This is a genomic window from Bradyrhizobium sp. YCK136 (assembly GCF_044570075.1).
In the GTDB taxonomy this organism is placed as follows: Bacteria; Pseudomonadota; Alphaproteobacteria; order Rhizobiales; family Xanthobacteraceae; genus Bradyrhizobium; species Bradyrhizobium diazoefficiens.
The window spans coordinates 5,419,860-5,649,816 of sequence record NZ_CP172424.1 but is presented as its reverse complement, the minus strand read 5'-3'; the positions used below and the strand labels follow the sequence as shown (position 1 = coordinate 5,649,816).

Here is a 229,957-nt window from a genome sequence, read left to right as displayed (position 1 = left end):
ATTGCGGCATCAAGGTGAAGGTCGACACCGACCGCTATCTGGGCCCGGAGACCGCGACCGTGCGCGCGCAGGGCGAGGCGGTCGGCCACGTCACCACCAGCGAATACGGCTCGCAGATGCTGTCGCTCGGCGGGGTGCATCATCTCACCGGCGGCTCCAAGAAGGAGGGCCGCGTCACCTGCGATACGCTGATGGACCTCGCCAATTGCAAGGCGGTCGAGCTCACCATCGACGGCGGCGCCACGGTGGTGGTGCAGGCCGGCCAGCCGCCGATCGTCAACGGCGCGAAAGAAGAGCGCATGCGCGTCGGCTGCGGCTCGGCGACGATCGGCATGTTCGCCAAGCAATGGCATGGCAAGGTCGACGAGGTCGTGGTCGTCGATGACCACATCACCGGCGTGCTCTCAGAGCACCAGGCCGGCAAGCTGCTCGACATCGCCGACACCGGCATCAAGATGAAGGGCCGGCGCTCGACGCCCGGCCGCTATTTCCAGGTCGCCGATCCCGGCACGGGGTGGGGCGGCACCAACATTTCCGATCCGCTCGCGATCCTCGGACCGTTCGATGCGAAGGAGGCCAAGCCAGGCCTCTCCATGCTGATGGTTTCCACGACGGGTGAGCATTCGTCCTATTACGTGCTCGACGAGGCCTTGAAGCCGGTCGAGACCGAGATGCCGGCCGATTTGAAGTTCTCGGTCGAGCGCATTCAGGAGAATTGCGAGCCGGCGCTGTGCACCGTGCTGTTCATGGCCGGTGCGGGCGGCTCGCTGCGCGCGGGCGTCACCGACAATCCGGTGCGGCTGACGCGCTCGGTGAAGGACGCGCTGACACGCGTCACGAGCGGCGGCGCACCGGTCTATGTCTGGCCCGGCGGCGGCATCACTTACATGGTCGACGTGACGCAGATGCCTTCAGGCGCGTTCGGCTATGTGCCGACGCCGGCGCTGGTCGCGCCGATCGAGTTCACGATGAAGCTGTCCGACTACGCCGCGCTCGGTGGACACATGGATTACGTCAAGCCGCTCTCGGAAGTACAGAACGGCGAGGATGTCCGCCAGTTGCCCTGGCAGAACCCGATTCCAGGGCCCCGGGCATGACACGGCTCCCGCAAATCGCATTGCTGTCTGATGGTCGGCGGCTGCATTTGCAGGATGGGCCGATTGATCTGATCGTCGAAGCGAGGGGGGGCGCGGGCGAGGTGCGTGCGGCCTATGACGCCGCAGCGCGCCGCTTCACCGGACTGCTCGATGAGCTCTGCGTGGAGCTGACGGAGCTGCGCAAGGCAGCGGAACCCGGAGCGTGCCCACTGAAGGGCGCCGTTGCGCGCCGCATGTATGCCGCCGTTGCGCCCTATGCCCCCGATTGCTTCATCACGCCGATGGCCGCGGTGGCGGGCAGCGTGGCCGAGGAGATTCTGGGCGCAATGCTGAACGCGGCGTCGCTCGACCAGGCCTATGTCAACAATGGCGGCGACATCGCGCTGCATCTTGCGCGAGGCGAACATTTTTCGGTCGGCCTGATGGACCGGCCCGATCGCGACGGCGTGATGCGGAGAATAAAGGTCGATGCTGATGATCCCGTGCGGGGGATCGCGACCAGCGGGCGCCACGGCCGCAGCTTTTCGCTCGGCATTGCCGACGCCGTGACGGTGCTGGCGGCAACGGCCGCGCAGGCCGATGCGGCGGCCACGATCATCGCCAACGCCGTCGATCTGCCCGCGCATCCCGCCATCGTCCGGCAGCCCGCGAACGAGCTTCAGCCCGACAGCGATCTCGGCGCGCGTCTGGTCACCCGCAACGTCGGCGAATTGTCGCCGGCCGAGATTTCGGCCGCGCTGGAATCTGGCGCGGAATGTGCACGGCAATTGTTCGATCGCGGATTGATCGAGGGTGCCGTGTTGCAGCTCAGTGGTGATATGCTCGTCATCGGAACAAAAGATATTGAACGGCAACGATCGCGCCCGTCTGTGCTGGAGAACGCGGTTCATGCCTGAGCAGGGAAGAGCCCAAGGGAAACAATCATGAGCGCGATCATCCGCAAGATCGTCACGGTCGTCGAAGAGACGCAAATGGAGATGGGCCGCCAGGTCTCGCCGCCGACCCGGCGCGCCGCGGCCATCGCCGTGATCGAAAATCCCTTTGCCGGACAATATGTCGAGGATCTCGCGCTGCTGATCGCGATCGGCGAGGAGCTCGGCGAACTGCTGTCGAAGCGCGCAGTCGCGGCGCTCGGGATCGACGGGGCGAAGGTGCAGAGCTACGGCAAGGCGGCGGCCGTCGGTGAGAACGGCGAACTGGAGCATGCGGCAGCGATCCTTCACCCGAAGATGGGCGCGCCGGTGCGGAAGGTTCTGAGCAAGGGCGCAGCGCTGATCCCTTCGTCGAAGAAGCGCAGCGGCCCCGGCACGACGCTCGATATCCCCCTGGGTCACAAGGATGCGGCCTTCGTGCGCAGCCACTTCGACGGCATGGAAGTACAGATCAACGACGCGCCGCGCGCCAACGAGATCATGGTCGCGGTCGCCGTTACCGACAGCGGCCGTCCGCTGCCGCGTGTCGGCGGGCTGACGGTTGCGGAGATCAAGGGCGAGGACGGTCTGAGATAGAGTTTGAACCGGGGAGGCGGGCACTGCTTCCCCGACAAGATCACGCTGAAGACGTAGAGAGTTCAAAACTGGAGGTTGGGATGCGAGCGAGAAACTATTCTGTGGGCGCGGCCTTCGCGCTTCTGGCCGGCGGCATGGCTCATTCGGCGGTGGCACAGGACATCAAGATCGGCGAGATCAACAGCTACTCGCTGCTGCCGGCCTTCACCGAGCCCTATCGCAAGGGCTGGCAGCTCGCCGTGGAAGAGATCAACGCGGCCGGCGGCATCAACGGCAAGAAGCTCGTCGTCGTCTCCAAGGACGACGGCGGCAAGCCGGCGGATGCGCAGACTGCGGCCAACGAGCTGGTGTCGAGCGAGGGCGTCGCGATGCTCACGGGCACCTTCCTGTCGAACATCGGCCTGGCCGTCAGCGACTTCGCCAACCAGAAGAAGGTGTTTTTCCTCGCGGCCGAGCCGCTGACGGACGCCGTGACCTGGTCGAAGGGCAACAAGTACACCTTCCGCCTGCGGCCCTCGAACTACATGCAGGCCGCGATGCTGGTGGAAGCAGCCAGCAAGCTGCCGGCAAAGCGCTGGGCGACGATCGCGCCGAACTATGAGTACGGCCAGTCGGCGGTTGCCGTGTTCAAGAAGCTGATGTCGGAGAAGCGTCCCGACATCCAGTGGGTGGACGAGCAGTGGCCGCCGCAGGGCAAGATCGATGCGGGGCCGGTGGTTCAGGCGGTTGCCGCGGCCAATCCCGAGGCGATCCTCAACGTCACCTTCGGCGCCGACCTCGTGAAGCTCGTGCGCGAAGGCAACACCCGCGGCCTGTTCAAGGGGCGCGAGGTCGTGTCCTTCCTGACCGGCGAGCCCGAATATCTCGATCCGCTCAAGGACGAGACGCCGGAGGGCTGGATCGTCACCGGCTATCCCTGGTACTCGATCAAGACGCCCGAGCATGATGCGTTCCTGAAGGCCTACCAGGCCAAGTACAACGATTATCCGCGTCTCGGCTCGATCGTCGGCTACCAGACCATCAAGTCGGCCGCCGCGATCCTGGCAAAGGCCGGCTCGACCGATCCGGAGAAGCTGATTGCCGCAGCCGAGGGCCTGTCGATGCCGTCGCCGTTCGGCGAGATCACCTTCCGCAAGATCGACCACCAGTCGACCCTCGGCGCTTACGTTGGCAAGACCGCGCTGAAGGAGGGCAAGGGCGTGATGGTGGACTCTTCTTACAAGAAGGGCGCGGACTATCTGCCCAGCGATGCCGAAGTCGAGAAGCTGCGTCCGAAGGACTGATCTCTTTCTTCTCCCTCGCCCCGCTTGCGGGGAGAGGGGCGGGGTGAGGGGGAGCCTCCGCGAGGGAGGTAACCATCGAGCTTGCGGAGACTCACCCTCACCCGAATTGCTCCGCAATTCGACCTCTCCCCGCAAGCGGGGAGAGGTGAAGCAACACCTGAACCCGGACCGCCGATGGCCTTTTATGTCGTACAGTTTCTGACCGGTCTCGCCAGCGCAGCGTCGCTGTTCCTGGTGGCCTCGGGCCTGTCGATCATCTTTGGCGTGACGCGGATCGTGAATTTCGCGCATGGCGCCTTCTACATGATCGGCGCCTACATCGCCTTCACGCTCACCGAGCGGCTTTCGGGCGCGTTCGGTTTCTGGGGCAGTATCGTCGCGGCCGCGCTGGCCGTGGCGCTGATCGGCGTCATCGTCGAGATGGTGCTGCTCCGCCGCATCTATCACGCGCCCGAATTATTCCAGCTGCTCGCGACCTTCGGTCTGACCCTGATGGTCGAGGACCTCGTCGTGCTGATCTGGGGGCCCGACGATCTCGTCGGCCGCCGCGCGCCGGGCTTCAAGGGCGCGATCGATTTCTTCGGCCAGAACATCCCGAGCTATGACCTGTTCCTGATCGGGCTCGGCCCGGTCGTGCTCGGCATTCTCTGGCTGCTGTTCCAGCGCACGCGCTGGGGCGTGCTGGTGCGCGCGGCAACGCAGGACCGCGACATGGTCGCGGCTCTCGGCGTCAATCAGAAATGGTTGTTCACGTCGGTGTTCGCGGTCGGCGTCTTCCTCGCAGCGCTCGGCGGCGCGCTCCAGATCCCGCGCGATGCCGTGCATCACGCGATGGATCTGCGCATCATCGTCGAGGTCTTCGTCGTGGTCGTGATCGGCGGTCTCGGCAGCATCGTCGGCGCCTTCGTCGCGGCGGTGCTGGTCTCCGAGCTCAACGCCTTCGGCATCCTGATCTTCCCGAAGATCTCCATCATCCTGGTCTTCCTGGTGATGGCGGTGGTGCTGATCGTCCGCCCCTGGGGCCTGTTCGGCAAGCCGGAGGCGGCCGCGCGCAGGACGCCGGGTCTCACCGTCAATCCCTGGCGCCCGCTGTCGTCGAACGAGCGGCTGGCCGCGCTGGCAACGCTCGTCATTGCCGCAACGCTGCCGCTGTTCGCCGGCAACTACGCGCTGACCGTCGGCTCGGAGATCGCGATCTTCGTGATCTTCGCCGTCAGCCTGCACTTCCTGATGTCGGTCGGGGGACTCGCGTCTTTCGGCCACGCCGCCTATTTCGGCCTCGGCGCCTACGGCATCGCCTTCCTCGCCAAGATGGCCGGACTGCCGATGATCGTCTGCCTGTTGCTCGGGCCGCTGCTCGGCTGCATGGGCGCCGCGGTGTTCGGCTTCTTCGCCGTGCAGCTCTCCGGCGTCTACTTTGCGATGCTGACACTCGCCTTTGCGCAGATCGTCTGGTCGATCGCGTTCCAATGGGTGAGCGTCACCGGCGGCGACAACGGCATTCTGGGCGTCTGGCCGGAAAAATGGGCGGCGAGCCCGTCGCACTTCTATTGGCTGGCGCTCGGCGTCGCGGCGCTCGTCACGGTCGCGCTGCGGGCCATGGTGTTCTCGCCGTTCGGCTACGCGCTGCGGGCCACGCGCGACTCGCTCCTGCGCAGCGAAGCGATCGGTATCAACGCCAAGCGCATCCAGTGGACCGCCTTCGTGATCGCGGGCACGACCGCCGGCATCGGCGGCGCGCTGTTCGCCTATCTCAAGGGCAGCGTCTTCCCGGACAATCTCGGCATCTCGCTTTCGGTCGACGCGCTGGTCATGGTGCTGCTCGGCGGCGTCGAGACGGTGTCGGGCGCGGTGATCGGCGCCATCGTCTACAAGGCGCTCAACATCTGGCTGGTCAGCCAGACCGACCTGTCGAAGCTCGTGCTCGGCGGCTTCATCGTGCTGATCGTCGTCGTCTTTCCCAAGGGCATCGTCGGCATGCTGGAGATGCTGGCGCAGCGTCGCAGGAAGACATCGCCGCCGGGATCTCCCTTGCTTGCCAAGCCGATCGAGTCCGCCGAATGAGCGTCGCACCCCCACTTCTCGCGGTCGAAGGCCTGACCAAATCCTATGGCGGCATCCATGCCGTGCGCGGCGTCTCGTTCTCGCTGCGTGCCGGCGAGATCCTGGCGCTGATCGGCCCGAACGGCGCCGGCAAGAGCACCTGCTTCGACATGCTCAACGGCCAGAACAAGCCGGATTCCGGCCAGGTCCGCCTGCTTGGCGAAGAAACCACCGGCAAGAAGCCGCGCGAGATCTGGCGGCTCGGGGTGGGGCGTACCTTCCAGATCACCGCGACGTTCGCTACCATGACGGTGCGCGAGAACGTGCAGGTTGCGCTGATCTCGCACGGGAAGCAGCTGTTCAATCTCTGGGGCTCGGCGCCGAAGTTCGATCGTGGCGAAGCCGGCCGCTTGCTCGAGCTCGTCGGCATGAGCGGCTATGCGGATCGTCCCTGCGGCGAGCTCGCCTATGGCGACCTCAAGCGGCTCGAGCTTGCGGTCGCGCTCGCCAACCAGCCGAAACTCTTGCTGATGGACGAGCCGACCGCCGGCATGGCGCCGCGCGAGCGCGTCGATCTGATGCGGCTGACGGCTCAAATCGCGCGGGAGAAATCGATCGGCGTGCTCTTCACCGAGCACGACATGGACGTGGTGTTCGAGCACGCCGACCGCATCATCGTGCTCAACCGCGGCACGCTGATCGCCGAGGGCTCGCCCGCCGAGGTGCGCGGCAACCCGCAGGTGCAGGCGGTCTATCTCGGCGAGGGGCTCGTCTACGATGCCCGCCATCGCGACGGAGCCTCGGCATGAAACTCACGGTGCAGGACCTCAACAGCCATTACGGCCCGGCGCATATCCTGTTCGACATCGGATTCGAGGTCGGCGAGGGCGAGGTGGTGGCGCTGCTGGGCCGCAACGGCGCCGGCAAGTCGACGACGTTCCGCTCGATCGTCGGCCTCGTGGCGCAGCGCTCGGGCCGCATCCTGTTCGAGGGCAAGGACGTGTCGGTGCGGCCGACGCACGAGATCGTGCGCGAGGGGCTCGGCTACGTGCCGGAGGAGCGGCGAATCTTCACCGATCTGACGGTGGAGGAGAATCTCGAAGTCGGCCGGCAGCCGAAGCGCCCGAACGCGCCCTACTGGACGCGCGACAAGTTGTTCACGCTGTTTCCGAACCTCGGCGAGATGAAGAACCGCCCGGGCGGCCGCATGAGCGGCGGCGAGCAGCAGATGCTCACCATCGCGCGCACGCTGATGGGCAACCCGTCGCTGGTGCTGCTCGACGAGCCGTCGGAAGGCCTGTCGCCGAAGATCGTGGAACAGATGGTCGATGCCATCCTGACCATGAAGAAGGAGGGCGTCAGCATCGTCGTCTCCGAGCAGAATCTGCACTTCGCGCGGTTGATTTCCGATCGCGCTTATATCATCGAGCGCGGCCGCATCTGCTTCGGCGGCACCATGGCCGAGCTCGACGCGCGTCCGGACATCCGCGACGCGCATCTGTCGTTGTGACGGCAAAGGGAAGGTCGGGGAGCGGATGGCGAGAAGCGTTGCGGCGAAGAAGAGCGTCAAACCGGCAAAACCGCCTTACGTGCTCGACGAGCAGGTCGGCTTCATCCTGCGCCAGGTCTGGCAGCGCCACAGCTCGATCTTCTCCCGCGATATCGGGACCAATCTGACGCCGACGCAATGGGCGGCGCTGTCAAAGCTCGCCGAGACCGGGCCGTGCTCGCAGAACCAGCTGGGACGGCTGACCGCGATGGACGTCGCGACCATCAAGGGCGTGATCGACCGCCTGACGGCGCGCGGCCTGACTGAAACCAGCCAGGATCCCGAGGACGGACGGCGCCTGCTGGTGAGCCTGACGCGTGCCGGTCAGCAGCTAGCCGAGAAACTGGCGCCGAATGCGCTCGCCATCACCCGCGAGACGCTGGCGCCGCTCGACGCCAAGGAGCGCGAGATGCTGATGGCGCTGTTGAGCAAGTTGCGGTGAAATTGGCTGTCATTCCGGGGCACGCGCGCCGCGCGTGAACCCGGAATCCGGAGATTGTTGCTCGAGATTCCGGGGTCGCGCTCTCGCGCGCCCCGGAATGACGGCAAGTGCCGTCACTTCGCCACCACTTCCGGCACCCGGCCAGCGGGCGGGGTGTTGCGGCTGCGCTGGGTGCGGACGATGCCGTCGATGATGGTCATGCCGATGCCGGGGAGGTCGCCGAGCTGGACGCTCTCCAGGATGTTCTTGCCCGGCGAGTGCTGCGCCTTGTCCATGATGACGAAATCCGCGGCACGGCCGACCTCGATCAGGCCGCAATCGAGCTGCCGCATCCGCGCGGTGTTGCCGGTGGCGAGGCAGAAGGCGATCTCGGCCGGCAGCTCGCCGATCGAGGACAGCATCGAGACCATGCGCAAGATGCCGAGCGGCTGCACGCCGGAGCCGGCCGGCCCGTCGGTGCCGAGGATGACGCGGTGCAGGTCGCCCATTTCGCGCGCGATGCGCAGCGTATAGAGCGCCGAGCGCTCGTTGCCGTTATGAACGATCTCGAGCCCGCGCTTGCAGCCCTCGCAGATGCAGCGGATCTGGTCGTCGGGAAGGGCGGTGTGGCCGCCATTGATGTGGCCGACCACGTCGGTGTCGGCCTCCAGCACCACGTCCTTGTCGATCAGGCCGGAGCCGGGGATCGAGGGGCCGCCGGTGTGGATGGTGCTCTGGATGCCGTATTTGCGCGCCCAACCCACCATCTTGCGCGCAGTGGGTCCGTCCTTGACGCCACCGAGGCCGACTTCGCCAAGCAGCTTGACGCCGGCGGCGGCCAATTCCTTGAAGTCTTCTTCGACCATCTCGCATTCGATGACCGGCGCACCGGCATGAACCTTCACGCCGCCCGGACGCAACGTCCAGAACGCGCGCTGGGCGAAGATCGCCATCGCCTTCAGCCCCACCACGTCGCGGGGGCGGCCCGGCATGTGCACTTCGCCTGCCGAGATCATGGTGGTGATGCCGCCATGGAGGGAGCTGTCGATCCAGTTGATCTGGTTCTGGCGCGGCGTCCAGTCGCCGGCGACGGGGTGGACATGGCTGTCGATCAGGCCGGGGGTCACCGTGGTGCCGTTGGCATCGACGATGGTGGTCGCGCCTTCCGTGTCGAGATCCTTGTAGCGGCCGATCGCGGTGATCTTGCCGTTCTCGGCGACGATGGTGTCGCCGTCCAGGATCGGCTTTTCCAGCGCGCCCGACAGGATCAGGCCGATATTGCGGATCACGAGCTTCGAGGGCCCGGCGGCCTGGGGTGCGTCATGCGCCATGGAAGGGGTCCTTTTCCTTAACTGCAACGCTGCCGATCTTGGGCAGCCTTGACCAAGGGATCAAGCCGGATTATTCATTAGTACACGAATGATCGTGTACAAACGACGCATAGCTGACCGCCTCGGAACCGCAACGTAGCGACACGGAAGGGTGAGATGAGCAATTTCAACCAGGAAAGCGTTTTGAGCGTCCACCATTGGACCGACACGCTGTTCTCCTTCAAGACCACCCGCAGCCCGACCTTCCGCTTCCGCAACGGTGAATTCACCATGATCGGGCTCAAGGTCGGCGAGAAGCCGCTGCTGCGGGCCTACAGCGTCGCCAGCGCCAATTACGAGGACACGCTGGAGTTCTTCTCGATCAAGGTGCCGGACGGCCCGCTGACCTCGCGGCTCCAGCACCTGAAGGAAGGCGACGAGATCATCGTCAGCCGCAAGGCCACCGGCACGCTGGTGATCGACAATCTGGAAGAGGGCCGCAACCTCTATTTGATCGGCACCGGCACGGGCCTCGCTCCGTTCCTGAGCGTGATCAAGGACCCCGAGACCTACGAGCGCTTCGAGAAGGTGGTGCTGCTGCACGGTTGCCGCCACGTCAAGGAACTCGCCTATGGCGAGATGATCACCGAGCATCTGCCGAAAGATGAGCTGCTCGGCGAGTACATCCAGAGCCAGCTTATCTACTACCCGACGGTGACCCGCGATCCCTTCCGCAACCGCGGCCGCATCACCGACCTCATCACCTCGGGCAAGCTGTTCAGCGATATCGGCCTGCCGGCGCTGGAGGCCGCGCACGACCGCGTCATGATCTGCGGCAGCCCGGCGCTGGTCGCGGACACCCGCGTGCTCCTGGGCGAGCGCGGCTTCATCGAGGGCAATCACGGCGAACCGGCCCAGTTCGTGGTCGAAAAGGCTTTCGCCGAGCGCTAGACGCGGAATTCTTGCGCAATAAGACCGTATTTTCGCCGCGCGGCGCCCGTTGCGGCGCCGATTCGGCGCGCGATACACTGTGGGAACGAATCAGCGGAGTTCCCACATGGTTGCGGACAGCGACAGCAACATCGCCTGGCACCGGGTTCAGTTGAAGAAGAACCGCGCCGAGTTGAAGGCGCTCGAGACGGCGCGCTTCACGATGGGCGAGATCGCCTCGTCGAAGCGGAACGGCCAGACCCAGAAGGCGGTTGCAGAACTGAAGCGCAAGATCGCGCAGTCGGAACGCGCGATCGCCGATTACGACAAGCGCACGCGCCGTCCGCTTACCACCGACCTGCAAAGCCTCAGCAGCGGCAGCTGGAGCCATTGGGACGCCTACACCAACCAGCAGCAACGCAAGACCGGGCCGCGCTCGCCGGGCCGCGGATAGGCTCTGGTCGCGAGCATCGCGCTGGCGCAGCCAGCACCGGTTCCGGCCCTTGCACGTGGGTCCGCGCGCACCATCTGGTTGAGACGCCACCAACCAATCCGGTGATCCCATGGCACCGCGCCTCGATTTCACCAGCGAGGCCTTCTTTCGCGATCCGCCCGCGGCGATCGCGGCGCTGCGCGCCTCGGGCCCCGTGGTTGCGACGCGATTTCCTCTCGTCGGCGATGTCTGGATCACCACGACCCATGACGCCACCGCTGAGGTCCTGAAGGACGGCACCACCTTCACGCTGCGCAAGGAGGACGGCAAAGTTGCCGGCCTGCGCTGGTGGATGCCGAAGCTCGTCACCACCATCGCCAACAACATGCTGACCATGGACGAGCCCGATCACACGCGGCTGCGCAGCATCGTGGACGAGGCATTTCGCCGCCGCGCGATCGTGGCGATGGAGCCACGCATTCGCGCCATCGCCGACGGTTTGGCGAACGACCTGTTTGCCGATGGCAGCCCGGCCGACCTCGTCCAGTGTTACGCCCGCATCCTGCCGGTGTCGGTGATCTGCGAGCTGCTGGGCCTGCCCGCGGCCGATCGCCCGAGATTCATCGCCTGGGCCAACAAGATGTCGTCGCTGACGAATGTCGTCAGCTTCTTCCGCCTGCTGTTCGCGTTCCGCAAGATGCGCGCCTACCTCGAACGGCAGTTGCAGATCGCGCGCGTGCGGGGCGGCGAGGGCCTGATCGCCGAGCTGGTCCAGGTCGAGCGCGAGGGCGGCCAGATCACGCCGGACGAAATGGTGTCGATGGTGTTCCTGCTGCTCGCGGCAGGCTCGGAGACCACCACGCATCTGATCAGCGGTTCGGTCTACGAGCTGCTCAGGAATCCGGGCTTGCGCGACTGGCTGGAGGAGGATTGGAGCCGCATCTCGCTCGCCGTCGAGGAATTCCTGCGCTTCGTCTCGCCCGTGCAGTTTTCCAAACCGCGCTATCTGCGGCGGGATGTCGAGCTTGCGGGCGTACGGCTGAAGAAGGGCGACCGTGTCATGGTCATGCTTGCCGCCGCCAATATGGACCCGGCGGTGCACGATCGCCCGGAGCGGCTCGACCTTACGCGCAAGCCGAACCGCCACATGTCGTTCGGAACGGGAATTCATTTCTGTCTCGGCCACCAGCTTGCGCGGATCGAGGCGACTTGCGCGTTGCAGGCGCTGCTTGCGCGATGGCCGAAACTCGAGCTCGCCGTGGACCCCGCGCAAATCCACTGGCGCAAGCGGCCGGGTATGCGTGCGATCACGCGATTGCCTGTCGTTGCCGGCGGGAACCGCAGGCCGAGCCGTGGTGCCGCCGCCGAGCCGTTGCTCGCGGACTGACGCAGCGCACGCCGTGCCGGGAACAATGGCGCGCATCATCTTGCGTGGAGTGCGAAACAATCTCCGTCGCGCAGGCGTTGCCCCAATGCACGCAGCAGCAAGGGAGCAGTCCATGCCCAACGGCGGCAAGACGCATATCGGATCAGGCGCGCGCGGCAAGGGCGCGGGGACTGGCGCACTCACGGACATCGCAAAGGACAAGGTCGGCGACAACATGATCCTGTCGAACCGCGACAAGGCGCAACATTCCGACATTCGCGGCATGGACGGAAAGTTCATCCAGACGGAGCAGTACCAGGATCATTCGGCCAACCGGCTGCTCGACGACGAGGAGGCTGAAGACTAGGCGAGGGCCGGAGCGGCAGCTTCAGGAGCCGGCCGATTTCTTCGGAGCGACGAGATCGCGCTCCCAGCCGAATACGGAGCGGCCGTCGAGCTCGGGAGAGGCCGCGCGCTCGCCGGCGATGTAAGCCTCGACCGACGGTCCACGCGCGGTCCGCTCCAGCCGTCGCGCCTGGTCGTCGAGACGCCTGAGCGCCTGCATCTCTTCCTCGCGTCCGAGTTTTGCGTTCTGGATCGCGCCTTTCAGTACGCGGATGGTCTCGTCATAGACCTTGATCGGGACGGGGTAGGGGTGCCGGTCCTTGCCGCCATGAGCGAGCGAGAAACGGGCGGGATCGTTGAAGCGATAGGGGGCGCCGTGCACGACCTCGGCCACCATCGCCAGCGAACGCACCGTGCGGGCGCCGACGCCGGGCGTCAGCAACAGCTCCGGGAAGTCGACGGGGCCACGCTCGGCGGCCGCAGCCAGCGTGCCGTGCAGCCGCCGCGCGAACACGTCCTTGGGCCTGACATCGTGATGCGCGGGCATGATCAGATGCGGCAGCATCGCCTGCGCCGGTTCGGGTGCGGCTCCGGTGAGCCGCTCGAATTCGGCGACGATGCGACCGGGACCGAGATCGCCGAGGAGTTCGAGCTGCGCGCTGCGCGAGATATCGGCGCGGTGGTCGGTGAGATTGACGATCTCGCCTTGCTGCGGCCCGTCGATCGCGCTGTGCGGCGCGTCGACGAAACTCTTCAAGGTCTCGGAATGCCAGTGATAGCGGCGGGCCTGCCGCTTGTCGCCGTTCATGCCCTGCTGCACCACCGTCCACGTGCCGTCGGCCGTGACGAAGAAGCCGTGGAGATAGAGGTCGAAGCCGTCCTGCACGGCCGCGCTGTCGACCTTCGCGACCAGCCGGCTGGCGCGGGTGAGCTTTACGCCGTCGAAGCCGACGCGCTCGCCGAGCTGCAACAGCTCGTCCGGCGTCTTGCGCGAATGCTGGCCTCGGCCACCGCAAACATAGATCCCGAGTTCGTCCTGCAGCGGGCCGAGCCCGCGCTTCAGCGCGCCGATCACGGAGGTGGTGATCCCCGAGGAGTGCCAGTCCATCCCCATTACGGCACCGAACGACTGGAACCAGAACGGATGCGACAGCCGCTGGAGAAATGCATCGCGGCCGTAATGATGCACGATCGCCTGCGTGACGATCGCGCCAAGCGAGGCCATGCGGCTCGCAAGCCACGGCGGAACCCGTCCGGTGTGGAGAGGAAGATCGGCGCTGCCGGTACGTCTGGTCATGGGTGCGGCAGACTAGCGCGATCCGGCGACCGTTGCACGAGGGGAATGCTGCATTGTGCTGCGCGACGAGGGAGACGTGACCATCCCTCTCCACAAGATGCGGGACGCTCAGCCGGGCCGGTATGCGCAGTTGAATGCGTACGCGTTCTCCGATTAGGCGGCCTTGGCAACGGTTGCGCCAGGTTGCTTGTTCGATCGCGCTCGCGGCTTGCGCAGCTTCCGCCGCGCCCAGATCAGGAGGCCCGTTGAGAGCAGCGTTAGCAGTGCGATCGACGTCACGACGTTCAGAGGCGAAGCGATCAGGGCCGACCAGTTTCCCTCATGGATCAGGCGCGGCCAGTTGCGCGGCAGCGGTGTGACGCCCGATGAATTGACGGCATAGGCGCGCAGCTCCCCGTCCTCATAGATCCGCGCCATCATGCGACCGCCGCGCGCGCCGATCGAGATCACATGCGACAGCTCGTGCGAATCTGCGACCATGCGAACAGCGTCGGGCAAGGCAACGGGACGTCCGCCGCCGGCTGGAGCGGCGCCGCTCTGGAACGTCAGGCCGAACGCCATGCACAGGCCGGTCAGCGGGCTCAGCAGGATCAGCGGCAACGTAAACCATGCGGTGCCCTTGTGCCATCCGGACAGCGAATTGCGCAGGCGCGGCAGTCCCATGAGGAGGCCGAGCACCATCAGGGACACCATGGCGATGGTCGAGCTTGTCACCAGCCACGCCTGGCCGAGCAGCCGTTCATGCGTGACGCGGGCCCACAGGAATCGATCAGGGAGGCTGGAGCCCGCGGCAGCGGGCTCGCCCGTTGCGAGATCGATCGCCGAGGTGCCGGCGCCTTGCAGCGTCATGCGCTGGCTCGCGGCATTGACCGAAAGCCCGCGCGCCTTGCTATCCGGATCATACCGTTTCACCAGCTCGACGATGCGCCCGGCGTCGATCGCCGGACCACTGATGCCACTGACTTGCACCAGCGGCTCGAAGGACAGAATCAGTCCGGTGGCGATGATCGCGAGCAGGGGCAGCGCGAAGACCAGCGTGATCCATCGATGCAGTGTCAACAATAGAGGTTTGTTCATTCTCGGTCTCCGGCGATCTCACGCTTTCGTCGCCCAACGCAGCCCCGAAGACCAATGACGCTTTGTCCATGTTGCTGCGTTGATTTGCAGCAAACGGAGTAAGCGATGTTGGCGAATGCCAATCGCTTGCACCTGGGCGGAGAGCGTCTGGCGGTCCGCGGAGCGGGCGGAGAATTGAGTCTACTTGCGCGTCGCCTCGGTCGCGCCGCGCAGGCCGGCCTGCTGCTGGATCGTGTCCAGCGCGCCGGAGGACTGCTCTTCCGTCACGAAGCGATTGAGCATGGGAAGCGCGTCCTCGCGTCCCCGGGGGATCGCGATGGCCATGTGCTCCAGCCCCCAATTGCCGTCGAGGATTTTCGCGCCCGGCATCTGGTCGGACATCTCGAACAGCGTCGGCTTGTTGGTGGCGTAAAGGTCGATCTCGCCGCGCCCGAACATGCCGATGGCGGCCTTGACGCTTTCGGCGGGAACGATGGTCGCGTTCTTGAACTTCGCCGGCAGCGTTCGCTCGGAGGTCGAGCCTTTGGTGACGCCGATCTTCACGCCGGGCTTGTCGATATCCTCGACCTTGCCGACCGGCGAGTTCGCCGGAGCGAGATAGCCGAGCTCGATCGCCAGCACGGGCTGGCTGAAGCTGACCTCGCTGGCACGGGCCGGAGTGGCATTGGTCACGGTGAAATCGACCCGGTCGTCGTGAATCGCGGTGACGATGTCGGCGACGCGCTCGAACCTGACATAGTCGACGCCGACGCCGAGCCGTTTTGCAAGCTCGCCGCCGAGATCGTAGGCGAGGCCGTGCGGCTTGCCGGCCGCATCTGTTACCATCGAGGTCGGGCTGCCCGGATAGATGCCGACCCGCAAGGTGCCGCTCGGCGCCAGGAGCTTTGCTTCGCCGTCGGCCTTCGCGAACGAGCCGGAGAGGCCGACGGTTGCAAACGCGAGCAGGGCGGCGAGCGCACCGTGCCTCCAGGAAGATATCCTCATCAGACGATCCCGCCTTACTGCGCGCGGATGTTGGCGGCCTTCAGCACCGGCTCCCATTTGGTCGCCTCGGCGTGCATGTAGGCATCAAAGTCCTTGGCGGAGGAGCCGACCGGAGCTGCGCCGATCTTGCCGAGCGTCGACAGCACGCTGGGGTCTTGCAGCGCGGCCTTGAGGTCGGTCTCGAGCTTGGACACGATCTCCGGCGGCATTTTTGCCGGGCCCAGCACGCCCCACCAGACCGAGACGTCGTAGCCTGGCACGCCAGCCTCGGCGATGGTCGGAACATCCGGCAGCGCCTTGGAGCGTTCGGCTGATGTCACCGCGAGTGCGCGCACCGGGCCGCCTTCGAGCTGGCCGATCGCCTCTGCAAGCGGATTGATGCTGAGCGGGATCTCGCCGGCGATGACGGCGGTCAGTGCCGGCGCGCCGCCCTTGTAGGGGATCGCGACGATCTTGGTGCCGGACATGTATTTGAGCAGCTCGCCGGCAAGATGCGCGGACGTGCTGTTGCCGGACATGCCGTAGGAGAGCTTGTCCGGCTCCTTCTTGGCAGCGGCCAGGAGATCGCCGAGCGTCTTGTAGGGGCTGTCCTTCGCCACCACGATTGCGAGTGGAGAAGAGGCCACTTCGGTGATCGCAGTGAAATCCTTGAACGTGTCATAGGGCACGCTCGGGTAGATGAACTGGTTGAGCGGATGGCCGCTCGCGACCAGGATCAGCGTGTAGCCGTCCGGCGCGGCCTGCGTCAGCGCCTGCGAGGCGACGATGCCGCCGGCGCCGGGACGGTTGTCGATCACCGGCTGCTGGCCCCAGGTCTTGGCCAGCGCCTGGCCGAGCGTGCGCGCGAGTACGTCGACCGCGCCCCCGGCCGCGTAGGGCACCAGGATGTGGACCGGCTTGCTCGGATAATTCTCAGCCTGCGCAGCGTTCGCCGCCAGCAGCAAGCCCGCACCGACCACGAGCCGACCAATTGTTGTGTTCAAACCCAGCATTTTCCCAGCACTCCATTCGCCCCTGCTGCGGTCTTCCGAACCGCCCGGGGACGTCTCGCATCGTTGTTGTTGACGAGACCTGATCTTTTGTACGATAGTACAAATAACATGGTACGCAAGCCCACCAGCAAGGAAACGGCCCGCAAGCCGAACATGCGCGAGGCGATCCTCGCCGCGGCCGAGGAGCTGTTCGCCACCAACGGCTTCAATGCTGTGTCCGTGCGCGACATCGCACAGGCCGCCGGCGCCAATCCCGGCAGCGTGACCTATCATTTCAAGACCAAGGACGGCCTGCTGCTGGAGATCTACCGGCGCCATTGCGGGCCGATGAATCTCCGCCGCTCCGAGCTGCTCGCCGCCGCCAGGCGCGTGCGCGATCTCCAGGACCGGCTGGAGGCGATCGTGCGGGCCTATGTGGTGCCGGCCTTCACCTCGGGCAGCGATCTTGCCGGTGGTGGGGCGCGCTTTACGCGGCTGCGCGCCGTGATGTCGGCGGAAGGCAACGAGGTTGCGCGAAAAATCATCGCGCAGACCTTTGACGACACCAGCCACGCCTTCATCGACGCGGTCCACGAGAGCCTGCCGCACATTCCGCGCACGGACATCGTATGGCGCAGCCATTTCCTGCTCGGTGCACTGTATTATTCGCTGGTGACGCCGGACCGCGTCTCACGCCTGTCGCGTGGCGAGGCCGACGGCAGCGACGCGGCCAGCGCCATCGAGCAACTGGTGCAAGCCACCGTCGCCGCGTTCCAGGCACCGCCGCTCGACCAGCCGGCGCGCCGGCGGGCTGTGGCCAGCAGCAAGACTTGAAGAAGCGGTCACGCTCGGCGGTTCACCTGATGACGATGATGTACACGCCGACCATTCCGCCGCCCGATCCGAACACGCGCACGCCGAAGTTCAAGCTGCCGAAACTGTCGTGCGACGCGCATTGCCACATCTTCGGGCCCGGCGCGAAATATCCCTATGCGCGCGATCGTTCCTACACGCCGCCGGACGCACCGCTGGAGGATTTCCGTGCGCTGCACGCCAAGCTCGGGGTGGAGCGGGCGGTCATCGTCAATGCGAGCGTGCACGGGACCGACAACACGGTCGCGCTCGATGCGATCGCAGAGAGCAATGGCGCCTACCGTGCGGTCGCCAATATCGACGACACCATCACCGAACGTGGACTTCGCGTGCTGCACGACGGCGGCTTCCGCGGCTGCCGCTTCAATTTCGTCCGCCATCTCGGCGGCGTTCCCGACAAGCGCGTGTTCGACCGCATCGTTGCGATGGTCGCGCCGCTCGGCTGGCACATCGACCTGCATTTCGACGCGATCGACCTGCCTGAATATGCCGACATGCTGACGAAGCTGCCGCTGAGCTACACCATCGACCATATGGGGCGGGTGAAGGCGTCGGACGGGCTCGACCAGCTTCCGTTCAGGATTCTGATCGAGCTGATGCAGCGCGACGAGAAATGCTGGGTCAAGATCTGCGGCTCCGAGCGTGTGTCCTCGGCCGGCCCGCCCTTCACTGACGCCGTGCCGTTTGCGCGCAAGATCGTCGAGACTGCGGTTGACCGTGTCATCTGGGGCACGGACTGGCCGCATCCCAACGTCAAGGTGATGCCGAATGACGGCGACCTCGTCGATTTGATCCCGCTGTTCGCGCCGGAGCCGGAGTTCCAGCAGAAGATCCTCGTCGACAACCCCGCGCGCCTGTTCGAGTTCGACCAATGACGGCGCTGGCGATCGACAAGCCGCGCGGCCGCGCCTGGTGGAAGGAGCTCTGGATCCAGGTTCTCATCGCCATGGCGGCCGGCATCGCGCTTGGGATCGTAAGCCCCGACGCGGGCGCCAAGATGCAGCCGCTTGGGGATGCCTTCATCAAGGCGATCCGGATGCTGATCGCGCCGATCATCTTCTGCACCGTCGTGCACGGCATCGCCCATATGGCCGACATGGCGCGCGTCGGGCGCGTCGCGGTGAAGGCGATCGTCTATTTCGAGATCATGACCACGATCGCGCTGATTATCGGGCTCGTCGCGGTGAACCTGCTCAGGCCTGGCGTCGGCATGAACATCGATCCCGCCAGCATCAATGCCAGCGCGATCGAGCCCTATGTCAAGCAGACGAGCGTCATCGGCTTCGTGCCGTTCCTGATGAACATCGTCCCCGCCACGTTCATTGGCGCGTTTGCCGAGGGCAACATCCTCCAGGTGCTGTTCATCTCCGTTCTGTGCGGCTTTGCATTGGTGCAGCTCGGCGAGCGCGCCGCGCCGCTGGTGCATCTGATCGACCTCGCCGCCAAGATGGTGTTCGCCGTCGTCGGCTTCGTGATGTGGGCGGCGCCGATCGGGCATTCGGCGCCATTGCCTTCACGGTCGGCAAGTTCGGCCGTCGGCTCACTGGCCTCGCTCGGTAAGCTGCTGGGCGGCTTCTATCTCACTTGCGTCATCTTCATCATCGTGGCGCTCGGTCCCGTGGCGCGGCTGTGCGGCTTCTCGCTCGATGCAGATCAGCAGCTCTTCCCAGATGTAACGGATCAGCTTGAGCCAGCACGACGAAGGCCGCGCCTGCAATGCCCGCCGCGCCCTTGGAGGTCACGAGCAGGATCAGCACCGTCGAGCACGCGCCGCAGGCGCTCGCCGTCGAGCGCGCCTTCCCATTTGGCAATCGCGATGGTCGCAACCGCGTTCCCGATCAAATTGGTCGGCGTCAGCCCCTGCGACATCAGGCGGTGGATGCCGAGCACCAGCGCGACGCTCGTCACCGGAATGGTGCCGGTCGCCGACAGCGTCGCCGCCATCTCGACGGCACCTGCCTTTACCTCGCCGCGGCCTCGGTGTTCCTGGCGCAGGCGACCAACACGCCGTTCGGGCTCGCCGAGCAGGTCGAGCTGCTGTGATTGAAGGAATAACCGGTCGGGATCACGAGGCCAACCACGCTCTTCTCGCAGCCCGCCTTCTCCAGCTTGGTCAGCATCCGCGGAAGCACGGTCTCGGACGAGGTCGTGGCGAAGCGGCCATCACGGCCTGATGAATTGGCTGCCTGCACGAGGCGGGCGGCCTATGATGCCTACGAACGAAAGAGGGGAGTTTGTCCCATGAAAACAGGTCTCGTCGTCACCGCCCATCCGGGCGATTTCGTCTGGCGCGCCGGCGGCGCCATCGCGCTGCATGCGAAAAAGGGCTATCGCATGAAGATCGTCTGCATGTCCTTCGGCGAACGCGGCGAGAGCCAGTTTGCCTGGAAGGAGAAGGGCGCGACGCTGGAATCGGTCAAGGCCGGCCGCAAGGACGAGGCGGAGCGGGCGGCCAAGCTGCTCGGTGCCGAGATCGAGTTCTTCGACTGCGGCGACTATCCGCTGAAGCTGACGGAAGCGCATTTCGACCGCATGGTCGACATCTACCGCGAACTCAATCCGAGCTTCGTGCTGACGCATGCGCTGGAAGACCCCTATAATTTTGACCATCCGAACGCCGCGCATTTCGCGCAGGAGACCCGCGTGGTCGCGCAGGCGATGGGCCACAAGCCCGGCGCGCAGTACAAATATTCGGCTCCGCCGGTGTTCCTGTTCGAGCCGCACCAGCCGGAGCAGTGCAACTACAAGCCGGACCTGCTCCTCAAGATCGATGAGGTCTGGAAGGAGAAGTACGAGGCGTTCCAGATCCTGGCCGCACAGAAGCATCTCTGGGGCTATTACGAGCGCGTTGCGCTCAACCGCGGCATCCAGGGCAGCCGCAACACCGGCGTGCCGATGACCTATGGCGAGGCCTATCAGCGTCTGTTCCCGACGGTTGCGGAGGAGCTCGCATGAAGTCCGTCGTCGTTCGCAGCATCAAGCGTGCCGATCCCGCCGGAATGGCAGAGTACGGCGTCTCGACCGTGCACGAGGCCTATGGCCGCATCGGCCTGATGAAGCCGTATCTGCGGCCGGTCTGGGCAGGTGCGTCGATTGCCGGCGCGGCCGTCACCGTGCTGGCGCAGCCCGGCGACAACTGGATGATCCATGTCGCGGTCGAGCAGTGCAGGAAAGGCGACATCCTCGTCGTCGGCTGCACCACCGACAACACCGATGGCATGTTCGGCGAGCTGCTCGCGACCTCGCTCCAGGGCGTGGCGTGCAGGGGCTGATCATCGATGCCGGCTGCCGTGACGTCAAAGCGCTGCACGAGATGAAGTTTCCGGTGTGGTCGCGCGCGGTCTCGGCCAAGGGCACGGTCAAGGCTACGCTCGGCTCGGTCAACGTCCCCGTGGTCTGCGCCGGCGTCAACGTCGATCCCGGCGACATCATCGTCGCCGATGACGACGGCGTGGTGGTGGTGCCGAAGCGCTATGCTGCCGAGGTCGCCGTAAAGGCGAACAAGCGCAACGCGGACGAAGGCGGCAAGCGCAAGCGGCTGGCCTCGGGCGAACTCGGTCTCGACATGTACAGCATGCGCGAGGCGCTGGCGAAGGCCGGTCTTGTCTATGTCGACAATCCCGAGGACGTCTGAGCGAAATAAGGGAAGCGGAGCGGGCGGATGGATCGTCTCAAGCTGAAGGCCGTGCTCGGCAGTCACCCCCATGTGCAGGCGGTGAGGAGCGGCGAGCTGCGCTCCGACCTGTTCGACCTCGACTTCATCGAGTACACGCCGATCAACACCGCGTTCAAGCCGATGGTGCGCGAGCAGGCGTTCGATGTCTGCGAGATGGCGATCGTCACCTATCTGATGGCGAAGGCCCACGGCAAGCCGCTGGTGCTGCTGCCGGCGACCATGCTCGGCCGTTTCCAGCATTCCTATGCGCTGTATAATCCCTCGCATGGGACGCTCGGGCCGTCCGATCTCGAAGGCAAGCGCGTCGGCATCCGCTCCTTCACGACGACGACGGGCGCCTGGATCAGGGGCATCCTCGCCAACGATTACGGCGTCGATCTCGACAACATTCGCTGGGTGACGTTCGAGGATCCGCATGTCGCCGAATATGTCGACACCACCGAGCGCGCGCCGAAGGACAAGAAGATCCTGCAGATGCTGCTCGACGGCGAACTCGATGCCGTCCTCGGCGAGACCTCCAACGATCCCAGGCTGAAGCCGCTGTTCCCGGATCCTGCGACAGAAGCCGCCACATGGTACGCCCGCCGCGGTGTCGTGCCGGTCAATCATCTCGTGGTCGTGACCGAACAGCTTGCGAAATCGCGGCCTGATGTGGTCGCGGGCGTCTATGATCTCCTCAAGCGGAACAAGGCGCACGTGGGACCCGCCGCAACGCCGGACCTCGTCCCGTTCGGGATCGAAGCCAACAGGAAGCCGCTCGAATTGATCGTCGACTATGCATTCCAGCAGGCGTTGATCCCGCGCCGCTATGCGGTCGAGGAGCTGTTCGACGAGACGACACGAGGATTGAACTGATGTCGGATCCGAGACGATGGCAGATCGGGCTGGTCGGCTATGGCGAGGTCGGCCGGATATTGGCCGAGGATTTGCGCCAGCAGGACATCAAGGTTGCCGCCTATGACATCAAGCTCGGGGGCGAGCAGGATACTGCGCTGAAACAGCATGCGGCGAAATTCGGCGTTGGCCTTGCGGCGTCTCACGCCGAGCTGACCGCGAAATCCGATTTCATCATCTCTGCGGTCACGGCAAGCCAGGCCGTTCCTGTCGCAAAGGCCTGCGCCGCCGCGATCAATCAGGGCACCTGGTTCCTCGATTTCAACTCGGCCTCGCCCGGCGCCAAGCAGCGCGCCGCGGTGCTGATCGACGGTGCTGCCGGGCGCTATGTCGAGGGTGCGGTGATGACTTCGGTGCCGCCGTATCGCATCAAGGTGCCGCTGCTGCTCGGCGGCCCCGGTGCCAGGGAGCTGGAGCCGCTGCTGAACGCGATCGGCTTTGCGGCGAAGGTCGCGAGCGACAAGCTCGGCGTGTCCTCCGCGGTGAAGATGTGCCGCAGCATCATGATCAAGGGCCTCGAGGCCATGGTCATCGAAAGCTTCACCACCGCGCGCGCCTATGGCGTGGAGGATGCCGTGCTGGCCTCGCTCGCAGAAACGTTTCCCGCCATCAATTGGGAGACGCAGGGCGCCTATTTCTTCCAGCGCGTGATCGAGCATGGCCGCCGGCGTGCCGAGGAGGTGCGCGAAGTTGCCGAGACGGTGCGCGAAGCGGGACTGACGCCGTGGTCGGCGCAGGGCACGGCCGAGCGGCAGGCCTGGGTGGCCGATCTCGCCGATGAAGGGCTGTTCGGCACCAGGGGCACCGGGGAGTTTGCCCGCAGCGCCGACTGGCGCATCGAGGCCGACCGGATCCTCGCGAAGATCAATCGCGCGAAGTAGGGCGACGCCAGCCCAGGACTATGCCGCGCCAACGCCCATGAGCTCGTCGCGGGTGCGTTCGATCAATGCCATCAGACTTTCGGCCTTGCGGACCAGCCGATCACTCGCGGCTTCGGTCCGGAATTCCGCGCGGATCGCCCGAATGCACTTGTCGGCCGTGTCGAGCGCCATAAGCGCACGTGTCAGGTCATCCTGAGTCTGGACATCAGCGAGATCGAGGTCCGACAGGACGTGCCCGATGCCGTCGAGCCGCTTCACGGCGACCTCGCTGGGTGTTCTTGCTCGAACGGAATGAATGTCGATGCTGCTGAATGCGCTGAACATGTCCATGCTTCCCCGTTGAATGCAGACTTCAGTGCAGGCCCTACTATGACCGGCACCGCGGGACTTGCAATGCGCGCACCTATCGGGAATCGGAGAGAATCTACTATCCGGGATTCTACCGTATTCGGAATTCTGGAAAGCTTGGCGGTAAAATCGAACGGAAAGCGGCCGGTCGTCAGCAGGATTTCCCTACTATCCTGCCGTTCGCGGCGACGAGCCTGCCGTCCTTGTAGACGGAGCGCCCTTGCGGCACCGCGACGACGGCCTCGGGAACGTGTTCTGCATTCAGCGCCACGAAATCGGCCTTCGCGCCGATTCGCAGGCCATAGCCTTCGAGCCGGAGCGCCTTTGCGCCTGATGCGGTGACGACGTCGAATGCGGCGCGCAGTTTCTCGTCGATGTTGAAGCCGGAACGGTAGCCGAGCGTCGTGGCCCGGCGCAGCATGTCGCCGTCGCCATAAGGCCACCAGGAATCGCGGATGTTGTCGTTGCCGCTGAAGACGGTCACGCCGGCATTGCGCAAGGCGAGGATCTGCGGAAACGGCCGCGCGCCCGGCGCGTTGGTCATGATCGCGACGCCTGAGCGGGCGAGGATGTCGGCGACCTTCTTGAGGTAATCCGCGGGGATGTCGCCGAGCCCGTAGGCGTGGCTGACTGCAACGCGCCCCTCCATGCCGAGCGCGCGCGTGCGTGCCGCAATCTGCTCGATCTCGAAGGCGCCCAATGTGCCCACGTCGTGCAGATGGATGTCAATGTCGACGCCCTTCTTATTGGCGACGCCGAACACGACGTCGAGATGCTTTTCAACGTCGCGATCGAAGCTCGCGGGATCGAGCCCGCCGACGAGGTTGGCGCCAAGCTCGATGGCCTCGTCGAGCAGTTGCGCGGTGCCCGGGCTCGACAGGATGCCGCTCTGGGGAAAGGCGACGAGCTGGATTTCGATCAGGCCTTTGTATTCCGCGCGCACACCCAGGATCGTTTCGAGCGATTTCAAGCCGACCGAGCCGTCGACCATGACGTGGCTGCGCATCTGCGTGGTGCCGTGTCCGATGCAGAGATCGAGCTGGTTGCGCGCGCGCACGTCCATCGGCGCGGCCTCGGCCATGTTCTGCGCCTGGAAGGCGACGCGTTCGTGCACGTTGAATCCGTCGGTGCACGGCTTGTGCGGCCGCCAGGCGTCGCCATAGAAACTGGTGTCGAGATGAATGTGGCCTTCGACGAAGCCGGGAACGACGAGGGCATCTTTGAGGTCGATCGTCTCGGCACCGGCGGGTGGCTGGTCAACGGACGTGATTGCGGCGATGCGTCCGTCCTTGACCGCGACGTGATGGCGGGTGCCGCCGTCGAAGCGTGCGTTGAGGAAGAGTGTGTCGAAGGCCATCCGGTTCCTCCGTTGGATGATCTGCGGAGTGTTGCGCGGGCCGCGGGGCGGGCGCAAGGCACGGCAAGGCGAGGGCTGCTCAGCGTCCGGGGCTGAACAGAGTGGGCCGCTGCCGCGCAAAAGTCTGCCGGCCAGCCTTGAAGCCCATCATGACATCAGGAAGCTCGGCGATGGCGAAGCGGCTGTCTTGCGTGTCGAGCACGATGAGATCGGCGGGATTGCCGACCTTGAATCGCCGAGGTTCATCAGCCGTGCCGGTAGTTCGGTCACGAGATCGAGGCAGATGTCGAAGTCGCTGACCGAGGCGTGGGCGACGTTGGCTTAGAAATTCGCCATCCGCAGCAGCGAGGCGTCGCCGAACGGCGTGAACGGATTGAGCACGTTGTTGGTCGCGACCGAGCACAACACCCCGTCTCCAGCGAGCTTGTGGGCGAGCGTCAGTCCGCGCGGCGCGTTGTGGGTGGCCTCGCGCCCCATCAAATAGAGATCGGTCGCGGGCAGCACGGTGACGGCAACGCCGGCTTTCGCCAGTTGCGCGGTGGCAGCTTTCAGCGGCTCCGGCGGCAACGCGGAGAGTTTCGTGGCATGACCGATCGCCACGCGTCCCCCGTAGTTGCGCCGCTCGGTTTGCCGGCACACCTCGTCGAGGTGCCACCAGGATGGGTCGAGGTCGAAATCGAGATGGAGATCGACGTCGACGTCGAATTCCTGCGCGAGATTGAAGATGCGCTCGAGGTGAGCATTCGGGTCGGTGTCCATATAGGGACAGCCGCCGATGGTCTCGCCGCCGTCGCGCAGCGCCTGGATCAGCAGGTCCTCAGCTCCGGGGTCGTTGGTCAGGCCCTCCTGCGGAAAGACGCAGAGCGACAGGTCGATCGCCCAGGCATAGTCGCGCTTGAGCGCCTTGACAGCTTCGAAGCCACGCAAGCCGATACGCGGGTCGATCTCGACATGCGTGCGCATGCGCGTCGTGCCGTGCACGATCGCGCGCTCGAGCACGCGGGCACCGCGCGCATAGACGTCCTCGACCGTAAAGTCCTTTTTCATCCCGGCAACGGCACGGATCGCCTCCGAGACGCTGCCGTGATTGTGCCCGCAGCGGCCGAGCAGGCAGGCCTTGTCGAGGTGGATGTGGGTGTCGACGAAGCCGGGGAGGGCGAGGTGTCCGCCGACATCGACCTCGACGGCCTCGCAGGTCAGCCCTGGCTCGATCGCGGCGATGCGGCCGCCCTTCACGCCGATATCGACGGGTGCGGCGGATGATCGCAACAGCGCGTTCCGGATGATCAGGTCGAAGGCGGTCTGACTGGTCATGGCACTTGCGGGCGGAATTTAGAGCAATCAGCCGAGATTGGCGGCTCCAGATTGTCGGCAGTCTAGCGAAGGAAATGTTCAAAATATATGCACGGAGTTCGCGGGAGTGGCGTTAGTATTCCGCAAACCCGGGAGAATTAGCATGTCCGTTGCCGCACGAGCCGAAACCGCTCCGTTGTCCGATGCCGCGATTGTGGAAGCCTATCTTACGGCATCGATGATCCCTGATCCCGATGCTGCGGCAGCCTATATGGCGCCGGGTACGGTGATTACCTTCACCGGCGGACGCGAGTTCGATCATCCGCGCGGCCCGACAGGCTTCAACGCCAAGCGCTACCGCTGGGTCAAGAAGAAGATGGACCGATTCGACGTCTGCCCCGGCGATGGCGAAACCATCGTTATAGCGTCGGCACGCTTTACGGCGAGTGGAAGGACGGTACACCGTTCGAGGGCAACCGTTACATCGATCGCTTCGTGGTGCGGAACGGCAAGATCACCAAAATGGACGTCTGGAACGACAGCGCGGAGCGCATCCTGGTCCAACGGAGCATCGACGCGTAAGGGCTATCTCGGTGCCCGGGCCGAGCCGCTCCGCCGGAGACAACTGCCGCGCGTCATATCGAAAGTCGCGATAGCTGGTAGACGCGGCCTCGTCTGGCGGCTGGCGCATGTCTGGGCTATCACCGCCGCGATCGCGTCTCGACACGAGTCGACGACCCCCTTGAGGAGCAGCCGATGCGCTTACCCACCGTTATCCTGGCCCTGACATGTCTTGCGGGCGCAGCTTCAGCCGAAGACCTGTCGGGCACGCTCCAGAAGGTCAAGGAGACGAAGAAGATCACGCTCGGCTATCAGGAGGCGTCCGTTCCCTTCAGCTATCTGGACGGAAACCAGAAGCCGGTCGGCTTTGCCATGGACATCTGCCTGAAGATCGTCGACGCCGTGAAGAAGCAGCTTGGCATGCCCGACATCGCCGTCGAGACTCTCGCGGTGACGTCGTCGAACCGCATCCCGCTGATGGTCAACGGCACGCTCGACCTGCATTGCTCGGCGACCACCAACAACGCCGACCGCCAGAAGCAGGTCGCCTTCACCAACACGCACTTCCTCAGCGCGACGCGGTTTGCTGCGAAGAAGGCCGCCAAGATTAACACCATCGACGATCTCAAGGGCAAGGCGGTCACGGCAGTGGCCGGGTCGGTCAACCTGACCCAGCTCGCCAAGGTCAACACCGAGCGCACTCTCGGCATCAACATCATGCCGGCCAAGGACCAGGCCGAGGCCTTCCTGCTGCTTGAAACCGATCGCGCCCAGGCCTACGCGCTCGATGACGTCCAGCTCGCGGTCGCGATCGCGCGCTCGAAGGAGCCGGCGCTGTTCATGATCAGCGAAGAAACGTTCTCGAAGCCCGAGCCCTACGGGATCATGCTGCGGCGGGAGGACGCGCCGTTCAAGGCGCTGGCCGATCGTGCCACGGCAGAGCTCTATGCGAGCCCGGAGATCGAGGTCCTCTACAAGAGGTGGCTGGAATCGCCGACGCCGCCGAACGGCCTCAACTACAACGTCCCGATGTCGCCCGCTCTGCGCAACGCCTACAAGAAGCCGAGCTCGAGCGCCGATCCGGATGTCTATGTGGTGAACTGAGGCGAGGGTGGCTTCCACCTCTCCCCGCTGGGGAGAGGTGCACACTGCGAACTCATCTTGATCTGTCTTGACGCGTCCGCGGCGTATCCAGTAACTGGCCGGCCAGCGCCGCGCCGATTGCTGCAATCGCAGCCATCGCCAGCGCCCAGGTCGCGAACAGCCGATGACCGATCAGCGCGCCGCTCAAGAGCGGGGCGCTGATATTTGCGCCCGACATCAGGGACTGATTGAGGCCCATGATCATGCCCTGGCGGTTGATCGCGGTCGCGCGCGACAATTCCGCGGTCAGCGTGCTGCGGGCGAACATGGTGCCCACGATGATCAGCGTCAGATAGATCGCGAGCAGGCTGACATTGTTGCCGGCCGCCAACCCCGCGAATCCAAGGCCCATGCAGGCGAACGCTGCCATCACGATGGCGCGGTCGGAAGCGATCAGGTTCGCGCGCGCGATCAACAGTCCCTGGACCATCATGTTGATGAAGCCCGCATAGGCGAACATCCAGCCGAGCTCGCGTGCCCCGAAGGGATGCCCGTCCCAGGAGAACCGCGCCGAGAGGAACAGGCCGATCTGCGACAGGAACATCGAATTGACGACGAAGAAGAAGACGATGAGCAGGCCGAGCAGTCGCCAGGCGTAGCGCATGCCGAGCAGGCTGCGCGTCAGCGTCGGCTCAGGCACGCGATGCTGGTAGAGCGGCTCGGAGGCCGGATGATCGGGCGGGAGCAGGGCGATGGTCGCGAAAATGCTGATCAGCGAGAGCGCCGCCGCGGCCCAGACTGGCGCGGTCTGGCCGTAGTGCACGAGGAAGCTCGACAGCGCGGGGCCGAGCAGCAGCCCGGTTCCGATCGCGCCGCTGGTCATGCCGAGCGCCTGCTTGCGCGTTGCCGGCGGGCTGTGCTCGGCGGCATAGGCGTGAGCGACCGAGATGTTGCCTGATGTCAGGCCGTCGATGATGCGCGCCAGGAACACCAGTGTCAGGTTGGCCGCCAATGCCAGCAGCACAAATCCGATGAACGTCCCGATTTGGCTGACCAGCAGGACCTTTCTGCGACCGTAGCGGTCCGAGAGCATGCCGACCACGGGGCCGGCAACGAGCTGGCAAACGGCATAGACTGAGATCAGCGCGCCGAGCTGGAAGGGCGTGGCGCCGAGTCGCTGCGAATAGAATGGCAGCAGCGGCAGGATGATTCCCATTCCCGTGGCATCCACGGCTACGACGACGAAGGTCGGGACGAGCGCCAGCGCGCTCTCGCCCGCTATCTCTTCTCGTATCTCAGTCGCGGAACCCGGTCCCATCCTGCGTTGTTCCCGTTCGCATTTGCGTGATCGATCGCGCTACGCCGGGTTATATAGTTGCAGGCTAATAGTTCGCGTCCTATCTAATTTGCATGGCTCCCTCCCAGGCTCATATCCATGCCGAAATCGGCCGGCTCATCACGCGCCTCGGCAGGATGTGGCGGCGCGAGTCCGATCAGGCCTTGTCCGATCACGGCCTGTCCTATGCGACCGCGATTCCGCTGCTACTGCTGTCGCGCCAGGGTGAGAACGTGCGTCAGGGCGTGCTTGCCGACGAGCTCGGCATCGAGGGGCCATCGCTGGTGCGTCTGATCGACCTGCTCCAGGCCGAAGGCCTGGTGGAGCGCCGCGAGGACCCGACCGACCGGCGTGCCAAAACGCTACATCTGACGAAGGCGGGCGAGGCCAAGGTCGAGGAGACCAATCGCGTGCTGCGTAGGGTGCGGGCAAGCCTGCTCAAGGATATCGGCGCGGATGAACTTGCGATAACCTTCGAGACCCTCCAGCGCATCGAGCGGCGGGCCGGTCGCCTGCATGAAGCCAAGATGTTTGCCAGGACGTTTGCAGAGTCGAAATAGTCATGCGCGCAGACGAGCCGTTCCTGGTCCGCCACGCGGACCTCGTTTTCGCTTTGAAGACGTTCGCCGCGTCGATGCTGGCGCTCGTCATCGCGCTCGCCATGGACCTGCCGCGGCCCTATTGGGCGATGGCGACAGTCTACATCACCTCGCAGCCGCTGGCGGGCGCGACCAGCTCGAAGGCGTTCTTCCGGGTGATGGGCACGCTGGCTGGCGCGGCCATGACGGTCGCGCTGGTGCCGAACCTAATCGATGCGCCGGAACTCCTCTGCCTCGCCATCGCGCTCTGGGTCGGGCTCTGTCTTTATCTCTCGCTGCTCGACGGCACGCCGCGCAGCTACGTCTTCATGCTGGCCGGATACACGGTCGCGCTGATCGGCTTTCCCTCGGTGTCGGAGCCCGGCGCGATCTTTGACACTGCGGTGGCAAGGCTTGAGGAGATCTCGCTGGGTATCATCTGCGCCAGCTTGGTCTCGACCATCGTATTTCCCCGCAGCGTCGCGCCTGCTGTCGCTCACCGGGTCGACGCCTGGCTGGCGGACGCGCGCCGTCTCAGCCAGGTCGTGCTGTTGCGCGAGGGCACCAGCGAAACGCATCGCGCCAAGCGCCTCAAGCTCGCGACCGACATCGTCGAGATCGACACGCTCTCCACCCATCTCGCCTATGACAGGTTGACCGATCGCAATGCGGTGACCGGCCTCGGTGAAATCAGGCTGCGCATGCTGACGCTGTTGCCGGTGATCGCCTCGCTGGAGGACCGGCTGGCGGCGCTCGGCGAGGAGGCCTTGCGGCGGCAACCCGGGCTGAAACGGCTCCTGGAGGATCTCGCGCAATGGATCGCGAGCGATATCGGCGCGCGCCAGCCGGCCGAGCGAATCCGGGCCGCGATCTCGGAGCAGCAGGCGGTGCTCGATGACGGCGCCGACTGGGAACGGATCATCACCACCAGCCTGTTGTTGCGGTTGCGCGAGCTGGTCGACCTCTCGCACGATTGCCGTGCGCTGACCGAGGCGATTGCAGAGAACCGCAATGTTGCAACGATCGACCTGGCCTTTCATTCCGAGGCCGGTGCCGCGCCCGTCCGCCACCGCGACCGCGGCCTTGCATTGTGGTCGGCGGCCGGCGCGGTCGTGGCCATCCTGATCTGCTGCGCGTTCTGGATCGGGACCGGCTGGCCGGACGGCGCGTCGGCGCCGATGATGGCGGCGGTCGCATGTTCGTTCTTCGCCGCGCAAGACGAGCCCGCGCGCTTCATTCGCAGTTTTGGCCGGTGGTCGCTGGTCGCCATCGTCGTCGTTGCGGTCTATCTGTTCGCGGTGGTCCCTGCGATCTCCCATATCGAGGTCCTGGTGGTCGCACTCGCGCCGACCTTTCTGCTCTACGGCTTCTTGATCGGCCGTCCGGCTACAGCGGGAACCGGGACGGCGCTCGCGGCCAACACTGCAACCCTGCTTGCAATCCAGTCGACCTACAGCGCGGACTTTGCGTCCTACGCCAATTCCGCCGTTGCCTTCTTCGTCGGCATCGTCGTCGCCGAGATCGTGACGCGGATCGCGCGCGGCGTCGGCGCGGAATGGATCGCCAATCGCCTGGTGCTGTCGAACTGGAAGTCGATCGCGGTCGCCGCCGAACGGCGCGGCAAGCGCGACCGCGCGGAGTTTGCGGGTCTCATGCTGCACCGGCTCGGGCTTCTGGTGCAGCGTATCGCGTTTCTGTCGGAGAGCGATCGCCGCGATACCGACAGCCTCGTCCAGCTTCGTATCGGGATCAACATCATCGACCTGCGCCGCGCGCGTTACGGGCTTGCGGCATCCACCATTGCCGTCATCGACGACATGCTCGATCGGCTCGCCGTCGCCTGTCGCGGCTACGCGGGCGACGGAATGCCGGCCGAGCTGCTGACCAGCGTCGACCGGGCGCTGGCCCAGGCGGTGAAGGATCCCAATGACAGCGCGCGCGAAGACGCCCTGATCGGCCTCGTCGGCATCAGGCGCGGCCTGTTCCCGGATGCACCGGCCTATCGGCCGCGCGCAGAAAGTGTTGCGGCATGAGATATGTGATCGACATCTACGGCGTGCTCGTGCCGTCGCTGCTGCTGTGGATCATTGTTGCTTACGTCCTCAGCGCGATTCTGCGCCGGCTCATGCAGCGCTTCGACCTCTACCGGCTGGTCTGGCACCGCGCGCTGTTCGATTTTTCGATCTTCGTCTGCCTTCTCGGCGGCGTCGTCTACCTCTCGGAGTATCTTTCATGAAGGGCAATTTTGCCTGGCTCGGCCGCCTCGCGCTGACCGTCATCGTTGTCGTCGCCGCGCTCGCAGTGGGCCGCGAGCTCTGGGTCTACTACATGGAGCAGCCCTGGACCCGCGACGGCCGCGTCCGCGCCGACGTGGTCCAGGTCGCGCCCGACGTGTCCGGATTCGTGACCGAGGTGCTGGTCAAGGACAACCAGAAGGTCCGCCGCGGCGACGTGCTGTTCCGGATCGACCGCGAACGTTTCGCGCTGGCGCTGCGCCAGGCCGAGGCGTCGGTTGCGGGTCATCAGGCGACGCTCGATCAGGCCAATGCCGATCTGAAGCGTTACAACGCGCTGACGACCGACGCGGTGTCGCAGCAGAAGCAGGAGCAGGTTCTCGCCACCCAGCTCCAGGCCAAGGCATCCTTCGATCAAGCCGTGGCCGATCGCGCGTTGGCGCAGCTCAACCTCGACCGCAGCGAGGTCCATGCCTCCGTGAACGGTGTGATCACCAACATGGACCTGCGCCCCGGCGCCTACGTCACGGCCGGGAAGGGCGTGATGGCGCTGGTCGATACCGACACGCTGCATGTGGAAGGCTACTTCGAGGAGACAAAGCTCGCGCGCATCCGCACCGGTGACAAGGTCCGGGTCCGCCTGATGGGCGAGAAGGTCACGCGGTCAGGCCGCGTCGAGAGCATCGCCGCCGGCATCGAGGACCGCGACCGCGCGGAGGGAGCCAGCATGCTCGCCAACGTCAACCCGACCTTCAGTTGGGTGCGGCTGGCACAGCGTGTCCCGGTGCGCATCGCGCTCGATCCGGTGCCGGAGAACATGTCGCTGGTCGCCGGTCGCTCCGCGACGGTGGAGGTATTGGACTAGCGCAGCGAGCAGATGGATCGTGCCTGGCTTGGGGAAAAGCCGGCAATAAGCGTTTCAATGCCAAATCGTAGGGCTAATCCTGATTCGCGTGTGTGAGTCGGGGGAGCGTATGGGCGTTTGGTTTTTAGTCCTAGCAGCCTGCGTCGTCGGCGCGTTGCTCCTTTTGGCATTCTGCCGATAGGGCCGACTGCGGATGCTCTTGTTGCCGCGAAACATCAGCGAGCCGCTGAATAGCGGTTCCAGACCGATGGTTTTTGACTGTGCATGGATGAGCGCGTTCACTTCCGGCGTTGGAGGCGGACGTGAGTTGGTTGCTTGTGCTTATCATCGCTGCGAGCGCAATGGTGTTGATCGCTCATGCGATTGACGCGATGCGTTCCTGATACTCTTTGAGACCCGGTTTCATCGGTAGTCAAGTAAGCCAAGAGAATGTTCCGCGGCCGGCGAGTGTCAATTTGAGGAACTTGGCCCCGCGAGCCAAGGTTGTCACAGCAGGAGGAATACGATCATGCTTATGTTTTACCTGCCGATCATAATCTTCAACGCAATGCTCGAAGCAATTACGAAGCAGAAGAATGTGCCGGTATCCATCGATGAGCCGCCAAGCTTCGATTAGACTCCGATCTCAAAGCGTTGGCTTCGATGCTTGCTGAGGTCAACGTCCCCTCAGGCATTTGAATACTTCTTCAGCTCGAACCGTGCGATCTGGTTCCGGTGTACCTCGTCCGGGCCGTCAGCGAGGCGCAGCAAACGTGCGGTGGCATAGGCCTGCGTCAGGCCGAAATCGTTCGAGGTGCCGCCGCCGCCATGGGCCTGGATCGCCCAGTCGATGACCTGGCAGGCCATGTTGGGCACGGCGACCTTGATCATCGCGATCTCGCTCTTTGCGACCTTGTTGCCGACCGTGTCCATGGCGTAGGCGGCGTTGAGCGTCAGCAGCCGGGCCTGTTTGATCATGATGCGGGCTTCCGCGATGCCTGCGTCACCGTTTGCTCGGAGACCGGCTTGCCGAAGGCGACGCGGCTGCGCACGCGGCGGCACATCTTTTCCAGCGTGCGCTCGGCAAGGCCAATCAGGCGCATGCAGTGGTGGATGCGGCCGGGGCCGAGGCGCCCTTGCGCGATCTCGAAGCCGCGGCCTTCGCCGAGCAGCATGTTCTCCTTCGGGACCCGCACATTGGTGAAGACGACCTCGGAGGCGCGGTCGGGCACGCCGTAGAAGCCGAACACGGGGAGAGGACGCTTCACCTCGATGCCTGATGTATCCATCGGCACCAGGATCATGGATTGCTGCTTGTGGCGGTCCGGATTGTCAGGATCGGTCTTGCCCATGAAGATGCAGATCTTGCAGCGCGGGTCGGTCGCGTTGGTGGTGTACCATTTGCGCCCGTTGATGACGTAATGGTCGCCGTCGCGCACGATCGAGCTCTCGATGTTGGTCGCGTCGGACGAGGCGACCGCAGGCTCGGTCATCGCGAAGCAGGAGCGGATCTCACCCGCGAGCAGCGGCTTCAGCCAGCGCTCCTTGTCCTCTTTCGTGCCGTAGCGCTCCAGCACCTCCATGTTGCCGGTGTCGGGCGCCGAGCAGTTGAACACTTCGGGCGCAAGATGCGAGCGGCCCATCACTTCGCAGAGCGGGGCATATTCGAGATTGGTGAGGCCCGCGCCGTGGCTCGATTCCGGCAGGAACAGGTTCCAGAGGCCTTCCGCGCGCGCGAGCGGCTTCAGTTCTTCGACGACGGGATAGACCTTCCAGGGCCCGAGCTCCTCGGCCTCGCGATAGAACCGCTCCTCATTGGGATAGATGTGCCGGTCCATGAAGCTTTCGAGCTTGCGCTTGAGCTCGACGACTTTGGGCGACATCGGGTAAAGCATCTTACGTCTCCTTGATCGATGGACGGCGCGGACTTCAGCGTGATCGCGTGCCGCTTCAGGCGACGCGGTATTCCCTGAACTTCTCGCGCAACGCCGATTTGAGCACCTTTCCGGTGCCGGTCATCGGGAATTCGTCCAGGAACTCGACGGCGTCAGGCATCCACCAGCTCGCGATCTTCGGGCGCATGTGGTCGAGCAGCGCCTTGCCGTCGACGGTCGCGCCCTTCTTGCGAACCACGAGGAGCAGGGGACGCTCCTGCCACTTTTCATGCGCAATCGCGACCACGGCAGCTTGCAGCACGTCGGGATGAGACAAGGCGACGTCCTCGAGCTGGATCGAGGAGATCCACTCGCCGCCGGACTTGATCACGTCCTTGGAGCGGTCGGTCAGCGTGACGTGGCCCTGCGGGTCGATCACGGCCATGTCGCCGGTGATCAGCCAGCCGTCGTGGTCGAGGCCTTCGTCGAGCTTCATATAGCCCGAGGCGACCCAGGGACCACGCGCGCGCAGGTGGCCGACGGTCTTGCCGTCGCGCGGCAGCTCAACGCCGCCGTCGTCGACGATGCGCAAGGCGGTGCCGAAGCAGGCCCGGCCCGAGACCTGTCGGCGGTCGAACTTCTCCTTGTCGCTGAGGTGCTCCGAGCCGGGACGCAGGCCCGGCATCGAGCAGCCCAGAGCCTCGGTCATGCCCCAGGCCTGGATGTAGTCGATGTTGTAGTCGCGCTTCAGCTTCTCGACCATGGCGCGCGGCGGGGCCGAGCCCGACGACAGCGTTGCACGCAAGGTGGAGAATTTGTTGCCGGTGCGGCCGAGCCAGTCGAGCAGGATCAGCCAGAAGCTCGGCACCCCCGCCGACAGCGTCACCTTCTCGCCTTCGAGCAATTCATACAGCTTGTCCGGCTCATAGTTGCGGCCGGGCAGCACCAGCTTCGAGCCGGTATAGGGCGCGGTGAACGGCATATTCCAGCCATTGCCGTGGAACAGCGGCGCCATCGGCATCATCACCTCGCGCACGCCTTCGACGTGCCCGGGCAGGAAGTCGAAGCTGCTGCAGGTCATGGTCTGCAGGATCGCGGCGCGGTGCGAATAGATCACGCCCTTGGGATTTCCCGTCGTCCCCGAGGTATAGCAGATGGTGGAGGCGGATTTTTCGTCGAACTCCGGCCAGGTGAAGCCGGCGTCGTTCTCTCGTCCGAGAAGCTCCTCGTAGCAATGGACGTTTACAAGCTTTGTCTCCGGCATCCGCTCGCGCGAGGACATCACGACGTAAGCCTCGATCGTCTTCAATTGCGGCGCGATCGCCTCGACGATCGGCAGCGTGGCGCGGTCGACGAACAGCAGGCGGTCTTCGGCGTGGTTGATGATGTAGACGAGCTGCTCGGGAAACAGGCGCGGATTGACGGTGTGCAGCACATAGCCCATGCCCGGCGCGGCGTAGAACATCTCGAAATGGCGGTGGGTATTCCAGGCCAGCGTGCCGACGCGGTCGCCTTGCTTCATGCCGAGACGCTTCAAGGCCAGCGCCATGCGCTTGATGCGTGGATGAGCGTCGGCATAGGTGTAGCGATGGATGTCGCCCTCGATCTCGCGCGCGACGATCTCTGCCTCGCCGTGATGGTCTGCGGCATACTGGATCAGGCCGCTGATCAGGAGCGGCATGTCCATCATCAATCCCTGCATCATTTCCTCCGGATCGCCATGTCGTTGCATGGCGCTTGTGATTTGCGCGCGAGGTTACCGGAACGTCACGCGCCGTTCACGCAAAAAAGGCAGACGTGATTGCATGCGTCACTTTTTCAAGGCTAACGTGAGGAGAGCTGCCGGCGAAGCAGCGTCTGTCGTGGAGGAAATGGATGTCAGCGGAAAGACACAAGACCGGCGCAGCCGACGCACCTACGGTCGATCTTTCCGCACTTCGCGCGCGCTATCGCGACGAGCGCGATCGCCGTCTGCGCGCCGAGGGCAAGGCGCAATATGTCGAGGTATCAGGCGATTTCGGCCGCTATCTCGACGATCCCTGGGCCGATCCCGGATTTGCGCGCGAGGCCGTCAGCGAAGCGACCGAAGTGCTCATCGTCGGCGGCGGCTTTGGCGGCCTGCTCTGCGGCGCGCGCCTGCGCGAGGCCGGCATCGCGGATTTTCGCATCGTGGAAAAGGCCGCCGACTTCGGCGGCACCTGGTACTGGAATCGCTACCCCGGTGCGGCCTGCGATACCGAGAGCTACATCTATCTGCCGCTGCTGGAGGAGACCGGCTATGCGCAAATATGCGCGGGCGCCGGAGATTTACGAACACTCCCGCCGCATCGGCCGCCACTTCGGCCTGTACGAGCGCGCGCTGTTTCAGACCGTCATTCGCGCATGGAATGGCGGGAGCGGGAGGCGCGCTGGCTGGTCGAGACCGATCGCGGCGATCGCATCCGCGCGCGGTTCGTCATCCTGGCCGGCGGCCCGCTGAGCCGGCCGAAGCTGCCGGGCATTCCCGGCATCGAGAGCTTTGGGGGACACAGCTTTCACACCAGCCGCTGGGACTACGCCTACACCGGCGGTACGGCTGAAGGCGGTCTCGCCGGCCTTGCCGACAAGCGCGTCGGCATCATCGGCACCGGCGCCACCGCCGTGCAATGCGTGCCGCATCTCGGCCGCTCGGCGAAGGAGCTCTATGTCTTCCAGCGCACGCCGTCGGCGATCGGCGTGCGCGACGACCGGCCGACGGATCAGAGCTGGGCGCAGAGCCTCGGGCCCGGCTGGCAGCGCGAGCGCATGGACAATTTCACCGCCGTGATCTCGGGCGAGCCGTTCGAGCAGGATCTGGTCCAGGATGGCTGGACCGGCCTGCTTGGCGAGATCCTGCTCGCGCCGCGCCGCCAGCCACAGCCGGTGACCTCGCTGGAGGAGGCGTTGAAGGTCATCGAGCAGGCCGACTATCGCAAGATGGAGGAGATCCGCGCGCGTGTCGATGCCGTGGTGAAGGACGAGGCGGCTGCGGCGGCGCTCAAGCCCTGGTACAAGGCGTTCTGCAAGCGGCCCTGCTTCCACGACGAATATCTCGACACCTTCAATCGCCCCAACGTGCATCTCGTCGATACCAAAGGGCAGGGCGTCGAGCGCATCACGGAGAATGCCGTGATCGTCGATGGCAAGGCCTATGAGCTCGACTGCCTGATCTATGCCAGCGGCTTCGAGGTCGGCACCGATTACGCCCGCCGGATGGGCTTCGAGGTCTATGGCCGCGACGGCATGAGCCTGTCCGAGCGCTGGCGCGACGGCGTCAGGACGATGCACGGCTTCTACAGCCGCGGCTTCCCGAACTGCTTCCTGATCGTCACGGTGCAGGCCGGCCAGAGCGCCAACTTCCCGCACATCATCGACGAGCAGTCGCAGCACATCGCCTATGTGATCGATCAGGCGCGCAAGCGCGGCGCCAGAACGCTGGAGCCGACGCTCGCTGCCGAGAACGCCTGGGTCGAGGAGGTCGTGAAAGCCGCGCTCGGCCGTCAGACTTACTTGGCCGAATGCACGCCCGGCTATTACAACAACGAGGGCGTGTTCGATCCGATCGCGGCAAGAAACAGCCAATATTGGCGCGGGCCGGTGGCGTTCCTGCGGCTGCTCGACAAGTGGCGCAAGGAGGGCAACCTGGATGGACTGGAATTGACCTACGGGACGGCCGCGGAGGCGGGCGGCACCCCGGCTCCGGCTTGAGCGGCATGATCCCGGCCCCGTCAGGCGCCACGCGGCTCCACGTCATCGTCGGTGATCCCATCGCGCAGGTGCGCTCGCCCGCGGGCGTGTCAGCCGCCTTCGCCGCACGGGGGCACGACGGTATTCTCGTGCCCGTTCAGGTCGCCCCGGGGGATTTGCCCGACTTCCTCTCGGTGGCGGCGCGATTGAAAAATCTCGACGGCATCGTCGTTACCATCCCGCACAAATTTGCCTGCTACCAGGCCTGCACGAGTGCGACCGATCGGGCGCACTTCCTGCGCACCGTGAACCTGATGCGCCGGCGCGCCGACGGCTCATGGCATGGCGATATGGTGGATGGCCTCGGCTTCGTCGGCGCAGCGCGGGCAAAGGGGATCGATCCCGGCGGCATGCGCGCCCTTCTGGTCGGCGCCGGCGGCGCCGGCTCGGCGATCGCGCTCGCGCTGGTCGAGGCCGGCGTCGGCGAGCTCGCCATTCACGACAGCATGGCCGAGCGCCGCGACGCGCTGATCGGCCGGCTCAATGGGCTCGGCAAAGCGCCGGTGCGGACCGGCACCATGGACCCCGCCGGCTTCGACTTCGTCGCCAATGCGACGCCCGCCGGGATGAAGGACGGCGACCCGCTGCCGGTCGACGTCGCGCGCCTTGCGCCAGCCGCCTATTGCGGCTGCGTCATCACCAGGCCCGAAGTCTCCCCCTTCATCGCCGCGGCTCGCAAGATCGGCTGTGTCACCGGGACCGGTACCGACATGTACCAGCAGCACCAGAGCATCATGGTGGATTTCCTGCTGGGAGCGGAGGCTGGGTGACTTGCGGACGTCGCGACTTGCCGGTGTCAAGAGCTTTGCTTGGATCGATTGGTCCTGTCGGGACTTGAGCGATCGCAACCGACGTAGGATCATGCGCGCGCGCGAGCCGGTCGCGCCCTAAGGAGAGGAACGAGCAATGATCAAGGGCAGGATAGTCGCGACGGCGGTGATTGGCGCGGCCGCGCTGCTTCTCTCTCTGCCTGTGGCCAACGCCGCGCAATGCGGCAGCTCGCCGGCCGGGTTCGAAGGCTGGAAGCGCGAATTCAGCGCAGAGGCGCAGGGCAAGGGCATTGGCCCGACCGCGATCTCGGCCCTGATGCAGACGAACTACGCCAGCGCGACCCTCGCAGCCGACCGCGGCCAGCGCAGCTTCTCGCTGTCGCTCGACCAGTTCCTGGCCAAGCGCGGTGCCACCACCATCGTCGCCAAGGGGCGCCAGCTCAAGCAGTCGCAGGCGGCCTTGTTCGCCTCGATCCAGCAGCGCTACGGCGTTCCGCCCGGGCCGCTGATCGCGATCTGGGGCATGGAGACCGGCTTCGGCAGCCAGCGCGGCAACCAGAACATGCTGTCGTCGATCGCGACCCTTGCTTATGACTGCCGTCGCCCCGAGTTCTTCACCGACCAGCTCTATGCCGCACTGAAGCTGATCGACCGCGGCACCCTGTCGGGGGCGACCCGCGGCTCCATGCACGGCGAGGTCGGCCAGACCCAGTTCATGCCCAAGAACATCCTGGCCTATGGCACCGGCAATCTCGAGGTTGCCGCCAATGCGTTGAACTCGACTGCGAATTTCCTGAAGGCCCATGGCTGGCGTGCGGGAGCCGGTTACCAGCCGGGCGAGCCGAATTTCGCCGCGATCGAGGCCTGGAATGCGGCCGGCGTCTATCAGAAGGCAATTGCGTTGATGGGACGACAGATCGACGAGGGCGGAACGGCCGCCTCGCGCTGACGAGAGCCCCTTCAAACGGGGCTCTCGATGCTTGTTTTGACGCGTTTTCTTGACGCGAACCGGCATCCACTTCGCTCGAAAACGCTCTTGCTCAGCAAGGCGTGATGCGCCGGCGCGAGAAAGTTGTTGCTATCAGGAACTGACGGCATGAGGTTTGCTTTGATCAGATTCAGGGCTGGGCATGAGGAGACTCAACATGGCAACCCAGATCGTGATGGACCAGACTGGCGACACACGCCACGAGTTTGATCCTGGCAATGCCGAAGCGCTGGCGCGGGCCGAACAGCGCTTTCGGGAGCTGACCGGAGCCGGCTTCACCGCCGCCTTCCGTACCGGGCCCGGCGAAGTGACCCGTATCAAATCGTTCGACCCGACCGCGCAGGAAACGCTGTTCTATCCCCGCTTGGTCGGCGGTTGATCTGAGCTGCCCATGTTCGCGGCACTCCGGTTCCGCGCGCCAGCGCGTGCTCGTTTGCATGCGCTGCGCGAACTCTACCGTCGCTTCTTCGGCGAGAACACGCCGGATGCGCGCGGCCGTCGGCTTCTGGCCGATTGGCTGTCACCGGCGCAGCGCGCCCAGTTCGAGCAGCACCGGTATTTCGACGTGATCGGCTGCGATACCGGCAAGAGGTATCGCATCCACTACGGCACGGCCGCCAACGTCCACGAAATCGACGACGCCGGCATGGCAACGATGGGATGGTGCTTCGTCCCGACAGGCTTCCTGGTGCCCGGCGACGTGATGCTCGCGCAGAAGATCGCGCTCGAGACGGATGAAAAGTCAGCGCTGGCGCTCGCCAACAGGTTTCCGCCGGCGACGCATTCGGAGCATTTTTACCGGCGGCCGTTCTAGCGCCACGCGCGCAGGGCGCTCAGGAGTGCGTGGTGCGATAGGCATCCAGCGCATGCGCCGCGAAGACGCCGATGCTGCAAAGGGCGAGGAGGGCGGAGATCAGCTCGATCATAGCTCATCCTCCCGCGGCGGCTGGGCGACGAGATTTTGGCAGCAGGAATAGTCCAGGATCAGATTGAGAAGGAATTGCATGGTGGCCGTCCCTGTATGATTTTGACAACCAGATAACCGGCCATCTGTTTCAGGCGTGTTTCGTCGCACCGGAAAAGGGGTTTCGCGGGGAACCCTGGGCTGGTTTGTGCGCGGCGGACCCGCTACATCGCGCTTTTAGTTCAATTCCTTCGGGCCGCGCGTCTTCGCGGGAGGTCCTACATTGCGAGGCAAAATCATGGGGCAGGTCGAGTGGTTCGACGATCTCAGCATCGGGATGCGGTTCAAGTCGCCGGAGGTCGAGGTCACCGAAGCCGACATCAAGCGCTTCGCGGCCGAATTCGATCCGCAGCCGATGCACCTCGACCACGAGGCCGCCAAGGGGACCCTGTTCAATGGGCTCGCTGCATCAGGATGGCACACCGCCGCGATTGCCATGAACCTCGCGATCCAGACCCGGCCCTTCGGTCCGCATCCGCTGATCGGCGCGGGCGTCGACGGGCTGCGCTGGACCATTCCGGTGCGGCCCAATGACCGCCTGCATCTGGTCGGCGAAGTGATGAGCCTGACGCCGTCGAAGTCGAAGCCGCAGGGCATCGCGCTGGTGAAATGGACGATGTTCAACCAGAACGGCGAGGAGGTTTACACCTTCACCCCGATCGCGATCGTGCCGCGGCGAGCCTAGGACGCAAGCCGCCTGCCGCTGGCCTTGCCCGCGGCCTGAAGCCCTTGCGGGTCGTCGGCAGAGGTGGTCATCTCGGCCTCGGGAACACGCTGGAGGCCGACATGAGACGATTCCTTCTCGCCGCCGGAATGCTCGCAGGCGCCTTGAGCGCAGCCGCCTTGAGCTCGAGGCCCGCGCTGGCGCAACAATCCAAGGTCGGCGACTGGACCATCGAGAAGCGTACGCAGGATACGCATTGCAATGCGAGCCGCGGCTACAAGGACAAGGAGGACGAGAACCGCGACTACGTCATCGTCATCACCTATTCCGACAAGGCCATCGTGATCGTGATGATCTACGACGGCTGGGAGTGGGACAAGGTCGGCGAGATCCTCCGGGCCGACGTCGCCACCGATGACGCCGATATCATGAAGAAGGCGAAGTGGGAGGTGATGGACAAGACCACCGTGCGCGGCATCTTCGAGTTCGACCAGGCGATCATGGATCGCCTCTCGAAGGCCAGGCGTCTCACGCTCGATTTCGAGGACGATGACGAGGACAGCATCGAGATGCAGATCCCGCGCGCCGGCGAGGCGCTCGCCGCGCTGAAATTCTGCGAGGAGAACCGGAAGTAAGTCGCAGAGGCCGGTCCGCAAGGCGGGCGGGCGACAGCAGGCGATCGCCGCGAGCGGGCGCGTGACTCGTCGCACACTGTCCGGTCGCTGTTCGCATTAATCCTAGTCTTTGGCGGAAACGTCCAAGCCGCATCCTGCGGTTGACGTTACGCAAGGATGATGTTCGATATTCCAGCATTGCGCTGTCGCATTTTTTCTCCGTCCAAGGCGGCGATCGGCCGGCCTGCCTCCTTCAGTTCCCGACGCGCTCGTCCCCCTCGCCACCGGGGCAACACGCAGACCCCACCGTCCATCCGATGACGATCCTCCAGGCAAACCGGTTCTCGTCGCTCGTCGGCGAGATCTACGATGCAGCGGCCAATCCCGCGCTGCGGAGCGCCGCCTTGGAGCAGGTTTCGAATTTCGTCGGTGGATGTGCCGCGACCATCCTGTCCAGGGATGCAGCCAGGCTCTCGATCGAGATCCACGAGCATTTTGGCACGGACACTCGGTTCCGCCAGCTCTATCGCGACAGATATGTCGAACTTGATCCCTTGCTCGACCGCCATCTCGACTTCGCCGCGGGCCAGACGATCGGCGTGGCCGACATCATGCCCCAGTCCGACTTCGAGGCAAGCAGCTTCTACCGAGAGTGGGTGGAGCCGCAGGGAGCGATAGACCTCGCAACCGTGACGCTCGAGAAAACGGTCGCGCGCACCACGATCTTGCAGGTGCTGCGTCACCGGTCCCGCGGGACCGTCGACGACGCGATGCGCGAGCGTATGCGCCTGCTCGCGCCTCACATCCAGCGGTCGCGGGTCATGGGTCGCCAGATCAGGGCGCGCTCGCATACCGTGGACGATCTTGCCGATGTCCTGGACGGACTGAGCACGGCGATCTGCCTGCTCGACGCAGAAGGGAGAGTCGTCCATGCCAACGCGTCGTGCCGTCAGCTCTTCGTCGACGCCAATCTCCTCGCAATGGTCGGCGACAGAATAGTTGCCCGCAACACCCAGGCTGACAAAATATTCCGCGGCCTGTTCGAATTTTCCGCGGATGCAGGAACTCATTCAAACGGTCGCCGTCAGATCGAGCTCGTGACATCGTCCGACGGACATCATTATCTGCTCCATGCCGTTCCGCTGAGGCGGGAGCGCCATCTGCCGCGTGACGGAGCTGCCACCGTGCTCTTCGTTCAAAGGGCCACGATGGTGTCATCGCTCGTGCCCGATGCGATCGCAGTGGCGTTCAGGCTGACGCCGTCCGAATTGCGCGTGCTGATGGCGATCGTCGAGATCGGCGGGGTTCCCGACATTGCGGCCAAGCTCGGTATCGCCGAGACGACGGTGAAGACGCATCTCAGCCGGCTGTTCGAAAAGACGGGCGCCGGCAGGCAGGCCGACCTCGTCAAGATCGCCGCCGGATTTGCGGCACCGTTTGGGCGGCAGACCGGCGCCGGCGATGCGGTGTGATCCAATTCACATCGCGGATCATGAGTTCGCGCCATCTCAATCCATTGTGATGAGCAAGGTGCGTGTGTCCTCCGAACGTATGACGCGTATCATTTGATACTTTCGTATATGGCCGCCACTTGAAATGAGAAGGGCAGCGTGCGCCACGGAACAATGCGCACCGGCACCGAACGCGGGTGCGGGGAGACGACAGCGCGTGGCCGGGCCTGCTCGTTGGTTGGAGAGATTGCAGTGAGCGGCAAGGATGAATTTTCAATTTTCAATGTTTCAACGGACCACATTCCCGAAGACGAGCGCGTGTCGCTCCTGCGCGAATTCTACTGCCGCGGCGTGCTGAAGGCGGAGGTCGAGGCAAGGGAAGGAAAGCCGGCCGCGGCGAGCTTCACGTCCCACGTCTTGCCGGAAGCCCAGTTGCTGATCGGGGGATTGTGCGGAGCGCGGGTCGTTCGCACGAAGCATCTGGTTGCAGATGGCGACGACAGTCTCGCCCTGATCGTGAACAGGTCCGGCGTGCTCGGTATATCCGAGCGGGGACACGATTTGAGGCTTCGGGCGGGAGAGGCGGTCCTGACCAGCGCGGAGGACGTCACGACCTTCGAGCGACTCTCGCTGGGAAGTGGCTTCTCGCTGCGCGTGCCGAGACGCGTGCTGGCCCCGATGATCGTGGATGTCGACGATGCGGTGATGCGCGTCATCCCGGAGAGCACCACCGGGCTACGGCTGCTCGTCGACTACGCGATCGCGCTGGTGCACGAAAAGGTGCTGGCGGTGCCTGCGATGCGGCAGCTCGGCGTCGCGCATCTGCATGATCTCCTGGCGCTCGTTCTCGGCGCCACGGATCACGCCCGGGAATCGACCGGACGGCGCGGCATCAAGGCGGCGCGACTCCAGAAGGCGAAATTCCTCATCGTCAACAATTGCTGGCAGCAGGATATCTCGGTGGCAGATGTTGCCCAGGAGCTCGGCGTGACCCCGCGCTATCTCCAGCGGCTGTTCGAGGCCGACGGCAAGACCTTTTCATCCTTCCTCACCGAGCAACGCCTCAAGCGTGCCCATCGCATGCTGCGCGAGCCTGACTTCGCCGAGCGGCCGGTGAGTTCGATCGCCTACGATGTCGGTTTCGGAGATCTCTCTTATTTCAACCGCTGCTTCCGGCGGGCCTATGGCGCGACGCCGAGCGACGTCAGGAGCGGCGAAGCGCTGTAACGCACCCCGACCGGATTTAGTAGATCATGACGCAGCGTTGCGTGCGGAAACGGCGCCTGAAGCCGGAGTGTTGAATGCACCGTTTCTTCTTCGACCTCCTAGTCGGCAATATCGTGAAGATCGACCCGGGCGGCATGGTGTTCGAACATGCCAAGGCGACCATCGTGGTGGCTGACGAGATGGCGCGGCATCTTTTCGTCTGGCGCGACGACCTGCGCGATCGTGACGCCTGGATCCGCGTCAGGGACAACCGCGGGCGCGAGATCTATCGCGCCGCCGTGTGGGCCGAGAGCGCGGAGAGGGCGGGCTGGGACCAGGTGTGAGCCGCGCAGGCGGTGTCACGACTCTGCACCAGTTCCGGGCGAAGCGCGCTCGGTTCGTTCTGAGCCGCGACCAGGTCGCCTCCGTCCAAGTCGAATACGACGGACATTTCTACTTTAGCGCTCAGCGAATCCAATTCGCAGCGGCAGCCTCCTCCGTTTGGAGGGGGCTGCCGACAACGTGCCTGTGCACCGGTGGGGCGAGATGGCGGCGACCGAGGGACTGGAAATGAATGTGACGGCAACGGCGATCTGCTGACGCCGACGGCGCGGCTGCGCTACGTCGCGGGCCGGTTCGATGACTACAGCGAGACCGACTCGGCGCAGGGATTGTCGGTCGGCGGCCGCACGCTGCAGAGGAGCGGGCGAGGTCGATCTGTCCCGCGTGACCAGCCTCGCCGGCGGCGAGCTCAAGGCCAACATCCATGGCGGCGTCATCGCGCTACAGCGCGTCGGCGACACCACCATCAGCCCGGTGCTGCTCGGCCAGAACTTCTCTTTCGTGACGCCCGGTAGCCGCAGCACGGTGGGTGCCGTCGCCGGCTTCGGCTTCGACTACCGTACCAGCCGCAACGTGTCCGTGTTCGGCGCGGTCGAGGGCATGATGATGTCCGACCAGAGCCGCACTGGCACCGCGAGGGGCGGCGTTCGCGTCGCGTTCTGAGCCGCATTAGCCCCGGCGGCTTGAACACGACGCACGCTGGCCGGGCTCCATCCGCCCGCCGGCGCATCCTCCGATCGGAGGATGCCGCGTGCCGCGGTTGTGGTACGCTTGGTGATATTGATCACTCATGCCATTCATTGCCATGCACGGACCTCGTAAGCTGCCCGTTGCTGGATTCTCGAATCCGCTCGTCAACTGATCGGTGAAATCACGATCGGAGTTGAACCTTTTGCTCCCGTGACAGACTCAACTAAGCCGCCGGGCACGAAGAACATTCCACAGTCTCGATGTTTGACCACTGGCTCTTCCAATGCCCCGACCTCCCAAACATGACGAGTTGATCGAGAGTATATATGACGCGGGTCTCCACCCTGAGTTGTGGAGCGACGTCGTCGTCATGGTTAATGCGTTCATCGGCAGCCAGGCCTGCGGCCTGATTTCGAAGGATCCGGTCAGCAAGTCCGGCGCGACGCATTTCTATTGCGGGGTCGATCCGCACTACATCCAGCTCTATTCCGAGACCTACGCCCGCTACGATCCTCTCGCCAGGCTCCCCCGGTACGGCGAGGTGCGCAACATCCCGGATCTCGTGAATTTCGAGGAATATCGCCGCGGCCGCTTCTATCAGGAATGGCTGCGTCCACAGGGCTATGTCGACGTGGCGAACGTGGTGCTGGAGCAGTCGAAGTCGCCGTGTCCGATGTTGCTGACGGTGATCCCGGGCAGGGAGATGCTCAATGCGGAGCAGCGCGCGCGCATGCAGTCGCTGGTCGCGCACACCAGCCGGGCGCTGCTGATCAACCGGGCGATCGAGCGAAAGCAGCAGCGAGCGATCGCGCTGGCCGATGTCGTGGACCGGCTCAGTGCCGGCGTCATCCTGCTCGATGACGCCTGCAATATCGTCCACAGCAATCCTGCCGCGGAAACCATTCTGGCCGCGGCTGACGTCCTGCGGTCGGTCTCGGGCCGGCTCGTGGCGCGATCCGCCGAGGCAAATCTGGCCCTGCGCGATATCTTCCGCGACTCCGGCGAGGTTGCCGTAGCTGCGGCGGCCGGTCGAAAAATCCCGCTGAGATCCGATGGCGGTTCCTACTATATCGCGAACGTCATCGCGCTGCCGTCGTTGCTGCGTGATGGCGCGACGGAGCGCACGCCGGCCGTCGGAGCCCTGTTCGTCTGGAAGGCGGAACTCGACGGCCGCTCGTGTGCCGGCCTCGTCGACCGCACGTTCGACCTCACGCCGGCGGAATTGAGGGTCTTGCAGTCGATCGTCGAGGTCGGCGGCGTGCCGGAGACGGCGATTACGCTCGGCATCGCAGAGACGACGGTGAAGACGCATCTGCATCGCGTCTTCGCCAAGACCGGCGTTTCTCGTCAGGCGGATCTCGTCAAGCTCGTGGCGGGATTTTCCAATCCACTCCTGCACTGACGCGCCTTCGCGTCGCGGGCGGCGTCGCTGCAGCCCGCCATAGGTTCAAACAGACACATCATTAGAAAGTTATCGCGGGTCATTCGATCGAATGACGCGATTTGCCGCGTGCCCCTCTAGGAGATGTCACACGATCTCTTGTTCGACGCGTTCGTGTTTTGTGAAGCAACTCACAGCGAGCGGAAGTGAATCCCGTCAATCTCTGGTGTAGGTCGAAAGGAGATTGTCATGCGATCGACGTCACCGGTTCTGGCTCGCAAGTTCCGCGACATCGTCGCGCGTATCGGCGCGGCGTTCCGCGCGCAGCGCGCGATCGACGCGCGGCGCGCGTTGCTGCGCTATCGCCATCTGCTGGAGCAGCCGCACGACCCATTGCCTTTGAATGAAATCATTCCGGTCAGCAACAAAGAGGATATTGCAGACAATGCCCACGGATCTGATGCGAGCGAGCGCGCCGCCGGCGACCCCACGTTCGAGCGCGCGTAACGTCAACATCGTCGCAATCGCCGCGACCGTGGCTCTTGTCACGCTTCAACTGGTTGGCCTTGCGATGCTGGAACGCTCTCACGCGCACGCGATGCATGTGTCGTTTCCACGCGAACCGCAAGCTTGCTCGGAAAACGTCGACGCTGCCGTCTCGCAGATTCCCTACGATTGACCGGAGGACGGTCCGTGCCTGATGTCACGACACTGGCTCTGCTCAGCGTTGCCGTATTCGCCGGCGCCTTTGTTTCGGGGCTGTCGGGATTCGCATTCTCGGCCGTAGCCGGCGCCATCCTGCTCCGGGTGTTTCAGCCGCTGGAGGCCGTGCCGCTGATGATGGCGTGCAGCATCGGCGTGCAGGCGACCAATCTGTGGGCGCTTCGGCGCAGCATCCGCTGGGAAGGCAGCCTGCTGCTGATCGTCGGCGGATTGATCGGCGTTCCCATCGCGGTGTCGCTGTTGCAATCCACCGATACGCACCTGCTCAGGCGCGGCTTCGGCGTCATCGTCGCGCTCTATGCCGCCTACATGCTGCTGCGACCGACGCTGGTGACGGCCGGCGCGGCCGTCGGCCGGCACTGGGTTGCGCTGATCGGCTTCGGGGGAGGGCTGGTCGGCGGGCTGACGGCGATGCCGGGCGCGATCCCGACGATCTGGTGCGACATGCGCGGCATGCCCAAGAGCGAGCAGCGTGGCCTGGTGCAGCCGTTCATCGCGGCGATGCAGGTCTTCGCCATCGCGCTGCTGGTCGGACACCAGGACCTGTCGTCAAAGGTCTTCGTCGACCTCGCGGTCAGCCTGCCGGCGCTGTTCGCCGGCTCCGCGCTCGGTGTGATCGCCTTTCACCGCGTCAACGAGACGGTCTTTCGCAAGACCGTGCTCGTTCTGCTGCTGGTGTCGGGGATATCACTGATCTAGTGCGTGAGTCCCTGGACCGGCGCCGCGCTGGTGTCGCTGCCGTGGTGCGTCAGCGGCTTCATGCCGGTGATGGTTCTGAGCAGCACGTAGAACACCGGCGTCAGGAACAGGCCGAACACGGTGACGCCGATCATGCCGGAGAACACCGCGACACCCATCGCGCGTCGCATCTCCGAGCCTGCGCCGGTCGAGAGCACCAGCGGCAGGACGCCCATGATGAACGCCATCGACGTCATCAGGATCGGACGGAGCCGCAGCCGGCTCGCCTCGATCGCGGCGCGGATCGGCGTGCGCCCGGCGAATTCGAGCTCGCGCGCGAATTCGACGATCAGGATCGCGTTCTTGGCGGAGAGGCCGACCAGCACGATCAAGCCGATCTGGGTGAAGACGTTGTTGTCGCCTTTCGAGAGCCAGACCCCGAACATCGCCGCGAGCAGACCCATCGGCACGATCATGATGATCGAGAGCGGCAGGGTCAGGCTCTCGTAGAGCGCGGCCAGCACCAGGAACACCAGCAGGATCGCCAGCGGGAACACCCAGATTCCGGAATTGCCGGCGATGAACTCCTGATAGGTCAGGTCGGTCCATTCGAAGGCAAAGCCGGGCGGCAGCACTTCCGCCGCGATCCGCGTCGCGACTTCCTGCGCCTGGCCCGATGAAAAGCCGGGCGCGGCCGCCGCGTTGATGTCGGACGACAGGAAGCCGTTGTAGCGGATCGCGCGCTCCGGACCCGCACTCTGGCGGATCTTGAGCAGTGCGGACAACGGCACCATGTCGCCGGAGGACGAGCGCACCTTGAGCTGCCGGATGTCGTCGGCCCGGGCGCGGAACGGCGCGTCGGCCTGGACGCGGACGGAATAGGTGCGGCCAAACTTGTTGAAGTCGTTGACGTAGTAGGAGCCGAGGTAGATCTGGAGCGTGTTGAACACTTCCGTCACGGGCACCCCGAGCTGGAGCGCCTTGGTGCGGTCGATGTCGGCGAAGAGCTGGGGCACGTTGACCTGGAAGCTCGAGAACACGCCGGCGATCTCCGGCGCCTTCTGCATCGCCGCCATGAACGCTTTGGTCGCCTCGTTCAGCGCCTCATAGCCGAGGCCGGCGCGATCCTCGATCTGCAGCTTGAAGCCGCCGATGGTGCCGAGGCCGTTGACCGGCGGCGGCGGGAACATGGCGATGAAGGCTTCCTGGATGCCGGCGTATTTCTTGTTCAGCTCGGCCGCGATGGCATTGCCGCTCAGGGCTGCACCTTTGCGCTCGTCGAACGGCTTCAGCGTCGAGAACACGATGCCGGCATGGACGAGTTGGTGAAGCCTGAGATCGACAGGCCCGGGAAGGCGACAGAGCTCTCGACACCTGGCTGGGTCAGCGCGACGTCGCTCATCTTGCGGATCACCTCTTCGGTGCGGTCGAGCGTTGCCCCGTCGGGCAGCCGCGAGAAGCCGACCAGATATTGCTTGTCCTGGCCCGGCACGAAGCCGCTCGGCACCTGCTGGAACAGGAAGGCGGTGAGGCCGACCAGCACGACGTAAAGACCCATCACCGCGGCCTTGCCGGAGATGACCTTGGTGACGGTGCCGCTGTAATTCTCGGATGAACGCGTGAAGGCCCGGTTGAAACCGCGGAAGAACCAGCCAAGGCCCTTTTCCATGATGATCGTCAGCCGGTCCTTCGGCTCATTGTGGCCCTTGAGCAGCAGTGCCGACAACGCCGGGGACAGCGTCAGCGAGTTGACGGCGGAAATCACGGTCGAGATCGCGATCGTCAACGCGAACTGCTTGTAGAACTGCCCGGTCAGGCCGGAGATGAAGGCGAGAGGCACGAACACCGCGATCAGCACCATGGCGATCGCGATGATCGGGCCGGAGACCTCGCGCATCGCCTGATAGGTCGCATCGCGCGGCGACAGCCCGGCCTCGATGTTGCGCTCGACGTTTTCGACCACAACGATGGCGTCATCGACGACGATGCCGATCGCGAGCACCAGGCCGAACAGGCTGAGCGCGTTGATGGAGAAGCCGAACACGTGCATCACGGCAAAGGTGCCGACGATCGACACGGGCACCGCCAGCAGCGGAATGATCGAGGCGCGCCAGGTCTGCAGGAACAGGATCACGACCAGCACCACCAGCGCGATCGCCTCCAGCAGCGTGTGGATCACCGCCTCGATCGAGGAGCGCACGAACTGGGTCGGATCGTAGACGATCTGGTAGGACACGCCCTCGGGCATGTTCTTCTTGATCTCGGCCATGGTGGCGCGGACGTGGTCGGAAATCTGCAGCGCATTGGAGCCGGGCGCCTGGAAGATCGGGATCGCCACCGCCTGCTTGTTGTCGAGCAGCGAGCGCAGGCCGTATTCGGACGCCCCTAACTCGATGCGCGCGACGTCGCGCAACCGCACCACTTCACCGCGCGCGCCGGTTTTGACCACGATGTCGCCGAACTGCTCCTCGTTCGCGAGCCGCCCTTCCGCATTGACGGACAGTTGCAGGTCGATGCCTTTGACGTTCGGGGAGGAGCCGACCACACCGGCGGCGGCCTCGACGTTCTGCGCCTGGATCGATTTGACGATGTCGCTCGCGGTCAGCCCGTGTTCGGCCGCCTTCTGCGGGTCGACCCAGACCCGCATCGAATAGTCGCCGGCACCATACAGCTGGACGTCACCGACGCCGTCGATCCGCGCCAGCCGGTCCTTGACGTTGAGCACCGCATAGTTGCGCAAATACGTCATGTCGTAGCGGCCGTTGGGCGACAAGAGATGCACCACCATGGTGAGGTCGGGCGAGGACTTCTTGGTGATGATGCCGAGCTGGCGCACCACGGCGGGCAGGCGGGGCTCGGCCTGCTGCACGCGGTTCTGCACCAGCTGCGTCGCCTTGTCGGGGTCGGTGCCGAGGCGGAACGTCACCGTCAGCGTCATCGCGCCGTCGGTGGTCGCCTGGCTCGACATGTAGAGCATGCCTTCGACGCCGTTGATCTGCTCCTCGATCGGCGTCGCCACCGTCTCCGCGATCACCTTCGGATTGGCGCCGGGATAGGTCGCGCGCACGAGGACGGAGGGCGGCACCACGTCCGGGTATTCCGAGATCGGCATCGCGAACAGCGAGATGAGCCCTGCGAGGAAAATCAGGACCGACAGCACACCGGCAAAAATCGGACGATCGATGAAGAATTTTGAGAGATTCATGGCCTTGCCCCTGGGCAATATCTTGGTCGTCTCCACACAGCTCCGCCGTCATTCCGGGGCGCGCGAAGCGCGAACCCGGAATCCGGAGGTGATGTGCTCGGAGTTTCGTAACTTCGAGATTCCGGGGGCGCGACTTCGTCGCGCCCCGGAATGACGGTGATTAACGTTGCACCACGTCCTGGTTGCTGTGGTTGGAAGCCGCTTGCTGCCCCCGCGCGCCCATCGCCGCGACCTCCGTCTTGAGGAGGGCGCCGGGACGCACGCGCTGCAGGCCGTTGACGACGATGCGATCGCCGGGCTTCGGGCCCGCGGTGACGATGCGCAAGCCGTCGACCGCGCCACCGAGCGTGATCGGACGGTAGACCGCGCGGCTGTCGTCGCCGACCGCCATCACGAACTTCTTGTCCTGGTCGGTGCCGATCGCGCGCTCGTCGATCATCACCAGCGTCTGCTGCTTCGGCTGGCCCATGCGCACGCGGGCGAACTGGCCGGGGGTCAGACGCCCGTCCTCGTTCCTGAACACCGCGCGGACACGGATGGTGCCGCTCTGGCCGTTGACCTGGTTGTCGATGAGCTGGATGTGGCCTTTCGCCGAAAGGCCGCCTGAGGTCGCCATCTCCACCGGGATCTGGTCGAGATTGCCGCGCTTGCCGGAGGCGTCCGCGATCGAGTTCAGCGCATGCAGCACGACCTCTTCATCCGCATCGAAGGACGCGTAGATCGGATTGACGGAAACCAGCGAGGTCAGCACCGGGGAGGCGGTGCCGGCGGCAACGAGATTGCCGACGGTCACCTCGATCTTGCCGACGCGGCCGTCCACGGGCGCGCGCACCTCGGTGTAATCGAGATTGAGCCTTGCGGTCTGCAGCGTCGCTTCCGCCGCCTTGACGTTGGCGATGGCCTCGCGATTGGCGTTGTCGCGCTGGTCGTAGTCGCGCCGCGTGACGACCGCGTTGCCGACGAGCTGCGCACCGCGCTCGAGCTCGCTCTGGGTGAACACCACGCGCGCCTTCGCCGCCTCGAGCTGGGCGTTGGCCTTGTCGACCTCGGCCGCGTAGGGCGCCGGATCGATCTTGAACAGCACGTCGCCGGCTTTCACCAGCGCGCCTTCGGTGAAGTTGGTCGACAGGATCGCACCGGCCACGCGCGGACGAAGCTCGACGCGTTGGATGGCCTCGAGCCGGCCGGAGAAATCATCCCACAGCACGGTCGGCCGTGGCTCGATCATCGCGACCGTGACGGAGACGGCCTGCTCGGCCGCGGCAGCTGTTGCGGTCGCCTGCGCAGCACGAAAGTAATGGCCGGTCGCGATCGAACCGGCCACGGCGAGGGCGCCCACGATGGCGGCGCCGCCGAGAAGGCGGCGGATACGGCCAGGGCGAGAGGTATTTTGGGAGGGGGGCATTTGCGCGCTCCAGATATGTACAGATGTGGAGCTGGATACCGCAGCGCAAGATACTTATGTACCGTTTGCTAAGAAAATTGTAGCCGCTTACCGCAAGCATTGGAAGGCGGAAGAGAAAATAAAGCTAGAACAAATAGATAGGATTTGACGTTAAGCTTCACGCAGAACGTGAATTCCGAGGAGACAGGCACATGGGCATGGGACGCCCCCGGGAATTCGACGCCGAAACGGCGTTGGACCAAGCGATGGAAGTGTTCTGGCGCCACGGCTATGAGGGCGCCACCATCGCGCAGCTCACCGAAGCGATGGGCATCAACCCGCCGAGCCTTTACGCCTGTTTCGGCAACAAGGAAGGCCTGCTGAAGGCCGCGCTCGACCGCTACACCAAGCTGCGTAACGTCTGGATGGACGGCGTGGTCTCGGCGCCGACCGCCCGCGAGGTCGCCGAGCGGATGCTGATGGGCATCGCCGACAAGCAGACCGATCCCGCCAATCCGCCCGGATGCCTGCTCGTGCAGGGCGGCATCGCCTGCGGCAGCGGCTCCGAGAATGTCCCCTTCGAACTCGCCGCCCGCCGCGCTCAGAACGAAGATCAGCTCCGCGACCGTTTTGTTCGCGCCAAGGCGGAAGGTGATCTCAAGCCGGGCTCTGATCCCGCCGCGCTCGCGCGCTACGTCTCTGCGGTCTCCGTCGGCATGGGCGTGATGGCGTCTTCGGGCGCAGATCGCGAAGCGCTGCGGCAGGTGGCGAGCGTGGCCGTGCAGGCGGTCGAGGCGCAGTCGGCCGGGAGAACGTGACGGCTGCCAGCGTCGCCGGCTTCTGTCATCTTGTGGACTACATGGCAGGGAGCGACGGCGGCGGGACGAAGCCGCCGAACTCGCGCTCGATCAGCCCGGCCAGCGCAATCGTCGTGCGGTCCTCGAGGTAAGGCCCGATGATCTGGACGCCGATTGGCAAGCCCGTCGCCGTGCGCTCGATCGGAACGGCGGTCGCCGGCAGGCCGCAGGTCGATGCGGGATCAGCCCAGATGAAGCACGCATCGGAGTAGTTGTAGAGCTTTCCATCGATGTCGAGCTGCCGAGCGTCGAACGGTTCGGACTGGTCGTGCGGAAAGGCCGGCACGGCGGCCGTCGGGTAGATCACCGCGTCGAACTCGCGGAAGAAGAGCTGCCACCGCTGCTGCAACTGCAGGCGGGCCGCATCGGTCGCCAGCCACTCACGATGGATCATGCCCCAGCCGCGGGCGCGCTCGGCCTGCAGGCTGCGGTCGTCCGGCGAGAGTGCGGCGGCAAGTCCTTGCGCCTCCGCGAGGGCGGCCGGTGTCAGGCGCGGACTTCGCGCGGCGTTGAGCAGCTTCATGTAGAGCCGCGCGGATTCTGCGAGATCGGGCAACGACGTGCTCGCGCGCGCGACCCCCGCGCCGGATCGTTCGAGCCGTTTCGCCAGCCGTCCGATCGCGGAACGCACCGCGTCGCCCGTCGGCATCAGCGGATGGGTATCGATCACGAGGATCCTGAAATTCTTCAGCTGGTCATGTCGCGGCGCCGGCAGCGCAAGGCGATAGCCGATCCCGTCGCGCGTCTCGTCGGGTCCGGCAATCACGTCGAGCGACAGCGCAAGGTCGGAGGCGGTGCGTGCCATCGGTCCAACGACAGCCAGATCGCCCTGGCCGGGGACGGGCGGCGCCGGCGGCAGGCTGTATCCGCGCAGCGGGACCAGGCCGAGGCTCGGCTTGTGTCCGAACACACCGCAGAAATGCGAAGGGACCCGGATCGAGCCGCCGATATCCGAGCCGATCGAGAGCGGACCGAAGCCCGCGGCCAGCGCCGCTCCGCACCCGCCCGAGGAGCCACCTGGCGACCGGCCGAGGTCCCACGGGTTGTTCGTCGTCCCGTGGATCTCGTTGTAGCTCTGGAAATCCCGCAGCCCGATCGGGATATTGGTCTTGCCGATGATGATCGCGCCCGCCGCCTTCAACCGCGAGACGACGAGGGCATCTTCCTCCGGTTGGAAATCCCTGAAATGTGGAAAGCCCCACGTCGTCGGCAGGCCGGCGACGTTGAACGGTTCTTTCAAGGTCACGGGGATGCCGAGCAATGGCTGGCGCTCGCCGCGGCCAAGCGCGGCGTCGGCAGCGCGCGCGGCGTCCTTTGCGCGATCGAAATCGCGCACGATGACGGCATTGATCTTGCCGTCCAGGGCCTCGATGCGCGCGATCGTATGCGCGAGCAGCTCCGACGCCGAGATCTTGCGGGTGTGCAGAGCGCTCAGCAGCATGCTGATCGAGCCGTAGTTCAAGTCGGCGGCATCTGCGGTCATCACGAACTCCATTGCATCTCATCGTCTCGGCGAGCCGATCCGGGGATGGAACATGCAATGTTGGGAGCGTGATGAGGAGGCAGCGCAACGGGAACCAGATCTGCCCGCCGGTCGGGGCGGGGGCTGGTCGCATTTGGGAGCCAGGAGACTGCCGGACGAACTCGGCCTGCATGGTTCGAGACGCCCGCTTTGGCGCGCTCCTCACCATGAGGGGCAGACATCCCGCCGCAAAACGCGACCTCATCCTGAGGGCCCGCCGTAGGCGGGCGTCTCGAAGGATGGGCCGCGGGCGAGCTTCCCGCCACGCCTTCTTATGCGATCGTCCCGACGTCGATGCCGGGGCGCCCGCAGACCAGCGAACAGTGATGCTCAGGAAGCTTCCTTGAGCACCGGCGAAGCCGATTCCTCGGCCTTGAGCTCCTCGAGGCTGCGATGCCGCGGCTCGATGCCGAGCGCCCAGACCGTGATGATCTGCACCACCAGCAGTCCGATCATCAGCGCCATCACGCCGGCCACGCCGCGCGTCTCGAACAGCGACACCACGAGGAATGGTGTGACGATCGTGGCGCCGCGCCCGAGCGTGTTGACGATGCCCGAAGCGCGCAGGCGGACCTCGGTCGGAAACAGCTCGGGGATGTAGATGCCGAACAGAAGCGCGACCAGGACGTAGATCGGCACCGTCAGCGCAAAGCCCACGGCCGGCAGCAGGATCGGATCGGAGATCATGGGGTAGAGGACGCCGAGCGCCACTGCGATCAGCGACGCGCCGATGATGGTCGGCTTCCGGCCCCAGCGGTCGGCGGTCAATGCGCCGATCGCCGCGCCGACGGGAGCGCCGAGCGCCATCAGCAGCGAGTAGCCGAACGAGGTTGCGATCGAGAGCCCTTGCTTGACGAAGAACACCGGGAGCCAGGTCACGAAGCCATAGAGCAGGGTGTTGATCGTGATCAGGCAGACGGCGCCGACGATCATCCGCGACAGCAAGGGAGCAGTGAACAGCGTGCCGAGATCGGGGGACACTGGGGCCGGTGCCGTAGCTGCGGGAGGAGGTAAGGGCTGGCCTTGCGTCGCCTCCTTCTCGATGGCCTGCATCAGCGCTTCCGCTTCAGCGGTGCGACCGACCGCTTCCAGCCAGCGCGGGGATTCCGGCAACGACTTGCGCATGTACCAGACGACGAGCGCGCCGACGCCGCCGAGCACGAACATGGAGCGCCAGCCGAACTGCGGCACCAGTACCGATGCGACCAGCAGGGCGACCGGCAAGCCGGTGACGACGCAGACGGCCGTGAAGCCGAGCCATTTTCCGCGGGTGCGCGCGGGCACGAATTCCGTCATCGTCGAATAGCCGACGACATTCTCCGCCCCTAACCCGACCCCCATCACGAAGCGGCAGGCAATGAGGAAGGCCATATCAGGCGAGAACGCGGCGGCGAGGGAAGCGATGCCGAAAAGCAGCAAATTGAATTGATAGGTGAAGCGGCGTCCGTAGCGGTCGCCGAGAAAGCCGGTGCCGAACGATCCCAGCATCATGCCGACGAAGGTCGCGGAGATGAAAGCCGCGTTCTGGGCGAGCGTCGAAAAGCCGGTCTTCAGCGTTACGCTGAGCACGGTCCCGGCGATATAGATGTCGAAGCCGTCGAAAAACATGCCGATGCCGATCAGCAGCATGATGCGGCGGTGGAATGGCCCGATCGGCAGCCGATCAAGACGGCTGCCTGCGTTCACCGATGTCGACATATACGCTCTCCCTTGACTGTTATTCTGGTCGATGCGGCCCGCCTTCTGTGAGCGATCTGCCGCGTGCAATGTCTGCTAGTTGAGGCGCTTCTGGTTGGCCGTGTCGCGATACCAGTCGAACGGCTGCTCGTGGGTGGCGACCATCACGCTCTTGGTGTTGAAGTGGTCGTTGAAGCTTTCGGTGCCGCATTCGCGGCCGATGCCGGAATCGTCGACGCCGCCCCAGGGCGAGGCCGGATCGAGCCGATGGTGATCGTTGATCCAGACGATGCCGGCCTTGACCGAGGCGGCGACACGATGCGCACGGGCGACGTCGCGCGTGCGGATCGCGGCGGCGAGACCGAACGGCGAGTCGTTGGCAAGCCGGAGCGCGTCGGCCTCGTCCTTGAACGGCGTTACCGACGTGAAGGGACCAAACACCTCCTCCTGGAAGATGCGCATGTCGGATGTGACGTCGGCGAAGACCGTCGGCTCGACGAAATAGCCGTTGTCGTGGCCCGGCACTTTCGCGGCAACACCGCCGGTGACGAGACGCGCGCCGTCTTCGTGACCGTAGCCCGCGTAGGTGAGAACGCGGTCGCGCTGCCGGGCGGAGATCACGGGGCCCATTTGGGTGCTCGCATCGAAGGGATCGCCGACGCGGATCGTGCGGGTCTTGGCCTGCAGCTTCTCGACGAATTCGTCATAGATGGTGGCCTGGACGATGTGGCGCGAGGCACAGACGCAGGTCTGTCCGGCGCCGATGAAAGCGCCGAACGCGGCGTAATTGACGGCGCGGTCGACGTCGAAATCGTCGAACACCATCACCGGCGTCTTGCCGCCGAGCTCCATGGTTTGATGCGCGAACACTTTTGCGGCCGCGCTTCCGGCGATGCGGCCGGCCTCGGTGCCGCCGGTCAGGACCAGCTTGTTGATGTCGCCATGCTCGGCCAGCATCTTGCCGGCGCTCTGGCCGAGGCCCAGCACGATATTGAAGACACCCGGCGGAAGTCCGGCTTCGGTGAAGATCTGCGCGAGTTTCAAGGTCGTCAGCGGTGTGTATTCGGACGGCTTGACCACGGTGACGCATCCGGTCGCCAGCACCACGGCCAGCGACTTGCACAGGATCATCAGCGGATGGTTGAACGGCGTGCAGTTGGCGACGATGCCGACCGGCGTGCGAAGCGTGTAGTTCAAATACGCGCCTTCGACGGGGATGACGGAGTCGCGGCGCGCCAGCGCGACGCCCGCAAAGTAGCGAAAGAAATCGGGCAGGCGGGAGAGCTGCGCGCGGGTCTCGTTGACCGGGCGGCCGTTGTTGAGGGTTTCCAGCCGATACAGGCTGTCGAGATTGGCCTCGAAGGCATCGGCGAGCCTGTTGACCAGCCTTGCACGCGCGCGCGTGTCCAAGCCGCCCCAGGCCTTGCCTTCGAACGCGGCGCGCGCGCTCTTCATGGCGCGGTCGATGTCCTCCGCCGTGGAATTGGGAATGCGGGCAATCACGTCGCCGGTCGCGGGATTGCGGACGTCGAGCATCACGCCGTTCCCGGCTTCGACTTCACGTCCGTCGATGAAGTTGCCGTGGGTTTCGACGTCGATCGACGCAGGTTTTGAAGGAATGTTCATGATGACCTCTCCTCGACGATGACGGCGTTGCGCTTGAGTGCCGGCAGAACGCGTTTTTCGGTGGCCCCGATATGAGCCTTGATGATGCGCGCCGCGGTTCGCGTCTCGCGGCTCTGCATGGCGTCGATCAGGGCGACGTGCTCGGCGACGAGCTTCGCGGGGTCGTGCCCCCTAAGGTTGGAGATGCTGACGCGGACCAGCCGGTCGGCCTGGCCGATCAGGTCGCATAGCGCCGTCGCCATCCGGCGATTGCCGGACGCATGCGCCAGCGCGGAGTGGAAGGCGCGATTGTAGGCGATGAAGTCCTCGTGGTTGCCGGCGAAGCGGCGAAATTCATCGAGCGATTTCAGGACACTGTCGGGCGCGCTCTCGATCGCCTCGGCAACGCAGGCCGGCTCCAGCGCAAGACGGAAGCGCAGGAGGTCGCGGGCGTCCGCCAGCGAGATCGGCGTGACCCGGTAGCCCTGGCGCGGCTGCACCGTCACGAGATGCTCGCGCTGCAGGCGCAGAAGCGCATCGCGGACCGGCTGCCGGCTCACTTCATAGCGCTCGGCAAGGTCCTGCTCGCGCATTTCATCACCCGGCGCAAAGCGACAAGCTAAAATATCAGACCTGAGACGGTCGTAGATATTCTCGCGCAAAAGCATCATATTGTTGGTCTCCTTGGCGTTAATATCTCAGTCGCGATATTTCACGTCAAGGGCCAAATGCTTGAATTCCCTGACAGTTGATTTATCAATCAGCGCCTCCGCGGCGCGCCAACGACCGACGAAGTGAGGGAAAGACCGGACATGGACAGGCTTCTTGCCAACGGGACCGTCAACGCCGCGCAATCGGGCGAGGGGCCGCCGCTGTTCCTCTTTCACTCGCTGTTGTCGGATCGCGCGAGCTTCGATGCGATCGTGCCTGAGCTTCAGAGGTCGTTTCGCACCATCGTGCCGGAGCTGCCGGGGTTCGGCCGTTCACGCCCGGTGGACGGCGGCCTTGCTGCGGTCGCGGACCGGATGGCCGAGGCCGTGCGCGAAGGCGCGGGCGGCGCGCCGGCGATCGTGCTCGGCAATGGTTACGGTGGGTTCGTCGCGTTGCAGATGGCGATTCGGCATCAAGAGATCGCCAGCAAGCTCGTTCTCGCCGACAGCGGCGCAGCGTTCTCGGAGCCCGGCCGCGAGGCGTTTCGCAACATGGCGAAGGCATCGCGCGAGAAGGGGTTGGAGGCCATCACCGACGTCGCGATGCGTCGCCTGTTTGCGCCCGAGTTCCAGGCGCAGCATCCGGAGTTGATGCAGGATCGCCGTGCCGCGTTTCTGCGGGCGGATCCCGACGTGTTCCGCGCCGCGTGCGATGCATTGGCGAGCCTCGATCTCCGAGCCGAGCTTGCCGCGGTGAAAGTTCCGGTCCTCGTTCTCGTGGGCGAGCACGACGAAGCGACGCCGCCGCCGATGTCGCGCGAATTGGCCGCCGGATTGCCGCGCGCCGAGCTCAAGGTCATCCCGGGCTGCGCCCACGTGCCGCAGCTTCAATCGCCGCGACAGTTTCTCGGAGCTCTTCAAGGCTCCCTGCTTTGAAGACGCAGCGATGCCTTCCGAACGGTTAACGGTTCGGCTCGGCGGCGAATTCAGCTTTGGGGATCGTGCAATCCTGCGCCTGTCTTGCCCGACGTGTCAAACGTCCTCGCGGGCAAGGCGCGAGCCCCCGCGGCAGGAAATTCCTCATTGATTTGTACTGTGCATGGGGTTGTTTTCGCGTTTTTTGTTTGGACCCCCAGGTAGCGACGATCGGCACGTCAGCCGTCTGCATTGAACCGGACCTCCTAAGAGTTTTTACACACAGTTCTGGCACGCTCCGCGCGTCCATATCCGCACCCCGCATCGTCGCGTCTCATTGCGCGCACGAAAAGATGGAACCCGCGGGCATCGAGGGGGCGTTACCCATGACTGCACTTACTTCGGACGCCGGTCGCGTGAAGGGCGGGATCGTGCCGATCCTGTTGTGCGTCGTGCCGTTCAGCCAGATTCCGCTCGATGCCTATACGCCCGGCCTGCCGCAGATGGTTGTAGATCTTTCCGCCGATCCGGCGTCGATGCAGAACACCGTCACCGCCTACATGCTCGGCATGAGCCTCGCGCTGGTGCCGGTCGGCATCGCCTCCGATACGCTCGGTCGCCGCAACGTCCTGCTCGCGGGGCTGTCGGTGCTCATCGCGATGAGCATTGCCTGCGCGCTCGCCACCAGCGCATCGCTGCTGCTTGCGCTGCGCTTCCTGCAAGGCGTCGGCGGCTGCACCTGCCTCGTCGTCGCCTATGCGGTTGCGGCCGATTGCTTTCGCGGCCGCGAGCTCACCGCGATCTCGGGCATGCTTGGCGCGGCCTGGGGACTTGCACCGGTGCTTGCACCCGCAGCCGGCGGCTTCATCGTCGAGCTGACGTCCTGGCGCGGAGTGTTCGTCATCATCGCCATCGCCGCGGCGATCGTCGCCGCGATCGTCGTGCTGCTGCTGCCCGAAACCTTGCCGGCAGAGCGGCGCGCGCCGTTCGATCCGCGCCGCACCGCCGGCATCCTCCGCGACGCGCTCGTCCGTCCGGGCTTCCTGGCCTTCGTGCTGGTCTTTGCCGCGGCGGCGAGCGCGCAGCTGGCATTCGGCGTCGTCGCGCCTTTCTTCTACCAGACCGGCCTCGGCTATTCGGCGGCCATCTACGGCCTCGTCGCGCTCGGCCTTGGCGGCGTCAATCTCGCCGGCGAGCTCGGCTGCGCACATTTCGCGCGCTTCATGCCGGCCCGCATGCTGGGGTTTGGCGCTTTCGCGCTGTTTCTTGCAGGCTCCGCGGTCCTGACCGTAACAGGCATGACCATCGGTCTCGATTTCGCGTCGATCACGATCGGCGGCGCGCTGGTGCTCGGCGGCTGCGGAGTCCTGTGCCCGATGATGTACGGCATGGCGCTCGGCCTGTTCGAGCGTGACCACGGCCTGATCGGCGGCCTCATCAGCGCACTCTGCTATCTCGCGGTGAGCGGCGCCATGGCGATCGCAGCGGTGCTGCCCGAAGCAACGCAGGCGCCGATCGGCTGGCTTTATCTCGGCCTCTGCACTGTTGCGGGCACGCTGCTCGCGATCTCGCTGCCCGCGGCGCGCCACGCCACACAGACTTAAGGAAGGAACCAGTTCATGACCACCGTCGGTATTCGCGGCACGTTCTTCGACTTCGTCGACGATCCCTGGAAGCACATCGGCAACGAGCAGGCGTCTGCGCGCTTTCATCAGGACGGCCTCATGGTCGTCACTGACGGCGTCATCAAGGCGTTCGGTCCGTACGAGAAGATCGCCGCCGCGCATCCGGGCGTTGAGATCACCCATATCAAGGGCCGCATCATCGTCCCGGGCTTCATCGACGGCCACATCCATCTGCCTCAGACCCGCGTGCTCGGTGCCTATGGCGAGCAGCTCTTGCCGTGGCTGCAGAAGTCGATCTATCCCGAGGAGATCAAGTACAAGGATCGCAACTACGCGCGCGAAGGCGTGAAGCGTTTTCTCGATGCACTGCTCGCCGCCGGCACCACCACCTGCCAGGCCTTCACCAGCTCCTCACCGGTCGCGACCGAAGAGCTGTTCGAGGAGGCAAGCAGGCGCAACATGCGCGTGATCGCGGGTCTCACCGGGATCGACCGCAACGCGCCGGCCGAATTCATCGATACGCCCGAGAATTTCTATCGCGACAGCAAGCGGCTGATCGCGCAGTATCACAACAAGGGCCGCAACCTCTACGCTATCACGCCGCGCTTCGCCTTCGGCGCCTCGCCCGAGCTGCTGAAGGCGTGTCAGCGCCTCAAGCATGAGCATCCGGACTTGGGTCAATACCCACATCTCCGAGAATCCGGCCGAGTGCAGCGGCGTGCTGGTCGAGCACCCGGACTGCCAGGACTATCTCGGCGTCTACGAGAAGTTCGACCTGGTCGGCCCAAAGTTCTCCGGCGGCCACGGCGTCTATCTCTCGAACAACGAATTCCGCCGCATGTCCAAGAAAGGCGCGGCGGTGGTGTTCTGCCCGTGCTCGAACCTGTTCCTCGGCAGCGGCCTGTTCCGTCTCGGCCGCGCCACCGATCCGGAGCATCGCGTGAAGATGTCGTTCGGCACCGATGTCGGCGGCGGCAACCGCTTCTCGATGATCTCCGTGCTCGACGACGCCTACAAGGTCGGCATGTGCAACAACACGCTGCTCGACGGCAGCATCGATCCGTCGCGCAAGGACCTCGCGGAAGCCGAGCGCAACAAGCTCTCGCCCTATCGTGGCTTCTGGTCGGTCACGCTCGGCGGCGCCGAAGGCCTCTACATCGACGACAAGCTCGGCAATTTCGAGCCCGGCAAGGAGGCCGATTTCGTCGCGCTCGATCCGAACGGCGGCCCGGTCGCTCAACCCTGGCACCAGTCGCTGGTCGCCGACGGTGCTGGTCCGCGCACGGTCGATGACGCCGCGAACATGCTGTTCGCTGTCATGATGGTCGGTGACGATCGCTGCGTCGACGAGACCTGGGTGATGGGCAAGCGTCTCTACAAGAAGAGCTGAAGCGGACGCGATGAACGGATCACCCGATACGGCCGGCCAGCCGGTCGCCCTCGTCATCCAGCGCCGCATCGCCGACGACGGCTTTGCGGCGTTTGCGCGGTGGAACGGCGAGGTCGGCGAGGTGCTCAAGACCTGGCCCGGCTTTCTCAGCCAGGAGGTGGTACCGCCGCAGCCGCCGGCGCATGTGGACTGGGTGACGATCGTGCGCTTCGCGAGTCCGGCGGCGGCGCGCGCCTGGCTTCAGAGCGAGGTGCGGGCGAAGCTGATTGCGGAGATACAACGCTTCTTCGTTGGTTCGGAGGACGTCCATATCCTGCCCGATACCGGAGTGCAGCGCGACAGCGCGGTCTCCGCCGTGATCTCCTTCAAGGTGCCGGCAGGATTGGAGGACGCTTTCCTCACCTGGCAGCAGCGCATCCAGGTCGCGGAAGCCGAGTTCAAAGGATTTTTGCGGCACAAGATCGAGCGGCCGATTCCGGGCCTGCACGATGAGTGGATCGTCATCCTGTCATTCGATAGCGATGCCAACCTCAGCTCATGGCTCGACTCGCCGTTGCGGCAGACCCTGCTTAGGGAGGGCGCGCGCTTCAACGCGGGCATGAACGTGAAGCGGGCGAGCTACGGCTTCAATTTCTGGTTCCCGGCCGGCAAGACGCAGGCTCCGGAGCAGGGGCCTGCGTTGATCTGGAAGAGCAACCTCATCGTCCTCCTGGTGCTCTATCCCGTGGTCTACCTCTGGGGCTATTTCGTCAGCGCGCCCTTGATCGACAGCCACGGCGTGCCGGTCTGGCTGTCGCTCTTTGTCGGCAATCTCGTGAGCACCCAGCTCCTCGGCTGGTGGCTGGTGCCGGCCGCCTTCAGGGCGTTGGACTGGTGGGTGACGCCGAAGGCGACGCTCGGTCGCCAGATCGCGGGCTACGCACTGCTTGGCGCGCTCTACGCCGCGTCGATGGGCCTGTACGCGCTGCTGCTCGCGTGGCATTTGGGGCGGTGAGACCGTCCACCTTGCGCGCCGCTCCGGTGCTGTCGGGGAGAGCGGCGGTCTCTGGACACTGACGAGCATGTTCGCCCTGACATTTCTCGGGACCTCGGCCAGCGTTCCCTCGGCGGAACGCAACCATCCGGCCCTCCTGGTGGAGGCCGCGGGCAAGCGCATCCTGATCGATTGCGGCGAGGGCACGCAGCGTCAGTTGCTGCGCAGCGGCGCCGGCTTCCGGCGGCTCGACCGCATCCTGCTGACGCACGCTCATCTCGATCACGTGCTCGGCATCCCCGGTCTCTTCTCGACGCTGGGCTTGCGGCAATCCTCCGATGTGATGACCATTCATGGCGGCCCGGGCACACTCGACATCGTCATCCGGATGCTGGCGGGCCTGTGGGGCGCGGGCAGGGCGCCGATCCCCGTGGAGTTCGCAGCGCTGAGCGAAGGACAGGTCATCGATGCCGGCGGCTTCACCATCGACTGCTTTCCGGTCCGCCATCGCGATACCGACAGCTTGGGCTTCGTGTTCCAAAGCCCCGCGCGCCGTCACCTTCTGTCCGATCGCCTCTCCTCGCTCGGTGTGCCCGACGGTCCCTTGCGCGGCGAATTGGCCCAAGGACGGCCGGTCGTGATCGAAGGCGGCCGGACGATCGATCCGGAGGACGTCCTGGGGCCGCCGAGCGGCGGCAGGAAGCTCGTCGTGATCGGCGACACCGAGGCCACCGCGGGGCTGTCGCAATATGTCGCTGACGCCGACATGCTGGTGATCGAGGCGACGTTCCTCGATCGCGACGCGTCGACCGCGCGGGACTACGGCCATCTCACCGCAGCAGAAGCAGCCGCCTTTGCGGCCGCGAACAATGTCGGACAGCTCGTGCTGACCCATATGTCGGGACGTTACGAGGACGAAGAGATCCTGGCCGAGGCGGCAAGGATCTTCCCGAACAGCCGGATCGCCGCCGACTTCGATCACATCGTCGTCTAGTCCGCCGCCCTCAGCCCGACAATCCCGACTTGATCGCGATATCCTGCACCTGGCGCGTCAACTGCGTCAGTCGCGGCAGCGCCTGGTCGCGAAAGGCCGGCATGTCCATGCGCATCGCGTCGATGGTGACGCTCAATCCCCCGATCACGACACCCTGGGCGTCGAAGATCGGCGTGGCCAGCGTCCGCAAGCCATAGGCGTTCTCGCCGTCGGAGACGGCGTGGCCTTTCTTCTTCACCAGGTCGAGCCGGGCGAGCAGGGCGTCGAGATCGGTCAGCGTTCGCTCCGACAGCTTGACGCGAGGGCGCGCTTCCAGTCGCTCGATCTGCTCCTCCCGCGGCAGATGCGCCAGCATGACATGGCCGAGCGCGGCGCTGTAGGCGGGAATGCGCGAACCTGGCCGGCGATCCATCTTGTGGCGGTCGAGGCCGGCGCCGACGCGCGCGAGATAGATCACGTCGCCGCCGTCGAGGATGCCGAGCGAGGCCGCATCGCCCACGTCAGGCACGAGGTCGCGCAGCAGCGGCTCGACGATGGCTCGCAGCGATCCGTGCGACAGCACGGTGTAGCCGAGGTCGAGACAGGCGAGCCCGAGGCGGAACCGGCGGCTTTGCGGAACCGGCCGGAGATAGCCGAGCTCGATCAGGGTCTGGATCAGCCGGAACGCGGTCCCGCGATCGAGATCGGCGCGTGCGGCAACTTCACTTAAGGTCAGCTCGAAGGCCTCGCTGGTGAAACTCCTGAGCACGGCGAAGGCCTTCCCAACGGAAGCGACATAATTCTTGGGATTCTTTGGGCTAGTTTCAAGGTCGGGATGATACCCGAAGCAAGAGAAGTCCACCTTTCGAGGAAAGATCGCAAGGTGCTTGAGGCGTGCTGTCGCTCACCGGTGACGTTGCAGCGCGATTTGAAGCGGGCGCGGATAGTTCTGTTGGCGGCGGATGGGCGCAGCACCCGGTCGATCGCCAAGGAAGTTGGGGTCCAGCCGCGGATTGTCAGCCTTTGGCGGCATCGCTATGCCGACCATGGCCTTGAAGGGCTGCAAGACAAGCCGCGGCCTGGCAAGCAGCCGATCTATACGAAGACGACCGACAAGCGGATTCTGAAGCTGCTGGATAAGCCGCCACCGCAAGGGTTTGCGCGCTGGACCGGCCCCCTGCTGGCCGAGGCGCTGGGCGATGTCGATGTCCAATATGTCTGGCGGTTCCTGCGCAGCCACAAGATTGACCTGGTGGCTCGCAAGTCCTGGTGCGAGAGCAACGACCCGAACTTTACGGCCAAAGCCGCCGATGTTGTCGGCCTCTATGTCGCGCCGCCGGCGAAGGCCATTGTGCTGTGCGTGGACGAGAAGCCCTCGATCCAGGCTTTGGAGCGAGCGCAGGGTTATCTGAAGTTGCCCAATGGCCGCGCCTTGACCGGCCAAAGCCACGATTACAAGCGGCATGGCACCACAACATTGTTTGCGGCGCTCGAAGTCGCCACCGGAAAGATCATCGCGACCCATTCAAAACGCCGGCGCCGCGTCGAGTTTCTCGATTTCATGAACAGCGTCACCGCGGCTTTTCCGAACCGCAAGCTTCACGTCATCCTCGACAACCTCAACACCCATAAAAAGAACGAGGACTGGCTCAAGGCCCACCCCAACGTGCAATTTCATTTCACGCCGACAAGTGCGTCATGGCTCAATCAGGTCGAAGTATGGTTTTCCATCTTGCAGGGGCAGTCGCTCAGCGGCACCTCCTTCACGAGCCTCAAGCAGCTTCAGGAACACATCGATGCCTACGTCAACGCATACAACGACAGAGCCGAGCCCTTCGTCTGGACCAAGAAAAAGGTCCGTCAACGCCGTTTCAAAGGCCGCCGTATCACTCAGCTCTGATTCCGGGTACTAGGCCAGGAAAGAAACGGGCGCGCGCCGCATCAGGCGCGCGGGAAGGCTCGCGCCACGAGGAACCGGGGGAAGGCGGGGCCGATGAGGCGGTTGCCTTCATCGCCGAGCAGGTGGCGGTGTTGCGCAAGCTCGCCGAGCGCCACAGGCTCGACGTGCTGCATTATCTCTTAGGCATGACGCAGCTGGAGGCCGACGAGCATCTGCGGCTGCGCACCAAGCGCAAGCTGTCGTGAGGCTGGCGTTTCCATCGGTCCCGTCATCCTGAGGTGCGAGCGATGGGGTGCGAAGCGCCCCATCGGGAGCCTCGAAGGATGAACGGCCGGGATGCAAGCCGGGCCGTCGCCCTTCGAGGCTCGCCGAAGAGGCGAGCACCTCAGGGTGACGGGGAAAGACTTGAGCACGCAACATCGCGATGACGATGTGATTAGCCGTTGCGGCTTGCCATTCTGGCCAATCGCTGGCCGAGATATTCGGCCGTGTTGAGATCGCTCCAAGGCAAGGCGCCGTCGACCAGGTGTGTCGCCAAGCCAAGCTGGCTGCCCAAACGATTGCGGCCGTCCCGATCCTCTCCGCTAGGGATATCGAGCCCGCACCAGAGCATGCCGTGCTGAGCACCCAGGATCGTAAAGTAGGTCAGCGTGTGGAGTTGATCCCCGCTTGCGCAGGCGCCCGTGGTGAACCCGGCTGCGATCTTGTTGGCCCAGGCTTGCTTGCTCCATCTGTCGCTCGAAGCGTCGGCAAAAGCTTTGAATTGGGGCGCGGGTCCGCCCATATAGGTGGGACTGCCAAATGCGACCGCGTCGACGCGGTCGATCGTTTCCAATAACCTCTCATTCTGAAACCGGCCTTGACACGATGTCGTCGCCTGTGATGCGACAAAGTGCGACGTCCGCCGTGCCAGCCGCTCCGCGCGCCACCGCATGCGCCAGCTTCTCGGTGGTGCCGGAGATGGAAAAATAGACGATGGCGAGCAGGGGCATAGCGGTGCCACTTTGGGATGTTCAGCCATCTTTGACGCCGTCGATATTTTGTACAAGTCCCCCTGCGCGGTAGTGGCAGCCGTGCGTCGTCACGCCGATCGCCGGCGCGGCGCCGGTCGCGGTTTCACTGTCGTGTCCGCGGGGCTGAGCAGCCGGCCGTCCTCCGCGCGCATTTCGAGCTTCTTCACCGGGCGGCCTTTCTCGCGATCGACCAGGATGGTCGCGATCTGCTCGGGGTGGTCGTCGAATTCCTCGCTCCATTGCCGCAGCGCGACCAGGATCGGGAAGGTGCCGCGGCCCTTCGGCGTCAGCACGTATTCAGAGTAGGCGCTGCCGTCGGAGGCGGGGGCGGTCTCCAGAATGCCGTGATCGACCAGCGCGCGCAGCCGTACGGCCAGGATGTTCTTGGCCATGCCGAGCTTGCTCTGAAACTCGCCGAAGCGGCGCAGGCCGAACAGCGCCTCGCGGATAATCAAGAGCGACCACCAGTCGCCGATTGCCTCCAGCGAGCGTGCGATCGGGCAGGTATCACCCTCGAAGCTGGTTCGTTTCACCATCGTCCTGGTCCTTTCGCGTTCGCCCGATTCCGGTGGCGATCACGCGCTTGTGTGGTTGCATCATAAAACCAAATGCCCTAGATGGCAACGTAGTTTCATTATGAAACCACTGGAGGCGAACGTGAGACTGAAGAACAAGACGGCATTGATTACGGGTGGCAACGGCGGCATCGGGCTTGCGACGGCAAAGCTGTTTGTGGCCGAGGGCGCCAAGGTGGTGATCACCGGGCGCAACAAGGAGACGCTGGCGGCGGCCGCGAAGGAGCTCGGCCCGAACGCGATTGCGGCCGTCGCGGATGCCACCGACATCGCCGCCACTGAAGCCGCGATCAGGCAGGGCGCCGAGAAGTTCGGCAAGTTCGACATCGTGTTCGCCAATGCCGGTATTCCCGGCAGCACGCCGCTCGGTGCGGCGACGCTGGAGGTCTTTGAGAAGGTGATCAGCACGAACCTCACCGGCGTCTTCTTCACGGTTCAGTCGGCGCTGCCTCATCTGAACGACAATGCCTCGATCATCCTCAACGGCTCGGTGATCTCGGTGCTCGGCATTCCCGGCTATTCGGCTTACGGCGCGGCGAAGGCCGGCGTGCGGGCGATGGCGCGGATCATGGCCTCGGAGCTGTCGCCGCGCGGCATCCGCGTCAACGTCGTCGCGCCGGGCGCGATCCGCACGCCGATCTGGGGCGCTGCGATCGCAACGCCTGAAGCCGAGAAGGCGTTCGAGAAGCGCATCGCGCTGTCGACGCCGCTCGGCCGCATTGGTGAACCCGATCACATCTCGAAGACGGTGCTGTTCCTCGCCTCCGATGATTCCGCGCATATTCAAGGCCAGGAGATCTTCGTCGATGGCGGCGCAGTCGCCGCTCCGAGCGGTGCGCCGATCTATCGCGGCTGATCAAATCAAGTGCAAATTGAATCGGTCGGCGCCACGAGGTCGGTTGCGCCGACCGGTTCCCTCGTCCTGCGGGATGTATTTTCTGAACCTTGCGTGATGAGGTTGAACCTTGCCGCAAGCTGCCAAGACCCTTTTACGGGCAGGGGGTCATAAGACTCATTTTCAGGGAGCCCGTCATGCCAAAGGCAGCTCGCATTTTTTCGTCGATTTCAGCACCGCGCATTTTCACCGAACGTTCCGCCATCCCCGCCAGGCGCTCCGACAAATCGGAACTCATCGGGGTGGCTGTTTTCTCCGGCATCGGCCTGTTCGTTTCGCTCGTGGCCGTCATCCTGGGCATGCAGGGCGCCTGGTTTTAGCCCGTGCGATCTGTCAGCCGCCGCCGGAATCCGGCAGCGGCTGCTGCGGTCGGCGTGAACCTCACGCCGCCTGAAGGCTGGTGGCCGCCTGAAGTGCGCCGGCCAGCGCTTTCTCACGATGGTCCGGCCCGACCTGGATGCCATCGGCGGAGATGAACTCGGGATCGGTGATGCCGATGAAGCCGAACACCCAGCGCAGATAGGTTTCGAGATGCTCGCCAGCGGCAGTCGGCGTGTCCGCGCCGTAATAGCCGCCGCGCGAGATCGCCACGATCACGCGCTTTGCGCCGGCAAGGCCCTGAGGTCCATTGGCGCCGTATTGAAATGTCTTCCCCGCCACCAGGATGCGGTCGATCCAGGCCTTGAGCTGGCTCGGGATGGTGAAATTGTACATGGGCGCGCCGATCACGACCACGTCGGCAGCGAGGAACTCGTTCAGCACGGCCGCGCTCGCGGCAAGGTCGGGTCCGAGTTCCGCCGGCGCAGGCGCGCCTTGCGCGGCCGCCAGATGCGAGCCGGAGAGGTGGGCGAGCGGGGTCTGGGTCAGATCGCGATAGACGACCTCGAGTGAGGGCGTCGCCTGGCGGAGACGGTCGACGATGGCGGCGGAAACCTGCCGGCTGACGGAGTGGGGGCCGAGCACGCTGGAGTCGATATGGAGGAGTTTCATTGAGGTCACCCATGGTATAGATTTGTAACCCGCACTACATGAGTGACCATCGAAATCCCCGCAAGAACGCACTTTTTTGAGCCATGGACACATCTTTGAAACCTGCGCACATCGATCTGCCCGCTTCGCCAAGGCCGGATCAAAGGCCCGATCCCAACCATGCGGACTGCCGCGGGGTCGCCTCCGTGCTGTCCCGCGTCGGCGACAAATGGAGCGTGTTCGTCATCATGATGCTCGGCGACGGACCGAAGCGCTTCAACGAGCTGAAGCGCATGATCAACGGCATCTCGCAGCGGATGCTGACCTTGACGCTGCGTGGCCTCGAGCGCGACGGCCTCGTCACGCGCACGATCTTCCCGACCATTCCGCCGCGCGTGGACTATGAGCTGACCGATCTCGGCCGCGGCCTGTCGCGGCCCGTGGAGGCGCTCGGCAAGTGGGCGATGGAGCATCTGGCGCAGATCGAGGCCGCACGTACGCGGTTCGACAAGCGCGGCGAGAACTAAAGCAGCGACACCAATCCGCCGCCGTGGCGTTCGAGCCGGCCGGCGAGCTCGAGCTCCAGCAGCACGGTGCGCACGATCGCCGGCGAGGCACCGGACATCCGCACGAGGTCGTCGAGGCCGATCGGCACGGGGCCGAGCAGGTCGGTGATCTGGTCGCGGTCGTGCGTCTGCGGATCGCTCTCGAACGGCCCGCTGTCGGGCTCGCGCGCCGGAATCATCGGCGGCCGCTCCATGATCGGTGCGACAGCATTGATGACGTCGGCAGCTTCGGTGACGAGCGTTGCGCCCTGCTTGATCAGATCGTTGGTGCCGGCGGCGCGCGGATCGAGCGGCGAGCCCGGCACCGCGAACACCTCGCGGCCCTGTTCGGCCGCCATGCGCGCGGTGATCAGCGAGCCCGAGCGGTGGGCGGCCTCCACCACGACCACGCCGAGCGAGGCGCCCGAGATCAGCCGGTTGCGGCGGGGGAAGTCGCGGGCGCGCGGCTCGTGGCCGAGCGGCATCTCGGAGATCGCCGCGCCCGCGTGATCGAGGATCGACGTGAGCAAATCGCCGTGCTCGGGCGGATAGATGCAGTCATGGCCGCCGGCGAGCACGGCGATCGTGCCGCTCTCGACGCTGGTGCGATGCGCGGCCTGGTCGACGCCGCGGGCGAGCCCCGAGATGATGATGAAGCCGGCTTCGCCAAGCTCACGCGCGAGCTGACCAGCAAATTTCAGCCCAGCGCCGGAGGCATTGCGCGAGCCGACGATCGCGATCATCGGCCGCATCAAGGTTGTCGTGTCGCCGCGTACCGCGAGCAGCGGCGGGGCGTCGTCGAGCGTCGAAAGCCGCGCCGGATAGCCGTCCTCGCCGGGCGCGAGCCAGGCGATGCCGAATTTGCGGCTGGCGGCGAGCTCGGCCTTGGCCTCGTCCGCGCTACAGATGCGCCCCGACCGCGCCGCGCCGCCGCGGCGTGCCAGATCCGGCAGCCGCTCCAGCGCAGCGCGCGCCGTGCCGAAATGATCGACCAGCGAGCGGAAGGTGCGCGGCCCGACATTGTCGGAGCGGATCAGCCGCAGGCGGTCGACCCGTTCGGCTTCGGTCAGCTCCACGCTGGGGTTGATGGCGTCCACGGTGCCTCCTTGCAGGCGCAGCATGGAACAACCTGAGCGCGTGGGCAACAGGGGTGTGCGCTTGCGCGACCTCGCCCCGATGCTAAAAGCGATGGCAATAAGAAGGGTATTGCCATGATCTCACTCGCCGACCTCCAGCGCCGCATCGAAACGGGCGAGCTGTCGCCTGACGCAGCCATCGCCCAGTCGCACGTGGCAATCGAGGCGCGGGAGAAGGAGGTCCATGCCTTCGTCCGCCACGACAAGTCCGCGAAGGCGCAAGCCTCCGGCCCGCTGCGCGGCATAGCCGTCGGGATCAAGGACATCATCGACACCGCCAATATGCCGACCGAGATGGGCTCGCAGATCTATCGCGACTGGCAGCCGCGCTCCGACGCGCCTGTCGTGATGATGCTGAAGCGGGCGGGCGCCACCATCATCGGCAAGACCACGACCACGGCGTTCGCCTCGCGCGATCCGACGGCGACGCTCAATCCACACAATCTTGGCCATTCGCCGGGCGGCTCGTCCTCGGGCTCGGCGGCGGCGGTCGGCGCCGGCATGATCCCGCTGGCGCTGGGCACCCAGACCGGCGGCTCGGTGATCCGGCCCGCCGCCTATTGCGGGACGGCCGCGATCAAGCCGTCGTTCCGTATGCTGCCGACCGTTGGCGTGAAGTGCTATTCGTGGGCGCTCGACACGGTCGGCCTGTTCGGCGCCCGCGCGGAGGATCTCGCGCGCGGGCTGCATGCGATGACCGGCCGCAGCGAGTTCTCCGGCATCGTCCCGGCCAAGGCACCGCGCATCGGCGTGGTCAGGCAGGAGTTCGCGGGTGCTGTCGAGCCGGCGGCCGAGCAGGGCCTGCAAGCCGCGATCAAGGCCGCCGAGCGGGCCGGGGCCAGTGTTCAGGCCATCGATCTGCCCGAGGCGGTGCAGGAGGCCTGGCGCATCCATCCGATCATCCAGGATTTCGAGGCGCATCGCGCGCTCGCCTGGGAGTTTTCCGAGCATCACGACGAGATCGCGCCGATGCTGCGCGCCAGTCTCGATGCGACGGTCGGGGCTGACGCCGAAAGAATATGACGAGGCGCGCCGGATCGGCCGCCGCGGCCGCCGCGAGCTCGGCGAATTGTTCGAGGGCGTCGACGTGCTCTTGACCTATTCGGCGCCGGGGACCGCGCCGGCTAAGGCGCTCGCGAGCACCGGCGACCCCCGCTACAACCGGCTCTGGACGCTGATGGGCAATCCTTGCGTCAATGTGCCGGTGCTGAAGGTCGGTGGCCTGCCGATCGGCGTGCAGGTGATCGCGCGCTTCGGCAACGACGCACATGCGCTTGCGACGGCGTGGTTCCTGGAGGATGCGCTGTCGAAATCAGGCTAGCGCGGGTTCTGCGGAAGGGGTGCGCTGGTCGGATGCAGGCGGAGCTGCACTGATCATCGCACCTTGCCCGAGCCATCGCTCGGCCGCCTCGCGGCCGCTCCGGTGCAACAGGCGGATGAAGCCGCGGCCGAGATCGGCCGAGCTACGCTGCGCCAGGCCTTCAACGGAGTCTTCCGCCGCGATCCTGGACAGCCGCAGCGAACATGCGGCGTGCGATTGCGCCCATGCGATCGCCGCAACCTCGGCATTGAGCGCGGCGTTTGCGGTGATCTGGTCGAGCCGGCGGTCGATGGCGGCGAGCGTGATCGGCACGTAGCTGTCGCGGGACGGGGTGAGCTGGACCAGCAGCACGTCGGTCGCCGCCGTCTCCTGCGCCAGCTTCAGCAATGGCGGATTGCCGCCGAAGCCGCCGTCCCAATAGGCTTCGCCCTCGATCTCGACGGCGCAGTGGACCAAAGGCGGGCAGGTCGAGGCCAGCGCGACGTCGGTCGTGATGGCGTCGTTGCGAAAGATCTGCTGCTGCCCGTCGCGGATCCGCGTCGCCGCGATCAGGAGCTTTGGCGACTTCGCCGCGCGCAGCGCCGCGAAATTGATGTCGCGCGACAGCGCCTGCCGCAGCGGATCGAGATCGAACGGATCGAACTGGCCGGAGCGCAGCGTCGGCCCGAACGCGACCGAGCTTCCCACGGGCGAAAAGCCGCCGACCAGCATCAGCGAGCGGAACGAGGCCTCGTGCATCAGGCGGACCCAGAACCGGTTCAGCCGCGCGCGCGCCGCTTCGCGGCCGCCCTCGGCGAGGCCGCAAGCGAGCAGCAGCGCATTGACGGCGCCGGCGCTGGCGCCGCTGATGGTGTCGATCTCGATATCGGGCTCTTCCAGGAGCCGCTCCAGCACGCCCCAGGTGAAGGCGGCGAAGGTGCCGCCGCCCTGAAGCGCCAGCGAGAGTTTTCGCGGTGGCCATTGTTCGGCGCGGACCTGATCGCGCACGACAGGTGCAGCCGCGGTCACGGCCTCGATGGGCGCGGCAATTTGTGCCACGGGGGCGGGCGCAGGTGGCGGTGTAACGGGAGCCGGCTCGGGGACAGGAGGCGGCGAGGGCGCATCGGACCAGATGTCCGTCATGGACAGCAGTCGGCTCGCCGCAGTGCGTGCCGCACCTTGCGAACCACCGTCGATATGCGCGCCGACAATCTTCTCGCTCATTCTGAGCAACCGCGTAACGCCTTTTGCGCTGTCAGGATGACAGGCATGGAACTCGTTCGCCACTCTGGCCACGACTGGCTTTCGAGTTGCGAACAGGATTTGGCGTATAATGCGGAAGGAGCGCGGCGGTATCCGTACTTTTTCCCGGCGTTGGATTTTGTTTTGACGCGTTTTCTTGACGCGAACCGGTATCCACTTCGCTCGAAAACGCTCTAGGCCTTCTCGCCGATCCGGCTTTCCTTGCCCGATTGCAGCCGCTTGATGTTCTCGCGATGCGCGTAGAACAGCAGCAGCGTCAGCACGGCGAACAGCGCGGACAAAGCGAGGTGGCCGAACCACCACAGGAACATCGGCGTGATGAAGGAGGCCACCAGCGCCGAGAGCGAGGAATAGCGCGTGGTGAAGGCGGTCGCCAACCAGAGCAGGCAAAACACCACCGCGGCCGGCCAGAACAGGCCGAGCAGGATGCCGATATAGACCGCAACACCCTTGCCGCCCTTGAATTTGAGCCAGACCGGGAAGAGATGGCCGAGGAAGGCTCCGAGGCCTGCCACCATCGCAGCATTGGGGCCGGCGATGTAGCCGGCGATCACGACCGCCACGGTGCCCTTCAGCGCATCGAGCAAGAGGGTGCCCGCAGCAAGGCTCTTGCGTCCGGTGCGCAGCACGTTGGTGGCGCCGATGCTGCCGGAGCCGATCGAGCGGATATCTTGCGTGCCGGCGAGCCTGGTCAGGACCAGCCCGAAGGGAATCGAGCCGAGGAGGTAGCCGATGACGAGCGCCACCGGCAAAAATGCTTCAAGACCCATGGCTGCAAATCCCTTGACCGCATCGCCATGCTGAACTGCGACGCCACGCATGATCCTGTCCCGATCCGCTGTCGCCGTGCAGGGCGACACCCAAAACCGTCACCCTAGACATGCTCATAGACCGTCCGTCCGCCGACAATGGTGCGCACCACGCGGCCTGTAAAGCGGGCCTCGTCGAACGGGGTGTTCTTGCAGGGCGATTTGAGCTCGGCGGGATCGACCACCCAGGGGACGTCGGGGTCGATCACGATCACATCCGCCGGGCTGCCTGCGCGCAGGGTTCCACCGGGCAGGCCCAGAATCTCGGCCGGCCGGGTCGACATCGCCTGGATCAGCGTCTTCAGGTCCAGCTCGCCATTGTGCATCAGCCGCAGGCCGGCGGGCAGCATGGTCTCGAGCCCCACGGCGCCGGGAGCTGCTTCCGCGAACGGCAGGCGCTTGACCTCGACGTCCTGCGGATTGTGGTCGGACATGATGACGTCGATGAGGCCGGAGGCGACCGCTGCGACCAGCGCGCGGCGGTCGTCCTCGGTGCGCAGCGGCGGCGACAGCTTCAGGAACGACCGGTAGGGCCCGATATCGTTCTCGTTCAGCGCAAGATGGTTGATCGAGACCGAGGCGCTGACGGCGAGCCCGGCGTCGCGGGCGCGCTTGAGGATGTCGAGCGAGTCGATGCAGGACAGCGAGGCGGCGTGATAGCGGCCGCCGGTCAGCGCGACGAGGCGCATGTCGCGTTCCAGCATCACGGCTTCCGCTGCGTTCGGAATGCCCATCAGGCCGAGCCGCGAGGCGAACTCGCCCTCGTTCATCACGCCTTCGCCGACGAGATCGGGATCTTCGGTGTGATGCACGATCAGCGCGTCGAAATCGCGCGCGTAAGTCAGGGCCCGGCGCATCACTTGGGCGGTGGTGACGCTCCTGTCGCCGTCGCTGAAGGCGATGGCGCCCGCGGCCTTCAACAGGCCGAACTCGGTCATCTCCTCGCCGCGCATGCCCTTGGTCAGCGCCGCCATCGGCTGGATGTTGACGATCGCTGTGTCGCGGGCGCGGCGCATCACGAAGTCCACCGTCGCCGAATTGTCGATGACGGGCTCCGTATCGGGCTGGCAGATGATGGTGGTGATGCCGCCGGTCGCGGCCGCCTGGCTCGCGGACGCAAAGGTCTCGCGATGGCTGAAGCCGGGTTCGCCGACGAAAGCTTTCATGTCGATCAGGCCCGGGGCCACGATCTTGCCGGCGCAGTTGACGACGTCGGTGCCCTCGGGGACGCCGGCAGCGCCGATGCCGCGGCGGGTCTCGCGGATGATTCCGTCGGCAATCAGGACATCGCCGGGGCCGTCGAAATCCCTTGAGGGATCGACGACGCGGGCGTTGGCGAGCAGGATGGGACGGCGGTCAGTCAGCATGAGCATCACGCGTTCGGCAAGTTGCGGGCGAGCGCTTCGAGCACGGCCATGCGCACCGCCACGCCCATCTCGACCTGTTCGCGGATCAGCGATTGCGCGCCGTCGGCGACCGCGGTGTCGATCTCGACGCCGCGGTTCATCGGGCCGGGATGCATGACGAGAGCGTCCGGCTTGGCATAGCCAAGCTTTTTCTGGTCCAGCCCGAAATAGTTGAAATATTCGGAGGTCGACGGCACGAAGGAGCCGTTCATGCGCTCGCGCTGGAGCCGCAGCATCATGACGATGTCGGCGCCGTTGAGCCCCTCGCGCATGTCGCGCGCAACCTCGACGCCCATCCGCTCGATGCCGGGCGGCAGCAGCGTGGAGGGGCCGACGACGCGGACGCGGGCACCCATGGTGTTGAGCAGGATGATGTTGGAACGGGCCACACGCGAATGCAGCACGTCGCCGCAGATCGCGACGACGAGGCCCTCGATCCGGCCCTTGTTGCGGCGGATGGTCAGGGCGTCGAGCAGCGCCTGCGTCGGATGCTCGTGCGCGCCGTCGCCGGCATTGATCACGGAACCGTCAACCTTGCGGGCCAGCAGTTCCACCGCGCCGGACGCGTGATGCCGGACCACCAGGATATCCGGGTGCATGGCGTTGAGCGTCATCGCGGTGTCGACCAGCGTCTCGCCCTTCTTGATGGACGAGGAAGACACCGACATGTTCATGACGTCGGCGCCAAGCCGCTTGCCGGCGAGCTCGAACGAGGATTGGGTCCGGGTGGAGGCCTCGAAGAAGAGGTTCACCTGCGTCCGTCCACGCAGGACGGTGCGCTTCTTGTCAACCTGGCGGTTGAGCTCGACATATTCTTCGGACAGGTCGAGGAGGCCGGTGATGTCGGCCGCGGAAAGGCCCTCGATGCCCAGCAAATGCCGGTGGCCGAGGACGAAGGTCGATTTCGATGTCATTAAAACGAGAGCTATAGGCGGGGATGGCTGGGGGGGCAAGGGCCAATGCCGGGGCGGGGAGTTATCCCCTGAGGAGTCTGGTACACCGTAATTCCGGGATGGCGCGCAAGCGCCAGACCCGGAATCTCGAGATTCCGGGTTCGATGCTCCAGGCCGCGCTTCGCGGTCCTGTCGCATCGCCCCGGAATGACAGGGAAGTTTGGATGCGCTCAGCCAAATCAATTTTGATCGCACTTTTAGCGATCGCTTCAATCTCGTCCGCCCACGCCCAATCGCTCCCCGGCGGCTTCGTCTATTTGCGCGACATCGATCCCGGCATCATCCAGGACATCCGCTACGCCACATCGAACAATTTCGTCGGCCGTCCGCTCGCCGGCTACGGCGCCGGCGAGTGCGTGGTGAAGCGGGAGGTGGGGCTGCGGTTGAAGGCGGTCCAGCAGGACCTCGCCGCACAGAACCTGTCGCTCAAGATGTTCGACTGCTACCGGCCGGCGCGGGCCTCGCTCGACATGGTCGCGTGGTCGCAGAACGGCCGCGAGACCGCCGCCGAGCGCCGCTACAATCCCAGGATTGCCAAGACCGAGCTGTTTCGCCTCGGCTACATCGCGAGCCGCTCGCAGCATTCGACGGGGGCGGCGCTCGATCTCACCTTGGTCGATCTCAAGGCCGACAATTCCGGCAAATACGACCCGTCGAAAACCTATGCCGACTGCACGGCGTCGGTCGAGGCGCGGCCGCCGGAGGGCAGCGTGGACATGGGCACCGGCTACGACTGCACGGATACGAAGGGCCATACCGCAGCACCGTCGATCACGCCGGACCAGCGCGCCTGGCGCAAGCGGCTGGTGGCTGCGATGGCCAAGCAAGGCTTTGTGAACTATTCGAAGGAGTGGTGGCATTTTTCCCTGCCGGGGGCAGGCGGGGCGGCCTATGATTTCCCGATCCAGCCGCGGCGGAACTGATTCCGCGCCGGGGAAACAAGATGACTCAGCCCAGCTTCGCAACCCACGAGGTCTTCAACCAGTCGCCGCCGTTTTGGGATGTCGATCTGTTTGCCGTGGACCGGCCGCTGGTCGAGGCGGTCAAGGCCAATGGCGGCGCTGAGGCGGAGCGGGAGCTGTCCGAATTCGGCAAGCATTGGGGCTCGGCCCCGATGGCCGATCGCGGGCGCGTGGCGAACGAGAACACGCCAAAACTGCGCACCTTCGACGCCAAGGGCAATCGCCGCGACCAGGTCGAGTTTCATCCCGCCTATCACGAGCTGATGGCGCACAGCGCCCATGCCGGCGTGCACAATTCGACCTGGACGGCGGAGGGGAAGCCTGCGGGCGATGCCGCCGAGGTCATCCGCGCGGCAAAATTCTACATCGCCTCGCAGGTCGAGACAGGCCATCTCTGTCCAATCACGATGACGCGCGCCTCCGTCGCCGCGCTGGCGATGCAGCCGGATCTTCTGGCGCGCGTGATGCCGGTGCTGGCGACGAAGAGCTACGACCCGACGTTCGCGCCGTGGTGGGACAAGCGCGGCATGACGCTCGGCATGGGCATGACCGAGAAGCAGGGTGGCACCGATGTGCGCGCCAACATGACGAGCGCGGTGCGTGACGGCGACGCCTATCGCATCACCGGCCACAAATGGTTCATGTCGGCGCCGATGTGCGATGCGTTCCTGGTGCTGGCGCAGGCCGACGAGGGGCTGACCTGCTTCTTCATGCCGCGCTTTGCGCCCGACGGGTCCGTCAACGCGATCCAGTTCCAGCGCTTGAAGGACAAGCTCGGCAACCGCTCCAATGCGTCGTCCGAGGTCGAGTTCGCCGGCGCATATGCGCAAGCGGTCGGCGAGGCGGGCAAGGGCATCCGCACCATCATCCAGATGGTGCAGCTGACGCGGCAGGATTGCGCGATCGCCTCCACCGGCCTGATGCGCTCGGGGCTCGCGCATGCGCTGCATCATGCGCGTCACCGCAGCGTGTTCCAGAAGCATCTCGCCGATCAGCCCTTGATGCAGGCGGTGCTGTCGGACATGGCGCTGCATGTGGAGGCGAGCGTCGCCCTGGTGATGCGGCTCTGCCGCGCCTTCGACCGCACCCCGCACGATGCGGCGGAGGCCGCCTATATGCGGCTGCTGACGCCCGCGATCAAATACTGGACCTGCAAGAGCGCGCGTGGCTTCCTCTACGAGGCGATGGAGTGCCTCGGCGGCAACGGCTATGTCGAGGACGGCATCCTGGCACGCCACTATCGGGAGTCGCCGGTCAACGCGATCTGGGAAGGCTCGGGCAACGTGATGTGCCTCGACGTGCTGCGCGCACTGTCGCGCGAGCCGGAGGCGGCGATGGCGGTGCTGCAATCGCTTGCCGCCGAGACCAAGGGTTTGCCGGGCGCAGGCGAGGCGGTCGCCTTCATCGGCAAGACCTTCCGCCGCGCCGACGGCGAGCGCGTCGCGCGGCTCGCGGTCGAGAAGCTGGCGCTGCTTGCCGCGGCCGCCGCGTTGAACGGCATGTCGCCGCGTCATGCTGAACTGTTCGCGGCGACGCGCCTCGCCACAACCCACGCCAGCATGTACGGCGCGGTCGAGCTGGAGAGCGGCGACGTGCGCGCGCTGCTGGAGAGGGCGCTGCCTTGAGCTTTTTGCTTCTTTTTTGCCGTCATTCCGGGGCGATGCGAAGCATCGAACTACGGTGCGCCCTTGCGCACCTTGAGAATCTCGAGATTCCGGGTTCGCCCTTCGGGCGCCCCGGAATGACGGCCATCTCAACGAAAGCCTCCTGATGGATTCCCTCAATCCCGAGCATCCGCCACTGACCATGACGCCCGCGGATCACGCGCCGCGCGTCTGGAGGTTCTTCGGTACGGCGCTGTGGGGCCTTCTCATCTTCGTCGCGATGTTCGTCGGCCAGGTCGGGGCGATCCTGCTGCTGGCCGCGCTGCGCGGCCTTCCGATCGACATGGTCTCGATCCAGTCGGTCGGCCGCGAGCCGGCGGCGCTCGCGCTGTCGGTCATCATGGGCCTGCCGGCGACACTCCTCGCGGTGTGGCTCGCCATCCGTATCAAGAAGGCCTCCTTCGTCGACTATCTCGCGCTGCGCTGGCCGTCCTGGATGCAGCTGCTGTTCGGCGCGGTCGGTCTCATCCTGCTGGTGCTGGCCTGGGAGACGGTGTCGCGGAGCCTCGGCCGCGAGGCGACGCCGGGCTTCATGACCGATCTGTTGAAATCGGGCCGTGACAAGGGCGCGGCCCTGTTGCTGCTGATCGCCTTCAGCGTGGCGGCGCCGATGTCGGAAGAGGTGCTGGCGCGCGGCTTCCTCTTTCGCGGCTGGTCGGCGAGCTTCCTGCGCGTGCCCGGCGCGATCATCCTGTCGTCGCTGGTGTGGACGGTCGTGCATCTGCAATACGACCTGTACTTCCTCGCCGAGGTCTTCACCATCGGCCTGTGGTTCGGCTACATGCGCTATCGCGCCAATTCGCTCTGGCTGACGATCGTGCTGCACGCGCTGAACAACATGACGGCGGTGGTGCTGACGATGTGGCTGGGGGGCTGACGGCGGTTGCCCCACATTCCGTCATTGCGAGCGCAAGCGAAGCAATCCAGAATCTTTCCGCGGAGGGATTCTGGATTGCTTCGTCGCATCAGCGCAAAATTGCTTCGCAATTTTGTCGCGAGCTCCTCGCAATGACGAGGAGAGGGAGGCGCCCACAATGACAAGTTTTAGGCCACCAGCGCGATCGCGACCGGCATCGTGATGGCCGCAAGGATCGTCTGCAGCGTGATGATCTGCGCCAGCAGCGGCGCATCGCCACCCATCTGCCGGGCCAGCACATAGGCGCTGGGTGAGGTCGGCACCGCCGCGCAGATCGCGACGATTGCCAGACTGTTGCCTGATAGCCCGAACCAGGCCGCGAGCGCCAGCGCGAGCACAGGCATCAGGACCAGCTTGAAGGCGACGCCGATCGTCGCGCTCAGGCTGGGACGCAGGAGGCCTTCGAGATGCAGGCCCGCACCGGTCACCAGCAGGCCGATCGCCAGGGATGACCGGCTCAGCGCGTCCGCAACCTCATGCCAGATCTTCGGCAGCGGCAGATGGACGACGTTGATGAAGAGCCCGATTGCGCAGGCCCAGATCAGGGGATTTCGGATCACCGTCATGACGATCGCGCGGGCGGACTGCTTCTCGGGCGATGCATAGTGCGCGAGCACGGCGACGCTGAACACGTTGACCAGCGGGATGATCGCGACCATCGCGACGGATGCCAGCGCCAGCCCGACGTCGCCGAACATGTTGGCGGAGACGGAGAGCGCCACATAGGTCTGCCAGCGCGTCGCGCCCTGGAAGATCGAGGTAAAGGCCGGCCCGTCAATCTCGAGCCGCGCCAGCGCCGGGCGCAGCGCGAGGCACAGCAGCGACATCGTCAGCGCCGGCAGCAAGAGCGCGCCGCCGACGCCGGCGACCGGCACCTTGGAAAGGTCGGCCTTCACCAGCGTCTGGATCAGCAGCATCGGAAACAAAACGAAATAGGTCAGACGCTCCAGCCCGTGCCACTGCGTGTCGAGCCGCATCAGGCTGTGCCGAAGCACCACGCCGAGCACGATGAGGATGAAGACCGGCAGCAGCGCCGCGATCACGACGGCCATGGGGGTCAGCCGTTTCCGGTGCGCAAGTTCGCGAGGCGGTCGAGCGCGCCTTGCAGGATGAAGATCGCGGCGTGCTCGTCGATCACCTCGGCGCGTTTGGCGCGGCTGACATCCATGCCGATCAGCTCGCGTTCGACCGCTGCGGTCGAGAGGCGCTCGTCCCAGAGGCCGATGGGGAGCGTGGTGAGATTGGCGAGGTTGCGGGCGAAGGCGCGGGTCGATTGCGCGCGCGGGCCCTCGCTGCCGTCCATGTTGATGGGCAGGCCAAGCACGAAGCCGACGACCTTGCGCTCAGCGGCGATCGCGAGCAGCCGGGCGGCGTCCTGCTTGAACGCCTTGCGCTGAATGGTCTCGACGCCGGTCGCCAACCGCCGGTCCGGGTTCGACACGGCGACGCCGATCGTCTTGGTGCCCAGATCAAGGCCAACCAGCCCGCCGCGTTCGGGCCAGTGGGTTGCAGCATCGACCAGGGGCAGGATAAGAGCCGGCATGGCATCAGCGCATATCACGCGTCACGCCGTGGAGTGAACCCGGAATATGGATGCGCTGACACTATTCGGCCTGTTTGCCGTCACCGCGATGCTGGTCTGCTATGCGATGGAGGACCGCAGCCACTGGTTCGTGCTGCTGTTCGCGATGTCCTGCGCGCTCGGCTCGGCCTACGGCTTCCTGCAGGGCGCATGGCCGTTCGGGCTGGTCGAGGCGATCTGGGCGGTGGTGGCGCTGCGGCGCTGGTATCTCAGGCCGCGATGACGTCGTCGTCCTTCTTCAGGCAGGCGGCAAAGCCTTGCAGTGCGCTGTACTGATGTCCGGCACTGCGCTGGATGAAGAGTGTCTCGACGCGCGCGTGCGAGGCGCTCAGCGGGTGGATCGACACGCTGCCGTTCATCGCGCTGCGCTCGACCACGGCGCGCGGGAGTAGCGTCACGCCCATGTCGGCGGCGACGCAGCCGATCATGCCGTCGAGCGTGCCGAGCTCAAACCGTGCGGCCGACGGCCAGCCGAACTCGACGAAGATCTGCTCGAGCCGCTGGCGATAGGTGCAGCCGGTGCGGAACACCAGCGCAGTCGGACCTGACTCCGGCGTGCCGGCACGCAGCTCGGCTAGCGAGCTCCAGCGTCGCGCGCTGACCAGCACCAGCTCTTCGCGGAAGGCGCTCGTCGCCGTGAGGTCGGCATGCGCGATGGGACCTGCGACGAAGGCGCCGTCGAGCGTGCCTTCGAGCACGCCAGCGACCAGATCGGCCGTGGTTGCCGTGCGCAAGGAGAGGCGCACGGCGGGGAAGCGGCGGTGGAAATCGGCCAGCAGCGGCGGCAGACGCACGGCGGCTGTCGTTTCCATCGAACCGATCGCCAGCGGCCCTTTCGGCTCGCCATCGTCGCGCGCGGCGAGCACGGCCTCGCGCGATAGCGCGGCCATCCGTTGCGCGTAGGGCAGGAGGCGTTTGCCGGCGCCGGTCAGCGTCATGCCGCGGCTGTGGCGCTCGAACAGCGGCGTGCCGATCTCCGCCTCCAGCGCCTTCACGCGCTGGGTGACGTTTGATTGCACGGTGTTGAGCACTTCGGCGGCGCGAGTGATACCGCCGGTACGCGCGACGGCGGCGAAGGTCTGGATATCGCTGAGTTCCATGGCGTCGTTTCGCTTTTGTGATGGCAGCGTTCGCTACAATTCATTTTTCGAGAATGCTAGTCGCGCTTAGTCTCGCTGTCCAGATCGGGGAGAAGCCATGCCCATTGCGACGCCGCTGACGAGCTTGCTGGAGATCAGGCATCCCATCCTGCTGGCGCCGATGGATGTCGTCGCGGGCAGCCGTCTGGTGGCGGCAGTCAGCCGCGCGGGAGGCTTCGGCATTCTGGGCGGCGGCTATGGCGAGCGGGCGTGGCTGGAGCGGGAGACCGCAAAGCTCTCCGGTCTGCGTGCGCCGTTCGGGATCGGCTTCATCACCTGGAGCCTCGCCAAGCGGCCCGAGCTGCTCGACATCGCGCTCGCCGCAAAGCCGTCTGCGATCATGCTGTCCTTCGGCGATCCCGCGCCGTTCGCACCGAAGATCAGATCCGTGGGCGCGCGCCTGATCTGCCAGGTGCAGGACGAGGCGATGGCGCGGCAGGCGCTCGACGCCGGCGCCGATATCCTGATCGCGCAGGGCACGGAGGCGGGCGGTCACGGCGCGTCACGGACCAGCATCGATCTCGTGCCTGCCATCGTCGATCTCGCGGCGGGCCGTGTGCCTGTGGTGGCGGCCGGCGGCATCGCGGACGGGCGGGGTCTCGCCGCCATGATGATGCTGGGCGCGAGCGGCGTGCTGCTCGGCACGCGCTTCTATGCGAGCCAGGAAGCCGACGGCGCCGAGGAGGCCAAGCGGCGCATTTGCGCGGCGAGCAGCGGCTCGACCGTGCGCGGCATCATCTTCGACCTGTCGCGCAACAATGTCTGGCCGGCGCCCTTCACGGGAAGGTGTCTGCTCAACGACCACGCCAGGCGCTGGATCGGCCGCGAGGTCGAGATGATGCAGAATGTCGCCGCAGTCGCGGCGGACTATGCGGTGGCGAAAGCGGCCGACAATTTCGATGTCGCCGCCGTGATCGCGGGCGAGGCGGTCGGACTGATCCATGATATTCCGCCGGCGGCCGAGATCGTCGAGCGGATTGCGACCGAGGCGGAGCAGTCGCTTGCCGGACGGCGTAACTCCGTCGCGTCCGTCGCCTGAACTGAGAGAGACACACCATGTGGCCTGACCGTCGACTGATCGACCTCTTCAAGACCGAATTCCCGATCGTGCTGGCGCCGATGGCCGGCGTGATGGATGCGGAGCTGGTGATCGCCGCCGCGCAAGGCGGGGCGCTTGGGTCGCTGCCCTGCGCGATGCTATCGGCGGAGAAGGCGCGCGAACAGGTTGGTCTCATCCGCCAGCGCGTGAAGGCGCCGGTCAACATGAACTTCTTCTGTCACACGCCGGTCGATCTCACGCCGGAGGCCGAAGCGCGCTGGAAGCAGCGGCTCGCCGGTTACTACCGGGAGCATGGCCTCGATCCGGCGGCGCCCATTAGCGCCGCGAACCGGGCTCCGTTCGATGCGGCCTTTTGCGAAGTCGTCGAGGAGCTGAAGCCGGACGTCGTCAGCTTCCATTTCGGCCTGCCGGAGCAGGAGCTGCTCAAGCGCGTCAAGGCGGCCGGCTCTCTCGTCATCTCGTCCGCCACGACGGTGAAGGAAGCCGTCTGGCTCGAGCGGCACGGCGCCGACGCCGTGATCGCGCAAGGCGCCGAGGCCGGCGGCCATCGCGGCATGTTCCTGACCGACAAGATCGCCGAGCAGCCCGGCACCTTCGCGCTGGTGCCGCAGGTCGCCGATGCCGTGAAGGTGCCGGTCATCGCGGCTGGTGGCATCGCCGACGGGCGCGGCATCGCCGCCGCCTTCGCGCTCGGCGCCTCCGGCGTGCAGATCGGCAGCGCCTATCTGCGTTGCCCGGAATCCAAGGTGAGTGCGGCGGGCCGCGCTGCGCTGGCCGAGGGGCGGGACGATTCCACCGTCATCACCAATGTCATGACCGGCCGGCCGGCGCGCGGGGTGCAGAACCGCCTGATGCGCGAGGCCGGGCCGATCTCGCCGGATGCACCGCCGTTTCCCCATGCGGCGACCGCGCTGGGGCCGCTCAAGGCCGCCGCCGAAAAGCAGGGCAGGGTGGATTTCACCAATCTCTGGGCCGGCCAGGCCATCGCCCTCGGCCGTGAGCTCCCTGCCGCCGAATTGACCCGGGATCTGGCCAAATCGGCCCTGGCGCGCATGAAGGCGCTCGCTGGATAGGCGGGAAGCCCCGGTTGCGGCGCAAAACCGGCCTCTGCTATACGGCACATAGGTTTTGCCGTGAGAGGCCTTATATAATGTCCGTCGACGCCGCTACCGTCCGCCGCATCGCGCATCTGGCGCGCATCGCGGTTTCCGAGGGCGAGGTTCCGCATCTGCAGGGCGAGCTCAACGCCATGCTCGCCTTCGTCGAGCAGCTCTCGGAGGTCAATGTCGAGGGCGTGGAGGCCATGACCTCGGTCACCCCGATGCAGATGAAGAAGCGGCAGGACGTGGTCAATGACGGCGAGATCGCGGACGATATCGTTGCCAACGCGCCCGCGACCGAAGGCCACTTCTTCCTGGTGCCGAAGGTCGTCGAGTAATTTTTAGGACGTGGTCCGATGTGCCTGCTTTGCGACGATGAGAAGGCCTACCAGGCCTATATGAACTATCTCGACAAGATGGAGCGGCAGGGCAAGGCTGCCGACCCCAATGTCGCCGTCAATGCCGTGCTCGACGAGATCGAGGCGGCTGCGAAAGCGGCCGCCAAGAAAGACGACCCGGCCAACGACAAGACCCTGTCTCCATTCTTCTGCAGCCCGATCAATAAATGACCGATTTGACATCGCTGACGCTCGCCGAGGCCCGCAAGGGTCTCGCGGCCAAGACTTTCACGTCACTCGAGCTGACCGACGCGCATCTGTCCGCGATCGAAGCCGCGCGCGTGCTCAATGCCTTCGTGATGGAGACGCCGGACCGCGCGCGCGATATGGCGCGCGAGGCGGATGGCAAGATCGCCAAGGGCGATGCCGGCCCGCTCGCCGGCATCCCGCTCGGCATCAAGGACCTGTTCGCGACCAAGGGCGTGCGCACCACGGCCTGCTCGAAGATCCTCGGCAATTTCGTGCCGACCTACGAGTCCACCGTGACCTCGCAGCTCTGGCGCGACGGCGCGGTGATGCTCGGCAAGCTCAACAATGACGAGTTCGCGATGGGCTCGGCGAACGAGACCTCGTGCTTCGGTCCCGTCGGCAATCCCTGGCGGCGTGAAGGCTCCAACACCACGCTGGTGCCGGGCGGCTCGTCCGGCGGCTCGGCCTCGGCCGTGGCGGCGCTGCTGTGCATGGGCGCGACCGCGACCGACACCGGCGGCTCGATCCGCCAGCCGGCGGCGTTCACCGCGACCGTCGGCATCAAGCCGACCTATGGCCGCTGCTCGCGCTGGGGCATCGTCGCCTTTGCCTCCTCGCTCGACCAGGCAGGTCCGATCGCGCGCAGCGTGCGCGACAGCGCGATGCTGCTGCGCTCGATGGCCGGCCACGATCCGAAGGACACGACGTCCGTCGATATTCCCGTGCCGGACTATGAGGCCGCGATCGGCAAGTCCGTGAAGGGCATCAGGATCGGCATCCCCAAGGAGTACCGTCTCGACGGCATGCCGGCCGAGATCGAGAAGCTGTGGAGCGAGGGCGCGGCGTGGCTCAAGGCCGCCGGCGCCGAGCTCGTCGAGGTGTCGCTGCCGCACACGAAGTACGCGCTGCCGGCCTATTACATCGTGGCGCCGGCGGAGGCGTCCTCCAACCTCGCGCGCTATGACGGCGTGCGCTACGGCCTGCGCGAGCAGGGCAAGAACATCATCGAGCTGTACGAGAACACCCGCGCCGAAGGTTTTGGCGCGGAGGTGCGCCGCCGCGTCATGATCGGCACCTATGTGCTCTCGGCCGGCTATTACGATGCCTATTATCTGCGCGCCCAGAAGGTCCGCACGCTGATCAAGAAGGATTTCGAGGATTGCTTCGCCAAGGGCGTCAACGCGATCCTGACGCCTGCGACGCCGTCGGCGGCCTTCGGCATCGGCGAGAAGGGCGGCGCCGACCCGGTCGAGATGTATCTCAACGACATCTTCACGGTGACGGTGAACATGGCGGGGCTGCCCGGCATCGCCGTGCCCGCCGGCAAGGACGCACAGGGCCTGCCGCTCGGCCTGCAACTGATCGGCCGTCCCTTCGACGAGGAGACGCTGTTCTCGCTCGGCGAAGTGATCGAGCAGGCCGCCGGCCGCTTCACGCCCGCGAGGTGGTGGTGAATGTCGCAGCGTTCATCGCGAGCCTCGACGGCGCGGCGCCGGCGCCGGACCTGAACGCGCCGCTCACAGGTCTCTGGTGGGCCGCCAAGGGCGACTGGGACCGGGCGCACAAGATCGTTCAGGACGAGAGCAGCCGCGAGGCGGCCTGGGTGCACGCCTATCTGCACCGCGTCGAAGGCGATCTCGGCAATGCCGGCTACTGGTATCGCCAGGCCGGACAGGTCGCGGCAAAGGATTCATTGGAAGCGGAGTGGCAGCGGATCGCTGTCACGCTGCTCGGGAGCAAGACATGAGCACGGCCACGCACAAGCTTCTCAAAGGCGCCACCGGCGATTGGGAGATGGTCATCGGCATGGAGATCCACGCCCAGGTGACGTCGAACTCAAAGCTGTTCTCGGGCGCGTCCACCGCGTTCGGCGGCGAGCCGAACAGCCACGTGTCGCTGGTCGATGTTGCGATGCCGGGCATGCTGCCCGTCATCAACGAGGAATGCGTCAGGCAGGCTGTCCGGACCGGGCTTGGTCTCAACGCAAAGATCAATCTGCGTTCGGTGTTCGATCGCAAAAACTATTTCTATCCGGACCTGCCGCAGGGCTACCAGATCAGCCAGTACAAGTCGCCGGTGGTGGGCGAAGGTGAGGTGCTGGTCGAGCTCGACGGCGGCCGCAGCGTCAGCATCGGCATCGAGCGCCTGCATATCGAGCAGGATCCCGGCAAAATGCTGCACGACCAGTCGCCGTCGCTGTCCCTCATCGACTTCAACCGCTGTGGCGTGGCGCTGATGGAGATTGTCTCAAAACCGGACATCCGCGACGCCGAGCAGGCCAAGGCCTATGTCACCAAGCTGCGCTCGATCATGCGCTACCTCGGCACCTGTGACGGCGACATGGAGAAGGGAAATCTGCGCGCCGACGTCAACGTCTCCGTGCGCAAGCCCGGCGGGCCACTCGGCACCCGCTGCGAAATCAAGAACATGAACTCGATCAACTTCATCGGCCAGGCGATCGAGTATGAAGCGCGGCGCCAGATCGAGATCCTCGAGGACGGTGGGCAGATCGAGCAGGAGACGCGTCGGTTCGACCCCGACAAGGGCCAGACGCGGTCGATGCGGTCGAAGGAAGAGGCGCACGACTACCGCTACTTCCCCGATCCCGACCTGCTGCCGCTGGAGTTCAGCCAGGAGTTCGTCGACGAGCTGAAGGCGAAGCTGCCCGAGCTGCCGGACCAGAAGAAGACGCGCTTCGTCGCCGATTTCGGCCTGTCAGCCTACGACGCGAGCGTGCTGGTCGCCGAGCGCGAGAGCGCGGTGTTCTACGAGACCGTGCTCGACAAGCTCGGCGACCGCGCGCGCGACGGCAAGATGGCGGCGAACTGGGTAATCAACGAGCTGTTCGGCCGTCTCAACAAGGAAGGCCGGGATATTACGGGCTCTCCCGTCACCGCCGAGCAGCTGGCTGCGATCATCGATCTGATCGGCGAGGGCACGATCTCCGGCAAGATCGCCAAGGATCTGTTCGAGATCGTCTGGCAGGAGGGCGGCGATCCCCGCGCACTGGTCGAAAGCCGCGGCATGAAGCAGGTCACCGACATCTCGGCGATCGAGAAGGTGGTCGACGACATCATCGCGGCCAATCCCGACAAGGCCGCGCAGGTCAAGGACAAGCCGCAGTCGCTCGGCTGGTTCGTCGGCCAGGTCATGAAGGCGTCCGGCGGCAAGGCCAACCCGCAAAGCGTCAACGAGCTGCTCAAGTCCAAGCTCGGCATCTAGCCTCACGCGTTCGGACGAGGTGACGGACATGCTTCGTCACCTCGCTATGGGTTCGCGATGCGACGCTCGCGCGCGTCCTCGGCGGCAATCTTCATCCCGACGACTGCGATGCGGCGACCGAATCGCCGTCACGCGATTCGCGCAAAACGGCGGCTTGCACGCGCTCCGACGAGCGCTCGCGCCGTTAAGCATGAAAATATTTTCGTTGCCAAAAACTGCGACTCAGAGTCCGCGAAACGCCTTCGCGGGGCCATCCTGCGCGTCGCGACGCGCGTCATCGCGTCGATCACGCGCAATGCGTGAGTGCAGGAAAATACTTTCTGCATAGTGTTTTCTTGCAATCATTACTCTCGCAAACATCGATGATGCGCCCACTCTCCGCGATCGGACGAACACGTCATGCAGTGTGCTTGCATCGCGCTCGCCAAGCGCACGCGCCTTGCTGCGTCAACACTTCTTTAAGCGAGAAGCTGTTTTTTTCGTCGTGTTGGTGTATTCGGGATGAGTGTGCATTCGATCCCCGACTGCATGCAGCGATTAAAGCCATCTCACACATCGGAGGGCAACATGGCCAAGAAAGCGAAGAAGGCGAAGAAGGCGAAGAGCGCAGTGAAGAAGACTGCGAAGAAGACCCGCAAGGTCGCGAAGAAGAAGAAGTAACTTCGACTTCTGAAGTTGCCGGCTCCCAGAGAGCCGGCACGTCATCAGCGCCTCCCAGAGGTTCTGGTCGACGATAGAGGGTGTCGGCGAGACATCAGGTCAACGGTCGGATCGCTCTTTTCGCGGTCCGGCAGAAGAAACGAGTTTTCTTCGTTCGGTGCGGTGCCGGTTCTCCGGTTCTGCAATTTCACAAGCGGCCTTCGGGTCAACGTGAAATCTGGTCCTGACGTGTTCGCCGACGCCCTCGTTCTCTGAGGCCGGGGTATTGCCGGCATTCCCTTTCCATACATTGCTGGTCTGGTCGTGGCGTGACCGCGCCGCCGCTGAGCGCTGCCTCGGGGCAGGCGAGGGCTGCGGCTTTGTCGTTGCGCGACGTCCGTGCGCCGTTTTCCCTATTTGCAGTGCCATCGCCCGGCGGCGACCGGTGCGTCGCGGCTTCTCGATGGATGGGGCGCCCGCCTGCCGCCTTCGCTGAAGCTTCGGCGTTCCAGGACCGCAAGCCCCGGCAGTGCCTTGGCGTAGCCGGGTCATGGGTGACGACAGGAAGTGGCGGAGTGTACGCCACAGCGCCCCGCCACCGCGCGCGATGGTTATCGTTGTCCGAAAATCGCAGGGTAAACCGAATCTGTTGAATCGCAGAAGTGCCCGTCAAATGGGGACTTTTGGCATTCTGCGCGCGGCCGCGGTCAAGGCGCGTTTACGTCTGCTTCATCGCGATACTTAAACTGCCATTCAAATTTGCCCGCCATCATCGCTTCCAACAAGCCGGCAAACGGCCTGGGCAAGAAGACTTGGGGAAGAGTTGAGCAGCGCATGATCCCAGAAGGGATCACGCAAATCAGAGTTGGACGGGAGCCGCGCTCGGGGGAACGAGGCGGCATAAGAAAACAGGGGATGCGTTATGTTTCAGGGTACTTTCGATCTGGAGACCGCAACGCCGATCGACGCGAGCGCGCTGTCGGACGTGCTGTTCGAGCGCGGGATCTATTGGGCGAGCGGCCGCGCCGGCCTCGTCGATCTCGTCGCCGCGCACAAATGGTTCAACCTCGCCGCCCTGAAGGGCCGCAAGGACGCCGTGGCGCTGCGCCAGGAAGTTGCCGGACAGATGTCGGACGCCGAGATCTCGGCCGCACAGCGCGACGCGAGGGCGTGGGTTTCCACCCACTAGAGCCATTTCTGTTCCGATGGCATCGGAACAGGGCTCTGGTGTCTTGTTCTGAGATGTTTTCCCGACGCGAACCGGTATCCGCTTCGCTTGAAAAACGCTTTGAGCGGCGGATCGCAGCCGGCCCCGTGTTTCCACGGGCGCGCCTGGTTGCGCTGAATCAAGTTCCTTCGTCGTGACGCCGCCTAGACCCGCGCGGCATGAGCGCTGCCGACACGAATGGACAATGGCTGCCGATTCAGATCGCGCCCGACGATTGCGATCTGGAACTCGGACGGCCGCACAAGACGGGCATCGTGCCCTGGACCTTTCCATGCCGGCGCAGGTCCGGCGTCTGGTTCAACGTCTGGGCCGACGAGCCGGTGCTGATTTCGCCCTCGCATTGGCGAATCTGGCGGTCCGGCCGCTAGGTGCGGACACACATAATATAGGGAGAGCGAGAATCGGGCTGAGCTCAGCCGCGCGGATCCCTGCACCAAGCTTTGTCCGGCGCGGCGATCGCTTTCAGGTGAAAGAACGGCAGGCCTTGATTCTGCTGCTGGGTGGCGGAGAGGGAGGGATTCGAACCCTCGATACAGCTTGAGACCGTATGACGCTTTAGCAAAGCGTTGCCTTCAGCCACTCGGCCACCTCTCCGGTGCGAGCCTTATGCATCTAATTACTTGGGCCGGTCAATTTGGAAGCGTGTGTTTTCGCTCGAATATTCCCAGCGATCTTCGAAACGAAGCAGCCTGGGGGCTCGGGGGGCGAACCGACACGGCATCCGAATCGTCTGGTGCCCTGTAGCAGGGAAGTCCATTCTCGGATGATTGGAGCCATTCTGGCTCAAGTGACTGAAATAACTTGTGAATTTATTCTTTATGCGTGCCGGCAGCCCGACTGGGGTCTCGCCGTTTCCGCCAGAACATAAATGACGTGCGTTCGCAGCCTTCGATAAGCCTCTGTAAATACGTGATTTTCTGCGTGCAGCTGTTCGGCCCGGGCCAGCACGCGGTCCGCCCCAGCCCATCAATCTCCAGCATGATGCGCCTGCCGGCCCACGCGCGCCCGTCCTCTTGCGCTAGATCAACCTCTCCATCGCAAGGACCCCCAAGACTTCGGTTCCGTTTAGACGGGAGCTGGACATGTGTAGCGATAATCGTCGTCTCGCCACCGGAGCAATCCCGGCCACCCAGCCCTGGGCGCCGATGAAGCTGCCGACGCTTCGGACCGCTTTCTGCCTGTTGGCGGTATTTGCACCATCATTCGAATTGCTGCCCGCCAGTGCCCAGCAAGCTCAACAGCCAGCCGCCGCCTCCGTCGGCGTAATCGTCGCCGAGCGCAAGCCGGTAAAACGAACGATCGATCTGGTCGGTCGCATCGAAGCGATCGAGCGAGTGGAAGTGCGGGCGCGGATCACGGGATATCTTGAAAAGGTCTCGTTCCAGGAAGGCGCTCTGGTCAAGGCAGGAGCGCCGCTTTACTCAATCGAAAAAGGGCTGTTCGAGGCCGCAGTAGATCAGGCCCAAGGCGTGCTGAATAAAGACAAGGCAGCGAAGACCCTGAGCGAGGTGCAGCTGCAGCGTGCCGAGGAATTGCTGGCAAAGCAGGCGGGCACGCAGGTGGCCCGTGACCAGGCGCTGGCTGCGGACCAGGCGGCCGCAGGTGCGCTGCTCGTGGACGAGGCCAATCTGAAAACTGCGCAAATCAATCTGGATTATACGGAAATTACGTCGCCGATCGCCGGCAAGATCGGCAAGACGAATATCACCAAAGGCAACGTGGTAAGCCCACAGACCGGCATCTTGACGACCATCGTAAGCCAAGATCCGATCTATGTTTCCTTCCCGGTCAGCGTCAGGGAATTTCTTGCAGCGCAAAAGGAAGGCCGCGACGTCGATGTCGTCGGCATCAAGGCCTATGTGTTCTTCTCCGACGGCACTGCCTACAGCCAGCCGGGTAAGATCAATTTCGTCAATGTGATCGTCGACCGCGGCACGGATACGATTCTTGCACGCGCATCATTTCCCAATCCCGACGGCGTGCTCGTGGATGGTCAGCTCGTCAGAGTTGGGCTGGAAAGCGGCTCCGCCCAGGAAAGGCTCCTCATCCCGCAAGCGGCGCTGATTTCGGATCAGGAGGGCATCTATGTCTTGATCGTGGAGGACGGGAAAGCAGCGGTCCGACGTGTCAAACTCGGCGGGACCAGCGGCACGGGTGTGATCGTGGAGGTGGGCCTGACGGGCGGCGAGCAGGTCATCGTGGAGGGAATTCAGGGGATTCGCGGCGGCAGTCCCGTACACGCTCAGCCAGCCTCCACCAGCCGGAGCTGAGCCATGCTGTCTGCGATTTTCGTCGACCGCCCGCGGCTTGCAATCGTCATTGCAATCGTGACGACCATCGCCGGCGCAATCTCGTTTGTCGCCATGCCGGTGGCACAATATCCGGACATCGTGCCGCCTCAGGTCTCGGTGACCACCCAATATCCCGGGGCCAGCGGCGCCATTGTAGACGCCACCGTCGCGCAGCCGATCGAGGCGCAGGTGGTTGGCGTCGACAAAATGATCTACATGAAAAGCACCAGCGGCGACGACGGAAGCTACACGCTGACCGCCTCCTTCGAGCTCGGCACCAATCCTGACATCAATACCGTCAACATCAACAATCGCGTGCAGACCGCGCTGTCGTCGCTGCCGTCGGAGGTCCAGAAGCAGGGTATCAGCGTCAAGAAGAAATCGACGGCCATTCTCGCGGTCGTGACCCTGTACCCGCCCAAGCATACGCACGATCCGCTGTTTCTATCGAATTATGCCACCATCAACCTTCTCGATCAGATCAAGAGCACGAACGGCGTCGGGGATGCCTATCTTTTTGCGCCCCAGGACTACGCCATGCGTGCATGGGTCAAGACCGATCGACTGACCGGCCTCGACCTGACGACCGCCGATATCATCAACGCCGTCCAGTCGCAAAACGTGCAGGCAGCCGTAGGCCGGATCGGGGCGCGTCCGATCTTCAATGATCAGCAATTGCAGCTGAACATTCAAACGAAGGGCCGCCTCGCTTCCGTCTCCGACTTCGAGAATATCGTCGTCCGCACCAATCCGGATGGATCGGTCCTGAGGCTTCGCGACGTGGCCCAGGTCGAACTCGGCGCCGCCAACCTCGACCGCGATACCAGGTTCAACGGACAGAACGCGGCGGCAATTGTCGTTTATCAAACGCCGGGCGGCAACGCGATCGACACGGTCGCGGCAGTTCGAAAGAAGCTTGCAGAGCTCGAGAAGCGCTTTCCCGAAGACCTGTCGTGGAAGGTGACCTACGATCCAACGATCTTCGTCACCGATACCCTGCACGAGGTCAAAAAGACCCTGGTCGAGGCGTTCATTCTCGTCGTCATCGTGGTGTTCCTGTTTCTGGGCAGCGTTCGAGCGACGCTGATTCCGACATTGGCGGTTCCGGTCAGCCTCATCGGCGCGTTCATTGCGCTGAACGCCGTGGGATACTCGGCAAACACCGTCTCGCTGCTCGCCATCGTGCTTGCCATCGGAATTGTGGTCGACGATGCGATCGTCGTCGTCGAAAACGTCGAACGCGTCATGGAGGAGCGGCCTGAACTGTCGCCCGCGGATGCGACCAAGCAGGCGATGCGGGAGATTACGGCGCCGATCATTGCGATCACTCTCGTCCTTCTATCGGTGTTTGTTCCCATCGCGTTCATACCGGGGATTTCCGGCGAGCTGTTTCGCCAGTTCGCGGTGACGGTTGCGGTATCCATGCTGCTGTCCGCGATCAATGCGCTCACGCTGTCGCCAGCGCTTTGCGCCGTATTTCTGCGACCTCATCATGGTCCCAGACGCGGGCTCATCGGATGGACGATGCGAACGATCGACCGCGTCCGGGACGGATACGGAGCCATCGTCGCGCGTCTCGTCCATTTTTCGATAGTCGGAATTGCCATGGTCGCCGTCGCCGGCGCCGCTACCTTTGGCATTGCCAGGCAAACTCCGACGGGATTTGTCCCCGAAGATGATCAGGGCGCCATTTTTATCATTGCCCAGTTGCCCGGCGGCGCCTCGGTCGGGCGCACCTCAGAAGTTCTGCGTCGGGCCGAAGACATCATCAAACAGGATCCGGCCGTTGAAGACTATACCAGCATCATCGGCCTGAATTTCATCGACAGCTACTCGCAAGCGAACGCCGGTTTCATGGTGGTCACCTTCAAGCCTTTCGAGGAGCGCAAGAAAGGCGAGCTTGGCGCGCGCGAGACCATCGCGCGGTTGCGAGGGAAGCTTCGTGCCATCGAAGGAGGCGTCGTCGTGCCGTTGGCCCCGTCGCCGATCGTAGGCCTCGGCACCGGAGGCGGCTTCACCTATGTCCTCGAAGACCTGCGAGGTGGCGATCCGGCAGCCCTCGCGCAGGCTCTTCGCGGCCTCGTCGTGGCGGCCAACGCGGAGCCGCGCTTGAGGGGAGTGTTCAGCACATTCTCCGCTGACAATCCTTCGATCTTTCTGGAGATCGATCGCGACAAGGTCCAGATTCTCGGCGTGCAGCTCAAGGACGTGTTTCAGGCGTTGCAGGCGTCGCTTGGCGGCTATTTCATCAACAACATGAACCTTTACGGCCGCACTTGGCAGGTCCAGGTTCAGGCAGACGCCGCCGACCGTTCGACCATCACGGACATTTACCGCATCAATGTCCGTAATGCGGAAGGACAGATGATCCCGCTGCGCAGCCTCGTCGAAACGCGCGTTGCGCTTGGGCCGCCTGCAATCATTCGCTACAACAATCTTCGCGCAGTGACAATTCAGGGCACGCCGGCGTCTGGCGTGTCGTCCGGCCAAGCGTTGAAGGTGTTTGAGGACGTTGCTGCCAGGACACTGCCACAAGGTTACGCCGGCGAGTGGACGGACACAGCGTTCCAGGAAAAGCGCGCCGAAGGAAAGACCGGCATCATCCTCGGCTTCGCTGTGTTGTTCGCCTATCTCTTCCTGGTCGCACTCTATGAAAGCTGGACCATCCCGGTCCCGGTCTTGTTGTCGGTTACGATAGCGGTTTTGGGTTCGTTCAGCGCAATCCTGCTCAGCGGCCTGACACTCGATCTCTACGGGCAGATCGGGATGGTCGTGCTGATCGGACTGGCCGCCAAGAACGGCATTTTGATCGTCGAGTTCGCGAAGGAGAAGCGCGAGCATGGCATACCGCTGCTCGAGGCAGCCGCGGAAGGAGCACGCTTGCGCTTCCGCCCGGTGATGATGACGTCGTTTGCCTTCATCCTCGGTCTCTATCCGCTCGTGGTCGCATCAGGCGCCTCGGAGCTTGCACGACGCGGCGTAGGCACCCCGGTTTTCGGCGGTATGATTCTGGCCTCGTTCGTGGGCATCTTCGCGATCCCTCCGCTTTACGTCATGTTCCAGGCCATCCGAGAGCGATTGCGGCCGGGCGCAAAGAAGAAGCCCGAAGCTTTGCCAGCCAACGAGATTTCAACGGACAATGTCGCGGCCGAATGAGGTCGCTTCCACGATGGAGCTCTTTTCATGATCAATATTCGCAACATTCAGGTCCTTACTGTCGCGATCGTGATGGCCTCCAGCCCGGCATCGGCCATAGGCGACAACCTGCTGGCGGGCAGTCCCTTCGAGACCTACCAGGCTTCTGCGAAGGCACAGATGGCGTATGCCGGCTGGACGCTCTTCATCGCGGGGTCTGCGACAGGGAACCAATCCAAGATCTAAGAAGGCGATCGGCGGCAGCGCCGCTTACGACTTCGCGGCCTTTGGGCTCCCCGGACTGAGCACCGGTGCCTGGTACAGCCAGGGTTGGGGAGCCCTGAATCCGGTGACCAATGTCGCGATTCCCGACCGTCGAGAACTGGATGTATGGCTGCAGTATCGGCCGACCGAGGGGCCGCTGAAAGGCCTGCGACTGAAGACCCAATACTCAAACGTTTGGCAACAGGGGAACGTGCGCCCGACGCAGCAAGAATTCCGCTTGATCGCCGATTACACGGTGCTTTTCAGGCCGGAACCGTCGGTCGAAGCACTAGGGCAATCACCTTCTTCCCAACCCGGATCAGGCGTGGTGCCACTGGACAGGCTCGCATTGCCCCGATGCGGAACGATTTAGGCGGAGCTTTGATGACGGGCGCGATCGCTGCCGGGCTCGTCGCACCGGTTTTGCATCGTCAAGGAGGCTGAGTACCCTCCCGCCCGAGCCCGAAAATCGCAAGTCATCGAAAACGCTTAGTGATGCGACTTGGGGCGCGGGGCCACGGTGTGCAGCACCTGACTGCTTCGAGGGCGATCGGTCTAGCCGCAACTCATCTCTATCGAAGAAAATGCCATGCCCTCTTGGTGCCGACGCCTTCCGAATGCGCTCGCGGAGGGGAGGCTGTGTCTTCCCGTTGAGTCTTCTTCTGATTCCACGATTCGAGGGCGCCGAAACCTCGTTGGAGACGAACTCCCTGTAGCGGTGCCTCATGTGGGGAACTTTGAAGGCAAATGGAATCGCTTAAAAAACATCAATGTAAACAATATGTTACAGGGGCGATCCGATCACATCTGCGTGTTATTTGTGCAACACCCGTCGGAAAACGCGCTTCATAGGCCCGTTCCGGAGCGTTCTGTTGTTGTGTGTGCAAGGACGTTCGGTAATTGTGACTGAGCGACGAAGGGGGGCATCCCGAGGTCGTCCCGTTTTAGGTGGTTCGCTTAAGTAGACCATCGTTACGAGGATGCGTTGATTTTCAACGTCTTTTCGCGGGTAGCTCAAACGGCTTTGTACGAGGATTTGTACGGGGCCTCAACTTGGAGGTTTAACATGAAGTTCAAGGGCCTTTTGCTCGGTTCTGCGGCAGCACTGCTCGCCGTGGGCGGGGCACAAGCGGCTGATCTTCCCGTAAAGGCCAAGGCGGTCGAATACGTGAAGATCTGCTCGCTCTACGGTGCGGGTTTCTACTACATCCCCGGCACCGACACCTGCATCAAGCTGGGTGGTTATCTGCGCGCTGAAGTCGGTTTGAACACGAACAGCATCTACGGCTCCCAGATCGCCTCTCCCGCGGCCGCGCGCAACCGCCTGAGCAACTACTACACCGCTCGCGCTCGTGAAGACCTCAACATCGACACGCGCACCGCGACCGAGTACGGCGTCGTCCGTACCTTCTTCGATGCGACGTTCTCCTGGACGACAGGCGGCTATCAGGGCACCGGCTCCGCGTTCGGTGGCACCGCCTATACCAGTACGCTGGCCCTCAACACCGCTGGTGCGACCCCGGCGCTGGTCGGTTCGTCGATCAACCCGACTGACGGCGGCACCTCGGGCGGCTCGCTCGGCGTGTACTATGCCTTCATCCAGTTCGCCGGCTTCACCATGGGTAAGGCCGTGTCGCAGTTCGACGCGCCTTGGACCAACTATCCCGGCAACAACTTCGACGGTCTCGTCGGCGGTTCCGGTACGGTCACTGGTGTCAACCAGTTCAGCTACACCGCTGACTTCGGTCAGGGCGTGACGGCGGCGTTCTCGGCTGAAGATAGGGCGGCCTATTACGATGCTGGCAACTTCAACCTTAGCTCCGCGGCTGCTTCTGGTGCTGCTGCTATCGCCGGTCTGACCACTGGTGCGGTTGGCGCCAACGCCATCGGCGGCACCCGTTCGCCGAACCTCGTCGGTATGGTCCGTGTCGACCAGGCTTGGGGTCTCTTCCAGGCGTCGGTTGCTGCGCATGACAACCACGTTGCCTACTACGGCCCAACCGAGCCGTTCGGCCACCCCGACGACAAGTGGGGTTGGGCTGTTCAGCTGGCCCTGTCGATCAAGAACATCCCGACTGGCGCGGGTGACGTGATCAACATTTCGGGCGTCTACACCGACGGCGCGACCCGCTACAACTTCCAGAACCTCGCGGGTAGCACGTTCCTTATGTACGGCACCTCGAGCATTGCCTACGGCAGCGTCGCTGCAGTTACCGCTCCGGACACCGTGTTTGTGAACGGCGGCCAGCAGGAAACCGTCAAGACCTGGGGTTTCCGTGGTGCCTACACGCACAACTGGGATCCCTATTGGAACACCGCGATCTACGGTGCTTACGCCCAGGCTCAGTTCGGCAGTGGTGCGAAGACCTTCCTCTGCGGCCCGGCTGGCGTCTTCTCGTCAGTTGCAGGCGTGACCTCGTGCAATCCTGACTTCAACATCGGTCAGGTTGGCTTGATCACCCGCTGGACCCCGGTCAAGAACCTTACGTTCTCGGCCGACTTTACCTGGACCCATGTCGACCAGAAGTATGCTGGTGTCATTGCTGGTGGCAACAACTTCCCGGTCGCCAAGCCGGCCGCCACCTACGAGCTGAAGGATCAGGACAGCCTGACCCTGCTGCTCCGCGCTCAGCGCAACTGGTAAGTTCGGTCTAACGACCTGACCTCCAAGGGCCCTCGGCGGGAAACTGCCGAGGGTTTCTTTGTTTTTCAGATGGCGAAGCTATGGCTCGCGGTCCGTCTGACCGCCCGCGGCGGCCGGAGGTGGTTGGACAGATCTAGATCGAATTTTTTGATTGCGGAGGTTCAGTCAGTCTAGTCTGGGCGAGCGCCTTGAAGCTGGCCGTTCCGCAGTGGATTATCCTCGTGACCATTGCCGAGGCCCAAAATGGTCCCGGTTGCCGAAGCGTTGCGCGTACATTCCACATTCGTCGTCCACTAATGAAGACATTTGGTTCGTTCAAAGGAATAGCTCAAGCAAGAGCACGCCAAAGGCCCTCAGAGAGTTCGGCCATGTGGCAAAGAGCAGGGACGCCGTAAGTACTGCCATCAAGAAGGACAGAGGAGGCGGCGACGTTACATCGATAGAGCTGATGCAGCAGCTTGAGCGCTCTCTGGATGGGGTCACATGATCATCTTCCCCTTTGGCTTCTATACCTTGGAAGGCAAGCGCCCGATCTATGTGGGTAACGACATAGAAGCGCAGAAGACCGCGCGGGCGTGGATTGAGGCGCCCCGTGGGTCGGTCAAAATCCCCCGGGTATGGTCACTTGAAACTCCCCCACCTGATGATCGCCGTCAGCGCCGCTGAACAGCAGTAGCCGGTCAGGCAGGACGTTTATGTTCGACCCCTTTAGCCAGCAAGGGGCCGGGGAGTTGAACGTCTTGAAGCGACATCTGCAAAGCACCGTACTTACATTACTTGATCGCAACACCAGCCAGCGCGAGATTCACCGGCTGACGGGTGTCGATCGCAAGACGATCCGGCGTTATCAGGCGCTGCGGGCCGGTGCGGAGGCAAATTCCCCCGGGGAAGTGACCACCGGCTCGGTGAGCGCGGACGGCCAAATTCCTCCACCCCGACCACCGGCTTTTGGGACATCGGAAGCGACGGTCACCAGCAGCCTGGCCCGTTCGGCTTGCGAAGCGCATCGGACGTGGATCGAAGAACAGGTCCGGCTGAAGCGGAACGCGCAGGCGATTTACCAGGACCTGGTTGATCAATTTGGCTTTCCGTCCAGCTACCAGAGTGTCAAGCGGTTTGTGCGCCGGTTGCGGCACGCTGATCCTGAGCAGTTTGATCGTCTTGAGTTCCTCCCCGGCGAGGAAGCTCAGGTCGACTATGGCGAGGGCGCGCCGACGGTTGATCCGAAGAGCGGGCGGTACCGTCGTCCCCGCCTGTTCGTGATGACGCTACGCTACTCGCGGCGCAGCTTCCGGCGGGTAGTCTGGAAGTCCAGCCAACAAGTCTGGGCGCAGCTCCACGAAGAGGCGTTCCGGTATTTTGGCGGGGTCCCCAGCTATGTCGTGCTCGACAACCTGAAGGAAGGCGTCCTCAAGCCGGATTTGTACGAGCCCCAGCTCAACCCGATTTACAGCGCGATGCTGGCTCATTACGCCGTGGTCGCCGATCCCGCGCGCGTGGCCGATCCAAATCGGAAAGGATGCGTCGAGAATGCGATTCAACATACCCAGGGCACTGCGCTGGCCGGACGGCGCTTCGAGACGCTGGAGGCGCAAAACGAGTTCTTGAGGCACTGGGAGGAGAACTGGGCTTCCAAACGCATCCACGGCAGCACGCGCCGTCAGGTCGAGGCGATGTTCCAGGAAGAGAAGCCGCACCTGCGGCCGCTGCCTGTCGCTCCCTTCCGCATCTTCACCGAAGTCGTCCGGACTGTCTGCGACGACACCACCGTACGCGTCGACAACAGCTATTACGCCGCGCGGCCCGCGCCGATCGGCAGCCAGGTCGTCGTGCGCATCTACACCACCACGATCGAGATCCGTGATCGCCACACCCGTGCGCTGCTGCGTGTTCATTCCCGGATGGCGCACCCCGGTTCTGTCGTCCTGCCGACCAGCGAACGGCCGTTCAACCCGTCGCGGCAAACCGCCGTGCTGCTGGCGAGCGCCGAGCGCATCGGACCGCAGACCAGGGCCTTGTGCCAGCAGGTGTTCGACACCGAAGGGCGCCCCGGACAGCGCGCGATGTGGGGCATTGTCGGGCTGGGCCGGAAGTATCCGGCGCGGCTGGTCGAGCAGGCCTGCGCGCACGCCATCGACAACCGCATCTACCGCTACAAGCACGTGCGTGCGACCGTCGAGCGGTTGTTCGAACAGGCGATCGAGCAGGTTGGAGTGACGCCACAGCCGGCATCGCCGCTCACCCAGGATCATCCGCTGATCCGTACCCCCGCGGAATACGGCGACCTCTTCAGCCGCGCTGTGCGGCGCGACGCCGACGACAATGGTCGGCAGGCCGAGGCTCACGACGATCACGCCACGGCAATCCGCGCTCGTGTCGCCTGCGCAACCCCGGCCAACTCCGGCGCCACGAGCGCTCCCGCTGCACCTTCTCACCTTAAACTGGAGACCTAGCCACATGATGACCATGCCGGAAATTGAGCGTTGCCTACGACAGCTGCGCCTGTCGGGTGTCCGCGACACGCTGCAGACGCGCGTGCTCCAGGCGCAGGGCGCCAACCAGCCCTTCCTCGAGACCTTCTCCCTTATCCTGCAGGATGAACTGGACCGTCGTCAGTCCCGTCTTATCGAGCGGCGATACCAGCAATCCGGGCTCGACGAAAAGCTGACGCTCGCCGAGTTCGACTGGTCCTTCAATCCCAAACTGCCACGTCAGACCTGCTTCCAGCTCCACACCCTGGCGTTCATTGCCGCTGGCGAGAACGCTCTGCTTGTTGGCAAACCTGGCACCGGGAAGTCGCACATCGCCAAGGCGATTGCCTATCAGGCGATCCTGCAAAGCCACAAGGTCCAGTATCTTGAGACCGACGACTTCTTTCACCACTACGCCCTGAACTCTCCGGCACAACGCGAGGTCCGGCTGCGAACCATCATCGACTGCGATCTCCTCGTGCTGGACGATCTATTCCTCGCACGCGCCATCCCCGACGACGCCGGCACTTTGCTGCAGACCCTGATCCATCAGCGTTACAAACTGCGCCGCAGCGTCATCGTCACCTCCAATCGCGTCGTGCAGGATTGGGGGGCATACCTTGGGGACAACACTATGAGCACGACGATCCTCGATCGCCTTATGCATCATTGCCATCTGCTTGAGTTCGACGGACGCAGCTATCGGCTCAAAGAAGCCGCTGAAGCTCTTGCCCGGGAAACAAACTCAAACTAACAGTCCCTTGTCCTGCCTCGCGGGTGGAGGAATTTGACTGACCACACCCGGAGGAATTTGAAGTGACCCGCGGGGGGCGAACCCCACCACTGTTCATTTGCGCTTGGACGTGATCGGGCTTGTGAAAATTTTAACGAGGTTCCTGGGCTGTGATGAAAGTGGCCGGTCCGCAGCGATGGATCATGCGCCGCGATTATTCGAAACGACCTGTTGCGAGGAGGGCAAAATCACTGTGCGCCGTCTGTATAGTGATTACGACGCAGCCCTCGCTGGGCACGCTCAGCTGGTGGAAATCGAAAGACGTAGATTGCTCTGATCCACTGGGCGCTTGGTGAAGCCCTAAGCAGACGGCCAATGTTGCACGCGCGACAGGGCGCACTGCCAAAAGCGGTAGGGGGTAGCTCGACGGACCCGACGGTTTTGAATGATCAAACCTCCCGGACCCCGGTCACGAGCCTGACGTTCTCGGCTGACCTCGCCTGGACCCGACCTCGACCAGAAGTATGCTGGTACGGTGACCCGGCTGCTCTGGTCCCGGCCAAGCCGGTCGCGACGCTCCTCCGCACTCAGCGCAACTAGCTAGTAGTTTGGTCCGCCGCCAGCGCTATGAGCTTCTTGGTAGGACGATAACGCGCGGCCCTACGCCGCGAGGCCAATGGCGGCCCGTGTTCGTCAAAACGGACCCAGCGTTCAGCAACTCCTTGACGGTGCTCCACAAGGCCAAGCTCTCGCATTGCATCTTGGAGCGAAATAAACACGCGGGCACCGACTGGCGCTCCCGTGAAGCCGTCTGTCTTGAGTGACCGATAAACCCAATTGCCCTCAGCGCTCAACAGATCAGCTAGGAAAGCCCCGATGGCGGGCTTGAGCTTCTTGCGGTGTTTCTTGGGCTCCCCGAAAAACTCTCTGTGGGCTAACTGCTGCTGCACCTGTTCGTTAACGGCCTCGGTGAGAGCCTGCGCCGCGTCGGTGCTCGCGTGTCCATCGCGCAGCTCGTCTCCAATAGATGCCTCTGTCTCCGGGGCAGCGGATAGTGTGTGCTTCAACAACGTAGTGTTCTTTCTCTTGTAACCTTCCCCATGTGAGCACCGTGCTCCGCCGGTTCTCAAGTTGCCTTATGACCGCGTGTAGAGGTTGGTGTGCCCAGCGAGCACGCCGGTCACTGGCATTATACCCGAACTGGTTGCAGCTACGCGGCAGCCTACTTGGCGATTTCCTCCCGAGTAGCGCATTGAGTTGGTCCCAGAGGTCACATCAGTCTACCTTATACATTGGGAATTTCTTCACGGCTTCGGCGAGGTCCTCCGGCAGCGGTTTCGTGTATGCTCGTCCTATTGTCGCCGGCGAATGCCCGGTGATTGCGTCGCTGTAACGTTCATCAATGCCTGCACGAGCTGCCATGGCCTTGAACGTGTGGCGCCATGCGTGATTGGGGCTTATCTCTGGATCGGTTATGCCGAGGGAGCGGACCCAAGTGCCAACCTGAGACCTCATGCGCTCAGCGGGGCTCTGCCGAGGTCCATCTTCGACCTTTGCGACCGGACGCTGCTTTGTAGGGTAAAACAGTGGCCGGCCTTGGGCACGCTCAACAAAATCCAGAAATCCTTGTTCGATGAGGTGCTCGTGGAGAGGGACCGTCCGAGCCTTCCGTGTTTTTATCTTACCGGCTGATGGTGTCAGCTTAGCGAAGTGCATTCCATTGCGCTGCTGAACGTCGCTCGCTCGCAGTTGCGTAATCTCGCCAGCGCGGGCACCAGTATAAGCGCAAATCCAAGGCACCCACCGAAATGCGCGCTCTCGGTATGACTTGGTGTCGTCGCAGCGTAGCGCGGCGCCCAAGATAATCTTGATCTCGGCGTCATCGAAGGCTTTCGTTTCGCGCTCGGTATTCTTCCGAGGCACACTGATGCGCACCTCTGGAAACGGATTGTTGTCGATGATCTTTTCTGCGACACCCCAACCAAAGACCGTCTTCAGGGCTGTCCGCCATGCGGCTGCAACGGTTCCGGCTGACCGATTTTCATTGACCAGCCCGTTCATCCACGTCTTGGCCTTTTCAAAGCTGATGTTTCTGACATCGGGAAAATGTCGATCAGCTTCCTTGAAACACAGTGGTCCATCTGTAGACCGTTCCTTCCGCCGGCTGCACAGCTTTCGTCCAAGCCTCGAACAATTCCATCGCCTTGACAGGAGTACTTCCCCCGAGCTCTGCAAATTGGGGGAACCCCTGCTGATGGACATCCGGCGAGTAGTCGCCACGCGCCATTGCTTCCAATCGCTGGAATGCCGGCAGTAGGTTATCGCTAACGGCGTCCAAGAAAAGATTGGTGGCATCTGGAGTCAAGCTGAGGCCCTGTTCCAAAAGGAAGGCAGCAGTCTGGGCTTCAGCAGCGATGGCGGGGCGGACTTCTTCTCTGACCTGCGGATCGAATTGCCAATCCCAATGTGGATCAGCCATTGGGCGCTCTTCGTAGTCATCCGGCGCATGTGGGCGGATCACGTTCCAGACTAGGATTTCGGTCAACGTCCTCCAATGAGCTGGCGTGCGAAGGTCACGTTCGTGTCGCGCGACGAACCAAGTGTACCACCTGCCTGCTAATGCGTAGGCGTTTTGGCGAGTCAGTGGTTGGGGGCCGTTCTTTTTGGCAGCTCTGAGGGCGCCGATGCGGGTCTCGATGTCGGCTAACCATTCACCGAAGCGTGCCCGCGCCTCGTGATCCGATGCTCCCTTTTCGAGCCGGAACTTCTCTTCCCAAGCGTTCCCATACCTCGCCGCATACTCCGTTCGGATGTCTTTCGGGATCACCTTTCGGGCCACGTAAGCCCCGGTAGAAGTGCGCGTTAGTCCAGCCATCAGCAGTGCCATTTTGTACGGTGCCTTGTAGTTACAGGCATCCAGATAGCTATGGCAATCCAGTAACTTACTGAATTTTCTGAACCTCAGCTCTCCGAGTTCTCGGATCGCTTAAGTCCCTCGCGTTCAGCGGGTGTGTCCGAAGGCGCGAAGCGGCTAAGCGGTGAGTTAAGGGACAAGGGAACCAACCTTAGGGTGTCGTCACCCAGCGGATCCGGAACCTTCCCTATAGAGCAAACTTGGAAGTTTAACATGAAGTTGGTTAAGAGCCAGCTCTGTTCAGCGGCGGGTCTGATCGCCGTTGGCGGAGCGCAGGCAGCCGATCTCCCCGTGAAGGCCAAGGCGGTCGAATACGTGAAGATCTGCTCCCTGTACGGTGCCGGATTCTACTACATCCCGGGCACTGACACCTGCATCAAGCTGGGTGGTTACCTGCGTGCTGAAGTCGCGCTGGGCACCAACTCGGACTTCACCCTGAACCAGAACGTCTCGACCCAGGGCGCCAACGGTGCACGCAACCGTCTGACGAACTACTACACGATGCGCGCTCGTGAAGACCTCAACATCGACACGCGCACCGCGACCGAGTACGGCGTCGTCCGCACCTTCTTCGACGGCGTGTTCTCCTGGACCACCGGCAACTATGTCGGCACCGGCAGCGCCACCGGTGGCACCGCCTACAGCGGTGCGCTCGCCATCAACACTCCCGTCGGTGCAGCTGCTCCGGCTCTCTTCGGCTCCGGCGGCGGTTCGGTGAACGGCACGGACGGTAACACCTCGGCCGGTTCGCTCGGTGTGTACTACGCCTTCATCCAGTTCGCCGGCTTCACCATGGGTAAGGCGGTGTCGCAGTTCGACGCGCCCTGGACCAACTATCCGGGCAACAACTTCGACGGTCTCGTCGGCGGTTCGGGCACGGTCACCGGTGTCAACCAGTTCAGCTACACCGCTGACTTCGGTCAGGGCATCACGGCGGCGTTCTCGGCTGAAGACGCCACCTCGTACTATCAGGCTGGTAACGTCAACCTGACTGGCGCAACTGCGGCTGGCATTTTCGGCGGTGCTGTCGGCGCCAATGCCATCGGCGGCAGCAGGTCGCCGAACCTCGTCGGTATGGTTCGTGTCGACCAGGCTTGGGGTCTGTTCCAGGCGTCGGTCGCTGCGCACGACAACCACGTGGGTTACTACGGCCCCGCCGAAACGTTCGGCCACCCCGACGACAAGTGGGGCTGGGCGGTTCAGCTCGCTCTGTCGATCAAGAACATCCCGACCGGTGCGGGTGACGTGATCAACGTGTCGGCCGTCTACACCGACGGTGCGACCCGCTACAACTTCCAGAACCTCGCGGGCAGCACGTATGTGATGTACGGCAGCTCGGGCCTCGCCGGCGCCTACGGCAGCGTCGCCGCTGTCACCGCTCCGGACACCGTGTTCGTCTCGGGTGGCCAGCAGGAGACGATCAAGACCTGGGGCTTCCGCGGTGCTTACACGCACAACTGGGATCCCTACTGGAACACCGCGATCTACGGTGCCTACGCTCAGGCGCAGTTCGGCTCGGGGGCCAAGACCTTCCTCTGCGGCGCTGGTGGCCTGCTCACCGTCGGGCAACCTGGTCTTACGGGTTGTAACCCCGACTTCAATATCGGCCAGGTGGGTATCATCACCCGCTGGACGCCGGTCAAGAACCTGACGTTCTCGGCCGACTTGGCCTGGACCAACGTCGACCAGAAGTACGCAGGTACAATTGCGGCGGGGCTGGCCGCTGTTCCCGCCAAGCCGGCTGCGACCTACGAGGTCAAGGACCAGAACTCGCTCGTTCTGCTCCTCCGCGCTCAGCGCAACTGGTGATCTCGGTCTAACGACCTGACAGAGAGCCCCGGCGGGAAACCGCCGGGGCTTTTCTTTTGGTGCATGGCTTTGCGCCCCAGCAATGTCGGCCGAGCCGGCGCGTCGCTTCCGTGACCGGTCGCGTGCACGCCTCAGGTCGCGGCCGCTGCTCAAGCCGGACGACGGCGCATGTCCGGCGCTTGCCACCGATGCTCTCGGCAGCGACTCTCTGCGCTGTCTGCTTATGGCCCTGAAACGGACCTTTGATCTGGATCAACCCGGAGGAGTGCCACCAGGCCGCTGATGCGATGGCCCCCGGGGGTCGTCATGTATCTGGCTGATACGAAATCGTTGTCTGGCTCCGGACAATCGTTCGAAGATCCAGCAGGTGAGGGGATGCTTCATGTGCCGGGCGGCACGTTTCGCATGGGCTCGGATCGGCATTATCCGGAGGAAGCGCCGGCCCATCTCGTTACCGTTGACGGATTCTGGATAGATCGCACGCCGGTCACCAACCGCCAATTCCGCAAATTCGTGAACGCGACCGGCTACGTCACTTTCGCCGAAATTACACCTGATGCGAAGGACTATCCGGGCGCTCTGCCGCACATGCTCAAGGCCGGGTCACTGGTCTTCACGCCGCCTAAGCGAGCTGTAGACTTGCACAACTGGGGGCAATGGTGGACGTTCAAGTTCGGCGCCAACTGGCGCCGTCCCTATGGTCCGCGCAGCAACATCAGCGGGCTCGACGACCACCCGGTCGTCCACGTCGCCTACCGCGACGTCGAAGCCTATGCCAAATGGGCCGGCAAGGAATTGCCGACCGAGGCCGAATGGGAATTCGCCGCACGCGGCGGACTGGACGGCGCGGAATTCGCCTGGGGTGACGAGCTATTCCCCCGCGGAAGGCATATGGCAAACACCTGGCAGGGCAATTTCCCGCACCAGAATCTCGCGGCTGATGGCTTCGAACGTACTTCGCCCGTCACCGCATTCCCGGCCAACGGTTACGGCCTGCACGACATGATCGGTAATGTCTGGGAATGGACGGCCGATTGGTATTCGCAGAAGCACGAAGCCGACGCCCTGAAAGTCTGCTGCATCCCGCAAAATCCTCGCGGCGGGCCCGAGGGCGCGAGCTACGATTCTTGTCAGCCGAACCTCAGGATTCCACGCAAGGTGCTTAAAGGCGGCTCGCATCTTTGCGCTCCCAGCTACTGCCGCCGCTATCGTCCGGCCGCGCGTCATGCCGAGCCGATCGACACCTCAGCAAGCCATGTCGGCTTCAGGTGCATCGCCAGGAAGAGGATCACGTCATGAGTAACGATCGGATTCCGGAAAAGCCTGAGACGAGCACGGGACCAATCGGCGGAGGACTGAAACGCCGCGATCTCTTGTTGAGTGGTAGTTCTCTCGTCGCCGCTTCGGCGCTCTCGGCCGTCGGATTGACGAGCTCTGCGCAAGCGCAGCAACCAGCTACGGCGCCGGCGCCCGCTACGCCCGGGCAACGGCCGAACATCGTCGTCATCATGGGTGACGATATCGGCATCTGGAATATCGGGGCCTACCACCGCGGGATGATGGCCGGGCGGACGCCAAACCTCGACAAGATCGCCGCCGAAGGCATGCTGTTCACCGATTACTACGCCGAGGCGAGTTGCACGGCGGGTCGCGCCAACTTCATCACCGGCGAGCTGCCGATCCGCACCGGCATGACCACAGTCGGCCAGGCCGGCGCTCCCACCGGCTTGCCGGCGGAGGCCGTGACCATTGCCGCGGCGCTGAAAGGTATGGGCTACGCCACCGGCCAGTTCGGCAAGAACCACCTTGGCGACAAAAACGAGTTTCTGCCGACGGTGCATGGCTTCGACGAGTTCTTCGGCTACCTGTATCACCTCGACGCGATGGAAGATCCGGCCCACCCCGCTTATCCGCAGGAGCTGTTGAACACAGTCGGTCCGCGCAACATGGTTCACTCGTGGGCGACCAACGTGGACGACGCCACCGTGGATCCGCGCTGGGGCAAGGTCGGCAAGCAGAGGATCGAGGACGCCGGAACGCTCTATCCCAAGCGGATGGAAACCGTGGACGATGAAATCCGCGACTTCGCGCTCAATTTCATCGACAGGGCCAGGGCCGACAACAAGCCATTCTTCCTGTGGCTCAATCCGACCCGCATGCACATCGTTACGCACCTGTCGCCGAAGTACCAGGCGATGCGCAACTCCAAGAATGGTTGGTCCATCCATGAAGCCGGCATGGCGCAGCTCGACGACGACATTGGCATCGTGATGCAGAAGCTGAAGGATATGGGCGTCGATGACAACACCATCGTGGTATTCACGACCGACAACGGCACCGAGGTCTTCACCTGGCCCAATGGCGGACAGACGCCATTCGCGCAGAGCAAAGGCACGATCATGGAGGGCGGCTTCCGCGCGCCAGCGATGGTCCGCTGGCCGGGCAAGGTGCCGGCCGGCAAGGTCGAGAACGGCATCATGTCCGGACTGGACTGGTTCCCGACCTTCCTGGCCGCTGCCGGCAACCCCAACATCGTCGACGAGCTCAAGAAGGGTAAGCAGATCGGTGACCGCACCTACAAGTGCCATCTGGACGGCTACAACCAGCTGGACATGATCACTGGCAAGGGGCCGTCAAATCGGCACGAAATCTTTTATTTCGGCGAAAGCGAGCTGGGGGCAGTGCGCATCGACGACTACAAATATCGTTTTATCGACCAGCCCGGAGGCTGGCTGGGTGATAAAAGCAAGGTTGACGTGCCCTATTTGACCAACCTTCGCCTCGATCCTTTCGAGCGCACGGGCTGGCCCGATAGCGGGACCAAATACGGGGCGCAACAATACTTCGACTGGTTCAAATACGAATTCTGGCGCTTCGTGTTTGTTCAGCAGCAGGTGGAAAAGCTGGCGATGACGGCGATCGAGTTTCCGCCGATGCAGAGGGGTGCAAGCTTCAATCTAGACGCTGTGAAGGCCAAGATCGAAGCGGCGCGAGCGGCAATCGCCAAGTAGCGCAGCTTAAGGCGCCGCTATTCCACGCTGCCGGCGCCGCGGCGCAGGTCGGCCTCGATCTGCAACCGCGTGCCGCCGCCGAAGCGGGCGCGGTAGACCTGAAGGTTCTCCATGATCCGCTGCACGTAATTGCGCGTCTCGGAGAACGGAATGAGCTCGACCCAGTCGACCGCATCGACCTTGGGATCGCGCGGATCGCCGTAGCGGTCGACCCACTTCTTCACGCTGCCGCGGCCGGCATTGTAGGCGGCAAACGTCATGATGTAGGAGCCGCGATAATCCTCGAGCAGCCCACCGAGCTCGGCCGAGCCGAGCGTAGCGTTGTAGGCCGAATCGTTCTTCAGCCGCCCCAAATCGTAGGTCGCGCCATGCCGCTTGCAGACATAGCGTGCGGCATCCGGCGTCACCTGCATCAGCCCGTAGGCCTGTGCCGGCGAGACCACCGAGGGATTGAACGCGCTCTCCTGCCGGGCGATGGCGTAGACGATGCTGCGCTCGACCTCGGGGCCGATCGGCGTGAATTGCGGAATGCCGTTGACGGGATAGGCGTAAAAATCGAACGGAAGGCCGCGGTTGAGCGCGGCCTTGCCGACCAGCAGCATGCCGCGCGCATCGCTGTAGCGCTGGGTCAGCTCGCCAAGGCCGGTCAGGGCTTCGGGATCGCCGTTCTCGCCCATGTCGGCGAGCATGGGCACGGCCATCTCGCGCTCGTCGAGCTCGTAGAGCAGTTGCGCCGCGCGCACGATCTCCAGCCGTTCAGCGCCGCGCCCGCGCGGCTGGCTGTTGAGCTCGATCTGCGGCAGGCCGAGTTTTGCGCGTGCGAGCTGGCCGTAATAGCTCGTGGATTGTTCGGCAGCCCGCGCATAGGCGTTGCGCGCCTCCTGCTGGCGGCCCGCCGCTTCCGCCGCGCGGCCCTGCCAATAGCCGGCGCGCGCCAGCGTGGTCGGATTGACGCTGCCGACGCCGATGCGGGCAAAATGCTGGGTGGCGGTCGCGGGATCGTTGAGAAAGCGCAGCGCGATCCAGCCTGCCGTGAACTCCTGCTCGGTCTTGTAGATGTCGCGCGAGGGCAGCGCCGCGTCGCGCGCGATCAGATAGGCGCTGCGGAACTCCTCGGTGTCGATCATCTTGCGCGCGAGCAGGCGCCGCTCGATCCACCATTCGTCGAGATTGTAGAGCCGGTTCGGATCCTTCGGCGCCGACAGCATGAGCTGGGCGGCCTCGGCAAACTTCTCCTCGCGGCGCAGCAGCTGGATCTTGCTGAAGAGGAAACCGGGGTCATTGTGCAGCTCGCGCGGCACCGCCTCGTGCAATGCGCGCGCGTTCGGCGCCTTCTTGACCGAGGCGATGCGGGCCTTGGCCAGCGCGACATAGCCGGCGCCGAGGCGTTTTGCGGCGCGCAGCGCGGCCTCGTTCTCGCTGCCGTAGAGCAGGGTGTCCATCCGCGCCTTCTGATCGCCCGGCGTCAGCAGGGCGCCGAACTGGTCGAGCGCGTTGTTCTCGGTGTCCTCCGACATCGGATCGCTGCGCCAGGCCTCGCGCACCAGCCGCTCGGCATTGGCGCGGTCGCCGCGCGCCAGCATCGCCTTGGCGAGCGTGAAGCGGCCCTTCGCGGACACCGGGGATTCGTTCTCGAACCACGACCACGCAACTGAATCGTCGCGCCTGTCGTCCCACATCGCAGCCTCGAGGCGGCGGCGCAGGAAGGTCTGCGACGGCCAGCTCGGATTAGCGGAGAGGAAGGCGCGATAGCGCTCGACGGTCGCGCCATTGTCCTCGCTGCGCAGGATGATCCATTCCGCGAGCTTTCGCGCGACGGGATCCGAGATCGTGGCGGCGGCGTTGGTGGCGTCGCCCGCCTTGCGCTTGCGCACGAGTTCGATGACGCTCTCCAGCGTGTCCTTGTCGGCTTGCGACGTCGACGAGGTCGCAGCGATCGCGGCCGGCGTCACCGGCCTGCGAGGTGCCGCGTGCTGGCGGGTCGCGGGCGCCAGCACAGGAGCTGCGATCGGTTTGGCGGCCGGAGGGGCGGCGGGTCTGACGGTGGCCGTTGCGGCCGGCGCGGGTGCCGCTTTGGGGGGAGAGCCGGTGGCGGTCGGCTGCGATTTTGGCGCGGGCGCCGCTGCCGAAGGCTTGGGCTTGTTCTTGGCGGGTTCCTTGCCAGCGTCCTTGCCGGCATTCTGGGCTGGTTTCTTCGCGGCATCCTTGGCCGGGCCAGCCGCCCCCTTGCTTGCGCCCTTCGCTGTGTCCTTGCCGGTTCCCTTGGTGGTTTCCTTAGCTGTTTCCTTGGTCGATCCTTTGCCGGATCCCTTCGCGGCGTCCTTGGCGGCTGGCTTCGCAGTGTCCTTGGCCCCTTCCGCAGGTGTCTCATTGGACTTGGCCCAGGCGGCGCAGCCGACCGACAGCCCTGCCATCAGGCACACGACCAGACCGGTGGATCGCCATGTGGCACGAGGAAATGAGGTCACGGCGTTTCGTCGCCCCGAATCAGTCAAGTGGCTCAAGATCTAGCTGAATTTGATTGAATATGCGGACAAAATACCAACAGCCGCTTACCTCGGGCGAGTTTGCACCATCACCGCGGCAAAATCGCGGCCTAAACGGTGCGTCGCACGGGAGCGGCCCTTTTACCGGCGGGATAGACCCGATATGAATGGGGCTTGCTCTCAAAACTCGCCGCGTACGGAGGAAGTCCATGGCAGCCAAGACGAAATTCCGGGGGTCGTTCACCGCCTTGGTCACGCCGTTCAAGAACGGCTCGCTCGACGAGGCAGCGTTCCGCTCCCTGGTCAACTGGCAGATTTCCGAGGGCACCAACGGACTGGTCCCGGTCGGCACGACAGGCGAGAGCCCGACGCTCAGCCATGACGAGCACAAGAAGGTCGTCGAGTGGTGCATCGAGGAGGCCAAGGGCCGCGTGCCCGTGGTTGCCGGTGCCGGCTCCAACTCGACCAAGGAGGCGATCGAGCTGGCCCAGCACGCCGAGAAGGCGGGCGCGGACGCCGTGCTGGTGGTGACGCCTTACTACAACAAGCCGACCCAGGAAGGGATGTACCAGCACTTCAAGGCGATCAACGATGCGATCGGGATTCCAATCATCATTTACAACATCCCGCCGCGCTCGGTGATCGACATGTCGGTCGACACCATGAAGCGGCTGTGGGAGCTGAAGAACATCGCCGGCGTCAAGGACGCCACCGCCAGCATGGTCCGCGTGTCGCAGCAGCGTGCCGCGATGGGCGAGGACTTCAACCAGCTCTCGGGCGAGGATGCGACCATCCTCGGCTACATGGCCCATGGCGGCCACGGCTGCATCTCGGTGACCTCGAACGTCGCACCGCGCCTGTGCTCGGAGTTCCACACCGCCTGGCAGAAGGGCGATCACGCCACCGCGCTGAAGCTGCACGACAAGCTGATGCCGCTGCACAACAACCTCTTCATCGAGAGCAATCCGGCGCCGATCAAGTACGCGATGTCGCTGCTCGGCAAGCTTGACGAGACGCTGCGGCTGCCGATGGTGCCGGTGACCGAGCCGACGCGCGTTGCCGTGCGCAGCGCCATGGTTCACGCTGGCCTGATCAACTGACGCGGTAACCTTTCCGGGGAGCCTTTCATGAGCGGGGTCGATGAAAAGGGCAGGCGGATGCTCAAGGAGTTCCGCGAATTCGCCATGAAGGGCAACGTCGTCGATCTCGCGGTCGGCGTCATCATCGGCGCGGCCTTCGGCGCCATCGTCACTTCGCTGGTCGGCGACGTGATCATGCCGTTGATCGGCGCCGTCACCGGCGGCCTCGACTTCTCGAACTACTTCACCCCCTTGTCGAAGGCGGTCACCGCCACCAACTTAGCGGATGCTAAAAAGCAAGGCGCGGTCTTGGCTTGGGGCAGCTTCCTCACGCTGACGATCAACTTCATCATCATTGCCTTCGTGCTGTTCCTGGTGATCCGCGCCATCAACACCCTGAAGCGCAAGGAAGAGGCGGCACCGGCCGCTCCGCCGAAGCCGTCGGCCGAGGTCGAGCTGCTGACCGAGATCCGCGATCTCCTCAAGAAGTCTTGACGCGTACGCTTCGTCCAAACTGTTAGCGTTCGCGCGTATCTCACTCAGGTTTGTCTGCCATGGCCGATAAGAACGAACGACCGATCAAGGTCATGGCGGAAAATCGCAAGGCCCGCTTCAACTATGCGATCGAGGATACGATCGAGGCGGGCATTGCGCTGACCGGCACCGAGGTCAAGTCGATCCGCAACGGCAAGAGCACGATCGCGGAATCCTACGCCGATTCGAAGAACGGCGAGATCTGGCTGATCAACGCCACCATTCCCGAATACCTCCAGGGCAACCGCTTCAACCACGAGCCCAAACGGCCGCGAAAGCTGCTGCTCCATCGCCGGCAGATCAACAAGCTGATCGGCGCGGTGGACCGCGAGGGCATGACGCTGATCCCGCTCAAGCTCTACTTCAACGAGCGCGGCCGCGCCAAGCTGCAGCTGGCGGTTGCAAAGGGCAAGAAGCTGCACGACAAGCGCGAGACCGAGAAGAAGCGCGACTGGAGCCGGGAGAAGGGGCGCCTGCTGCGGGCGAGGGGATAGCGGGATGAATCAGAAGAACCTGCTCGAGGTCGACTGGAGCCAGATTCCGGCGCCGGCCGATGATGGCGGCGCCGCGCATCTGCCGGGCATGACGCTGCCCGCGATCGGCCTGCTCGCGACCGACGACACATCAGTGATGCTGTCGGCGCTCCCCGGCCGAACCGTGGTGTTCGCCTATCCCCGCACCGGCGAGCCTGGCAAGATCTCGCTGGTCGACGATTGGGACATGATCCCGGGCGCGCGCGGCTGCACGCCGCAGACCTGCGCGTTTCGCGATCTGTTTGCCGAGCTGAAGGCCGCCGGCGCCGCCCACGTGTTCGGCCTCTCGACCCAGAGCAACGAATACCAGACCGAGATGGCCTCGCGCCTGCATCTGCCGTTTCCGGTGCTGTCGGACGAGAAGCTGGCGCTGACGCGCGCCCTCAAACTGCCGACCATGGAGGTCGCAGGGCTGACCCTGATCAAGCGCCTCGCGCTGATCATCGACGACGCCAAGGTCACGCATGTGTTCTATCCGGTGTTTCCACCCGACCGGAACGCCGGCGATGTCCTGGACTGGCTGAAGGCCAATCCCGTCAAAGGCTAGTCCAAGGGCTAATCGAGGTCGGCCTTCACCTTCGCGAACACGGACCGGAACATGTCCGGCGTCAGCACGCCGGTGTTCGTGTTGTAACGCGAGCAGTGATAGCTGTCGTAGAGCCTGAACGCGCCGGCCTGGTGCACCGCGCCGTGGCCGAAAGGGGCTTGCGAGCCCTTCAGATTCAGCGGCTTGAGCACGGTGTCGTGCGCAATCCGCCCGAGCGCGACGATCGCGCGCAGGTTCGGCATCGTCGCCAGATTCGCCGCGAGAAACTGGCGGCAGGTGTTGATCTCGGCGGGCAGCGGCTTGTTCTGCGGCGGAACACAATGCACCGCATTGGCGATGCGGCAGTCGACCAGCTTCAGCCCGTCATCGGGACGCGCCTGATAGGCGCCCTTGGCAAAGCCGTATTCGAGCAGCGTGGCGTAGAGCAGGTCGCCGGCATAGTCGCCGGTGAAGGGACGGCCGGTGCGGTTGGCGCCCTGCATGCCCGGCGCGAGGCCGACGATCAGGAGACGCGCCTTGACGTCCCCGAAGGGGGCGACCGGGGCGTTATGCCACGACGGCTCGCGCGCGCGATTCGCCTCGCGAAAGGCGACCAGGCGCGGACAGAGCGGACAGTCACGGTCGGGGACGAGGGTGGGGGGCTGGCGGCCTGACCGGGCCGCCTCACTCCTCAAAGTCGTCATCGCCCCTCGGCGCCATCGTGGTCGCGCGCTGGAGGAATTGCGGGGCGTGGTGGCGGGCCTCGCGCTCGCCACGATCGCGCGGGGCGGGGCGTTCGGACGGGTCGCGGCCGAGTTTGGATTGCAGCTCGACGAGGTCGGTGAAGACGTCGGCCTGGCGGCGCAGCTCGTCGGCGATCATCGGCGGCTGGCTGGCGATGGTCGAGACCACCGTGACCCGCACGCCGCGGCGCTGGACGGCCTCGACCAGGGAGCGGAAGTCGCCGTCACCGGAGAACAGCACCATCTGGTCGATGTGCTCGGCGAGCTCCATCGCGTCCACGGCGAGCTCGATGTCCATGTTGCCCTTGACCTTGCGGCGGCCGGAGGCGTCGATGAACTCCTTGGTCGCCTTGGTGACGACGGTGTAGCCGTTGTAGTCCAGCCAGTCGATCAGCGGGCGGATCGAGGAGTACTCCTGATCCTCGATGATGGCGGTGTAATAGAAAGCCCGCAACAGCGTCCCGCGGCTCTGAAACTCCTTCAGCAGGCGCTTGTAGTCGATGTCGAAGCCCAGAGTTTTCGCCGTCGCGTAGAGATTGGCCCCGTCGATGAAGAGCGCGATCTTGTTGGTAGGAGAAGGTGACATTCAGTTTGCTCGCGAAGTGCTCGTGATTGATCGTTTATTGTTGGCGCGGCAGCACGCCGCGCAGTTCTAGAGTGCCGCCGAAACCCGTCGAAACCGCAAATCCGGAGAAGTCGGGGCAATCAAGGTATAGTTATGGCGAACTCTCAAACACCCGGGGCCGCCCTCGGTGGCAGCCCTGGAAATCGCCCATCCCAGCCCCAATGTGGGGGTAGCAGAGCCATTTGGCGAGGCCAAATCACAAATTGGCCTTGCGAAATTGTCTTGGCCCCTATAACTAGCCCCAATCATCCACATATTTCGTCCCACCCACAACGGAGCGACAGTCCATGGCTCGCGTCACCGTAGAAGATTGCATCGACAAGGTCGATAACCGGTTTGACCTGGTCCTGCTGGCCGCCCACCGTGCCCGCATGATTTCGTCGGGTTCACAACTAACGGTTGACCGCGATAACGACAAGAACCCTGTTGTGTCTTTGCGTGAAATTGCCGACACGACCATCTCGCCGGAGGACCTCCGCGAGGAGCTGGTGCACTCGCTCCAGAAGTTCGTCGAGGTCGACGAGCCCGAGCCGGATACGGTGCCGCTGATCGGTTCCGCCGGCGCCAGCGTCGATGCGGACGATACCGAAGTTGCCGTTGAGCGCATGACCGAAGAGGAGCTCCTGAAGGGCCTCGAAGGCCTCGCGCCGCCGGAAGAGCAGCCCGAGGAAGACGAGTAGATCGTCCCGTCGCAATCGCCGAATTCTTGTGATCTTATCAGAGGCCCGAACCTGCGTTCGGGCCTTTGCTTTTGTTGGCGTTTTCGTGGTTACCATAGTGTTGCCGGTTCGCGCCGCGCACCTGTCACCGAATTGATCGGACGCGCGCGGGATCGGAGCTAAGATGTATACAACGGGCGTCTTGAGGTCCGTTTGAAGGCAGGACGGCATGGTGTATCGACGCCGCAGATCAACGCAGATGCAGGCCGCAACCGAATCGGTTGCCGTGGCCCCGACTGCGCCGGTGGCGCGCCCGGCCAAGCCGCGTGCGCGCATGATGCGTCAATATGACCTCGTCGAGCGCGTCAGGTCCTACAATCCCAACACCAACGAAGATCTGCTGAACCGCGCCTATGTCTACGCCATGAAGGCGCACGGCTCGCAGACGCGGGCCTCGGGCGATCCGTATTTCTCGCATCCGCTCGAAGTGGCGGCGATTCTCACCGACCTGAAGCTCGACGACGCCACCATCGTGGCCGCGCTGCTGCACGACACGATCGAGGACACCGAAGCGACGCGGGCCGAGATCGACCAGATCTTCGGACCCGAGATCGGCGCGCTGGTCGAGGGCCTGACCAAGCTGAAGCGGCTGGAGTTGGTGTCGCGCGAGGCCAAGCAGGCCGAGAACCTGCGCAAATTGTTGCTGGCGATTGCCGACGATGTTCGCGTTCTCCTGGTGAAGCTCGCCGACCGCCTGCACAACATGCGCACGCTGGAATTCGTGCCGCCGGAATCGCGCAGGCGCATTGCCGAGGAGACGCTCGACATCTACGCGCCGCTCGCGGGCCGCATGGGCATGCAGGAAATGCGCGAGGAGCTGGAGGACCTGTCCTTCCGCACGCTCGACCCCGAGGCCTATTCGGTGGTGATGCAGCGGCTCGACGCGCTCGCCGAGCGCAACCGCAATCTGATCGGCGAGATCGAGGCCCAGCTCTCCAACAATCTGCGCCACCGCGGCCTTGGTGCGCGGGTCTATGGCCGTCGCAAGAAGCCGTTCTCGATCTGGACCAAGATGGAGCGCAAATCGGTCGGCTTCGAGCAATTGTCCGACATCTTCGGCTTCCGCGTCGTCGTGAACGACATCGAGGCCTGCTACCGCGCGCTCGGCATCGTCCACACCACCTGGCCGGTCGTGCCGGGGCGTTTCAAGGACTACATCTCGACGCCGAAGCAGAACGACTACCGCTCGATCCACACCACCGTGATCGGTCCGGGCAACCAGCGCGCCGAGCTCCAGATCCGCACCGAGGCGATGGACCAGATCGCAGAGCGCGGTATCGCCGCGCACGTGTTCTACAAGGAAGGCGCGGGCTCGCCGACCGAATTCCTCAAGCGCGAATCCAACGCGTTCGCCTGGCTGCGGCACACCGTCGGAATCCTCTCGGAGAGTGCCAACCCCGAGGAATTCCTCGAGCACACCAAGCTTGAGCTGTTCCACGACCAGGTGTTCTGCTTCACCCCGAAGGGCAAGCTGATCGCGCTGCCGCGCCACGCCAACGTCATCGACTTCGCCTATGCGGTGCATACCGACGTCGGCAACAGCGCGGTGGGCTGCAAGATCAACGGCAAGTTTTCGCCGCTGTCCTCGGAGCTCCAGAACGGCGACGAGGTCGAGGTGCTGACCTCGGAGGCGCAATCGGCGCCGCCGTCCGCCTGGGAGACGCTCGCGGTCACCGGCAAGGCGCGCGCCGCGATCCGCCGCGCCACGCGCACCGCCGTGCGCGACCAATATGTCGGTCTCGGCCGGCGCATCGTCGAGCGCCTGTTCGAGCGCGCCAAGATCGAATACGCCGACGACAAGCTCAAGGGTGCGCTGCCGCGGCTTGCGCGCACCTCGATCGAGGACGTCATGGCGGCTGTGGGGCGCGGCGAGATCAAAGCCTCCCACGTCGCGCGCGCGATGTATCCCGACTACAAGGAGGAGCGCGTCGCCCGCTACGGCATCAAGAAGGGACTCGCCGCCAAGCTCAAGGAGAAGGTGGCCTCCGAGCCGCCGCGAACCCCGGTCGCGATCCCGATCCGCGGCATCAATTCCGACCTGCCGGTGAAGTTCGCGCCGAACGGCGGCGCGGTACCCGGCGACCGCATCGTCGGCATCGTCACGCCGGGCGAGGGCATCACCATCTACCCGATCCAGGCGCCGGCGCTGAAGGATTTCGAGGAGGAGCCCGAGCGCTGGCTCGACGTGCGCTGGGACATCGAGGACACCGCGCCGCAGCGCTTCCCGGCCCGCATCAGGGTCGAGAACGTCAACGAGCCCGGCGCGCTCGCGCAGATCGCGACCGTGATCGCCGAGCACGACGGCAACATCGACAACATCAGCATGCAGCGCCGCTCTCCGGACTTCACGGAGACGACGATCGATCTCGAAGTCTACGACCTGAAGCACCTGAGCGCGATCCTGGCCCAGTTGCGCGCGAAGGCGGTCGTCGCCCGCGTCGAACGTGTTAATGGATAGGCGTCTTTCGTATTCGCCTGTCCTTCGAATTTGTGAGCCTTGCAATGCCCGCTTCTCCGCTCCGCCTCGGCGTCAATGTCGACCATGTCGCGACCCTGCGTAACGCGCGCAGCGGCCGCAATCCCGATCCGGTGCGCGCCGCGCTGCTGGCGATCGAGGCCGGCGCCGACGGCATCACCGCGCATCTGCGCGAGGATCGCCGCCACATCCGCGACGAGGACATGGCGCGGCTGAAGGCCGAGATCTCCAAGCCGCTCAATTTCGAGATGGCGGCGACCGACGACATGATGCGCATCTCGCTCGCCACCAAGCCGCACGCGGTGTGCCTCGTGCCGGAGCGCCGGCAGGAGGTGACGACCGAGGGCGGACTGGATGTCGTCGGCCAGCACAATGCGCTCGCGCCCTACATCGCCCGGCTGAACGATGCCGGAATCCGCGTCTCGCTGTTCATCGCCGCGGACCCCGCGCAGATCGAGATGGCGGCGCGGCTGCGCGCGCCCGTGATCGAGATCCACACCGGCGCCTGGTGCGATGCCGTCGTCGACGGCCACACCGAGAAGGCCGACGCAGAGTGGAAGCGGATCGTGGCGGGTGCGAAGCTGGCGAAGGACGCGGGGCTGGAGGTTCACGCCGGCCACGGGCTCGACTATGCGACGGCGGAGACGATCGCAGCTCTGCCCGACATCATGGAGCTCAATATCGGCTACTACATGATCGGCGAGGCGCTGTTCGTCGGTCTCGCCGAGACGGTGCGCAGCATGCGCGCTGCGATGGACCGCGGCCGGAGCCGGGCATGATCATCGGCATCGGGTCCGACCTGATCGACATCACCCGCGTCGGCAAGGTGATCGAGCGCCATGGCGAACGCTTTCTCGACCGCATCTTCACCGCGGCCGAGCGGGCCAAGGCGGAGCGGCGCGCCAAGAACGAGAAGATGGTGGTGGCGACCTATGCCAAGCGCTTTGCCGCCAAGGAGGCCTGCTCGAAGGCGCTCGGCACCGGGATCAGGCGCGGCGTCTGGTGGCGCGACATGGGGGTGGTCAACCTGCCTGGCGGACGGCCGACCATGCAGCTGACCGGCGGCGCTCTGGCCCGGCTCCAGGCCCTGACGCCGGATGGCTTCGAGGCGCGGATCGACGTGTCGATCACCGATGACTGGCCGCTCGCACAGGCCTTCGTCATCATTTCGGCCGTTCCGCTGGCCAAGTCCTGACCGTTCCCAGGTCATTTTATAATTCTTGTTAAGAATCAATATCTTATGCAGTTTTGATGCGATCCTTGATTGCGTGGCCTCCGACAACCGTCTAAAAGTCCGCGGACGCAAATCAGGCTGGGCGAATTCGGCTTTACGCCGGAATTGGCCCTCATTATCAGAATCAGGACAATCTCCTTGGGCCGCGAAGCGATGGGCTGTTCGCGGGAGGAGGGCGCTCTGTGACCGCCGGCCGGAATTGAGAGAGCAATGAGCGTGACTTCGGGAACGAAAACTGAAAGCGGCGTCGGCGAAACGATCCGGGTCGTGATCCACGCTCTCCTGATCGCGCTCGTGATCCGCACCTTTCTGTTCCAGCCCTTCAACATCCCGTCCGGCTCGATGAAGGCGACGCTGCTGGTCGGCGACTATCTGTTCGTCTCGAAATATTCCTACGGCTATAGCCACTACTCGATCCCGTTCTCGCCGCCGCTGTTCTCGGGGCGGCTCTGGGGCTCGGACCCGAGCCGCGGCGACATTGTCGTGTTTCGCCTGCCGAAGGACGATTCCACCGACTACATCAAGCGCGTGATCGGGCTTCCCGGCGACCGCGTCCAGATGAAGGACGGGCTGCTCTACATCAACGACACCCCGGTCGAGCGGCAGCGCATGAGCGAATATGTCGGCGAGGATCCGTGCGGCTCCGAAGGCGGCGGCATTTCCCGGGTGAAGCGCTGGAAGGAAACGCTGCCGAACGGCGTGTCCTATGAGACGCTGGACTGCGCCGACAACGGCTACATGGACACCACCAACGTCTACACCGTGCCGGCCGGCCATTTCTTCATGATGGGCGACAATCGCGACAATTCCACCGACAGCCGCTTCCTCGGCCAGGTCGGCTATGTGCCGCAGGAGAATTTGATCGGCCGAGCCCAGATGATCTTCTTCTCCATCGCCGAAGGCGAGCATGCCTGGATGTTCTGGCGCTGGCCGTGGGCGGTGCGCTGGAATCGCTTCTTCAAAATCGTCCGATGAAAGACGAAGCCAAGGACATCACGACCCAGCCGACCGAAGCGCAAGCCGCTCCTGACGGCGAAGCTGTGACCAAGACGCCTGCCAAGAAGAAGCGGGCGCGGAGCAGCAAGGCCAAGGGCACGGATGCGAACGCGGCGCTCGAGGCGCGCATCGGCCACAGCTTCGCCGACCCGAACCTGCTGATGCAGGGGATCACGCATGTCTCGGCGCTGAAATCCGGGCGCAAGCGCGGCGACAGCTATCAGCGGCTGGAATTCCTCGGCGACCACGTGCTCGGGCTCGTCGTGTCCGACATGCTCTACCACGCCTTCCCGAACGCCGACGAAGGCGAGCTGTCCAAGCGCCTTGCCGAACTCGTGCGCAAGGAGAGCTGTGCCGACGTCGCCAAGTCGCTCGGGCTGCTCGACGACATCAAGCTCGGTTCGGTCGGCCCCAGCGCCGACGCCCGCCTGCGCAAGAGCGTGCTCGGCGACATCTGCGAAGCCGTGATCGGCGCCATCTTCCTCGACGGCGGCCATGCGGCGGCGGCCGAATTCGTCAAGCGCAACTGGACCGAGCGCATGCACAAGCCGCGGCGTCCGTTGCGCGATCCCAAGACCGTGCTGCAGGAATGGGCGCAGGGGAAGGGCCTGCCGACGCCTGTTTACCGCGAGGTCGAGCGCACCGGCCCGCATCACGATCCGCAGTTCCGCGTCGCGGTGGACCTGCCGGGACTGGCGCCGGCGGAAGGTATCGGCGGCAGCAAGCGCGCGGCAGAGAAGGTGGCGGCCTCGGTGATGATCGAACGTGAAGGTGTTGGCGGCGGCAATGACGGTTGAAGCAAGCGGCGAGGCGCCCGCCGCGACGCGCTGCGGCTTCGTTGCGCTCATTGGCGCACCGAATGTCGGCAAGTCCACGCTGGTCAACGCGCTGGTCGGCGCCAAGGTCACGATCGTCTCGCGCAAGGTGCAGACCACGCGCGCGCTGATCCGCGGCATCGTCATCGAGAACAACGCGCAGATCATCCTGGTCGACACGCCCGGCATCTTCTCGCCGAAGCGCAGGCTCGACCGCGCCATGGTCTCGACCGCCTGGAGCGGGGCGCATGACGCCGATCTCGTCTGCGTGCTGCTGGACGCCAAGACCGGCATCGACGAGGAGGCCGAGGCGATCCTCGCCAAGGCGGCAAGCGTCAATCACGACAAGATCTTGGTGATCAACAAGGTCGACCTGGTCCAGCGCGAGAAGCTGCTGGCGCTGGCGCAGGCGGCCAACGAGCGCATGCCGTTCGCCAAGACCTTCATGATCGCGGCAATCTCCGGCGACGGCGTCGACGACCTCCGCTCGACTCTTGCCGAGATGGTGCCGCCGGGGCCGTTCCTCTATCCCGAGGACCAGATGTCGGACGCGCCGATGCGGCACTTGGCGGCCGAGATCACGCGCGAAAAGATCTATCGCAAGCTGCACCAGGAATTGCCCTACCAGTCCACGGTCGAGACCGACAAGTGGGAGGAGCGCAAGGACAAGTCGGTGCGCATCGAGCAGACGATCTTCGTCGAGCGCGAAAGCCAGCGCAAGATCGTGCTCGGCAAGGGCGGCGCCACCATCAAGTCGATCGGCGCGGACTCGCGCAAGGAGATTGGTGAGATCCTCGGCGTGCCGGTGCACCTGTTCCTGTTCGTCAAGGTGCGCGAGAACTGGGGCGACGATCCCGATCGCTACCGCGAGATGGGCCTGGAATTTCCCAAAGAATAAGCAAGAACAGATCGGTATCCGATGAGCGTGCCCACGAACGTCCGGCGCTTCGAAGCGCTGCTCTATGCGTCGTTGATGCTGGATGCGCTGTCGGTTGCGGTGCAGGACCGCACGCCCAATGCCGAGATGACCGAGCAGATGATCATGACGGCGACCCTGCTCGCCGGCGGCATGATCCTGCTGCTGGTCTATTTCGTCTGGCTGGCTGCGCATTGGCGCAAGAACTGGCCGCGCTGGGTGCTGGCCGCGGCCCTGGTGCTGTCGGTGATCTCGCTCGGCCAGATCATCGGCGAGAAGGGCATGGAGCTCGACAGCGCCATCGAGATCGTCTCCTGCGTGCTGACCACGATGGGCCTGTATTTCTCCTTCAGCGGCGACGCGCAGGGCTGGTTCAACGCGTGAGGTTTTGCGCGGTGCCGTAGGGTGGGTAAAGGTGCGCCCTTGCGCGCCGTGCCCACCACGATCGCGGTGGATCAAAATTGGTGGGCGCGCTTCGCTTTGGCCACCCGACGGTCGCTCAAAATGCTAGACTTCCTTCAATGGAATGGACCGACGAAGGCATCGTGCTGGGGGTGCGGCGGCATGGCGAGAGCAGCGCCATCGTCGAACTGCTGACGCGCGCGCACGGCCGCCATCTCGGTCTCGTGCGCGGCGGTGCCGGCTCGCGGATGCGGCCCTTGCTGCAACCGGGCAACAGCGTTAGCGCTGTGTGGCGGGCGCGGCTCGACGAGCATCTCGGCACCTACGCGGTCGAGGGCCTGAAGCTGCGTGCGGCCACGCTGCTGGCCTCGTCCCACGGCGTCTACGGCGTCACCCATCTCGCCTCGATCGCGCGGCTCCTTCCCGAGCGCGATCCGCACGAGGAGATATTCGGGCTGCTCGAACATTCGCTCGACGATTTCGACGACATCGGCAGCGCGGCCGTACACGTGATCCATTTCGAGCTGGCGATGCTCGCCGAGCTCGGCTTCGGGCTCGCGCTGGACAACTGCGCGGTGACCGGGGAGACCACGGACCTTATCTACGTTTCGCCGAAATCCGGCGGCGCGGTGTCGCGCGGCGCGGGCGAGCCATGGCGCGACCGGCTGCTGCGCCTGCCGCCGTTCCTGCGCCACGGCGAAACCGCGACCGAGCTCACCGACCAGGATCTTCAGGACGGTTTTCGGCTGACCGGATTGTTCCTGCTGCGCCACGTGCTGGAGCCGCGCGGGCAGGTCCATTCCGACGCGCGGGCCGGCTTCATCAATGCCTTGACGCGGCAGCAGGCGAGGGCGGCGATCCCGGCGCCATGACGTCAGCGCGCCTCTGTATTGTCTGATCAGATGGCATGTCCCGGAACCAAATCGGGTTTCCTGGATTGGCCCGTGGGGTTCCAACCCGGGGATAAACCTGATGCTGATTAAGGGACTTATTGTGTCGGCAGCGCTGATTGCGCTGGCGCCGGACGCCCTCGCAGGCGAGCAAACAGGACTGGTTCGCCGTGCCTCCTGCACGGTCGTCAGGTTCTATGTAGCCAAATATTCGGCAGCAGCCGCAGAGGCATGGGCCCGGTCCAAGGGCGCGACGGAAGCAGAGATCGAGACTGCCCGGCGCTGCCTGACCAACGCGCCGACCACCACACAGGCCCAAAATCGCCAGGCCACCCAGACCGTGACCGCCGGCTGGGCGGGGCAGTAAGCCGCCCACAGGGAACCAATCCATCCTTGCCCGATTCGCTTCCACGGTTTAACCGGGCGGCATGGGAAAACGATTGATTCCGCCGGAACCGGCCGAAATCCATGAGGTGCCGCTGCGTGAGGCGCTGGAAGAGCGCTATCTCGCCTATGCGCTCTCCACCATCATGCACCGTGCGCTGCCGGACGCACGCGACGGCCTGAAGCCGGTGCACCGGCGCATCCTCTACGGCATGCGCCTGCTCAGGCTCGACCCCGGCACGGCCTTCAAGAAATCCGCCAAGATCGTCGGCGACGTGATGGGCTCGTTCCATCCGCATGGCGACCAGGCGATCTACGACGCCATGGTGCGGCTCGCGCAGGATTTCTCCTCGCGCTACCCGCTGGTCGACGGCCAAGGCAATTTCGGCAATATCGACGGCGATAACCCCGCCGCCTACCGCTACACCGAAGCGCGCATGACCGATGTCGCGCGGCTTCTGCTCGAGGGCATCGACGAGGACGGCGTTGAATTCCGTCCCAATTACGACGGCCAGTCGAAGGAGCCGATCGTCCTGCCCGGCGGCTTCCCGAACCTGCTCGCCAACGGCGCGCAGGGCATCGCGGTCGGCATGGCGACCTCGATCCCGCCGCACAATGCCGCCGAGCTCTGCGACGCGGCGCTGCATCTGATCGAGAAGCCCGACGCGAAATCCAAGGCGCTGCTGAAGTGGGTGAAGGGCCCGGACTTTCCGACCGGCGGCATCTGCGTCGATTCCAAGCAGGCGATCGCCGAAGCCTACACGACCGGCCGCGGCTCGTTCCGCGTCCGCGCCAGGTGGGAGCAGGAAGAGGGCGCACGCGGTACCTGGGTCGTCGTCGTCACCGAGATCCCCTTTCTGGTGCAGAAGTCGCGCCTGATCGAGAAGATCGCCGAGCTTCAGGATCAGAAGAAGCTGCCGCTGGTCGGCGATGTCAGGGACGAGTCGGCCGAAGACGTCCGCATCGTGATCGAGCCGAAGTCGAAGAACGTCGATCCGGCGCTGATGATGGAATCGCTGTTCCGGCTGACCGAGCTGGAAAACAAGATTCCGCTGAACCTCAACGTGCTGATCAAGGGCCGCATCCCCAAGGTCGTGGGGCTCGCGGAGTGCCTGCGCGAATGGCTCGACCATCTGCGCGACGTCCTGATCCGCCGCAGCAATTACCGCAAGGCGCAGATCGAGCATCGGCTGGAAGTCCTCGGTGGCTTCCTGATCGCCTATCTGAACATCGACAAGGTGATCAAGATCATCCGCACCGAGGATGAGCCGAAGCCGGCCTTGATGAAGGCGTTCAAGCTCACCGAGGTGCAGGCCGAAGCCATCCTCAACATGCGGCTCCGCTCGTTGCGCAAGCTCGAGGAAATGGAGATCCGCACCGAGGACAAGAACCTGCGCAACGAGCTCAAGGGCATCAACGCGGTGCTCGCCTCGGAAGCCGAGCAGTGGAAGAAGGTCGGCGAGCAGGTCGGCAAGGTCCGCGACATGTTCGGACCGAAGACGCCGCTCGGCAAGCGCCGCACCACCTTTGCGGATGCGCCCGAGCACGATCTCGCCGCGATCGAGGAGGCCTTCGTCGAGCGCGAGCCGGTGACGGTCGTCGTGTCCGACAAGGGCTGGATCCGCACCATGAAGGGGCATGTCGAGGATCTCTCGGGCCTTGCCTTCAAGCAGGACGACAGGCTCGGCTTCGCGTTCTTCGCAGAGACGACCTCGAAGCTGCTGCTGTTCGCCACCAACGGCAAGTTCTACTCGCTCGATGTCGCGAAACTTCCGGGCGGCCGCGGTCACGGCGAGCCGATCCGCCTGTTCATCGACCTCGAGCAGGAGGCGGCGCCCGTCGCGTTGTTCGTCAACAAGGGTGGACGCAAATTCCTGGTCGCGAGCCACGAGGGCCAGGGCTTTGTCGTCAACGAGGACGATTGCGTCGGCACCACCAAGAAGGGCAAGCAGGTCCTCAACGTCGACATGCCGAACGAGGCACGCACGGTCACCGAGGTGGTCGGCGACACCGTCGCGGTCATCGGCGAGAACCGCAAGATGCTGGTGTTCCCGCTCGACCAGATCCCGGAGATGGCCCGCGGCCGCGGCGTCCGCTTGCAGAAATACAAGGACGGCGGTCTCTCCGACGTCGTCGTGTTCGACGCCAAGGCCGGCCTGACCTGGAAGGACTCCGCGGGCCGCGAATTCTCCGCGACCATGAAGGAGCTCGCGGAGTGGCAGGGCACCCGCGCCGACGCCGGCCGCCTGCCGCCGAAGGGTTTCCCGAAGTCGAACAAGTTCGGCCGGGGGATCGAGTAGGGGCTGCGACTGCCTGCCACAACACCGTGTCATGCCCCGCGAAGGCGGGGCATCCAGTACGCCGCAGCCTCTCGGCCGAACCACAATCGTCTCTGGAATACTGGATCGCCCGCCTTCGCGGGCGATGACACCGACGGTGTAGCCCGCAAACGCTTGGCAGATAGCCGTGAGCGCATACGTGCCTCCGTTGATCGGGCACGAACATTGCTTTTTCTTCGCCTGCAAATAGATTCTCAAGAAAAAGCAAAGGCACCAATGTTCAAGCCAAAGTCATTCATTCCGGCGCTGTTCGCCCTCGCGCTGGTTGCCGGGCCGGCACATGCAGCGGGCAATCTCGTCGCGGTGCTCGAGGCGGAGATCGTCACGCTCGATCCGCATTTTTCCACGGCCTATATTTCGCGCACGTTCGGCTACATGGTGTTCGACACGCTGTTTGCGAAGGATTCCAAAGGCGAGATCAAACCGCAGATGGTGCAGGACTGGAAGGTCTCGCCCGATGGCTTGACCTACAGCTTCACGCTGCGCGACGGCTTGAAGTGGCATGACGGCCAGCCGGTCACGGCGGCCGACTGCGTCGCATCGCTGCGCCGCTGGGGTACCCGCAGTGCGCTCGGCCGCCGCATCTTCGCGATCACGGCCTCGCTCGAGCCGACGGACGCCAAGACGTTCGTGCTGACGCTGAAAGAGCCGTCCGGCCTCGTCATCGACGCGCTCGGCAACCCCGTCAGCCCGGTCGCCTTCATGATGCCCGAGCGCATTGCCAAGACGCCCGGCGACCAGCGCATCACCGAGATCGTCGGCTCCGGCCCGTTCGTCTACAGCAAGGCCGATCACCGCACCGGCGACCGCATGATCCTGAAGAAGTTCGCCGACTATGTGCCGCGCCCCGAGCCCGCCGACTTCCTCGCCGGCGGCAAGCGCGTCAATGTCGACACGCTCGAGATCCGCGTCATTCCGGACGGTGCGACCGCGGCTTCCGCGCTCCAGGCCGGCGAAGTCGATTTCATGCAGTACGCGCCGTTCGATCTGCTGCCGACGCTGGAGAAGAACTCCCGCGTGAAGCTGCTCAATTTCACCGGCGGCAACATGTTCGCCGGCGCCTACCGCCTCAACGCGGCGTCGAAACCGTTCGACGATCCGGCGATCCGGCGCGTGCTGTGGAAGCTGGTCGACCAGCGCGAAGTGCTGGATGCGCTCGGCCTCGATGCCAAATACGCCACGCCCTGCGCGACCTTCTTCACCTGCGGCACCACCTATGACAGCAAGGCCGGCACGGAAGCCGCTGCAAAGCCGTCGATCGAAGCGGCGCGCGCCGCGCTGAAGGCGACGAAATATGCCGGCGAGCCCGTGATCGTCATGGAGGCCAACGACCTCGAAGCCCCACGCGTCTCGGCGCAGGTGCTGGCCGAGCGGCTGAAGCAGGCCGGCTTCAACGTCGATCTCCAGGTGATGGACTGGGCGAGCGTGCTGGCGCGCCGTGCCAAGAAGGAGGGCTGGAGCGTCTATGGCGTTCACGCCGGCGGCTTCGATCTCGGCTCGCCGCTGACCAACGTCATGGTGGCGTTCAACTGCGCCGACTTCACGGGCTGGCAATGCGATGCGCGCATCACGCCGCTCATGGAAGCCTTCGCCAAGGCGCCTGCCGAGGAGGACCGCAAGAAGATCGCGGCCGAGATTCAGGCGGTGATGTACGATCAGGCGCCCGGGATTCCATGGGGCCAGTTCGCCCAGCCGGCGCTTTATCGCGCGACGCTGCGCAATCTGATACCGTCCGCCATCCCGGTGTTCTGGAACGTAGAGAAGTAACGCGATGTACGATGTCATTGTTGTCGGCGGCGGCTCCGCCGGCGCCGCTGTTGCGGCGCGGCTCTCCGAGGATCCCGCAAGGCGCGTGCTGCTGCTCGAAGCGGGTCTCGACTGGCGCGCTGATGAAGCGCCGTGGGAAGTGAAGACGCCCAATCCGATCCCGATCATCCACAAGCGCGAGTACCAGGAAAAATGGCAGTGGCCTGATCTGCTGACGCGCCGCGTGGCGGGGCAGGAGCCGCGCTTCTATTGGCGCGGCAAGGGGCTGGGCGGCTCGTCGATGATGAACGGCCAGATCGCGATCCGCGGCGTTGCTGATGCCTTCGACGAATGGGCGGCCGATGGCTGCACCGGCTGGTCGGCGAAAGAGGTGATGCCGCTGTTCTCGGTGATCGAGGACGATCTCGAATTCGGCGACGCCGCAGGCCACGGACGCGGCGGACCGCTGCCGGTCTACCGCGCGCCGCCCGAGAAGTGGGGACCGATCGATCGCGGCTTGCGCGATGCGGCGCTGGCGAGCGGCTATCCCTGGTGCGCCGACGTCAACGGCCCGGACGGCGAGGGCGTTGCTTGCTATCCCATCAACAGCCGCGACGGCCGCCGCATCACCACCAATGAGGGCTATCTCGAGCCCGCGCGCGGCCGTGCCAATCTGGAAATTCGCGGTCACGCGCTGGTCGATCGTGTGCTGATCAGTGACGGCCGCGCGACCGGCGTCCGCGTCCACATCGAGGGGCAGGGCACGAGCGACATCGGTGCGCGCCAGATCGTGCTGTGCGCCGGCGCGATCCACAGTCCGGCGATCCTGCTGCGCTCGGGCATCGGCCCGGCCGAAGAGTTGAAGGCGATGGGGATTGCGGTCGAGCGCGATCTGCCGGTCGGTCGCCACTTCTTCGACCACCCGCTGTTTCGCGCCACGATCCAGCTCCGCGAAAATCTCCGGCCGACCGATCCGGACACCCGCCACACCAATTGCTGCGTGACCTATTCCTCGGGCCTCGCCAAGGGCGGCAAGCGCGACATGATCCTGATCGCGTTCAACCACCGCGGCATCGGCGTGCCCGGGGCGATCGGCGCCGGGCTGTTCAACGCCTATTCTCGCGGAACGCTCAAGCTCGCCTCGACCGACCCCAGTATCGATCCCGTTGTCGAGGAGAACATGCTGGCCGATCCCCGGGACATGCTGCGCATGATGGATGCGGTGAAGCGGCTCGCGGTGATTACGTCCCAGCCGGCGCTTTCCGGCATCGCCGACTGGATCCGGTTGACCGACACGGATCTGACCTTGCCGCAAGCCGCGGCCTTGCCGGATCACGAACTCGACGCGCTGCTGCGTCGTGAGACCGGCGACATCCAGCACGCCGCCGGCAGCTGCCGCATGAGCGGCGTCAACGACGCCGATGGCGTCGTCAACCCTGATGGCACGGTGAAGGGCATCGCGGGCTTGCGCGTCGCCGATGCATCGATCATGCCGTCGGACTGCCGGGCCAACACCCACTTCACGACGGTGGTGATCGGGGAAGCGATCGCGCGGATGATGATGCGGTAAAGCTACTGCGTAAAATCTACTCATCTCGTCATTGCGAGCGGAGCGAAGCAATCCAGAGTCTTTCCGCAGAGACAGTCTGGATTGCTTCGCTCCGCTCGCAATGACGGAGCAAGCGGGGAGGCCCTCGCTCTCCAATTCACACTTCAAACAGCAGACACGCCATCGCCTTCTCGCGGCGGATATCACCCGAGTTTTGCTTCTCGCGCGCCCTCGTAGAGACAAGGGCGCAGGGAAGGCCGGGCGCCGGCTGGCACCCGCAAGTCCGTGCGCCACAAAAAATGCACACGGGGTGGACTACAGGTCTCGCCGGATCGCCCGGCCTTCCCTGCGCGAATGGTTTTAACGGTGTCCTTCGTGCTCTCCCCGGGGAGCGATGCACTATTGCCCCCGTCGCCTCACGGATGGCTGATGCGCGCGTCCGGTCGGACCGCAACATCACCGCAAGACTTGACGCACAGACCCCGGGCGTCAGGACCACACGACTTCTCCGTCCGCGCACGTCTTCGCTGGGAATCCGAGAGGTGGCGTGTGCTCGCTCCCGAAGCCATGCGAAGACGCTGTCAGCGCCGGGTCGTATGCGCAAGAGCCATTGCTCACGGTGTCCCGCCCTGCAATGCCGATCGCGCCCGACGCCGTCGCGTCCATCGCTGCCCGGCCTGCGGTTCGTGACGATCGCGATCCGCCCCTTGTCTCAGGCCAGGGTGTTTCGCATGTACGACAAATCCGAATTTCGGTAAAGTGGAATATTTTCGGGGCCGGAGCTTGACACGTCGTGAGATCACGCGGCGCGGCTGTATTGCCCGACAGGCAATCGTCGGCGGGGGCGTAGGTGACGAGCTTTCGGCCAGAGGGCGATGAAATGGCAACGGTCTTTGGATTTTTGCAATAGGACCGTTTGCAATCTCATTCAGATGAGTAAGGCCACCGCTGTTTTTCCGCGCGTTATTCCGCTCCTGGCCCTTAGCGGAGCCTTCGCGATACAGTGCTCTACGGCAGCTTTTGACCCAACTGAGACATGAAAGGGACGCTTAAGCTTGAGTTGCACAGTCGCGTCAGATCCGATTGCCCCAGAACCTATGTAACAATACGTAGTCCCATTCTTTCTTGATGCGGCCGTCACAATAGTTAGGTAGCGTGGCTTTATCGTCGGCCTGCCCGGCTACCGATGACTGTGAGCAGAAGACTCGCGCCCTCGACTCAGCGTGAGCCCCTATGCCCAAAAACTCTCCGCGCCCGATCTGCCCGAAATGCGGCAAGCCGATGCACTTCGTGATCGTCAAAACAGGCGGTCGCAAGTTTCGGTGTATTAAGTGCGATGACATCGACCCAATGCAGATCCCAGAAGTTCAAGCATGGACCAAAAGCGAATTGCACCCGCCGAAAACGACATGATTTGGCCGACCGATGCAATATCAGAAAATAGAATACACGATAGTTCAAGCCGCCAATCCTTTTGGCTGGAAATGGTCGTTTGAGCGAGAAGGCCGCCCGCCGAAAACTGGCACTTCATGTGATCGTGCAGGGGCAGTTTTTGCCGCCGAATGGGCGATCAAGCAAGCTCTCAAAGAGAAACGCTATTCAAAATAAGATCGGCGGAGTTGGCCGACTTCTCGGATGTCGCCTGTTGGCCCGTCGCTTCCGTCGACGCGATGAAGCTGCATGTCGGCTCGTAAAGGCAAAATGGAAGGCTGCGGCCGAGCGCCAAGCCGACGCTTCGCAACCTGCTGGTGGAAGAAGAGGCCAAGCTTGCCAATTGGCATAAGAAAAAACCGAAGTGGTAGGGCTCGCGGGGAGTGAGCAATTTTGCTCAGACGCGACGATGCGGATATGCAATTCGTGCCACACTGGGGTTTTGCAAACCCACCCGGGGCTGGGAAGCCGCTGCCCGCGACACAGATTAAGCGGGCGGCGCTTTTTCCATGGAGTAAGGCCGCCTCGGTTCGAAGCCTCCTTCAATTGACGGCGAACATGTCGCCTTCTGGCCCTTAGCGACCCTTCGAGGCGCCCCGTGTCGAAGTCTGCTGTTGATCCTGGCTGTGTGAAAACGCTGCGCTTGAAGTGATTCGCGCGATATGATTCCCGCACGATTTGCGGGGGGCTCGGATGAAGCGCTTCGTTGAGGGTGCGGATCGTGGGCAGAGCACGCTGTTTCCTGAATGCGTGGAGGACTGGATCGACGCGGATAATCCAGTTCGCGTCATCGACGTCCTCGTCGACGACCTCGATCTGGCTGGACTCGGGTTTGGCGGGGTCGATCCCGAGGCCACCGGCCGGCCGTCGTACCATCCCTCGATTCTCCTCAAGCTTTACATTTACGGCTATCTAAACCGGGTTCAGTCCAGCCGGCGGCTGGAACGAGAGGCCGGGCGCAATGTCGAGGTGATGTGGCTGCTGGGTCGGCTCGCTCCCGATCACAAGACGATTGCGGACTTCCGCAAGGATAACGGCCTGGCACTACGCAAGGTATGTGCGCGCTTCGTCGAACTCTGTCGTCAGATGGGTCTTCTCACGACGGCGAGCGTCGCCATCGATGGCAGCAAGTTCAAAGCTGTGAACAACCGCGACAAGAACTTCACACGGGCGAAGGTGGAACGGCGGCGTGCCCAGCTGGAGGAAAGCGTCGCGCGCTATCTGAGCCAACTTGACACGGCCGATCGACAGGAGCCGGCGGAGGCGCTGGCGGCCAAGGTGACGAGGCTCACCGAGAAGCTGACAAAGTTGAAGGAGGAAATGGGCAAGCTTGCTGTCTACGAGAAGCAGATGCTTGCTTCGCCCGATCAGCAAGTCTCCCTGACTGATCCCGACAGCCGTTCGATGGCCACGAGCGGCCGCGGCTCTGGGGTCGTCGGCTACAACGTGCAGGTCGCCGTCGACACCGAACATCATTTGATCGTGACGCACGAGGTGACGAACAGCGGTTCCGATCGGGCGCAACTCGCCAATATGGCCAAGCAGGCGAAGGCCGTTCTAAAGACCGAAACGCTCGAAGCTGTAGCCGATCGCGGCTACTTCAACAGCCCGGAGATCCTCGCGTGCCACGAGGCCGGCATCACGGTAACGCTGCCCAAGCCGCAGACGTCGGGCGCCAAATCCGAGGGGCGCTTCGTAAGCAGGACTTTGCGTATTTGCCAGGGGAGGACGCCTATCGCTGTCCGGCTGGGGAGCGAATGCCGTATCGCTACACAAACGAAGAAGACGGCAAGATGCTGCGGCGTTACTGGACCACAGCCTGTCAAAATTGTTCACTCAAATCGCAATGCACGACCGGGCCAGAGCGGCGGATTACGCGATGGGAGCATGAGCATCTGCTCGAAGCTGTGCAGGAGCGGCTTGATGCAAACCCACAAGCCATGCGCCAGCGTCGCGAGACAGTCGAGCATCCGTTCGGTACGATGAAGGCCCGCATGGGAGCGACACACTTCCTCACCAAAACGCTCCCAAACGTAGCCGCCGAGATGGCACTCTCGGTCCTGGCCTATAATCTGACACGGGTCATGAACATCGTCGGGAGCAAGCAGCTGATGGCCGCGATCGTGGCCTGAAACCGAGCCGGTCCTGGCTTCTCACCGCCTTCCCTGGGAAGGGTGTTTTTACACGGCCAAGATCCAGACCGGACCAGGCACCCAAATCCCTAATTGACGCCAGCTTATCCCGGTCCTTGAATGCTTCCGGGAGGGCCTAATGGAGGAACGCCTGCCCGCAGATTTCTGCGGCACTGCTTCGCGAGCGGCCGATCTTCACGCTGTCGGCTTCGAAGGTCGAGGTCCGCCGATGCGCATGGAGGTCTTAGCCATGAGGATTTCTTCAGCGCTTTTCGCCCTTTCGCTGACGTCGCTTGCTTCAGCGGGTGCGCCTGCACAAGGCCAAGACGGCCCGCCAGCATGGGCCTATCCGGTAAACCCGCCGAATTTCCAACGCGCCCCCGACGACGGTACGATCCGGCGAGTCCCCGACAGCGCCGCCGGTTTTACGCTCACGCAACTGCGCGATCACCCATGTTGATGCCCCTCCTTGTTAGGCTGACAGATTCTTAGATCAAGTTGCGCGATGACGTGGTTTCGAAGGTCTCCGATGGCGTGAAGAACGGATGGTGTATTCGGGAAGAGATAGGCGCCGCTGGGCTGGCGATCAATTAGCAAACGCTTGGTTCGGATCTGAACATAGAGCCAGTTTACTGGAATCTCGAGCCTTCGGGCCAGTTCGGGCGGGCTGAGGTATGAGTCGTCATGCTCCCATCGGCTGCGCTGGGCAGTTACCTTGATGGCGGCGGCACGACGGAGCCGCCCAACGGTGATAGGCAGCACCTTATCGGCGCAACGGGGAGAGCGGTGACCTTCCCGAGTAAGGATTGTGGCGATCTTGTCGTCTGGGACGCCGTCGCGAGCGAGCGTCAGAAGGCGTTCCCGCATCTCTGTGCCTCGCGTCAATCTGGTGACGGAGTTGACGCTCATCTTCACTTCGAGCTCCGTCACGGCGCCTCCCCGCCAGACGATCCTAGCCAGGGCCAAGTCGCGCTCACCGCGGTCGAGAACGACCTTTTCGATGAGACATCGCAACAACGCCTTGCGATGCGCATCCGAGATAGTCTCGTCACCCCATATCTGCGGGAGGCGGCCGGTGAGGCTGATGACCTTGTCGTTGAGCTCCTTGCTTATGGCCACTTGTGTGATGGCTTTGGGCGGCGTCTGTCGGGCAAGCGCCTCTTCGGCGGCGCGCACGTCGTTTAGCGCCGCTTCCCATCGACGCTCGAGTTCCGAGGCGACCAACCGATTATCTGGATCAGCTCGGTTGAACTGCCGTTCGGCGAGCGCCGCCGTGTATCGCTTGCGCTCGAGCTCTCGTTCTGCACTGGAGCGTAGCGCATTGTTCGTCTGCTGCTGCACCCGGCGGGAGCGCGACAAGGCATCGAGTTCGGCCGGCGCTAGTGCGGTTAGGAATGCGTCGCCAACGGCTGCATCGATATGGGCGGCGCGGATGTGTTGGCAGGTTGGCTGACCTTCCTGGGTACGCAGGTGATTGCATACATATTCGCCGCCGCCCTTGTAGCGGACGTACATCTTATGGCCACATCGTGCGCACCAGGCAATGCCGTGGAGCAGGAGCTCGCCATTGCGAGGCGCGCCGCGGGTTTTGATGCGCATGTATTCGGCTCGGTTATCTCTGATGACGGATCGGATTTTTTCATAAATTGGCCAGTCGATATAGGCTGGATATCGATCTTTAACGACGATCCGCCACTCCTCCATCGGCCGCGGAGCCTTTTGTGGCAGGGCCCCCTCCCGCTTCGGCGGCCGGAAGCGGGTTCGTCCATAGACAAAGGCGCCCGCGTATGCGGGGTTCTTCAAGATCGCCGCGACGGCAGCCAGCGTCGCGCGCGTCCAGCACAAATCGCCATATCGATCACGACGCGGCAGTTCCAGGTCACGCTCGTTCAACGCTCGCATGACCTTGGCAACGCTGCGCAGCTGCAGGAATAACTGGAAGACGAGACCGAGCCGCCCTTGCACGGCCATGTCGGGATCCTTAACGACCACACCGCTCGGGTCCCGCATCAGCCCGATTGGCAGCATAACCGCAAGTTCGCCGCGTTCGGCTTTGGCCAGCAGGCCGGCGGTCAGCCGGCTGCGGATCGTATGTAGCTCAAGCTCGGAGATCGAACCCTTCAGCCCGAGAAGCAACCGTCCGTTGGGAGTGCCCGGATCATAGACACCATCGCGGTCGGCGATCAGGCAGCCACGTAGACCACAGATATCCAGGAGCGGATACCAGTCGGTACAATTACGCGCCAAGCGGGTCACGTCGATCGACAGGATGAGTCCCACTTCACTCAGGCCAACACGGCCAACGAGTTCCTTGAAGCCGTTACGCTGTGCTATAGACGCGCCGCTCAACCCGAGATCGGCATCAATCACGTCGATGGCCGCCTCACGCCATCCGAGTTCGCGGGCGCGCTGGCGAAGCGCGTATTGAAGGCGCAGGCTCTCCTGATTGCTTACGACCTGATGGGGCGTCGACTGCCGGATGTAGACTACGGCTTTGCGCGCCAAGTGGCTTGGTGTGACCAGCTCGGACTTCATGAGGGATCTCCGCCAAAATTGCGGCGACGTCTTCGACGATCTGGCGTCGGAGCGCGGGCGTCAGCGTCGACCAAAGATCGGCTGGATCCATGCTCATGTGCGTCGGGACAATCCGCTGTCGATAAAAGCTCGAGTAGAGCCTCCATACTCAGCTTAATCTGATTTGCCTCTTGCTCATAATATTCGATTGCGGTTGCTTGAATCAGAAGACTGCTTCCTGCGCGATACTCAACTTCATACGAAGCGGGAATGCCTCGGCCTCGCTGACCGATCTTCCTAATCACTCGATATGAGCGCCCCCACAAAGGATGGTGGGGGTCCCGAACCTCGACCACCTCCGGAAATGATTCGTCAGACTCACTATCAGGGACATTCCTCAATCCCCTCGTTCGCCGCTCCCGACTGGCACCCGGAAGACCATCCGGCGATGCCTGAGATCGTCGCAAAGGGGAGAACGCCTGACGTGTTCGCGTGCGGCGTCTGCCACAGGGCAGACGGACCGGGCGGCCCTGAGAATGCCAGCCTGTCTGGCTTCTCCGCGGAATACATCATCCAGCAAACGGTGGAGTTCAAGACGGGCCTGCGCATGAATTCGGTGCCCCGCGTCGCCACCGACCTGATGATCAAGACGTCCAAGGCCATCACAGATCAGGAGCTCAAGGAGGCTGCGAACTATTTTGCGTCAATCAAGCCGAGATCGAACATTGCGGTCGTAGAGACCGACACCGTTCCGAAGACACATGTCAGGGACTTGTTCCTGGCGGCGATGGACGGCGGCGAGAAAGAGCCCATCGGCCAGCGCATCATCGAGATTCCGGAAAACGTGGAACACTTTCTCAGCCGGGACTCGCGCGCTCGTTTCATCGCCTATGTCCCGGTTGGCAGCATTGAGAAAGGGCGGGCGTTGGCGGCGAGCAGCGACCTCCGCGTCCAGTGCGCCGCCTGTCATGGTGCCGACCTCAAAGGGACTGCCGTGGCGCCAGGGATTGCGGCCCGTTCGCCGACGTACATGTTCCGTCAGCTTTACGACTTCAAGTCGGGCGCGCGGAAGGGCGCCAATAGCGACGTCATGAAACCGGCTGTTGAAGACCTCGGCATCGACGACATGATCGCGCTGGTCGCCTACACGGCGTCTGCTCGTACACGCCCTAGATCACCCCCACCAGCCGCAGCGCCACGCCTGCGGCGCAACTGCCCGCCAGCACCGTGAGCATGCCGAGCTTGAAGCGGAAGATCGCGGTTGCGGCTGCGACCGACAGCACGAGCGCTGGAATGTCGACGCTGGTCAGCACCGGCATGTCGAAGTTCAGCGGGAAGGCGTGCACCGGTACGGTCTCGCGGAACAGCGTGTGCAGCGCGAACCAGATCGAGAGGTTGAGGATCACGCCGACGACGGCGGCGGTGATCGCGCTGAGCGCGCCGGCAAGGCCGGTGTTGCCGCGCAGGCGCTCGATATAGGGGGCGCCGACGAAGATCCAGAGGAAGCAGGGCGTGAACGTGACCCAGGTCGCGAGCAGGCCGCCAAGCGTTGCCGCCAGCATCGGCGACAGGCCGCTTGGATCGCGATAGGCCGCCATGAAGCCCACGAACTGGAGCACCATGATCAGCGGACCCGGCGTGGTCTCGGCCATGCCGAGGCCGTCGAGCATCTCGTGCGGCTTCAGCCAGTGATAATGCTCGACCGCCTGCTGGGCGACATAGGCCAGCACCGCGTAGGCGCCGCCGAAGGTGACCAGCGCCATCTTCGAGAAGAACAGGGCGATCTGGCTGAAGACGTTGGCCTGGCCGAGCGCGGCGAGCAGGGCAATTACCGGAACCAGCCACAGCGCAAGCCACAGCGCGCCCACGCGGATCGCGCGGCCGGTGTCGGGTTTGATGTGATCGGGCACGGCGTCGCCGAGCATGCTGTCGATCACGGCGCTGCTGCCGCCATGACCGTGACCGGCCGGAGCAAATTCCGGACGGCCCTGTCTGGCGCCGATATATCCGATCAGGCCGGCGGCGATGATGATGATCGGGAAGGGGACTGCGAAGAAGAAGATCGCGACGAAGGCGATAGCCGCGAGCGCGATCATGATGCGGTTCTTCAGCGCGCGCTTGCCGACGCGCACCACGGCCTCGACGACGACGGCGAGCACGGCGGCCTTCAGGCCGAAGAACAGCGCCTCGACGAAGCTGACATTGCCGAAAGCCGCGTAGATGTAGCTGAGGGCCATGATGGCGATGATGCCGGGCAGGATGAAGAGCCCGCCCGCCATCAGCCCGCCGGCGGTGCGGTGCATCAGCCAGCCGACATAGGTCGCAAGCTGCTGCGCCTCCGGCCCCGGCAGCAGCATGCAGTAGTTCAGCGCATGCAGGAAGCGGCCTTCGGAGATCCACTTCTTTTCTTCGACCAGGATGCGATGCATCACCGCGATCTGGCCCGCGGGCCCGCCAAAGCTCAGGCAGGCGACGCGCAGCCAGACGCGGAAAGCTTCATTGAAGCTGATGCCGTGACCGGCATCAGCTCCTGATTGAACGTTACGGGTATCCATTACGCCTTCACTTTGTTGGTCGGCCAGTTGTGGGTCTCAGCCGTGGCGTCGCGGCACCAGCGGTAAAAGGCGTCGTAGAGCAGCAAGCCGGCCTCGAGCTGTTCGAGGTCGTCGTCATACATCCGCGACAGCCCGAGCGACGCCGCGAGCAGCCCGGGGGCCTCCGGCGCCAGATCAGGCCGCGCGGTGTCGGCGCCGCGCACCAGCGTTGCGAGCCGGAGCAGGGCCGGGGTGGCGATCCCGAACTCCTCGATCATGACGTCGAAGGTGCAGAGCTCGCCGCGGTGGCTCCAGAACACGTTCTCGATGTCGAACGGGGCTGCATTGAACCGCTCGCCGACCGCGACCACTTCGGACGGCGCCACATACAGGAACACCGCGTTGGGATCGACGAAGCGGCGGATCAGCCAGGGGCAGGCGATACGGTCGACCTTCGGCCGCGCCCGGGTCACCCAGACGGTGCGTCCCTTGGCGTCGCGGGGCGGCAGCTTGCGGGTGTCGAGGAGCGGCAGCTTGGCCTCCTTCCAGCCCTCGAAACCGCCGTCGAGCGTCTCGGCCTGAACGCCAAGCTGGCGGAGCCAGGCCGCGGTGCCCTGCGCAAGCTTGGCGCCGCGCAGGCAGGAGACGATGACGGAGCGGCCCGCGAAGGCGGCGCCCCAGTCGGGAACGTTCTCGTGGCTGAGCCTGATGGAGCCGGGGATCAGCCGCCGGTCGGCGGCAAAGTCCTCCTCGGTCCGCACGTCGATCAGGACAGGAGCGTTGGCCGTGCCGATCAGGCGCGCCAATTTATCGGATGATATGGTCGTGAATGTAGACATGATGCGTCCTCGCATAAACCAAACGGGACGCGATACTTGGGCATGTCGCCTCGTGGGGAGATCGCTCAAATCCCCATGAGCCGCATTACAACGAAACCGCGCCAAGCTGTCAACCGCCGGTTTTGCCGCTAATGAGCGTTAGAAAGATGTGCTGCCGGGGCCTATATTGGCCCCTTGCGGATTCTGTTTTCCGGAGAGTTGAGCCGATGCATTCCCATTCCATCGAGCAATGGACCCATGACCACGCTTTCCTGGGCGAGAAGCACGACGAGAACGAGCGGCGCACCTGGCTCGTGGTGGTCCTGACGCTGGTCATGATGGTCGGCGAGATCGTCGCCGGCTCGCTGTTCGGCTCGATGGCGCTGCTCGCCGACGGCTGGCACATGGGCACGCACGCAGCCGCGCTCGGCATTGCCGCGTTCGCCTACCGCTTCGCGCGCCGGCACCTGGGCAATGCGCATTTCACCTTCGGCACCGGCAAGTTCGGCGATCTCGCCGCCTTCTCCAGCGCGATCATCCTCGGGCTGATCGCGGTCGAGATCGCCTATGAGAGCGTGCTGCGGCTCTTCACGCCGGTGCCGATCGTCTATGGCGAGGCGATCGCGGTGGCGGCGCTCGGTCTTTGCGTCAACCTCGCCAGCGCGTGGCTGCTGCGCGGCAGCCACGATCATCACCATCACGGCCATGACCACGGCCATGCGCATGATGAACACGACGATCATGACCATCACCACCATCGTCATCACGACAACAATCTCCGCGCCGCCTATGTCCACGTCATGGCGGATGCCGCGACCTCGTTACTCGCGATCGGCGCGCTCGCGGTGGCGATGTATTCGGGATGGGTCTGGGCCGATCCGGCCGTCGGCCTGATCGGCAGCGTCGTGATCGCAAGCTGGGCGTTCGGCCTGATCAAGAGCTCGGGCGCGGTGCTGCTCGACGTGCGCGCCGACGAGAAGCTGGAGCGGGTGATCCGGGCACGCATGGAGGTCGGCGAGGATCGCGTCACCGACCTGCATCTCTGGCAGGTCGGCCCCGGCCATTGTGCCGTGCTGGTGTCCGTGGTGTCGGACAAGCCGAAGCAGCCGGCCGTCTACAAGAAGCGGCTCGCCGGGCTGAAGGGCCTCAGCCACGTCACGGTCGAGGTCGAGACCTGCCCGCACTGACGTGATCCGCGGGAGCGGAATTCTGCGGCGCGGCCGGGGTTGATCCTCGGTTGTAGCTTCCCAAACGCTTGCCAAGGAGGACCAAGGATGACGTCCAGGATCAAGCTTGCTTTTGCCGCCGCCGCTCTCGCCTTGTTCAGTCATGCAGCGATGGCGCAATCGGAAAAGCCCGGCGTCGAAAGGCTCTACGTCCTCAATTGCGGTGAGGGAACCGCCGGCGACATCTCGCGCTGGACGCCCGGTTTGAACGAGGGCAAGTCGATGGACTTCGTCGACAGCTGCTATCTCGTCAAGCACGCCAAGGGCTGGTTCCTGTGGGACACCGGCATCGCCGATTCCGTCGCCGCCATGCCCAATGGCCTGGTGCCCGCCGATCCCAAGGCCGTGACCTGGCGGCGGCCGAAGACGCTTGCCGCCCAGCTCGAGCAGCTCGGCGTCAAGCCCGACGACGTCAAGGCGATGGCCGTCTCGCACACCCACCCCGACCACTCCGGCAATGTCGAGCTGTTCCCGCAGGCCGTCCTCTACGTGCAGAAGGCCGAATATGACTGGCCCGGCGCCAACAACGAGCCGCGCTTCAAGCCTTCGCATCCCGTCGAGCAGCTCGCGGGCGACAAGGACGTGTTCGGTGACGGCAGCGTGACCATCCTGTCGACGCCTGGCCATACGCCGGGACACCAGTCGCTGCTGGTGAAGTTACCGAAGACCGGCGCGGTGATCCTGTCCGGCGATGCCGTGCACTTTAGGGATAATTGGGATAACCGCCGCGTGCCCAGCATGAACGTCAACAAGGACCAGAGCGCGGCCTCGATGCAGAAGATCGCCGATACGCTCTCCAGGGAGAAGGCGCAGCTCTGGATCAATCACGACAAGGCCCAGCGCGACAGCCAGAAGATGGCTCCGGAGTTCTACGACTAGCTTCTCCTACCCGCTTGTTGCCACACTACAACGTGTTGTCGCGCCCGCTGATGCAGCGATCGAGCGCGCTCGGCTTTCTCACGGTCGGCATGGGCGCGGGCGCCGTCGTGCTGGTGCTGGCGGGGCTCGTGAAAGGCAGCTTTGCGGCGCTCGATCACTTCACGACGGCGCAGTGGATCGCCGGCATCTATCTCGGTGCCGGCGGCGGTGCGTTCGCCTTCATCCTCTGGGTCATGGCGCGGGCGACGCCGACCCGGGTCGCCAATACCATGACGGTCAATCCGATCGCCGCGACCTTGCTGGCAGCGCTGCTGATCGGCGAGCCGATCACGGCAAATCTCCTGGTCGGGCTGCTCGCCGTCTTCGCCGGAATCTGGATTGCGACCAGCGAGGCGAAGCCCGCCTAGCTGCGCGGCGCGGTCGCTGCGGGAGGGCTCGCCTCCGGCGTCTTCTTCGGCTTCAGCGTGCCGGCATAGAACGACAGCAGCCACACCAGCATGACGGCAAGGAGATAGACGACCCAGGCCTGCGGCGGCGTGGTCGCCCAGCGCAGGAGGCCCTTGAATGTGCGGGGCGGGCTGTTGTCTTCGGTCATGGCCCGCTTGTGCGCGAAAGCGGCGGTGCGGTCAATCGGGCCGGCGCTCGGCGCGGATCAGGAACAGCGCCGCCAGCGCCGAGAGGCTCAGCGCGGAGGAGACCATCAGCACCTTGGCGCCCATGACGTCGATGAGGAGGCCGAACGCCAGTGGCGCCACCGCCTGTGCCATCCGCGCCGGCGCGCCGATGATGCCGAGGCGGTAGCCGAAATCCTTCGGCCCGAAGATCGACAGCGGCAGCGTGCCGCGGGCGATCGTCAGGATGCCGTTGCCCGAGCCGTGCAGCAACGCAAACGCGCTCGCCGCGGCGCCGCCGAAGATGGCGACGACGGCAGCTCCAATCGGATGGGTCACGCAGGCCAGCCGCGTCGACCAAAGCGGATGAAAGCGGCTCAGAACGCTCGCTTCGAGGATGCGCGCGAGCACTTGCGCCGGACCGATCAGTGCGCCGGCCGCGATCGCCTCGACATGGGTCGCGCCGGTTGCCTCCACGATGCGCGGGAAATGCACCGCCATCGCGCCGGTGACGGTCCAGGCCGCGGCGAAGACGAAGGCGAGCAGGATCATGGTGCGGTCGAGCGGCACATGCGGCTTCGCGGCCGTCGCCGCCGCCTGCTTGGCGCCCTTGATCGCCGGCAGCATGAAGAAGTTGAGGGGCAGGCCGATCAGGATGTTGGCGGCGGCCCAGGCAAAGCAGGTCTCGCGCCAGCCGATATGGGCGAGGCCCCAGGCGGTGAGCGGCCAGCCGACGGTGGAGGCGAAGCCCGCCATCAGCGTGATGCCGGTGATGGGCCTGCGCGCCTCGGTGCCGTAGATGCGGCCGAGCGCGGCGAAGGCGGCGTCATAGAGCCCCATCGCCATGCCGATGCCGAGTACGAGCCAGGCGACCGCCATCACCAGAACGGATTGCGACAACCCAAGGAGCACGAGGCCGGCGGCCATGGTCAGGTTCGAGGCGGACAGCACCTGCCGTCCGCCGACGAGATCGATCTGCCGCCCGATCCGCGGGCCGAGCATCGCGGAGATCACCAGCGAGGCCGAGAACGCGCCAAAGATCCAGTTGGAGGAGACGCCAAGGTCATGCGCCATGGGATCGGCGAGCAGGGCCGGCAGATAGTAGCTGGAAGCCCAGGCCAGGGTCTGCGTGGTGCCGAGCGCCAGGATGATCGGGAGCTGGCGCTGGCTCATCCGCGCGTGCTTCCGATTCTGGCCGACAAAGTCATCATCGCCGGCATTTGCCGCCGGCGCAGCGAGTGCGTCAACCGTGATCGCGGCATATTCGACCTGCAAGGGACGGGAGCCTTGCGCATGGCTCGCGCGAGGCTTGCGCCTTTCGCTCGTCACGAATGCACGGCATAATGGCGCATGCAATTGACCTCGCGCCTCGATCACCCATGTTGATGCCCCTCCTTGTTAGGCTGACAGATTCTTAGATCAAGTTGCGCGATGACGTGGTTTCGAAGGTCTCCGATGGCGTGAAGAACGGATGGTGTATTCGGGAAGAGATAGGCGCCGCTGGGCTGGCGATCAATTAGCAAACGCTTGGTTCGGATCTGAACATAGAGCCAGTTTACTGGAATCTCGAGCCTTCGGGCCAGTTCGGGCGGGCTGAGGTATGAGTCGTCATGCTCCCATCGGCTGCGCTGGGCAGTTACCTTGATGGCGGCGGCACGACGGAGCCGCCCAACGGTGATAGGCAGCACCTTATCGGCGCAACGGGGAGAGCGGTGACCTTCCCGAGTAAGGATTGTGGCGATCTTGTCGTCTGGGACGCCGTCGCGAGCGAGCGTCAGAAGGCGTTCCCGCATCTCTGTGCCTCGCGTCAATCTGGTGACGGAGTTGACGCTCATCTTCACTTCGAGCTCCGTCACGGCGCCTCCCCGCCAGACGATCCTAGCCAGGGCCAAGTCGCGCTCACCGCGGTCGAGAACGACCTTTTCGATGAGACATCGCAACAACGCCTTGCGATGCGCATCCGAGATAGTCTCGTCACCCCATATCTGCGGGAGGCGGCCGGTGAGGCTGATGACCTTGTCGTTGAGCTCCTTGCTTATGGCCACTTGTGTGATGGCTTTGGGCGGCGTCTGTCGGGCAAGCGCCTCTTCGGCGGCGCGCACGTCGTTTAGCGCCGCTTCCCATCGACGCTCGAGTTCCGAGGCGACCAACCGATTATCTGGATCAGCTCGGTTGAACTGCCGTTCGGCGAGCGCCGCCGTGTATCGCTTGCGCTCGAGCTCTCGTTCTGCACTGGAGCGTAGCGCATTGTTCGTCTGCTGCTGCACCCGGCGGGAGCGCGACAAGGCATCGAGTTCGGCCGGCGCTAGTGCGGTTAGGAATGCGTCGCCAACGGCTGCATCGATATGGGCGGCGCGGATGTGTTGGCAGGTTGGCTGACCTTCCTGGGTACGCAGGTGATTGCATACATATTCGCCGCCGCCCTTGTAGCGGACGTACATCTTATGGCCACATCGTGCGCACCAGGCAATGCCGTGGAGCAGGAGCTCGCCATTGCGAGGCGCGCCGCGGGTTTTGATGCGCATGTATTCGGCTCGGTTATCTCTGATGACGGATCGGATTTTTTCATAAATTGGCCAGTCGATATAGGCTGGATATCGATCTTTAACGACGATCCGCCACTCCTCCATCGGCCGCGGAGCCTTTTGTGGCAGGGCCCCCTCCCGCTTCGGCGGCCGGAAGCGGGTTCGTCCATAGACAAAGGCGCCCGCGTATGCGGGGTTCTTCAAGATCGCCGCGACGGCAGCCAGCGTCGCGCGCGTCCAGCACAAATCGCCATATCGATCACGACGCGGCAGTTCCAGGTCACGCTCGTTCAACGCTCGCATGACCTTGGCAACGCTGCGCAGCTGCAGGAATAACTGGAAGACGAGACCGAGCCGCCCTTGCACGGCCATGTCGGGATCCTTAACGACCACACCGCTCGGGTCCCGCATCAGCCCGATTGGCAGCATAACCGCAAGTTCGCCGCGTTCGGCTTTGGCCAGCAGGCCGGCGGTCAGCCGGCTGCGGATCGTATGTAGCTCAAGCTCGGAGATCGAACCCTTCAGCCCGAGAAGCAACCGTCCGTTGGGAGTGCCCGGATCATAGACACCATCGCGGTCGGCGATCAGGCAGCCACGTAGACCACAGATATCCAGGAGCGGATACCAGTCGGTACAATTACGCGCCAAGCGGGTCACGTCGATCGACAGGATGAGTCCCACTTCACTCAGGCCAACACGGCCAACGAGTTCCTTGAAGCCGTTACGCTGTGCTATAGACGCGCCGCTCAACCCGAGATCGGCATCAATCACGTCGATGGCCGCCTCACGCCATCCGAGTTCGCGGGCGCGCTGGCGAAGCGCGTATTGAAGGCGCAGGCTCTCCTGATTGCTTACGACCTGATGGGGCGTCGACTGCCGGATGTAGACTACGGCTTTGCGCGCCAAGTGGCTTGGTGTGACCAGCTCGGACTTCATGAGGGATCTCCGCCAAAATTGCGGCGACGTCTTCGACGATCTGGCGTCGGAGCGCGGGCGTCAGCGTCGACCAAAGATCGGCTGGATCCATGCTCATGTGCGTCGGGACAATCCGCTGTCGATAAAAGCTCGAGTAGAGCCTCCATACTCAGCTTAATCTGATTTGCCTCTTGCTCATAATATTCGATTGCGGTTGCTTGAATCAGAAGACTGCTTCCTGCGCGATACTCAACTTCATACGAAGCGGGAATGCCTCGGCCTCGCTGACCGATCTTCCTAATCACTCGATATGAGCGCCCCCACAAAGGATGGTGGGGGTCCCGAACCTCGACCACCTCCGGAAATGATTCGTCAGACTCACTATCAGGGACATTCCTCAATCCCCTCGTTCGCGCTGATGAACTGGCTGACCGGCCAGGGGCTCACGGGCCTGCCCGAAAACGAACTGCTCCGCGGGTTCTGCGAGCGCTGCCGCGCCGAGGGCCTGGAACTCTCGCGCGGGCTCGTCGTCATCGACACGCTGCATCCGATCTATGAGGGCCGCGGCTTCCGCTGGAGCGATCGGGCTAGCAACGAGAGCGACGCGTTCGAATACGGTTCGACCGCCGAAGGCGATGCGGCCCAGCACTGGCGCCGCTCGGTGTTCTTCCACATGCTCGAGCACGGCCACGACGAGATGGTGATCGATCTCGCCGACGCGCCGTCGCTGGATTTCTCGCAGATCGGCGAACTCGCCGAGAAGGGCCACAAGCACTATCTCGCCTTCGTGCATCGCTTCGGCGAGAACGGCGCGCTCGGGCTGATGGATTGCCTTTACTCCTGCTGGACCACGCGCCGCGACAGCGGCTTCTCCGAGCCGGAGCTTGTGGCATTGCGCGATCTCGTGCCGGTGCTGGGGCTTGCGATCAAGTCGGCGCAGCAGGTCGATATCGCGCGCACGCTCGGGCGGGTCTATCTCGGCCGCGGCGCCTCCGAACAGGTGCTGGGCGGCCGCATCTCGCGCGGCGTCACCGAGCGCATCAAGGCAGTGCTGTGGTACTCGGATTTGCGCGGCTCGACCGGGATCAGCGAGAGCATCGGTCCCGACGAGATCATCCCGTTTCTCAACGACTATGCGCAGGCCGTGATCGATGCGATCCACGATGCCGGCGGCGACGTGCTGAAGCTGATCGGTGACGGTGTGCTCGCGATGTTCACCGGCGAGGACATGGCGCATGCGCGACGTGCTGCGCTCCGCGCCGAGCATCTGTTCCGCCAGAACGTCGCAGCGCTGAACAAGCGGCGGGAGGCGGACGGCCGTCCCACCACGTCGGCTTATATCGGGCTGCATGTAGGCGAGGTCTTCTACGGCAATATCGGCAGCGAGGATCGGCTCGATTTCACGGTGGTGGGTCCGACGGTGAACGAGGTCAGCCGCATCGCCTCGATGAGCCGCTCGGTCGATCGCGAGCTGTTGGCGTCGGCGGAGTTCTACAAGGGGCTCGATGCCGCCGGCCGCCGCTATCTCGTCTCCACCGGCCGCTACGCGCTGCGCGGCATCGGCCACGCGCAGGACCTCTACACGCTCGATCCGGAGGTTGACGCCAGCGAGCCGGTGACGGGGAGCTATGAGCGGTATCTGGCGAGTTAGGCATCACTCCCTCGCCTACGTCGTCCTGGCGAAAGCCAGGACGACGAGGAGGATGCTGCGCCACTTTCCGCAATCGCGACGCAGCTAACACCTCACCGCCACTTCGTCCCCCACCATGTCCGGCTGCCGGTCGAGTGACGCGGCCGGTGACAGCAGGATCACGAGCGCCTGCATGCCGAACACCGCCGCCGCGAGATAAAGGCACGCCTCCGCGCTCCAGAGCCCGCCCACGATTGCCCCCAGCGCCGAGCCGAGCGGGCGGGCGCCGTAGCTCATGATGTTGATGGCGGAGACGCGACCGAGCAGGCGCGGCGGCGTCACGGACTGGCGCAAGGTGGTGGTCGAGATCACCCACAGGATCGGCCCGACGCCGAGCAGAAAGAAGCTTAAGGCCGCAAGCCAGGGCGAGGGGACCAGCACCGTCAGCGCCATCACCAAGGAGGCGACGAAGCCGGTGACCGGGCCGAGGCCGACAACCGTGCCGAAGGCGACGCGCTGCATCACGCGCGTCGCGAACAGCGCGCCGATCACCATGCCGACGCCGTACATCGTCAGCACCGTGCCGACGCCGGCGGCGGTCAGCCCGAGATGGCGCACGGCATAAGGCACGAACACGGCGATCTGCAAGAACCAGCCGGTGTTGAAGATGAACTGGGTGATGAAGACCGGCCTGAGCAGCGGATGGTGAAACACGAAGGCTGCGCCTTCGCGGATGTCCTGGAACGGATGGCGCCGCGGCGCCGGCGTGCGGGCGGGCTCGTAGATGCCGGAGAGCAGCACCACGGCAATGGCCGAGAGCGCCGCGGCAAAGCCGAAAGCCAGGCTCGCGCCCCACCAGCCGACCAGCGCGCCACCAAGCGCAGGCCCGCTGGCAAAGGCGATGGTGCGCGCGAGCTCGATCCGGGCATTGGCGGCTGGCAACAGGTCCGAACTCACCAGCGAGGGCACCAGGGCCGGTGCGGCCACGCTGTAGACGACGGTGCCGCACACGGCAGCGAAGCCGAGCAGGGCCAGCAGCGGCAGATTGAGGGCGCCGAGCGCAAGCAGCAGCACGATCGCCGCGAGGGCTGCGGCCCGCAGCGCCTCGGCGCCCGCCATCAGTGCGCGGCGGGAGATGCGGTCGGCGAGCAGGCCGGCCGGGATGGCGAAGAGCACGAACGGAAGTGCCAGCGCCGTCTGCAATAGGCCGGTCTGGCCTTCAGCGACCCCGAGCGTCAGCACGGCGACGATGGGGGCTGCGGCCAGCGCGATCTGCTCGGCCGATTGCGCCGCGAGATTGGACCAGGCGAGACGGTTGAAGGTGTCGGGGAGGCGAGGCGGATTTGACATGGCTCATTTCCTGCAGAGTCGGATTGGCGCCAGTATCCGCCCCCGAGACCGGCCAAACCCACCCGCTTCCCGACAGGCCGGGGGCAAAACAGGTCCGTGCCGGGAACCGATGCGGCCAGATGCAGTTGCAAATGAGTTGCAATAAGCTTCGACTTCGGTATTCTGACCACATGGATGCCCGATCGCCCGATTTAACCACCGACGCCGCCGGCTGGCGCACCGACGTGCCGACCACAAAAAGCTTGGCCGAGGTGAACGCCTCCGTCGCCCTCCCCACGGCGGGGGTGTGGTGGCGGCGGCTGCTCGCCTTCGTCGGTCCGGGCTATCTCGTCTCGGTCGGCTACATGGATCCCGGCAACTGGGCGACCGACCTCGCCGGCGGATCGAAGTTCGGCTACACGCTGCTCTCGGTCATCCTGCTCTCCAACCTGATGGCGATCCTGCTCCAGTCGCTGGCGGCGCGGCTCGGCATCGTCACCGACCGCGACCTCGCGCAGGCCTGCCGCGCGACCTATTCGCCGGCGGTGAACTTCCTGCTCTGGCTCGCCTGCGAGGCGGCGATCATCGCCTGCGATCTCGCCGAGGTCATCGGCACGGCGATCGCGCTCAAGCTTCTGTTCGGCATCCCCCTGATCGGCGGCGCGCTGATCGCCGCGCTCGATGCCTTCCTGCTGCTGCTATTGATGAACCGCGGCTTCCGTTTCCTGGAAGCCTTCGTCATCGCGCTGCTCGCGGTGATCGCGGTTTGCTTCGCGGTCCAGATCGTGGCCGCGGCGCCGCCGGTCGCGGAGGTCCTGCATGGCTTCATGCCGAAGAGCGAGATCTTCACCAATCCGGAGATGCTCTACATCGCGATCGGTATCATCGGTGCCACCGTGATGCCGCATAATCTCTATCTGCACTCCTCGATCGTGCAGACGCGCGCCTATGAGCGCAACGAGACAGGCCGGCGCGAGGCGATCAAATGGGCGACGACGGACTCGACCATCGCCCTGATGCTGGCGCTGTTCATCAACGCCGCGATCCTCGTGGTCGCCGCGGCAACCTTCCACAAGAGCGGCCATTCCGATGTCGCCGAGATCGGCCAGGCTTTCGAGCTCTTGTCACCGCTGCTCGGCCTCGGTATCGCCTCGACGCTGTTTGCCATCGCGCTGCTGGCCTCGGGCCTCAACTCGACGGTGACCGCGACACTTGCCGGCCAGATCGTGATGGAGGGTTTTCTCGATCTGCGCCTGCCAAGCTGGGCGCGCCGCCTGCTCACGCGCGGCATCGCGATCATTCCGGTGATCATCGTCACGGCGATCTACGGCGAGCGCGGCACGGCCGATCTGCTGGTATTCAGCCAGGTCGTGCTGTCGATGCAGCTGCCCTTCGCAGTCATCCCGCTGGTCCGCTTCGTCTCCGATCGCCGCAAGATGGGCAAGTTCGCGATTTCCCCGTACGTCGCGGCGATCGCGTGGATCGTCGCGGGCGTCATCGTGGTTTTGAATCTGAAGCTGCTGGCGGATACGCTGTTCGGGTGAGCCGAGGCGGCCGCTTGCTCCGCCTGGCCACAACAGCCGCGCTCGGTGGCATTTTGGGCTAGCGGCCTGATTTTCCCAAGAGCACGAAAGGGCGGATAGGCACACGCCTGAACCTCGATTTTGTGAACTGCCTCACTTTTCAATTTATGCGGGGCGCGTATACTGCCCACCAATTGCTACTAGGACGAGTGTTGTAGGGCGTAGTGTCATGTTGTTTGTTTCAGGATTGATTTTACTCCCCGCGGGATGATCGGCGGCCCGCGCCGGATAAAGTGCGCCGACCGCATTTTCTCCGGATACATCTATCGGTTCTGCGCGAGCCCGGTCGGCACGCGAATGGTTGGTTAGATTCATTGCTTTGATTGACGGCTTGTTTTTTCGCTGCGCGGGTTCACGTCCGGGAGGGGACGATGATCAGGCCAGGAAGCATCGGTTGTTTTGGTAAATTCATTGATGAATGGGGGCTGCCGTGACCAGGTGTCCCACGTGTTCAACGCGTGTTGCCCGCGAAGATCGGTTCTGCTCGCAATGCGGCGCGGATCTCAAGCGTCGCGTGGTGGAGCCCGGTACCCAGGATCGGGGCGCACAGGTCGTCCAGCTGCGTGATCATCCGCCGTTACGATCAAAGATGCTGACCGAGAATAAGCACGTCAGCGTGCTTTTCGCCGATGTCTGCGACTCGACCGCATTGCTGCAGCATTCCGACCCCGAAGAAGCCCGTAACTACCTCGGCAAGGCGCTGAACCAACTGGCCGAGGCGGTCGAGACCTATGGCGGCACGGTCAGCCAGTTGCTCGGCGATGGGCTCGTCGCCTTGTTCGGTGCGCCCCTGGCGCAGGAGGATCACGCCTTACGTGCGTGCCTTGCCGCCCTCAAGATGCAGAGAGCAACCGTTCCCGGCCATGACGTGCAAGGCGTTGCAAGTCCGACGCTGCGCATCGGCATCAATTCGGGAGAGGTGCTGGTCGGGGTTGTCGGACAATACGATTGGTCGCACTACGGAGCAGATGGCAAGACGATTCACCTTGCGTCCCGGCTCGAAAAGATGGCACCGCCCGGCGGCATTCTGGTCAGTGCCGCGACGCAGCGGCTTGTCGCCCAGCAGATCGAGACGCGGTCGGTAGGGACCCGGCAAATACGGGGATTGGACGAGCCGATCGAACTCCACGAGGTCGTGGTCGAGACCGAAAGTTCGGCAGCGGCGCCGCTGACGCGCAAGCAACGCTGGGCGCCTCTGGTCGGACGCGAAGATTCCTTACGGATCCTGGCAGGGGACCTTGAGGTCGTTCGAAAGGGTGGAATGCGAACGATCGGGCTGTGCGGCGATGCCGGGATCGGAAAGTCCCGCTTGGTTGCCGACTGGACGGCCGCCCTCGCAAGCGAGGGCATGGACGTCTGCGTTTCGCAGGCGAGAGGCTATGCGAGCACGCGCGCCTACAGCGCCGCCGCGGACCTGATCGCGAGCCTGGTTGGGCTGGTGCAAATGAACGTGACGGACGTACGGCAGTCCGCCAGGCAGGCCTTGATCGAGGGATGGCCAGCCGAGGGCGCCGAACATCTCGCGGCGGCCAGCGACCTGTTGGGGCTGGCGGCGCCCGATCAGGCCTGGCTGGCGCTGAACCCGGTACAACGACGGCGCCGCATTGGCGAAGCACTGCTGTGGCTGGTGCGCAGGCGCGCGCGGTCTGGCCCGTTCGTGCTGGTGCTCGAGGACGTTTTCCTGGCCGATCGCGAGAGCCGGAGGTTGTTCGAGGCCTTGCTTCCGAAGCTTCAGGAGTTGCCGGTTCTGGTCTGCGTCAGCTATCGGCCCGATTTCGAGCACCAGTGGCGGCAGGCGCCGTGGTTCGTAGAGCGCATGATCGAGCCGCTACACGACGGCCAGATGCTCAGGCTCGCGCGTGCCCTGCTGGGGGACGATCCATCCGTGCTCGGCGTCATGAACGAGTTGGTCGCCCGCGCCGACGGTAATCCCTTCTTCCTCGAGCAACTGGTCATCACCCTCATCGATGACGGATCGCTCGAGGGAACGCCGGGAGCGTACCGCCTCCAGAGGCCTCTCGGAGAGCTGCGCGTGCCGGGCTCGATCGCCGCGGTCATCGGCGCGCGGACCGACAGGCTGCCCGAGGCCGCCAAGTCTGCGCTCGAGGCTGCGGCCGTTCTTGGCGATCCCATCACGCGCGACCTGATCGCCACGATGCAGGCGGTGGACATCGCGCGTGCCGAAGAATTGCTCGCCCTTTGCGTCGCGTCCGGCCTCCTGTCGTGTCCGGAGCAGACGAGCCTATCGCTCGAGCCGCAGGCGTTCGCGTTCCGCCACGCGCTGGTGCGCGACGTCGTGCTCGGGGTGCTTACGCGCAGCAGGCTCAAGGCGCTGCATCGACAGGCCTTCCTGGCGCTCCACGCGCAGCCGGGAGCCGCGGATGCCGATGCCGCGCCGGTGTTGGCGCATCATTCCTTCAAAGGCGAGGAATGGGAGCAGGCGGCGAAGTTCGCCATCAAGTCGATGGCACGAGCCATCTCGCATTCGGCCAATCAGGAGGCCCTCCAATTGTTCGAGAAGGGGATCCAGGCTGCACGGCGTGTCGACGGCGCCCCGACTGCGCAAGCCCTGGAGCTTGCGCTTCGTCTGGAAGCCATCGGGGCAATGATGGCCCTTGGGCAGATCGACGACATCTTCAGCAACATGGAAAGGGCTGAAGCCATTGCCGTGCAACTGAACGATCAGCGCGCACGGGCGGCGGTTTCGACCGAGACAGCGGTGTTTCTGTGGATGCGCGGTCGTTTCGAGCAAGGCTTGCGCTACGCCTCGCAGGGCCTGGAAGCGGCCCGCCTTGCACAGCGTCGCCACATGACGATGGCGGCGCATCAGACGCGCCTGCTGCATCTGCATGCCCTCGGGCGATACGCGGAAGCGGCCATCGAAGGCAACGTCCTGCTGTCCGAATACGGCCCGGAACTGTCGGCGCATTACGTTCAGCCCGGATGGGCCGCCATTCCCATCATCAACCTGTATGCGTTTCACGCCAGCACGCTCTGGCGCCTCGGGGACAGCGAAGCCGGCAGCGCCTTCTGCGCCAAGGCCTACGAGATCCTGTCGAACATCGATCACCCATACTCCCGTCTGCTGGTCGATACCGTCCAATCGCAGATGTGGATCGAGAACGACGAGCTCGACCGGGCGGAACGCATGATGCGCGTGGACCTGCAGCAATGCCTGACGCACAACGTGCCGACCATGCTTTCCGTTTGCATGGGCGTTCTCGGCAGCGCGCTTGCACGCAACGGCAAGGCTGCCGAAGCGGTGCCCATGCTGGAGAGAGGGTTCGCCGATCGCATCTACGAAGCGGCCGGCCCCTACGGCCGGACGTTCATGCGTGTGAGCCTCGGTGTCGCCTATCGCAAGCTCCGACGGCTGGACGATGCGATCGCGGTCGGACGCAAGGCGGTCGAGCAGGCCGCTGAAGAATACGGGCACCAGACCGAAGCTCTGTACGAGCTCGCTGAAACGTTGCGGCACGCCGGCGATCAGGCCGGGGCCGAAGCGCATTTCAAGCGAGTCGCCCTGGCGGCGGAACGCCTGGGCATGCCCCACTATCAAAGGCGGGCCGCAGCGGCCCTCGCGGATTGGCGGAAGGATGGGCATGCAGCATGAAACTCTCCACTTATGAACCCGACGCCTTGCAGCCGGGAGCACGCAGTCTCTCCTATGGTGTCTTTTGCTGGCTCAACCGCCACATCACCGTCTTGCGTGCGCTCGGCGCACTGCTGCGGCGCTGGCCCTCGGTGGGGGGCTTGTTCGGCATGGTGGCGCGCGCCAGTGCCGTCAAGGACGTGCTGACGCGCACGCGCAGCTTTTCCAACACGGCGCATGCGGCCAACATGGTCTCCGGAGACTATCTCATCGGGATGGATCCCGGCCCGACCTATTCGGCCGATCGGGATCTCGTCCATGCGCGGTTGGCGGCTCTGGACGTTCCAGCCGATTCCGATGCCGAGGCACAGCGCCGGATCAAGGACCTGAGCAAGCCCGGAGCGGCCGAATTCGATCTGATCGATGATTACCTGATGTGGGTCGTATTCCACGCCATGAGACCCCTGTTTGGAGATGCGACAGGCGCCGTGGTTGCGGGGTCGGCGACCAACGCTGCGCAAGGCGATGTCGATGAAGGCTTGCAACGACAGTACATGCTTGAGATCCGATACGTCGCGGGGCAGCTGCTGGCCGGCAACCTGGCGACACTCGACCTCCGGCGGCGGGCGGAATCGTGTGGGGATGCGCTACAGGCGCGCATCGATCGCGTCACCGGCCCTATCGGCGCTGCGTGGGGCGTCAAAAGCTCCTCCGAGGACATTGAACGAAACGCGGTAGGCCTTGCCTGGATCTCGCATCCGGTCACCGTCCAATCGGGAGCCCTTGTCATGCAAGAGCTGCTGGGACGCCAGAAGGTCCATGAACAGCTGCGATCGCGGGCCAGGGCTCTCGGCGAGTCCCGCGTCTGGACCGACCCCGATTTTCGCAAGGCCGTGCGCAACCATGTGCTCGAGCTCATGCGCTTCCGGCCGATTTTTCCGCTGCTGGCGCGCGACGTGCCGCGGGATACGGAAATGGAGACGGGCGCGCGAAGCAACGCTGGATGTCCGGGCGGCGGCAAGGTCTCGCTGTTGTCGATCGCTGCCCTGTTCGATCCCAGCGCGGTGCCCCAAAGCGGTCGCTTCTGCCCGAACCGCGATTGGGGCAGCGAAGATGCCTTGCGGCATCTCATGTTCGGCTATGGCTACCGCCAATGTCCCGCCCGGGACTACGCGGTGGATATCCTGACCAGCGCGCTGATCGGCTTGCTCACCTTGCCCCGGCTGCAACTGGCGCGCGGTGAAGGCAAGGCCATTGCGTATGACGGACCGCTGATGTTGTGCATGCGCATGCGTATCACCTGAGCACGCGGAGAAGACAGCCATGCTCGAGATTGTCCGGCAGCAGATGATCTGCATCGTTGCGCCCGGCTGGCCCGGCGGAGGCGGTCTCCCGCAGTCACTCGAGGATGCGCTGGACAGCCTCTTGCGCGATGTCGCGGTGGTTCACTTCGCTTCGATCGGGCTCCTGCCGGCGGTGGCCGATGCCGCGGAGCAAAGGCCCTCGCTGATGCTCGAGCTTGCGGTCGAGGAGGGCCTGCGCCCGTACGACCTGCTGTATCGCCTCATCCACCATCCCGGCGGCGCGATGTGGTCGCTGTTCGGCGCCATGGTCGCTCCCGGCGTTGCGGTCCCCACGGCGCAGCACGAGCAGCAATTGCTGGACAAGCTGATGCAGTGGCACAGCATCGCCGATGGCGCCTTCGTCGGCGCCCGCGACCGGTCGGTCCGGCAGATCAAGATGGAGCAGGACCTGCTCGAGCGCACGCGAGCCGAGGCGCGGACGCTGAAATCCAAATACGGCAATGATCGCACCGCGTTCGCGCTGGCGCTGGCGCGATGGGCATACGCAGACCCACGCTTCGAGTGGGCGGCCACGCCTGCACCGCGTTCCTACTGGCGCGGGAAGGGGGCCGGCATCGGCGCGAAGCTCGCCTATCCGGTAGCGGCGATCGTCCTGTGGTTTGTCGCGCTCTGGCTCATCTCGGCACTTCCGCGCGCCTACAATTGGTTCTTCGGCGAACCGGGTCCCATCGTGCAGGCCGTGGAGGACGCCGTCAGCAAGACGAGCAAATGTCTGCTGGCGATAAGTGGACACGGTTTGCTGGCGTTCGCGGTGATTGCATTTCTCGTGTGGCTGTTCCTGGTCCCGCTGCCTGCGCAATTCGTGTCATGGAGGCGCTGGTTGAACAGCGTTCAGCAAGAGCTCGACCGACCGACCGATACGTTCTCATCGCTGTCGACCTATGTCGGTGGCTGGGTCATCGGCGTGCCGCTGCTGCTGGCCATAGCCGCGTGCGCCATAGCCTACACTTTCGCGCCGCTGGCCTATGCGCTCGCTCCGGACTATATGGCGCGTATCGTCGAACCAAAGATACCAAAGCTGACCGGATTGGAGATCATCGGGATCGCCGTCGTGGTGATCGCTGTGGTGCTTTGCATCGGTGCGCTGTTCTATTGGCTCAATCGCCGCTTCACGAAGCTGAGCGAGCAGTTCTTCCATCCGCTCGAAGACGACGTTCCGCGCGCCCAGCAGATCCACCCGTCGGTCGAGAGATGCGAGGCGGAGCTGGTCCGCAAGACCCAGCACATGTTCAGCCTTACGGATGTGCGTCGTCCGAACGGGTGGAGCGCGTGGTGCATCCGGACGGCCCTGCGTATCGTGACATTCGCCGGACGGGTGTTTTTCACGCAAGGGTGGCTCGGAAATGCGCCGGGCATCCATTTCGGTCACTGGCACATCATCGACAACGGTCGCCGCTTTCTGTTCTGCTCGAACTATGACGGCAATTTCGGCGGCTATCTCGACGATTTCATCAACGGTGCTTCTACCGGAACCACGCTGGCCTGGCGCTGGACGGAGCTCAGTCCACGCGCGCCGGCGGTGGACGGTCAGCCTGGCATTGCCGCGCCGCGCAGCTTCCCGCCGACGCGCTTTGTCATCTTCCGTGGTGTGAAGTGCGAGCTGAAATTCAAATCCTACGCGCGCGACAGCATGCTCCCGCACATCTACCATTTCGACGCGTGCAACAGGACGATCGAGCAGATCAATCTTGCGACCGGACTGCGCGACGCCCTGTTCGGCGAGCGCAACGAGAAGAACGACGACCTGATCATGAGGGCGATCGAGACATGAAGCACGCACCGCTTCTCTCCGAGCAAAGCGACGACATCCAGGGCATGCTGAAGAGCGGCTTCGGCTGGCTCAAGAGCAGCCGCTTCTGGTTGCTCACGATCCGCGAAGGCCGCGTGGATCAGGCCCGGGCCTGGCTCGCGAAACTCGTCGACAGCGGTTTGGTCGTCAGCGCCAAGCGTGTCGGGACGGGCAGGAAGAAACCGGAAGAGTCGATCAGCGAGGCCGTGGCGGTCGCCTTCAGTTTTTCAGGGCTGAAGAAGCTCGGCTGTACCGAGGCGGAAACGCATCCGTTTCCGACTGCTTTCAGCAGTGGCATGGGAAGCGCATTGCGCAAAGAGCTGTTGAGGGACGCTGGGCGTGATCAATGGCGCTGGTCGGATGTTGAAGACCCCGACGGCCGCCAAACCGTTCACATCCTCGTTGCGCAATGGTGGGTGCTCGACAAGAAATCGCGAATGGAGGATCCCGATCCGGATGCGTTCATCGTCAGGACCGTTGAAAACAATCCTTGCTCGTTCAAGAAAGAGGAAGATGGCAAACTGCGCGAGCCGTTCGGGTTCCGCGACGGCCTCGCTCAACCCGTGATCCGCGGCCTCAGGGAAGAGGGGGGTGCCGCGCTGAAGCAGGCCAAGCGCGATGCCGGGGACCTCTATGAGGATCGTGTCGTCGAGCCCGGAGAATTCATTCTTGGCTATCGCAACGAATATGACGAACTCACCTACTGTCCCAACGTGAAGGAGTGGCCGCAGTCCAGTGCCCGCTTCACGCTGAACGGAAGCTACCTGGCCGTGCGGCAGATCGCGCAGGATGTCGATGCGTTCGAGCAGTTCAAGACGGCTAATGGCCAGCACATCTGCGAAAAAATGATGGGGCGTCGGATGGACGGCATGCCGCTCGGATGGCAGGGACCTCTGGGGTCGGATTCGGCGGCGGACGCCTTCCGCTATCGAGTCCAGGACGCAAACGGCTTCGTTTGCCCCCAGGGAGCTCATGTCCGCCGGTCCAATCCGCGCGATTCCCTTGGCATCGATGTGCCATCGAGCATCAAATCATCCAAGCTGCACAGGTTGCTCCGCCGTGGACGGCCCTATCGTGAGACGACCGAAAGCGGCACGTCGTGCGATGGCTTGTTCTTTATCGCGTGCAATGCCGATATCGAGCGCCAGTTCGAGTTCATCCACCAGCGCTGGGTGCAAAACCCCCGGTTCGGGACTCTTGAAGGCCAGGACGATCCTGTCGTGGGTTCGTCGCCTGTCCCGAAGACGTTCACCATTCCGGGATTGCCGAGCGGCAGCGAAGTGACGCTGGCCTCGTTCACGCAGGCGCTCGGAGGCGGTTACTACTTCTTGCCGGGGATCGCGGCGCTTCAGTTCATCGCCGGAGGTCGCGCCGGTGCAAAGCCTGCCCCGTCGCGTCAGGTTGAAGCGGCCTCCTGAGAGGGAAGACGGCGGAGGGCTTAGTCCTGCGGCTCTGACGCCGCATCCCCTTGCGCGTCGATGCGCAGCCAGCCCGACGGGGCGAGGCGCTGCTGCGGCAGGAAGCGGGCCTTGTAGTCCATCTTCTTCGAGCCCTCGATCCAGTAGCCGAGATAGACGTAAGGCAGCCCTTGCCGGCGGGCGCGGGCGATGTGGTCGAGGATCATGAAGGTGCCCATCGAGCGGCTGACCTGGCTCGGCTCGAAGAAGGAATAGACCATCGATAGGCCGTCGCTGAGCACGTCGGTGAGCGCAACCGCGATCAGCTCCTCGCCGCGGCCGGTGATACCGCTGTCGGGGCCGCGCTTGCGGTACTCGATGATGCGGGTCTCGACATGGCTGTCCTCGACCATCATGGCGTAGTCGAGCACGGTCATGTCGGCCATGCCGCCGTGGCGGTGTCGAGCGTCGAGATAGGCACGGAATACCGAATATTGCTCGGAGGTCGGGACCGCACTGCGCTGCTCGCCGATGATGTCGGCGTTACGCGCTATCACCTTGCGGAAGTTGCGGGACGGGCGGAACTCGTTGGCGATGACCCGGACCGACACGCAGGCGCGGCACTGGTCGCAGGCGGGCCGATAGGCGATCGACTGGCTGCGGCGGAAGCCGCCATGGGTCAGGAGGTCGTTGAGGTCGCCCGCGCGGTCACCCACGAGGTGCGTGAACACCTTGCGCTCATGCCGGCCCGGCAGATACGGGCAGGGAGAAGGCGCCGTAAGGTAAAATTGGGGGGTGTCGCGCGAGTGCTGGGTCAAGGGACGCCGTGGGCCTCCAAAACGGGTGTCAGCATCGCGCTACGGAAGCCCTCGGTCAATTGGTCTGCTCGGCAGGTCAGATCAGTCAGCTTAGTCGGTCCTGGTTGATAGGTTCTTGATCAGTAGGTTCTGGCGCCCTGCGGCAGGGGTGCGCGGACCGAGTTGTTGATCACGACCGTTCCGAGCACGAAGTCATGCAAAAGGCGCCGGCGGCCGTTGAACAGGCCGACCAGGACCACGAACGGCGACAGGAACGAAACCGTCACCCAGAACAGGACGGCATGGGTGGCGCCGAGCACGAAATAGCCAGGAGCGCCGTACCAGGTGCGCAGCTCCAGGTCCATCACCCGCATGCCGATCGTCGCCGACGACGGACCGCCGATGCAGGCGCCGTAATAGACGATGGCCCAGATCACGGAGGCCGGCCAGGCCAGCCAGAACAGCGCCCAGCCGATGCCGAGCGTGACCACGCCGAACAAGGCGATGAAGAGGTAGCCGAGGATGACCGGCACCGAGATCACGACCATGTCGATCAGGAAGGCGAACACCCGCCGCGTCGCGACGCCGCGGAACAGTTCCGGGTGCAGATATGGATCGTAAGCGTGCGGTTGCACCCCGCCGTCATTGCGCCAGGCGCCTGCCTGGGGTCCCGAATTGCCCGAGTCCGAATACGACATGGTCCATCCTCCAGATGGGAAACTTCCGTGGCAGGACATGGGAACAGGCCGTCCGCGTGCCAAGGGCGTCGGGATTAACAAGCCGAAATATTCCGGCGATTCGGGGGCGAGGGGGCGGGAGGAGGGACGGGCTGCAACCGCGAACCCAAGCGTCGTCCTGGCGAAAGCCAGGACCCATTACCCCAGGAAGAGTTTGGCGAAGACCAGAAGTTTGATTCCTTCGCTGGTACGAATACCGCCCGCCATCGATGGATCACGCGGTATGGGTCCTGGCTTTTGCCAGGACGACAATGACCTTACCCCTGCGCCCGCAGCTTCTCCGCCGCCTTCGGGGCAAAGTAGCTCAGCACGCCATCCGCGCCGGCGCGCTTGAACGCGAGCAGGCTCTCCATCATCGCGCGGTCGCCGTCGAGCCAGCCGTTGCCCGCGGCCGCCGCGATCATCGCGTACTCACCGGACACCTGGTAGGCGAAGGTCGGCATCGCAAAGGTGTCCTTCACGCGGCGGACCACGTCGAGATAGGGCATGCCGGGCTTCACCATCACCATGTCGGCGCCCTCGGAGATGTCGAGCTCGACCTCGCGCAGCGCCTCGTCGGTGTTGGCGCTGTCCATCTGGTAGGTGCGCTTGTCGCCGGTCAGCGTCTTGGCCGAGCCGATGGCGTCCCGGAACGGGCCGTAGAAGGCGGAGGCGTATTTGGCCGCATAGGCCATGATCTGCACGTCGATGAGCCCTGCCTGGTCCAGTCCCTCGCGGATCGCGGCGACGCGGCCGTCCATCATGTCGGACGGCGCGATGATGTCGCAGCCGGCTTCGGCCTGCACCAGGGCCTGGCGCACCAGCACGGCGACCGTCTCGTCGTTCAGGATCGCGCCGTCCGCGATCAGGCCGTCATGGCCGTGGCTGGTGAAGGGATCGAGCGCGACGTCGCAGAGGACGCCGATCTCCGGAAATTCCTTCTTGATCGCGCGTACGGCCTGGCAGACCAGATTGTTCGGGTTGCAGGCCTCCGAGCCTTCCTCGTCGCGCAGGGACGGGTCGGTGTAGGGAAACAGCGCGATGCAGGGGATCGTGAGCTTCATGGCGCGCTCGGCCTCGCGCACGGCCTGGTCGACGCTGAGGCGCTCGACGCCCGGCATCGAGGCGATCTGCTCGCGCTTGTTGTTGCCGTCGATCAGGAACAGCGGCCAGATCAGATCGTCGGTGGTGAGCACGTTCTCGCGCACCATCCGCCGGGCCCACTCGGCCTTGCGGTTGCGGCGCGGACGGATGGCCAGATCGAGGGCAGGGGAGGCTGCTGCGCCATCCCGGCGCGAAACCTCGCGCAATTCGATCGGACGCCCGTATTTGATCGCCATCACTCTTCCTCCGGCTGGAATTATTCTTATACCAGCTCGCATGGTTCCCGTCACCGCGGCTTGACCTGCCGCAAGGGATGGCAGCCGATTGATTTTGCGGGGCGAAACAGCCAGAAGGGAGCCATGTCCGAGATCTCCACCCGCGATGCGGCCCGCGACAGCGCCAACGCCAGGGACGCCGCCAGAGACAATGCCAGAGACAATGCAATGTCGGTGGCGGCGATCTCGTCGGAGCGCCCGGAGTCCGACGACAATGTCTGGACGCGCCGGCTCGTGCTGTTCCTGCGGGTGATGGCGGTGCTCTCGATCCTCAAGGGCCTCTATCATTGGGCGCAGGTGACCGGCTTCGTCGGCGGCGAGGACGAGGCGTTCGAGAACCAGTCGATGGCCTGGCAGGCCGCGACCGTCTACTTCGCCGTGATCGAGCTCGTCGCCGCCGTCGGGCTGTGGCTCGCAACGCCCTGGGGCGCGGTGGTGTGGCTGACGACCGTGGTGTCGATGGCGGTGATCGAGCTGATGTTCCCGGGAATCTACGGCGGCAGCCTGGTCGTGGTCGGCGTCGAGGTCTTCATGCTCGCCGCTTATCTGGCGCTCGCCTGGATGGCCGCGCGCGAACGGCCGCCGTAGGGCGGATGCAGGACTCTTGTAGGATGGGTAGAGCGCAGCGAAACCCATCACCGACGTGCGCCCGCATCGATGGGTTTCGCTTCGCTCTACCCATCCAACGATCTGTTCAGCTCCGGGGCACGAGAGCAGAGTTCGGCGCTTGGTTGACCGCTGGTTGCCTAAAATTCGAAGTAAGTTTTCGCTAACCTAGCCCGATCTATTCACGAGAGCACGGTCGTTCTTGACGTCTGACGGGGGCTGGCGGCTGGCGTGGGTGACCGTCCGGCCTTTTCTCACCGGGTTCTACATCAAGCTGTTTTGTAGGCGATGGAGGAGTGGGGCGGGTGAGCGGGCGCAGGCCCGGTCGGTTACGGACCGAGCGGGAGCAGCGCGCCGGGCAGGCCGCGGATCAGGTCGGCTTCGGGACATGCCGCGGCAAACGCAAGGCGAATGCGGCTCGTGGTCTCGACCACACGGGCAGCGAGTTTCAAGAGACGAAGACGCAGCGTCGCGAACTCGGCAGTGGCCAATTCCCGGGCTTTGGGAATGGCGTCGCGCACGGTCAGCATCAGCCAATAAGCGGCCGTATGGAGCACGAGACGGACCTGGTTGGCGAGCGCCGAACGGCAGCTGGTGCGGTCGGAGGCGAGCTGTGTCTTATGCAGCTTGATCAGATTCTCGGCTTGGCCGCGCGCGCAATACAGGCTGTCGTAGATCCACTCGGCCGAGCCGACATCGAGGCTGGTGACGACGAAACGGATGTCGAGGCCGAGCATCGTCGCCTCAATACGGGCGACGGTGCGCCGTTCGCGATCCCAGGACTTTGCCTTGTGGCGGGTCTCGGTATAGCCACGCAGAACCGGCAGGTTCTCGATGGCGCGTCGGGTGCGGATGTCGTCGGCGACCTCGTCGACTTTTCTGGCGAGAGGCTTGGTGCCGGACAGACCGAAGATGTAGTCGATGCCGTTGGTCTCGCACCACGCCATGGCCTCCGGCCGGGCATAGTGCCCGTCGCCACGGAACGTAATTCGCGTGTTGTGCCATCGCGTGCGGATATGCCGTACCAGGCGGCGCAGATGGGCACGCACCTCGACGCCGCCCGGCGTCTTGCCGGGCCGCAGCACGACGGCCACGGGCCGGCTCTTCTCCGTGTCGTAGACGTGGATCGGCAGAAAGCAGCGTTCGTCATAATGAGCGTTGAACAGCGAGAGCTGCTGATGGCCGTGGACGACGTCGCAGGTATCATCGATGTCGAGCGTGACGGATGCCGGCTCGTGGGGGTAGCTATCCATCCATGCGTCGACCAAAATGTAGGTCAGTCGGATCACGTCGCGCAGGCGCGGAGCATTCTCCAGCCGCGACAGCGTCGGCTGGGAACACAGATCCCGGCCCGTGTCCGGTAGGCGACCGCAGGCCAGCTTGAATGCCGGATCGGACCGCAGATGATCGAGGTCGTCGGCGTCCTCGTAGCCGCAGCAGATCGCGAACATGCGCGCGCGGAACATATCGACCAGGCTGTGCACGACCCGCGTCGGATCGCGCCGATCCGGGAACACCCGGGCCAGATTGTCGGCCAAGCCGAGACGCCGCTCGGCCATCGCCAGAAGCATCACGCCCCCGTTCGAGGTTAGGCGCCCACCATCGAAGGCAGCTGTGACTTTCTTGGCGTGAATGGCTGGAAACGAGAAGGGCGGAATCGTATCGTCGGTCATGGCGGGCGTGGCGTTCGCGGTTGGAGGTGATGGGGTTGGCTTCACAACCGAATCCTACGCCGTATCAGCGCTTTACACCACGCTCGCCAGCCTCTCGGGCGCCTCTTACGAATAAGACAGGCTAGCCTGGTCCGCCACAGCTCTTACGCGCGCGTTTCGAAACGGGGCGGGGCTGTTCTGGAATGCGACAACCGGGGCGGACGGAGGGTGAACAGGACCTTGCGAGGGTCAACAGAGGGTTGCGAAAAGCCCTTGTGGCACAGGCTTAATCCGCAATTCACTGTCTTAAATTCATGATCTCTTTATTCTCTTATTTAAGCCGATCTTCAAACGAGCCCCTTAAGTTGCACCTATCAGACGGGACACAAGTTTCGTCGAATAAGTGTCGATAAAAACGACAACAGGGGAAGTGTCATGATGAAAGCCGTCGCAACTGCGGCAGATACCGCAGAGCGCGTCTCCGGCCAGCAGGGTTCGGTGCAGTCGCTCTATCTGGAAGCTTTGACTCTGGTGGAGCGGCTGCATCGCCGGCTCCTCGACGTCATCAAGGACGAGTTCGATCGCCGCGGTCGCGCCGACATCAACTCGGTGCAGGCGCTCCTGCTCTACAACATCGGCGATAAGGAGCTGACCGCGGGCGAGCTGCGCACGCGCGGCTACTATCTCGGCTCCAACGTCTCCTACAATCTGAAGAAGCTCGTCGAGCTCGGCTTCCTCGATCACCAGCGCTCGCGCGTCGATCGCCGCTCGGTGCGCATCCGCCTGACGCCGCAGGGCCAGGAAGTCCGCCGTATCGTCGACTCGCTCTACCAGAAGCACGTCAAGACGGTCGAGCAGGTCGGCGGCATCTCGGGCGAGGAATTCTCGACCCTCAACAAGTCGCTGCACCGTCTCGAGCGGTTCTGGACCGACCAGATCCTGTATCGGCTCTGAGTTTCCAAGGGATGGCCAAGCCGGCCGGCAACAAGACCGGCAAGCCTCCCGAACGTGCCTGACTTCCCCAAGCGCACCGGCCCGGTTTCTCCCGGACCGGTGCGTTTTGTCATTTTGCAGCTGCGAGAAAATTCGCCCGGGTGGAACCGGAGCCCGGTATCGCCGTTAGTTCTCTGGATTCGGAGGATGCGATGCTGGTCGGGCGCGGGCTGCAGGTCATGAACGTCCAACTCGTGAGTGATGCCTATGCCATCGCCGCGAATTACCTCCGCCGCTCCGGTGCGATTCCCGACACGCTCGTCACCAACGAACACCTGCTCGAGATCATCATCAAGCTGCTCCAGCACGGCGAATTCAACAAGATCAGGCTCGCCAACAAGGCGATCGCCCGGTTCGAGACGCAGTCCGAGGCCCGCGCGGTTGCCTGATCAAAACTCCCGACATTCCAGAGAACCAGAGGGTGCCATGGACGCTGCCATCGACCGCATCATGCAGACTTATGACCTGCTCGCCAATCGCACGGCGGCGGCCAGCGAGGAGGCACGCGCCAAGGTGACGAACTACCTCAACACGCTGATTGAAGCGGGTGAGAAGGACCCGCACAGGTTGACGGTCTGCGGCCTGACCTATTTGCGCCAGCTCGACGGCAGCGTGGACCCCGTGAAGGCCGGGTATACGGGGCTCTAAGGGGGAGGGGCGGCTCTCATCGGCCGGCAGGACTTTAAGGTCCAAAACGGCCCCTTCAGGCATCATCGGAACGGGGCGGTTCCAGCGAACCGCTCCAGCGTCCGGATCCTTCAATCCCCACCATATCTTGCATAAATATCAGGCCCGACCCGCAACTACTTGGCCGGGGGCGGGCGATGTGGTAGATCGCGCTCGCCGCTTCCGATCGCCCCACCAGACCCGCCCGTAGCCCGCCAAAAGGCTGCGGCGGTGGAGATATTCGCAAGATGACCTCAGCCAGAACCGCCTCCGCGCCCGATTCGTTTTTCACCGCCTCGCTCGACCAGGCCGACCCGGAAATCGCAGCCGCCATCAAGGGCGAGCTCGGCCGGCAGCGCCATGAGGTCGAGCTGATCGCCTCCGAGAACATCGTCAGCCGTGCCGTGCTGGAAGCGCAGGGTTCGGTGATGACCAACAAATATGCGGAAGGTTATCCGGGCGCGCGTTACTATGGCGGTTGCGAGTGGGTCGACGTCGCCGAGAACCTCGCGATCGACCGCGCCAAGAAGCTGTTTGGCGCTGGCTTCGCCAACGTCCAGCCGAACTCCGGCAGCCAGATGAACCAGGCGGTGTTCCTGGCGCTGCTCCAGCCCGGCGACACCTTCATGGGCCTCGACCTCGCGGCCGGCGGCCATCTCACCCATGGCTCGCCCGTCAACATGAGCGGCAAGTGGTTCAAGGCCGCGCACTATACCGTGCGCCGCGAGGACCAGATCATCGACATGGACGCCGTCCAGAAGCAGGCCGAGGAGGTCAAGCCGAAGCTGATCGTGGCCGGCGGCTCGGCCTATTCGCGCGCCTGGGACTTCAAGCGCTTCCGCGAGATCGCGGACAGCGTCGGCGCGTATCTGCTGGTCGACATGGCGCACTTCGCCGGCCTCGTCGCCGGCGGCGTGCATGCCTCGCCGGTGCCGTATGCGCACGTCACCACCACGACGACGCACAAGTCGCTGCGCGGTCCGCGCGGCGGCCTGATCCTCTCTAACGACGAGACACTCGCCAAGAAGCTCAACTCGGCGATCTTCCCGGGCCTGCAGGGCGGCCCCCTGATGCATGTGATCGCGGCGAAGGCGGTCGCCTTCGGCGAGGCGCTGCGTCCGGACTTCAAGGTCTATGCGAAGAACGTCGTCGAGAACGCCAAAGCGCTGGCCGAGGCGATGAAGAGCCACGGGTTCGATATTGTGTCCGGCGGTACCGACAACCATCTGATGCTGGTCGACCTCAGGCCGAAGGGCCTGAAGGGCAACGTCTCGGAGAAGGCGCTGGTCCGCGCAGCCATCACCTGCAACAAGAACGGCATTCCCTTCGACCCCGAAAAGCCCTTCGTGACCTCGGGTCTGCGTCTCGGCACCCCGGCGGCGACGACCCGCGGTTTCGGCGTCGCCGAATTCCAGCAGGTCGGCGGCATGATCGCCGAGGTGCTCAACGCGATCGCGCAGTCCGACGACGGCAAGGCGCCGCTGGTGGAAGCCGCGATCAAGGAACGGGTCAAGGCGCTCACCGACCGGTTCCCGATCTATCAGTAAGGCTAGGCCAAGCGGATGCGCTGCCCGAACTGCAACAGTCTCGATACGCAGGTAAAGGACTCGCGTCCGACCGAGGACTCGTCCGTGATCCGCAGGCGGCGCGTGTGCGTCGCCTGCAATTTCCGCTTCACCACCTTCGAGCGCGTGCAGCTGCGCGAGCTCACGGTGATCAAGCGCAACGGCCGCCGTGTGCCGTTCGACCGCGACAAGCTGATGCGCTCGGTGCAGATCTCGCTTCGCAAGCGGCAGGTCGAGCCGGAGCGGGTGGAGAAGATGGTCTCCACCATCGTGCGCGAGCTCGAGACCGGAGGCGAGGCCGAGATCTCCTCCGAGGTGATCGGCGAGACCGTGATGGAGCATCTGCGCACGCTCGACGACGTCGCCTATGTGCGTTTCGCCTCGGTCTACCGCAATTTCCGTGAGGCCAAGGATTTCGCCGACGTGCTCGGCGAGCTCTCCGGTGAGGAGGAAGCGCGGCTCGCCGCGATCCGCAAATGATCTTCCGCATCCTGGAGGATCAGTTCGCGCAGAAGATCCGCGAATCCAAGGACGCCGATCGCCGCTTCATGCAGCTTGCGCTGGCGCTCGGCCGGCGCGGGCAGGGGCGGACCTGGCCCAATCCGGCCGTCGGCGCCGTCATCGTGAAAGACGGCGTCATCGTCGGCCGCGGCTGGACGCAGCCCGGCGGACGTCCGCATGGCGAGCCCGAGGCCTTGCGGCGTGCCGGTGAGGCGGCGCGCGGGGCCACGCTCTACGTCACGCTGGAGCCGTGCTCGCATTTCGGCAAATCGCCGCCTTGTGCCGATGCGGTGATTGCGGCCGGCATCAAGCGCGTGGTGGCGGCGATCGAGGATCCCAATCCTGAAGTCGCAGGCCAGGGCCATGCCCGTCTGCGTGCTGCCGGCATCACCGTGGACGTGGGTCTCTGCGCGGCGGAGGCTGCGTTCGACCACGCCGGGCATTTCCGCCGCATCCGCGACAGGCGCCCACATGTGATCGTGAAGCTCGCAGTCTCGCCCGACGGCAAGATCGGCGCCGCCGGCGGCAAGCCGGTCGCGATCACGGGCGAAGCTGTGCGCAATCGCGTCCATCTGCTCCGCGCGCAGAGCGATGCCATCCTGGTCGGCATCGGCACGGTGCTGGCGGATGATCCGCTTCTCACCTGCCGCCTGCCGGGCATGGCGGCGCGTTCGCCGGTGCGCGTTGTGCTCGACCAGAGCCTGCGCATGTCCGCGGCGAGCCAGCTCGTCCGCTCCGCGCGCGAGACGCCGCTGTGGGTGGTGGGCTCTGAACTTGCCGAGGCTGCGGCCGCCACGCGGCTTGGAGCAGCCGGCGCGCAGATCATCCGCGTACCGCCGGGAAACGCCTCCGGGCTCGATCTGCCGGCAGTGCTGCATGTGCTGGCCGAGAAGGGCATTTCGCGGCTGATGGTCGAGGGCGGCAGCCGCGTTGCGGCTTCGTTCGTGGCGGCCGATCTCGTCGACGAGATCTGGCTGTTCCGCGGCGCGGAAGAGGTCGGCAGCAGCGGCGTCGATGCGCTCGATGCATTGCCCCTGTCGAAAATCACGCAGTCGCAGGCCTACAAGGTTCATGCTAGCGAGACATTCGACAAGGATACTCTCACCATCTACGAGCGCGCCTAACATGTTCACCGGCATTGTCACCGATCTCGGCGAGATCGTCAGCTTCACGCCAACGGCGCAGGGCCAGTTGCACCGGCTGCGCATCGCCTGCAGCTACGATCAGACCACCATTGCCGATGGCGCCTCGATCGCCTGCAACGGCGTCTGCCTGACGGTCGTCGCTTCAGGTGTCGCGGGCGGCAAGACCTGGTTCGACGTCGATGCGGCCGCCGAGACGCTGGCGCTCACGACGGCAAAGCACTGGAGGGTGGGCACCAGGCTCAATCTCGAACGCGCGCTCAAGATCGGCGACGAGCTCGGCGGCCATATTGTCGCCGGTCACGCCGACGGGATCGCGACCATCGTCAGCCGCGAGGACCTGCCCGACATGGCGCGGTTCGTGCTCTCCACGACGCGCGAGCTGGCGCGGTTCATCGCCACCAAGGGCTCGATTACGCTCGACGGCGTCTCGCTGACGGTCAATACGGTTGCGGACGTGACCTTTTCGGTGCTGATTATCCCGCACACGCTGACCGTCACGACGATCGGCGGCTGGAAGGCGGGGGCCGAGGTCAATATCGAGGTCGACCTGATGGCCCGCTACGCGGCGCGGCTGACGGAAATGAAGTGACCGGCGCAGCCGGTCATTCCGGGGCGGTCCGTAGGACCGAACCCGGAATCTCGAGATTCCGGGTTCGCTTCGCGCCCCGGAATGACAGTTTAAAACTTGGCTTACATGCGTTCGGCGACTACATAGCGCCGACCCCTGTGAAACGGATTGAACGATGGCAGACGCGCGGCGCGCACCCTTGAAGGACCAGACCGACATTTCCGGCGCGCGTGCGCTGATTGTCGAGGCGCGGTTCTATGACGATCTCCAGGATGCGCTACTGGACGGCGCAGTGGCCGAGCTGAAGGCCGCCGGCCTGACGCATGACGTCATCACGGTTCCCGGTGCGCTGGAGATCCCGGCGGCGGTGGCCATTGCGGTCGATGCCGCGGCGGCCAACGGCAAGCCCTACGATGCGGTGATCGCGCTCGGCTGCGTGATCCGCGGCGACACCATCCATTTCGAGATCGTCTCGCAGGAATCCTCCCGAGCGCTGATGGACCTTGCGGTTTCGCGAAAGCTCCCGCTCGGCAACGGCATTCTCACCGTCAACACCGAGGCGCAGGCCTGGGCGCGGGCGCGCGCCAGCGAGCTCAACAAGGGCGGCGATGCCGCGCGCGCTGCGCTTGCGATGCTGCGCATCAAGCGCCGCCTGGCGCGGGCCTGAGCCATGGCCGACAACAACAAGAAGCCGGCGGGGCTTACGGAGAAGAAGGCGAACCGGCGCGGTGCGGCGCGGCTCGCGGCCGTCCAGGCGCTGTACCAGATGGATATCGCCGGCGCCGGCATCAACGACATCTTCGCCGAGTTCGAGAGCCACTGGCTCGGCAACGAGGTCGAGGGCGATACCTACCTGCCGGCCGAAGCCGCGTTCTTCCGCGACGTCGTCTCCGGCGTCGTGCGCGACCAGAAGAAGCTCGACCCCCTGATCGACGAGGCGCTGTCGAAGGGCTGGCCATTGAAGCGGATCGAGGCGATCCTGCGCGCGGTGCTGCGGGCCGGGGCCTATGAGCTCCAGCATCGCAAGGACGTGCCGGGCCGCGTCGTGGTCTCCGAATATGTCGACGTTGCCAATGCCTTCGTCGATCGCGAGGAGACCGGCATGGTGAATGCGGTGCTCGACCAGATCGGCCGTCAGTTTCGCGGTGACGAGTTCGGGCGAGGGTAAACACAGATTCCGCTGTCATCCCCCGCCTTGTGCGCAGTTGCGCACTGGGGCGGGTGATCCAGTACGCCGCGGCAGCGGTTATTGAAATCGGGCGTCTCGGCGTACTGGATCGCCCGGTCAAGCCGGGCGATGACAGTGGAGTTTGGGGCTAGCGCCGATGACCAACGCACCGGAAAACTCCGCCGAAGACTCCCTCATCGGGCGCTATTTCAAGCCGCTGGCGACCGATCCCGGTGCGTTCGGGCTGGTCGACGATGCCGCGGTCCTGTCCTCGTCCGGCGACGACATCGTCGTCACCACCGATGCCGTGATCGAGGGTGTGCACTATCTTGCCACCGACCCACCCGACACCATCGCGCGCAAGGCGCTGCGGGTGAACCTGTCCGATCTCGCCGCCAAGGGCGCCGTGCCGGCCGGCTTCGTGCTGACGCTGGCGCTGCGGAGCAAGGAGGACGCCTGGCTCGGGCCGTTCGCGGATGCGCTGGGCGAGGATGCGAAAACCTTCGCGTGCCCGCTGCTCGGCGGCGACACGGTGTCGACGCCGGGGCCGCAAATGATCTCGATCACCGCCTTCGGCCGCGTGCCACGGGGTCGGATGGTCGGCCGCACCGGGGCGCGGCCAGGCGACCGTATCCTGGTGACAGGCACGATCGGCGATGCCGCGCTCGGACTTGACGTGCTCACGGGCGGCGCTGCGGCTGCGGCGCTGGCGTCCGATCCTACCGCAAGGGAAGCTCTGGTCTCGCGCTATCGCATTCCGCAGCCACGCAACATGCTGGCGCGCGCGGTGAGGGACCATGCGTCGGCTGCGATGGACGTCTCCGACGGGCTCGCCGGCGACCTGACAAAACTCTGCGCGGCGTCGGGCGTCTCGGCCTCTGTGGACGTGGCGAACGTGCCGCTCTCGGCCGCCGCGGCGGGCCTGATCGTGCGCAACGCCGTTTGCGTCGAGACGCTGCTTGCCGGGGGCGACGATTACGAGGTGCTGTGCACGGTGCCGCCGGCGCAAAGCGATGCGCTGATTGCCGCGGGGCGGGCCGCTGGCGTTGCGGTCACGGCGATCGGCACGATCGTCGCGGGGAGCGCGCGGCCGCGCTTCCTGGACGGGCAGGGCCAGGAATTGGCTTTGAAGCGGCTGTCCTACAGCCACTTCTAGGAATTGCTCCAAATCGCGGCGTCCGGGCGATGGGCTCAGGACTTGGAGCTCAGGACTTGGAGCTCAGGACTTGCTCAGGACTTGGCCTAAATACTTGCCGAGATCGGCTTTTTCGGCCGCTTCCGGCGTTGCACCATCAAGTTGATTTTGGCAAGCTCGCGACCGACTGAGGCCGCCCCTTCGGGAAAGGGGGCGGCCTTGTTCGAAATCAAGGCGCCGCACCGCACGACGGACAATAAAAGGCGCCGGGGACACATCAAGGATCTGAGGCAAAAAATCACATGACAGCATTATGGTTGATAGTGCTCTGCGGAGTGCTTTCCGTCGTCTACGCGATTTGGGCGACGTCTTCGGTGTTGAGCGCGGATGCGGGGTCGCCGCGCATGCAGGAGATCGCAGCTGCGGTGCGCGAAGGCGCACAGGCCTATCTGCGGCGCCAGTACACCACGATCGGTATCGTCGGCATCGTCATCTTCGTGCTGCTTGTCTATTTCCTCGGGCTCTATGTCGCGATCGGTTTTGCCATCGGCGCCATCCTGTCGGGGGCGGCCGGCTTCATCGGCATGAACGTCTCGGTTCGCGCCAATGTGCGCACCGCCCAGGCGGCGACCACGTCGCTCGCCGGCGGCCTCGAGCTCGCCTTCAAGGCGGGCGCGATTACCGGCATGCTGGTGGCGGGTCTCGCGCTGCTCGGCGTGACCCTCTATTTCGGCTTCCTGGTCTATTCGCTGAAGCTCGCGCCTGACAGCCGCGTCGTCGTCGACGCCATGGTGGCGCTGGGCTTCGGCGCCTCGCTGATCTCGATCTTCGCCCGTCTCGGCGGCGGCATCTTCACCAAGGGTGCGGACGTCGGCGGCGACCTCGTCGGCAAGGTCGAGGCCGGCATTCCCGAGGACGATCCGCGCAACCCGGCGACCATTGCCGACAACGTCGGCGACAACGTGGGCGACTGCGCCGGCATGGCCGCCGACCTGTTCGAGACCTATGCGGTGACCGCGGTCGCCACCATGGTGCTCGCGGCGATCTTCTTCGCCAAGACGCCGATCCTCATGAGCATGATGACGCTGCCGCTCGCCATTGGCGGCATCTGCATCATCACCTCGATCATCGGCACCTTCTTCGTCAAGCTCGGGCCGAGCCAGTCGATCATGGGCGCGCTCTACAAGGGCCTGATCGCAACCGGCGTGCTGTCGCTGATCGGCATTGCCGTGGTGATCTACACGCTGATCGGCTTCGGCAAGCTCGACGGCGTCGATTATACCGGCATGTCGCTGTTCGAATGCGGCGTCGTCGGCCTGATCGTCACCGCGCTGATCATCTGGATCACCGAATACTACACCGGCACCGACTATCGTCCGGTGAAGTCGATTGCGGCTGCGTCGGTGACCGGCCACGGCACCAACGTGATCCAGGGCCTTGCGATCTCGATGGAGGCGACCGCGCTGCCCGCGATCGTCATCATCGCCGGCATCCTCGTCACCTACAGCCTTGCCGGCCTGTTCGGCATCGCGATCGCGACGGCCACCATGCTGGCGCTGGCCGGCATGATCGTCGCGCTCGACGCCTTCGGTCCGGTGACGGACAACGCCGGCGGCATCGCCGAGATGGCGGGCCTGCCGAAGGAGGTGCGCAAGTCGACCGATGCGCTCGACGCCGTCGGCAACACCACCAAGGCGGTCACCAAGGGCTACGCGATCGGTTCGGCCGGTCTCGGCGCGCTCGTGCTGTTCGCGGCCTACAACCAGGACCTCAAGTTCTTCGTTGCGGACTCCGCGCATCACACCTACTTCGCCGGCGTCAATCCGGACTTCTCGCTGAACAATCCCTATGTGGTGGTGGGCCTCCTGTTCGGTGGTCTGCTGCCGTATCTGTTCGGCGCGATGGGCATGACGGCCGTGGGCCGCGCGGCGAGCGCGATCGTCGAGGAGGTGCGGCGTCAGTTCCGCGAGAAGCCCGGCATCATGCAGGGCACCGACAAGCCGGACTACGGCAAGGCGGTCGACCTGCTGACCAAGGCGGCGATCAAGGAGATGATCATCCCCTCGCTGCTGCCGGTATTGTCGCCGATCGTCGTCTACTTCCTGATCTACGCGATCGCCGGAGGCGGTGCGACCGGCAAGTCGGCGGCGTTCTCGGCGGTCGGCGCGATGCTGCTCGGCGTGATCGTGACGGGCCTGTTCGTCGCGATCTCCATGACCTCCGGCGGCGGCGCCTGGGACAACGCCAAGAAGTACATCGAGGACGGTCACTACGGCGGCAAGGGCAGTGATGCCCACAAGTCAGCGGTGACCGGCGACACCGTCGGCGATCCCTACAAGGACACGGCGGGACCGGCGGTGAACCCGATGATCAAGATCACGAACATCGTGGCTTTGCTGCTGCTGGCGATCCTGGCGCACTGAACCTGTCGCGCGCTACAAACGACAAACCCGCGGTGCAAACCGCGGGTTTTTTGTTGTCCGCTTTACGGGGGACCGTCGCCATGAAGGTCGAGACGACCAAGTGTATACGGTGCGGCTGCGACATGCTGATGGCCGACACGGTCTGTCCGACTTGCGGCAGGGTGCAAGCCGGTGGCCGGCAATCCGGTGCGCGTACAATGCTGGCGGTCGCGCTGGCGGCCGCCGTCCTCATCGCCTTCAACTGGTTCAAATCTCCTGCGCCGCAAGCGAGCCCGCCTACTGCACATCCATCTGCAAACCTTCCTTCTGGATGATGCCGGCGAACTTCTTCGTCTCGGCGTCCACGAAGTCGGCGAACTGCTGCGGCGTGCCGTAGTCGGCGCGGGCGCCCATGGCGGCGATGTTCTTCTTGATGTCGTCGCGCTCCAGCATCGCCTTCACCTGGAGATTGAGCGCTTCGAGCACCCCGGCGGGGACGCCTTTCGGCAGGAACACCGAGAACCACGACGAGACGTCGAAATTGGCCAGCTCCGGTGCGCTCTCGCGCATGGTCGGCAGGTTCGGCGCGAGGTCGCTGCGCTCGGCGGTCGTCACGCAGAGGCCGGTGAGCGTGCCGTTCTGGACCTGCGGCAGGCTCGGATAGAGGTTGTCGAACAGGATCTGGATGTCGCCGGCGAGCGCGGCCTGGAGCGCGGGCCCGGCGCCGCGGAACGGGATGTGCGTCATCTTCAGCCCGGTGAGCTGCAAGAACCAGGCGCCGGTGAGGTGAGGGCTCTGGCCGACGCCGGAGGAGGCATAGCTGAGCTTGTCCGGATTGGCCTTGAGATAGGCGATCAGCTCGGCGACCGACTTGATGCCGGTCTTCGGATGCGCCGACACGATGTTCGGGATCCGGATCATGTTGGAGACCGGCTGGAGCTGGTCCGGCTTGTAGGTGAGGTTCTTGAAAATACTGTAGGCGATCGCGTTCGGCCCGGGGTTGCCAATCAGGATGGTGTGGCCGTCCGGCTTGGCGCGAACCACCTCGGCGGTGCCGATCGTGCCGCCGCCGCCGGAGCGGTTTTCCACGACGGCCGACTGGCCCCAGGTATGGGCGGCCAGGAGCCGGCCCATGACATCAGTCGAACCGCCGGCCGCAGCCGGCACGACGAGGCGGACGTTTTCGGTGGGTTTCCAGTCCGCCAGGCTCGATCGCGGCAGGATCGCTGCAGCCGACAGGCCGGCAGCGCCGGTGAGCACGCGGCGGCGGGACAACAAGGTTTTCGGCACGAATCCACTCCCAGCTTCTTGTTTTGCAGGGAGCGTATGGAACCCGGCGCGCGACGGCAAGTCGCACGCGCCGGCAAGTGCCGCGCGGAGGGCGGCACGACGCCGCAGGCTGAAGGCTCAGTTAAAGCTGAGCAGTTTGAACAGCGGCGTGAGGTAGCTCATCTCCTGGCCCGATGTCGGCGTGGTGCGGCTGATGAAGTCGAAGATCTTGCCGTCCTGGAGGCCGTAATTCGCCAGCCGGCGCACGCGCCGGTTCTTGTCGAAATAGATCGCGATCACGCGTTGATCGACCACCCTCTGGTTCATGAAGGCGACCATCCGCTCCGAGCGCTGCGAGATGTAGTAGAAGACCTCGCCGTCGAGGGTCGCGACCGTGGAGGGCGTGCCCATCACGATCAGCACCTGGTCCTGGCTCGCGCCGATCGGAATCTGCTCCAGCGCGCCGGGCGGCAGGATGTAGCCCTTCTGGAACTGCTCGCCGGTGCAGCCCGCGAGCGCCACGCCGACCAAGGCCGCAGCGGCAGCGATGCGCAGGCCGCGCCAGCGTGCATGAAGGCCGCGCCGCTGGTCTGCGCGCGGGCTCGTCTGGTTCGTTATCGTCATAGCGGAACTGATTCCGTCCCCTTGCGTCGCGCGAGGCGCTGAAGTACCGGGCTGAGGCTCTGAATGCAACACGCGCGCGCCCGCTTGCGGAAACCACAATGCTTTGGCCGTTCAATCACTTCAGGAAACCCCGGCTAGCCCCGCCGGGCACCATTGAAGCCATCTATGGCATGATCGTGACGCAGGCGCGAGAACCCATATTTTACCGCGACTTGGGCGTGCCCGATACGGTTAACGGGCGTTTCGACCTGTTGCTGCTCCATCTCTGGCTGCTGCTGCGGCGCCTGCGCACGGTCCAGGGCGCCACGGAGCTGTCGCAGGCGCTGTTCGACCGCTTCTGCGAGGACATGGACGACAATCTGCGCGAGATGGGGGTGGGCGACCAGACCGTGCCAAAGCGGATGCGAGCCTTCGGCGAGGCCTTTTACGGCCGGGTGCAGGCCTACGATCAGGCGATCGAAGCTGGCGGTGAGGCGCTGGCGGCGGCGATCTGCAAGAATATCTTGAATGGGTCCGGCATGGACCAGGCGGAGCGGCTCGCGGCCTACGCGCGGGCCACGGACGCCGATCTCGGCCGGACCGGCGAGGTCGCGCTGCTGCGCGCGGCCTTCAACTTTCCCCCGGCACTTCCCGAGGATGTCACGCCATGAGCCGACCGAATACTGGACCCGATCCCTGGCGGTCCCCCGTCATCGTTGCGCAGATTCCCGACACCGGCCTGCACCGCGAGATCGAGGCGTCGGCCGCCGAACGGCAGGTCATGGCCGAGGTCGCGGGCGTGCGGGAGATCCTGTCCGCTAACGCCAGCTTCGACGTCGTGCCGAAAAGCGGCGGCCGGGTCCAGGTCACGGGCCTCGTCCGCGCCCGGGTCGGCCAGACCTGCGTGGTCTCGCTCGATCCGATCGAGAACGAGATCGAGGAGGAGGTGGACCTGACGTTCGCCCCCGAGGCCGAGGCACGCCGCCTGTCCGACCTGATCGAGGAGGGCCAGGACGACGAGGAGCCGCCGGAGGTCATCGACCCGCCGGAGGCCATCATCAATGGCATCATCGACCTCGGCCGGCTCGCCACCGATGCCCTATTCCTGGCGATCGACCCCTATCCGCGCAAGCCGGGGGCTGTGTTCGAGGCGGAGGTCGTTGAGCTCGACCCGGCGGACCATCCCTTCGCAGCGCTGAAGGCGCTTCAGGACAAGAAGAAGGGCCAATAGCTGCCGATTCCCCGTAAGACCGCTCTGCCAGGCAGCGCGAGGCGCCTTTGCGGGAGTGGTTTGAAAACCTGATTTATCTATCTGATTTCCATATATTTCTTGCGAATCTTATGGTTTGCCGCCGGATCGCCCCGAATGCAAAAGGCTGGGGGCAAGAGGTTGTTTCGGGATAACAAAACGCTATTGTCGCGCCCCGGTCCGGGCGCGGCGTGGCGCTTGGCCGCCGCCACGTCCGTGGCGAACCCATTTCGCGGCCCCCGCTCGTTGAAGACCGCACCAGACCAGGTTTCCAGGACTTTTATGCTAAGCAAGGTTCGCATCGCGCTTGACGCCATGGGAGGCGATGTCGGCCCCGCCGTGGTCATTCCAGGCGCCGCCATCTCGCTTCAGAGGCATAGCGCGACCGAATTCCTGCTGGTCGGCGACCGCGCCAGGATCGAGCCCGAGCTCGAGAAGCACCCCGCGCTCAAGGCTGCTTCCAGGATCGTCCATACCGACGTCGCCGTCAGTGGCTCGGACAAGCCGAGCCAGGCGCTGCGCCGTGGCCGCAGGACCTCCTCGATGTGGCTTGCCATCGATGCGGTGAAGAAGGGCGAGGCGGATGTTGCGGTCTCCGCGGGCAATACCGGCGCGCTGATGGCAATGTCGCGCTTCCACCTGCGCACGCTGCCGGGCATCGACCGCCCGGCGATCACGGGGATATGGCCGACCAAGCGCGGCGAGTCCGCCGTGCTCGACCTCGGCGCCACCATCGGCGGCGATGCGCACCACCTGGTGTCGCTGGCCGTCATGGGGGCGGCGATGGCAAGCGTCCTGTTCAACAAGCCGCGCCCCACGGTCGGCCTGCTCAACATCGGGGCCGAGGAGATCAAGGGGCACGAGGAGATCCGCGAAGCCAGTGAAATCCTGCGGGCGAGGAACCTGCCGGAACTCGACTATATCGGCTTCGTCGAGGGCGACGGCATCGGCAAGGGGCTGGCCGACGTGATCGTCGCCGAGGGTTTCAGCGGCAACATCGCGCTTAAGGCTGCCGAGGGAACCGCGCGGCAGATGGCGGAATTACTCCGCAACGAGATGCAGCGGAGCTGGCTGTCCAAGCTCGGCTATCTCTTTGCGCGCAGCGCCTTCCAGGCCCTGCGGGACAAGATGGACCCCAACAAGTCCAATGGCGGCGTGTTCCTGGGGCTCAACGGACTGGTGGTTAAAAGCCACGGCGGAACCAGCGCCGAAGGCTTTGCCTATGCGATCGATGTTGGCTATGAGATGGCTCACTACGATCTCCTGAACAAGATCAATCAGATGCTCAACCGCGAGGGTGGTGCACTCAATTCCGTGCAGGCCGCGCAGGAGGCTGTTTCGTGACCAAAATTCGTTCGGTCGTGCTGGGCTGCGGCTCTTACCTGCCGGAGCAGGTGGTGACCAACGCCCAATTGGCGGCGCGTATCGACACGTCCGACGAGTGGATCGTCCAGCGTACCGGCATTCGCGAGCGGCACATTGCGGCCGAGGGCGAGTTCACCTCGCACTTGGCGATCAAGGCCGCGCAGGCCGCGCTCACCGATGCCGGCGTGGACGCGCAGTCGATCGATCTGATCGTGCTGGCGACCTCGACGCCTGACAACACCTTCCCCGCGACGGCCGTCGCCGTGCAGCACGGGCTCGGCATCAACCACGGCGCGGCCTTCGACCTGCAGGCGGTGTGCTCGGGCTTCGTGTTCGCGCTCGCCACTGCCGACAATTTCCTGCGCACCGGCGCCTTCAAGCGCGCGCTGGTGATCGGCGCCGAGACCTTCTCGCGCATCCTCGACTGGAACGACCGCGGCACCTGCGTGCTGTTCGGCGACGGCGCCGGCGCGGTCGTGCTGGAGGCGCAGGAGCAGGCGGGCAGTGCGGCGACCGACCGCGGTGTCGTCACCACGCATCTGCGCTCCGACGGCCGCCACAAGGCAAAGCTGTTCGTCGACGGCGGACCGTCCTCGACCCAGACCGTCGGTCATCTGCGCATGGAGGGCCGCGAGGTCTTCAAGCACGCGGTCGGCATGATCACCGACGTGATCGTCGATGCCTTCGAGGCGACCGGGCTCAATGCCGACAGCATCGACTGGTTCGTGCCGCACCAGGCCAACAAGCGAATCATCGACGCCTCCGCGCACAAGCTGCACATCGCGCCGGAGAAGGTGGTGCTGACGGTGGACCGTCACGGCAACACCTCGGCGGCCTCGATCCCGCTGGCGCTGGCGGTGGCGCGCAAGGACGGCCGCATCAAGCGCGGCGACCTGATTCTGCTCGAGGCCATGGGCGGCGGCTTCACCTGGGGCTCGGCGCTGGTGCGCTGGTAGAGCCACAGTCGATAAAATTTTGCCGGAATCAGCGGCGATTATCGATGCGTCTGCATTGATGAGCGCTGTTGACCGGCGTATCGTAACCTCATAATTTCAGACAACAATTGTTCGCCGTGATGTGGGGCAGGGCGATGACCGATACAAGTAAAACCGTAACGCGTGTTGATCTGTGCGAAGCCGTCTACCAGAAGGTCGGCCTGTCGCGCACGGAATCGTCCGCCTTCGTGGAACTCGTGCTGAAGGAGATCACCGACTGCCTTGAGAAGGGCGAGACGGTGAAGCTGTCGTCGTTCGGTTCCTTCATGGTCCGCAAGAAGGGTCAGCGCATCGGCCGCAACCCGAAGACCGGCACCGAGGTGCCGATCTCGCCGCGCCGGGTCATGGTGTTCAAGCCGTCGGCGATCCTGAAGCAGCGGATCAACGCCCAGCACCGTACCAACGGCGACGGCAGCAAGGTTCAACCCGAGGCGTAATCGCCTTTCGGATAAGGATTTGGCATTTGGACAAGGCGCCGGATGCGTTCCGAACCATCAGCGAAGTAGCGCAGGAACTCGACATTCCGCAGCACGTGCTGCGGTTCTGGGAGACCCGGTTCTCCCAGATCAAGCCGATGAAGCGCAGCGGCGGCCGCCGCTATTACCGCCCCGACGACGTCGACCTGCTCAAGGGCATCCGCCGGCTGCTCTACGGGGAGGGCTACACCATCCGCGGGGTGCAGCGGATCCTGAAGGAGCACGGCGTCAAATCGGTACAGGGCCTCGCCGACGGCGCGGCCGCGGTCTCGTTCGGAGCCATCGAGGACGCCATCGGCGCGAGCCTGATGGAGCCGGACGACGAGGCGCCGATCAAGGGCGTCGCCGACGCCGACGATGACGACTACCAGGGCGACGAAGAGGACGGCATCGACTTCCGCTTCACGGAGGTCGACGACGAGGAAATCCTCACCACCTTCCGCAAGGGCGGCACCCCCGCCGCGCCCGCCGGCCCCAGCGCGCTGGATCGGGAGCGGCTAGGGCGGGTGCTAGCCGACCTCGTCGCCTGCCGGGAGATGCTGGATCAGGCGCTGAAGGACGGCTAGGGCGGTATCGGCCGGCTTTGCGGGCAGTTCCGGGGCTCTGGGCTCAGAGCCAATCAGATCGCGATACCAAAATGCTGCGACCTCGCCTTGCGCAAAGCGGCGATCCTAGCTAATGGAACGACGTTCGGAGCGTGGCGCAGCCCGGTTAGCGCACTAGTCTGGGAGACTAGGGGTCGGAGGTTCAAATCCTCTCGCTCCGACCATTATCTAGCTGAATTAAAAGAACATTATCTCGGTTGCCTCACGAACCATTAGCTTTGACTGGCGCCGTGGGTTCACGGTGGGTTCAAGATCCAAGCACTCAACCGCCTCAGATGGCTTACTTCGTCAGGCCGGCGTGGCTGCATCCGCGGCCGGTTGCCTGGTGGTCCACCTAACGGAACTAGACTTGGTGCGCATTGTCCCCGCTAACTCGTTGGCGTCTACCGACCTCCTCATCGACGCTGTTTATGAGGGGGGCACGGCCGGGAACGCTGCCGACGATCCAATTTCAAAGGTTCTCAGGGGGGTCGGAAACCAGGGCGGGTTTCGCGAAGCTGGGCGCGGCCCGGACAAGAAGTTTGTCGTACTCTACACCAGTGGTGAGGATAACGATTGGCCAGACAAATTGGATCTGAGCACGGGCCAATTCATCTATTTCGGAGACAACAAGAAACCGGGACACGAGCTCCATAAAACACCCGGTAATCAAATCTTGCGGCGCGCTTTCGAGCTTTTGCATGGTCCCGCCGAATTGCGCGCAAAAGTGCCACCGTTCTTCATCTTCAAAAAATATCCTACAACGGCGAGCTCCCGATCTGTCCAGTTTAAGGGGTTGGCGGTGCCGGGGTTTCCCGGTCTGCCATCGACTGCCGACCTCGTCGCCGTCTGGAAGACGACCAAAGGTCAGCGCTTTCAGAATTACCGCGCCGCCTTCACCGTGCTGGATGTACCGATGATTGCACGTGCGTGGTTATTGGAGTTGGCTGCTGGGAATGGCGCGGGTTCAGTCTCTGCGCCTGCGCCATGGCAAGACTGGGTGAAGTCAGGTCAAGCGAAAGCCTTGGCCTCGGAGAATACAACCGCCATCAGAAGCGCTGAACAGCAACGTCCTGACACTCCGACCAAGATGGCGATTTTGCGAGTAGTCTTCGAATATTTCGAACCGGCGCCCATTGCCTTCGAGGCCTTTGCCGAGAGCTGGCCCCGGTTGTTTGGACAGCGCCCCGCTGGATTTAAGTGGATTCCTGCCGGGTTATGCTGAACGCGGGGCTTTACGGTTTTGTCGTTGCGTCGGGAGGGCGTAGCCCGACCAGAGCGACGACAAAACCGTCGGCGACGGTCATGCGGCCATCACCATAGCTTGCGTGCCGAAGTAAGCCTCGTCGGGCGTGCGCCCGTCAAGGCTCGAGTGAGGGCGTCCCTGATTGTAGAAGGCCAGATACTTGGCAATTGACGCTCGCGCCTCGGACACGCTGTCGTAGGCGCGGAGATAAACTTCTTCGTATTTGACCGTGCGCCAGAGCCGCTCGACAAACACGTTGTCGCGCCAGGCGCCCTTGCCGTCCATGCTGATGGCGATCTTCGCGTCCAGCAGCACATCGGTGAACTCGAGGCTGGTGAACTGGCTGCCCTGATCCGTGTTGAAAATCTCGGGCCTGCCGTGCTTCGCCAACGCCTCCTGGACCGCTTCGACGCAGAAGGCCGCCTCCATTGTGATCGAGACGCGATGGGCCAGGACCCGTCGGCTGAACACATCGACGACCGCCGCGAGATAGACGAAGCCACGCCGCATCGGAATGTAGGTGATGTCCATTGCCCACGCATGGTCGGGCCGCTCGATCTTCAATCCGCGCAACAGGTACGGGTAGATCTTGTGACCCGGAGCCGGCTTGCTCGTGTTCGGGCGACGATAGACCGCCTCGATCCGCATGCGCTTCATCAGCGTCGCGATGTGGCGGCGACCGGCGTATACGCCCTCCCGCCGCAGCAACGATCGCAGCATACGCGCTCCCGCGAAGGGATAATCGAGATGCAGCTCATCGAGCCGACGCATCAAGGCAAGGTCCTCGGCCGAAACTGGCCGAGGTTCATAGTAGACCGTGCTGCGAGCCAGCTTCAGGACCTTCGCCTGGCGCACGATAGAAAGATCATGATCGCGGTCGATCATCGCTTTGCGCTCAGCAGGCCCGCCTTGGTGAGCGCGCCGGACAAAAAATCGTTTTCCAACGCCAGCTCGCCGATCTTGGCATGTAACGCCTTCAAATCGACCGGCGTCTCGGCCGATGTCTTGTCATGCCCAAACACGCCGGCGGCGCCTTCCAGGAGCTGGTTTTTCCAGATCGTGATCTGGTTCGGATGAACATCAAACAGTTGCGCCAGCTCCGCCAGTGTCTTGTCGCCTTTGACCGCAGCCAAAGCAACCTTCGCCTTGAATGCCGGAGAATGCGTCCGGCGGCTCTTCTTCGTCATCTTCGCTCCTGATTCGCAGCAAGAATCCTCGCCGCTGTCAGGCAGAAAATCCACTCAAGCTACTGTCCGAATTTGCGGGGCCAGCTCTTTATTGATCTCGTCCGGTCACCGGCAGGGGGTCAATGTGAAGAGTGTATCGTTGTTCTCAGGCTGTGGCGGATTTTGCGAAGGCGTTGAGCTGGCTGGTTTTGAAGTGGCGGTTGCTGTGGAGATGGACAGCCACTCGTGCATGACATATCGCGCAAACTTTCCAAGGACACCGCTTTTCGAGGGCGACATTCACGATTTCCTTGCCGCCGGTAGCAACCATCTCACGAAATATAAGCTTGAAAATGTAGATCTCGTCTTCGGTGGTCCTCCTTGTCAGGGCTACTCACAGATCGGTCCACGTGACCTGCTGGACGGCCGAAACGAATTATACCTTCAGTTTGCGCGCGTCTTGAAGACGTTGCGTCCGCGAATGTTCTTAATGGAGAACGTTCCAAACCTTTTGCTGATGGAGAAGGGGCATTTCCGTGACGCTATCTTGGCGCACCTAAGATCGATCGGCTACCGAAATTCTACTTTCGTAAAACTGTCTGCCGCGGACTACGGCGGCAGGCTCGGGAGAGAGTATTCTTCTTTGGTACACGGGACGATATTGATCTCGAGCTTGACCTGCGGGACTTCGCCGAATCGGTCTTAAAAAAAATCCGGGTTACCAAACCTGTCGTCGTACGGGATGCTATCGGGGATCTGCCGCCCAATGTCGTGCATAGCGGCGAGACCGCGCCATATCCAAAGTTGCCCAGCGAGGCTTCTCCGTTCTTGAAGAAAATGCGTCTGGATGTATCGAGCGGGTACTATACCAAGGCAACAAAGCGAAAGCGGGCGATTGGAAGCGATGATCCAGCGCTACTTCACAATCACCACACTAAGGAGATGCAGCAAAGGCGGGCGCACCTCATCAGTTTTTTGAAGCCTGGAGCTAAGGCGGATAGCTTGCCAAAGCACATTTGGAATGGCGCGCGTCCCGAAAAATGGCGACGACTGCATCCCGATTTGCCGTCGTACACGATTTTGGCACAGATGCATCGTGACTTGAGCGAATGGGTGCATCCCTGGCTCGAGAGATGGATTACCGTCCGCGAGGCCGCGCGCCTGCAATCGTTTCATGATGGCTTTGTCTTCATGAGCTCGGAATGGCAGCAACTGAAGCAGGTCGGCAACGCCGTTCCCCCGCTCTTGGCTTTTGCAGCAGCAAAATTGGCTGCCGCGATTTTACAGAAAGCTTCAAGGCATGCCGCGCGTAAGAGTTCGCTCAGGCGCTCAGTTCGGCCAAAAATGCCTGGCCCGTTAGGGACGTTCGCGCCGAAGATCCGAAAGCAAGCTGTCCGAGCTTAGTCTCACGATATCACACCTCCCTGGGGCTACGCCGCGATTGCGAGAGGTGAAGAAGTGCCATGGGCCGGGCTCATTCGCCTTCAGTATGTCGTAGGAGATCGGAATGGCACAGAACCGCTCGCACGCTGTTATGGCACAGCGCACTGAAGCCAAGGACAGCCGGGACGACTTCCCCACGCCGCCATGGGCAACGCGCGCTCTAATGGAGCACGTCATATCTGATTGTGGACCATTCAGCTCACAATGTGCTTTGGAGCCCGCCTGCGGCGAAGGGCACATGGCCAAGGTGCTATCGGAGTATTTCGGCGAAGTGCGAGCATCCGACGCCTTTGCCTATGGATATGGTGATGTCCGCGACTACCTCGAGGTTCCCCATGAGGCAAACGCTGTTGATTGGGTCATCACCAATCCTCCGTTCCGGCTCGCGGAGGAGTTCGTGCATCGATCACTCGTTGTGGCGCGTCGCGGCGTCGCTGTATTAGCTCGAACCGTTTTCATAGAAAGCGTCGGCCGCTATCGACACCTTTTTGAAAAGTCGCCGCCAGGCCGAGTCGCCCAGTTTGCGGAGCGAGTGCCGATGGTGAAAGGTCGGCTGGATAGAAAAGCTTCGACGGCGACCGGCTATTGTTGGCTGATTTGGTTGTGTCACGAACAAGGTCCAACGCCACGTCTCCTATGGATTCCTCCATGTCGACGGCTGCTTGAACGTGACGCGGATTATCCAGTGTAGTTAGACCTCGTTCGCGTTGTCCGCCCAAGAAGGTGTCCGACGTCGTTTGGCTCACCACCATGAACTGGGCTTCATCGCTCCCAGTCGTAGTTCCAATGCCAATTCTGGTGTAAGATCAGCAATCTGGTGTGAAAACTACCAAGGACGGAGGTTTCGTGGGCAGGCCAATCGGAAGCGTGAACAGGGAAAAGCCCTTCAACGACGCTCTCCGCGTTGCGCTCCGGGGCGACCCGCTCCGTCTGCGCCGGATTGCGGAGAAACTGGCCGAAATGGCAGAGGAGGGGGATCTGGCAGCCATCAGGGAACTTGCCGACAGGCTAGACGGGAAGCCAACGCAGGTCGTCGATCGCCGTGATGTGCCAATAGAGGAGCTGTCTGACGCGGAGCTCCACCTCATCGCGTCGGGTGGGTTGACGGAAACAAAGGGGCCGAAGGTTCTCCTGATCCCACCGGCATCAAAGCTCAAGACCTAAGCTAGGCTGTAGCGCGGTCGAGATGGGCCAATAGCCGGATCACCTGAGTTGCCTGCCAATTGCCGCCGCGCGGTGCCGTCACCTTCCGCTCGTTCAAGATTGCCGAGATGCGTTTGGCGGGAAGACCACGAAGCGGTTGCACGATGAATAGAAGCTCCTTGGCGCGCTCTTCCGCTTCTGCTTGACGAAGTTTGCCAATGTTCGGGTTGCCGAGCTGCTTGCCGCGCGCCTTAGCGGCTGCGAGGGCTTCCCTGGTGCGCTGAGCGATCCGTTCGCGCTCCTTCTCCGCGACCGCGGCATGAATGTGCAGCATGAACGGGTCCACGTCGGGCCCCAGTTCGGTCACGATGAACGGGATGCGCTGCACCATGAGGCCACTGATGAAGTGAACGTCACGGCTTAGTCGATCAAGCTTAGCAATGATAATCGGCGCGGAGCGTGCCTTGCTGCCTTTGCCGAGCTTACGGGCATGCTTCATAGCTGCCGCTAGTTCAGGCCGCCGCTCAAGTGCGTCAGCTCCCTTGCCGGTCTCTACCTCCCGATATTCGGCTGCTATCGTGTAGCCGTGATGCGCGCAGAACAATCTGATGGCCGTCTGCTGTGCCTCCAGGCCAAGGCCGCTGCGGCCCTGCTTGGGTTTTGAAACGCGAATGTAGGAAACGGCGGGGCGCATAGAATTTTTATCCTCTTCAGATTTACACGTGATCGCACGTTCACATGTAAACATGATTTGGTGCCAAGCTACCAGAGGTTTCCCGGCTTTCCCGTCGAACTCACTCGCGAAATCAAACTGCATTCTAGACGAGAGATACTTCGCGCGAAGCCTCGGAGTGGCGAGCGCAAGCATGCTTACCTGATCGAGGGTAGGGAGGGGAAAAACTTGCCGAAAGCATGCTTTCGATTTTGATTTTGAGGCTCGAAAATTGATCCTTGCTCGAAGGCAAATTGCCCGACGGTTTCGATGTCGGCTTTAGGAAAGGCGGACCTATTCGGAAAGACTAGGGATGTCAGCCAATGACCTTGGCCGTCGATACCGAGCATCATTTGATTGTGGCGCACGAGGTAACGAACAGCGGCTCGGATCGAGCGACCAGGACCGACTTATTCCGTAACATCTGATCTGCGCAAGGAGCATCGATAACCGCGATGGATGGCTGCATTGATGCCAGCAGCTGACGCGATTACGCGTTCAATGAGTAGTTGATGATGACGATCATCTCTTGGAGCTGCTCCGGCGTCGTGGTGGCGATCGTCACCGGCGCACCGAAGCTCATTGGTGTAACGCTGCTCGCTACCAGGCCCGCGAGATCGGGCCCGGCCCCCGTCAAGCTCACCGAGGTGCCACCGACGACGATCGGGTATGGCGGATTGCTGCCGACCTTTGCCAGGATACGGGTGGCGGAAATCGAAGCGGCGTGCGTGCTGGTGTAGTAGGGAAGCTCGTCGGTCGAGATTGTCAGGTCAGCGGTACCGGTCGCTTTCAGGCGATTCCAAACGTCGGGCCGGTCACGCCGCAAATCGAACGCTTGGAACAGTCCCACCCGGCCGGCTTTGAGCGCCAGCACGTTGAGCCGCTCGCGCAGCCCGTTGGCGACCATCGTCCTGAAGCCTCCGCCGCCGTCGCGGGCGGTATAGCGTAGATGCAAGACGACATCGGAAATCGTGCCGTAGTCGAAGGGCTGCAGTTTCGGGGGAAGCTCCAGCACGAAAGTGCCGCACGCGCCGCTGCCCTCGAACGGCAGATAGCGCTCATCGCCGAGTTCGAGTGCGAACAGGCCGCTGTCGTCGTCGCCGCGACTTGTCGCGATCGACTGGATCGACCCGACGTTATAGCGGAATCGTGTGTCGCCAGCTGGGTCCTCGGCATAAGCTTCCGCGTCAGACGCTGCGCCGACCTTGCGGCCCGTATCGAAGCGCACGCGGTTCGAGGTTTGCGTCAGCTTCAGGGGCACCGAAGTGTAAGGGCCGGCCACGCACGGGACCGACACGCTCAGCGCCTTGATCCGGCGGAAATAATGGCCGGGATGATCGAGATCGAACACCGCCTCCGGAACCTGGATGCCGCATCGCCCCGTGGTGCGCAGTTCGATCAGCGCGATCGGATCGAGCCGCGCAAGCGACAGATGCTTGGTGATCTCGCGCTCACGGACGTTTCGCTTGAGATAGGCGCTGTCCATCCGGCGCAGATCGACGATCAGATTCTCGGCCGCGGTGATGCCGCGACGGGTGTCGTTCCACTGACCTGGACGAACGAACGACTCGGTCAAACCGAGCTCGAAGTTGAAACAGCGCTCCGCCGCCTGGGCCGCTTCGAAGGCCAGGTTGAACATCTGCTTGGAGAGGCCGCGCAACTGTTGCGCCAGCCATTCGAAGAGCTCGCGGTTGGTGAACTTGGTCCTGAGGTAAGTCTCCTCGGCGGCCGCCTGCTGTTGCTTCACGCCGTGCAGACGCAACTGCTCCTTAGCGATGGTCTCGCGAATACCCGCGATGGCGATCTCGATGTCGGATTTCTCTATCTCACGCTGAGCCATCTGGGCGCTATGGTCCCAATCCTGCTGGCGAACCAGGTAGTTGCCCTGATGCTCAAGCATGCTTCCGGCCTTATCCAGTGCTGCCGCGAGCGCTCCGAGGGTGCCTACCACCAGGTCGCGAGCTCCGGAGGCAATATTGGTGCCTCCGGTCTGGACGTTTACGGTCGGTGATCCGCCAAAGCCAGCTCCGCCGACCATGAAATTTGGAACGAACGCGAGCCCGCCCGAAGCGACGTAGCCGATCGCGATGGCGGCCTGGAGGATGAAAGAGGCCCCATAGGACACGTTGGCGGCGATTTCCCAATCGTTCATGTACGGCCGGCCGGCGTAGAACGTCTGCGTCTCCTGATGCATCTGCCGGGTCTTCGTCGCGCTTTCGATCGTCCGGCCCGCAGCTTTGATCTCTTCTCGGAGCGTCGGTGTCTGTTCGCTGAGGATGCGGATTTCTTGCTCGGCCTTGAGCCGCGTCAGCCCTTCGCTATCCCGGCTCGCCAGTGCCTGCGCCATTTCCCTGTTGAAGGAAGCCGCAATGTCGGTCAACTCGATGGCGTGGCGGAGCATGACGCGGAACCGATACGGCGGCCGCGACGCGCTCAACCCGGCCAAGATTGCCGACAGGGGCAGTCCGCCGGCGACGGCTTTGATCATCTCCTCGACCGAGAGCGGCGGCGCGAACAGCGACAGCGTGCGCTCTACGCCGTCGATGTTGCGGCTGTTGCGCAGATTGAACTGACGCTCTTCGAGCAGATCCCACAGCGCGAAAAGCTTCTCGCTCGGCGGGATACAGAAGTAGAGGCTTTCGAGCGAAAGCGGGGCAGGCGGCAATTCCGCGCCGCCATGCGGCAGCGCCGACAGATCGGGAAGCAGGTTCTCGATCTTGCGCAGCGCATTGCCGAACAGGTCGAGCTTGGTTTCGAGCTGGTTGTAGGTCTCCGACGGAACCTCGACCGCGGGCGGCACAAGCTTGGGCCGCGGCCCCAGCAATCGTTCCGCGCGCGAGTAGTTGAGCCCCGCGATGACCAGATCTTCGAGCTGGTCGCGCCGGAAGAACTGGTCGCCGCGTGCGATGAACATCCTGATCGTCAGATCGACGATCGCCTGCTGAAAGATGACCGTCCGCGAGCGGGCCACCAGATAGGGCTTGATGGGGTTGCGTCGCCATTCGAGCACCGAGTCGGCGAGCTCGGTTTCGATGGCGCCGTCCGGGTCGCGCGCAAGCCGGTCCATGATCGCCGACACCAGCTGTTGGCCGTATTCGCCCGAGTCCCGCAGATAGAACGGCTTGGTGTTCCAGTAGCGCTTCGGCGGCGGGTCGTTGGACGACCCGAGCGGATCGAAGATGTAGCGCAGCCACGCTTCGGCCTCGTCGAAGCGTTCCGCCTCCATCAGCTTGCTGGCGATCAGATGGGGAGCGTGAAACGTCAGCTCCCAATTGTAGGCGGCGTAAGCGCTCTCCCGGCCGAACTCGAGCTCCTCCCTCGGATAGGGCGGATAAATGCTCGAATCGGGCGCGTGTCCATTGACCGCATCCTCGAACTTGAACGGGCCGACCTCAAGCTGACTTGCGCGCGCGAGCAGAGCTGACACGCCGCCTTCGAAAAAGCGTTCGCGCAACTTGCACATCAGCGGGTGATAGAAGTTTCGTACGACGATCCCGTAACGGGTCGCCCGGTAGCTGTCGTACTCGGCGAGGATGCGGGCGTATTCGGGGTCGGCTGCCAGCCGGCTCAGCACGGCGTCCTTGCCGGCTGGAGTCGGTGCAGCGGCGAGGAGTTGCAGATACTTCGCGATGAGCGCAACGGTGTCGACGAACAGCCGGCGCACATTGGAGAAGGTCTTGGTAGCCTGCCGCGTTCCCTTTTCGTCAAGTTTGCCATAGAAGCCGGGGATCAGGATGTATCCTCGCTGGTTGTCCTCGAAGAAATAGGGCATCAACGTGCCGAACACGAGCATCGTCCGGTCGGCGGCGGACCACCTGTTGCCGACGTTCATCAGCAGCGAGATCAGGCGGTCGATCTCGGAGGCCTGCAGCGGATAGCTCACCCGGAAAGTGCCTGGCGTGCGGCCGAAAATCGTTTGGAAGGCGGTGCCATTGGCAAAGGTGGAGATCGCTAGCTCGTCGTCCTGGTCAAGATTTTGCTCTTCGAGTCTTTGTCCTCTGAGACGCGTGTCCTTGAACCGTGGCAGCAAGTGGATGCTGCCGGGCTTGTCCTGCTTGGCTTCGGGATAGCCCTTGCATCCGGTCAGTAGGAAGTAGCCCAGCCGGACCAACCCATCGCCCTCGTAGTAGACGTCGACGGCGAAGCGTCCTGGATCCGGCGTCACGGTCAGGAATATCGCCTGCTGATCGAGTGGCCTGGGCATCTCCGGCGTAACCACGACGCCGCGGGAAACACGCCGCGGCAGCCACTTCTTGCCGGTGTATTCGCTGATGGCGAGGTTGATCTCCGTGTACCGCTTGGCCGGGGGCGGCTTGGAGTCCTTTGGATCGGGATAAATCACCGTTTGGTCTTCGTTTCCCTTCTCGAGAAAAGTCGCCCAGGCGAGAAACAGCCGCTTGTTACGGTAGAAGGCGATCAGATGCTCGCCCGCGATGTCGAGGTCGATCTTCTGCCACGACGTCCAGACGCGTTCGCGCTGCAATACGCGGTGAAAATACGACCGGGGCTCCCCGCCTTTGGTGCAGGCGAAGACATGGAGGTCGTCGCGGTTGAAGTCGTAGCAGGTGGCGAGCACGTCGAGGAACGCGATCTCGTCGAGACGATCGAGGTAGCCTTCGAATGCAGCGTCGATGTTTTCCGCGTTGATCTCGTTCTGCAGCAGCTGCCCTTCCATGTCGGCGAACGGTTCGGTCTTGTCGTCACGCCATTCGGGGCGGATGTAGTACTGCGCCTCGACGAAGACCTTCCGGTTCACCTCCCAGACACGGTAGTTCTTCATCCAGTCCCACCATTGCCAGTCGAGATCGCCTTCTAGATCGGCGGTGGCCTTGGGCTCGAGCCCCGCGATGCAGCGCTGGATGAAAAGCTGCAGCGTCTCGTGCACGTGGACGATCCGTGACGAGGGCATCTTCGCCGACCATTCGGTATCGGTGAGGAAGTAGTCGTAGAGGTCAGCCTTGCCGGTGAGGCCCGGGTTGACGGCGAGAAGGTAGGCCACCAACGCGTCGCGCTTCTGCTCGCGGATTGGGTCCATGATGCCCTTGAGTGCGTCGAGCCAGTCGGCATCGGCGTAGCGCGCGCGAAGCATCCGGCGGGCATTGCGCCGGTCTGAATCTCCGAGAGTTGCCCCGGTGTAGGCGACTGCCTCGGCGAGGGGGACGCCCAGCGCGTGCAGGAGGCCGACTGCGCGAGCGAGCGACCGCCACGTCGCAGGCCTGCGGTAGTCCGCAAGCGTAAAGGCGAGTTGAGCGTCTGCGTCGGCGACCCGGTCGCGCGGCCAGCCGGTCAGAATCGCGAGCATATCGAGCAGCGGATCTTTGGCGGGCCCGGGCGCAAGCGCTATTTGGAACACCGACGGTACGGTGACGTACTGGTCCGGCTGGCCGGGAAGCGCCACCGCTGGGTATTCGGCGATCAAAGCGAACGCATCCGCAAGCTCGATCCAGCTGGCAAGAGCGACCGCCGGGCGGCCCGACTCGAACGGAGTGCCATCGAGCGCGAGCCAACCGAGGTTCACCGCGTTCTCGAACATGAAGGCGACGGTTTCCGCGCTCGGATCGAACGGCGCGATCAGCCCCGCAACCGCGTGGGCGAGTCGCAGCGCCCGGTAGAGATTTGGCGTGGTCGCAAACGACAGGACGACGGCCTCGTTAGCGATCTGTCCGGTGGTGAGGACGTCGACCAGTGGCGTCTGAACGCCGCCCACCAGCAACCGCGCGCCGCGCCAAAGGGGCGCTCGGCCACGCAGGATTGCGGCCGAAAGTTCCACCGGTATGCGCAGCAACGCCGCCACCGCCGTGTTTGCGGCAGCAAAGGCCACCGTTCGCAGGGCCGAGACGGCGAGGCCTTGCATGATGTCGCGCAGCATCGTTTTGCGCAAAGCGTCGAGCGTCGGCGTTGCAACGATGGCGTCTATCTCCGCTTTTATCGCAACGGCATCGACCAGGCCGGTGAGCGGCCCGTCGATCACAGCTTTCGCCAGCGTTGCGGCGGCTGCGTCCGGCGTATCGAGACGAACCATGTCCGCAAGCTTTGCGATTGCGCCGGCGTCGAGCCCGGGCTGACGCTGCAGGAACGCTTCGAACGCGGGGATCTGCTCGAAGGCTGTGACGCTGTCATCGTAAGGCGACTGGTTCGCTGCGGCGGCCGCGAGCAGGTCTTTGCGGATCGCTTTCAACACAGGAGTGATGCCGTCGTCGGCAAGATCCCATGCGGCTAGATCGTCGGCCCGACGGGCGAGCCGATATTCGAGCTCGGCGATTCTCACGGCGACCTTCCCAACCGCTCTTGCATCCTTGACGAAACCGCGCAAACGGGACGTATCGGCGAGCGGATCGACGCCAGTCAACCGCTCGAGACCGACGAAATCGGCCGCCTTGAGGCCGAGCGCGCGGGTGAGGCCGACGCGGCCATAGAGCGCCGCCAGCGCGCGGAACGTCAGCGGCGGGTTCGGCCCCAGCAGAGCGGCGTTGTCGAGGCGTTGCAACAGAAGTGCTAGGTCCGCCGCACGAATGCTGAAGGCCGTGGCGAGATCGGGCGCCACGGCGGCAAGCTTGCGGCCACTGCCGGGTGTCGTCGCCTCATCCGACTCGTTCTTCCGGATAGCCGCGGGTGCCAAGCCCGGATCGAGCGGCCCGGTCGAGGCCGGATTCTGGAATAGGCGCGCATGATCGGACGGCTCGCCGTCCGTAGGAATCACGTCGAGCCAGGTGATCAAGCGGCCTACCTCGACGGACAATTCGATCGACAAGCGCACAAGGTCGGCGAGCGAGCGCAGAGCGGCGCTTGCGAGGTTGCCGACGCCGAGCTTCGGCCCTGCGGCAAGCCGATCGATATCGCGCGGCGCAAGATTTGATTTCCGCGCCAGCCGCAGCACGCGATGCATGCGGTCAAGCACGTCGTCGTCGAGGTTGACGATCTCCTTGTCCGCGAGATTGCAGTTGCTCTCGAGGTGACGCACGTAGAGGTCGATGAGCTTGCGAACATAGGCTCCCGTCAGCAGCAGCTCTGCTCCGCGGTAATCGAGCCCCGTGCGCTGCGTGAATACGTCAAGCTTCCTCATCGCGGCCGCGGCCGTCGGGCCGGGCACGGCCCAAATCGCCGGCTGATCGGCAACGGACGGAGCGAAGATCAGCGCCCGCTCGGCGGCTGACAGGCCGAGCGTCTCGGCCGCGATCACGTCCTGCGAGGGCACCGCCAGGGCTTCCATGAGCGTGGCGCGGTCGACACCTGCCGCAGAGAGGAACGCACGGGTCTCGGTGTGGAACAAGTCGAAGGGAAGGCCGAACGCCGCCTTGCCCCCGGCGATGCTTGTATAAGCTGCGGCGTTAACATATTCTGGCGAGGCCGCCCGCTCCTCGGGCGAGCCATGGGTTTGTCGCAGGCGGCGCAACGTCCAGAATCCGCCGGTCTGGTCCACAGCGACTGTGATCGTCTTGTCGCGCAGCATGAACCGGCCGGTCGCATAGGGGCCATAGACAACGGCTGCATCGCCAATTTCAAAACCCGCCGCGCGGACGGTTGTGAGCAGCGACTGTGACGCCTTACCGGCTGCCACCGGATCCGCGAAGGTAAATCCGGCGTCGGGCGCGATGGCTTCTTCCAGCAGTTCGCAAACGATGTCGATGTGCGGGACCGGCACGTCGGTATTGTCGCAGTTGAGGTCGATCTCCCCAATGTCCGGCCGCCGCGAAAACAGCACGTCCTTCGCCGTTTTCGTGCTCGGCCCGGGCGGCTGCGTGGTGTCCATCACCAGACGGTTGCGCAGGAACCGCATCACGTCGACGAAGTAGGCTGCAGCGCCGTAGATCGAACGGCAGTGCGTGCACTCGCAAACATCGGTCGACCCGAAAAGCGCCTTGAGGTCGGGTTGCTGGGCTATGATCTTGTCGATCTGCCGGGCAAAGGCCGTGGCGCTCGCGCCTTGGAACGCGGCCGGAAACGACATCGTGCGCAGATTCGTCGCCACCATTACGGCGGCGAGGTTGGTGTTCTGCGCGGTGCGGAACACGCGCGTCGCCTCGGTCGCACCCATGTCGGCAGCGCGTTTGGCGTCGGCGGCGAAGCGTGTCCGGCCGGCATCGACGATGTCGGCCGAGGAGGTGTACCCGGCCTCAAGCAGGCCCTCGGTCTTGCGATAGTCGCCAGTGAGCTGGAATACGCGCTGCACCTGCTCGACGCTGCGCATCACTTCGGGAGCGACGCTCGCCGGATCGACGCCGGCCGCCTTCAGGAACGGAACAACCTTGTGCTCGCGCAGTTCGAGATCGGGATGGGCCTCGAGGAACGCCACCACCTTGTCGTGATCGGGGATAGCGCGGGGCCTGCGGCGCGCCAGTTGCGCGGTGAACGCCGTCGTCGGAAAGGCCTTCTCGAAACGGCGCACGATGATCGAAGACTGGCGCCGGGCGAGCGTGGGATCGATCGGTTGGCCGCCAAGGTTGATGCGCTGGGTGCCGCGGGCAACGATGTCGGTCCAATCCTTGCGTTCGAGTTGCGCGAGCTTGCGAACGTCGCCGGGGGTCCTCGCGCCGAGGCTTTCGCTGACTTCCTCGACGAGCCCGAGGTTGAAGCCGAGGAGTTCGCCGAGCTTGAGCCGCGTCTCGGCTCGCTCGCGGTGCGCGGGCACGAACGCGCCGAGATTGTCGAGACGTTCGTAGAGTTTTCTTAGGTCGGCAACGTCTACCGGTCCAAGCAGGGCGAGGATCTCCGGTGCTTTGTCGGCGTCGATCAAGTTCTCGACCATACCGAGGATATTGCGGGGCACCTCCTTGCTCACATAGGCAAGCGCCTCTTCGCGAAAGCGCTGCAGCGTCTCCTTGATGGCGGCGGCCTCTTTCTCCACGGAAGGAGGTACGAGCCGCTTGCGAACAGCCCGTCGAATCGCGGCTTTGGCGAGATCGGCGTCGAGCAGCACCGCCTCGAACAGCACGGCCCGGCTGTCGCTGCCGAAGCCGACCGGTATCTGGACGGCGCGCGGCCGATTATGTCCGACGCCGAATAATCCGTCCTCCCGCAGCAACGCATAGAAGTAGTCGGGCCGCACCTTGGACAAATCGGTCAAACGATGCGCGACTACGAAATGTGCGATTCGCCCTGTGTCGATGCCGGTTTCGCGGGAGAGGAAGTCGCCCTCGTCGGAGTCGGCTTCGCGCGCCACATCGCTGGCGGGGACTTTGTCAATCAGCGGAAGGAGTTCGCGGTCGATCCGCTCGAACTCGCTCTCGACCGCTCCCTCCGGCATCGCGACCGTGATGTCGATTGCCGCGTCGCGCGGTGCGTTCATCAGGAGGTCGCGGCTGGTCGGAGCGTACAGCACCGTCCTGCGATCGGCTGTGAGAACCCGGACGCCGAGATCGGCGGCTCCCTTCTCAGCGCGCGCGAACTCCGCGGCGGTGTAGGCGATCCGGTAGGAACCGCTGCGGTCGGTGGTCGCCTCGCCGAGCGTCTGCTCCGCGCGAAAGTCGCGATCGATAGCGATGGCAACAAGTCCCGGCACCGGTGTCCCGTCCTCGAGCTTGACTGTGCCGCCGACCGTGAAGGCTGTAGGGTCCTGCGGGCTGCCGTCCATGGGAGCGCCGAACTCGCTTAGAAGCTTGTTGAGTGCGTCGGCGGTCCGCTGGTCGACGTCGCCGTTGACGACGAGTTGAAACCGCTCTGCCAGCTGTTTTTGCCACAGTGAGACGAGGTGTGCGGTCCAGTCTTCATACGTCTGGGCGCGCAGCTCGGACACGAGTCCCTGCTCCTGCGCACGGCGGTCGCTGTCGGAAATGCCGGGCTGATTGCGGATCAGGAACAGCAGGCCTGCGTGAAGCGCGGCGACGGCAGCGCCTTGGGATCGCGGATGAACGGCCTGAATGGGATTCACGTGCCGCCTCCCACGAAATGCGATCGTTGCGCGATCAATATAGGTTAAGATAGCAGGAAATCACAACTTCTGGAAGAGCCACCGAGGTTCGTCTCGGTTTAACTGGTGGCGCGGATTACCGCCCAGCCGGCCGCGTTCCTTGCAGGGGTGGGCCCATGAAGCCATCGCTCGACCGCAGGATGCGGCAATTACCGGATCGAACGATCATCGATCGCTTCTGGGACGCCTTACTGTACGCGCCTTCGATGATCGGCATTTACTTCACAAAGCTTTTTGCCTTGTTGAATCTATCGACCCAGAACTTCACAAACTGCTCGTTCGTCGTCACGGTCTTCTTGGCGGCATCCGTCAAGTTTCCCTTTTGAGCCGCCGAGATATTTGCTTTGGGGGCCAGGAGAATGTTTCGCAGCCCCGTTATTCCTTGCTGATGCAACAAATATGCTGCCGCGCCTGGGTTATCTTTCATGAATTTTTCGAGCAGCTTATTGCCGGCTTCGATGCTGGTCGCCTCTTTGAGATTTTTTTCATTGTAGTCCTGCTTGTTCTTGATATCGATGCGCAGCCCGGGTATCTCGCCTATCTGTTTCCTGAGCGTTTTCTTGTCGTCTTTCACTTTCTGGGTTACCTTGTCACCCTTGAGTTCATTTAACTCCCGCAGCTGTTTGCGCAGGTCAGTATTCCGATCTTCTAGACTCGTCGCCTCCTTTGCGAGTGCCGCTTTCTCGGCGACCAATTTGTCCTTTCGCCCGATCGATTCCTTTGCCTGTCGGATGCGTTCCAATACCACGAACGTCCCGTACCTTATGTTTTTCGTGGGATCCAGGATGGCCTTGTCCGACCAGGCGAATTTCTTGTCTGGCGCGCTCTTGTTAAATCGACTACGTCGGGCACTTGAGAACTCCGTCGCGTCGTAGGTTTGTGCCTTGCTCAGTTGAAACAAGCCACGATAGCTTCCCGTGACGGAGTTCGGATCGCCACTGGATTCAACATTAATCAGCGCCTTTAAATCGGCTACGGTGAGACCTGCCGAAGCAATGTCGTAATCCTTGGCAGCCGTTTCCACATCAGCTTTGAATTTTTCAACTTTCGCTGCGCCAGCTTTGAGAATCTCGTCTTCCGAGTCGCTGCCGGTCTGATCGGTATACACCAGGGGAGAATTGTTCGAATACCGATAGAGATTGATTCCGTCTGCTAAACCGCTTGGGTCGGCGCTCAACCACCTGCCCAACCACGCCAAATAATATCTGCCTCCGTGATAATAGAATCCGCTTTCCTCATCCCGCTCCTTGCCCGTGTAGCGGTAGCGCTTCGGCGTCTCATTCTGGTCGCGCACGGCCTGGTACGACGTGCTGCCGTAGGGCGTATATTCCTCGTAGGATATGATCCGCGCCTGATCGTCCATCTCGATGTTGGACGACCTGAGGTGGCTGCCGAACTGGTACCGGATGAGCTGCGGCAGCGCCGGGTCGTTGCCCGCCGTATCGAGCGTGCGGGTCTCTACCAGGGCAACGCGCTGTTCGTCGTCCATGACGTGCAGCGTCTCCCGCTCGAGCCGCTGCGCACCCTGGTGCCGGCGAAATATCTCGAAGCCGTCGAAGTACACGCGTTCCTCGATCAGACTGGCCGATTTCTCCCACACCTTGCGGACGCGCTGGCCTTTGGCGTCGTAGACGTAGTAGGCCGTGCCGCCGCCACCCAGGTCGACCTGATGCAACTGGTCCTCGTAATCCCACTGCATGTTCGGCGCGGGATCGACGCCGCCGAGGTGCGGCATGCGGACGATGTTGCCGTGCGCGTCATGGACGTACCGGGCGACAACCGGACTGCCATTGCCGACCGTGGTGCTGCTCATGCGGTTGCCGGTCTTAAGCAGGGTGCCGCCGGTGCCGTCCTCGATCAGGCTGGGTTCGTCGTAGGCACAGGCCCTCGTCCATCCGGAATTAACCGGGTCGCTACCGCGGTGCTGCATTTCCCGGAAGTTGCCGACGGCGTCGTAGAGGTAGCGCTCAACGTAGGTCCCCATGGCGTTGCCGTCGTTGGCCGACCAATCGATGCCGACGCGCGGCGCGTCACTGTGCGAATGCGGGACCGGCTTGCCGCCGACCTGGCCCAGATGCTCGCGGCCGGTGGCTTCGACCAATCGATAGAGGGCGTCGTAGATGTACTCGGCGCTTGGTTCGACGCGCTTGTTGCGGAAATAAATGGTCTGCTGGGCATCGTCTCGGATGGAAGTGACGTTGCCGACCGGGTCGTAGCTGTAGTGCAGGTTCTGCACCTGGCAGCCGGGCCAGCCGGTCGGCGGCGGCAGCGGGCAGTCGCTGGGGAAATCGACGGCGTTGCGCCGAGTGAAGAGACGGATAAGCCGGAAGGTCGACGGGTCGTAGTCGTACAAGGTGCTCGCGCCATTGCCGTAGTCGATGCGCTGACGCTGCCCCTTGGCGTCGTAATCGATATTGGTGACGAAGGGCGTCCACATCGGCTGCGCGTTGGAAGTGATGCCGCGCAGGTTGGCGTCCACCCGTTCCAGCAGATTGGCTTCGTTGTAACCGGGGCGGATGACGCTTGCCTGCATCGCGGGCGTGTGCGGCGTAGTCAGCGTGACCGGGCGATTGAGCGCGTCGTAGCTGGTGCCGCTGGCATAGATGTCGGCTTCAAGCCGGGGCGCTAGCGCGGCATCGAGCGCAGCCAAGCCGAGGAGTGCCGTAGCATTCTCTGGCAACGCGATGTGATCGGCGTTGACGGCCGCCCAGTCCACCGCCTGCCGGTAGCGAGTCCCACCAGTCAGGCGGCGTGAGGCGCTTAGCGGGTTGCCCTTGAAGTCGTTGGCTTCGGTGGCGAGCGAGCCGGCTTGATCAAGCTCGAAGTAGAGCTTGCCGCGCAGGTTGCGAAGCTCCGCCTCCGGATGTTGCTCGCCATAGACCAAGCGCTCGGTGAGCAGCTCCTGATTTGGATTGGCAGCGTCGGCCCCGGTCGCGAACACTCGCAGCGGGCGGCGCAATGGATCGTAATCGGTGCGGATGGTATGGCCGCGACCGTCCCACGCACGGATCGCCTTGCCGACAACGTCGTTGAGCATCCAGCGCGCGCCGGCTTCCATGCTGAGCTGGCGAATGCGGTTACCGAGCATGTCATAGGCATAGCGCATGACGATGCGCCCCTGCGCGTCGCCGGCCTGCTCGATGGCATCTCGCACCGCGCGCTGGTTACCTTCGATATCGAACTCGACGCGGGTAGCGAAAAGCTGGTGTCGGCCCGGTTGCGCCGGATCGGGCCCATTGTCCGCCAACGTCAAGTAAGAACGCCCGAGCGTATCGAGGTACGCGACCGTAGGCGTGCCGGCATGGATCGCGGCTTTGGCGGCTGCGCGCTGCTCGGCGATCCGACGCTTGGCGTTGTCGGGAAGCGCCTGTCCCTGCGCATCGACATCCGGCCATGCCAGCAGGGCCTTGGCGGGATCGATGCGCAGATCGTGCCATGTCGGCAAGTAGTCCGCATCCGGCAGGCGGCTGAAGTAGGACCCTACGTCGGCATCGTTCTTCGGATCGAAAGGTGGATCGCCGGGATTCATTGGCGGCCAAGTCGTATCGTTGACGTCCCAAATGATTTGCCGCCACGTATCGAATACCACCTTCTCGTAGGTATGGTTGGGATGCAGGGTGGCGACGACGCGCTCGACCGGATCGTAGAACAGGATAGGGCTCACCCCCATTTGGACGCCGAAGTCGAAACGATGGGTGCTGCTGAAAAACGGCTCGTATCGGCGAACCGGCTTGCCCTTGTTGTTGTAGATGGTCCATCCGCTGCTGACCCAGCGCGGGTTGACGGTGGCGCCGTTGCCGGCGAGCGGCCCGGGCTCTGCCTGGACTTTCTTCTGAATCTCGCGGCCGAAGCCGTCTGAGTAGGAGAAGCTGTGCTGAATTCGGCTGACCTCGCCGGGCCCAAGATCCGCGTCGTGCGTTTCGCGCGCCAGAGTGTAGACGACGACGGGCTCGGGTTCGGGCGCGTTCTGGCTGCGCTGGTAGGCGAACAAGTCGTACACCAATCGCGTGCCGGCACGGCCAAGGATGGCGTTCGGGTCGGTGAGCGGATTTGCAAGGTGGTCGAGGATGACCGCTTCGGTTAAGTCGGCCGCGAAGCTCTCGAGCGAATCGCCGAGGTTTTCCTCGGGTTTGCCCAGCACCGCCGTCCCCACCACCAGGCCGAGAGTGTCGATCGCCACTTGCGTGCGGTTGCGGTTGGGATCCATCACGCAAGCGGGCTGGAGAACGCGGTAGTCGTTGCCTGGTTTGGCGGGGTCAAGCGTGCCGTCGAGCCGGCGCTCACCGACTGTGACGCGATTGTCCAGCGCGTCGCGCGTCTCGACCATTAGCAGGTCGTAGGCATCGTAGCTGACCAGGCTTTCGGTGCTGACCGCATTGCTGTGGAACGGATCTCGGCTGCGGTGCGGCATGAAGAAGTGTCCGCGCGCGTAGGCGAGCTCCTGCGCGGCGGTGTCGTTGTCGCCGGGGGACAGAAACACGCGGCCGGCGGGAACCCACCAGCGGTCGTCGGGATCGGTGCCCGGAAAGCGCCCGTCCGCCTTGAGTTGTTGGCTCGCCAGGTAACCGCCGCGATCGGCTCCGGCGCCGCCGAGCACGTCGGCGGGAATCGGCAGAAGCGGCTGGCCGTCGCGCTGAAAAATCTGCGCCAGCAACCCGGGCGTGAAGGCCAGCTTGTAGCTCTCGCCGGACAGCGCCCGGGGTTCGAGCCCATCGAGCGGCAAAAGCGCGGTCAGGTTGTCGGCGCGGTAGAGCGTGCGAACGTGCTCGATCAGTCGACGCTGCCTTCCCGCAGTGGGCAGCTTCTCGTAATCGATCTCGCTATCGAAGATGTGTGCCAGGACGCCGCCTGCGAGCTGGACGAAATCGGCGCTCTGGAATCGGCCGGCTCCGCCCGTGGGCGCGTAGCCGGTCAACTCGAAGGTGCGCATCTCCGAAGGCAGCGGGGTGCGGTAGGCTTCCGGGAAAGCCAAAGCATCGTCGATCGCGTTGCTAAAGCTGTTCTCTGTGTAGGTGATCAGCGTCCTGGTTTGCTTGTCCCGATCGACCTGCAGAGGAAGCGCGAGATCCGGCTGCCTGCGGCCGTAACCGATCGTGGCTTCCTTGCGCAGGTTACCGAAGCGGTCGACCTCGAGTGTAAGCGCGTGTTGAATGCGCGGGTCGGCCGGGTTGCGCTCATAATGATAGGTGATCACCTCGCGAGGGTGGGCGAACAGCACCGCATGGCGATTGCCGCCCCGGGGCTGTTCGAGCCGGACGCCGAAGCTCTGCTCCGAGACCATGTAGGGATGCGCTTCCTTCGGCGTCCCGTCGAGCGCATAGATCTCCTGTCGCAGCATCGAGCCCTTCAGAGCGCGGCAGGCTTCACGCTCCTCTTCCGGCGTCAAACCTGGCGGCAGCACGGTGTCGGGAAGCAGCAATGCTCTCGCCTGGACGTCGGTCAGCCCCGGCTCGCGGTAGTACTCGCCTTTGTCGGTGGCATCGAGCAGCCCGGCAAAAAAGTCGGAGACATGGTCGCGGCCCAGATAGGCGCCGGTGTGGTACCAGGTCCTTGTCAACACGGGCGGCACATGCGAGGCGGCGTCCTCGTTGCCGGCGGGCGGCAGCGTGCCGTCGCCGGTGAGCGCGGCGAGTTCCTCGGTGTCCCACTGTTCCACCATGCCGAAGCCGCGGAACTCGCGCTCCTCGCCGTCGAAATAGCCGTGGTGGTAAGCGTAGTGCGTGACAAAGCGGTTGCGGCTGATGCGGTCGTGGGTCTCGACGCGCTCGACGACGTGCACCGGGAATGGCAGCCGGGTGATCCACGGCTTGCCGTCGCGCCTGTCCTGCAAATAGAATTTGGTAGACGGGACGTATCTGACGACGGTCTCGGCGCCGAGGTTGTTGGCGGTTTTGACCAGCAAATGCGGCTTGCTGCCGCCCATCAGGTTGACATAGCGCATCGGTCGGCGCGCATCGCCCGAAAGTGGTGACGACCAGACTAGGCACGCGGTGCCGTTGCCGAGCAGATCGGTGGTCACGATGGACACCAGATCATCGACGCGCGGGAAGACTTTGAGCTGCTTTGGCTCGCTCCATCCGTTGCCTGACTGATTGAAGTAGAGGCGGACTCCGTCGCGGTGCAGATAGATAATGTCGGTGGTGCCGCTACCATCGATGTCGGCGAGCCGGATGCGCGCATGGTCGAACTGGTCCGGATTGTCGAACCGCGGCGCGTTGTCCATCGTCACCTTGGCACCGAACCGGCCGTAGCCCAGATTGGGCCAGTAGCAGACTTCGCCGTTGCGGATGCGCACGAGATCGGTGAGCCCGTCGCCGTCGAGATCTGCCAGGTAGATCGATTGGGAGCTGTCGGCGAACACCAGGCGGGGGCCCTTTTCCTCGTCACGCGCCTGCGCGACGCGACGCGCCGGGCCGAAACCAGCCTCCGCCAGCGAGGGATGCCAGACCAAGGCGTCGTCCTCGGTGATCAGCACGTCGGCGTGACCGTCGCCATCAAGATCAACAAATTTGAGGTTGGGGTCGCGCATGTTGTGCTCGAGCCGGGACGTGAACGGACGGAAGCGCTGCCAGCCTTCGTCCTCGTCGTGCTCGTAAAGGCCGGGTACGGGGCCATCCAGCACGACTAGATCTGGCAGGCCGTCGCCGGCCAAATCCATAAACTGTGCGTGTCCACCGGCCAGGGTCGCGGCGGGTTTCGCAGCCACCAGCTCCAGCGGAGCGAATTTGACCGGGCGATTGCTGATCGGGCTCAGGTTGCGCTTATAGAACCAGGCCTCGGCCTGCTCGGTGAGCACCCCGGGAATGCCCTCTCCGTGCAGATCGGTCCAGCGATAGGCGGCATCGTCGACGCCGATCGGTAGATTCTCCAAACTCGTTGCGTCCACATCCTCGACCGTGTCTTGCACAATCGGCTGGGTGTAGTCGAACGCAACCGGAGGCAGGCTGCGTTTGTCGTAGCCGTCGGTAATGCGGCGATAGCCGGTCTGCGTGACGGTGCGCAGGAAGGTGTAGACGGCGTTGCGCGCGCTGGTGGGATCGAGCTGGTGCGAGTAGCCGAAGTCGGTCGATCGCACGATGCCATCGTAGCCCTTCGCGCCGCTCACCAGATCGGGCACGTGATGGAACATCAGCACCCGCCGGCACAGGCGGGTCGTGCGTATCTCGAAGCCGGATCGATAAGACGAGAAAGGATCGCCGCGGTAGGACCACGCAGCAGCGTCATCCGGCTCCGGTGCATCGATATCGTGCTCGCCGTAGTCGAACACGGTCTCGAACATCCAGCCGGCATCCTGCAGCTGCAATGGCGGGAGTTCGCTGAGCAATTGTGGCCGACGTCCGGCGCCATCGAGCAGCGGCTTCCGGTTGCCGTAGCGAATGCGCTTGAGATAGCGGTTGGCGGTGCGCCGGACGTCGTTGCGGTCGCCCCGATTGCGTTCGCAAGCGCGGACGAGATCGACGCCGGCGCCGTCCTCGCGCTTGTAGTCGTAGAGAACGGCGTTGCCCTTATCGTCGCGCGTCTCGCAGATCAGCCAGCTGAAGATGCGCCGGGGATCTTCGGGATCTGCGATGCGCGCGTCGTCATCCTTGCCATAGAGGGCGAGGACGTTGTCCTTGGAGACGGATCGCCAGTGGACATCGCCGTCGAACTGCCGGGTCCAGCGCTCGATGCGAGCGAACAGGCCCTCGATGCGCGGCCGGTAGCGGCGGATCGCATAGACAACGCCACCGACCGTGCGCGTCTTGTCGTGGACGACCGGCCGGCCGTTCTGGATCACCAAGGCACCGCTGGCATCCTTTTCGTATTCCGGAACGAGATCCTCGGAACCGGAGAGGATGAAAACATCGGATTCTTCGGAGTCATTATATTGCGGCAGGCCCTTGTCGGTCTTGCGCGTGATCGAGGGAACGGAGAGGCTCCAACCGAACCCGAACGGACCATTGCCAGTGCCGGAGTCGTACAACAGGACGAGTTGCGGGCCGAAATCGCTGCGTCCGGGCGATGTGGCGATCGGCACGGTGATCGAACCGGTGCCGGTGGTCGGATTAGCGGCGAACTTCTCGCCGATGCCCCGGATGGCGCCGCCACCCTTCGGCATTGAGATTTGCGGAGCACTGACACGGAAGGTATCGCCGGAAGCGGCGTTTGCGGCAGGCTTGGCTTGCTCCCGACCAGGCACTCGGCGTCTCCCCGCTGGCCATCCGTTTGCGATGGCACCCCTCAATTGTGCATTGTTAACACCAAACGCATTGGGCGAGGAGTCGAATTGGATGGCTGGCTGCGGAAAGACAAAGAAGGAGGGACTCAGTGGACACCTTGGTCGTTGTCCTTCTGCGCGCGGAATGACAATGGCGACTTCCGGTTTTGGTCTAGGCTGTACGAAAACTCAAGAACTCGAAGCGCGACGAGAATGACATTCTTAAGTTCGATTTCAAAATCGACTGGGTTTGCGATGCGGGCACAAAAAAGATCTCGAACGAATAACTTGTTCTATCGCGATTGAGCGTCTTCGAGTTCTCACACAGCCTGAGTCCATAGCTGACGCTTGCAATTGCCCTGCTGGCGTCAGCCTTGAGAGCGAGAGCGGACGTCGGACACCGGCAGGTGATGACTTTCGACCCCGCCCTGAAATCGAGGCATCGAGTTGCGGTTGGGGCGTTACGCTAGAGGTTACGCTAAGCCGATTGCGATAGGCCCGCTCCTTGCAAGCCTGCGAGCAGAACCGCGAAGTGGATTGCTACACTGCATATGCCTTGCGGCATTGCCGGCAAGTTGCAGTGCGACCAGAATGGATCATGTCGCCCTCACTGCGCCAGTGGAATACCGGGCCGCCGTGATGCCTGACGTCGAACCTGAACCAGGCGTGTTGTCCTTTCCGGTGTATTTGGAGCCATCACTCGTCCGATTGCACGATGTCCGAGCAGTAGGGCAGGAACGGTGACGCCTGCCGGGTCGACGCCCAATCCGCGTCAGCAACATCCAAGTTGGCCGAATGCGCTGGAAGTGCTGGATAAGCGCATGCATCATGTCGCGCCCGTAGGGCGGATTCGTGATGATTGCGTCGGCCGTGCCGTAATGGTCGAGCGCAAGCGCATCCTGACCGGCGCGGATGTCACCGGCGCAGACGCAGCGCAGGCCAAACCCTTCGAGATGCCTCACCAATGCGCCGCCGCCGGCACAGGGCTCGGCGAAGCTGCGCATGCCACGGAGGTACGGAATCAAGGGCGCACCGCCGCCTGTGGTGTCGGGTAGAAATCAGCTTCACGACGCTCGAAGTTAGATCGCTTTCCGATCTTCTTTCGTGACCTGCCGATGTGCGGCCAATGCGGTCAGCTCCCAAACACTGCGGCCATTACGCGCTCGAATTCGACGGCGATGAATTCCGGCAACACCCCATCCTCGGCGAGGACCCTCCGCAAGGCAGCATCGAGTTCGGTCTGTCGAATGTCGCCCGTCGTCTGACGCTCGGCCTCGCGGCGCTCGCGATACCAGTCGACGTGTTGTCGGATACGGTAATCGCTCAGCCCGGGCTGCACCCGGCCATCTGAGGGGGCTCCCCCGCCAGCAACTGCACATCCGCCCGGAAGGCTGTTATTGCTGGACTTCGCGCTCTCTCCAACTGCACAGTTTTCGTTTTCGCTGTGCGGTTCGGAAGTGGCGGACGTGCTTGATTCACTGCGTTCTGCGCACCTGTGCAGTTCGCAAGGTCCCTCCGGAGCCAGATAGCGCTCGAAGGCGTCTTTGAACTGGGCGCTCTTGTAACCGCGGACCCGGCTGTCCTCCGGCCCGATATTGCCCGGGCGGATCCCGAGGGGCCTGAGCAGTCTGGCCAAGCTGTTCTGGGTCAGAGGCTTGCCCGTCCGACCGAACTCGGCCCACGGCCGCCCTTCCAGCTCCATCAGGCGCTGAACCAAATCTGACGACCTGATTTCCGTCTGGTTGCCGGAAAAACCTACCGCCCTGATGTCCCCCAACAGCATCTCGAGCCTGGATGCCTCGTCTCCGATTTGCACCTGCGCCGCCTTGGCCGCCTCGTCGACATGGCGGGGCCACTGACCGCCTGCGACGGTGGCGATCGCTTTGAGCACCCGCCAGTTGTCGGCTGCGCGGTTGGTCACCTGTTCCGGCATCTCCGGATCCGCCGCGCCAACCGCAATAGCGTGGTCTCGTGCCCAGCGGGCGGCCCGACGCGCCAGCTGGTCCAGATGTCCGGCGCGGTCAGGACGATACGATTCGACCCGCTCGGTGGGGCGACGGCGGTTTAGCTCAATGATGATCGAGCGGTCCGCCAGCGTAGACGGCAACGTGCCGATCAACGCAATGGCGCAGGGACCGAAGGTCGCAAACTGCCTCGGCTCCAGATCATCGCCGGTCACACGCACCACAGATCCGCCCTGGCGGTGCCCTGAATTCAGGACGCCCCGCAGCTCCTGGTTTTCCGCCAGGAACGTATCGGCCTCGTCAATGAGCAGAGACGGCTTACATTTCTCGATCACCCGGAAGACCGCCGCCGGCGTGATGTTCGACGCGAGGAGCGGGCGCTGCACCAGTCGGGCCAACACATCAAGCAGTGTGGTCTTGCCGCAGCCCTTGGTTGGCGAGCTGACGCACAGTCGCGGTGACACCAGGAAGCGCTCGGCCAAGAACGTGTGCAAGACCCAGCATGCGCAGGCACGGACCGCATGTTCCGGCAACACGACGTAGCGCCGGATCTGCGCGACGATGTCGTCGAGCAAGGCGGCTCCATTTACGGCGTCGTCGCAGGGCTCGGGCTCAGGAAGTGCGATCTCGTGCCCAGAAGAGCCAGCACCGGAACCTTTGCGCTCTGCCTTCACCAATGAATCAAGTACCGGCGTGCGGACACCCAGACGCCTGGCGGCGTTCTTGCGTTCCCTGTCGTAACGCAGCGGCGGCAGGGCCGAGAGCCGAATGATCTCTGCGCCCGCGCGACCCGCACCGCCCGTCGATTGCTCCGCGCGCTGGTTGTGCTCCGCTAGCGCCCTGTCGATTTGGCGGTGTGCGTACGCGGTTGGATTCTCGCTCCGGCTCAGCAGGTGCGCCGAGATCCCGTTGCCGGGATCGATCAGCACCGTTGTGATCTCATCCCTTGTTTTTCCCTGCTCGAGCAGGGCGTGGATGACGAACCAGACCGCGCGGCTTCTGTCACCGCGGTACTTTGTGCCGCAGCCGTTTTTGATGATGTCGGCGACGTCGCGGCCGTGCGACTCACCGAAGCCCACGACTGGCTTCTGCCCTCTGGCACGCTTCGCCGCATCCAGCTCGACCACGACCTGATCGACGACGGTGTCGATATCGGCCAGTCGATCAAGCCCGGGAGAGATCTGCTCGCCGGTGACGGTTATGAAGCGTTCGCAGTCGCGATAGACCTCGACGCTCGCCCCATTGGCGATCGCAAATTTGCGATGGATTTTCGGGCCGCTGCCCTTGCCGAGGATCCTGATGCCCTCGCGGCTGGGTGTGATTTCGGCGTAGCTGCTGCAGCGATCAACCAGCCGCTGTGCGAACTGATGGAGAACGCGCGATCGGGTATCGCGGCAGTCATCGAGATCGAAGGCTGCAATGCCGCTGCCCAGCAAGGCGAAGGCGATGCCGTCCGCGCCGCCCTCGGAGTAGACCCGCATGGCGGTTTCGAGGCTGCACCATGTTGCCGGATCGTTGGAGCTGGCGCGGGAAGAGGGATAGTCGGCGCGATACGGCACCTTTGTCGGCCGCCCGCCGCGACCGGTCTCTTTACGCCAGATGAGCCAGCGGCGCTGGTTCACCAGTGGCTCGAGGCACGCCGGGATGACAATGGCGGCGGGCATGCTATCCTTAAGTACGGTTGCAAATGAAGCCAACGGCCGGGGCGGTGGCAGCCGCCCCGGCCTGATCCCGACTACAGCGGGATGTCATCATCCATGTCGTCGTGGGCGGGCTCGTCCCGGATGGGCGGGCCCGACTTCGCCGGGGCAGCGGCAAGCACACGCAGGCGCACGCCTCCCTGCTTGCCGTTGTAGGTGACATTGGGATCCACGTAGACCACAACGTCCGCGCCGATCCAGCCAGCGGGCTTGCGGCCCAGCTTCTTGATCAGTTCGTTGGTGTTGACCTTGTTCAACACCAACGGCTTGCGGAGATCCTCGAAGTAGAGGAGAAACTTGGGTTGCCTCGTTCCGTCGGCGTTTGGAAGATCCCGCATCCTCACCCTCGTGTTGGTGGTCCGGACCTTCCGGGTGCCGATATCCGCCGCTGACAGGTATTTCGAGCCGTAGATCTGGTCGAGATCGTCTTCCGTCGGCGTTTCATCGTCATCAATATCTTCGTGGAAGTCAGTCATGATTTGCTTCCTCGTGAGAGGCTTCAAGGCCGCCCATTTCGAAATCCGTGCGCAGGCCGGCGGCCTTCGCGCCGCGCGCGGAGGTCCTCATTTGGAATTCGCATTGGGCAAGCCGGCGGCCGCGCGCAGCTTGGCCTGCCAGTCAGCGACGTCGGTCAGGCACCATCCGATGGTGCCGCTCGTGAGCCGGACGGGACGGGGAAACGTGCCGGCCTTCACACCCCGCCATATCGTGGTCCTGGCAAGGCCGGTGATCCTGGTGACCTCGCGCGGTCGCAGGATGCGGTCTAGAGCTTGTTTGGACATTGGGTCGCCTCAAATCGAAATCGAGAGCGACCCATTGAATAAGCCTGCAAACGGGGCCCGTCAGGGGAAAAATTCAGCCAGAAAAGTCGCGACAAAATTCATCGCAATTTTTCCCTTGACGATTTGCCGGGCTTCAATTTCCCGAATTTCTCGTGCGCCTTTTTCACCGCCTCAGCCGTCATGCGAAACGTTTGAGCGACACTTTGATACGCTTTGGTGGCCTGTTCTATTTTTTCAGTTTCGATAACCCAGTCCACCAGGTCGGCAATTTGCTCTGCAGTGTGCTCTTGTTTGCCACGAGGATTTTTTGCAAGCCACAATTGGAGGATAAGGAAAATTATCGGAGCGTACCGCCCCTCGATCAGTTGCGGCCTGCCCAACAGGTACTCGCAATAGTCTCGCAAGAGACGCTTATTGTACGGAAGCCTATCTGCAAGTCGCTTATTCCATTCCGCGAATATTAGATCTCGTTCCGCTGCTTGTCGTGCAGAGACTGGTCGTTCGAGTCCGGCAATTGGCTCAAATTTTGTGACGAGCGATTTGCTGCGCTTGGCCATGTCACCTCCGAAGCGGCAGCACCTTGCCCTTGGTCTGCGGCTGATCAGCAATCACCCTGCGCAGGTGCTGCTCCCACGCCTCAAGCGCCATGCGCTTCTGCGGCAGCCGGTCGTACTGATCGTAGATTTCGTGGACGTCGCCGTAGGAGTGGGCCAGCACCGCAAGGCGGTCGTCTCGCGGAATCCCCAAACGTGCCAATCCGGTGGCCAGCGTGCGCCTGAGATCGTGCGGCGTCGGCCGGTCGGCCTTGAGGCTCGCCACCGCCTCATCGTCGCCGCCGGCATCGTCGAGCTCCCCGATGATGCGGCCGAGGGCCTGCGACAGGCTGTGCCGCGCCAGCCGCGCGCGCTCCGTGAATTTTGACGCAAAGACGGATTCCAGCCTGGCCTTGGGATCGGCGGCCCGCTGACGCTCCAGCTCGCCGGCGACAATTCCTCGGGCGAGCGGGGGCAGCGGTACCACGTGTGCCCTGCGCGCCTTCATGCGGGCCGCCGGAAGCTCCCAGTGCGCTGCGCCGTCATTGTTGAGACGATGGAGTTCGCGGATCTCCATGCCCGCCACTTCGCCCGGACGCTGGCCCAGCAGCAGCAGGCATTTGAGCGCGGCGACAATGCCGGGCGCGGCCTCCGCCTTCTCCAGCGCCTGCCACAGCACTCGGATCTCCGCGTCGTTCAGGTTCCGGGTTTTGCCCTTGCCCTCGCGGTGCGGTTTTTTGACCCCCAGCATCGGATTCGTGGAGAGCAGGGCGCTGTCGGCGGCCCAGCCGAACAGCTTGACCAATACTGAGCGCAGCCGGTTGGCCGAGACCGGCGCGACCTCCACGACATCGAACAGCAACCGCGCGACATCCTGGCTGGTGATCGAGGTGGCCACACGGTTTCCCCAGGCCGGCCGCGCCTTGGCGCGGAGGTAGCCCTCGTCATTCTTCCAGGAGGCTTTTTGGCGCTTGGCGTAGCGCTCGATGTAGAGGTCGGCCAGCGCATCAAAAGTCAGTTCCGCCGGCGCAGAACGCAGCGCCTCGCGGTCGTCGCGGCGTTGCTGCGCCGGGTCGGCGCCGCCGCGGACGTCGGCGCGGATGCGCTCGGCGGCGGCGCGGGCCTCGACCAGGGAGAGGGCGGGGTAGCGGCCGAGCGTGAGGCGGCGGAAGGCGGCGCCATTATGGGGCCGGTAGCGGAACGTCCAGGAGCGGACGCCGGACTTCATGACCCGGAAGCAGAGGCCCGACGTCTTGCCGTCCCACAATTCGAGGATGCCGGCCTTGGGAGGTGCGGCGGAGCGGACGCGGGCATCCGTCAGGGTTTCAGAGCTGGCCCCGCAAATTCGGACAGTAGCTTGAGTGGATTTTCTGCCTGACAGCGGCGAGGATTCTTGCTGCGAATCAGGAGCGAAGATGACGAAGAAGAGCCGCCGGACGCATTCTCCGGCATTCAAGGCGAAGGTTGCTTTGGCTGCGGTCAAAGGCGACAAGACACTGGCGGAGCTGGCGCAACTGTTTGATGTTCATCCGAACCAGATCACGATCTGGAAAAACCAGCTCCTGGAAGGCGCCGCCGGCGTGTTTGGGCATGACAAGACATCGGCCGAGACGCCGGTCGATTTGAAGGCGTTACATGCCAAGATCGGCGAGCTGGCGTTGGAAAACGATTTTTTGTCCGGCGCGCTCACCAAGGCGGGCCTGCTGAGCGCAAAGCGATGATCGACCGCGGTCATGATCTTTCTATCGTGCGCCAGGCGAAGGTCCTGAAGCTGGCTCGCAGCACGGTCTACTATGAACCTCGGCCAGTTTCGGCCGAGGACCTTGCCTTGATGCGTCGGCTCGATGAGCTGCATCTCGATTATCCCTTCGCGGGAGCGCGTATGCTGCGATCGTTGCTGCGGCGGGAGGGCGTATACGCCGGTCGCCGCCACATCGCGACGCTGATGAAGCGCATGCGGATCGAGGCGGTCTATCGTCGCCCGAACACGAGCAAGCCGGCTCCGGGTCACAAGATCTACCCGTACCTGTTGCGCGGATTGAAGATCGAGCGGCCCGACCATGCGTGGGCAATGGACATCACCTACATTCCGATGCGGCGTGGCTTCGTCTATCTCGCGGCGGTCGTCGATGTGTTCAGCCGACGGGTCCTGGCCCATCGCGTCTCGATCACAATGGAGGCGGCCTTCTGCGTCGAAGCGGTCCAGGAGGCGTTGGCGAAGCACGGCAGGCCCGAGATTTTCAACACGGATCAGGGCAGCCAGTTCACCAGCCTCGAGTTCACCGATGTGCTGCTGGACGCGAAGATCGCCATCAGCATGGACGGCAAGGGCGCCTGGCGCGACAACGTGTTTGTCGAGCGGCTCTGGCGCACGGTCAAATACGAAGAAGTTTATCTCCGCGCCTACGACAGCGTGTCCGAGGCGCGAGCGTCAATTGCCAAGTATCTGGCCTTCTACAATCAGGGACGCCCTCACTCGAGCCTTGACGGGCGCACGCCCGACGAGGCTTACTTCGGCACGCAAGCTATGGTGATGGCCGCATGACCGTCGCCGACGGTTTTGTCGTCGCTCTGGTCGGGCTACGCCCTCCCGACGCAACGACAAAACCGTAAAGCCCCGCGTTCAGCATAACCCGGCAGGAATCCACTTAAATCCAGCGGGGCGCTGTCCAAACAACCGGGGCCAGCTCTAAGGTACTTCGCGGACGCGTACCCCACGGCCATGCCTATACTCGCACCGTCCTGATTGACGGGGCCGGTCGAGCGATATCCGAACACTGGAACATCGACGGCGCCGGACACGCGTGGTCAGGCGGCAGCCCCGCCGGGTCCTACACTGATCCGCAAGGACCGGATGCGACGAGGGAAATGCTGCGCTTCTTCCTCGAGCATTCGCTCGGTGGATAGTCTGGCTTATTCTCAGACTGACGCCGCTGAGCATGGGCCAGGAAGATCGCCAGTTAGACGTTTGTTGGTTGGAGTTGCTACCCAAGATCATCGTCGACCTCGTAGAACGTGCGATTGATGCGGGACTCCAACGATGCACGGGTTTGGAACGCTACGTCACAAAGCCTGTTGTCCTTTCAGAAGTGACCGTTTTGGTCGCCCCCCCCATTTTCGTGGAGCGTCAGATGAGCAAACGCAAACCGGCGACAGCGCCAAAGCGCGCCCGCAATCCGAAAATGGCCGCGCGGGCCCAACGGAACAAGCAGGCCATTGTTAGAAGCCCGAAAGAGAATTTACTTCACTCTGCTGCGGCAGTCTCGGTCGAACCGCCTCCCGAGCTTCATGATGATCCTAAACACGAGGTTTCTATCATTGAGCCTCGGATGGATACCTTACCAGGTGACCTCAGTCAGAGAATGACGGATAGCGATCCAACGAACGGCTTTGCTTTAGCGACGGCAAACATGCAGGCGTATCAAGCGAAGCTTCTTGAGATAGCCGGGGCCAACGCGCAATTTGCTTTTGAATTCGGCCTGAGACTTGCGACGATCAGGTCACCAACTGAATTTTTCGGCGTCATTACGGAATTTACAAGCAGACGGGTCGATATGTTCGCGCAGCATTCGAAAGAACTGGCGGCATATCCGTTCTGGCGCATCAAGCCGCCCCGAGAGCTCACGGCTCTGCCGGGACGATAACTGCAAGCCGTACCCGCTGCGGCAAAGCTTGTCGTTCTGATCCTCGGCGGCGACAAGGCGCTGCCCCAGGAACGCCGGCCTCTCCATCGTCGCGCAATGACCGCGCGCTGCGCATCATGTTCCCGATGATCTCGGAGGTCGCCGAATTCACAGGAGGCCCGCCGGTTCACGCTGGCGGGCCTTGGTGACTAAACCCGGCAAGGTGTATCGTTCCAAAGGGGCGGGCGGAGCTTGATTCGTCATGCTGGAAGCCATTCTCCTATTGCTGGGAATTGGGGCCGCAGCTCTCCTGCTGATCGCGTTTTGGGGACTGCATCGCCACGTATAGGCACAAAAAAAGCTCGGAGGCGTATCTGGCGGATCAGAAGCTCGCATGCCCGCCGCGTTTGGGGGCTACCTTCAGCTGCAAGCCCATAGCCGTGAGTACCCCCAGGACGGTAGAAAAATTCGGAAGCTGTTCGTTGCCGAAAGCACGATAAATGCTCGTACGCTGCAGCTCGGCCTTTTTCGAGATTTCTGAAATGTTGAAATCTTTGGGGGCCTGTCCGATCGCCCTGGAGATTGTGTGAGGTTCGGCCGAGGCGAATGCTTGGTTCAGCTCATCGGCGAGCTGCGAAGGTGTGACTGGTCGGTAGGTCTTCGTCACTCGAGCCTCCCAACGCACAAGGCCGGCTCAAAGAGCCGGCCTTGTTCGTTTGCATAATGCTAATCAGTACCTCGCGACGAGAGGGCCGCCGAACCGATAGTTCAGGCGCACGAGACCCATATCGACATCTTGGCTGATGCGATTAGTCTGAAATAACAACCCGGTCCCAGGGACCGTGAGGTCTCTCGTCTGATGGCCGAGGAAGATGTGATCGTACTCAACACCGACCGACCAGTTCGGCGCAAAGCCAAACTCAAGGCCGGCGCCAACTGTGGCCCCCCAGCGCGTGTCGCGACCTGAGGCTAGCAATGTGCCAGCACCGGGAGTGCCGGGAGCAGCGTAGATGTCAAACTTATCGCCGACACAGCCGCGCCACCCTTCACGTAGAGCAGAACGCTGTTCCAGGCGTAGCCCACCTGACCCGTGATGAGACCGAAGGAATCGATCCGTGACCGATTGCGGTCGCCCGTGACCAGAGCGCTACCCGGGAACAGGAGGCTGATGTTGTCGCCGGAGAAGTCGGCCCAGTTGCCCTGGCCTTCAAGACCGAACACCCAACTTGCTGACTGCCAGCGATAGCCGACCTGACCACCGATCGTGCCGCCAGTCGCGTTGTGACAGCCTTCACCGACGAGGGTGCCGGTAACTGGCGTGACAAAGTCCCAGCAGCTGTGCGCGGAGCCGCCGCCACCGTTGATACCAATGTAGAAGCCGCTCCAGTCGTAGATGGCGGCGACCATCGGCGCCGGGGCCTTGGTGTACGGCCGGGCGGCCAGATCCGCCGCACTGGCGGGAGCCGCCAGAGCGAGAGCCAATGTTCCGGCCGCAGCCGCAAGAACCTTCTTCATGCGAGTATCTCCCCAGAGTAACGAGTTCAATGAATTGGCGCGTTCGCCCACCTGCCTGACAAAGAGTAAGTCGATGGTTGATAATTGCTGTAGCCCGCGTGCCACACTCGTTGCCAAAGGTTGGCCGAAATTCTCACCGTTTACAGATGGTTGAGTGGAACTAAACGCACGTTAGCGTGCGTATGATGTCGAGAGTGCCAAGAGTATCCGGGCCCGTGGAATATGTGAGACCACATTGCCTTGCGCAGACTCGGCGGCAGTCTGGCGCAAATCTTCGCCGCCGAGCGCGAGAACGTCGAATGCGTAGAGCTGCACCTCGTTGTCGTGCCAGCGCGAATGCTGCGCGTTGAAGTCGGACACGCCGTCGACGCCGTGCACCACAGCCCCGCCGTCGATGACGAATTGCTGCTCGCGGTTCTTCAACGCGGCTTGGACGATCCAGAAGAAGCGCGTGGTCCGGTCGTGGCCGTTGCGGGTGAATAGCCGGGCGGTCTTGCCGTTGCGCTCGACGCGCAAGCGGTAGGCGTCATCTTTGATTTCAGTCGGGGCCATCAGGCACCGCCTTGGCGGCGGTGGCCAGGCAGAACTCGAACGCGCGGTGCATGCGAACGGGATAGTCACGCGGCTGCGAATATGCGAATCTCGCTAGCGTTTCAGCATCGGAATTCGTCAGTGAGGAACCGATGACAATTGCATTGCCGTACCTTGGAATTGCGCTCTGCTGCTCGATCGCGCTCTGGTTGGTGAGCCAGGTGCTGTAGGGTGTGGAACATCGCGACAGCGGCAGCGACGCTACTTGTGGCGTTTGCTGCAACTCGCGCATATGCCGCTGACATAGGTTATCTGGCTCCCCCCGGAGTCGCTGCAAACGAGTTTCCCTCACCGCAGCGCCCTGTCGCACGGATTGTCAGCCCACGCCGCGCCTCCGAAGAGCACCGCGACGCTCTCAATGAGGCCGGCCAGATCGCACGTGTTCTTGAACTGAAACCTGGCATGACAGTCGGCGACATTGGTGCGGGCAGTGGCTACCACACGGTTAGACTCTCGTACCTCGTCGCACCCGCCGGCTCTGTCGTTGCACAGGACGTCACGCGGGATTACCTCATAGAACTCGCCAGGCGAACAAAACTCCTGAAGTTGACGAACGTGCAATTCGCGCTCGGCGAACCACACGACCCGCGTCTGCCCGCTTCCTCGCTGGATGCCGCAATCCTCGTGCACATGTATCACGAGATAGCCCAACCCTATGCCTTCCTCTACAATCTCGCGCCCGCCTTGAAGCAGGGTGCACGGGTCGGAATTGTCGACCTTGAGCTTCCGACGTCGAAGCATGGCACGCCAATTGAGCTCCTGCGCTGCGAATTGACCGCCGTCGGCTATCGCGAGGTCGCCACATATAAGCTCGAAGGGGACGGAGGGTACCTCGCAGTATTCTCTCCGCCGGAGGTCGCGAGTCGAAAATCTCCCCGCGACATCGTTGCTTGCAGGGATCCCGTCGGCACTCGCTGACACCGCGCCCGCCGCCCGGCCTATTCTTTTCGCGCCAGGGAGCGCGTCGCCAGCAACGACGACCTCGATCGGAAGCGGTTAGCCGAGCGCCCGACCGACGCGATTGCCCCAAAACGGCCGTTGACCCAGGACCAGCCCATCCTGTCTACTCAACCGAGTGGTGGCAGTGTGTAAGACAATGCTGACGCAAATTTACGAAGTCGCGACACCTGCGGAAGCCGAGGCGATATCGGCAATCGGCGTGGATCATGTCGGCGTGCTCGTCGGCGATGGAGCCTTCCCTCGGGAGCTTCCGGTTCAGAGGGCGTTAGCGGTTATGAAGATGATGCGGGCGCCGTCCGTAGTTTCCGCGCTGTTCCTTTCGGCGGATGTCGCTCTTATCGAACGGATGGCGAGAGAGCTTGATCCGCCCATTGTTCATCTTGGCGCATCAAGCGAATTGCTTACGCCTGATCTTGTCGTGGCGCTGCGAAAGTCCCTGCCGAAGACCAAATTCATGCGCAGCGTACCTGTCACGGGACCTGAGGCAGTAGGCGTGGCGCAAGCTTATGATGGGGTTGTCGATTGGATCCTGCTCGACAGTCATCGGACAGGTGATGCGCAAATCGGCGCGCAAGGGGTGACGCACGACTGGAGCATCAGTCGAACGATCGTGGAGAGTGTTCGCACCCCAGTCATACTTGCTGGTGGCCTCGGACCAGACAATGTCAAGGAAGCTATTCGGTCGGTGCGACCTGCCGGCGTTGATTCGAAAACAAGAACGGATCGAGAGGGCACTCACTCAAAAGACCTGAGGAAGGTAGAAGCCTTCTATCGCGCTGCGACGAGCGGTTAGATCGCACCTCTCTTCTTGGCCCATCGCGTCAGATCTGACCCGGAACACCAATCGCAATGCGCCCAATGCGCCAACGCCCACCTTCCTCGCGGCAAACGCGGGCTCTGCGTCTGGCACGTTTTTAGCTTGTTTTGGTGCGGGGCTGGCGCGGCAGCTCCCCGCTCGACGGCCTAGACCACCAGACAGGGGCGGGGAGCTTGCCGAGGTTGCTTTCAATCTTCCCGCCAACCGAGGCGGCCTTACGGGGTTACCAATTGTTGCTCCAAGCACCTGTCTGCGACGCTGTCTAATTCTCAAATTACGAAATACTCTTGAAACAATGAGTCGCCATAGTCACCGGTATTTTTGAGGAACTTTGCCACCACTCTGTTTCATTTCGATCGGTCTCTTTGCGAGGCGCAACCATGGATTTGAGAACAAATAGGATTGAAGTCGGCGCGCGTTTTAAGCTCAGCGAAATCGGAAAAATTCGTTGCCCAGACCTGGCTGACAAGGTTGGCGTCGTCGTCGCCCTAGGCCAACGTACAACCGGCATCACCGTTCTGTTCGATGGTGCCCAACGACCAACCGTTTTGCATAGGGATTACATCAGACCCAGCTCTGATGAGGATTAACGGATCGCTCCGTTCCGGCACTCGGGCCATCCTGATGAGGTACCCAAAAGGGGTCGTCAGGATAGCCGGCGCGTCTTGATTCGCTTCCTGGACAGTCGCAAACTGCCCGCAGGGGCTCGTTACGCAGTTCTTCTACTTTCCCTGCTTCAGTTAGTTTGCAATCTCCACCAGGTCACCTCAGACGGGGGGCGCGACTCATGGAAATATTCCGTGCTGAGAAGATTTGCGTTGTCGAGGACAACTCAACCAGAACGTGCCGCATCTGCGGCAAGAAAATGAAGCTTGTCCGAGCGGTGGTGGACTCTGAGAGCGGAGCCATCACTCGAATGTTCGAATGCGGCTGCGGCAAGCGCGTCTGGGACGACTGAGGCGCGCGACCGGTAGTGGCTGATGACGCATTGCCGCCGGCTGATGCGGTAGAGTGGTACAGGGCGGTTTTCGCGTCCTTTTAGTTCCCCAAGCTTCGCGGAGCGAAAGTTTGGAGCGGAGTTCTCTCCTATGCTCAGTCCTAGCTTTCCAACGTTCTTGTAGGCGTCCACTCTCCAGACGTCGTTCCACCTACCTCAAATACCCCACCACCATCCTCGTCGTCTCGTCCACCAGCGTCCGCACCGTCTTCTCCGACAGCATCTCGGCGTGGTTCAGCACCGTGTTGTGCGCGACCGCCTCGATGGCGCTGACGCAAATGAAGGTGGCAAGGACCGGGTCGATCTTGCGCATCTCGTTGCGGCGGCTTTCGAGATAGGCGCGGACGAGGGTGTGGACCTCGCGGTTGAAGGCCTCGACGTCCTTGAGCTGGCCGGTGCGCGGGATCTGCTCGGCGAGCACCCGATGGAGTTTCGGATCGATGCGGTGGGCCTCGATCGCGACGCTCACGAGTTTTCGCACCGCCTTCTCGATCGGCATGTCGGCGACCTCGGTCAGCGCTGAGCGGACGATGCCCATGATCTCCTCGTTGTGGCGGTCGATCACGGCGGCGACGAGGGCCTCCTTGCCCGGAAAATACTGGTAGAGCGAGCCGACGCTGACGCCGGCGACTTCGGCGATCCGGTTGGTGCTCGCCTTCTCAAAACCTTCGCGGACCAGAATGCGAGCGGTTGCCTCGACCAGTGCGTCGACGGTGGCGCGGGACCTCTTCTGGGAGGCGTTTTTCCGGGGTTTTGTCGGTGGTTTGCGCGCCATGGGCCAGCGGTCCGAATGCGAGTAGGAAAAGCGAGTGAATGCTCGCATTATATCCGCAAGTGGCGACGGGTCGGCAAGCGTCTTTGCCGCCGCGTCGGGAGAGCCCGGAGGGGAGGTGGCCAATGAGCGTTGCGAAGATCGTGTCGGCGTTGCAGTTTTGCCCTGGCGGCCGCGCGCTAGATGCGCCGCCGCAGCGCGATCCCGCGCCGAGCTTGCAGAGCCGTTGCTTCAACGTGCTGCTCAGGCTGCTTCCGTTCAAGAAGCAGCTCGCATCCGCCGAGGCGGTGCAGGCGCATGTGCACAAGCGCGCCTTGCAGCCGGCCTCGCATGAGCCGACGGGGCTCGTCCGCGGTGTCGAGGTGACGCTGACCAGGATGGGCGGATGGCCGGTCTATTACACCGCGCCGTCTTCCGGCCATGAGGGCTGCAACTACGTCATGTTCCTGCATGGCGGTGGCTTCATCAACGAGATCGTGCCGGCGCATTGGCGGCTCATTGGTCAGATGACGCGCGAGGCGCGCGTCGTTTGCGTCGTGCCGATCTATCCGCTCGCGCCGCGCGTCACCGCGAAGGACGTCGTGCCGGCGACGGCCGAGCTGTTGCGGATGCTGCTGGAAGATGCCGGGCCTGCAAAGGTCACGGTGGTCGGCAATTCGGCCGGCGCGGGCCTGGCGCTCGCCGCCTGCCAGTGGCTGCGTGATCGCGGACATCGGCAGCCGAACCTGATGGTGCTGATCTCGCCCGCCGCGGATGCGTCGGTCAGCCGTCCGGAGCAGGTCGAGATCGCGGCGCGCGATCCGATGCAGGACATTCCGGGGATACTCGAGGCGGGGCGCCTCTATGCCGGCGAGCTCGATGTCGGCCATCCCTTCGTCAGCCCGCTCAACGGCGCGTTCCGTTCGCTGCCGCCAATGACGATCTTCGCAGGGACTCGCGATCTGCTCTACCCCGACAGCGTCGATCTTGCGGAGCGGGCGAGGGCGGTGGCTGTGCCGGTCGAGCTGCATCTGCTCCGCAACCAGCCGCACAATTATGCGCTGATGCCGACGCCGGAGGGGCGAAAGGCGCGTGCGATCATCTTGCGTGCGATTGCTTGAGGGAAGAGCGTGACGATTGTCACAAAGCGCGCCGCCGCGATGGGTCTGGCGCCAGCGGTGCCCGCGCGGAGGAGAAAGGCGGCCCCCGGGGCGTTTCCTCAGTCGTCTTGATATCAGTAGTTTTGCGGGGCCTTAGGCGTGGCCCTTGATCTCGTAGTGACCCGGCACGCATTTGTAGCGCTCGAGGCGCCAGTTGGCGTGATAGATCGGATGCTCGCCCATCCACTTCGCCAAGGGTGCCTGTGCGCCGATTGCACACTGCATCATCGACATTTCGGGCGTCATGTTGCTGTCGGTCACGATTTCCTCGACGCAAGCGCCCGAGGCAGATGCACCAAGCCGGCAGAGCACGGCAACGACGGTCACGAACATTCCTGTCACCTCATCGGTAGTTTCTGACCACGAAGAGGATGCAAGCGGAGTGCCAGAGCCTGTGACACAAACAACACGCTGACCTGGCCGACTCGACCCAGCGTCCACCCCCATTTGATGATTCGGATTGTAAAAAAATGCCCCTAACCCGAAGCCGGACAAATACGGGAACCGGAGGGGGTGATCACAGGAATGTTGGATTCTGCGGGGCTGCGCCGCGCGGGCGGCCCTTCACAGGGCTTGCACAGCCAATAGGCTTCGAAGCGGGCGGATACTCGTCAAAAGAGCGGGACCGCCACAAGGGTTATGGAAACGCGAGGGCAGAACATGAAGGTACGTCCGACCGGCGTGATCCCGCCGATGACGACGCCGTTCCGGAAAGACGGCGAGATCGACTTTGGGCTCGTGGCGCCCCAGGTCGACTGGATGATCGGCGCCGGCGCACACGGCGTCGCCGCCGGCGGTTCGACCGGCGAGGGGCGCACGCTCGATCACGAGGAATATCGCGACCTGATGGCCGCGACGGTCGAGGCGGGAAGGGGCGCATTCCCGTGATCGCCGGCATCCTCGTGGATTCCACGCGCGATGCGATCCGCCGCGGCAAGCTGGTTCGCGACATGAATGTCGCCGCGCTCCAGGTCACGCCGGTGCACTATTTGTTCGAGCCGGACGAGGAGGCGCTCGGTGCGTTGAACGGGCCGTGCGTCGAAGCGGCCGAATAGTCCGTCCGCCGAAATAACGATGGCGAAGATAGCAGCGCCGATCCGCTTTTACCTGCGGATGCGGCGCTGTTACATTTTGCGCGCGCTGCGATGAGCGGCGCTAAAGCGCGATGAGATTGGGATGAATCGTCATCGCGCTTTAGGTTATTGTTTGAGCATGATCTCTTCGGAAAACCGCTTCACACTTTGCGCTAACGCGGCCCTCCGGGTCCGGATCATGCTCTGAAGAAACATACCGACAAGGGAGGGGCCGAAAGTCCCATGAAGGATTTTGCAGGAAAGATCGCGGTCATCACCGGCGGCGGCACGGGAATGGGACGCGAGCTCGCGCGACAACTCGTGGCCGAAGGCTGCAATGTCGCGATGTGCGACGTCTCGGAGGCCGCAATGGCCGAGACCAGGCGGCTCTGCGAGGTCGAGAAGCTGCCGCAGGGCCTGCGCGTCACGACGCATGTCGCCGATGTCGCGATCGAGGATCACCTGAAGCGCTTTCGCGACGAACTCGCCGAGCAGCAGAAGACCGACAAGATTCATCTGCTGTTCAACAATGCCGGCATCGGCGGCGGCGGCAGCCTGTTCACCAACACGCGCGAGCAGTGGGAGCGCACCTTCAACATCTGCTGGGGCGGGGTCTATCTCGGCGTGCGCACCTTCCTGCCGATGCTGGTGGCGGCGGACGAGGCCCACATCGTCAACACCGCGAGCGTCAACGGCTTCTGGGCCTCGATCGGCATGGGACAGGCGCACACCGCCTACAGCTCCGCCAAGTTTGCGGTGAAGGGATTTACCGAAGCGCTGATCAACGACCTGCGCCTGCATGCCCCGCACGTCAAATGCTCGGTGGTGATGCCCGGCCATATCGGCACCTCGATCGTCTCCAATTCGCGCAAGGTGCAGAGCACGGACGGGTCGGAGCGGCTCAACGCCGACGAGGTCGCGCTGACCCGCAAGCGCATGGTCGCGGCCGGCGTGCCGGATGCCGACAAGATGTCGGACGAGGACATCCAGGCGGCGTTCGCCGAGCGCGCCCGCAGCTTCCTGGAGGATGCTCCGACGACGGCTGCGCAGGCCGCGAAGATCATCCTCGACGGGGTCAAGGCGGAGCGTTGGCGCATCCTCGTGGGCGAGGACGCCAAACGCCTCGACGAGCGCGTGCGCGCGACGCCCGAGCAGGCCTATGACCGCGCCTTCTACGAGAGCTTTACGCAGGAGGTCGGCTGGCGGCTCGGCTGAGTCTACTTCGCTGTTGCGACCAGCGAGGCGCGGATATAGGTATGATGATCATCATGGCAAGAGGTGCGCAGGTCATTTGACGTGCCAGCTCTTGCCAATATTCGCGGCCTCATGACGAATTGGAATGTCACGCATGCGGCGCGGCGCATCGTTCAATCATCGTTCAAGCGATGGTGATCTCAAACACCTGTAATGGCGCGCACGGCGGCTTGGTTGGCGAACCAAAATAGTTTAGTGAATCAGGGGTAACGCGATGATAGAGCGTAGCTCCGATGATACCCGCATGCCTCTCCGACGACTGGTCCCTTTGCCCGGAGAGAGAGGACATCTCCGCTGAATTCACGCGGCTCCTGACCGCAGCCCAGGAGGGCGGCGCCACGATCGCGGAATGCCTGATGATCGCGCGGCAGCTCAAGCGCGGCGACGAGCAATCCTGGCACCGCGAGTGGAAGCGGCTTGCGCAGGCCAACCGGCACCGCGCCGAGGCTGCGTTCGCGGAGGGCCACATGGCGACCGCGCAGCGCAACTGGTTGCGGGCGTTGAACTACTACGGTGCAGCGGCAATGCCGCTCGATCAGGCCGATGAGCGGCGCTGGGTTGCGGTGCTGGCGATGCAGGAATGCGCCCGCCGCTACCTGACGGCGCGCGCACCGGCCGGCGAGGTCGTGACCATTCCCTGGGTCGACGATCCTTCGTTGCAGGGCTACTTCCTGCCCGCGGCGTCGGCGAGGGGACGGGCGCCGACCGTGATCTGCATCGGCGAGCCGGGACACCGCAAGGAGGAATTCCTGTTCAAGCTCGCACCGCATGCGCGCGAGCGCGGACTGTCGATGCTCGCGCTGGACCTTCTCGGCGACCAGCGCGACGATTATACCGATACGCTCCTGCAGCGCCGCGATCTCGAGAGCTCGATCGCGAGCGTCATGGATTATCTGGAAACGCGCGGCGACGTCGATTTCGATCGCGTCGCCATCGTGGCGGACGGGTGGGGATCCTCATTCGTGGCGCGCGCGGTGTTGCAGGAGCCGCGGCTCGCCGCCGCCGTCTGCGATGGCGGCCTGTGGGATCTGCACGAACGATCGTTCTTCGCCAGCCGCTTCGCGATGAGCGACCTCAGCATCGTCCCGGTGCCGCATGCGCCGCTGATGGCCTCCAGCGTCGACTGTCCCGTGCTGATCACGCTCGGCGAGGATGGCTGGCTCAAGGCCGACCGGGCGCGTCAGATCGTCCAGAAATCCCGGCTCGGCAGCTCCGATATCGTGCTGAAGGTGTTTACCGCGGCGGAGACCGGCGCAGCGCAGGCCCATGCGGACAATCCGAGTCTCGCCAACGAATACATCTTCGACTGGCTGGAATCGCGGCTCGGCGCCGCCGGTCGGCGGAGCTGAGCGCGGCCTCGCGTCTCAGAAGTCGAGCGATATCCTGACGCAGGCCTTTTCGAGCCGGTTCTTGAGCGTCGCGAGCTTGGTGGTGAATTCCGTCAGCTCGTTCTCGTCGAACTCCTGGAAGACGAACTCGCGAATCGTCTTGTACTGCTCGTTGAGGCTCGCGATGTGCTTCTGGGTCTTGTCGACCAGTGACAGCCGCACGACCCGGGCGTCGGTCGGCGAGGGCCGCCGGCGGAGCAGGCCCTTCTTCTCGAGCAGCTTGGACTGGGTGGTGACGAACGAGGGATCGACGTGGAGCAACTTGGAGACCACGTTGACCGGTACGCCGTCGTCCTTGTCGAGGTCGGAGATCGCCATCAGGATCAGCCATTGCGGGCCGCTGATGCCGAGCGTCCTCGCCCAGAACTGACGCAGCTCCTCTAGATACATGTTGATCGACGATATCTCCCAGGTGAAGCGCCTGATGAGATCCAGGTTGCCGATGGGGCGCAGGCGCGCTCCTTCTTTCCTCGTCGCGGACACAGCGTCACTCCCGTGAACTGATTCTTCAGGCCAGTGTTCGTGGAAGGCCATAGTCCACGCAAGCCTGCTCTGACGCAAGTGCAGAGCAGGGTAATTTTGTCACTAAAATTACAAAGATGAGCAGGTCAGCATATTTGGTCCGCCCGGGTGTGGCGCCCGGGGCACAGGTTTAGTGAAACTACAAAGCTTACCAAATAAACTATTTTAATTAGTGTAATGGCGCAGGCATAGTGGTGCGCGACGGTGGGGGGTACTCGATCGTCCCGTTGCAGGTGGTTCGCTCACGTCCCTCGCGTCGAATGCGGGTGTGTCCGAAAGCGCAAAGCGGCCGAGCGGATTTGAAAAGACGGGGATCTGGGGGGCCTCACGGTCCGGTCTCCGTAAAATGAGCAACTTGGAGGTTTTATATGAAAGTGGTGAAGAGCCTTTTGCTCGGCACTGCGGCGGGTCTGATCGCCGTCGGTGGAGCCCAGGCGGCCGATCTTCCGGTCAAGGCCAAGGCGGTCGAGTACGTCAAGATCTGCACGCTCTATGGCGCGGGCTTCTACTACATCCCGGGCAGCGACACCTGCATCAAGCTCGGCGGCTATCTGCGTGCCGAAGTGGCGCTCAATGCCGGCGGCAACTACAGTGCCCAGTACAACGGCGTGTTCGCGGCCAACAACCGGCTGACCAACTACTACTCGATGCGCGCTCGTGAAGATCTCAACATCGACACGCGCACCGCAACGGAATACGGCGTCGTCCGCACCTATTTCGATGCGGTCTTCACCTGGACGACCGGCAACTATGGCGGCACCGGTTCGGGAACGGGCGCGACCCAGTACAGCGGCACGATCGGCCTCAATGCCGCGGGGACCGGTCTCACGGGCTCGGGCGGCGGCAACGTCAACGGCACCGACGGCAACCTCTCGGGCGGCGCCCTCGGCGTCTACTACGCGTTCATCCAGTTCGCCGGCTTCACGATGGGTAAGGCGGTGTCGCAGTTCGACGCGCCCTGGATCAACTATCCCGGCAACAACTTCGACCAATTGGTCGGCGGTAGCGGCACCACCAACGGTGTTACCCAGTTCACCTACACGGCCGATTTCGGCCAGGGTGTGACAGCCGCGTTCTCGGCGCAGGACCAGACCCAGGTCTTCCAGACCAACATCTGGAACACCGCCGGCATGTCCACGACCGGCGTCCTCGGCGGAGCCTACGGCTCGAACGATCTCGGCGGCACCCGGGCTCCCGACCTCGTGGGCATGGTCCGCGTCGATCAGGCTTGGGGCCTGTTCCAGGCGTCGGTCGCCGCGCACGACAACCATGTCGGCTACTACGGCGCGAGCGAAGTCACCGGCCATCCGGAAGACAAGTGGGGCTGGGCCGTTCAGCTCGCTCTCCAGATCAAGAACATCCCGACCGGCACCGGCGACGTGATCAACCTCTCGGGCGTCTATACCGACGGTGCGAGCCGCTACAACTTCCAGGAGCTGGCCGCGACCAGCTACTCGATGTTCGGCAGCTCCAACGCGGCGTATCAGAGCATCGGCTTTGCCGGCGTGTCTGACGCGGAGTTCGGTCCGGGCGGCGGCCTCGAGCTGACCAAGACCTACGGCTTCCGTGGTGCCTACACCCACAACTGGAGCCCGTACTGGAACACGGCGCTCTACGGCGCGTGGGCTGCGGTCAACTACAGCGGCACGGCCAAGGGCCTGATCTGCGGCAGCGCCGCGTTCGCCACCCTGACCGGCACCTGCAATCCGGACTTCAACATCGGCCAGGTCGGCGTCATCACCCGCTGGACGCCGGTGAAGAACCTGACCTTCTCGGCTGACTTCACCTACAGCCATCTCGACCAGAAGTACTCGGGCGTGATCACGACCCCGGCGCTCACGGGCGTTGCCAAGCCTGCGGCAACCTATGAGCTGAAGGATCAGGACACCTACAGCCTGCTGCTGCGCGCCCAGCGCAACTGGTAAGCTTCAGGGCTTTCGGATCTGACGCAGCCCCGGCGGGACACCGCCGGGGCTTTCTGCTGGGCCTTCGGAAAATCCGGCAGCCTGTGCAGGCGACGAAGACGAGCCATGCGATTCGATCGCCTCAAACTTATTTACTTACCTGAGTTACTAAGCTATATAGCTTTCAGCCAAATACGAAAGTTGCGGCTCTTAGCTTCACGCTAAGCCTCCAGAAACCTCCGGTGATGCCCCGCCGGAGGTTTTTCGTTTTTGGGACGTGCGGCCTCAGCCGCGCATCATGCGGGCGCGCGAGTTCGGCCGGTAGGCGAGGCGGCTGTGGCCGGCGCAATACGACTGGCCGTCGGGCGCAGTATTGCCGCAGAAGCAGAAATCGTCTTCACCCGGCGTCGAGATCGGCCAGCGGCAGCGGTTCTCGGACAGCTCCAGCAGCGAGCAGCGATTGGCGTCGTCGATTGGACCGGCGACCACGGGCGCGTCGGTCTCGCCGTAGATGGTGGCGAGCATCTCGTATTGCAGCCGCGGCACGGCTCTCCTCGTACGCGGCGGCGCAAGGCTCCGCTCGAGCCTGCGGTCTTCGACCGCGCGGCTGCGCGTCAGATTGAGCCGGGACAGCTTGCCGATCACCGCGTTGCGGCTGACGCCGATGTCGGCGGCGATCTCGCGGCAGGAGAGGCCGGCCTCGAAATGTTGCTTCAGAAGTTCAATTCGTTCGTCAGTCCAGGTTGGTGAGAGAACAGGCATTTGTAACGGTCCCAGGTTGCAGATGTCGGCCATCCGCCTCTCGAGATCCGTCCGCCTCACGTCCGGCGCGCGCTCACGTCCTGCCATTGTCGCGAATCGACAAAAGCCCGTCCTTGATGGCGAGACGGATGCCTTCCTCGATCAATGTCCGTGCGACGCCGGGAACGCTGGTGCCGTGGGTGCCCTGTCTCACCAGTTTTTCCAGATAGGTGATGGTCGAGAGCGCCAAGGTTACGGGAATGCGGTCAGTCTCGGCTTTTTCGGTGGCCATGGCCCGAACGCTAGCCTCTTACTCGTGTACATAAAAGTAACGATTAAGACTCTATTTAGGTTCGGGGCCGGAAGTCAAATCCGGACTGAATCGGCGTTTCAGCTCATTGGAATCGCTTGAGAAATCGGGCACGGCGCGGCGCGCCGCGCGGCAGACCGGGCGGCGGCGTGGCGTCAACGGGTCAGGGAAGGCGCCGGCGGCTCAGCCGTGCACGATCGCCTTTTCGATCATGCAATGGATGCCCTTGGAGCCGTTGACGGTCTGGGTCACCCGTAGATCGGCCGCCAGGCTGCACAGCGTGTAGGCGTCCTCGCGCGACAGGTTACGCGTCTCGCCGAGAAGCGCGATCATGTCGCGCAGCGCGCGCACCACGCACTGGTCGAGATCGGGGTCCATCGCCATGGTCATGTAGTGCGTCGGCGTCTCGGCACGGGGATAGTCGAGCCTGGTCCTTGCGCAGCGTCAGGCGGAAGCGGCCCTGGAGCGCGGTCTCGATCGCGGTGACGCATACCTCGCCGTCGCCCTGCACGCCATGGCCGTCGCCGCAGGAGAACAGCGCCCCCGGGACGAACACCGGCAGGTACAGTGTCGCACCGGCGCCGAGCTCCTTGTTGTCGAGATTGCCGCCCATGGCGCGCGGGACCAGCGAGGAGATACGGCCCCAGGCCGGCGGCGGCGAAACGCCCATCACGCCGAAGAACGGCTTCAGCGGCAGGTCGAGGCCCCAGGGCATGCGGCCGACCATTCGCGTCCGATCCAGCGGGATGTTGAGGATGCGCGTCTCGTGGAAATCGTCGGGCAGGGTGCCGGACAGCGGCCTGATCAGATTCCAGCCCCAGTCCTGCCGGAGCTGGACGTCGAGGATCTCGACCGCGAGCACGTCGCCGG

193 protein-coding genes, 2 tRNA genes and 14 pseudogenes (2 of these 209 only partly in view) are annotated in these 229,957 nt (G+C 64.0%); 139 read left to right on the top strand and 70 right to left on the bottom strand.

What is annotated here, in order from left to right; all coding sequences use genetic code 11:
- The 8 genes from ACFLEY_RS27590 to ACFLEY_RS27555 all read left to right on the top strand — a co-directional run.
- Positions 1-1,097 carry the 3' portion of a hypothetical protein gene (locus ACFLEY_RS27590; protein ID WP_028170886.1) on the top strand. 361 nt of this gene lie to the left of the window's left edge, so the window shows 1,097 of its 1,458 coding nt (coding positions 362-1,458); its start codon lies off the left edge, out of view; it ends in the stop codon at positions 1,095-1,097.
- Positions 1,094-1,993, top strand: a complete 900-nt coding sequence (locus tag ACFLEY_RS27585) for a UPF0280 family protein (protein WP_211433443.1) — start codon at positions 1,094-1,096, stop codon at positions 1,991-1,993. Before ACFLEY_RS27590 ends, ACFLEY_RS27585 begins: the two co-directional genes overlap by 4 nt.
- 27 nt (positions 1,994-2,020) lie before the next feature.
- The gene (locus ACFLEY_RS27580; RefSeq protein WP_060911558.1) at positions 2,021-2,605 is read left to right on the top strand and encodes an amino acid synthesis family protein; all 585 of its coding nucleotides are present in this window, start codon (positions 2,021-2,023) and stop codon (positions 2,603-2,605) included.
- 80 nt (positions 2,606-2,685) lie between these two features.
- Positions 2,686-3,888, top strand: a complete 1,203-nt coding sequence (locus ACFLEY_RS27575) for an ABC transporter substrate-binding protein (protein WP_060911559.1) — start codon at positions 2,686-2,688, stop codon at positions 3,886-3,888.
- A gap of 174 nt (positions 3,889-4,062) precedes the next feature.
- Entirely contained in the window at positions 4,063-5,952 is a 1,890-nt protein-coding gene (locus ACFLEY_RS27570) for an ABC transporter permease (RefSeq protein ID WP_060911560.1), read from the top strand.
- The gene (locus tag ACFLEY_RS27565; protein ID WP_028170890.1) at positions 5,949-6,740 is read left to right on the top strand and encodes an ABC transporter ATP-binding protein; all 792 of its coding nucleotides are present in this window, start codon (positions 5,949-5,951) and stop codon (positions 6,738-6,740) included. The genes ACFLEY_RS27570 and ACFLEY_RS27565 overlap by 4 nt, the downstream gene beginning before the upstream one ends.
- Entirely contained in the window at positions 6,737-7,441 is a 705-nt protein-coding gene (locus ACFLEY_RS27560; RefSeq protein WP_060911561.1) for an ABC transporter ATP-binding protein, read from the top strand. Before ACFLEY_RS27565 ends, ACFLEY_RS27560 begins: the two co-directional genes overlap by 4 nt.
- Before the next feature lie 25 nt (positions 7,442-7,466).
- Positions 7,467-7,922, top strand: a complete 456-nt coding sequence (locus tag ACFLEY_RS27555; protein ID WP_011086610.1) for a MarR family winged helix-turn-helix transcriptional regulator — start codon at positions 7,467-7,469, stop codon at positions 7,920-7,922.
- A gap of 113 nt (positions 7,923-8,035) precedes the next feature.
- Here the strand turns inward: ACFLEY_RS27555 and ACFLEY_RS27550 are convergent, their stop codons facing one another.
- On the bottom strand, positions 8,036-9,232 hold the full coding sequence (locus tag ACFLEY_RS27550; RefSeq protein WP_060911562.1) for an amidohydrolase family protein: 1,197 nt from the start codon (positions 9,230-9,232) through the stop codon (positions 8,036-8,038).
- A 156-nt stretch (positions 9,233-9,388) separates the two neighbouring features.
- Here ACFLEY_RS27550 and ACFLEY_RS27545 point away from each other — a divergent pair, with 156 nt between their 5' ends.
- The 4 genes from ACFLEY_RS27545 to ACFLEY_RS27530 all read left to right on the top strand — a co-directional run bounded on the left by ACFLEY_RS27545 (position 9,389) and on the right by ACFLEY_RS27530 (position 12,307).
- On the top strand, positions 9,389-10,162 hold the full coding sequence (locus ACFLEY_RS27545; protein WP_011086612.1) for a ferredoxin--NADP reductase: 774 nt from the start codon (positions 9,389-9,391) through the stop codon (positions 10,160-10,162).
- Positions 10,163-10,268: 106 nt separating this feature from the next.
- Positions 10,269-10,595, top strand: coding sequence for a hypothetical protein (locus ACFLEY_RS27540; RefSeq protein WP_028170891.1), 327 nt, complete (start codon positions 10,269-10,271; stop codon positions 10,593-10,595).
- Between the two features lie 109 nt (positions 10,596-10,704).
- The gene (locus tag ACFLEY_RS27535) at positions 10,705-11,961 is read left to right on the top strand and encodes a cytochrome P450 (RefSeq protein WP_060911563.1); all 1,257 of its coding nucleotides are present in this window, start codon (positions 10,705-10,707) and stop codon (positions 11,959-11,961) included.
- 112 nt (positions 11,962-12,073) lie between these two features.
- The gene (locus tag ACFLEY_RS27530) at positions 12,074-12,307 is read left to right on the top strand and encodes a hypothetical protein (RefSeq protein WP_028170893.1); all 234 of its coding nucleotides are present in this window, start codon (positions 12,074-12,076) and stop codon (positions 12,305-12,307) included.
- Positions 12,308-12,328: 21 nt separating this feature from the next.
- On the opposite strand, the gene ACFLEY_RS27525 is transcribed toward ACFLEY_RS27530, so the two are convergent.
- The 4 genes from ACFLEY_RS27525 to ACFLEY_RS27510 form a co-directional block, all read right to left on the bottom strand.
- Positions 12,329-13,582: a DUF763 domain-containing protein gene (locus ACFLEY_RS27525; protein ID WP_396604259.1), complete on the bottom strand. Its 1,254-nt coding sequence runs from the start codon at positions 13,580-13,582 to the stop codon at positions 12,329-12,331.
- 153 nt (positions 13,583-13,735) lie between these two features.
- Positions 13,736-14,659 carry a PepSY domain-containing protein gene (locus tag ACFLEY_RS27520; RefSeq protein WP_060911565.1) on the bottom strand — a complete coding sequence of 308 codons (924 nt, stop codon included), beginning with the start codon at positions 14,657-14,659 and terminating at the stop codon, positions 13,736-13,738.
- A gap of 180 nt (positions 14,660-14,839) precedes the next feature.
- Entirely contained in the window at positions 14,840-15,643 is an 804-nt protein-coding gene (locus tag ACFLEY_RS27515; protein ID WP_060911566.1) for an ABC transporter substrate-binding protein, read from the bottom strand.
- A gap of 14 nt (positions 15,644-15,657) precedes the next feature.
- Positions 15,658-16,635, bottom strand: coding sequence for a tripartite tricarboxylate transporter substrate binding protein (locus ACFLEY_RS27510; RefSeq protein WP_211433441.1), 978 nt, complete (start codon positions 16,633-16,635; stop codon positions 15,658-15,660).
- A 108-nt stretch (positions 16,636-16,743) separates the two neighbouring features.
- Between ACFLEY_RS27510 and ACFLEY_RS27505 the strand changes: the two genes are divergently transcribed.
- From ACFLEY_RS27505 to ACFLEY_RS27495, 3 genes and pseudogenes are all read left to right on the top strand, one after another.
- Positions 16,744-17,448 carry a TetR/AcrR family transcriptional regulator gene (locus tag ACFLEY_RS27505; protein WP_028170897.1) on the top strand — a complete coding sequence of 235 codons (705 nt, stop codon included), beginning with the start codon at positions 16,744-16,746 and terminating at the stop codon, positions 17,446-17,448.
- Between the two features lie 29 nt (positions 17,449-17,477).
- Complete coding sequence (locus tag ACFLEY_RS27500) at positions 17,478-18,362, top strand: amidohydrolase (RefSeq protein ID WP_060911567.1); 885 nt, start codon at positions 17,478-17,480, stop codon at positions 18,360-18,362.
- Positions 18,359-19,054: pseudogene (locus ACFLEY_RS27495) on the top strand (cation:dicarboxylate symporter family transporter); the annotation flags it as partial. The gene ACFLEY_RS27500 and the pseudogene ACFLEY_RS27495, both read left to right, overlap by 4 nt.
- 113 nt (positions 19,055-19,167) lie before the next feature.
- Here ACFLEY_RS27495 and ACFLEY_RS27490 read toward each other — a convergent pair.
- A pseudogene (locus ACFLEY_RS27490) lies at positions 19,168-19,640 on the bottom strand (cation:dicarboxylate symporter family transporter); the annotation flags it as partial.
- Positions 19,641-19,728: 88 nt separating this feature from the next.
- On the opposite strand from ACFLEY_RS27490, the gene ACFLEY_RS27485 reads away from it, so the two are divergent.
- The 4 genes and pseudogenes from ACFLEY_RS27485 to ACFLEY_RS27470 all read left to right on the top strand — a co-directional run bounded on the left by ACFLEY_RS27485 (position 19,729) and on the right by ACFLEY_RS27470 (position 22,938).
- On the top strand, positions 19,729-20,442 hold the full coding sequence (locus ACFLEY_RS27485) for a PIG-L deacetylase family protein (protein WP_011086622.1): 714 nt from the start codon (positions 19,729-19,731) through the stop codon (positions 20,440-20,442).
- A pseudogene (locus ACFLEY_RS27480) lies at positions 20,439-21,121 on the top strand (4-carboxy-4-hydroxy-2-oxoadipate aldolase/oxaloacetate decarboxylase). Before ACFLEY_RS27485 ends, ACFLEY_RS27480 begins: the two are co-directional and overlap by 4 nt.
- 27 nt (positions 21,122-21,148) lie before the next feature.
- The gene (locus ACFLEY_RS27475) at positions 21,149-22,018 is read left to right on the top strand and encodes a hypothetical protein (protein ID WP_060911569.1); all 870 of its coding nucleotides are present in this window, start codon (positions 21,149-21,151) and stop codon (positions 22,016-22,018) included.
- On the top strand, positions 22,015-22,938 hold the full coding sequence (locus tag ACFLEY_RS27470) for a DUF1932 domain-containing protein (protein ID WP_171901337.1): 924 nt from the start codon (positions 22,015-22,017) through the stop codon (positions 22,936-22,938). The genes ACFLEY_RS27475 and ACFLEY_RS27470 overlap by 4 nt, the downstream gene beginning before the upstream one ends.
- A gap of 18 nt (positions 22,939-22,956) precedes the next feature.
- Here ACFLEY_RS27470 and ACFLEY_RS27465 read toward each other — a convergent pair whose 3' ends face one another.
- The 3 genes and pseudogenes from ACFLEY_RS27465 to ACFLEY_RS27455 all read right to left on the bottom strand — a co-directional run bounded on the left by ACFLEY_RS27465 (position 22,957) and on the right by ACFLEY_RS27455 (position 25,957).
- Positions 22,957-23,262, bottom strand: coding sequence for a hypothetical protein (locus ACFLEY_RS27465; protein WP_060913046.1), 306 nt, complete (start codon positions 23,260-23,262; stop codon positions 22,957-22,959).
- 175 nt (positions 23,263-23,437) lie between these two features.
- The gene (locus tag ACFLEY_RS27460) at positions 23,438-24,643 is read right to left on the bottom strand and encodes an amidohydrolase family protein (RefSeq protein WP_211433440.1); all 1,206 of its coding nucleotides are present in this window, start codon (positions 24,641-24,643) and stop codon (positions 23,438-23,440) included.
- Positions 24,644-24,722: 79 nt separating this feature from the next.
- Positions 24,723-25,957: pseudogene (locus tag ACFLEY_RS27455) on the bottom strand (amidohydrolase family protein).
- A gap of 142 nt (positions 25,958-26,099) precedes the next feature.
- Between ACFLEY_RS27455 and ACFLEY_RS27450 the strand changes: the two are divergent.
- Together ACFLEY_RS27450 and ACFLEY_RS27445 are read left to right on the top strand one after the other, a co-directional pair.
- Positions 26,100-26,518: pseudogene (locus tag ACFLEY_RS27450) on the top strand (nuclear transport factor 2 family protein).
- 174 nt (positions 26,519-26,692) lie between these two features.
- Positions 26,693-27,601, top strand: coding sequence for an amino acid ABC transporter substrate-binding protein (locus ACFLEY_RS27445; RefSeq protein WP_060911572.1), 909 nt, complete (start codon positions 26,693-26,695; stop codon positions 27,599-27,601).
- A 52-nt stretch (positions 27,602-27,653) separates the two neighbouring features.
- Here ACFLEY_RS27445 and ACFLEY_RS27440 read toward each other — a convergent pair whose 3' ends face one another.
- Positions 27,654-28,898: an MFS transporter gene (locus ACFLEY_RS27440; protein ID WP_060911573.1), complete on the bottom strand. Its 1,245-nt coding sequence runs from the start codon at positions 28,896-28,898 to the stop codon at positions 27,654-27,656.
- A 92-nt stretch (positions 28,899-28,990) separates the two neighbouring features.
- Here ACFLEY_RS27440 and ACFLEY_RS27435 point away from each other — a divergent pair, with 92 nt between their 5' ends.
- The 4 genes from ACFLEY_RS27435 to ACFLEY_RS27420 are packed head-to-tail and all read left to right on the top strand — an operon-like array spanning position 28,991 to position 32,593.
- Positions 28,991-29,476, top strand: a complete 486-nt coding sequence (locus ACFLEY_RS27435; protein ID WP_060911574.1) for a MarR family winged helix-turn-helix transcriptional regulator — start codon at positions 28,991-28,993, stop codon at positions 29,474-29,476.
- Between the two features lie 2 nt (positions 29,477-29,478).
- Positions 29,479-31,527, top strand: coding sequence for an FUSC family protein (locus tag ACFLEY_RS27430; protein WP_060911575.1), 2,049 nt, complete (start codon positions 29,479-29,481; stop codon positions 31,525-31,527).
- Positions 31,524-31,730 (top strand): DUF1656 domain-containing protein, encoded by a 207-nt coding sequence (locus ACFLEY_RS27425; protein WP_028170911.1) that lies wholly within the window; start codon positions 31,524-31,526, stop codon positions 31,728-31,730. The genes ACFLEY_RS27430 and ACFLEY_RS27425 overlap by 4 nt, the downstream gene beginning before the upstream one ends.
- Positions 31,727-32,593 (top strand): efflux RND transporter periplasmic adaptor subunit, encoded by an 867-nt coding sequence (locus tag ACFLEY_RS27420; protein WP_396604258.1) that lies wholly within the window; start codon positions 31,727-31,729, stop codon positions 32,591-32,593. The genes ACFLEY_RS27425 and ACFLEY_RS27420 overlap by 4 nt, the downstream gene beginning before the upstream one ends.
- 666 nt (positions 32,594-33,259) lie before the next feature.
- On the opposite strand, the pseudogene ACFLEY_RS27415 reads toward ACFLEY_RS27420, so the two are convergent.
- Both ACFLEY_RS27415 and ACFLEY_RS27410 read right to left on the bottom strand, forming a co-directional pair.
- Positions 33,260-34,467: pseudogene (locus tag ACFLEY_RS27415) on the bottom strand (acyl-CoA dehydrogenase family protein).
- 55 nt (positions 34,468-34,522) lie between these two features.
- Positions 34,523-36,148, bottom strand: coding sequence for a long-chain fatty acid--CoA ligase (locus ACFLEY_RS27410; protein ID WP_060913047.1), 1,626 nt, complete (start codon positions 36,146-36,148; stop codon positions 34,523-34,525).
- A 173-nt stretch (positions 36,149-36,321) separates the two neighbouring features.
- Between ACFLEY_RS27410 and ACFLEY_RS27405 the strand changes: the two genes are divergently transcribed.
- The 14 genes from ACFLEY_RS27405 (at position 36,322) to ACFLEY_RS27340 (ending at position 48,703) form a co-directional block, all read left to right on the top strand.
- The gene (locus tag ACFLEY_RS27405; RefSeq protein WP_396604257.1) at positions 36,322-38,172 is read left to right on the top strand and encodes a flavin-containing monooxygenase; all 1,851 of its coding nucleotides are present in this window, start codon (positions 36,322-36,324) and stop codon (positions 38,170-38,172) included.
- Between the two features lie 5 nt (positions 38,173-38,177).
- Complete coding sequence (locus tag ACFLEY_RS27400) at positions 38,178-38,981, top strand: shikimate dehydrogenase (protein ID WP_060911578.1); 804 nt, start codon at positions 38,178-38,180, stop codon at positions 38,979-38,981.
- A gap of 136 nt (positions 38,982-39,117) precedes the next feature.
- On the top strand, positions 39,118-39,930 hold the full coding sequence (locus ACFLEY_RS27395; RefSeq protein ID WP_211433438.1) for a lytic transglycosylase domain-containing protein: 813 nt from the start codon (positions 39,118-39,120) through the stop codon (positions 39,928-39,930).
- A gap of 196 nt (positions 39,931-40,126) precedes the next feature.
- Positions 40,127-40,348: a hypothetical protein gene (locus ACFLEY_RS27390; RefSeq protein WP_008137329.1), complete on the top strand. Its 222-nt coding sequence runs from the start codon at positions 40,127-40,129 to the stop codon at positions 40,346-40,348.
- 12 nt (positions 40,349-40,360) lie between these two features.
- Positions 40,361-40,783, top strand: coding sequence for a hypothetical protein (locus ACFLEY_RS27385; protein ID WP_011086641.1), 423 nt, complete (start codon positions 40,361-40,363; stop codon positions 40,781-40,783).
- Between the two features lie 388 nt (positions 40,784-41,171).
- Positions 41,172-41,618: a MaoC family dehydratase gene (locus ACFLEY_RS27380; RefSeq protein ID WP_060911579.1), complete on the top strand. Its 447-nt coding sequence runs from the start codon at positions 41,172-41,174 to the stop codon at positions 41,616-41,618.
- Between the two features lie 101 nt (positions 41,619-41,719).
- Positions 41,720-42,232, top strand: coding sequence for a hypothetical protein (locus ACFLEY_RS27375; protein WP_011086643.1), 513 nt, complete (start codon positions 41,720-41,722; stop codon positions 42,230-42,232).
- Positions 42,233-42,528: 296 nt separating this feature from the next.
- Complete coding sequence (locus ACFLEY_RS27370; protein ID WP_060911580.1) at positions 42,529-43,683, top strand: LuxR C-terminal-related transcriptional regulator; 1,155 nt, start codon at positions 42,529-42,531, stop codon at positions 43,681-43,683.
- Positions 43,684-43,914: 231 nt separating this feature from the next.
- On the top strand, positions 43,915-44,889 hold the full coding sequence (locus tag ACFLEY_RS27365; RefSeq protein WP_060911581.1) for an AraC family transcriptional regulator: 975 nt from the start codon (positions 43,915-43,917) through the stop codon (positions 44,887-44,889).
- A 74-nt stretch (positions 44,890-44,963) separates the two neighbouring features.
- Complete coding sequence (locus tag ACFLEY_RS27360) at positions 44,964-45,212, top strand: DUF6894 family protein (RefSeq protein WP_060911582.1); 249 nt, start codon at positions 44,964-44,966, stop codon at positions 45,210-45,212.
- Between the two features lie 382 nt (positions 45,213-45,594).
- Positions 45,595-45,873 carry a hypothetical protein gene (locus ACFLEY_RS27355; protein ID WP_060911583.1) on the top strand — a complete coding sequence of 93 codons (279 nt, stop codon included), beginning with the start codon at positions 45,595-45,597 and terminating at the stop codon, positions 45,871-45,873.
- 310 nt (positions 45,874-46,183) lie between these two features.
- The gene (locus ACFLEY_RS27350) at positions 46,184-47,302 is read left to right on the top strand and encodes a helix-turn-helix transcriptional regulator (RefSeq protein WP_060911584.1); all 1,119 of its coding nucleotides are present in this window, start codon (positions 46,184-46,186) and stop codon (positions 47,300-47,302) included.
- A gap of 228 nt (positions 47,303-47,530) precedes the next feature.
- Positions 47,531-47,788, top strand: coding sequence for a hypothetical protein (locus ACFLEY_RS27345; protein ID WP_060911585.1), 258 nt, complete (start codon positions 47,531-47,533; stop codon positions 47,786-47,788).
- A gap of 186 nt (positions 47,789-47,974) precedes the next feature.
- Positions 47,975-48,703 (top strand): sulfite exporter TauE/SafE family protein, encoded by a 729-nt coding sequence (locus tag ACFLEY_RS27340; protein ID WP_060911587.1) that lies wholly within the window; start codon positions 47,975-47,977, stop codon positions 48,701-48,703.
- Here the strand turns inward: ACFLEY_RS27340 and ACFLEY_RS27335 are convergent.
- Positions 48,700-51,887 (bottom strand): annotated as a pseudogene (locus tag ACFLEY_RS27335) (efflux RND transporter permease subunit). The gene ACFLEY_RS27340 and the pseudogene ACFLEY_RS27335 overlap by 4 nt on opposite strands.
- Positions 51,888-52,047: 160 nt before the next feature.
- A complete protein-coding gene (locus ACFLEY_RS27330; RefSeq protein ID WP_396604256.1) occupies positions 52,048-53,292 on the bottom strand; it encodes an efflux RND transporter periplasmic adaptor subunit in 1,245 nt (414 codons plus the stop codon).
- Positions 53,293-53,483: 191 nt separating this feature from the next.
- Here ACFLEY_RS27330 and ACFLEY_RS27325 point away from each other — a divergent pair, with 191 nt between their 5' ends.
- Entirely contained in the window at positions 53,484-54,089 is a 606-nt protein-coding gene (locus ACFLEY_RS27325) for a TetR/AcrR family transcriptional regulator (protein ID WP_211433437.1), read from the top strand.
- Positions 54,090-54,126: 37 nt separating this feature from the next.
- Here the strand turns inward: ACFLEY_RS27325 and ACFLEY_RS27320 are convergent, their stop codons facing one another.
- The 4 genes from ACFLEY_RS27320 to ACFLEY_RS27305 form a co-directional block, all read right to left on the bottom strand.
- Positions 54,127-55,611, bottom strand: coding sequence for an amidase (locus ACFLEY_RS27320; protein WP_249162766.1), 1,485 nt, complete (start codon positions 55,609-55,611; stop codon positions 54,127-54,129).
- Between the two features lie 369 nt (positions 55,612-55,980).
- Positions 55,981-57,348, bottom strand: a complete 1,368-nt coding sequence (locus ACFLEY_RS27315) for an MFS transporter (RefSeq protein ID WP_060911591.1) — start codon at positions 57,346-57,348, stop codon at positions 55,981-55,983.
- Positions 57,349-57,423: 75 nt separating this feature from the next.
- Positions 57,424-58,953 carry an aldehyde dehydrogenase gene (locus ACFLEY_RS27310; RefSeq protein ID WP_060911592.1) on the bottom strand — a complete coding sequence of 510 codons (1,530 nt, stop codon included), beginning with the start codon at positions 58,951-58,953 and terminating at the stop codon, positions 57,424-57,426.
- Positions 58,950-59,600, bottom strand: coding sequence for a GntR family transcriptional regulator (locus ACFLEY_RS27305; protein ID WP_028170932.1), 651 nt, complete (start codon positions 59,598-59,600; stop codon positions 58,950-58,952). Before ACFLEY_RS27305 ends, ACFLEY_RS27310 begins: the two co-directional genes overlap by 4 nt.
- A 144-nt stretch (positions 59,601-59,744) precedes the next feature.
- On the opposite strand from ACFLEY_RS27305, the gene ACFLEY_RS27300 reads away from it, so the two are divergent.
- The 5 genes and pseudogenes from ACFLEY_RS27300 (at position 59,745) to rnz (ending at position 65,479) form a co-directional block, all read left to right on the top strand.
- Positions 59,745-60,518: an alpha/beta fold hydrolase gene (locus tag ACFLEY_RS27300; protein WP_060911593.1), complete on the top strand. Its 774-nt coding sequence runs from the start codon at positions 59,745-59,747 to the stop codon at positions 60,516-60,518.
- Positions 60,519-60,883: 365 nt separating this feature from the next.
- Positions 60,884-62,101: a multidrug effflux MFS transporter gene (locus ACFLEY_RS27295; RefSeq protein ID WP_060911594.1), complete on the top strand. Its 1,218-nt coding sequence runs from the start codon at positions 60,884-60,886 to the stop codon at positions 62,099-62,101.
- Positions 62,102-62,116: 15 nt separating this feature from the next.
- Positions 62,117-63,512, top strand: a pseudogene (gene guaD / locus ACFLEY_RS27290) (guanine deaminase).
- A gap of 10 nt (positions 63,513-63,522) precedes the next feature.
- Positions 63,523-64,506, top strand: coding sequence for an antibiotic biosynthesis monooxygenase (locus ACFLEY_RS27285; protein WP_060911596.1), 984 nt, complete (start codon positions 63,523-63,525; stop codon positions 64,504-64,506).
- A 67-nt stretch (positions 64,507-64,573) separates the two neighbouring features.
- On the top strand, positions 64,574-65,479 hold the full coding sequence (rnz, locus tag ACFLEY_RS27280; RefSeq protein WP_396604255.1) for a ribonuclease Z: 906 nt from the start codon (positions 64,574-64,576) through the stop codon (positions 65,477-65,479).
- A gap of 10 nt (positions 65,480-65,489) precedes the next feature.
- On the opposite strand, the gene ACFLEY_RS27275 is transcribed toward rnz, so the two are convergent.
- Positions 65,490-66,227 (bottom strand): IclR family transcriptional regulator, encoded by a 738-nt coding sequence (locus ACFLEY_RS27275; RefSeq protein ID WP_396604254.1) that lies wholly within the window; start codon positions 66,225-66,227, stop codon positions 65,490-65,492.
- A gap of 66 nt (positions 66,228-66,293) precedes the next feature.
- On the opposite strand from ACFLEY_RS27275, the gene ACFLEY_RS27270 reads away from it, so the two are divergent.
- Entirely contained in the window at positions 66,294-67,358 is a 1,065-nt protein-coding gene (locus ACFLEY_RS27270; protein WP_026192128.1) for an IS630-like element ISRj1 family transposase, read from the top strand.
- Between the two features lie 436 nt (positions 67,359-67,794).
- Here the strand turns inward: ACFLEY_RS27270 and ACFLEY_RS27265 are convergent, their stop codons facing one another.
- The 3 genes from ACFLEY_RS27265 to ACFLEY_RS27255 form a co-directional block, all read right to left on the bottom strand.
- Complete coding sequence (locus ACFLEY_RS27265) at positions 67,795-68,193, bottom strand: flavodoxin family protein (protein WP_249163240.1); 399 nt, start codon at positions 68,191-68,193, stop codon at positions 67,795-67,797.
- A 7-nt stretch (positions 68,194-68,200) separates the two neighbouring features.
- Complete coding sequence (locus tag ACFLEY_RS27260) at positions 68,201-68,350, bottom strand: flavodoxin family protein (protein WP_249163241.1); 150 nt, start codon at positions 68,348-68,350, stop codon at positions 68,201-68,203.
- Positions 68,351-68,439: 89 nt separating this feature from the next.
- Positions 68,440-68,907: a helix-turn-helix domain-containing protein gene (locus ACFLEY_RS27255; RefSeq protein WP_060912505.1), complete on the bottom strand. Its 468-nt coding sequence runs from the start codon at positions 68,905-68,907 to the stop codon at positions 68,440-68,442.
- A gap of 121 nt (positions 68,908-69,028) precedes the next feature.
- Between ACFLEY_RS27255 and ACFLEY_RS27250 the strand changes: the two genes are divergently transcribed.
- The gene (locus tag ACFLEY_RS27250; protein ID WP_060913129.1) at positions 69,029-69,802 is read left to right on the top strand and encodes an SDR family oxidoreductase; all 774 of its coding nucleotides are present in this window, start codon (positions 69,029-69,031) and stop codon (positions 69,800-69,802) included.
- Positions 69,803-69,978: 176 nt separating this feature from the next.
- The gene (locus ACFLEY_RS27245) at positions 69,979-70,161 is read left to right on the top strand and encodes a hypothetical protein (protein ID WP_028171580.1); all 183 of its coding nucleotides are present in this window, start codon (positions 69,979-69,981) and stop codon (positions 70,159-70,161) included.
- A 61-nt stretch (positions 70,162-70,222) separates the two neighbouring features.
- Here the strand turns inward: ACFLEY_RS27245 and ACFLEY_RS27240 are convergent, their stop codons facing one another.
- Entirely contained in the window at positions 70,223-70,831 is a 609-nt protein-coding gene (locus tag ACFLEY_RS27240; protein WP_060912504.1) for an FMN-dependent NADH-azoreductase, read from the bottom strand.
- Positions 70,832-70,914: 83 nt separating this feature from the next.
- Between ACFLEY_RS27240 and ACFLEY_RS27235 the strand changes: the two genes are divergently transcribed.
- The gene (locus ACFLEY_RS27235) at positions 70,915-71,337 is read left to right on the top strand and encodes a helix-turn-helix domain-containing protein (RefSeq protein WP_011087865.1); all 423 of its coding nucleotides are present in this window, start codon (positions 70,915-70,917) and stop codon (positions 71,335-71,337) included.
- On the opposite strand, the gene dprA is transcribed toward ACFLEY_RS27235, so the two are convergent.
- Positions 71,334-72,476: a DNA-processing protein DprA gene (gene dprA, locus ACFLEY_RS27230; RefSeq protein ID WP_060912503.1), complete on the bottom strand. Its 1,143-nt coding sequence runs from the start codon at positions 72,474-72,476 to the stop codon at positions 71,334-71,336. The genes ACFLEY_RS27235 and dprA overlap by 4 nt on opposite strands.
- Before the next feature lie 90 nt (positions 72,477-72,566).
- Between dprA and ACFLEY_RS27225 the strand changes: the two are divergent.
- Positions 72,567-73,812, top strand: a pseudogene (locus ACFLEY_RS27225) (amidase).
- Here the strand turns inward: ACFLEY_RS27225 and ACFLEY_RS27220 are convergent.
- The 4 genes from ACFLEY_RS27220 to ACFLEY_RS27205 all read right to left on the bottom strand — a co-directional run bounded on the left by ACFLEY_RS27220 (position 73,804) and on the right by ACFLEY_RS27205 (position 78,183).
- Positions 73,804-75,015 (bottom strand): patatin-like phospholipase family protein, encoded by a 1,212-nt coding sequence (locus ACFLEY_RS27220; RefSeq protein ID WP_060912502.1) that lies wholly within the window; start codon positions 75,013-75,015, stop codon positions 73,804-73,806. The pseudogene ACFLEY_RS27225 and the gene ACFLEY_RS27220 sit on opposite strands and share 9 nt — an antisense overlap.
- Positions 75,016-75,227: 212 nt before the next feature.
- Positions 75,228-75,824, bottom strand: a complete 597-nt coding sequence (gene plsY, locus ACFLEY_RS27215) for a glycerol-3-phosphate 1-O-acyltransferase PlsY (protein ID WP_028171585.1) — start codon at positions 75,822-75,824, stop codon at positions 75,228-75,230.
- 104 nt (positions 75,825-75,928) lie between these two features.
- Positions 75,929-77,230 carry a dihydroorotase gene (locus tag ACFLEY_RS27210; protein WP_060913128.1) on the bottom strand — a complete coding sequence of 434 codons (1,302 nt, stop codon included), beginning with the start codon at positions 77,228-77,230 and terminating at the stop codon, positions 75,929-75,931.
- 5 nt (positions 77,231-77,235) lie between these two features.
- Positions 77,236-78,183 (bottom strand): aspartate carbamoyltransferase catalytic subunit, encoded by a 948-nt coding sequence (locus tag ACFLEY_RS27205; RefSeq protein ID WP_011087859.1) that lies wholly within the window; start codon positions 78,181-78,183, stop codon positions 77,236-77,238.
- Between the two features lie 203 nt (positions 78,184-78,386).
- Here ACFLEY_RS27205 and ACFLEY_RS27200 point away from each other — a divergent pair, with 203 nt between their 5' ends.
- The 3 genes from ACFLEY_RS27200 to ACFLEY_RS27190 all read left to right on the top strand — a co-directional run bounded on the left by ACFLEY_RS27200 (position 78,387) and on the right by ACFLEY_RS27190 (position 81,725).
- A complete protein-coding gene (locus ACFLEY_RS27200) occupies positions 78,387-79,145 on the top strand; it encodes a M15 family metallopeptidase (protein ID WP_039185230.1) in 759 nt (252 codons plus the stop codon).
- 20 nt (positions 79,146-79,165) lie between these two features.
- Entirely contained in the window at positions 79,166-80,809 is a 1,644-nt protein-coding gene (locus tag ACFLEY_RS27195) for an acyl-CoA dehydrogenase family protein (RefSeq protein ID WP_060912501.1), read from the top strand.
- 145 nt (positions 80,810-80,954) lie between these two features.
- Positions 80,955-81,725, top strand: a complete 771-nt coding sequence (locus tag ACFLEY_RS27190; protein WP_060912500.1) for a CPBP family intramembrane glutamic endopeptidase — start codon at positions 80,955-80,957, stop codon at positions 81,723-81,725.
- 167 nt (positions 81,726-81,892) lie between these two features.
- On the opposite strand, the gene ACFLEY_RS27185 is transcribed toward ACFLEY_RS27190, so the two are convergent.
- Entirely contained in the window at positions 81,893-82,816 is a 924-nt protein-coding gene (locus tag ACFLEY_RS27185; protein ID WP_060912499.1) for an AEC family transporter, read from the bottom strand.
- Positions 82,817-82,821: 5 nt separating this feature from the next.
- Positions 82,822-83,307, bottom strand: a complete 486-nt coding sequence (gene ruvX / locus ACFLEY_RS27180) for a Holliday junction resolvase RuvX (protein ID WP_028171591.1) — start codon at positions 83,305-83,307, stop codon at positions 82,822-82,824.
- 46 nt (positions 83,308-83,353) lie between these two features.
- On the opposite strand from ruvX, the gene ACFLEY_RS27175 reads away from it, so the two are divergent.
- Positions 83,354-83,569 (top strand): hypothetical protein, encoded by a 216-nt coding sequence (locus ACFLEY_RS27175; RefSeq protein WP_028171592.1) that lies wholly within the window; start codon positions 83,354-83,356, stop codon positions 83,567-83,569.
- Here ACFLEY_RS27175 and ACFLEY_RS27170 read toward each other — a convergent pair.
- Complete coding sequence (locus tag ACFLEY_RS27170; protein WP_060912498.1) at positions 83,556-84,446, bottom strand: LysR family transcriptional regulator; 891 nt, start codon at positions 84,444-84,446, stop codon at positions 83,556-83,558. The two genes, ACFLEY_RS27175 and ACFLEY_RS27170, sit on opposite strands and share 14 nt — an antisense overlap.
- A 97-nt stretch (positions 84,447-84,543) precedes the next feature.
- Here ACFLEY_RS27170 and ACFLEY_RS27165 point away from each other — a divergent pair, with 97 nt between their 5' ends.
- From ACFLEY_RS27165 to ACFLEY_RS27125, 9 genes are all read left to right on the top strand, one after another.
- Positions 84,544-85,524 (top strand): nitronate monooxygenase family protein, encoded by a 981-nt coding sequence (locus ACFLEY_RS27165; RefSeq protein WP_060912497.1) that lies wholly within the window; start codon positions 84,544-84,546, stop codon positions 85,522-85,524.
- Positions 85,525-85,541: 17 nt separating this feature from the next.
- Positions 85,542-86,618: a nitronate monooxygenase family protein gene (locus ACFLEY_RS27160; protein WP_011087851.1), complete on the top strand. Its 1,077-nt coding sequence runs from the start codon at positions 85,542-85,544 to the stop codon at positions 86,616-86,618.
- Between the two features lie 77 nt (positions 86,619-86,695).
- Positions 86,696-86,983: an Asp-tRNA(Asn)/Glu-tRNA(Gln) amidotransferase subunit GatC gene (gene gatC / locus ACFLEY_RS27155; RefSeq protein WP_011087850.1), complete on the top strand. Its 288-nt coding sequence runs from the start codon at positions 86,696-86,698 to the stop codon at positions 86,981-86,983.
- 18 nt (positions 86,984-87,001) lie between these two features.
- Positions 87,002-87,214, top strand: coding sequence for a hypothetical protein (locus ACFLEY_RS27150; protein ID WP_027547180.1), 213 nt, complete (start codon positions 87,002-87,004; stop codon positions 87,212-87,214).
- On the top strand, positions 87,211-88,686 hold the full coding sequence (gatA, locus tag ACFLEY_RS27145) for an Asp-tRNA(Asn)/Glu-tRNA(Gln) amidotransferase subunit GatA (RefSeq protein WP_028171596.1): 1,476 nt from the start codon (positions 87,211-87,213) through the stop codon (positions 88,684-88,686). The genes ACFLEY_RS27150 and gatA overlap by 4 nt, the downstream gene beginning before the upstream one ends.
- Positions 88,677-88,979, top strand: coding sequence for a hypothetical protein (locus ACFLEY_RS27140; RefSeq protein ID WP_011087848.1), 303 nt, complete (start codon positions 88,677-88,679; stop codon positions 88,977-88,979). The genes gatA and ACFLEY_RS27140 overlap by 10 nt, the downstream gene beginning before the upstream one ends.
- Positions 88,976-90,454: an Asp-tRNA(Asn)/Glu-tRNA(Gln) amidotransferase subunit GatB gene (gene gatB, locus ACFLEY_RS27135; protein ID WP_060912496.1), complete on the top strand. Its 1,479-nt coding sequence runs from the start codon at positions 88,976-88,978 to the stop codon at positions 90,452-90,454. The genes ACFLEY_RS27140 and gatB overlap by 4 nt, the downstream gene beginning before the upstream one ends.
- Before the next feature lie 1,561 nt (positions 90,455-92,015).
- The gene (locus tag ACFLEY_RS27130) at positions 92,016-92,282 is read left to right on the top strand and encodes a hypothetical protein (protein ID WP_028171599.1); all 267 of its coding nucleotides are present in this window, start codon (positions 92,016-92,018) and stop codon (positions 92,280-92,282) included.
- Between the two features lie 197 nt (positions 92,283-92,479).
- Complete coding sequence (locus ACFLEY_RS27125) at positions 92,480-92,689, top strand: hypothetical protein (protein ID WP_011087842.1); 210 nt, start codon at positions 92,480-92,482, stop codon at positions 92,687-92,689.
- A gap of 133 nt (positions 92,690-92,822) precedes the next feature.
- Here ACFLEY_RS27125 and ACFLEY_RS27120 read toward each other — a convergent pair.
- Positions 92,823-92,915 (bottom strand) — tRNA-Ser (locus ACFLEY_RS27120).
- 488 nt (positions 92,916-93,403) lie between these two features.
- On the opposite strand from ACFLEY_RS27120, the gene ACFLEY_RS27115 reads away from it, so the two are divergent.
- From ACFLEY_RS27115 to istB, 8 genes are all read left to right on the top strand, one after another.
- Positions 93,404-94,591, top strand: a complete 1,188-nt coding sequence (locus ACFLEY_RS27115) for an efflux RND transporter periplasmic adaptor subunit (RefSeq protein WP_211434074.1) — start codon at positions 93,404-93,406, stop codon at positions 94,589-94,591.
- Positions 94,592-94,594: 3 nt separating this feature from the next.
- Positions 94,595-97,768: an efflux RND transporter permease subunit gene (locus tag ACFLEY_RS27110; RefSeq protein WP_060912494.1), complete on the top strand. Its 3,174-nt coding sequence runs from the start codon at positions 94,595-94,597 to the stop codon at positions 97,766-97,768.
- Between the two features lie 27 nt (positions 97,769-97,795).
- Positions 97,796-97,993: a hypothetical protein gene (locus tag ACFLEY_RS27105; RefSeq protein WP_211434076.1), complete on the top strand. Its 198-nt coding sequence runs from the start codon at positions 97,796-97,798 to the stop codon at positions 97,991-97,993.
- Positions 97,935-98,384, top strand: a complete 450-nt coding sequence (locus ACFLEY_RS27100) for an OprD family outer membrane porin (RefSeq protein WP_211434075.1) — start codon at positions 97,935-97,937, stop codon at positions 98,382-98,384. Before ACFLEY_RS27105 ends, ACFLEY_RS27100 begins: the two co-directional genes overlap by 59 nt.
- 693 nt (positions 98,385-99,077) lie before the next feature.
- The gene (locus tag ACFLEY_RS27095; protein ID WP_396604253.1) at positions 99,078-100,655 is read left to right on the top strand and encodes a porin; all 1,578 of its coding nucleotides are present in this window, start codon (positions 99,078-99,080) and stop codon (positions 100,653-100,655) included.
- A 483-nt stretch (positions 100,656-101,138) separates the two neighbouring features.
- Complete coding sequence (locus ACFLEY_RS27090; RefSeq protein WP_129557632.1) at positions 101,139-101,321, top strand: hypothetical protein; 183 nt, start codon at positions 101,139-101,141, stop codon at positions 101,319-101,321.
- A gap of 29 nt (positions 101,322-101,350) precedes the next feature.
- A complete protein-coding gene (gene istA, locus ACFLEY_RS27085; protein ID WP_100214066.1) occupies positions 101,351-103,108 on the top strand; it encodes an IS21-like element IS1631 family transposase in 1,758 nt (585 codons plus the stop codon).
- Between the two features lie 4 nt (positions 103,109-103,112).
- On the top strand, positions 103,113-103,880 hold the full coding sequence (gene istB / locus ACFLEY_RS27080; protein WP_060912419.1) for an IS21-like element IS1631 family helper ATPase IstB: 768 nt from the start codon (positions 103,113-103,115) through the stop codon (positions 103,878-103,880).
- A 575-nt stretch (positions 103,881-104,455) separates the two neighbouring features.
- Here the strand turns inward: istB and ACFLEY_RS27075 are convergent.
- The 3 genes from ACFLEY_RS27075 to ACFLEY_RS27065 all read right to left on the bottom strand — a co-directional run bounded on the left by ACFLEY_RS27075 (position 104,456) and on the right by ACFLEY_RS27065 (position 106,746).
- A complete protein-coding gene (locus ACFLEY_RS27075) occupies positions 104,456-104,929 on the bottom strand; it encodes a hypothetical protein (protein ID WP_060912491.1) in 474 nt (157 codons plus the stop codon).
- A gap of 205 nt (positions 104,930-105,134) precedes the next feature.
- Positions 105,135-105,920 carry a tyrosine-type recombinase/integrase gene (locus ACFLEY_RS27070; RefSeq protein ID WP_060912490.1) on the bottom strand — a complete coding sequence of 262 codons (786 nt, stop codon included), beginning with the start codon at positions 105,918-105,920 and terminating at the stop codon, positions 105,135-105,137.
- A gap of 52 nt (positions 105,921-105,972) precedes the next feature.
- Positions 105,973-106,746, bottom strand: coding sequence for a hypothetical protein (locus ACFLEY_RS27065; protein WP_060912489.1), 774 nt, complete (start codon positions 106,744-106,746; stop codon positions 105,973-105,975).
- Between the two features lie 240 nt (positions 106,747-106,986).
- On the opposite strand from ACFLEY_RS27065, the gene ACFLEY_RS27060 reads away from it, so the two are divergent.
- The 3 genes from ACFLEY_RS27060 to ACFLEY_RS27050 all read left to right on the top strand — a co-directional run bounded on the left by ACFLEY_RS27060 (position 106,987) and on the right by ACFLEY_RS27050 (position 111,593).
- Positions 106,987-108,582 (top strand): porin, encoded by a 1,596-nt coding sequence (locus tag ACFLEY_RS27060; RefSeq protein WP_060912488.1) that lies wholly within the window; start codon positions 106,987-106,989, stop codon positions 108,580-108,582.
- Positions 108,583-108,888: 306 nt separating this feature from the next.
- Positions 108,889-109,881 (top strand): formylglycine-generating enzyme family protein, encoded by a 993-nt coding sequence (locus tag ACFLEY_RS27055; RefSeq protein ID WP_060912487.1) that lies wholly within the window; start codon positions 108,889-108,891, stop codon positions 109,879-109,881.
- Positions 109,878-111,593 (top strand): arylsulfatase, encoded by a 1,716-nt coding sequence (locus tag ACFLEY_RS27050; protein ID WP_249162972.1) that lies wholly within the window; start codon positions 109,878-109,880, stop codon positions 111,591-111,593. Before ACFLEY_RS27055 ends, ACFLEY_RS27050 begins: the two co-directional genes overlap by 4 nt.
- A gap of 17 nt (positions 111,594-111,610) precedes the next feature.
- Here ACFLEY_RS27050 and ACFLEY_RS27045 read toward each other — a convergent pair whose 3' ends face one another.
- Positions 111,611-114,007 (bottom strand): lytic transglycosylase domain-containing protein, encoded by a 2,397-nt coding sequence (locus ACFLEY_RS27045; protein ID WP_060912486.1) that lies wholly within the window; start codon positions 114,005-114,007, stop codon positions 111,611-111,613.
- 281 nt (positions 114,008-114,288) lie between these two features.
- Here ACFLEY_RS27045 and dapA point away from each other — a divergent pair, with 281 nt between their 5' ends.
- Genes dapA through ACFLEY_RS27025 form a run of 4 tightly spaced genes read left to right on the top strand, consistent with a single transcriptional unit; the run spans position 114,289 to position 116,772 of the window.
- Positions 114,289-115,179: a 4-hydroxy-tetrahydrodipicolinate synthase gene (dapA, locus tag ACFLEY_RS27040; protein WP_028171604.1), complete on the top strand. Its 891-nt coding sequence runs from the start codon at positions 114,289-114,291 to the stop codon at positions 115,177-115,179.
- A 57-nt stretch (positions 115,180-115,236) separates the two neighbouring features.
- Positions 115,237-115,653 (top strand): large conductance mechanosensitive channel protein MscL, encoded by a 417-nt coding sequence (gene mscL / locus ACFLEY_RS27035; RefSeq protein WP_027547170.1) that lies wholly within the window; start codon positions 115,237-115,239, stop codon positions 115,651-115,653.
- A 59-nt stretch (positions 115,654-115,712) separates the two neighbouring features.
- Positions 115,713-116,186 carry an SsrA-binding protein SmpB gene (smpB, locus tag ACFLEY_RS27030; RefSeq protein WP_011087830.1) on the top strand — a complete coding sequence of 158 codons (474 nt, stop codon included), beginning with the start codon at positions 115,713-115,715 and terminating at the stop codon, positions 116,184-116,186.
- 4 nt (positions 116,187-116,190) lie between these two features.
- Positions 116,191-116,772 carry a peroxiredoxin gene (locus ACFLEY_RS27025; RefSeq protein WP_060913127.1) on the top strand — a complete coding sequence of 194 codons (582 nt, stop codon included), beginning with the start codon at positions 116,191-116,193 and terminating at the stop codon, positions 116,770-116,772.
- Between the two features lie 8 nt (positions 116,773-116,780).
- On the opposite strand, the gene ACFLEY_RS27020 is transcribed toward ACFLEY_RS27025, so the two are convergent.
- Complete coding sequence (locus ACFLEY_RS27020; RefSeq protein ID WP_028171606.1) at positions 116,781-117,455, bottom strand: uracil-DNA glycosylase; 675 nt, start codon at positions 117,453-117,455, stop codon at positions 116,781-116,783.
- A complete protein-coding gene (locus tag ACFLEY_RS27015) occupies positions 117,436-118,080 on the bottom strand; it encodes an NYN domain-containing protein (RefSeq protein WP_011087827.1) in 645 nt (214 codons plus the stop codon). Before ACFLEY_RS27015 ends, ACFLEY_RS27020 begins: the two co-directional genes overlap by 20 nt.
- A 326-nt stretch (positions 118,081-118,406) precedes the next feature.
- On the opposite strand from ACFLEY_RS27015, the gene rpoZ reads away from it, so the two are divergent.
- The 16 genes and pseudogenes from rpoZ to ACFLEY_RS26935 all read left to right on the top strand — a co-directional run bounded on the left by rpoZ (position 118,407) and on the right by ACFLEY_RS26935 (position 136,608).
- On the top strand, positions 118,407-118,799 hold the full coding sequence (rpoZ, locus tag ACFLEY_RS27010) for a DNA-directed RNA polymerase subunit omega (RefSeq protein ID WP_008133017.1): 393 nt from the start codon (positions 118,407-118,409) through the stop codon (positions 118,797-118,799).
- A gap of 208 nt (positions 118,800-119,007) precedes the next feature.
- The gene (locus ACFLEY_RS27005) at positions 119,008-121,296 is read left to right on the top strand and encodes a bifunctional (p)ppGpp synthetase/guanosine-3',5'-bis(diphosphate) 3'-pyrophosphohydrolase (RefSeq protein WP_060912485.1); all 2,289 of its coding nucleotides are present in this window, start codon (positions 119,008-119,010) and stop codon (positions 121,294-121,296) included.
- Positions 121,297-121,340: 44 nt separating this feature from the next.
- A complete protein-coding gene (locus ACFLEY_RS27000) occupies positions 121,341-122,093 on the top strand; it encodes a pyridoxine 5'-phosphate synthase (protein ID WP_060912484.1) in 753 nt (250 codons plus the stop codon).
- Entirely contained in the window at positions 122,090-122,509 is a 420-nt protein-coding gene (gene acpS, locus ACFLEY_RS26995; RefSeq protein WP_011087824.1) for a holo-ACP synthase, read from the top strand. The genes ACFLEY_RS27000 and acpS overlap by 4 nt, the downstream gene beginning before the upstream one ends.
- 249 nt (positions 122,510-122,758) lie before the next feature.
- Positions 122,759-123,523 carry a signal peptidase I gene (gene lepB, locus ACFLEY_RS26990; RefSeq protein ID WP_060912483.1) on the top strand — a complete coding sequence of 255 codons (765 nt, stop codon included), beginning with the start codon at positions 122,759-122,761 and terminating at the stop codon, positions 123,521-123,523.
- Complete coding sequence (gene rnc / locus ACFLEY_RS26985) at positions 123,520-124,341, top strand: ribonuclease III (protein WP_011087822.1); 822 nt, start codon at positions 123,520-123,522, stop codon at positions 124,339-124,341. The genes lepB and rnc overlap by 4 nt, the downstream gene beginning before the upstream one ends.
- Entirely contained in the window at positions 124,331-125,257 is a 927-nt protein-coding gene (gene era, locus ACFLEY_RS26980; RefSeq protein WP_060912482.1) for a GTPase Era, read from the top strand. Before rnc ends, era begins: the two co-directional genes overlap by 11 nt.
- Before the next feature lie 21 nt (positions 125,258-125,278).
- Complete coding sequence (locus ACFLEY_RS26975; RefSeq protein ID WP_011087820.1) at positions 125,279-125,659, top strand: hypothetical protein; 381 nt, start codon at positions 125,279-125,281, stop codon at positions 125,657-125,659.
- A gap of 137 nt (positions 125,660-125,796) precedes the next feature.
- Positions 125,797-126,549 carry a DNA repair protein RecO gene (gene recO / locus ACFLEY_RS26970; RefSeq protein WP_011087819.1) on the top strand — a complete coding sequence of 251 codons (753 nt, stop codon included), beginning with the start codon at positions 125,797-125,799 and terminating at the stop codon, positions 126,547-126,549.
- A 100-nt stretch (positions 126,550-126,649) separates the two neighbouring features.
- A complete protein-coding gene (locus ACFLEY_RS26965; protein WP_028171610.1) occupies positions 126,650-126,934 on the top strand; it encodes a hypothetical protein in 285 nt (94 codons plus the stop codon).
- Positions 126,935-126,995: 61 nt separating this feature from the next.
- Positions 126,996-129,251: a DNA topoisomerase IV subunit A gene (gene parC, locus ACFLEY_RS26960; RefSeq protein ID WP_011087818.1), complete on the top strand. Its 2,256-nt coding sequence runs from the start codon at positions 126,996-126,998 to the stop codon at positions 129,249-129,251.
- A gap of 255 nt (positions 129,252-129,506) precedes the next feature.
- Entirely contained in the window at positions 129,507-131,057 is a 1,551-nt protein-coding gene (locus tag ACFLEY_RS26955; protein ID WP_060912481.1) for an ABC transporter substrate-binding protein, read from the top strand.
- Between the two features lie 4 nt (positions 131,058-131,061).
- Positions 131,062-132,606, top strand: a complete 1,545-nt coding sequence (locus ACFLEY_RS26950) for a GMC family oxidoreductase (protein WP_211433678.1) — start codon at positions 131,062-131,064, stop codon at positions 132,604-132,606.
- A 1,404-nt stretch (positions 132,607-134,010) separates the two neighbouring features.
- Positions 134,011-134,193, top strand: a complete 183-nt coding sequence (locus ACFLEY_RS26945) for a hypothetical protein (protein WP_162494116.1) — start codon at positions 134,011-134,013, stop codon at positions 134,191-134,193.
- Between the two features lie 516 nt (positions 134,194-134,709).
- Positions 134,710-136,148: pseudogene (locus ACFLEY_RS26940) on the top strand (IS1182 family transposase).
- Positions 136,149-136,287: 139 nt separating this feature from the next.
- Positions 136,288-136,608, top strand: coding sequence for a hypothetical protein (locus ACFLEY_RS26935; protein WP_396604252.1), 321 nt, complete (start codon positions 136,288-136,290; stop codon positions 136,606-136,608).
- Here the strand turns inward: ACFLEY_RS26935 and ACFLEY_RS26930 are convergent.
- Positions 136,596-138,683, bottom strand: a complete 2,088-nt coding sequence (locus tag ACFLEY_RS26930; RefSeq protein ID WP_049810452.1) for a recombinase family protein — start codon at positions 138,681-138,683, stop codon at positions 136,596-136,598. The two genes, ACFLEY_RS26935 and ACFLEY_RS26930, sit on opposite strands and share 13 nt — an antisense overlap.
- Before the next feature lie 427 nt (positions 138,684-139,110).
- Between ACFLEY_RS26930 and ACFLEY_RS26925 the strand changes: the two genes are divergently transcribed.
- The gene (locus ACFLEY_RS26925; protein ID WP_396604251.1) at positions 139,111-139,893 is read left to right on the top strand and encodes a c-type cytochrome; all 783 of its coding nucleotides are present in this window, start codon (positions 139,111-139,113) and stop codon (positions 139,891-139,893) included.
- Here the strand turns inward: ACFLEY_RS26925 and chrA are convergent.
- Positions 139,832-141,217 carry a chromate efflux transporter gene (gene chrA / locus ACFLEY_RS26920; RefSeq protein ID WP_060912479.1) on the bottom strand — a complete coding sequence of 462 codons (1,386 nt, stop codon included), beginning with the start codon at positions 141,215-141,217 and terminating at the stop codon, positions 139,832-139,834. The genes ACFLEY_RS26925 and chrA overlap by 62 nt on opposite strands.
- Positions 141,217-142,035, bottom strand: coding sequence for a chromate resistance protein ChrB domain-containing protein (locus ACFLEY_RS26915; RefSeq protein WP_028171619.1), 819 nt, complete (start codon positions 142,033-142,035; stop codon positions 141,217-141,219). Before ACFLEY_RS26915 ends, chrA begins: the two co-directional genes overlap by 1 nt.
- Before the next feature lie 206 nt (positions 142,036-142,241).
- On the opposite strand from ACFLEY_RS26915, the gene dmeF reads away from it, so the two are divergent.
- From dmeF to ACFLEY_RS26900, 3 genes are all read left to right on the top strand, one after another.
- Positions 142,242-143,201 (top strand): CDF family Co(II)/Ni(II) efflux transporter DmeF, encoded by a 960-nt coding sequence (gene dmeF, locus ACFLEY_RS26910; protein WP_028171620.1) that lies wholly within the window; start codon positions 142,242-142,244, stop codon positions 143,199-143,201.
- Between the two features lie 87 nt (positions 143,202-143,288).
- Entirely contained in the window at positions 143,289-144,119 is an 831-nt protein-coding gene (locus ACFLEY_RS26905; protein WP_011087810.1) for an N-acyl homoserine lactonase family protein, read from the top strand.
- A gap of 50 nt (positions 144,120-144,169) precedes the next feature.
- Positions 144,170-144,526, top strand: coding sequence for an EamA family transporter (locus ACFLEY_RS26900; protein ID WP_236842073.1), 357 nt, complete (start codon positions 144,170-144,172; stop codon positions 144,524-144,526).
- Here ACFLEY_RS26900 and ACFLEY_RS26895 read toward each other — a convergent pair.
- From ACFLEY_RS26895 to ACFLEY_RS26885, 3 genes are all read right to left on the bottom strand, one after another.
- Positions 144,523-144,714, bottom strand: a complete 192-nt coding sequence (locus ACFLEY_RS26895; protein WP_038966343.1) for a hypothetical protein — start codon at positions 144,712-144,714, stop codon at positions 144,523-144,525. The two genes, ACFLEY_RS26900 and ACFLEY_RS26895, sit on opposite strands and share 4 nt — an antisense overlap.
- Before the next feature lie 31 nt (positions 144,715-144,745).
- Positions 144,746-145,903, bottom strand: a complete 1,158-nt coding sequence (locus ACFLEY_RS26890; protein WP_011087808.1) for an MFS transporter — start codon at positions 145,901-145,903, stop codon at positions 144,746-144,748.
- 200 nt (positions 145,904-146,103) lie between these two features.
- Positions 146,104-148,191, bottom strand: a complete 2,088-nt coding sequence (locus ACFLEY_RS26885) for a recombinase family protein (protein WP_049810452.1) — start codon at positions 148,189-148,191, stop codon at positions 146,104-146,106.
- Positions 148,192-148,534: 343 nt separating this feature from the next.
- Between ACFLEY_RS26885 and ACFLEY_RS26880 the strand changes: the two genes are divergently transcribed.
- Positions 148,535-149,821, top strand: a complete 1,287-nt coding sequence (locus ACFLEY_RS26880) for an adenylate/guanylate cyclase domain-containing protein (RefSeq protein WP_396604250.1) — start codon at positions 148,535-148,537, stop codon at positions 149,819-149,821.
- An 84-nt stretch (positions 149,822-149,905) separates the two neighbouring features.
- Here the strand turns inward: ACFLEY_RS26880 and ACFLEY_RS26875 are convergent, their stop codons facing one another.
- Entirely contained in the window at positions 149,906-151,150 is a 1,245-nt protein-coding gene (locus ACFLEY_RS26875; protein ID WP_060912477.1) for an MFS transporter, read from the bottom strand.
- A gap of 170 nt (positions 151,151-151,320) precedes the next feature.
- Here ACFLEY_RS26875 and ACFLEY_RS26870 point away from each other — a divergent pair, with 170 nt between their 5' ends.
- From ACFLEY_RS26870 to ACFLEY_RS26850, 5 genes are all read left to right on the top strand, one after another.
- Positions 151,321-152,673: an Nramp family divalent metal transporter gene (locus ACFLEY_RS26870; protein ID WP_060912476.1), complete on the top strand. Its 1,353-nt coding sequence runs from the start codon at positions 151,321-151,323 to the stop codon at positions 152,671-152,673.
- A gap of 628 nt (positions 152,674-153,301) precedes the next feature.
- Positions 153,302-156,325, top strand: coding sequence for an adenylate/guanylate cyclase domain-containing protein (locus ACFLEY_RS26865; protein ID WP_249162970.1), 3,024 nt, complete (start codon positions 153,302-153,304; stop codon positions 156,323-156,325).
- Entirely contained in the window at positions 156,322-157,608 is a 1,287-nt protein-coding gene (locus ACFLEY_RS26860; protein ID WP_211433677.1) for a hypothetical protein, read from the top strand. Before ACFLEY_RS26865 ends, ACFLEY_RS26860 begins: the two co-directional genes overlap by 4 nt.
- Positions 157,609-157,627: 19 nt before the next feature.
- Positions 157,628-159,439 carry a hypothetical protein gene (locus ACFLEY_RS26855; RefSeq protein WP_060912474.1) on the top strand — a complete coding sequence of 604 codons (1,812 nt, stop codon included), beginning with the start codon at positions 157,628-157,630 and terminating at the stop codon, positions 159,437-159,439.
- Positions 159,436-160,875: a Dyp-type peroxidase domain-containing protein gene (locus ACFLEY_RS26850; protein WP_249162969.1), complete on the top strand. Its 1,440-nt coding sequence runs from the start codon at positions 159,436-159,438 to the stop codon at positions 160,873-160,875. Before ACFLEY_RS26855 ends, ACFLEY_RS26850 begins: the two co-directional genes overlap by 4 nt.
- A gap of 20 nt (positions 160,876-160,895) precedes the next feature.
- Here the strand turns inward: ACFLEY_RS26850 and ACFLEY_RS26845 are convergent, their stop codons facing one another.
- The 3 genes from ACFLEY_RS26845 to hemB all read right to left on the bottom strand — a co-directional run bounded on the left by ACFLEY_RS26845 (position 160,896) and on the right by hemB (position 163,707).
- Complete coding sequence (locus ACFLEY_RS26845; protein ID WP_011087800.1) at positions 160,896-161,672, bottom strand: arginyltransferase; 777 nt, start codon at positions 161,670-161,672, stop codon at positions 160,896-160,898.
- Positions 161,673-161,791: 119 nt separating this feature from the next.
- Entirely contained in the window at positions 161,792-162,349 is a 558-nt protein-coding gene (locus ACFLEY_RS26840) for an RDD family protein (protein WP_060912472.1), read from the bottom strand.
- Between the two features lie 296 nt (positions 162,350-162,645).
- Entirely contained in the window at positions 162,646-163,707 is a 1,062-nt protein-coding gene (gene hemB / locus ACFLEY_RS26835; RefSeq protein ID WP_028171629.1) for a porphobilinogen synthase, read from the bottom strand.
- A gap of 123 nt (positions 163,708-163,830) precedes the next feature.
- On the opposite strand from hemB, the gene ACFLEY_RS26830 reads away from it, so the two are divergent.
- On the top strand, positions 163,831-164,334 hold the full coding sequence (locus ACFLEY_RS26830) for a DUF6163 family protein (protein WP_060912471.1): 504 nt from the start codon (positions 163,831-163,833) through the stop codon (positions 164,332-164,334).
- A 347-nt stretch (positions 164,335-164,681) separates the two neighbouring features.
- On the opposite strand, the gene ACFLEY_RS26825 is transcribed toward ACFLEY_RS26830, so the two are convergent.
- Positions 164,682-166,025, bottom strand: a complete 1,344-nt coding sequence (locus ACFLEY_RS26825; RefSeq protein ID WP_039183842.1) for an IS1380-like element ISBdi2 family transposase — start codon at positions 166,023-166,025, stop codon at positions 164,682-164,684.
- Between the two features lie 414 nt (positions 166,026-166,439).
- Here ACFLEY_RS26825 and ldtR point away from each other — a divergent pair, with 414 nt between their 5' ends.
- The 11 genes from ldtR (at position 166,440) to ACFLEY_RS26770 (ending at position 176,168) form a co-directional block, all read left to right on the top strand.
- On the top strand, positions 166,440-166,958 hold the full coding sequence (gene ldtR, locus ACFLEY_RS26820) for a transcriptional regulator LdtR (protein WP_011087797.1): 519 nt from the start codon (positions 166,440-166,442) through the stop codon (positions 166,956-166,958).
- A gap of 191 nt (positions 166,959-167,149) precedes the next feature.
- Positions 167,150-167,386 (top strand): hypothetical protein, encoded by a 237-nt coding sequence (locus ACFLEY_RS26815; RefSeq protein ID WP_028171631.1) that lies wholly within the window; start codon positions 167,150-167,152, stop codon positions 167,384-167,386.
- Between the two features lie 37 nt (positions 167,387-167,423).
- Entirely contained in the window at positions 167,424-167,645 is a 222-nt protein-coding gene (locus tag ACFLEY_RS26810) for a hypothetical protein (RefSeq protein ID WP_011087795.1), read from the top strand.
- A gap of 266 nt (positions 167,646-167,911) precedes the next feature.
- A complete protein-coding gene (gene glyA, locus ACFLEY_RS26805) occupies positions 167,912-169,210 on the top strand; it encodes a serine hydroxymethyltransferase (protein ID WP_028171632.1) in 1,299 nt (432 codons plus the stop codon).
- 15 nt (positions 169,211-169,225) lie between these two features.
- Positions 169,226-169,708, top strand: a complete 483-nt coding sequence (gene nrdR, locus ACFLEY_RS26800) for a transcriptional regulator NrdR (RefSeq protein ID WP_011087793.1) — start codon at positions 169,226-169,228, stop codon at positions 169,706-169,708.
- The gene (ribD, locus tag ACFLEY_RS26795; protein ID WP_211433676.1) at positions 169,705-170,853 is read left to right on the top strand and encodes a bifunctional diaminohydroxyphosphoribosylaminopyrimidine deaminase/5-amino-6-(5-phosphoribosylamino)uracil reductase RibD; all 1,149 of its coding nucleotides are present in this window, start codon (positions 169,705-169,707) and stop codon (positions 170,851-170,853) included. Before nrdR ends, ribD begins: the two co-directional genes overlap by 4 nt.
- Position 170,854: 1 nt before the next feature.
- Positions 170,855-171,463: a riboflavin synthase gene (locus ACFLEY_RS26790; RefSeq protein ID WP_028171634.1), complete on the top strand. Its 609-nt coding sequence runs from the start codon at positions 170,855-170,857 to the stop codon at positions 171,461-171,463.
- Between the two features lie 154 nt (positions 171,464-171,617).
- Positions 171,618-172,109, top strand: coding sequence for a 6,7-dimethyl-8-ribityllumazine synthase (ribH, locus tag ACFLEY_RS26785; RefSeq protein WP_011087790.1), 492 nt, complete (start codon positions 171,618-171,620; stop codon positions 172,107-172,109).
- Between the two features lie 3 nt (positions 172,110-172,112).
- Entirely contained in the window at positions 172,113-172,610 is a 498-nt protein-coding gene (nusB, locus tag ACFLEY_RS26780; protein ID WP_011087789.1) for a transcription antitermination factor NusB, read from the top strand.
- A 157-nt stretch (positions 172,611-172,767) separates the two neighbouring features.
- Positions 172,768-173,766, top strand: coding sequence for a thiamine-phosphate kinase (gene thiL, locus ACFLEY_RS26775; protein WP_060912469.1), 999 nt, complete (start codon positions 172,768-172,770; stop codon positions 173,764-173,766).
- Positions 173,767-174,047: 281 nt separating this feature from the next.
- Entirely contained in the window at positions 174,048-176,168 is a 2,121-nt protein-coding gene (locus ACFLEY_RS26770) for a sodium-translocating pyrophosphatase (RefSeq protein WP_028171636.1), read from the top strand.
- Positions 176,169-176,444: 276 nt separating this feature from the next.
- On the opposite strand, the gene ACFLEY_RS26765 is transcribed toward ACFLEY_RS26770, so the two are convergent.
- Together ACFLEY_RS26765 and ACFLEY_RS26760 are read right to left on the bottom strand one after the other, a co-directional pair.
- A complete protein-coding gene (locus ACFLEY_RS26765) occupies positions 176,445-177,437 on the bottom strand; it encodes a tripartite tricarboxylate transporter substrate binding protein (protein WP_211433675.1) in 993 nt (330 codons plus the stop codon).
- Between the two features lie 117 nt (positions 177,438-177,554).
- A complete protein-coding gene (locus tag ACFLEY_RS26760) occupies positions 177,555-178,040 on the bottom strand; it encodes an outer membrane protein assembly factor BamE (RefSeq protein WP_060912468.1) in 486 nt (161 codons plus the stop codon).
- 98 nt (positions 178,041-178,138) lie between these two features.
- Here ACFLEY_RS26760 and ACFLEY_RS26755 point away from each other — a divergent pair, with 98 nt between their 5' ends.
- The 8 genes from ACFLEY_RS26755 to ACFLEY_RS26720 all read left to right on the top strand — a co-directional run bounded on the left by ACFLEY_RS26755 (position 178,139) and on the right by ACFLEY_RS26720 (position 183,913).
- Complete coding sequence (locus ACFLEY_RS26755) at positions 178,139-178,690, top strand: ubiquinol-cytochrome C chaperone family protein (protein WP_211433674.1); 552 nt, start codon at positions 178,139-178,141, stop codon at positions 178,688-178,690.
- Complete coding sequence (locus tag ACFLEY_RS26750) at positions 178,687-179,250, top strand: DUF177 domain-containing protein (RefSeq protein ID WP_060912467.1); 564 nt, start codon at positions 178,687-178,689, stop codon at positions 179,248-179,250. The genes ACFLEY_RS26755 and ACFLEY_RS26750 overlap by 4 nt, the downstream gene beginning before the upstream one ends.
- Before the next feature lie 300 nt (positions 179,251-179,550).
- Positions 179,551-180,612, top strand: coding sequence for a phosphate acyltransferase PlsX (plsX, locus tag ACFLEY_RS26745; protein WP_060912466.1), 1,062 nt, complete (start codon positions 179,551-179,553; stop codon positions 180,610-180,612).
- Positions 180,609-181,589, top strand: coding sequence for a beta-ketoacyl-ACP synthase III (locus tag ACFLEY_RS26740; protein WP_060912465.1), 981 nt, complete (start codon positions 180,609-180,611; stop codon positions 181,587-181,589). Before plsX ends, ACFLEY_RS26740 begins: the two co-directional genes overlap by 4 nt.
- A 134-nt stretch (positions 181,590-181,723) precedes the next feature.
- Positions 181,724-182,065, top strand: a complete 342-nt coding sequence (locus ACFLEY_RS26735; RefSeq protein WP_028171641.1) for an integration host factor subunit alpha — start codon at positions 181,724-181,726, stop codon at positions 182,063-182,065.
- Positions 182,066-182,091: 26 nt separating this feature from the next.
- Entirely contained in the window at positions 182,092-182,670 is a 579-nt protein-coding gene (locus ACFLEY_RS26730) for a MerR family transcriptional regulator (RefSeq protein WP_028171642.1), read from the top strand.
- A 125-nt stretch (positions 182,671-182,795) separates the two neighbouring features.
- Positions 182,796-182,873: transfer RNA gene (locus ACFLEY_RS26725), tRNA-Pro, on the top strand.
- A 188-nt stretch (positions 182,874-183,061) separates the two neighbouring features.
- Complete coding sequence (locus ACFLEY_RS26720) at positions 183,062-183,913, top strand: hypothetical protein (protein ID WP_396604984.1); 852 nt, start codon at positions 183,062-183,064, stop codon at positions 183,911-183,913.
- Positions 183,914-183,991: 78 nt separating this feature from the next.
- Here ACFLEY_RS26720 and ACFLEY_RS26715 read toward each other — a convergent pair.
- Positions 183,992-185,121 (bottom strand): IS3-like element ISRj2 family transposase gene (locus ACFLEY_RS26715; RefSeq protein ID WP_085967151.1). Its coding sequence is split into 2 segments (ribosomal slippage): positions 183,992-184,869 and positions 184,869-185,121, totalling 1,131 coding nucleotides; the frame shifts between segments, so codons are not numbered across the junction.
- Between the two features lie 124 nt (positions 185,122-185,245).
- Here ACFLEY_RS26715 and ACFLEY_RS26710 point away from each other — a divergent pair.
- From ACFLEY_RS26710 to ACFLEY_RS26695, 4 genes are all read left to right on the top strand, one after another.
- Positions 185,246-185,806, top strand: a complete 561-nt coding sequence (locus ACFLEY_RS26710) for a DNA cytosine methyltransferase (RefSeq protein ID WP_396604249.1) — start codon at positions 185,246-185,248, stop codon at positions 185,804-185,806.
- Positions 185,761-186,504, top strand: a complete 744-nt coding sequence (locus tag ACFLEY_RS26705) for a DNA cytosine methyltransferase (RefSeq protein ID WP_211434034.1) — start codon at positions 185,761-185,763, stop codon at positions 186,502-186,504. Before ACFLEY_RS26710 ends, ACFLEY_RS26705 begins: the two co-directional genes overlap by 46 nt.
- Positions 186,505-186,607: 103 nt before the next feature.
- Positions 186,608-187,234, top strand: coding sequence for an SAM-dependent methyltransferase (locus ACFLEY_RS26700; RefSeq protein WP_211434028.1), 627 nt, complete (start codon positions 186,608-186,610; stop codon positions 187,232-187,234).
- A gap of 155 nt (positions 187,235-187,389) precedes the next feature.
- A complete protein-coding gene (locus tag ACFLEY_RS26695) occupies positions 187,390-187,707 on the top strand; it encodes a hypothetical protein (protein WP_211434027.1) in 318 nt (105 codons plus the stop codon).
- A 1-nt stretch (position 187,708) separates the two neighbouring features.
- Here ACFLEY_RS26695 and ACFLEY_RS26690 read toward each other — a convergent pair whose 3' ends face one another.
- The 3 genes from ACFLEY_RS26690 to ACFLEY_RS26680 form a co-directional block, all read right to left on the bottom strand.
- The gene (locus ACFLEY_RS26690) at positions 187,709-188,380 is read right to left on the bottom strand and encodes a recombinase family protein (RefSeq protein ID WP_211434026.1); all 672 of its coding nucleotides are present in this window, start codon (positions 188,378-188,380) and stop codon (positions 187,709-187,711) included.
- A gap of 508 nt (positions 188,381-188,888) precedes the next feature.
- On the bottom strand, positions 188,889-198,266 hold the full coding sequence (locus ACFLEY_RS26685) for a neuraminidase-like domain-containing protein (RefSeq protein ID WP_211434674.1): 9,378 nt from the start codon (positions 198,264-198,266) through the stop codon (positions 188,889-188,891).
- Positions 198,267-198,522: 256 nt separating this feature from the next.
- Positions 198,523-206,403 (bottom strand): SpvB/TcaC N-terminal domain-containing protein, encoded by a 7,881-nt coding sequence (locus ACFLEY_RS26680; protein ID WP_396604248.1) that lies wholly within the window; start codon positions 206,401-206,403, stop codon positions 198,523-198,525.
- An 839-nt stretch (positions 206,404-207,242) separates the two neighbouring features.
- On the opposite strand from ACFLEY_RS26680, the gene ACFLEY_RS26675 reads away from it, so the two are divergent.
- Positions 207,243-207,557 (top strand): hypothetical protein, encoded by a 315-nt coding sequence (locus tag ACFLEY_RS26675; protein WP_211434023.1) that lies wholly within the window; start codon positions 207,243-207,245, stop codon positions 207,555-207,557.
- A gap of 77 nt (positions 207,558-207,634) precedes the next feature.
- Here ACFLEY_RS26675 and ACFLEY_RS26670 read toward each other — a convergent pair whose 3' ends face one another.
- The 5 genes from ACFLEY_RS26670 to ACFLEY_RS26650 form a co-directional block, all read right to left on the bottom strand.
- A complete protein-coding gene (locus ACFLEY_RS26670; protein ID WP_211434022.1) occupies positions 207,635-210,130 on the bottom strand; it encodes a DUF3631 domain-containing protein in 2,496 nt (831 codons plus the stop codon).
- Positions 210,131-210,201: 71 nt separating this feature from the next.
- Positions 210,202-210,642, bottom strand: coding sequence for a hypothetical protein (locus ACFLEY_RS26665; protein WP_211434021.1), 441 nt, complete (start codon positions 210,640-210,642; stop codon positions 210,202-210,204).
- Positions 210,643-210,729: 87 nt separating this feature from the next.
- Complete coding sequence (locus ACFLEY_RS26660; protein WP_211434020.1) at positions 210,730-210,948, bottom strand: AlpA family transcriptional regulator; 219 nt, start codon at positions 210,946-210,948, stop codon at positions 210,730-210,732.
- 98 nt (positions 210,949-211,046) lie between these two features.
- Positions 211,047-211,505, bottom strand: coding sequence for a hypothetical protein (locus ACFLEY_RS26655; RefSeq protein WP_211434019.1), 459 nt, complete (start codon positions 211,503-211,505; stop codon positions 211,047-211,049).
- Position 211,506: 1 nt separating this feature from the next.
- Complete coding sequence (locus ACFLEY_RS26650) at positions 211,507-212,748, bottom strand: tyrosine-type recombinase/integrase (RefSeq protein WP_396604983.1); 1,242 nt, start codon at positions 212,746-212,748, stop codon at positions 211,507-211,509.
- A gap of 148 nt (positions 212,749-212,896) precedes the next feature.
- On the opposite strand from ACFLEY_RS26650, the gene ACFLEY_RS26645 reads away from it, so the two are divergent.
- The 3 genes and pseudogenes from ACFLEY_RS26645 to ACFLEY_RS26635 all read left to right on the top strand — a co-directional run bounded on the left by ACFLEY_RS26645 (position 212,897) and on the right by ACFLEY_RS26635 (position 215,125).
- Positions 212,897-214,026, top strand: a protein-coding gene (locus tag ACFLEY_RS26645) for an IS3-like element ISRj2 family transposase (protein WP_129557324.1) whose coding sequence is annotated in 2 segments (ribosomal slippage) — positions 212,897-213,149 and positions 213,149-214,026 — 1,131 coding nt in all. Because the reading frame shifts where the segments join, the coding sequence is not laid out codon by codon here.
- Between the two features lie 146 nt (positions 214,027-214,172).
- A pseudogene (locus ACFLEY_RS26640) lies at positions 214,173-214,388 on the top strand (esterase); the annotation flags it as partial.
- A gap of 32 nt (positions 214,389-214,420) precedes the next feature.
- Positions 214,421-215,125 carry a phasin family protein gene (locus ACFLEY_RS26635; RefSeq protein WP_249163618.1) on the top strand — a complete coding sequence of 235 codons (705 nt, stop codon included), beginning with the start codon at positions 214,421-214,423 and terminating at the stop codon, positions 215,123-215,125.
- A 361-nt stretch (positions 215,126-215,486) separates the two neighbouring features.
- On the opposite strand, the gene ACFLEY_RS26630 is transcribed toward ACFLEY_RS26635, so the two are convergent.
- The 4 genes and pseudogenes from ACFLEY_RS26630 to ACFLEY_RS26615 form a co-directional block, all read right to left on the bottom strand.
- Positions 215,487-215,771 carry an addiction module antidote protein gene (locus ACFLEY_RS26630; protein ID WP_396604247.1) on the bottom strand — a complete coding sequence of 95 codons (285 nt, stop codon included), beginning with the start codon at positions 215,769-215,771 and terminating at the stop codon, positions 215,487-215,489.
- Positions 215,772-215,834: 63 nt separating this feature from the next.
- Positions 215,835-216,619, bottom strand: a pseudogene (locus ACFLEY_RS26625) (outer membrane protein).
- A gap of 171 nt (positions 216,620-216,790) precedes the next feature.
- The gene (locus tag ACFLEY_RS26620) at positions 216,791-217,171 is read right to left on the bottom strand and encodes a hypothetical protein (protein ID WP_249162791.1); all 381 of its coding nucleotides are present in this window, start codon (positions 217,169-217,171) and stop codon (positions 216,791-216,793) included.
- Positions 217,158-217,442 (bottom strand): hypothetical protein, encoded by a 285-nt coding sequence (locus ACFLEY_RS26615; protein WP_236842070.1) that lies wholly within the window; start codon positions 217,440-217,442, stop codon positions 217,158-217,160. The genes ACFLEY_RS26620 and ACFLEY_RS26615 overlap by 14 nt, the downstream gene beginning before the upstream one ends.
- On the opposite strand from ACFLEY_RS26615, the gene ACFLEY_RS26610 reads away from it, so the two are divergent.
- Both ACFLEY_RS26610 and ACFLEY_RS26605 read left to right on the top strand, forming a co-directional pair.
- A complete protein-coding gene (locus ACFLEY_RS26610) occupies positions 217,382-218,128 on the top strand; it encodes a class I SAM-dependent methyltransferase (protein WP_060912462.1) in 747 nt (248 codons plus the stop codon). The two genes, ACFLEY_RS26615 and ACFLEY_RS26610, sit on opposite strands and share 61 nt — an antisense overlap.
- 178 nt (positions 218,129-218,306) lie before the next feature.
- Positions 218,307-218,963 carry a phosphoribosylanthranilate isomerase gene (locus ACFLEY_RS26605; RefSeq protein WP_063824330.1) on the top strand — a complete coding sequence of 219 codons (657 nt, stop codon included), beginning with the start codon at positions 218,307-218,309 and terminating at the stop codon, positions 218,961-218,963.
- A gap of 1,172 nt (positions 218,964-220,135) precedes the next feature.
- Here ACFLEY_RS26605 and ACFLEY_RS26600 read toward each other — a convergent pair.
- Entirely contained in the window at positions 220,136-220,759 is a 624-nt protein-coding gene (locus ACFLEY_RS26600; protein WP_396604246.1) for a TetR/AcrR family transcriptional regulator, read from the bottom strand.
- A gap of 122 nt (positions 220,760-220,881) precedes the next feature.
- On the opposite strand from ACFLEY_RS26600, the gene ACFLEY_RS26595 reads away from it, so the two are divergent.
- On the top strand, positions 220,882-221,856 hold the full coding sequence (locus tag ACFLEY_RS26595) for an alpha/beta fold hydrolase (RefSeq protein WP_060912460.1): 975 nt from the start codon (positions 220,882-220,884) through the stop codon (positions 221,854-221,856).
- A 132-nt stretch (positions 221,857-221,988) separates the two neighbouring features.
- Here ACFLEY_RS26595 and ACFLEY_RS26590 read toward each other — a convergent pair whose 3' ends face one another.
- Positions 221,989-222,228 carry a hypothetical protein gene (locus tag ACFLEY_RS26590; protein WP_027547402.1) on the bottom strand — a complete coding sequence of 80 codons (240 nt, stop codon included), beginning with the start codon at positions 222,226-222,228 and terminating at the stop codon, positions 221,989-221,991.
- Between the two features lie 327 nt (positions 222,229-222,555).
- On the opposite strand from ACFLEY_RS26590, the pseudogene ACFLEY_RS26585 reads away from it, so the two are divergent.
- The 3 genes and pseudogenes from ACFLEY_RS26585 to ACFLEY_RS26575 form a co-directional block, all read left to right on the top strand.
- A pseudogene (locus ACFLEY_RS26585) lies at positions 222,556-222,917 on the top strand (dihydrodipicolinate synthase family protein); the annotation flags it as partial.
- A gap of 294 nt (positions 222,918-223,211) precedes the next feature.
- Positions 223,212-224,183 (top strand): SDR family NAD(P)-dependent oxidoreductase, encoded by a 972-nt coding sequence (locus tag ACFLEY_RS26580; protein ID WP_060912459.1) that lies wholly within the window; start codon positions 223,212-223,214, stop codon positions 224,181-224,183.
- Positions 224,184-224,455: 272 nt separating this feature from the next.
- Positions 224,456-225,571 (top strand): S9 family peptidase, encoded by a 1,116-nt coding sequence (locus ACFLEY_RS26575; RefSeq protein ID WP_060912458.1) that lies wholly within the window; start codon positions 224,456-224,458, stop codon positions 225,569-225,571.
- A gap of 15 nt (positions 225,572-225,586) precedes the next feature.
- Here ACFLEY_RS26575 and ACFLEY_RS26570 read toward each other — a convergent pair whose 3' ends face one another.
- Entirely contained in the window at positions 225,587-226,093 is a 507-nt protein-coding gene (locus ACFLEY_RS26570; RefSeq protein ID WP_028171658.1) for a MarR family winged helix-turn-helix transcriptional regulator, read from the bottom strand.
- Positions 226,094-226,500: 407 nt separating this feature from the next.
- On the opposite strand from ACFLEY_RS26570, the gene ACFLEY_RS26565 reads away from it, so the two are divergent.
- Complete coding sequence (locus tag ACFLEY_RS26565; RefSeq protein ID WP_060912457.1) at positions 226,501-228,057, top strand: porin; 1,557 nt, start codon at positions 226,501-226,503, stop codon at positions 228,055-228,057.
- A gap of 264 nt (positions 228,058-228,321) precedes the next feature.
- On the opposite strand, the gene ACFLEY_RS26560 is transcribed toward ACFLEY_RS26565, so the two are convergent.
- The 3 genes and pseudogenes from ACFLEY_RS26560 to ACFLEY_RS26550 all read right to left on the bottom strand — a co-directional run.
- Positions 228,322-228,798, bottom strand: coding sequence for a GcrA family cell cycle regulator (locus tag ACFLEY_RS26560; protein ID WP_028171659.1), 477 nt, complete (start codon positions 228,796-228,798; stop codon positions 228,322-228,324).
- Positions 228,799-228,871: 73 nt separating this feature from the next.
- The gene (locus tag ACFLEY_RS26555) at positions 228,872-229,069 is read right to left on the bottom strand and encodes a hypothetical protein (RefSeq protein WP_007603456.1); all 198 of its coding nucleotides are present in this window, start codon (positions 229,067-229,069) and stop codon (positions 228,872-228,874) included.
- A 201-nt stretch (positions 229,070-229,270) separates the two neighbouring features.
- Positions 229,271-229,957: pseudogene (locus tag ACFLEY_RS26550) on the bottom strand (acetamidase/formamidase family protein); it runs 253 nt beyond the window's last position.

Bases quoted from the DNA above. Each gene is read 5' to 3' on its own strand.
- ACFLEY_RS27585 (WP_211433443.1), top strand. From the start codon at position 1,094: ATGACACGGCTCCCGCAAATCGCATTGCTGTCTGATGGTCGGCGGCTG.
- ACFLEY_RS27580 (WP_060911558.1), top strand. From the start codon at position 2,021: ATGAGCGCGATCATCCGCAAGATCGTCACGGTCGTCGAAGAGACGCAA.
- ACFLEY_RS27575 (WP_060911559.1), top strand. From the start codon at position 2,686: ATGCGAGCGAGAAACTATTCTGTGGGCGCGGCCTTCGCGCTTCTGGCC.
- ACFLEY_RS27570 (WP_060911560.1), top strand. From the start codon at position 4,063: ATGGCCTTTTATGTCGTACAGTTTCTGACCGGTCTCGCCAGCGCAGCG.
- ACFLEY_RS27565 (WP_028170890.1), top strand. From the start codon at position 5,949: ATGAGCGTCGCACCCCCACTTCTCGCGGTCGAAGGCCTGACCAAATCC.
- ACFLEY_RS27560 (WP_060911561.1), top strand. From the start codon at position 6,737: ATGAAACTCACGGTGCAGGACCTCAACAGCCATTACGGCCCGGCGCAT.
- ACFLEY_RS27555 (WP_011086610.1), top strand. From the start codon at position 7,467: ATGGCGAGAAGCGTTGCGGCGAAGAAGAGCGTCAAACCGGCAAAACCG.
- ACFLEY_RS27550 (WP_060911562.1), bottom strand. From the start codon at position 9,232: ATGGCGCATGACGCACCCCAGGCCGCCGGGCCCTCGAAGCTCGTGATC.
- ACFLEY_RS27545 (WP_011086612.1), top strand. From the start codon at position 9,389: ATGAGCAATTTCAACCAGGAAAGCGTTTTGAGCGTCCACCATTGGACC.
- ACFLEY_RS27540 (WP_028170891.1), top strand. From the start codon at position 10,269: ATGGTTGCGGACAGCGACAGCAACATCGCCTGGCACCGGGTTCAGTTG.
- ACFLEY_RS27535 (WP_060911563.1), top strand. From the start codon at position 10,705: ATGGCACCGCGCCTCGATTTCACCAGCGAGGCCTTCTTTCGCGATCCG.
- ACFLEY_RS27530 (WP_028170893.1), top strand. From the start codon at position 12,074: ATGCCCAACGGCGGCAAGACGCATATCGGATCAGGCGCGCGCGGCAAG.
- ACFLEY_RS27525 (WP_396604259.1), bottom strand. From the start codon at position 13,582: ATGACCAGACGTACCGGCAGCGCCGATCTTCCTCTCCACACCGGACGG.
- ACFLEY_RS27520 (WP_060911565.1), bottom strand. From the start codon at position 14,659: ATGAACAAACCTCTATTGTTGACACTGCATCGATGGATCACGCTGGTC.
- ACFLEY_RS27515 (WP_060911566.1), bottom strand. From the start codon at position 15,643: ATGAGGATATCTTCCTGGAGGCACGGTGCGCTCGCCGCCCTGCTCGCG.
- ACFLEY_RS27510 (WP_211433441.1), bottom strand. From the start codon at position 16,635: ATGCTGGGTTTGAACACAACAATTGGTCGGCTCGTGGTCGGTGCGGGC.
- ACFLEY_RS27505 (WP_028170897.1), top strand. From the start codon at position 16,744: ATGGTACGCAAGCCCACCAGCAAGGAAACGGCCCGCAAGCCGAACATG.
- ACFLEY_RS27500 (WP_060911567.1), top strand. From the start codon at position 17,478: ATGACGATGATGTACACGCCGACCATTCCGCCGCCCGATCCGAACACG.
- ACFLEY_RS27485 (WP_011086622.1), top strand. From the start codon at position 19,729: ATGAAAACAGGTCTCGTCGTCACCGCCCATCCGGGCGATTTCGTCTGG.
- ACFLEY_RS27475 (WP_060911569.1), top strand. From the start codon at position 21,149: ATGGATCGTCTCAAGCTGAAGGCCGTGCTCGGCAGTCACCCCCATGTG.
- ACFLEY_RS27465 (WP_060913046.1), bottom strand. From the start codon at position 23,262: ATGTTCAGCGCATTCAGCAGCATCGACATTCATTCCGTTCGAGCAAGA.
- ACFLEY_RS27460 (WP_211433440.1), bottom strand. From the start codon at position 24,643: ATGGCCTTCGACACACTCTTCCTCAACGCACGCTTCGACGGCGGCACC.
- ACFLEY_RS27445 (WP_060911572.1), top strand. From the start codon at position 26,693: ATGCGCTTACCCACCGTTATCCTGGCCCTGACATGTCTTGCGGGCGCA.
- ACFLEY_RS27440 (WP_060911573.1), bottom strand. From the start codon at position 28,898: ATGGGACCGGGTTCCGCGACTGAGATACGAGAAGAGATAGCGGGCGAG.
- ACFLEY_RS27435 (WP_060911574.1), top strand. From the start codon at position 28,991: ATGGCTCCCTCCCAGGCTCATATCCATGCCGAAATCGGCCGGCTCATC.
- ACFLEY_RS27430 (WP_060911575.1), top strand. From the start codon at position 29,479: ATGCGCGCAGACGAGCCGTTCCTGGTCCGCCACGCGGACCTCGTTTTC.
- ACFLEY_RS27425 (WP_028170911.1), top strand. From the start codon at position 31,524: ATGAGATATGTGATCGACATCTACGGCGTGCTCGTGCCGTCGCTGCTG.
- ACFLEY_RS27420 (WP_396604258.1), top strand. From the start codon at position 31,727: ATGAAGGGCAATTTTGCCTGGCTCGGCCGCCTCGCGCTGACCGTCATC.
- ACFLEY_RS27410 (WP_060913047.1), bottom strand. From the start codon at position 36,148: ATGCAGGGATTGATGATGGACATGCCGCTCCTGATCAGCGGCCTGATC.
- ACFLEY_RS27405 (WP_396604257.1), top strand. From the start codon at position 36,322: ATGTCAGCGGAAAGACACAAGACCGGCGCAGCCGACGCACCTACGGTC.
- ACFLEY_RS27400 (WP_060911578.1), top strand. From the start codon at position 38,178: ATGATCCCGGCCCCGTCAGGCGCCACGCGGCTCCACGTCATCGTCGGT.
- ACFLEY_RS27395 (WP_211433438.1), top strand. From the start codon at position 39,118: ATGATCAAGGGCAGGATAGTCGCGACGGCGGTGATTGGCGCGGCCGCG.
- ACFLEY_RS27390 (WP_008137329.1), top strand. From the start codon at position 40,127: ATGGCAACCCAGATCGTGATGGACCAGACTGGCGACACACGCCACGAG.
- ACFLEY_RS27385 (WP_011086641.1), top strand. From the start codon at position 40,361: ATGTTCGCGGCACTCCGGTTCCGCGCGCCAGCGCGTGCTCGTTTGCAT.
- ACFLEY_RS27380 (WP_060911579.1), top strand. From the start codon at position 41,172: ATGGGGCAGGTCGAGTGGTTCGACGATCTCAGCATCGGGATGCGGTTC.
- ACFLEY_RS27375 (WP_011086643.1), top strand. From the start codon at position 41,720: ATGAGACGATTCCTTCTCGCCGCCGGAATGCTCGCAGGCGCCTTGAGC.
- ACFLEY_RS27370 (WP_060911580.1), top strand. From the start codon at position 42,529: ATGACGATCCTCCAGGCAAACCGGTTCTCGTCGCTCGTCGGCGAGATC.
- ACFLEY_RS27360 (WP_060911582.1), top strand. From the start codon at position 44,964: ATGCACCGTTTCTTCTTCGACCTCCTAGTCGGCAATATCGTGAAGATC.
- ACFLEY_RS27350 (WP_060911584.1), top strand. From the start codon at position 46,184: ATGCCCCGACCTCCCAAACATGACGAGTTGATCGAGAGTATATATGAC.
- ACFLEY_RS27345 (WP_060911585.1), top strand. From the start codon at position 47,531: ATGCGATCGACGTCACCGGTTCTGGCTCGCAAGTTCCGCGACATCGTC.
- ACFLEY_RS27330 (WP_396604256.1), bottom strand. From the start codon at position 53,292: ATGCCCCCCTCCCAAAATACCTCTCGCCCTGGCCGTATCCGCCGCCTT.
- ACFLEY_RS27325 (WP_211433437.1), top strand. From the start codon at position 53,484: ATGGGCATGGGACGCCCCCGGGAATTCGACGCCGAAACGGCGTTGGAC.
- ACFLEY_RS27320 (WP_249162766.1), bottom strand. From the start codon at position 55,611: ATGACCGCAGATGCCGCCGACTTGAACTACGGCTCGATCAGCATGCTG.
- ACFLEY_RS27315 (WP_060911591.1), bottom strand. From the start codon at position 57,348: ATGTCGACATCGGTGAACGCAGGCAGCCGTCTTGATCGGCTGCCGATC.
- ACFLEY_RS27310 (WP_060911592.1), bottom strand. From the start codon at position 58,953: ATGAACATTCCTTCAAAACCTGCGTCGATCGACGTCGAAACCCACGGC.
- ACFLEY_RS27305 (WP_028170932.1), bottom strand. From the start codon at position 59,600: ATGCTTTTGCGCGAGAATATCTACGACCGTCTCAGGTCTGATATTTTA.
- ACFLEY_RS27300 (WP_060911593.1), top strand. From the start codon at position 59,745: ATGGACAGGCTTCTTGCCAACGGGACCGTCAACGCCGCGCAATCGGGC.
- ACFLEY_RS27295 (WP_060911594.1), top strand. From the start codon at position 60,884: ATGACTGCACTTACTTCGGACGCCGGTCGCGTGAAGGGCGGGATCGTG.
- ACFLEY_RS27285 (WP_060911596.1), top strand. From the start codon at position 63,523: ATGAACGGATCACCCGATACGGCCGGCCAGCCGGTCGCCCTCGTCATC.
- rnz (WP_396604255.1), top strand. From the start codon at position 64,574: ATGTTCGCCCTGACATTTCTCGGGACCTCGGCCAGCGTTCCCTCGGCG.
- ACFLEY_RS27270 (WP_026192128.1), top strand. From the start codon at position 66,294: ATGATACCCGAAGCAAGAGAAGTCCACCTTTCGAGGAAAGATCGCAAG.
- ACFLEY_RS27260 (WP_249163241.1), bottom strand. From the start codon at position 68,350: ATGCCCCTGCTCGCCATCGTCTATTTTTCCATCTCCGGCACCACCGAG.
- ACFLEY_RS27255 (WP_060912505.1), bottom strand. From the start codon at position 68,907: ATGGTGAAACGAACCAGCTTCGAGGGTGATACCTGCCCGATCGCACGC.
- ACFLEY_RS27245 (WP_028171580.1), top strand. From the start codon at position 69,979: ATGCCAAAGGCAGCTCGCATTTTTTCGTCGATTTCAGCACCGCGCATT.
- ACFLEY_RS27240 (WP_060912504.1), bottom strand. From the start codon at position 70,831: ATGAAACTCCTCCATATCGACTCCAGCGTGCTCGGCCCCCACTCCGTC.
- ACFLEY_RS27235 (WP_011087865.1), top strand. From the start codon at position 70,915: ATGGACACATCTTTGAAACCTGCGCACATCGATCTGCCCGCTTCGCCA.
- dprA (WP_060912503.1), bottom strand. From the start codon at position 72,476: ATGCTGCGCCTGCAAGGAGGCACCGTGGACGCCATCAACCCCAGCGTG.
- ACFLEY_RS27220 (WP_060912502.1), bottom strand. From the start codon at position 75,015: ATGAGCGAGAAGATTGTCGGCGCGCATATCGACGGTGGTTCGCAAGGT.
- plsY (WP_028171585.1), bottom strand. From the start codon at position 75,824: ATGGGTCTTGAAGCATTTTTGCCGGTGGCGCTCGTCATCGGCTACCTC.
- ACFLEY_RS27210 (WP_060913128.1), bottom strand. From the start codon at position 77,230: ATGCTGACTGACCGCCGTCCCATCCTGCTCGCCAACGCCCGCGTCGTC.
- ACFLEY_RS27205 (WP_011087859.1), bottom strand. From the start codon at position 78,183: ATGACATCGAAATCGACCTTCGTCCTCGGCCACCGGCATTTGCTGGGC.
- ACFLEY_RS27200 (WP_039185230.1), top strand. From the start codon at position 78,387: ATGCGCTCAGCCAAATCAATTTTGATCGCACTTTTAGCGATCGCTTCA.
- ACFLEY_RS27195 (WP_060912501.1), top strand. From the start codon at position 79,166: ATGACTCAGCCCAGCTTCGCAACCCACGAGGTCTTCAACCAGTCGCCG.
- ACFLEY_RS27190 (WP_060912500.1), top strand. From the start codon at position 80,955: ATGGATTCCCTCAATCCCGAGCATCCGCCACTGACCATGACGCCCGCG.
- ACFLEY_RS27185 (WP_060912499.1), bottom strand. From the start codon at position 82,816: ATGGCCGTCGTGATCGCGGCGCTGCTGCCGGTCTTCATCCTCATCGTG.
- ruvX (WP_028171591.1), bottom strand. From the start codon at position 83,307: ATGCCGGCTCTTATCCTGCCCCTGGTCGATGCTGCAACCCACTGGCCC.
- ACFLEY_RS27175 (WP_028171592.1), top strand. From the start codon at position 83,354: ATGGATGCGCTGACACTATTCGGCCTGTTTGCCGTCACCGCGATGCTG.
- ACFLEY_RS27170 (WP_060912498.1), bottom strand. From the start codon at position 84,446: ATGGAACTCAGCGATATCCAGACCTTCGCCGCCGTCGCGCGTACCGGC.
- ACFLEY_RS27165 (WP_060912497.1), top strand. From the start codon at position 84,544: ATGCCCATTGCGACGCCGCTGACGAGCTTGCTGGAGATCAGGCATCCC.
- ACFLEY_RS27160 (WP_011087851.1), top strand. From the start codon at position 85,542: ATGTGGCCTGACCGTCGACTGATCGACCTCTTCAAGACCGAATTCCCG.
- gatC (WP_011087850.1), top strand. From the start codon at position 86,696: ATGTCCGTCGACGCCGCTACCGTCCGCCGCATCGCGCATCTGGCGCGC.
- ACFLEY_RS27150 (WP_027547180.1), top strand. From the start codon at position 87,002: ATGTGCCTGCTTTGCGACGATGAGAAGGCCTACCAGGCCTATATGAAC.
- gatA (WP_028171596.1), top strand. From the start codon at position 87,211: ATGACCGATTTGACATCGCTGACGCTCGCCGAGGCCCGCAAGGGTCTC.
- gatB (WP_060912496.1), top strand. From the start codon at position 88,976: ATGAGCACGGCCACGCACAAGCTTCTCAAAGGCGCCACCGGCGATTGG.
- ACFLEY_RS27130 (WP_028171599.1), top strand. From the start codon at position 92,016: ATGTTTCAGGGTACTTTCGATCTGGAGACCGCAACGCCGATCGACGCG.
- ACFLEY_RS27125 (WP_011087842.1), top strand. From the start codon at position 92,480: ATGAGCGCTGCCGACACGAATGGACAATGGCTGCCGATTCAGATCGCG.
- ACFLEY_RS27115 (WP_211434074.1), top strand. From the start codon at position 93,404: ATGTGTAGCGATAATCGTCGTCTCGCCACCGGAGCAATCCCGGCCACC.
- ACFLEY_RS27110 (WP_060912494.1), top strand. From the start codon at position 94,595: ATGCTGTCTGCGATTTTCGTCGACCGCCCGCGGCTTGCAATCGTCATT.
- ACFLEY_RS27105 (WP_211434076.1), top strand. From the start codon at position 97,796: ATGATCAATATTCGCAACATTCAGGTCCTTACTGTCGCGATCGTGATG.
- ACFLEY_RS27100 (WP_211434075.1), top strand. From the start codon at position 97,935: ATGCCGGCTGGACGCTCTTCATCGCGGGGTCTGCGACAGGGAACCAAT.
- ACFLEY_RS27095 (WP_396604253.1), top strand. From the start codon at position 99,078: ATGAAGTTCAAGGGCCTTTTGCTCGGTTCTGCGGCAGCACTGCTCGCC.
- ACFLEY_RS27090 (WP_129557632.1), top strand. From the start codon at position 101,139: ATGATCATCTTCCCCTTTGGCTTCTATACCTTGGAAGGCAAGCGCCCG.
- istA (WP_100214066.1), top strand. From the start codon at position 101,351: ATGTTCGACCCCTTTAGCCAGCAAGGGGCCGGGGAGTTGAACGTCTTG.
- istB (WP_060912419.1), top strand. From the start codon at position 103,113: ATGATGACCATGCCGGAAATTGAGCGTTGCCTACGACAGCTGCGCCTG.
- ACFLEY_RS27070 (WP_060912490.1), bottom strand. From the start codon at position 105,920: ATGAACGGGCTGGTCAATGAAAATCGGTCAGCCGGAACCGTTGCAGCC.
- ACFLEY_RS27065 (WP_060912489.1), bottom strand. From the start codon at position 106,746: ATGGCACTGCTGATGGCTGGACTAACGCGCACTTCTACCGGGGCTTAC.
- ACFLEY_RS27060 (WP_060912488.1), top strand. From the start codon at position 106,987: ATGAAGTTGGTTAAGAGCCAGCTCTGTTCAGCGGCGGGTCTGATCGCC.
- ACFLEY_RS27055 (WP_060912487.1), top strand. From the start codon at position 108,889: ATGTATCTGGCTGATACGAAATCGTTGTCTGGCTCCGGACAATCGTTC.
- ACFLEY_RS27050 (WP_249162972.1), top strand. From the start codon at position 109,878: ATGAGTAACGATCGGATTCCGGAAAAGCCTGAGACGAGCACGGGACCA.
- ACFLEY_RS27045 (WP_060912486.1), bottom strand. From the start codon at position 114,007: ATGGCAGGGCTGTCGGTCGGCTGCGCCGCCTGGGCCAAGTCCAATGAG.
- dapA (WP_028171604.1), top strand. From the start codon at position 114,289: ATGGCAGCCAAGACGAAATTCCGGGGGTCGTTCACCGCCTTGGTCACG.
- mscL (WP_027547170.1), top strand. From the start codon at position 115,237: ATGCTCAAGGAGTTCCGCGAATTCGCCATGAAGGGCAACGTCGTCGAT.
- smpB (WP_011087830.1), top strand. From the start codon at position 115,713: ATGGCCGATAAGAACGAACGACCGATCAAGGTCATGGCGGAAAATCGC.
- ACFLEY_RS27025 (WP_060913127.1), top strand. From the start codon at position 116,191: ATGAATCAGAAGAACCTGCTCGAGGTCGACTGGAGCCAGATTCCGGCG.
- ACFLEY_RS27020 (WP_028171606.1), bottom strand. From the start codon at position 117,455: ATGACGACTTTGAGGAGTGAGGCGGCCCGGTCAGGCCGCCAGCCCCCC.
- ACFLEY_RS27015 (WP_011087827.1), bottom strand. From the start codon at position 118,080: ATGTCACCTTCTCCTACCAACAAGATCGCGCTCTTCATCGACGGGGCC.
- rpoZ (WP_008133017.1), top strand. From the start codon at position 118,407: ATGGCTCGCGTCACCGTAGAAGATTGCATCGACAAGGTCGATAACCGG.
- ACFLEY_RS27005 (WP_060912485.1), top strand. From the start codon at position 119,008: ATGGTGTATCGACGCCGCAGATCAACGCAGATGCAGGCCGCAACCGAA.
- ACFLEY_RS27000 (WP_060912484.1), top strand. From the start codon at position 121,341: ATGCCCGCTTCTCCGCTCCGCCTCGGCGTCAATGTCGACCATGTCGCG.
- acpS (WP_011087824.1), top strand. From the start codon at position 122,090: ATGATCATCGGCATCGGGTCCGACCTGATCGACATCACCCGCGTCGGC.
- lepB (WP_060912483.1), top strand. From the start codon at position 122,759: ATGAGCGTGACTTCGGGAACGAAAACTGAAAGCGGCGTCGGCGAAACG.
- rnc (WP_011087822.1), top strand. From the start codon at position 123,520: ATGAAAGACGAAGCCAAGGACATCACGACCCAGCCGACCGAAGCGCAA.
- era (WP_060912482.1), top strand. From the start codon at position 124,331: ATGACGGTTGAAGCAAGCGGCGAGGCGCCCGCCGCGACGCGCTGCGGC.
- ACFLEY_RS26975 (WP_011087820.1), top strand. From the start codon at position 125,279: ATGAGCGTGCCCACGAACGTCCGGCGCTTCGAAGCGCTGCTCTATGCG.
- recO (WP_011087819.1), top strand. From the start codon at position 125,797: ATGGAATGGACCGACGAAGGCATCGTGCTGGGGGTGCGGCGGCATGGC.
- ACFLEY_RS26965 (WP_028171610.1), top strand. From the start codon at position 126,650: ATGCTGATTAAGGGACTTATTGTGTCGGCAGCGCTGATTGCGCTGGCG.
- parC (WP_011087818.1), top strand. From the start codon at position 126,996: ATGGGAAAACGATTGATTCCGCCGGAACCGGCCGAAATCCATGAGGTG.
- ACFLEY_RS26955 (WP_060912481.1), top strand. From the start codon at position 129,507: ATGTTCAAGCCAAAGTCATTCATTCCGGCGCTGTTCGCCCTCGCGCTG.
- ACFLEY_RS26950 (WP_211433678.1), top strand. From the start codon at position 131,062: ATGTACGATGTCATTGTTGTCGGCGGCGGCTCCGCCGGCGCCGCTGTT.
- ACFLEY_RS26945 (WP_162494116.1), top strand. From the start codon at position 134,011: ATGCAATATCAGAAAATAGAATACACGATAGTTCAAGCCGCCAATCCT.
- ACFLEY_RS26935 (WP_396604252.1), top strand. From the start codon at position 136,288: ATGGAGGAACGCCTGCCCGCAGATTTCTGCGGCACTGCTTCGCGAGCG.
- ACFLEY_RS26930 (WP_049810452.1), bottom strand. From the start codon at position 138,683: ATGAAGTCCGAGCTGGTCACACCAAGCCACTTGGCGCGCAAAGCCGTA.
- ACFLEY_RS26925 (WP_396604251.1), top strand. From the start codon at position 139,111: ATGCCTGAGATCGTCGCAAAGGGGAGAACGCCTGACGTGTTCGCGTGC.
- chrA (WP_060912479.1), bottom strand. From the start codon at position 141,217: ATGGATACCCGTAACGTTCAATCAGGAGCTGATGCCGGTCACGGCATC.
- ACFLEY_RS26915 (WP_028171619.1), bottom strand. From the start codon at position 142,035: ATGTCTACATTCACGACCATATCATCCGATAAATTGGCGCGCCTGATC.
- dmeF (WP_028171620.1), top strand. From the start codon at position 142,242: ATGCATTCCCATTCCATCGAGCAATGGACCCATGACCACGCTTTCCTG.
- ACFLEY_RS26905 (WP_011087810.1), top strand. From the start codon at position 143,289: ATGACGTCCAGGATCAAGCTTGCTTTTGCCGCCGCCGCTCTCGCCTTG.
- ACFLEY_RS26900 (WP_236842073.1), top strand. From the start codon at position 144,170: ATGCAGCGATCGAGCGCGCTCGGCTTTCTCACGGTCGGCATGGGCGCG.
- ACFLEY_RS26895 (WP_038966343.1), bottom strand. From the start codon at position 144,714: ATGACCGAAGACAACAGCCCGCCCCGCACATTCAAGGGCCTCCTGCGC.
- ACFLEY_RS26890 (WP_011087808.1), bottom strand. From the start codon at position 145,903: ATGAGCCAGCGCCAGCTCCCGATCATCCTGGCGCTCGGCACCACGCAG.
- ACFLEY_RS26885 (WP_049810452.1), bottom strand. From the start codon at position 148,191: ATGAAGTCCGAGCTGGTCACACCAAGCCACTTGGCGCGCAAAGCCGTA.
- ACFLEY_RS26880 (WP_396604250.1), top strand. From the start codon at position 148,535: ATGATTCGTCAGACTCACTATCAGGGACATTCCTCAATCCCCTCGTTC.
- ACFLEY_RS26875 (WP_060912477.1), bottom strand. From the start codon at position 151,150: ATGTCAAATCCGCCTCGCCTCCCCGACACCTTCAACCGTCTCGCCTGG.
- ACFLEY_RS26870 (WP_060912476.1), top strand. From the start codon at position 151,321: ATGGATGCCCGATCGCCCGATTTAACCACCGACGCCGCCGGCTGGCGC.
- ACFLEY_RS26865 (WP_249162970.1), top strand. From the start codon at position 153,302: ATGCTGACCGAGAATAAGCACGTCAGCGTGCTTTTCGCCGATGTCTGC.
- ACFLEY_RS26860 (WP_211433677.1), top strand. From the start codon at position 156,322: ATGAAACTCTCCACTTATGAACCCGACGCCTTGCAGCCGGGAGCACGC.
- ACFLEY_RS26855 (WP_060912474.1), top strand. From the start codon at position 157,628: ATGCTCGAGATTGTCCGGCAGCAGATGATCTGCATCGTTGCGCCCGGC.
- ACFLEY_RS26850 (WP_249162969.1), top strand. From the start codon at position 159,436: ATGAAGCACGCACCGCTTCTCTCCGAGCAAAGCGACGACATCCAGGGC.
- ACFLEY_RS26840 (WP_060912472.1), bottom strand. From the start codon at position 162,349: ATGTCGTATTCGGACTCGGGCAATTCGGGACCCCAGGCAGGCGCCTGG.
- hemB (WP_028171629.1), bottom strand. From the start codon at position 163,707: ATGGCGATCAAATACGGGCGTCCGATCGAATTGCGCGAGGTTTCGCGC.
- ACFLEY_RS26830 (WP_060912471.1), top strand. From the start codon at position 163,831: ATGTCCGAGATCTCCACCCGCGATGCGGCCCGCGACAGCGCCAACGCC.
- ACFLEY_RS26825 (WP_039183842.1), bottom strand. From the start codon at position 166,025: ATGACCGACGATACGATTCCGCCCTTCTCGTTTCCAGCCATTCACGCC.
- ldtR (WP_011087797.1), top strand. From the start codon at position 166,440: ATGATGAAAGCCGTCGCAACTGCGGCAGATACCGCAGAGCGCGTCTCC.
- ACFLEY_RS26815 (WP_028171631.1), top strand. From the start codon at position 167,150: ATGCTGGTCGGGCGCGGGCTGCAGGTCATGAACGTCCAACTCGTGAGT.
- ACFLEY_RS26810 (WP_011087795.1), top strand. From the start codon at position 167,424: ATGGACGCTGCCATCGACCGCATCATGCAGACTTATGACCTGCTCGCC.
- glyA (WP_028171632.1), top strand. From the start codon at position 167,912: ATGACCTCAGCCAGAACCGCCTCCGCGCCCGATTCGTTTTTCACCGCC.
- nrdR (WP_011087793.1), top strand. From the start codon at position 169,226: ATGCGCTGCCCGAACTGCAACAGTCTCGATACGCAGGTAAAGGACTCG.
- ribD (WP_211433676.1), top strand. From the start codon at position 169,705: ATGATCTTCCGCATCCTGGAGGATCAGTTCGCGCAGAAGATCCGCGAA.
- ACFLEY_RS26790 (WP_028171634.1), top strand. From the start codon at position 170,855: ATGTTCACCGGCATTGTCACCGATCTCGGCGAGATCGTCAGCTTCACG.
- ribH (WP_011087790.1), top strand. From the start codon at position 171,618: ATGGCAGACGCGCGGCGCGCACCCTTGAAGGACCAGACCGACATTTCC.
- nusB (WP_011087789.1), top strand. From the start codon at position 172,113: ATGGCCGACAACAACAAGAAGCCGGCGGGGCTTACGGAGAAGAAGGCG.
- thiL (WP_060912469.1), top strand. From the start codon at position 172,768: ATGACCAACGCACCGGAAAACTCCGCCGAAGACTCCCTCATCGGGCGC.
- ACFLEY_RS26770 (WP_028171636.1), top strand. From the start codon at position 174,048: ATGACAGCATTATGGTTGATAGTGCTCTGCGGAGTGCTTTCCGTCGTC.
- ACFLEY_RS26760 (WP_060912468.1), bottom strand. From the start codon at position 178,040: ATGACGATAACGAACCAGACGAGCCCGCGCGCAGACCAGCGGCGCGGC.
- ACFLEY_RS26755 (WP_211433674.1), top strand. From the start codon at position 178,139: ATGCTTTGGCCGTTCAATCACTTCAGGAAACCCCGGCTAGCCCCGCCG.
- ACFLEY_RS26750 (WP_060912467.1), top strand. From the start codon at position 178,687: ATGAGCCGACCGAATACTGGACCCGATCCCTGGCGGTCCCCCGTCATC.
- plsX (WP_060912466.1), top strand. From the start codon at position 179,551: ATGCTAAGCAAGGTTCGCATCGCGCTTGACGCCATGGGAGGCGATGTC.
- ACFLEY_RS26735 (WP_028171641.1), top strand. From the start codon at position 181,724: ATGACCGATACAAGTAAAACCGTAACGCGTGTTGATCTGTGCGAAGCC.
- ACFLEY_RS26700 (WP_211434028.1), top strand. From the start codon at position 186,608: ATGGCACAGAACCGCTCGCACGCTGTTATGGCACAGCGCACTGAAGCC.
- ACFLEY_RS26690 (WP_211434026.1), bottom strand. From the start codon at position 188,380: ATGCGCCCCGCCGTTTCCTACATTCGCGTTTCAAAACCCAAGCAGGGC.
- ACFLEY_RS26680 (WP_396604248.1), bottom strand. From the start codon at position 206,403: ATGCCGAAGGGTGGCGGCGCCATCCGGGGCATCGGCGAGAAGTTCGCC.
- ACFLEY_RS26670 (WP_211434022.1), bottom strand. From the start codon at position 210,130: ATGCCCGCCGCCATTGTCATCCCGGCGTGCCTCGAGCCACTGGTGAAC.
- ACFLEY_RS26665 (WP_211434021.1), bottom strand. From the start codon at position 210,642: ATGACTGACTTCCACGAAGATATTGATGACGATGAAACGCCGACGGAA.
- ACFLEY_RS26660 (WP_211434020.1), bottom strand. From the start codon at position 210,948: ATGTCCAAACAAGCTCTAGACCGCATCCTGCGACCGCGCGAGGTCACC.
- ACFLEY_RS26655 (WP_211434019.1), bottom strand. From the start codon at position 211,505: ATGGCCAAGCGCAGCAAATCGCTCGTCACAAAATTTGAGCCAATTGCC.
- ACFLEY_RS26635 (WP_249163618.1), top strand. From the start codon at position 214,421: ATGGGCCAGGAAGATCGCCAGTTAGACGTTTGTTGGTTGGAGTTGCTA.
- ACFLEY_RS26620 (WP_249162791.1), bottom strand. From the start codon at position 217,171: ATGGCCCCGACTGAAATCAAAGATGACGCCTACCGCTTGCGCGTCGAG.
- ACFLEY_RS26615 (WP_236842070.1), bottom strand. From the start codon at position 217,442: ATGCGCGAGTTGCAGCAAACGCCACAAGTAGCGTCGCTGCCGCTGTCG.
- ACFLEY_RS26605 (WP_063824330.1), top strand. From the start codon at position 218,307: ATGCTGACGCAAATTTACGAAGTCGCGACACCTGCGGAAGCCGAGGCG.
- ACFLEY_RS26600 (WP_396604246.1), bottom strand. From the start codon at position 220,759: ATGGCGCGCAAACCACCGACAAAACCCCGGAAAAACGCCTCCCAGAAG.
- ACFLEY_RS26595 (WP_060912460.1), top strand. From the start codon at position 220,882: ATGAGCGTTGCGAAGATCGTGTCGGCGTTGCAGTTTTGCCCTGGCGGC.
- ACFLEY_RS26590 (WP_027547402.1), bottom strand. From the start codon at position 222,228: ATGTTCGTGACCGTCGTTGCCGTGCTCTGCCGGCTTGGTGCATCTGCC.
- ACFLEY_RS26580 (WP_060912459.1), top strand. From the start codon at position 223,212: ATGAAGGATTTTGCAGGAAAGATCGCGGTCATCACCGGCGGCGGCACG.
- ACFLEY_RS26575 (WP_060912458.1), top strand. From the start codon at position 224,456: ATGATACCCGCATGCCTCTCCGACGACTGGTCCCTTTGCCCGGAGAGA.
- ACFLEY_RS26565 (WP_060912457.1), top strand. From the start codon at position 226,501: ATGAAAGTGGTGAAGAGCCTTTTGCTCGGCACTGCGGCGGGTCTGATC.
- ACFLEY_RS26560 (WP_028171659.1), bottom strand. From the start codon at position 228,798: ATGCCTGTTCTCTCACCAACCTGGACTGACGAACGAATTGAACTTCTG.
- ACFLEY_RS26555 (WP_007603456.1), bottom strand. From the start codon at position 229,069: ATGGCCACCGAAAAAGCCGAGACTGACCGCATTCCCGTAACCTTGGCG.